Below are 165,728 nucleotides of genomic sequence, written 5' to 3' on the forward strand. Positions count from 1 at the left end.
GTCAACCAGCGTCCCGCCCTTGATCAGGATGTCGAACGGCCCGTCTCCACGTGCCGCCGTGACAGCCCGGTCCCGGAAAGCCGGCTCGGTGAACTCCTGCACCGTCTTAATGATGTTCCTCACCAACTTGCCTCCGCCCGCAATGTCTCAAGAATGATTGTCTTCGCCTTCGCCGCATCGACCGTCGCGCCAAAGGACGCATTGAACGTCCCGCGCCCGGGACGCACCTCCACCACCGTCCGGCCACGGGTCAGCGTGCCGGCAAGTTCCACGTCAATTCTGGCTTCCCGCCACGCCACCAGCTCCGGATGAGCGAAGGCGACGGCGGCAACCGCATCATAAAGCGCCATGGCCGGGCGGCCGCTTTTTGTCGCAATCGCAACAAAGCCGGCGAGAAGATCCCCCAGCAGCTCGGCATTGCGCCCGCCTGCTTGCCGCACCGGGACAACATCCTCGGGGCTGCACAGAACCTGGCGGCAAAGGTCGAGATCGATCATCCGGAACGGGATCTTCTGCGCCAGTACAATCGCCAGCGCCTCCGGGTCGGCAAAGGCGTTGAATTCTGCGGATGCGGTATGATTGCCGCTCGTCACCCCGCCCCCCATCCAGGTGAGGTCGGTGATCCTTGCCGCAAGATCCGGCCGGGCGAGGGCAACGGCGGCAATATTGGTGAGCGGCCCAAGCGCCAGGATGCGGCGCTCGCCTTCGTCCTTTTCGAGCCAGGCGCACAGCGCCTCGAAAGCATCGACGCTGAAAGTCTCTTCGGCCTCGGGCAAATGTTTGCCGGCACTCGGCATGCCAGCATCGCTCAGCACATGGGTTGCGGTTTCGAGCCGGCCCAGGACCGGCATTTCGCGTCCAGCGTGGATCGGGAACGGCCAGACGAAGGCGGAGGCAGCGCCCGCGGCATTGCTGCGAACGCGGGCCAGCGGCGCATTGCCGAAGACAAGCGACACACCTTCGATGGACAGGCCCGCATGCGCCGCGACCATGATCGCGGCGATGTCGTCAAAGCCCATGTCCGTGTCGATCCAGATGGCCATGGCTCAGCCGAACCTCGAAAGAAGCGCGGCCCGTTCGACCGGAAGGTCGAAGGCGAGTTCTGCACCCAGTGCATGCGCCGGCTGGCTCGCGTCCACCTCGGCCTTGATCGGACCAAGTTTCGTGTCGAGCAGGTATTCACGGCTGTCGCCGGCAAAGGATGTGCCGCGCACGGTGCCCCGATAAGGACCTGACCCAAGGGTCACCATACGCGGCCGCCATGCCAGGCCCGCCGCTGAAGGGGCATGGCTGGAGAGGTCGACCAGGCCGGCGCTCGTCTGGAGCTTGCCCTGGTCGAGTTGGAAGATGTTCTCGAAGCCGACGAAGTCGGCAACGAAGGACGAGGTGGGACGGCTGTAGATGTCCTCCGGCGACCCAATCTGCTCGATCTTGCCGGCCTTCATCACCACGATCCGGTCGGCGAGCGCCAGCGCTTCGGCCTGGTCGTGGGTGACGAAGATCATCGTCACCCCGGTTTCCTTCTGGACGCGCTGCAACTCGGTGCGCATTTCCAGACGCAGACGTGCGTCGAGGTTCGAGAGCGGCTCGTCGAGCAGCAGCACCTTCGGCTCCATCACCATGGAGCGGGCGAGCGCCACGCGCTGCTGCTGGCCACCGGACAACTCGGCCGGGCGGCGATTGGCGAACGTGGAAAGCCCGACCGACTTCAAACCGGACTGCACTTTTGCGTCGAGTTCGTTGCCGCGCATGCCCTTCAGCTTCAGGCCGAAGGCGACGTTCTCATAGACTGTCAGGTGCGGGAAAAGCGCGTAGGACTGGAAGACGAGGCCGACGGCACGCTTGTTGGCCGGCACGCGGGTAATGTCGGCCCCGTCGAGGCTGACGCGGCCGGATTTTACCGGCATCAGGCCGGCGATCGCGCGCATGGTCGTGGTCTTGCCGCAGCCGGACGGCCCGAGCAGCGCGATCAGCTCACCCTTGCGGATATCGAGATCAAGATCCGGCACGGCGGGCGTGTCGCCGTAGGCAAGCGTCAGCTTGCTGAGGGAAAGGTAGGACGCATCAGACATAACGGGAAAATCCAAGGAAACGTTCGGCGGCAAAGACGATGCCGATGGACATGAAGGCGAGCAGCGAGGACAGGGCGGCAACCGACGGATCGAACACGATTTCCATGTAGGCGATCATGTCGATGGGCATGGTGCGCACGCCCGGACCCGACAGGAAGAGCGACACCGGCACCTGGTTGAAGGAGGTGACGAAGCCGAGAATGAAGGCGGACAGGATGCCGCCGCGAATGTTCGGCATCACCACGCGGAAGAAGGCGCCGAGCCGCGAGGACCCGAGCAGCACCGCCGCTTCCTCGATGTCGGAGCGCAGATTTTCAAGGCTCGCCGAAACCACCCGCACCGCATAAGGCAGCACCAGGGCCGTATGCGCCAGGAACAGCGCCAGCGTGATGCCGACCTGGAAGGGCACGACGATGTAGCGCAAGAGCGCCAGGCCAACGATGATGCCCGGCACGATGATCGGTGCCGAGACCACCGTCCGCACAATCTCAGCGCCCGGCAGCTTGTAGCGCGACAGCGCATAGGACGCCGGGATGCCGAGGATCAGCGCCGCCGCCGTCCCGCCGATGGCGAGGAACATCGACATGCCGAAGGAGGCCCGGAAACTTTCCACCGTGAAGACCTTGGCGATCCAGCGCAGCGAAAAGCCCTGCGGCGGGAAGGCCAAGGTTTCGCCTGCCGAGAAGGAGGCCGCCACGATGATCAGGAACGGCCCGATCAGGAAGGCGATCACCAGGAAGAGGATGAACGGGATGAAGAGGCGTTGTGCCGTCATGCGGCCGCCCTCCTCTGCTTGTTGCGGGCCGTTGCGACGCGCTTCAGGAGAATGTTTGCAGCAAAGCTCATTGCGATCAGGATGAAGGCGATGACGCTCGCAGCGACGAAGTTGTTGGAGACAGAAACCTGCTGGTAAAGCAGCGTTTCCAGCATCAGCACCTTGGAGCCGCCGAGAATGGCGGGCGTGATATAGGCGGTCAGGCAGCCGGTGAAGACCAGCGTCCCGCCGATGACCAGACCTTCCTTGGTGAGCGGCAGGATCACCTTCCAGAACACCTGCAGCCAGTTGGCGCCGAGCACGCGTGCCGCGGGAACTGCGTCCTTCGGCATGTTTTCAAGCGCCGAGATCAGCGAGATGATCATTAGCGGCAGGAACAGTTGCAGCAGGCCGATGAAGATCGCCGTTTCGGAAAACAGGATGCGCAGCGGCGCCTGCGTCAGGCCGAGCGCCTGGAAGGCCTCGTTGACGATGCCGGTGCGGCCGAGGATGACGATCCAGGCATAGGTGCGTGCGACCGGCGAGATCATCAGCGGCAGCACGACAAGCCCCGTCACCTTGCCCTTCATGCCGGGCTCCAGGTTGACGATCGCGAACGCCGCCGCGTAGCCGATCACGGCCGCCGTCACCGTCACCAGCGCGCCGAGCTTCAGCGTGCGCAGGAAGACCGCCTGGTTCAGAGGGTTGGAAAAGAACTCGATATAGGCGGAGACAGACCAGCCGCCCGTCGGGTTGCGGAACCCGTCCGACAGCAGGATCACCACCGGCACAAGAAAGACCGCCGCCGCGAAGATCGCAGCAGGAAGCGCGAGTGCAAGCGCTTCGGCCCGGTTTTGGAACATTGGTGATGGTCTCCGTTCTTTGTAGTGCCATGTGCCCCTCAACCAGCCTCCGCTTTGCTAAGCCACCCTCTCCCTGAAGGGGAAGAAGAGTGGCGATCGCCCTTCTCCCTGGCGGGGAGAAGGGCGGCAGGCGGATGAGGGAGCTACAATTTCAGTTCAAGCTTACTGCCCGACCTTCTCGTTCCAGCTCTTGATCCAGCCGGCGCGGTTGTCGAGCGCCACGGCGGACGGGATGAGCTTCAGGCTCTTGGCGGTTTCTTCGCCATAGGTCAGGTTGTTGGCGACCTCTTCGGAAACCTTCACGTCCTTGTTGGCCGGGCTGTCGATGAACTTCTCGGCAAGCTTGGTCTGCACCTCGGTGGAGAGCCAGAAGTCCATGAACTGCAGCGCAAGATCGGCATTCTTGCCACCCTTCGGCATGATCATCACGTTCATGCCACCCGTCTGGCCTTCCTTCGGGGTCGCCCACTCAACCGGCAGGCCGAGCTTGGTGAAGGGCGCCCAGGTGAAGCGGCCGATCGGCGCGGCCCAGATTTCTTCCTGCTTCATCAGCTGCACGAGCTGCGAGGACTTTTCATAGAAGGTGACAATCTCGTCCTTCTTGTCGCCAACGGCTTCGATGGCGGCTGCGAGATCCGGCGTGTCCTTGCCGAGCGCCTGGCCCAGCATGTAGAGCGCCGGCGGGCCCTGGTTGGTGGTGACGTTTGGCCAGGCGATGTGGCTTGCATATTCCGGCTTCAGCAGGTCGGCCCAGGACTCGATCTTCATCTTGTCGGAACGATAGGCGATCGAGGTGGCGTAGAAGGTGTAGCCGATGCTCATGCCATCGCCGTTTGGATCCTTGGCGATGTCATAGAGCTTGTTGAAGTTCTCAAGCTTGGCGGTGTCGATCTTGTCGATCAGGCCCGCACGTGCGGCAGACAGGGCATCGGCCATGGAGACAACGGCCATGTCGATGACCGGGTTGGCCTTGTTGGCCTCCATCTTGGCAAGGCGCTCGACGCTGTTGCCGGTCTCGACGACCAGCTTGCAGCCGCAGATTTCCTGGAAGGGATCGTAGACGATCTCCTTGTACTCATCCTGCGACAACGCATAGACCGAGATGGTCAGCGTCTTGTCCTGCGCCATGGCAGGGCTGAGCGCCGCCATGGCGGTGAGCATAAGGGCGGTGCCCGATGCGAGAATGACCTTGTTCATTGCTTGACCTCTCCTGCTGTCGAATTGTTCGGGTGGTGGGCATGCGGATGGAAGGCGCCAGCTCCCGGCACCGCGGTTTTCGGCGCGCCGGTGGACTGTCGGACAAGAAGCTGCATGGGTACGCGATCGGGATCGGACGTCACCTTGGCGGCGTTGGCATCATCCGCGTCCGCATCAGCCTCGATCACCCGCATCAGCGCAGCAATGGCAAGATCGGCAACGGTCGCCATGTCCTGGCGCACCGTGGTGAGCGACGGCGACACGACCGACGACCAGATGGAATCGTCAAAGCCGCTGACACTCACCATGTCCGGAACGGAGATGCCGGCATGCTGCAACTCCGTCAGCGCCCGAAGCGCCAGCAGGTCTGAAAGTGCGGCAAAGGCGGTAAACCCTTGGGCGGCCCGTTCGGCAAGACCGAGCATGCAGTTCGGGCCGTAGATTTCCTCGACCTTTTCCGACCACAGCGTATCGCACTCGACCTCGGAACCAAGGCCACACTTTACGCCGCCAATGCGGTCGCTCTGCACGTTCGACGTCGGGCTGCGCCCGATGATCAGGACCTTCCGGTGGCCAAGCGAGGCGAGATAACGGCCGACCTGCATGCCGCCGTCCCAATGATCGGCGGAAACGGTATTGCCTGGCGTCGACGGGGTGTCGAGCACCGCAACGGGGCAGCCGACATCCGAAATCCGGGTGCCGCGACGGGGCACGATCAGCATGCCATCGATGCCGCGTTCGATCAGGCGATTGATGGCTTCCGTTTGGGTGGCGATATCGCCGCGGGAGTCGGCGATCAGCACGCCGTAACCGACATTGGCCGCCGCATTCTCGATCGCCTGGGCGATCTGCGGGAAAAGGGGGTTTGAGATGTCGGGCAGGACGAGGCCGAGGACACCGGTGCGTCCGGTCCGCAGCGCGCGGGCCGCAAGGCTCGGCACGTAGCCCACCTCCGCCGCCTTGGCCCGTACCCGCTGGACAAGTTCCGGCGACACGCGCCCCTTGCCCGAAAGCGCATTGGACACGGTCGCTGCCGACACCCCAAGGGCTGCCGCAATCGCGCTCATATTTGCTCCAGGCCGGACGTTCGCCATCGCCATCTCTGCTTAAACGTTTAAGCAGAATAGTTTGATCAAACTTCAATGTCGAGTCGAATCAGCACGAAGTCACACCTTATTCAAGGTCAACCATTGACTATTCGGGACGCTGCGTCGGAACTGGCTGCATCGCGGAGGAGGGACGGCATGCAGCATGCGGAAATTACACAACTTTCGGCAACAGAACTGTCGCGCGCAATCCATGATTGCCGACTCTCCGTAACCGCTGTGATGGGGGCATATCTGGCTGGGATCGAGCGTCTCAACCCCAGCGTTAACGCAATTGTGAACATACGGGACAGCGACTCGCTGCTCGCCGAAGCCGCAGCCTGCGATGCTGAGCTCAAGGCTGGCTCTTCGCGTGGCTGGATGCACGGCATGCCGATCGCCATCAAGGACCTCTGTGAGGTCAAGGATCTGCGTTGCACATATGGTTCGCCGATTTTTGCAGATTTCGTGCCGAAGGAAGACGAGATCATGGTGGAGCGCATCCGTGCCGCTGGCGCCATCATCATCGGCAAGACGAATACGCCCGAACACGGCTTCGGCTCGCAAAGCTACAATCCGGTGCATGGCGTGACCCGCAACCCTTACGACCTGACGAAGACCGTCGGCGGCTCGAGCGGCGGCGCGGCGGCGGCGCTGTCCGCCCATCTCCTGCCGATCGCCGATGGCAGCGACATGATGGGGTCGCTGCGCAACCCGGCCGCCTTCAACAATGTCGTCGGCTTCCGGCCAAGCTACGGTCGCATCCCGGTGTCGCAAAAGCTCGAGCTTTTCATGGGCCAACTGTCCGTGCTGGGCCCCATGGGCCGCACTGTGGAAGATACCGCAGCCCTGCTGATGACCCAGGCCGGATATGACCCGCGTGACCCGCATTCCCTTCCGGCCGAAGACCTGATGCCGGCACGAGGCCGCGACTTCTCGGGCGCCCGCATCGCCTGGCTTGGCGACCTTGGCGGCTACCTTCCGTTCGATCCTGGCGTGCTGGAGCTTTGCCAAACCGCCCTCCCCGTCTTCGAGAGCATCGGCTGCACGGTGGAAGCCGTCATCCCGGATTACGACATGGTCGATGTCTGGCAGTCATGGACGACGCTGCGCAGTTGGCTGACGGCAAACGGCATGCGCGACAGTTTTGACGACCCGGCCAAACGCGCGCTGATGAAGCCCGAGATCATCTGGGAGATAGAGCGCGGTCTCGACATGACCGGCCGCGAGGTGCACTTCGCCTCAAAGCGGCGCAGCGCCTGGTACAAATACCTGCTGACCTTGTTCGAGCGCTATGACTACCTCGTCCTGCCCTCAGCCCAGGTATTCCCCTTCGATGCCGACACGCATTGGCCGAAGGAGGTCGGTGGCCGGACCATGGACACATACCATCGCTGGATGGAGGTGATGATTCCGGCCTCCATGGCCGGTCTGCCCGTCGCCGCCATGCCCGCCGGTTTCAACAGCGAAGGCATGCCGAACGGCATCCAGATCATCGGTAGACCGCGTGCCGACAAGGCGGTGCTGGACCTGGCGCTGGCTTATGAAAATGCAACCGACTGGCTGAACCGGCGGCCGAAGCTTTGAGCCGCTACCAGCCGACCACTTCCTCGCCGTAGCGGCCGACTTCTTCGAGCAGCCAGGCCCGGAACGCCACGACCGGCCGGAAATCCTTCTTGCTGACCGGCGCCACCGCGTAATAGGCGCTCGGGCTGCGCACCTGGTGCGGAAAGGCTTCCACCAGTTGGCCGCTCGCCAGCTCCGAGTCGATCAGGAAAAGCGGCATCAAGGCGACGCCAAGCCCCGCAATGCAGGCCTGCGCCACGTTGCCGAACTGCTCGAAGCGCATCCCCTCCGATGGCGTCGCGGAGATACCGAGGCTCTCGAACCAGTGGGCCCAGGCGCCGGGGCGCGAGGCCATGTGCAGCAGCGGCAGGTGCAGCAGGTCCTGGCCCTTCTTGATCGGATGCGCCTTGAGGAAGGCGGGCGAAGAGACGGGCGCCACCATCTCCTCCATCAGGAAGGTGGATTCTGCCCCGGGCCAATCCGGCTGTCCGACATGTATCGCCATATCGATACCCTCGCGGTCGAAGTCGAAGGTGCCGATGCGGGTTGCGAAATTCAGCGTGATCTCCGGATGGCGCGCCACGAATTGCGGGATCCGCGGCATCAACCAGCGCGTGCCGAAGGTCGGCAGGATCGCGAGGTTCAGTTGGTCGCTATGCTGTTTGGTCATTGCCTGCAGCGAAGCGGAGCGGATCTGGCTCAACGCCGCGGCAATCGCCTTGGCATAATCCGCCCCGGCTGCCGTCAGCATCACGCCGCGGCTGGTACGGTCGAAAAGCAGGATGCCCAACTGCTCCTCAAGCCCGGAAACCTGCCGGCTGATGGCGCCCTGCGTCAGGGAAAGCTCCTCGGCTGCGGCTGAAAAACTGCCGAGCCGTGCTACGGAATCAAAGGCTGCAAGCGCAGAGGTGGAGGGGAGCAAACGTCGAGAAAGGCTGGCCATGGCTTATTACTATAGATCATGGCAGATTGAGTAAACGGTGCTTGCTCTCCGGCCCATGCCGGAGATAATTCCTTCAACCCTCAACAACCTAATTTGAAGCGGAGAACTGCCGTGGCTTTTTCCTGGAACGACCCTTTCCTGCTCGACGACCAGTTGAGCGAAGATGAGCGGATGATCCGCGACGCGGCTGCCGCCTTCGCCAAGTCCGAACTCCTGCCGCGCATCGAGGAAGCCTATCTCGAAGAGTCGACCGATCCGGGCCTCTTCAAGCTGATGGGCCAGACCGGCCTGCTCGGCGTTACCCTGCCGGAAGAATATGGCGCGGCGAACGCTTCCTACGTCGCCTACGGCCTCGTTGCCCGCGAAATCGAGCGCATCGATTCCGGTTACCGCTCCATGATGAGCGTGCAGTCCTCGCTCGTCATCTACCCGATCTTCGCCTACGGCTCCGACGAGCAGAAGAAGAAGTATCTTCCGGGCCTCGTTTCGGGTGAACTCATCGGCTGCTTCGGCCTGACCGAGCCGGATGCTGGCTCCGATCCGGGCGGCATGAAGACCCGCGCCGAAAAGATCGAAGGCGGTTACCGCCTGCGCGGCTCCAAGATGTGGATCTCCAACGCGCCGATCGCCGACGTCTTCGTCGTCTGGGCAAAGTCGGAAGCCCACAACAACGAAATCCGCGGCTTCGTGCTCGAAAAGGGCATGAAGGGCCTGTCGGCTCCGAAGATCGGTGGCAAGCTGTCGCTGCGCGCGTCCATCACCGGCGAAATCGTCATGGACGGCGTCGAAGTCAGTGAAGATGCGCTGCTGCCGAACGTGTCGGGCCTCAAGGGTCCGTTCGGTTGCCTCAACCGCGCCCGCTACGGCATTTCCTGGGGTGTCATGGGTGCGGCTGAAGACTGCTGGTTCCGTGCACGCCAGTATGGCCTGGACCGCAAGCAGTTCGGCAAGCCGCTCGCCGGCACGCAGCTTTACCAGAAGAAGCTTGCCGACATGATGACCGAAATCACGCTCGGCCTGCAGGGTTCGCTGCGCGTCGGCCAGTTGATGGACGCCCACAAGATGGCGCCGGAAATGATCTCGATCGTCAAGCGCAACAACTGCGGCAAGGCGCTCGACATCGCTCGCCAGGCCCGCGACATGCACGGCGGCAACGGCATCCAGATCGAATACCACGTCATGCGCCACGCGCAGAACCTGGAAACGGTCAACACCTACGAAGGCACGCATGACGTTCATGCGCTGATCCTCGGCCGCGCCCAGACCGGCATCCAGGCGTTCTTCTGAGACCAGCCACTTTCTGATCCAGGTCCTCCCCTCTGACCTGAGACCTGGCCCGGCCGCTTCCAGCGCGCCGGGCCTTTTTCTTCTTGTGCCTTGCGGTTGATTGTGGCGGTGAGATCACCTAACTCAGGGGCCGGAACCTCCCTCCCATTCGCGGCGGCGCCTGCTGCCCTTCTGCACCTTCAGAAACGAAAGTGGACCCCATGCAGACCTATCCCGACGTCAAGCTCCTCATCAACGGCGAATGGCGCGATGCCATTGGCGGCGAGACCCTTCCGGTCATCGATCCGGCCACCGAAGAAGTCATCGGCAAGATCGCCCATGCGCGAAAGGCTGATCTCGACCTGGCGCTTGAGGCAGCAGACAAGGGCTTCAAGGTCTGGCGCGACACCTCGCCCTTCGAGCGCTCCAAGCTGATGCGCAAGGCAGCCGACCTGCTGCGCGCCCGCGTTGACGACATCGCCTACATGATGACGCGCGAACAGGGCAAGCCGCTGGCGCAGTCCAAGATGGAAGTCATGGGCGCTGCCGATACGATCGACTGGTTTGCCGAAGAAGCCCGCCGCACCTACGGCCAGATCATCCCCGCCCGCTTCACCGGCGTTTCGCAGATGGCAATCAAGCTGCCGGTTGGCCCGGTCGCGGCCTTCACGCCGTGGAACTTCCCGCTGAACCAGGTTGTCCGCAAGCTGTCGGCGGCACTCGCCACCGGCTGCTCGATCATCGTCAAGGCCCCCGAAGAAACCCCCGCCTCGCCAGCCGAACTCATCCGCGCCTTCGTGGATGCCGGCGTCCCGGCAGGTGTCGTCAACCTCGTTTACGGCATTCCGGCGGAAATTTCCGAATACCTCATCGCCCATCCGGTCATCCGCAAGATCTCCTTCACCGGCTCCACGCCGGTCGGCAAGCATCTCGCAGCGCTCGCCGGCAAGTACATGAAGCGCGCCACGATGGAACTCGGCGGCCACGCGCCGGTGATGATCTTCGATGATGCCGATCTCGAAAAGGCAATCGAAGTCACCGCAGCGGCCAAGTTCCGCAACGCTGGCCAGGTTTGCGTCGCGCCGACCCGCTTCCTCGTCCAGGAAGGCATCGCCGACCGCTTCACCGAAGGTTTCGTCAAGGCAACGCAGGCCATCAAGGTCGGCAACGGCCTGGAAGACGGCGTCACCATGGGGCCGCTCGCCAACGAGCGCCGCATCCCGGTCATGGAAGACATGATCCATGACGCCGTGGCCAAGGGTGCAGAAGTGAAGACCGGCGGCAAGCGCATTGGCAACAAGGGCTACTTCTTCGAGCCGACCGTGATCGCCGACGTGCCGACCTCGGCCAAGATGATGAACGAAGAGCCCTTCGGCCCGCTCGCCATCATCAACCGCTTCTCGCATTATGAAGAAGCGATCGAGGAAGCAAACCGCCTGCCGTTCGGCCTTGCATCCTACGCCTTCACCGGTTCGGTAAAGACGGCACACGCGCTCGGTCGCCAGGTGGAAGCCGGCATGCTCACCATCAACCACAATGGTCTGGCGCTTCCGGAAGTCCCGTTCGGCGGCATCAAGGATTCGGGCTACGGCACCGAAGGTGGATCGGAAGCCGTCGAAGCCTATCTCGAAACCAAGTACGTCACCCAGATGAACTGATCCGTCAGCTTCATTCCTGTGAACTATTGGAACGGCCGGAGCTCCTCCGGCCGTTTTTCTTTGCCTGCTACTCGTTCTCAGGTTATCTATTGAAACAAATGGTGAACATGGGGCGACAAGCATGGCCGAGGCAGACGCTGCACCTCTCCTGAAGGAAATCTTCAACCACGCGCGGCTGGAGCATTTTGCCCTTGAGACCGCCGATGTTCATCCGGGTTTCGACAGTGGTCGCTTCCTGGCGCTTGCCACGGTTGATCTCGAGGCTATGAGCATCATGCAGCGGCTGCGACAGGTTGCGGTCACCTTCCATGCCACGCTGCCCGGCGGTTTTGCCACCAATCTCGAAATCCTGCGGGCACTGGCGCCGCGCATCAACCACAACTTCGCGTCCATCGTGCTGCCGGAATATGTGGCGCTCTACGGCCAGGACCATTTCGACCTGTCGATGGATGCGCTGGCCTTCTTCACCCGGTTCGGTTCCTCCGAATTTGCGGTGCGCCACTTCCTCCTCAAGGACCTGTCACGCTCGCTGAAGGTGATGGAGCGTTGGTCGACCGACGAGAACGAACATGTTCGCCGGCTTGCGAGTGAAGGCTGCCGCCCGCGCCTGCCCTGGTCATTCCAACTGAAGGAACTGCTGGCCGACCCCTCGCCCGTCGCACCAATCCTGGAGAACCTGAAAAGCGATCCGAGCCTCTACGTCCGCAAGTCGGTCGCCAACCATCTGAACGACATCACCAAGGATCATCCCGATTGGGTGTTCGACAAGATCGCCCATTGGGACAGGGAGGATGCCCGCGCCGCTTCGATCATGCGCCAGGCGTTGCGCACGCTGGTCAAGAAGGGTGATCCACGGGCGCTCCACGTCCTAGGCGCCGGCGACAAGGCCGAGGTGACGGTCGAGGCATTCACGGTCACACCGTCATCGATGCAACTCGGCGGCTCGGTAAAGATCACGGCCCGCCTCGTGTCGACCGCTTCGAACCCGCAGAAGCTGGTGATCGATTACGCGGTCCACTACGTCAAGAAGGCCGGCGGCACCTCGAAGAAGGTCTTCAAGTGGAAGGAACTGGAACTGGCGCCCGGTGCAGCCGTGGAACTGTCGATCAGCCGTGCCATCCGCGACTTCACCACCCGGGTGCATTATCCCGGCCGACATGCAGTGGAACTCATCATCAACGGCGAGGTTCTGGCGGAAGGCGCGTTCGAACTGCTGGGCTGAACCTCAGACCGCAAACACTTTCGCCCTGCGCAGGGTTACGAAGCCGCCATCGCCGGCCTTCACCACCCGTTCCGGCTCGACGTCGAATTCCAGATGTTCACCGGTTTCGGCCGTGGCCAGCACCCGCCGGCCATCGGGACGATCCAGCACGCGGGTGATGCTTGCCGGAATGCCCGGCCCCTGCAGCGACCAGTCGAGATCTGCCGGGCGCGCATAAAGCTCAGCCTTGCCATCCGCGAGGCCCGCCACCTCGATTGCGGCACCGGAGGCGTAGGCCTTGCCGTCGCGCACTTCGGCGGCAATGACATTGGCATCGCCCAGGAATTTCATCACGAAAGCCGACTGCGGATCGCGGCACACCTCTTCCGGTGTGCCCTGCTGGACGATCTGCCCGTCCTTCAGGATTACCACCCGGTCGGCCAGGTCTAGCGCCTCTTCCTGGTCGTGGGTCACGAACAGGGTCGTGATGCCGAGTTCAGAGTGGATCTCGCGTAGCCAGCGGCGCAAGTCCCGCCGCACATTGGCGTCAAGCGCCCCGAACGGTTCGTCGAGCAGCAGAACCTTGGGATCGACCGCAAGCGCACGCGCCAGCGCCACGCGCTGCCGCTGCCCGCCCGAGATCTGCGCCGGGAACCGGTCGCCGAGACCTTCCAGCCGCACCAGCCGCAGGAGATCGGTGACACGCGCATCGATCGCTGCCTTCTCGCGCTTCACCTTCGACACCTTCATGCCGAACGCGATGTTCTGGGCCACCGTCATATGCGGGAAAAGCGCGTAATGCTGGAACACGAAGCCGACGCCGCGATCGCGCACCGGAATGTCGGTCGCATCCTGATCGCCGAAATAGATGTGCCCGCCATCGGAATATTCGAGGCCGGCGACCATGCGCAGGATGGTCGTCTTGCCTGAGCCCGATGGTCCGAGCAGCGCGACGAGTTCGCCGCTTTCGATCTCCAGCGAGACATCGCGCACGGCGCGGAAGGTCTCGAACGTTTTGACGACGTGGTCGAGGCGGATCTTCATGAATTGCTCTCCGCGGGTTTGGCTTGCGGCCGCACACGGCCCGCGCCCTGGCGCTCCAGCGCCACCTTGGCGATGATGGTAAGGACGGCGATGGTCGCCAGGATGGAGGCGGAGGCGAAGGCGCCGGTCGCCTGGTAGTCGTGATAGAGAAGCTCGATATGCAGCGGAAGCGTGTTCGTCTGGCCGCGGATATTACCGGACACGACCGACACGGCTCCGAACTCGCCCATAACGCGGGCGTTGCAGAGGATGACGCCGTAAAGCAGCGCCCATTTAACGTTCGGCAGCGTTACCGAGAAGAAGGTGCGCCAGCCGGACGCACCGAGCGAGGTCGCCGCCTCCTCCAGATCGCGCCCCTGCGCCTGCATCAGCGGAATGAGCTCGCGGGCAACGAAGGGTGCAGTGACGAACATCGACGCCAGGATGATGCCCGGGATCGCAAACAGGATCTTGATGTCCCAGGCGTCGAGCGTCGGCCCGAAGATGCCCTGCAGGCCATAAACGAAGAGATAGGCGACACCGGCAACGATCGGCGAGACCGAGAACGGGATCTCGATCAGCACCAGCAGGAAGCGCTTGCCCCAGAAATCGAACTTGGTGATTGCCCAGGCTGCGGCGATGCCGAAGGCCGTGTTGACCGGCACGGCCACGAGTGCGGCCAGCACCGTCAGCATGATTGCGTGACGGGTGTCCGGATGGATGATCGTGTCGCGATAGACCGCCCAGCCCTTCGCAGACGCTTCGACGCCGATGATGACGAGAGGCGCGACGATGATCAGCGCCACGAGAACCAGCACGATGCCGATCAGCAGGCGCCGGAAGAGCGGCTGGTCGCCGACGCGCGGTGGCTTGCGATGTGTGTTGAGCCTCCTCATAGATCAGCCCCTCGCCGTGTAGCGCAGGGCCCGCGCCTGCAGCCAGTTGGTGACGCCAAGCATCACGAAGGCGGTGATGAGCAGCACCGAGGCAATCGCCGCGGCCGCCTGATAGTCGTATTCCTCCAGACGGATGAAGATCAGCAATGCGGTGATCTCCGTCGACATCGGCTGGTTTCCGGCAATGAAGATGATGGCGCCGAATTCGCCAAGGCTGCGCGCGAAGGACAGGGACACGCCGGCAAGCAATGCCGGGGTAAGCAGCGGCAGGATGACCTTGCGGAAGATCGTCCAGTCCGATCCGCCCAGCGATTGGGCCGCCTCTTCAAGCGCCGGATCCAGATCCTCCAGCACCGGCTGCACCGTGCGCACGATGAACGGCAGCGAGGTGAAGCACATGGCGATCATGATGCCGATCGGTGTATAGGCGACGCGGATCCCGAGCGGCTCCAGGATCGACCCGAACCAGCCATTGGCGGAAAACAGTGCGGTGAGCGCTATGCCGGCCACCGCCGTCGGAAGCGCAAACGGCAGGTCGACCATGGCGTCGACAAGGCGTTTTCCGGGAAAGCTGTAGCGGGTCAGAACCCAGGCAAGTGCGAGCCCGAAGAACAGGTTGAAGAGCGTGGCGCCAAAGGCCGACAGCACCGTGACCTGATAGCTGGCGAGCGCGCGGTCGGAGGACACGATACGCCAGTAGTCCGCCGGCCCGAGGCTCGCCGCCTTGAAGGCAAGTGCCGCCAGCGGCAGGACCACGATCAGCCCGACATAAAACAGCGTCACGCCAAGCGACAGGCGCAATCCGGGCAAGACATTCCGTCTCAAGCCAGCACTTTCCTTTTACGTCCAAACCCGGCGGACGAAAGCCCACCGGGTCGGATCAACGGTCGATGTAGGTGGAGTTAGCGGCTGCCGTAGAGCTTGTCGAGGGTGCCACCCGAAGCGAAGTGTTCGGACTGAACCTTTGCCCAGCCGCCGAAGGTGTCTTCAACCTTCACGAGCCGGATCTCGGGGAACTCCTGCTTGAATTCGGCAGCGACCTTCTCGTTGTTGACGCGATGGCCAAACTGGGCGGCAATGCGCTGGCCTTCTTCCGTGTAGAGGAAGTCGAGATAGGTCTTCGCAAGTTCTTCGGTGCCGTGTTTCTTGGCAACCTTGTCGACAACGGCAACCGGGAACTCGGCAAGCAGGCTGACGGAAGGAATGACGCCTTCGACCTTGTCTGCACCGTACTGCTTGGCAATGCCGCGCGTCTCGGATTCGAAGGTGATCAGCACGTCGCCGGTCTGGCGCTCGACGAAGGTTGTCGTGGATGCACGGCCCCCGGTGTCGAACACAGGAACGTTGTTGAAGACCTTGGTGATGTAGGCTTCGATCTTTTCTTCGTCGCCCTGATAGGCTTCCTTGGCCCAGGCATAGGCGGCGAGATAGGTGTAGCGTGCGTTGCCGGAGGTCTTCGGGTTCGGGAAGACGGCCTTTACGTCGTCACGGGCCAGATCGCCCCAGTCCTTGATGTTTTTCGGGTTGCCGGCGCGCACCAGGAAGGACGGGAAGGAATAGAAGGGTGAGGCATTGTTCGGGAATTCCGCGGTCCAGTTGTCCGAAACAAAGCCCTGCTTGACGAGGAAATCGACGTCCGTGGACTGGTTGAAGGTCACCACATCGGCTTCCAGACCTTCGACGATCGAACGTGCCTGCTTGGACGTGCCGGCATGCGACTGGTCGATGGTGACGCCCGGATGGCTCTTGACGAAGGCTTCGTTGACGGAAACGAAAAGCTCGCGCGCAACGTCATAGGATGCGTTGAGAAGCTTCTGCTCCTGCGCCATCGCTGGCGTCACGAAGAGCGCGGCGATGGCTGTACCGAGAATGAGAAGGCGGCTCATGTAGGTCTCCGGATCTGAGTTGACCGGAAACTACAGGCTCGCCTCATCGGGCGCGAGGAACCCGCCTGCGCGGCGCCTCACGCCAGTAGAACATTTGCCCATGGGCGGACTGATTCGCGGTATTTTCTTCTTCCGCCGTTGCACCCATCATTTTTGACCAGGAACGTGGAAGTTTTTTGGTGCCGGAAAAATAAACGCGTCTGAAGTCAGCGGCTTCGCCGCCGGCTTCGCGATTTTCATCCACGCCCCTAGAGAAGGCGCGACAATGTCCGCGTCATCGGAAGGGGAACCGGGTCGCGAACCGGCTGCCTTCTCGGGTCCAAGGCTCGGTTCCGGTGATGGTCGTGATGTGGTCGGACGGGAATTGACAAGTCCCGAAAAGACCACAGGAAGCGATCGGGGCGGGCAGACCATGATCTACCTTCTACCCCAATGCCAATGCCTGCCCCACTCCCCAACCATGCCGGGCCACCGGCGTGGCTAAACGGCTTGCCTGCAAAAGCTCAGGTACCCGCTTTTTCCCTCAGCATATGGATGATGGCGGAAAAATCATCGCCGCCATGGCCGGCCTTTTCGAACTCGGCGTAAAGCTCGGCAGCGTGCTGGCCAAGCGGCGTTGCCGCACCGGATTGCCTGGATGCCTCCTGCGACAGCATCAGGTCCTTCAGCATCAGGGCCGCGGCAAAACCCGGCTTGTAATCGTTGTTGGCGGGCGATGTCGGCACCGGGCCCGGCACCGGGCAATAGGTGGTAAGCGACCAGCATTGCCCGGACGATGTCGAGGCGACGTCAAACAGCGCCTGGTGCGAAAGCCCGAGCTTTTCGGCGAGCCCGAAGGCTTCGCAAACGCCGATCATCGAGATGCCGAGGATCATGTTGTTGCAGATCTTGGCCGCCTGGCCGGCGCCCGCCCCGCCGCAATGGACGATCTTCTTGCCCATCGCCTCGAGGATCGGCCTGCCGGCGGCAAAGGCCTGCTCTGACCCGCCCACCATGAAGGTGAGCGTACCGGCAGTTGCCCCGCCCGTGCCGCCGGATACCGGCGCATCGAGCGAGACGCAGTTCATGGCGCCCGCCAGTTGATGCGCCTTGCGCGCACTTTCCACATCCACCGTCGAGCAGTCGATCACCAGCGTGCCTTCCGGAAGAAGCGTCGTCAGGTCGCTCCAGACCGCAATCACGTGCTGGCCCTTCGGCAGCATGGTAATGACGCAATCGGCGTCACGGACGGCTTCGGAGAGCGAAGACGCCGCCTTTACTCCGCTTGCCGCGGCAGCCTGGACGGAGGCTTCCGAAAGGTCGAACCCGCGCACGTCATGACCGGCCTTCACCAGGTTGGCCGCCATCGGCCCACCCATGTTGCCGAGACCTACGAAAGCAATCTTGGTCATCTTCCCCTCCCTGTTGGCTGGTTATAACCGGTGATCCGGAAACAGCGCCGGATGTCTGACCGCCAGATACCGATCGAGATCTGCATCAACGACCTCTTCGAGCCGAGCTGGCGACCATTTCGGATTGCGATCCTTGTCGATGATCGCGGCGCGCACGCCCTCGTAGAAATCATGGTTGCGCAGGATCTCGGATCCGACCGCAAACTCACGCTCAAGGCACTCCACGAGGCTGGAGCTATGGCGCCCGAGGCGCAGCATCCGCAAAGTCAGCTTCAGGCTGGTGGGCGACCGCTTGACGATCAGTTCGAGCGTCTTGGTGGCAAACTCGCCGGCTTCTCGTTCCAGTGCCGCGACAATCTCCTCAACCGTATCATGGCCGAAGGCGCGGTCGATCAGGGCGCGATTGGATTCGAGAATGTTCTCCCCGGGTGAAATAGCAAACCCATCAATTGTCTGGCGCACGGCGTCATCCGAGGCACCGCCGGGCAAACGGCCCAGCGCCTCGACCAGTTCGGATAGCCGCTCCGACGACACGCAGGCATCGGCAAGATTGGCATAGATCGCATCCGCCGGACCAACCACCTCGCCGGTCAGGCCCATCCATGTCCCGACTTCGCCAGGCGCGCGGGGAAGCAGCCAGGTGGCGCCGACATCCGGAACGTAACCGATGCCGGTTTCGGGCATGGCGAGCTTTGTCCGCTCCGTCACCACCCGATGTTTGCCATGCGCGGACACGCCGACACCGCCTCCCATGACGATGCCGTCCATCAGCGCGACATAGGGTTTGGAATAGCGGGAGATCATGTAGTTGACGGGGAATTCCTCGCGCCAGAAGCGCGTGACATCGGGATCCTTTGCCTTGCCCGCCTCGTGGATGACGCGGATATCGCCGCCGGCGCAGAGCCCGCGTTCCCCCTCACCCTTCAGGATGACGCAGGAGATGCCGGGATCCGCGGCAAAGCGGTCCATGGCTTCCTTCATCACCCGCACCATCGCCAGGTTGAGGCTGTTAAGCGCCTTTGGGCGGTTGAGGCTGATGATGGCTGCCGAGCCCACCCGGTTCAGAAGCACTTCATCCGTCTGTGTCGCGGTCTCCGGCATCGTATTCCCCACTTCATGCATTCAACTTCTATCTGCTCCTCCTCCGCTTGCGGAGAAAATCAGGATGAGGAGCCAAGTCTAATATTCAAGTCATCGGTTGTCCGCGAGAATCATCTCCGCCGCCTTTTCGGCGATCATGATGGTGGGCGAGTTCGTGTTGCCGGAGGTGATGTTGGGCATGACGGAGGCATCGGCAATACGCAGCCGGCCAAGGGCGCGCATTTTCAGCCGCGGATCGACAACGCTGTCCGGATCGGCGCCCATGCGCGCCGTGCCGACGGGGTGGAAGATGGTGGTGCCGATATCGCCGGCTGCCCGCTCCAGGTCCGCATCCGTCTCATAGGATGGGCCGGGTTTGTATTCCTCCGGATGATAGCGGGCGAAGGACGGCTGCTTGACGATCTCGCGCGTGAGCTTGATCGCTTTCACCGCCACGTCGCGGTCGGCAGGTGCCGAAAGGTAGTTCGGCTTGATCGCCGGGCCGGATGCGAAATCGGCGCTCTTCAGGTGCACCGAACCGCGGCTTTCCGGGCGCAGGTTGCACACGCTTGCCGTCATGGCCGGGAAGAAATGCAGCGGGTCGCCGAACTTGTCGAGCGAGACCGGCTGCACATGGTATTGCAGGTCCGGTGTCTCCTTGTCCGGGCCGGAGCGGGTGAAGATGCCGAGCTGGCTCGGCGCCATCGACATCGGGCCTGACCGGCGGATCGCATATTCCAGGCCGATTGCTGCCTTGCCGAGCAGGCGCGACGCCTTTTCGTTCAGCGTCGGCACGCCGGTCACCTTGTAGACCATGCGAAGCTGCAGGTGGTCCTGCAGGTTCTCGCCGACACCCTTCACTTCCTTGACCACCTCGACGCCGGCATTGGCGAGCACGTCGCCGCGGCCGATGCCCGAAAGCTCAAGGATGTGCGGCGTGCCGATGGCGCCGGCAGACAGCACCGTCTCGCGCTGCGCATAAGCCGTCTTCGTCACGCCATCCTGCACGAACTCGACGCCCTTCACCTCACCGCCTTCAACGACGAGCCGACGCACATGCGCCTTCACCAGCACGCGCAGGTTCGGCCGCTTCATCGCCGGGCGCAGGAAGGCCTTCGCCGTATTCCACCGGATACCGGACCGCTGGTTGACGTCGAAATAGCTCGAGCCTTCGTTGTTGCCGCGGTTGAAATCCTCGATGATCGGAATGCCGGCTTCCTCGGCCGCCTTCTGGAAGCTGTCGAGCACCGCCCAGCGAACGCGTGATTTCTCCACGCGCCACTCGCCACCGACTGCATGCATCTCGTCGGCACCACGATAGAAGTCCTGGGACTTCTTGAAGTAGGGAAGCACGTCATCCCAGCCCCAGCCGGTGCAGCCCATCTGCCGCCACAAATCGTAGTCGCGGGCCTGGCCGCGCATGTAGATCATGCCGTTGATCGAGGAACAGCCGCCAAGGATCTTGCCGCGCGGGTAAAACAGCGATCGGCCGTTCAGCCCCTCTTCCTTTTCGGTGGTGAAACACCAGTCGGTGCGCGGATTGTTGATGCAGTAGAGATACCCGACCGGGATATGCACCCAGTGGTAATTGTCCTTGCCGCCCGCCTCCAGCAGCAGCACCCGGTTGCGCGGGTCGGCCGAGAGGCGGTTGGCCAGCACGCAGCCGGCGCTTCCCGCACCGATGATGATGTAGTCGTAGGTTTCCATGTTGCGTGACCGATCAGCGCCTGTGCTCGAAGCCGAGTTTGCGGCCCAGTCGCGACGCGTAGAATTCGCCGATGATGCCCCGGCGGAACACCAGGACGCACACCATGAAGACAATTCCGGTAATGATGGTGACCGGGAATTGCGAGGTCGCCAGGTAGTTCTGCAGCGTCACCACCAGCCCGGCCCCGAAGATCGGGCCGATCAGCGTGCCGATGCCGCCGAGAAGCGTCATCAGGATCACCTCGCCCGACATCTGCCAGGCGACATCCGTCAGCGTGGCGAACTGGAAGACGAGCGCCTTGGTACCGCCTGCGAGCCCAGCGAGCGCCGCCGACATCACGAAGGCGCCGAGCTTGTAGCGGGCCACGGAATAACCGAGCGAGATGGCGCGCTGCTCGTTTTCGCGGATCGATCGGAGGATCATGCCGAACGGCGAGTTGATGAACCGCCAGATGATGACGAGCCCGATCACGAACACCGCCAGCACAAAGTAATACATGTTGGTGGAACTGTTGAGATCGATGAAGCCGAACAGGTGCCCGCGCGGCACCGACTGGATGCCGTCCTCGCCCTTGGTGAATTCCGCCTGCAGGCAGAAGAAGAAGAACATCTGCGATAGCGCCAGCGTGATCATCGCGAAATAGATGCCCTGCCGGCGGATGGCGAAGAAGCCCATGATGAGGCCAAGCACGGCCGCACCTGCGACGCCCGTCAGCACGCCGAGTTCGGGCGGGAAACCCCATTCCTTCACGACATGCGCACTGAAATAAGCCGCACCACCGAAGAACGTGGCGTGCCCGAAGGACAGCAGGCCCGTATAACCCAGCAACAGGTTGAAGGCACAGGCGAACAAGGCGAAGCAGAGGAGCTTCATCAGGAAGATCGGGTAGAAGAAGGCCGGCGCCACGATGAGCAGGACGAGCCCGAGGATCAGGAACGCGGCATAGGTTTTCGACGCGGTCGCCGATCGTTCGGCGCGAACTGTCGTGGTGCTGCTATGGGTCATGTCACTCATTTCATGCACCTCCCTCACGCATCCCGGCCAAACAGGCCGGCTGGGCGGAGCAGAAGCACGATCGCCATGATCACGAAGATCACGATGTTGGATGCTTCCGGATAAAACACTTTGGTAAGGCCTTCGGCGATGCCGAGCATGTAGCCGGTCAGGATGGCGCCCATGATCGAGCCCATGCCACCCACCACGACCACCGCAAACACGACGATGATGATGTTCGAGCCCATCAGCGGCGAGACCTGGTAGACGGGTGCCGCAAGCACGCCGGCGAAGGCCGCAAGCCCGGCACCGAGCGCGTAGGTGAAGGTGAGGAGCACGGGCACGTTGACGCCAAACGCCTGCACCAGGACGGGATTTTCGGTCGCGGCACGCAGGTAGGAGCCGAGCTTGGTCTTCTCGATCAGGAGCCAGGTGCCGATGCAGGCAAGCAGCGACACGACGACGACCCAGCCGCGATAGATCGGCAGGAACATGAAGCCGAGATTGGTGCCGCCCGCCAGTTGCGCCGGCACGGCATAAGGCTGGCCGGACGCGCCGTAGAGATAACGGAACGTGCCTTCGAGCGTCAGCGCCAGGCCGAAGGTGAAGAGCAATCCATACAGATGGTCGAGCTTGTAGAGCCGCGACAGCAGGAAGCGCTCGATCACCGCCCCGAACAGGCCGACCACCAGCGGCGACAGGATGAGTGCAAACCAGTAGTTGATGCCGAAATACTGGAGCATCAGCATGGCCGCGAACGCACCCAGCATATACTGCACGCCGTGGGCAAAGTTGATCACCCGCAACAGGCCGAAGATGACCGCAAGGCCAAGGCTCAGGAGCGCGTAGAAGGAGCCGTTGATCAGGCCGATCAGCAACTGGCCGAGAAACGCCTGCAACGGGATGCCGAAGATCATCGTCATACTACACCCCCAGAACCTTGTGCAGCGTGTCCATGCGCTGCGGCAGTTCGCTCACCGGAAACTCCGACACCATCTGGCCGTGGTCCATCAGATAGAACCGGTCGGCGATGCGGCTGGCAAAGCGGAAATTCTGTTCAACAAGCAGCACCGTCATGCCGCGTTCCTTCAAGGTCTTAAGCACCTCGCCGATGCGCTGCACGATAACCGGGGCAAGCCCTTCGGTCGGCTCGTCGAGGATCAGCAGTTTGACGCCGGTGCGCAGGATGCGCGCGATCGCCAGCATCTGCTGTTCGCCGCCCGAAAGCTTGGTGCCGGGACTCGAGCGGCGCTCCTTGAGGTTGGGGAAAAGTTCGTAGATCTCCTCGATCGGCATGCCGCCTTGCGCCACCACCGGCGGTAGCGTCAGGTTTTCCTCCACCGTCAGTGTCGAGAAAATGCCGCGCTCTTCCGGCACGAAGCCGATGCCCGCATGCGCCGTCTTGTGCAGCGGCACGCCAAGCATGTCCTTGCCATCGAAGCGGATCTCGCCCTTGCGTTCGCGGATGATGCCGACGATCGTGCGCAAGGTCGTGGTCTTGCCCACCCCGTTGCGTCCGAGGATGGTGATGGTCTCGCCCTCGCCCACCGTCATGTTGACGCCGTGCAGCACGTGGCTTTCGCCATACCAGGCGTTGAGGTTGGAGACCTCCAGAAGCGGTTTTGCCATCAAGCCTCCTCCGCACCCATATATGCAAGCCGCACGCGTTCATCCTGGCTGACGGTGGCGTAATCGCCCTCGGCCAGGATTTCGCCGCGCTGCAGCACCGTGACGTGGTGGCAGATGTCGGCAACAACGGAAAGGTTATGCTCCACCATCAGCACGGCGCGGGTTTTCGCCACTTCGCGGATGATGCTGGATACGGTGCCGATATCCTCCTGCCCCATGCCGGCCATCGGCTCGTCGAGCAAAAGGACCTGCGGATCGAGCGCGAGGGTCGTCGCAATCTCGAGCACCCGCTTGCGGCCGTAGGAAAGATCGGCGGCGAGCGAATTGCGCTCTCGCTTCAGCCCCACCGCCTCGATCAGTTCATCGGCACGCGCCGTCAGCCGATTGAGCGCCGAGGTCGGCAGCCAGAACTGCGTCGAGAGACCATTCGGCCGCTGCAGCGCCACGCGCACATTGTCGAGCACCGACAGATGCGGGAACACCGCCGAGATCTGGAAGGAGCGGACAAGCCCCATGCGCGCCACCTTGTCCGGCGGCGTCTTGGTGATGTCCGTCCCCATCAGGGTAATGGTACCGGCAGTCGGTTGCAGGAACTTGGTCAGCAGGTTGAAGACCGTGGTCTTGCCCGCGCCGTTCGGACCGATCAGCGCATGCACCCGGGCGTGATGCACGTCGAGATCGACATTCTTCACGGCCGCAAAGGCACCGAACTGCTTGGTGAGGCCGCGGGCGGACAAAACCACCCGCGGCTCTGCATTATTGTGTGTCGCGGCTACCGCCATCAGTTCACCAGATCGCAGCCGCTCTTGGCGGGATCCATGTAAGCTTCCTTGCCCGGAATGGTGTCGAGGACGTCGAAATAGTCCCAGGCTTCCTTGCTTTCGTCCGGCTTCTTGACCTGCAGCAGGTACATGTCGTGGATCATGCGGCCGTTCTTGGCGACCGTGCCGCCCTGCGCGAAGACGTCGTCGACCGGCATTTCATGAATGGCCTTGGCAACGGCTTCGGTTTCATCCGTGCCAGCCTTTTCGACGGCCTTCAGGTACTGGCGAACGGCGGAATAGGTGCCCGTGTGGATCATGTTGGGCATCTTGTTGGTGCGCTCGAAGAACTTCTTGGCGAACTCGCGGCTCTGGTCGTCGCGGTTCCAGTAATAGCCTTCCGTCAGCGTCAGGCCCTGGGCCGCTTCGAGGCCGAGGCCATGGACTTCGGCGAGCGTGAAGAGCAGAGCGGCGAGGCGCTGGCCACCCTGGACGATGCCGAATTCGGCAGCCTGCTTGATGGCGTTCGAGGTATCGAGGCCGGCATTGGCAAGGCCGATAACCTTTGCGCCGGAAGACTGGGCCTGCAGCAGGAAGGACGAGAAGTCGGTGCTGGAGAGCGGATGGCGAACGGAGCCGGCGATGGTACCGCCATTCGCCTTCACGAAGTCGCCGGTCTGCTGCTCGAGCGAATAACCGAAGGCGTAGTCGGCGGTGAGGAAGAACCAGCTGTCGCCGCCCTGCTTCACGAGTGCGCCGCCGGTGCCGACTGCAAGTGCGTGGGTGTCATAAGCCCAGTGGAAGCCGTAGGGCGAGCAGGCCTTGCCAGTGAGGTCGGTGGTTGCAGCGCCGGTGACGATGTCGATCTTCTTCTTTTCCTTGGCCACCGCCTGCACGGCAAGCGCCACCGACGACGTCGTCAGTTCCATGATCGCATCGACCTGCTCGGTATCGTACCACTGGCGGGCGATGTTGGAGGCGATGTCCGGCTTGTTCTGGTGGTCGGCGTCGACGATTTCGATCGGCATGCCGAGAACCTTGCCACCGAATTCCTCGATGGCCATCTTGGCCGCTTCAACGGATGACTTGCCGCCGAAATCTGCATAGACGCCCGACTGGTCGTTCAGGATGCCGATCTTGATCTTGTTGTCGGATGCCGTGCCGGTTGCATTCTGTGCAAAAGCCGTGCTGCTAGCCAGCACGAGCGCCAAAGATGCCAATAGTGTCTTGCGCATGATTTCTCCTCCCAGAGAACAAGCCAAAGTGTCTGTTCAAAATTGGTGAGCCGCCCTCCTCAAGGCGACCGTTCCAAAACGCATGGTTGAGGAAAACGTCCGTTGACGCAAGCATGTTGGCTCCATTAATTGCAAACATCCTCTGTGCATTTTTGAACAGAAAGTAGAAATTTGCAGTGCAGTCCGAATTTCACCTGGGATGACCTCCTGTATTTCCTCGCCGTTGCGAGGACCGGCCAGCTTTCAACCGCCGCGCGCCAGTTGCGCACCAGCCACGCCACCGTCTCGCGCCGCATCGACAGGCTGGAGCTTTCGCTCCAGGTCAAGCTCTTCGAGCGAAACCCGCGTGGCTACGTGCTCACCGCCATGGGCCAGCGTTTCGTGGAAACGGCTGAGCGGATCGAGGCGGAAGCGGATCGGCTGCAGGCGGACATCACCTCCGGCAACCCCGCCCAGCGCGGTGTCGTGCGCCTGAGCGCGCCGGAAGGATTTGCGAACTTCTTCCTTGCGCCGCGCATTGGCGACTTCTCCGACCAGCATCCCAACCTGTCGCTGGAGCTGGTGACAATCCAGCAGATCATGTCGCTGTCGCGCAAGGAGGCCGATATCGCCGTATCGCTCGATCCGCCCAAGGGCGGCCCCTACGAGATCGAGAAGATCACCGACTACCGGCTGAGCATCTACGGCTCGAAGGAGTACCTGAAGAGCAGGCCAAAGATCACCTGCCGCGACGACCTCCTGGCGCACCCCTTCATCGGTTACATCGAAGACATGATCTTCGCGCCGGGGCTCGATTATCTTGGCGACGTGCATCCCGGCATCAAGCCCCGCTTCCAGAGCTCCAGCATCTTCGCCCAGTTGACTGCGACGCTGCGCCACCAGGGGCTGTGCGTCCTGCCGCATTTCATCGCCCGCGACGAGCCCGAGCTGCAGATCGTTCTCGCCAAGGAGATCAAGCTCATCCGCCACTATTACCTGGTGCGCCACCGTGACATGATCCGCAACCGGCGGGTCCGCGCCGTGGCCGACTATATCGTCGCGTCGGTGGAGGCGAACCGCGATGCTTTCCTGGGTTAAGTTCGACCGCGGATGCGGCTTTTAACCACTGCGAACATTGGAACCTGTCAAAACCAAACTAAAGTCATATATTGGCTTGTAGGATCTTGAATCCGTATAACCCACCCGGGGAATGGGAAGAGCATGCCGCAGAGCCACGACGTATCGTTGCTGGATGAGGAACGTTACCGGCTTCTCGTTGATGCCATCACCGATTACGCCATTTACATGATCGACGCCAATGGGCGCGTCGTCAGCTGGAACCCGGGCGCGCAGCGGTTCAAGGGTTACGAGGCGCATGAGATCCTCGGCGAACATTTCTCCCGTTTCTACACCGATGAGGACCGTGAGGCGGGCGTTCCGGAAACGGCGCTGCGCACCGCAACCACCGAAGGGCGCTTCGAGGCGGAAGCCTGGCGCGTGCGCAAAGACGGGATGCGTTTTTGGGCGCATGTCATCATCGATCCGATCTGGGGTCGCAATGGCGACCTGATCGGCTTTGCCAAGGTCACCCGTGACCTGAGCGAGCGCAAGCATGCCGAAGCGGAGCTGAAGCGCAGCGAGCAGCAGTTCCAGCTCCTCGTGCAGGGCGTCACGGATTACGCGATCTACATGCTCGACCCGGACGGCTATGTCAGCAGCTGGAACGCCGGCGCTGAGCGTATCAAGGGCTATTATGCCTCCGAAATCATCGGCAAGCACTTCTCCGAATTCTACACGCCGGAAGATCGCGAGCGCGATGAACCCGCAAAAAGCCTGGAGATGGCGCGGCGCGAGGGGCGCTACGAGCGTGAAGGCCAGCGCGTGCGCAAGGACGGCACCCGCTTCTGGGCGCATGTCATCGTTGATGCGATCCACAGCGAGCACGGCGAGCTCCTAGGTTTTGCCAAGATCACCCGCGACATCACCGAACGCGTGGCGGCCCAGCAGGCGCTTGCCAAGGCACGCGAAGAGCTGTTCCAGGCGCAGAAAATGGAGGCCATCGGCCAACTGACCGGCGGCATCGCACACGACTTCAACAACCTGCTGATGGCCGTGATGGGCAGCCTCGAGATCCTCAAGAAGCGACTGCCGAAGGACCCCTCGCTGATGTCGCTGCTCGACAATGCCCTGCAGGGCGCCGAGCGCGGAGCTGCCCTGACGCAGCGCATGCTCGCCTTCTCGCGCCGCCAGGACCTCAACATGCAGGCGATCGAGCTGACGGCACTGATCAAGGGCATGATGGATCTCGTCAACCCTTCTGTGAATGGCGCAGCCGAGATCACGCTGTCGCTTCCCGAACACCTGCCACCGGTGATCAGCGACCCGGTGCAACTCGAGACGGCGGTGCTGAACCTTGTCGTCAACGCACGCGACGCGATGCCGAACGGCGGCACGATCACCATCCGCGCCGAGGAATACGACGCCGACCCGGTGGCCGACAAGCTGGCGGCCGGACGCTACGTAAGGCTCTCCGTATCCGACACCGGCGAAGGCATGGATGCCGAAACTCTGGAACGGGCAACCACCCCTTTCTTCACCACCAAGGGCGTCGGCAAGGGAACTGGGCTTGGGCTTTCCATGGTCCAGGGACTGACCGAACAATCCGGCGGCAAGCTGACGATCGACAGCCGCAAGGGCAAGGGCACCACCGTATCGCTGCATCTTCGCGTCGCCGAAGGCGCCGAATTGTACCACCCGATTGAAGTGCCGCAGCCCATTGCGATGACTGAGCATCCGAAGAAGAACGCTACCGTGCTTGCCGTCGACGACGACGCGCTTGTGCTGATGAACACGACGCTGATGCTGGAAGACCTCGGACACACGGTGGTGGAGGCCTATAACGGCGTTGAGGCGCTGAACGAACTGCGCAACGGCGGCCGCAAGTTCGATCTCGTGATCACCGACCATTCCATGCCGAAAATGACCGGCTCGGAGCTTGCCTCGGCGATTCACGAAGAGTGGCCGGACCTGCCGGTGGTCATTGCGACCGGGTATGCCGAGCTGCCGGCTGGTGGTGACAACCGTTTGCCGCGCCTGCCCAAGCCCTTCTCGCAAAGCCAGCTTCAGGATGTCGTCGCTTCGGTGCTAAACAGCGCTGCCTGAAACTACCTTGCCGCCCGCGCGTTGTTTCCCATCACACGGGAGAACGAGCATGGTTTTCAAGCACCAGCATTTTCATGAAGTGAAGCCGGAAGTGGAGACAGAGTTTCCGCCGCAGGCCCGTCTCGAGGGCGCCGTCTCCGACGCGCTAGCATCCGCCGGAGGCCTCGACGGGACGGACGTGACGGTCATCGCCACCGGGACCGAGATCACGCTGAAGGGATCGGTGCAGCGCCCGGAAGAAGCTGCCCGCGCCGAAGAAGTGGCGCGTAGCGTGCCCGGCGTGCTGAGCGTCGTGAACGAGATCCTCTACGGCGGCCTCAACATCGACCAGAACAATGCCGCGCGGGGCCTGAAACCCAGTTCGCAACGGCAGTAAGATCAGGGAGCCGGCAAGCGGCCGGTCCGCATGGCGTGAGCAACGTCATTGCGGCCGGCCTGTTCTGCCTGGCGCGCTGCGGCCTCGAAGTCATAGGCCACGGCATGCAGTTCCGCTGACCAGCCCGCCGGCGTCTTCTCGATGATCGCGTAACGCGCATGCGGCGCTCCGGCTTCCACGAGATGCGGAACCGGAAATGATCCGCGATAGGCCGGCATGCCGACGCTGCCGGGATTGACGATCAGCACGTCGCCGATCCACGCCACCCGCGAGACATGCGTATGCCCGCACAGCACGACGCGCGCGTCACCGATCCCGGCAAGGCGCGCGGCAATGTTTCCGGCTGTATCCATCACTGGCCGCCCGGTGCTGATGTCTTCCATCAGATATTCCAGATCGCCGCCCGCGGGGCTGCCGTGGCAGGCAAAGACGTCTCCATCCGCCAGAGTGACGGTTTTCGGTAGGTTTGCCATCCAGTGAAGATGCGCCTGGCTGAGAAGCGGCCTTGCAAAGGCATCCGATCGCCCCTCTGCCCCTTCCAGCAGCTGACGTTCGTGGTTGCCTGATATGGTCGGGATACCGAGGCTCATCTGCAGGTCGGCAGCTCCGGCCGGATCGAAGGCGCCTGACACAAGATCCCCGAGATTGACGATGAGATCCGGCGCCGCTTTTCGAAGCCGCGCCAACACCGCCTGCAGCGCCAGGAGATTTCCGTGAACATCGGCAATCACGCCTATCCGCATCGTCCGCCTCTAGTCTTCAAACCACGGCACCATCGCCGCATCGTGAGGCTGGCCCATCTCGGCGCAAAAGAAAAGGCCCGGCTGCATCTCGTTGCGGCCGGGCCTTTTTCAGGTTGTTGGGCTAACGCTTAACGCGGCAGCGCATAGGCGATGATGTAGTCGCCCGGCTTGGTGCCGATCGAGCCATGGCCGCCTGCCACCATCACCACGAACTGGCGTCCGTTATCGACGGCATAGGTCATCGGGGTCGACTGGCCGCCTGCCGGCAGGCGAGCCTTCCAGAGCTCTTCGCCGGTGGTCAGGTTGTAGGCCCGCAGGTAGTTGTCGACGGCTGCACCGAGGAAGGCAACGCCGCCCTTGGTGATCATCGGGCCACCGATGCCTGGAACACCAACCTTGAACGGCAGCGGCAGTGGCGTCATGTCGTAGACGGTACCGTTGCGGTGCTTGTAGGCGGTTTCGCCGGTGCGAAGGTCAACGCCTGCAACATAACCCCACGGCGGAGCCTGGCAGGGGATCTGCAGCGGGCCGAGGAAGGGACCCATGAAGACGCCATAAGGTGCGCCCTCGTTGCGGTTGAGGCCCTGTTCGCTGGCCTTCTCGTCTTCCCCCTTCGGCGGAATGTCCGCACGCGGAACAAGACGCGAGGTGAAGGCAAGGTAGGTCGGCATGCCGAACATCACCTGCCGCTCGGGGTCCACCGCGACGCTGCCCCAGTTGAAGGTGCCGAAGTTGCCCGGGTAGACGATGGTGCCTTCGAGCGACGGCGGCGTGTAGCGGCCCTCATACTTGTACTGATGGAACCAGATGCGGCACACCATCTGGTCGAACATGGTGATGCCCCACATGTTCTTTTCTTGCAGCGTATCCGGCTTGAAGGTGACTGCGGATGTGGGCTGCGTCGGAGCCGTGAAGTCTTCCGGGATAGCACCGGTCGGAGCGGGCTCCTCGGTGATTGGATGGATCGGCTCGCCGGTGCGGCGGTCGAGCACGTAGATGTCACCCTGCTTGGTAGGGCCAACCAGCGCCGGGACAACGGTGTTATCCGGCTTGGTGATATTCAGCAGCACCGGTTGTGCCGGCACGTCCATGTCCCACAGGTCGTGGTGCACGGTTTGGCGGACCCAGCGGTCCGCGCCGGTATTGATGTCGAGCGCGACGATCGAAGAAGAATACTTCTCGACATTTTCCGACCGGCCCATGCCGAGCTGGTCCGGCACCTGGTTGCCGAGCGGAATATAGACGAGGCCGAGCTCTTCATCGGCGCTGAAGACCGACCAGCTGTTCGGCGAGTTTGCCGTGTAGGTCTGGCCTTCCCCGATCGGCGCGGTCTGCGTCGGATTGCCGGAATCCCAGTTCCAGACGAGTTCGCCGGTGTTGACGTCGAAGGCGCGGATGACGCCCGACTGTGACTGGGTCGAGTAGTTGTCGTTGACGGCACCGCCGATGATGATCTTGCCGGCGGCAATAACCGGCGGCGAGGTCGAGTAGTAGTAGCCAGCCGGGTTGTAGGGCATGCCGACCGTCAGGTCCAAGGTACCCTGGTTGGCGAAGCTCGGGCAGACCTGGCCGTTTTTCGCATCAAGCGCAATCAGGCGAGCATCGGACGTCGGCAGGTAGACGCGTTCGGCACAGGCGGCGTCGGGTGCCGCGGCCTGATCCTTAAAATAGGTCACGCCACGGCAGGTCTGGTGCTGACGATCCGGGTTGAGACCCGAATTGGAGTCGTATTTCCAGATTTCCTTGCCGGTTGTCGCGTCAATGGCGATTGCCCAGTTGTGCGGGGTGCAGACATAAAGCGCGTTGCCGACCTTGAGCGGGGTGACCTGGTAGGTCGTTTCGCCCACGTCTTCTGGAAGCTTCACGTCGCCAGTCTGGTAACGCCAGACTTCGGTGAGGTTGGCGACATTTTCGACATTCACCTGGTCAAGCGGCGAATAGCGCTGGCCGTAAGGTGTGCGGCCGTACTGGTGCCATTCCCCATCCGGCACATCGCCACCCATGGCAGGTGCCGCAGCGACCGACTGTTCCGGCAGGCTGCCGCTCTTGTCGAGCGGGTCCATGAACATCGAAACAACCGCAATAATGACGGCGAGCGCGACGGAAGCGGCGAGCGGGGTGCCGGTTGCGCCATAGCGCATGCCGGTCGGGCTGGAGAAACCGAGCGGCCGGCGGATCCACGGCGTCAGCAGCCAGATGCCGAGGATGATGATTACACCACCGCGCGGTCCAAGCTGCCACCAGTCGAAGCCGACTTCCCAGATCGCCCATGCGAGCGACGCGAGCACGATGACCGCGTAAACGCGCAGGGCCATCGCCTTGTGCATGAAAAGCAATACGGCCGTCGCTATAAAGCCGAGGCCGCATAAGAGATAATACGCGCTTCCGCCGAGCAGCAGCAGCTGGCCGCCGCCCACTGCCAAAGCTAGTCCTATCAGCGTGAATAGGACCGCGGTGATCTTGATCGCCATTTCGAAAAACCTTGTGGTACAAAAAATTCTCGCAGAGGGCGGGAACATTCCCCCAACCTAAATCATCAACACGAGGCATGCGTAAAGGTTCCAGTTTAACCGGCTGCCATGCAAAATTAGAGGAACCGCATTTAACCACCGCGTGTTCTGCCTCTTCACGAAGAGGATTGTTGCCATGCTCACCCCGCGCGACGGACCAGCTTTCGAGAACAACGGATCGGATGCACGCAGCATTGGCAACGCGGCAGAGGAGGCTGAAGGCTGCACCCGCTGCGACCTTTACAAGAACGCGACGCAGGTCGTGTTTGGCGAAGGCCCGGCCAAGGCGCAGGTGGTGTTTGTGGGAGAACAGCCGGGCGACAAGGAAGATCTGGCCGGCAAGCCATTCATTGGCCCGGCGGGAAAGCTGCTTGACCATTGTCTTGAGGAGGCTGGGGTTGACCGCGACCTCTGTTACGTCACCAATGCGGTGAAACACTTCAAGTTCGCACCGCGCGGCAAGCGGCGCATCCACGCCAAGCCCAACTTGGGCGAGATCCAGGCCTGCGCCTTCTGGCTGGCAACCGAACTGCGGCTTCTCAAGCCGAAGCTGGCGGTGGCGCTCGGCGCAACAGCGGCCTACGCGCTGCTTGGGAAACAGGCAAAGGTTACTCGCGACCGCGGCACCTTCCTCAGCGCGCCGACCGGATTGCCGATCCTGGTGACAATCCACCCGTCAGCGCTGCTGCGGTCGATGGACCAGCCGGATGCGGAACTGGACCGGGCCCGCTTTGTCGAGGATTTGAGGAAGATCAGGGAGTATCTTTAGCAGATGGCTTATGAACTTTATTACTGGGACGGTCTGCAAGGCCGTGGAGAATTTGTTCGTCTGGCACTCGAACAGGCGGGCGCCGACTACGTCGATGTCGCGCGCACCGACGGCGGCATGGACAAGATGTTTGCCTTCATCGAAGGCCGGCAGGGTCACCAGATGCCGTTTGCGCCGCCCTTCCTGAAGGACGGGGAGATCATCGTCTCGCATGTCGCCAACATCCTCCACTATCTCGGCCCGAAGCTCGGGCTTGTTCCGGAGGGCGAACAGGCACGCATCTTCGCCCATGGCCTGCAACTGACGATCGCGGACTTCGTGATGGAGGTGCATGACACCCACCACCCGATCAGCACCGCCGACTATTACGAGGATCAGAAGGAAGAGGCCAAGGCGCGGACGAAGGCTTTTCTCCAGCACCGGGTGCCGAAATTCATGGGCTATTTCAACCGCATTGTTGCAGCGAATCCGGCGGGGGGCGGCCACGCCATCGGCGACCGCCTGAGCTATGTCGACCTGTCGTTGTTCCAGGTCGCTGAAGGGCTGGCCTATGCCTTCCCGCGCGCCATGGCTCGCTTCGACGCCGATTATCCGGATGTCGCAAAACTGCGCGACAAGGTTCGCACGCAGCCGAACATCCGGTCTTATCTGGAGTCAGATCGCCGCCTCGCCTTCAACGAGTCGGGTATCTTCCGGCATTATCCGGAACTCGATCAGGATCCCGCGTGATCCGGATCAGATAAAGGCAAATACCGGCGCGATCGTCGCAATGACGACCGCCGTCGCGATCAAAGCGAATTTCATGTCTCTCTCCACCATGTTCGCGGCTGGGCCACCCTGGCTCAGCTGACGTCTTCTCCTAGTTCCTGAAGAATCTGATGACGCGCCCGGTTCAGGCGGCTCTTGACGGTGCCTACGGCGCAGTCGCAGATTTCGGCCGCGGCCTCGTAGCTTTCGCCAAGGATTGCCACCAGCGTCAGCACCTCGCGGTAGTGCGGCGGTAGTTTCTGGAGGGCACGCTGCACTTCGCGGGCACGCGCCGTGGTTTCCTGGCTCGCCTCAATCGGCGTGTCGCCGGATACGTTCTCCTCGATGCCTGGCGCCTCGCGTCCCAGCACCTTGGCGCGGGTATAGAAGGTATTGCGCATGATGGTGAAGAGCCAGCTCTTGAGCTTGGTGCCCGGCTCGAACTTGTCGAGGTTCGCGAGCGCCTTCATCAAGGTTTCCTGCACCAGGTCATCTGCGTCAGTCGTATTGCGGCAGAAGGTGCGGGCAAATGCTCGGAGAGCCGGAATTAGCCTCACTATGTCTGCACGTGCAGGATCACCATTCAACTGTGATTCAGACACCGTTGCCAACCTCTCCGAAGTCTCGATGGGCGGGAATTTCGGTGGCAAACGCACGTCAAACGAGTTTGGTTCCGCCATTATGAACGGGTCGTTCATCCAGCCGACGGAACAAAGATGGCGGACCTCCTGTTGATAGGGTTTTCATGGAGTTATGGCCGTGGCACCACGCGCGAACTGGAAAGGCTATCTGAAGGTCGGGGAGTTGAGCTGCCCGGTCGCTCTTTATACAGCCGCATCCACGTCCGATCGCGTGAGCTTCCATATCATCAACCGCGAAACCGGCCATCGGGTCCAGCGCGAGATGGTGGACGCCGACACCGGCAAGGCGGTCGAAAGCGACGACATCATCAAGGGCTACGAGGTCTCGAGCGGCCAGTACGTTCTGATCGAGCCGGACGAGATCAAGGCGGCGGTGCCCGAGGCGGACAAGACACTGGAGCTTGAAAGCTTCATTGCCTGCAACGGCGTCGACACGATCTATCTCGACCGCCCCTACTTCCTGGCACCGACCGACAAGGCATCCGCTGACGTTTTCGACCTTATCCGCAAGGGGCTCGAAGAAAAGAATGTCGCGGCGCTCGCGCGCACCGTGCTGTTCCGCCGGATGCGGACGCTGCTGATCCGCCCCAGCGAAGAAGGCCTGATCGCCAGCACGCTGAACTACGATTACGAGGTCCGGCCGGCCAAGGAAATCTTTTCAGAGATCAAGACCATCAAGATCGAAGGCGAGATGCTGGACCTCGCCAAGCATATCATCGGCACCAAGAAGGGCACGTTCGATCCGACCAAGTTTGATGATCGCTACGAGGCCGCGCTTGAGGAACTGATCAAGGCGAAGATCGAAGGCCGCAAGGTCAAGAAGAAGCCGGCACCGGAACCGCAGAAGGTGACGAGCCTGCTCGACGCGCTACGTCAGAGCGCTGGTGGTTCCGCTTCGCCCGGCAAGACGCCTGCGAAAAAATCCTCGACCAAAAAAACCACCGCCAAAAAATCGGCCTCGAAGACATCCGGCAAGTCGGCGGCTGCGAAGAAAACCGTATCGCGTAAGACTGCTCCGCAGAGAAAGGCGAGTTGACCATGGCGCTGGGGGCATCCGAGCACAAGCGTAGCCTCTCCAGGAAAACATCGGACCGGCAGACGTCCGGGAAAGCGAAGTCCGGCAAAGGCAAAACGGCAGACGCCGGCAAGGAGAGCCTTACCGCCGAGCTCAAGGGCGCCAAACAGGCGCCGCTGCCTGCGTTCGTCGAGCCGCAGCTTGCAACGCTGGTGAAAAGTGCACCCTCCGGCAAGCGCTGGATCCATGAGGTGAAGCTCGACGGCTATCGGCTGCAGGCCCGCATCAGCCAGGGCAAGGTCTCGCTCCTGACCCGCAAGGGCCTCGATTGGACCCACAAGTTCGGCAAGGCGATCTCCAGCGCGCTGCTAAAACTCCCGGTTTCAGATGCCGTGATCGATGGTGAAGTCGCGGTCGAGGCGGGTTCCGGTGCGACCGACTTCTCGCTCCTGCAGCAGGATCTGAGCGACGGGCGGCAGGACCGATTTACCTTCCATGTTTTCGATCTCCTCTACCTCGACGGTTACGACCTCGCCGCCGTGCCGCTCCTCAAGCGCAAGGAGACGTTGGAAACGATCTTGAAAGACTGTGATCCAGCGCTCCGCTACAGCGAACATTTTGGCGACGAAGGCGGGATCGTGCTCAAGCACGCCTGCCGCTTGAGCCTCGAGGGCATCATCTCCAAGGTCGCCACCGCGCCCTATCGCGGCGGCCGCGGTCGCGACTGGGTGAAGTCGAAATGTTCGGCGCGGCAGGAATTCGTGGTGGCTGGCTATGTCCCCTCCTCCGTCTCGAAGACGGCGATCGGCTCGCTGGTCATGGGCTACTACGAGAACGGAAAGCTGCGTCATGCGGGTCGCGTCGGCACTGGTTATTCCAATGCGGTAGCGCAATCGTTGTTTAAGCGGCTCGATGAGTTGCGGATCCCAAAGAGCCCGTTCGATGAGAAGCTGACGGCGGTTGAGCGCAAGGATGTCGTTTATCTCAAGCCGGAATTTGTCGCAGAAGTCGAATTCCGGGGCTGGACGGCAGACTCGCATATCCGGCATGCTGCCTTTCGCGGCCTGCGCGAGGACAAGGATGCCGGGGACATCGTTCGCGAAGGCGCTGCCGAAGCGGAGGATGCGCCGATGCCCGCCAAGCGTACTGTCAACCTGACGCACCCCGACCGGGTCTATTGGCCCGATGCCGGCGTCACCAAGGCTGGGCTTGCAGACTATTACACGCAGGTCTGGCGGCTGATGGCGCCCTTCGTCGTCAACCGTCCACTTGCGCTGCTGCGCGGTCCCGACGGCATCAAGGGCCAGTTGTTCTTCCAGAAACACGGCTGGAAGGGGATGAACAAGAACGCGGCGCTGGTGAAGGATCCGGCCGATCCCGAGCAGGAAGACATCACCATTCGCGATCTCGACGGCCTGCTCGGCCTCGTGCAGGGCGCAGCACTCGAGATCCACCCCTGGGGGTCAACGGTGAATGACTGGGAAAAGCCCGACATGGTCAATATCGACCTCGACCCCGGCGACGGGGTCTCGTGGGAAAAGACTATCGAGGCGGCTTATGAGGTAAAGCGGCGCTTCGAGGAGATGGGGCTGACGGCCTTCGTCAAGACCTCCGGCGGCAAGGGCCTGCATGTTGTGGCGCCGGTGAAGCCTGAGGCCGAGTGGCCGCAGGTAAAGGCGGCGATGAAGGCGCTGGCTGACGGCATGGCCGCCGACGAGCCGGATAAATACGTCTCCACCATCACCAAGTCGAAGCGCACCGGCAAGATCCTGATCGATTACCTGCGGAACGGCCGCGGCAACACGGCCGTGGCGCCCTATTCCACCCGCGCCCGGCCCGGCGCCCCAGTGTCGATGCCGATCGAATGGGAGGAACTGACGGACGCGATCAGTCCGAACTACTTCACCGTCGCCAATGCCGCCGCCCGCATCGCGCAGCAGACACGCGACCCCTGGGGTGAATTCCGCAAGGCAGAAGCGCCGATCGTGTTCAAGGAGAAGTAGAGGCTCAGCGTCGCGAGGATTTCTTCTCGGCCTGTAAGCTGCGCTTCAAAGCCTCTGTGATGTCAATGACATTGCTTGATGGCTCGGAAGCCTTGCCGCCGGCGCCCTTCTTCGGCTTGCGGCCCTTCTGGTGCTTTGCAATGATGTCGAGCAGCTTTTCCTGCACCGGATCGCTCGCCATCGACGCCTTCCAGGCTTGCGTTCGCTCCCCGATCACCTTTTCGACCAGCTTCAGCTGCGCCTTGTCCGGTTTTTCCGAGGGCTTTTCAGCGGCATAATCTTCCGCGTCACGCACCTCGTCGCCGTAGCGCAACGTCCAGACGACAATACCCTTGTCCTTCGGCAACAGCAGCACGGCCCGTTCGCGCCGATACATGACAAGTCGTGCAATACCGCCAGTTTTCGTTTTCGCCATTGCTTCGCGGATAACTGTGAAGGCCTCGGCGCTCACCTCGTCATCGGGCGCCAGATAATGCGGCCGATCGTACCAGATCCAGCCGATGGAATCTGCCGGCACAAAGGTTTCGATGTCGATCGTGCGGGTGCTTTCGAGACCGACATCCTCGATCTCCTCATCCTCGAGCAGCACGTAATCGTTCTCGCCCTTGGGATAACCCTTAACCTGGTCATCCTCGTCGACCGGGTCGCCCGTGACGGAATCGACGTACTGGTTAAGCACGCGGTTCTGGGTTTTCCGGTTGAGGTTGTGGAAGCGCACCTTGGCGCTTTCGGTAACGGCCGGCGTCATGGTGACCCTGCAGGTCACCAACGACAGCTTGAGATATCCCTTCCAGAAAACGCGTGGCGCCATCGGCCGCCTCCTTCTTTGCCGCATCAACCCGCAACCGCCCACCGCGGTTCCGGAACCAACGCCGATGGCAAGCCGTTTCCGCCCTGTTACATAAGGAGGTCAAAATGACGAGCACGCCAAATTCACCGACAAAAGAGCAGGGCAAGACGACGGAAGAGTCCGCTCGCGAGCGTGGCAACGGGCAGGATCTCGAAGAACAGCTCGAAGAAGGACTGGAAGACACATTCCCCGCAAGCGACCCGGTGGCCACCACGGTGACGTCCATCCCGGCCGGCACTCCGCCGCCGCCACCGAAACGCTAAAAATCATCCCTTCCGACACTGAATTGGAACAAAACGGGCGGCTTCCGGAATAGGAAGTCGCCTTTATTGATTTATCCTCTGTGACTTTTTCGGGATATCCGAAGTTAACCATCTTGCTGTAAGGAGGACAGCGTAGGGTTTGAGCAGGGCGGATACTTTCGGCTAGGGTGGCCGAGCATCGATTACCTCAGAGGTCGGGATGGCGAAGCAAAGCAATCCGGTGACGGATCAGGAGACAAGGATCGGACGACGCGTCAATCGTCAGGTTTCGGTGCTCCTGAACGAAATTGAAAAAGAAGAAGTTCCGGATCGTCTGCTTGAACTGGCGCGCGAACTGCAAAAGGCGCTTGGCGAAAAAGCCTAAGGCCCTGGCGACCTGACTATCGCTACTGTGGCGCCTGGGCCCCGGCCTTCCAAAACCCGGCTTTGTCCGATTACCGGGATCGATCATCGAAAAATGAATATCGCCGCAGGTCTGCGCCGCGAGGAACTTTCCTTTGTCTGTGGGGTTAACTGGCCTGGGAAACACACCCAGACCAATCACCTCAAGGAGAGATCAATGGCAACGAAGACCCTCGACGACCTGTTCTATGAAACTCTCAAGGATATCTACTACGCCGAGCGTCAGATCCTGAAGGCTCTGCCGAAGATGGCACGTGGTGCCCAGGACCAGAAGCTGAAGGCCGCTTTCGAAAAGCACAAGGAAGAAACCGAAGGCCAGATCGAACGCCTGAAGCAGATCTTCGAAATCATTGGCAAGCGTGCCCAGGGCAAGACCTGCGATGCCATCGAAGGCATCATCTCCGAAGGCGAAGAGGTCATGGAAGAGTTCAAGGGCACGCCGGCCCTGGACGCTGGTCTGCTTGCAGCAGCCCAGGCTGTCGAACACTACGAGATCAGCCGCTACGGCACGCTTCGCTCCTGGGCCAAGCAGCTCGGCATGAAGGACGCGGTGAAGCTTCTCGAAGAAACGCTCGCCGAAGAAAGCAAGACCGACGAGGCTCTTACCATGCTCGCCGAGTCGGCTGTCAATGCAGCGGGCCAGAAGGCTGCCTGACTTCGAAGGGGCGGATTCACCCTGCCCCTGATATGGAAAAGCCCGGTTTTCACCGGGCTTTTTTGTTGCTTGCTTATTGAGAGAGAGGGCTTCGGGGTATCGCCCCCGCTCCGGCTCTGGCGATCACCGAGACCGGCAGCATCTCTCCATTGAGCGCCTGGCGGCGGAAGATCTTGTCCTTCGCGCCCATGCTGCGGGCAATGTGTGCCTTCGCGGCATCCATGGCCAGATCGTAGGTGTGGTAGCAGGATGCGGACTGTACCCCGTCGATCACATAGACCCAGCCGGTCGCGTGCGGAATGATATCGCAGTAACGTTCCATGATTGTCTCCTTCCCGGCCACGCAACGCGGGAGCTAGGAAAAGGTTCCTCATCAACGTCAACAACCTGCTTGGATGGCCGCAATTTTCATTTGCGGCCGGAACCTTTTGCCACCATTGCCGTTTTCACGATCGGGCGAATGGAGACAATAATGGCAGACTCCGAAGAAAAGTGGATCAGGCAGCGCGCATACGCGCTCTGGGAAGAAGAAGGCTATCCGTCTGGCAAGGACCAGGAGCATTGGGATAGAGCGACACGCGAATATGCTGCACTTGGATCCGCTGCATCGACGGGAGCGGCCAAGGGCAAGAAAGGCGCCGGCGCATCCAAGACCACCAAGGCTTCGAGCACAAAAAGCTCAGCTTCCGCAAAGGGCGGTGCTTCCAAACCCGCCTCCTCCGGTTCAGGCTCCAAGGCACCATCCAGGAAACCGTCTGCAAAAGCTGCTGCAGCGACCGTTGACGCGGCACTGGGTGAAGCGCCTGGCGACGACGCTGCCAAGCACGCGCGTTCCAAGGCTGCGAAACCCGCATCGCCGGCCAAGACGGGCGCCACTGACAAGAAAAGTTCTTCTGCCAAGGCAGGCTCCAAGGCCCAGGCTGCGATGCCGGAAGCCGTAGGGCCGGAAAAGAAGCGCTCCAAGAAGGTTTCGGCTGGCGCAGCCGGCTAGATCCAACCGATCGACCAGTGATCGAACGGCCGCGGCGACATGTTCTGCCGCGGCACAGTCTATCTTTGCCTTGGACATCAGCGAATGGCTTACGCGTTAAATTCCTCCCCTCTGTCGAAGCGCTGGAACGTTGGCTGCCCGCCAATGGTTCTTCAAGATGCAAGCGCCTGGAGGCGGAGGAAAGCACGATGAACGCTTACGCTTCGGTCGACATCGGTAACGGCGATCAGCACGTTGTGCCGGGTCGCGAAATGGGTGCAGGCCCGGACAAACGGGCACCGCGTATGAAGATTTTATCGGTTACTTCAGAGATATTTCCCCTCATCAAGACCGGCGGCCTGGCAGACGTCACCGGCTCCCTTCCGAAAGCCCTGAGCGCGCTCAACGTCGACACCACGACGATCGTGCCCGGTTATCCGAAGGTGATGGCGCAGCTGAAGAGCGCCATGCCACTGCTGACCTTCGACGATCTCCTCGGCGAACGCGCCTGCCTGCTGCATACCCGCGTGGAAGGCTTGAGCCTTTTCGTGCTCGATGCACCGTCGCTGTATGACCGCCCCGGCGGACCTTACGTCGATGAACACGGGATCGATCACCACGACAACTGGAAGCGCTTTGCGGTCCTTTCGCTTGCCGCCGCCGAGATCGCCAATGGCGTGCTGCAGGGCTGGGTACCGGATCTTGTTCACACCCATGACTGGCAGTCGGCGCTGACCTCGGTCTACATGCGCGAGCGCGGCTGCAAAACGCCGGTGGTGCTGACGATCCACAACCTCGCCTTCCAGGGCCAGTATTCGGCCGGCCTGCTCGGCGAGTTGCGCCTGTCGCCGCGTGCCTACTCGCTCGATCAGCTGGAATATTTCGGTGACATCAGCTTCCTGAAGGGCGGCCTGCAGACGGCCGATGCGATCACCACCGTCAGCCCGACCTATGCGCGCGAGATCCTGACGCCACGTTTCGGCATGGGCCTCGACGGCGTGTTGAACGCACGCGTGGCGGTGCTGCGCGGCATCGTCAACGGCATCGACCTCGAAATCTGGGATCCGGCAACCGATCCATATCTTCCCCGCAACTATGATGTCGGCAGCCTGCGCCGCAAGCGAGACAACCGAACGGCGTTGCAGCACCGGTTCGGCCTCGATCCATCTTGCAAGGGTCCGGTCTTCTCGGCGGTGAGCCGTCTCACCTGGCAGAAGGGCTTCGACATGTTTGCCGATACGGCGGACGAGGTGATCGGCAACGGCGGCCAGGTGATCGTCTTCGGCCAGGGTGACAAGGACATCGAGCAGGCGCTGATCAACACCGCTGCCCGGTATCCGGGCCAGATGGCGGTGCATGTCGGTTACGACGAACCGACGGCCCACCTGATCCATGGCGGATCGGATGCGATCGTCCAGCCCTCACGCTTCGAGCCCTGCGGTCTCACCCAGCTTTACGCGTTGCGCTACGGATGCGTGCCGGTGGTATCGCGCACCGGCGGGCTTTCCGAAACCATCATCGATGCCAATGATGCGGCGATGTCGGCGCGGGTGGCTACTGGCTTCCAGTTCCACCCGGTTACGACGGATGGGCTGCGACTGGCGCTGCGCCGGGCCATGCATGCCTTCCAGGAGCCCAAGATGTGGGCGCGCCTGCAGAACCAGGGCATGAAGGCGAAGTTCTCATGGGAGCGGAGCGCGCAGCAATATGCGGCTGTTTACGCCAACCTCGTGCGCAAGGCTGGTAACGCCGCATTCGACCGGGCCAGCATCCGCCGCGCGACAATCTGATCTTTCCAGCTTATTCAGCCCATGAAAAAACCGGCCTCGCGGCCGGTTTTCTTTTGCCCGCATGGGCGGCCGTGTTACGGCCGCCGGAACAGGGCGAGGCTTCGGCCTTCGAGCTCGAAGTCCTTTTCCTTGGTGATGACCAGGCCATGCTTGCTGACGTCCGAGGTCGTCAGCTCCAGCACCCAGCCGCCTTCGCCGAACTGCGGGATTTGGAACGGCACATTGCCTTCAAACGGGTTAAAGAGCAGCAGGACGTCGTGCCAGATCCCCTCTTCCACCTTGAGATCCGGGCGGCCGATGTAAAGGCCGAGCGTCGAGCCCTCGTCCCACTGGTGCGGTTCCTGGAAGCCGCCGCCGGCGTTGAACCACTTGATGTCCATGCCGTCGCGCCAGTTTTCACGCCGCAAAAGCGGCTGCTCGCGGCGCAACTGGATGATCCGGCGGGTGAACTCACGCAGGTCCTCGCATGCCTCCGGCAGGTCGTCCCAATGGATCCAGGAGATATCGCTGTCCTGGCAATAACCGTTGTTGTTGCCCATCTGGCTGCGGCCGAATTCATCACCGGCAAGCAGCATCGGCGTGCCGTGCGAAAAGAACAGCGTGGCGAGAAAGTTGCGCTTCTGGCGCTCGCGCACGGCGTTGATGCCCTCGTCGTCCGTCGGACCTTCCGCACCATAGTTATAGGAACGGTTGTCGTTGTGCCCGTCGTTGTTGTCTTCGCCGTTATCGTCGTTGTGCTTCTCGTTGTAGGATACGAGGTCGTTCAGCGTGAAGCCGTCATGGGCGGCAATGAAGTTGACGCTTGCCCAAGGGCGGCGGCCACGCTGGTCGTAGAGGTCACCGGAACCGAGCAGGCGCGCGGCAAAATCGGTCGAGACGTTGGTGCCCTTCCAGTACTCGCGCACTGTGTCGCGATACTTGTCGTTCCACTCGGCCCAGCCCGGTGGGAAGCCACCGACCTGGTAACCGCCGGGACCGATGTCCCAAGGTTCGCCGATGAGCTTGACCTTGGAAAGAACCGGATCCTGCGTCACCGCATCGAAGAAGCCGCCGCGCTCGTCAAAGCCCTCCGGCTCGCGACCGAGGATGGTGCCAAGGTCGAAGCGGAAACCGTCGACATGCATGGACTCCGTCCAGTAGCGCAGCGAATCCAGTATCATCTGCAGCACGCGCGGATGCGAGGTGTTGACCGTGTTCCCGGTGCCGGTGTCGTTGATGTAGTAGCGGTGCTGGTCCGGCATCGTCCGGTAATAGGAGAAGTTGTCGATGCCCTTGAAAGACAGCGTCGGGCCAAGCTCATTGCCCTCGCAGGTGTGGTTGTAGACCACGTCGAGGATCACTTCGATGCCGGCATCATGGAAGCTGCGCACCATGTCGCGGAAGCCCTGGATGCCCCGCGGCCCGTAATAACGTGGCGCCGGCGAGAAGAAACCGAGCGTGTTGTAACCCCAGAAGTTCTTCAGCCCCTTGTCGAGCAGGTGCTGGTCGTCCGGGAAATAATGGATGGGGAGAAGCTCGACCGACGTGATGCCGAGCGCCTTGATATATTCCACCGAAGCCTTGTGGCCCATGCCTTCGAAGGTGCCGCGCAGTTCCTTCGGGATCGCCGAGTTCAGCTGCGTGAAGCCTTTGACATGCGTTTCGTAGACGACGGTCGAGGGCCAGCTGATCGACGGGCGGTTCTTGTCCTGCCAGTCGAATTCGCTGGGGTCGATCACCCGGCACTTTGGCGTGAACGGTCCGCTGTCACGCTCATCGAAGGTCAAATCCTTGTCCGGGTGCAGCAGGTCATAGGCGAAATGCGCGTCGTTCCATTCCACCTCGCCCACCAGTTCTCGGGCGTAAGGGTCGACAAGCAGCTTGTTCGGGTTAAAGCGATGGCCGTTTTCCGGGTCATACGGACCGTGCACGCGGTAGCCGTAAAGCGCCCCCGGCTTCAGGCCAGGCACGTAGCCGTGCCAGATCTCGTGGGTGTATTCCGGCATGTCCATCCGGGCGATCTCGACCTTGCCGCTCGGATCGTAGAGGCAAAGTTCGACGCGCTCCGCATGCGCGGAAAAAATGGCGAAGTTGACACCTTCGCCATCGTAGTTGGCTCCCAGCTGAACCCAGGAACCGGGTTCGATGGAGAGATGAGTTGATTTCGTGTCCATGCCGCACCTTGTGAAAGTTTCGCCAGATAATGGCGCGACACGCGAAATCGTTCCGTTGACAGGGGAATTTACGGGTTGCCGGTGCCGCCCGGCGGCGTGTTGTTTCCAGGCGCGGTCTGCGTGGTGCCAGACGGTGATGTAACCGGGCTTTGGCCGCCGGTTCCGGACTGCGGCGTCGGATCGCGATCGGCCGGTGCCGTCTGCGTCGTGCCGGATTGCGCTGGCGGATTGTTGTTGATCGGGTCGCTCTGGTTTTCGCCGCTGTCACCACAGGCGCTAAGCAGGACAACGGACGACAAGGCGATGATGAGACGTTTCATTTATGGTCTTCTCCGGAAAACTTCTTGTAGGCGGCCTGCCGGCGGCGGGCATCAAGGGCGATAACTTTCTCAACGGCAGCGACATCTTCCGCTGCGGCGACGGGAACGGGGTCGCAGGCAATCGCTTCCAGCACCTCGGGCGCCAGCGCGCCTTCGCGGATCACGTATTCCAGTGCTTCTCGCGTTTGCCGCTCGGCCTTGAGCTGCGCATAAAGCGCCAGGATCAACCGATCCCTGACATCGCGCTCCGGCTCGCCATCGCCTGTTCTGGCAAATTCTGCCATGGCTTCCTCCGTGTCTTGTGCCGGGGTCAACTTTCCGTCGCAGCGATTGTTCCCTCCCCGCCCCTTGCGCCTATGTCATGGGGACGTGGGAAATCTTGAAGGAGGGAGCCATGTCTGCATTGACGCCAGAGGAACTGGAAGGCCGGATCAACGCGCACCGGGAACTGATGATCGAGATGCTTGCAGCCATGATCGGCGGAGAGGTGACGATTACCGCCTTCCTGCGCAAGCTGCGCGACGACGCGACGTTCAAGGACAATGAGGAAGATCCGGGCGCCCTGCCGGAGACTGCGTTTGCCACGCAAAACGCCATGGCGCGCGAGGTTCGCTCCATCCTGGAGGCGGCGCGGGCTCGGGCGGCGGCGGACAATTAAGCCCTAATTTAGATTTAAGGCAATCCTGCCACGTTTAAGGCGGATTTGTGGAACCACTATGGGCCTCTCTCGTTCATCTACCACAGCAATGATGGAGGCGACGATGGTCCGGGAATGGGTGGAAGCAGCAGGGTTCATGCTTGTGATTGCAGCCTGCTACATGATGGTCGTGCCTGTCTGATCAACGTCTCCCTGTGGAAATAGAGGGGACGCTGGAGGGGACAGATGAGGCTCTGAGCGATCAGGGACCATTCCCCTTGCGGCCTGCAAAATATGCGGCAAGCGCCGCGATATCGCCCTCATTCAGGTTCTTTGCCGCCTCGACCATGAGGTGGCTGTAGGACGTACCGCCTCGGGTTCCCGCACGAAATAGGTGAAGCTGCCGCTCCAGATATGGCGCCGGCTGGCCGGACAAGCGGGGATAAACCGGGTTCCCATCCGCCTTCTCATGACAGCTGAGGCAAGCGGGCACCTTGTCCGCAGGGCGCCCGGCTTCCGCAAGAATTCGCCCCTTCTCCACCAGCTCTGACGCTGCTGCATCATCTGCTGACCGATGCGAGGCTTGCGATGCGCAATATCGCGCGAGCCCCGGAAATGTCGCGGGATCCATCGCGCTCACGGCGAGTTGCATCACGCCGCTCTGACGCCGGCCTTCGGCATAGGCCTTGAGACTTTCCAGAAGATAGGCTTCCGACTGACCGGCAAGGTTCGGGATCACGCTCTTGCCATCGAGCCGGGTTTGGGCGTGACAGCTTTCGCAGGTGATCGGCAGCGGCGAGACGGCGCCAGCCATGCCAGAGGTCTGCAGCCCCGAGAGTTGAATGTACGTCTGCGCGTCCATCTCCGGCAGTCTGCGGATGAAGGCCACCATGTCCCAGACCTCATCGTCACGCGCCTGGCTCGGCCAGGCCGGCATGCCGGTATACCGCACGCCGTGCTTGACGATCTCGAACAGCTGCGCGTCCGTCCATTGCGGCACGACGTGGCTGAGGTCCGGCGGCGGCGGCAGCATGGCGAGAACCGAGTCCGGACGCGGACTGGCCGGCGAGCCATGGCAGATGGCGCAGCCGGTTTCGTAATGACCCGCGGCAGGCGGCAGCCGCGCCGGATCGTCCAGCGGCGGCGCCTCGACACCAAGCGCTGCCGTGCCGACGGAGTTGCGCATGGCCCAATGCAGGAACCAGTCGGTCACGCCCCAGTGCCCGGTGCTGGCACGGATGCCCATCATCCCCGACCAGGCGAAGGCGAGCCCCAGGAGCGGCAGCACGATGATGAGGATGATCAGGTGTTTCCAACGGATCGTCATGGGCGCGGCCTGCCTCCCGGCTGGTTCATTGGCGCCGCAAGCGCCGAATTCAGCGTCTGCGCCAGGAGCGCCACCCCGCCGGCGAGGTAAACGACTGCGCCGACAAGCAGCATGACGACGCCGCCGGCCTGCTGGTCCGTATGGGCAGACAAGGTGATACCGAGGCAACTGACAATGCCATCCCCATAGAGCGGACGCGGCGACAGCGCCAGCAAGGCACCGAGAAGCGTCATGTGCATCGAAGTGAAGATGAGCCCGAAAGTGCCGGCGAGCCTCCGCTCCTCGCGGCCGCTCGCAGCGCCGCCAAGACAGGAGAGCCAGAGCGCCAGGCCAGCGGCGAGGAAGACCGCCTGCTCCGCCGCCGCGATGAGCGCAGAGCTTTCCGACAGGGCGCGCATTGCCGGGACATGCCATGTCCAGACGGCGAAGAGCTCCAGCACCGAGCCGGTCAGCGGCGTGATCCACCTTTGGCTCTGCGTGAAGTCGAAGCGCGTGCCGGAGAGACCGATGCCGATCAGCGGCGCGGCGCCGGCCACGACGCCCATATGGACGATCATGTGGACGGAGAACGACGTCCGGTCGGCAAAGGGCAAAAGCCCGCCCCAAAGCACCATGAGGAGCAGCAGGCCGGCGACGAGCGATGCCTTCTTCATGGCTGGCACTCCGCTATGAAGAACAAGGGGATCGCGACATAGATCACCGCCACGAAGCTCAGGCCCGAAAGCAGCAGCGTCGCAAACCCCTGGAAGTGCCGGCGTTCTTCCCGGGTCGGCTCGTCATGCGGCGGATCGCCCTTGCCGTAACCCCACTGCCGCCAGGCAAGATAGGCCGACAGCACGATCATGGCGAGCGCAACGAGGGTGATGACCAGCAGCCAGATGCGCACGGTGTCGAAGGTGAAGGATTCCGGCAGCCGCTTGGCGCAGAAGATGGCGGCCAGCACGTAACAGACGACGAAATGCAGCGCCCACACCGCCGGTGCCGTGAACAGCGTCCAGAGGGTTTCGATCTCGCGGGGAATGACGCTCTTCATGACAGCACCAGCGGAAAGAAGCCGATGACGGCGAAGGTCGTAAGCGCGGTGACTGCCGTGAAGTGCCAGTAGAGCGCGACATTGCGGATGTCCTGATCGTATTCCGCCGTCATGCGGCCCGCGAGGCTGCGGGCGAGGCAATACAGATGCATCACCGCACCCAGCACGCCATGTGTCACGGTCCAGATCACCAGCACCCAGACGATCGCCGGATAAACATGCGAGGTGGGATCCATGCCGTGGAGGTGAGGCCCGGCCAAACCTGCCAGCGATGCGGCGATGCTGACGAGAACCGCCAGGACCAGCACCAGGCGGGTAGCGAGCGGCCCCTTCTCGTTCAGTTGCCGCGCCAGCAGCGTGAGCCCCCAGGCGACGATAAAGAGGACCAGCGCCAGCATCGGCCAGAAGAGGCCTGGGCCTGAGGTGACGGCGAAGTCGTCATGGATGGTCCAGTAGAAGAAATAGCCGAAGACGAGGCTGCCGAAGGCGGTGCCGTCTCCCACCATGGTGATGAACATCGCCCACCAGCCGACCGAGGCCGGGCCGGAGACGTAGATCGGCAGTTTCAGGCCAAGCCCGACATCCATTTCCGGCGCTTCGGGGATCTGTCCGGTGCCGGTCCACAGCCAGACGATGATGGCAATGAAGGTGATGATGGCGCAGATGATCGTCGTGATCCACCAGTGGTAGGTGAGCGCAATGAACACACCGCCGAGCGCCATGGCCGCGATGATCGTCACATAGGACACGCCGCCGACGCGAAGGCACTGGATGGGCTCGGCATCGAGAACCGAGGTCACCAGCGTCTCGCGCCTGCCCGATTTCGCGTCCGGAAGGTAGAAACGGCCCGCCTCGATATCGGCCTGCAGGTTCGGCTGGTCCCACAGCGGGTAGCGGCTGGTGATGATCGGCACCGAGCGCATGCCCCAGCTCTCGTCCGGATCGTTCGTCCATTCCAGCGTGCCGGAATTCCACGGGTTCAGATTGCGCTCCGCAGGCTTCGGCTTCGGGCGGAAGATATCGATGACAAGGGTCGCCACACCGGCTGCGAAGATGAAGGCACCGACGGTCGAGATCAGATTGAACCAGTCCCAGCCGATGTCTTCCGGGTAGGTGAAGACACGCCGCGGCATGCCCCTCAGGCCGGAAAAGTGCATCGGGAAAAACGCGATGTTGAAGCCGGTGAACATCAGCCAGAAGGCAGCCTTGCCCCAGGCGTCGGAGAGCTTCTTGCCGGTGACGAACGGGAAATAATAATAGATGCCGGCGACCACCGGAAACAGCATCCCGCCGATCAGCACGTAATGCAGGTGCGCCACGATGAAATAGGTGTCGTGCGCCTGCCAGTCGAACGGCACGACCGCCACCATGACGCCCGTGAGGCCCCCGATTATAAAGATGATGAGGCCGCCGGCGCCAAACAGCATGGGCACGGAAAAGATCACGCGGCCGGCCAGCATGGTGGCGATGAAGACGAAGATCTGCACCCCGGTCGGGATCGCCACGGCTTCCGAGGCGGCCGAGAAAAACGCGAGCGAAATCTGCGGCATTCCGGTTGCGAACATGTGGTGCACCCACAGCCCGAAGCTCAGGAACCCGGTGCCGACAGCCGCCAGCACGATCCAGGAATAACCGACGATCGGCCGCTGCGCGAAGGTCGGCACGATCATCGCCATCAGCGCGATCGCCGGCAGGAAGATGATATAGACCTCCGGATGGCCGAAGATCCAGAACAGGTGCTGCCACAGCAACGGGTCGCCGCCGCGTGACGGATCGAAGAACGGCCAGTCGAACATCCGCTCCATCTCGAAGAGGATATCGCCGGCAATCAGCGGCGGGAAGGCAAACAGGATCATCCCGGCCACCACCAGCAGGTACCAGGCAAACATCGGCATCATGTTGATGCGCATGCCGGGTGCCCGGCATTTCATGATGCCGACGATGATCTCGACCGCTGCGGCGATCGAGGCGACTTCGATGAAGGACAGACCAAGCAACCAGATATCGGCGCCGATGCCGGCCTGCTCCTTGTTCGTCGCGAGCGGCGGGTACATGAACCAGCCGGCATTGGGCGCTGCATTGAAGAAGATCGAGCCGCAGACGAAGACGCCGCCGAGCAGGAAGCTCCAGAAACCGAAGGCCGAGAGCCGCGGGAACGGCAGTTCGCGGGCACCGAGCATGGAGGGCAGCAGGAAGATCGCCACCGCCTCGAAGATCGGCACGGCAAACAGGAACATCATCACCGTGCCATGCAGGGTGAAGGCCTGATTGAAGAGCTCGGCGGAGATGAGGTCGTTTTGCGGCACCGCCAGTTGCAGGCGGATGAGGAGCCCAAGCAGGCCGGCAAACAGCATGAAGCCGAAGGCGGTCATGCCGTACCAGAGGCCGATTTCGCTGTTGTTGACCGAGGTCCAGTAGCGGATCCCCTTCGGCGTATCCCATACCTTGCGAAGACGCTCCTCCTGCGCGGCCCGCTCCTCTGGCGAAAAATCTCCGAGCTCGACGGTCATCGGAGCCCCTTTAAGTAAGCGGCGATACGGTTGATTTCGACCTCCGACAGCATGGAATAATGCGGCATGAAGACGCCCGGCTTGACGGCATCCGGCTGGCGGATGAAGCGGGCGATGTTTTCCGTCGTGTTTTCAAGCGAGCCGGCTGCGACCGAACCACGGGCACCGTAGGCAGTCAGGTTCGGGCCAATCGTGCCGCGGGCCTCGGTGCCGGAGATCGCGTGGCAGGCTGAACAACCATGCCTGAGGAACAGGGCAAGACCTTCGGCATCCTGCGCCCCGGAGGCATTGCGTCGCGCGGCGAGCCAGGTGCTGAACGCGTCAGGCTCCATGGCTTCCACGGTGAACGCCATCAATGCATGGGAGGTGCCGCAGAATTCGGCGCAGACGCCGCGATAGGTACCGGGGCGCTCGGCCTGCAGCGTCAACCGGTTCTGGCGGCCGGGGATCATGTCCATCTTGCCACCGAGCACCGGGATCCAGAAGGAGTGGATGACATCCGGCGCATCAAGCAGAAACAGCACCCTTTCCCCCACCGGAATACGGATCTCGTTGGCCGTCTCGATCGCGGCCTCGCCGCCTTCTTCCGGATAACGCACCCGCCACCAGAACTGTTCGCCGGTGACTTCAATGCGCCGCAACTCCTCGTCCTGTCCCTGGAACCACGGGCGGACACTCGGCATCAGCCAGACGGCATAAGACAGAAGCAGGCCGAGGGTGATCACCGGAAACGCGACACCACCCCAGAGGATAAGCCTGCCCGCCTTCTTTTCCGAATAGACCTGCTTCCGCCGCGACGAGGCATAGAGCAGCAGCGTCACCACGCCGGCCCAGATGAGCGCGCCACCGATGAACATGACGAAAGACAGCGTCGCTACGTCGGCGGCCTCGCGGCCAGCCGGATCAAGCGCCGACTGCACGCCGGAGCAACCGGTGAGAAAGAGAATGGGGAAGAGCAGATAAAGGCTGTGCGGTCGAGAGGGACGCGCGTCATGGCAAAGGTTGATGTTCACGGACACTGGCCGGCGGCGCTCCGTCAAACCACTATCGCCCATGCGCGCCTGAACCCATCTAACCGCCCCAGAACATTCAGCCGCAAACGCGCATCAGGGGAATTTGTTCCCGCCGCATGATCACTTTGCTTAACGCCCGGACAAAAATGTGGAACGATTTGGGAAGCGCTGGGTTCTCATACCATCGGGGGCATGACGCCCCCGGCTCGCAACGGGAGAGCGATCATGCAGAACTACTACGACACGGTGAAGAAACCGCTGGCGGTTCGCGGGGACAGCGGGTCCCTGGCGGATGCTCAGCGACATGGCCCGCAGGTCGCGGTGCCTGCCTCGGTGTTTCTGCCCTTACCCAAGTCCCCGCACGACGAAATCAGCGTTCCAGCCTCCATTAACGGCAGGGACCTGTCCACCGGCCGCCTCTAAGGCCGGGAGAAGAAGAAACTGACCAACAAGGAGACAGCATGACCAATATCGAAGCTGCCAATATCCTTATTCTCGCAACAGATGGATATGAGCGCTCCGAACTGCGGGTTCCGCTTGAGGAACTGCGCAAGCGTGGCGCGACGGTGAAGATCGCATCCATCAAGACCGGCGAAATCAAGAGCTGGGACGAGAAGGATTGGGGCGACACGGTGCCTGTCGATCTCGAGGCAAAGAACGTCAAGGCCGAGGAGTTCGACGCACTCGTGCTTCCGGGCGGACAGATCAACCCGGATGTCCTGCGTGCCAATGAAGAGGCCGTGCAGGTGGTGCGCGATTTCGTGAAGAGCGGCAAGCCCGTTGCCGCCATCTGCCACGGCCCATGGCTTCTGGTTGAAGCCGATGCGCTGCGTGGCCGCAAGGCAACCTCCTATGCTTCCATCCGCACAGACCTGCGCAATGCAGGTGCCTCGTGGAAGGATGAAGCGGTCGTGGTGGATGCCGGGATCATCACGTCCCGCTCGCCGAAGGACCTGCCCCAGTTCGTGGACAAGATCGTCGAGGAAGTCCGCGAAGGCCGCCACAACCGGCGGGCAGCTTAAAAGCAAGATCGACGAAAGCCTTCAGGCCGCCTGCGTTTCGACGCCGGCGGCCTTTTCTTGTTCCGGCGAAACCGTGGCTTCCTGCAGAAATGCAAGGAGCCGTCGTTCGTTGGCGCGAAGGCCCTTGGGCCCGTTCACCACCGGCCGTGCCGCCATCACCGTCTGGAGCGGTGTGACATCATCCGCCAGGGCAAGGATTGCCGGGTGGATATAGCTCGAACGGCAGACGGCCGGCGTGTTGTGGAGCGCCTCGGATGCCGCATGGGTCATGAGCTTCACCTTCGGCGCCGTACCCTGCTGCGCCACGTGATCCCAGGCGGCCATCAGTGCGGCAAGACTGCCGCCCCAGGTGCGGAAGGTCTTGGCAGACACGGCAAACCCCGCGGCCTTGGCGATGTAGGCGTTGAGCCGCCCGCTATCGACCGGATGCGGCACGCCGTTTTCATCCGGCCAGGAGAACAGCTGCCGGCCCGGCAGGTCGGCAATCTCTTCCAGGATGCGCTGCAGGCGCGGATGCTTGAGCGTGTGGCGCACCTTCTTGCCGCCCTTGGCGGTAAAGCGCAGCACGATCGCGTCACCCGACAGCATCATGTGGCGCTTCAGAAGCGTGGTCGCGCCATAGGTCTTGTTTTCCTTGGCATAGGCCTTGTTGCCGACGCGCAGATGCGTCGCGTCCATCAGCGACACGATCGCCGCCAGCACGGCCTCCGACTTGTCCAATCCTGAGGCAAGGTCCCGCTTCGCCTTGTTGCGGATGCGTGGCAGGGACTCACCGAACCGCATGAGCTGATCGAACTTGCGCTCGCTGCGCAGGTTCTGCCAATCAACATGGTAGCGGTACTGCTTGCGGCCGCGTGCATCGTAACCGGTCGCCTGCAGATGGCCGCGCGGGTTGAGGCAGATCCAGACATTCTCGTAGGCTGGCGGCAGGCCGAGCGCTGCAATGCGCCGCCGCTCCTCCTCATCCGTCACGAGCTTTCCATCCGGCAGCTTGTAGCAAAATCCCTTGCCGCGGCGCAGGCGGCGGATGCCGGGCTCCGTGTCGCTGACATAACTGAGACCGATGATCTCAAGCGATTCCTGGTCGGTGTCGAGGGGTGTAATGAGAGCGTCCATGGCCGCTTAAACGGCAGCCACGCGTCTTCGTTCCCCGAACAACCTCCGGTTCTCAGACGGCGACGTCGGTTATGCCCACGGGCGCTTCCAGGCGTTCGAACGAGGCGCGCGGCGCATCCATGACCCAGCGCAGGCCATGCGGGAAGAAGTCGATCTGGACCTGCCCCTGGAATGCCGCTTCCGCATGGCGCTTGATGATCGTGGTGCCGAAGCCGGTGCGCGAGGGCTCGACCACCTCCGGTCCGCCGATCTCTTCCCAGCTCAGCCGCAGCATCAGGTCGTCGCCATCCTTGGGGAGTTCCTGCCATGCGATCCGCACCTTGCCCTGCGGCACCGAAAGCGCCCCATACTTCACCGAGTTCGTCGCAAGCTCGTGCAGGATGAGGCCAAAGTTCTGGACCGCTTCCGCCTTCAGCGTAAAATCCTCACCCTGAAGGTCGATCCGGTCGGCGACATCAGCGAAGGTGCTCATGTGGACATCGATCACGCGGCTGATCGAAACGCCCGCCCACTGTTCCTTCGCCAGCGCCTCGATCGATTTGCCGAGGCCTTGCAGGCGATGGCCGATCGCTTTCTGGAACTCCTCCATGCTGGTGTCCTGACGCGCCAGCTGGCGCATCATCGCCTGCACAAGCGTCAGGATGTTCTTCGTCCTGTGCACCAGTTCATGGAGGATGAGGTGGATATGATCCTCCGCCTGACTGCGATCGAAGGAGGCGTTTGAGAGGGCGATCGCGACCTGGTTGGCTTCCTTGATCTTCGTTTCAACGGGAGAGACGATCTCCCCCTGCCCCATGCGCTCCGCCATCTCGGCAAGCTGGCGGATCGGGAAGCGTAGCTGGCGGCCGACCAGCCAGGCGATCAGCATCGCAACCGTGAGGAAGATCGCGCCGCCGGAAATCAGTTGCCGCCAGGTGGAAAGAATGCTCGCCTGCGCCGCATCGATGGGCCCCCAGACGACCGCCTTCCAGGTCCAGCCGGTGATCTGCGAATAACCGTACATCTGCATTTCGTCGCCATCGACATCCTGGATCGAGCCGCGGAAGCCGGTCATCAGCTTCAGCATTTCGGCCGGAAAGGCACTGCCCGGCTCAAGGCTTTGGGCGCCGAGCGAGGTCACCACATGCCCGGCCCTGTCGACAACCGCGAACGACCATCCGGCCGGCAAGCTTTCCGTCGGCAGCAGTTTCTGCAGATCATCGGCATTCTGGGTGATGATGATGGCAGCACCGGCCCTGGAGGCGGACGGCGGCAGCGGCATCGCCACGTTGAAGACGGGCCTTCCGCTGGTCGTGCCGCGGAACACGTTGGAGACTTCCGTCACCCCGTTCTTCAGGACGGACTGAAGTGCCGGCATGTTGCCGGTCTTGCCGAGCGGCGTGTCGAAGGGCACGCGCGTGTTGAGCTTCAACTGGCCGTCCGCGTCCGCCACCAGGACGAACAGCGAATCGGACCGCAGGCTGTTCTGGGTGCGGTTGTGGAAGGCCCTGAGGTCGCCGCGTTCGAGCTCCGGAGAGGTCACCAGAAGCCGCAGAGTTGTTGCCATGTCCTGCAATTCGCGGTCAACCGAACGGGCGACCAATTGGGCATCCTCGGCGGTCTCATTGGCAAGGATTTCGCGCTCGTTGGCCTCCAGCTCCATCATCAGGTAACCAACAAAGATCAGCAAAGGCAGCGCCACTCCGGCCACCAGGGCAACCAGATAGGCTCCAATCGGAGCGGTCGGGAAAAAGCGCGAAAGCCTAATCATTCCGCGTGGTTAGCCGACGAAGACGAGCCAGGGGCCTGCGCCACCCGTTCGCAGTTTCCATATTCGTGTCCCGCCCTTTGCTAATGTATTAGCGAAATCTGTCTAACCGGTTTTGGTCCCTTGTCCAGCAATTGATTGCACGCGATGGGTCTGTGTCCTGTAGCAGACCGACACGCATCGGCGGCCAAGCGGGCCCGACTCGGCGAATTGTATCGTGTCAATACAGGATGGGATGGGGCCAAGGCGGGTCATTAGGCAAATATCCGCCATTCCGCCAAATTCCGGAGCCCGCGGCAGAAATTTGTGGACGATGAAATGGAGGGTACCTTCGGCAGGACCGGGCATCCGAGAGACGCCGGTCCTGCCGAGGCTTATGTCTTAGATTGCGGGCGCGCCCGACTCCGTGCCAGCCTGGCCATCGCCCACCCGAAGGTTGTTCTGGACGTGCCGAACGCCGGAAATGTTGTCGACCAGGTCTTCAGCGCGTCGCTTGTCGGCGCGGCTCGACACGAAGCCATCGAGAGTGACTTCGGCCTGGCTGACCGTGACGCTGATGTTCGACGCGTCAAGCATCGGATCGTCACTCAGCCGGTCGTTGACGTCTTCCTCTATGCGCGCGTCGGACCTCTGGTAACCCTTCGGCCCCTTGCCGCGATGGGCGTCCATGTCGCGGCGGCGCTCGGCATCCTCGTCACCGAACCAGGATGCCACTTCATCACCGGCACGCTGCATGAACGAGCGGCCGCGCTGGTCGTCGCCCTGTGAGCGCGAACGGGCGTTCGGCTCGTAGCGGTAATCGCCATCCTGCCGGTGCTCGTAGTCGGAGCCGTAATACTGGTTCTCGACCTGGTTCACCCGATCGCTGCGCGGATCATAGCTGAACGAGGTCGGGCGGCCGCGATAGGCGTCACGCGCCCAGATGCGGGACTGGCCGGTGTCGCCGTAACCGCGTTCGTGGCCGAAGTCGTTGTCAGCCCAGTGTTCGCCACGCCCGTAGCGCGAGGACCGGGAGCGATCGTCCATGTCGCGGCCGCCGAACACGTCGTCATCGCGGTCGCCGGCGCTGTGGCCGCTGCCATAACCTGTATCGCCCGGGCGGTAGCCACCGGAGGAGCCGCGGTCTCTGTCGCGGAAAGATTCGTCGCGGGAATGGTCGCACTCATCGCGCATCCGGTCATGTCTATACCCGCCCGACTGGGAATAAGGTCCATTGGCCATATCGTGTCTCCTCAGCTTGGATTTGGCCCTGCCGAAGGTGGTTCGAAAAAGCAGGACAAAAGACCGAACGGGACCTATGGCCGAATGTTCCTCCCTGGGCCCGTGAGGGGCAGCCGAAACGGAAAAAGCCGCGACGGGAATCGCCGCTTTCTCCAAGGATGACGATGAAGGGCGACTGGCTTAGCTGATCCGGTTGCCCGTCTGCGGATCGAAGACCACCGCCTTGTCGAGGTTGAAGGCGAAGGTGAACTTTTCGCCGGGTGCCACATGCACGTCTGCGCGCGTGCGTGCCGTGAATGTCGCGCCGTCGACCTTGCCGGTGACGAATGTATCCGAACCCGTCGGTTCCACCATCGTGACGTCCGCATCGATACGCGCCACCGACCGCACGTTCGGGTCGAGCAGGCCCGTATCGGAAATGGCTTCCGGACGAAGACCGAGGATGACCTCCTTGCCGTCAGGAAGGCTCGTGGTGACGGAGGGCGGCATGTCCACCTTGATGCCGTCGCTACCGAACAGCGCGATACCGCCGTCGGAAACCTTGCCTTTCAGCATGTTCATCGCTGGCGAGCCCATGAAGTCGGCGACAAACAGGTTGGCGGGGCGATTGTAGATATCCGCCGGCGTGCCGACCTGCTGGACCGTGCCTTCCTTCAGCACGACGATCTTGGTCGCAAGCGTCATCGCCTCGATCTGGTCGTGGGTGACGTAGACGATCGTGGCGTTGGTGTTCTGGTGCAGCGCCTTGATTTCGGCACGGACCTCGACGCGCAGCTTGGCGTCGAGGTTCGAAAGCGGCTCATCGAACAGGAAGACGCGCGGCTGGCGAACGAGCGCGCGGCCCATGGCGACACGCTGGCGCTGGCCGCCGGAAAGCTGGCTTGGGCGGCGCTTCAGGAGATGCTCGATCTGCAGTGTCTTGGCCACCTGCTTGACCGCGGCTTCGCGCTGCGCCTTTTCCACGCCGCGCATTTCCAGCGCAAAGGCGATGTTCTCTTCCACCGTCATGTTCGGGTAGAGCGCGTAGGACTGGAAGACCATGGCGATATCGCGCTTTGACGGGTGAAGGTCAGTAACCACCTGCCCATCAATGACGATATCGCCCGAGGTCTGCGGCAAGAGGCCGGCGATGACGTTGAGAAGCGTGGACTTGCCGCAGCCGGAAGGACCGACCAGAACCAGGAAGCCGCCCTTTTCCAGCTCGATGTCGATCCCCTTCAGGATCTCGTTCGGCCCGATCTTCTTGCGGATGTTCTTGATTTCGAGAAAGCTCATGAGCGGTTATCCCTTGACGGCGCCGGCCATGAGGCCACGCACGAAATAGCGTCCGGCGACGACGTAAACGAAGAGGGTCGGCAGGGCGGCGAAGATCGCGGCAGCCATGTCGACGTTATATTCCTTCACGCCGGTGGAAGAGGAAACGAGGTTGTTGAGCGCCACCGTCATCGGCGAGGACGCGCCGCCCGAGAAGGAAACCCCGAACAGGAAGTCGTTCCAGATATTGGTGAACTGGTAGATGATGGTGACGACGATGATCGGGCCGGACGTCGGCAGCAGGATGCGCCAGAAGATCCGGAAGAAGCCCGCGCCGTCCATCATGGCCGCCTTGATGAGCTCGTCCGGAAACGCCTCGTAGTAATTGCGGAAGAACAGCGTTGTGAACCCGAGGCCATAGATGACGTGGACCATGACGAGGCCGGTTGTCGTACCCGAAAGACCCATCAGGCCGAGCAGCCGCGCCATCGGGATGAGAACCGCCTGAAACGGGATGAAGCAGGCAAACAGCATCATGCCGAAGACGATCTTGTGTCCCGGGAAGCGCCATTTGGTGAGCACGTAGCCGTTCAGCGCGCCAAGCAGCGTCGAGATGAGAACGGCCGGGATCACCATCTTGATGGAGTTCCAGAAGTAGCCCTTGATGCCGGCGCAGGAGACACCGATGCAGGCCTCGCCCCAGGCCTTCACCCAGGCTGCGGCCGAAGGGTCGCGCGGCAGTGCCAGCATGTCGCCACCGCGGATTTCCTCGAGCGACTTCAGCGACGTTGTCAGCATCACGTAGAGCGGCAGCAGATAGACGAGCGCCAGCACGATAAGCGTGCCGTAGATGAAATAACGAGCGGCGCGGGCCGAGCCGGCGCTGACGGTTTCGGTGGCAGCACTCATTGCTTCTTCTCCCGCAGTTCCGAATACAGGTAAGGCACGATGATTGCGGTGATGCCCATCAGCATCATCACGGCGCTGGCCGAACCGACGTTCATCTGGTTGCGGTTGAACGTGTAGGAATACATGAAGGTGGACGGCAGCTCGGTTGCATTGCCCGGGCCGCCACCGGTCAGCGCAATTACCAGGTCATAGGACTTGATGGCCATGTGCGCGAGCACGATGAAGGCGGACAGGAAGATCGGCCGCAGCATCGGGATGATGATCCGGCGATAGATCGCGACCGTCGAGGCACCATCGATCTGTGCGGCGCGAATGATCTCGCCGTCAATGCCACGCAGCCCGGCCAGGAACATCGCCATCACGAAGCCTGACGCCTGCCAGACGCCGGCGATCACGATCGTGTAGATCGCCATGTCCGGGTTCACCAGCCAGTCGAAGGTGAAACTCTCCCAGCCAAGGTTGCGCATGGTGTGCTCAAGGCCGAGGCCCGGGTTGAGGAACCATTTCCAGGCCGTACCGGTAACCACGAAGGACAGCGCCATCGGATACAGGAAGATCGGCCGCAACACGCCTTCGGCACGGATGCGCTGGTCCATCAGGATCGCGATGAACAGGCCGATCGCGGTGCAGAGCACGATGTAGAGGATGCCGAAGATCGCCAGGTTCTGCATGGCGACATACCAGTTCGGCTGCGACCACAGGCGATAATAGGCGTCGAACCCGCCCCATTTGTAGACGGGCAGGATGCGGGATGTCGTCAGGGAAAGGGTGATCGTCCAGAGGATGAACCCGTAGACGAATACGAGGATCACGGCGAAGGAGGGTGCAAGCACGATCTTCGGCAGCGCGTTGCGCAATCCATCTGCGAAGCTGCGGCCTTGCCTTTGCGGCACCACGACCGGAGCCGGCTCGATTGTCGTCATCATGACCTCCGGCAACATCCGAAAGAAGGTGGAATTTCAAAAGTGGCCGGAAACGGGTTCCGGCCACTCCAATGTCAGAGCGAAGTGTCCGCCACTTACTTGGCGGCCGCGACGGCTTCCGGCAGGCGCTTCAGGGCAGCCTCGGTGGTGAGCTGGCCGTTGAGGTGCTGCGTGATGACGTCGAGCATGGCTTCCTTGATGGCGGCCGGCTGGGCGTAACCATGGGCGAGCGAGCCCATCAGCGTGCCGTTGGACGAAGCTTCCGCCAGGTCCTTCATGCCCTTCTTGCCGCAATCGTCGAACTTTTCGTCGGAGATGTCGGTACGGGCGGGCACGGAGCCCTTCACCGTGTTGAAGGCGATCTGGAAGGCCGGATCTTCGACGGCGGATGCCATCTTCATCTGTGCCTTTTCAGCCTCGCCACCAACGTCGAACATCATGAACTGGTCGGCGTTGAACAGGACCGAGCCCTGCGTTCCGGGGAAGCGGATGCAGACGAAGTCGGTGCCCGGCTTCTTGTCGGCGCGCAGCCATTCTCCCTTGGACCAGTCACCCATCTGCTGGGCGCCAGCCTTGCCTTCGATGACCATGGCGGTGGAGAGGTTCCATTCGCGACCGGAGAAGTTCTGGTCGAAATAGGTGCGAAGCTTCGACATGGTGTCGAAGACCTTCTTCATCTCTTCACCCGACAGGGCAGCCGGATCGGCTTCGAGAACGGCCTTCTTGTAGAATTCCGGACCGCCGGTGGACAGAACCACGGCTTCCCAGAGCGTGCCATCCTGCCACGGAACGCCACCATGGGCGAGCGCCGTCAGGCCCTGCTCCTTAAAGGCGTCGAGCATGGCGATCAGCTCGTCGATGTTGGTCGGAACCTTGCCGCCAGCCTTGTCGAGGGCAGCCTTGTTGATCCACAGCCAGTTGGTGGAGTGAATGTTGACCGGAGCGGCAATCCAGTTGCCGTCATACTTCGAAAAGTCCTGCAGGGCAGCCGGGATGACCTTGTCCCAGCCTTCCTTCTCGGCCAGTTCGTTCAGGTTGGCGGCAACGCCCATCTCGGCCCAGTCCTTCAGGTCGAAACCGAGCAACTGGACGGCGGTCGGCGGGTCACCTGCGGTGACGCGAGCGCGAAGCGCGGTCATGGCAGCAGAACCAGCGCCGCCGGCAACCGGCATGTCCTTCCAGGTGACGCCCTGCTTCTGCAGGTTTTCCTTGAGCACGTTGAGCGCGGCAGCTTCGCCGCCAGACGTCCACCAGTGCAGGACTTCAACCTGTTCCTGGGCCTTAACGGCACCAGCCGTCATGGCGATGAGTGCCGCACCAGCGGCGAGTTTGGCAATCTTTGAAATCTTCATCAGATTCTCCCTATGTGTCCGGGCTCCTCTCCGGAACTGGCGATTTATAACGATATAAACGTTGCCGGTGTCAACCCGACTGCACAATATTCTTCCACAGGCGGGCGTAAGGCTTAAGGCTATGTTTTGCAATGGATCTACGACCGCCGGAGGGCAGGATTTCGCATGCACTGAAAAAATAGTTGATGCATTTTCGATCATTTACAACGATACAGATTTCGAAGCTGCGGGAAAAAGAGGCAGTGGAGGGAAAGATGTCGCTGGATGACCTGGGGGAACGAGGTCGGCGGGCGAGCCGGGAGCGATCCGCCGATCGCGCCGGTGCGAAACCAACCTTGAAGACAATCGCCGAGCTGACAGGGCTCGCGGTGACCACCGTGTCACGCGCACTGGCGGACGCGCCGCAGATCGCGCTGGAAACCCGCATGCGGGTGCGCCAGGTGGCCGAAGAGATCGGTTACATGCCGGACCGGGCAGCGCAGCGCCTGCGCACCGGGCGCACCAACGTCATCAGCCTCGTGCTCGATCCGCACGAGGAAATCCTGGGCTACGCCACCTCGATCATCGACGGCTTGAGCGAGGCGCTGCGTGGCACGCCCTACCACCTTGTCATCACGCCGCATTTTTCCGACACGCCGGCGATCGATCCGGTGCGCCATATCATGCGCAACCGCATGGCGGACGGGATCATCTTCACGCGTACAGAGCCGGCCGACGAGCGGGTCAAACTGCTGGTGGAGCATGATTTTCCGTTCATCTGCCATGGGCGCACCGAGCTTGCGACCGCGCATCCTTATGTCGACTACGACAACTACGCCTTCGCCTATCATGCGGCGCGCAGGCTGATCGCGTCCGGCGCAACCAAGCTGTCGATCATCCTGCCGCCGGACCGGTTCACCTTCGCCCAGCACATGCGCCACGGCTTCATGACCGCTGTGCGCGAGGAAGGAGTGCGGTTCGAGATTGCAAAGGACGTAACGCTCGACAGCAAGTCGGATGCAATCCGCGACTATGTCTACAAGCAGATGGCCCAGGCGGACCGGCCCGATGGGTTCGTCTGTGGCGGGGAAGTCTCGGCGATGGCGGTGATGGCCTCTGCCTATGACCACGATCTCGAACTCGGCCGCGACGTGCACCTGGTGGCAAAGCAGACATCCGGCCTGTTCGACCAGGTTCGGCCGCGGGTGGAAACGATCTATGAGGATCTGTCTGAAGCCGGACTTCTGATGGGCCGGCTGCTTCTGAAACGGATCGGCGGGCCGGTACCGGTGGGTGAACTTCAGGCACTCCAGACGCTCTGAAGTGCCTGAGGTTGTCTCTCAGTCTTCTTCGACGAAGACTTCGGCGCGCTTCTTCTTCACGCTCGGCAGGAAGACGATGACCAGAACGAGCGCCGCGCAGATCAGCAGGCCGGCGCTGATCGGGCGGTTGATGAAGGTCATCGGGTCGCCGCGCGACAGGATCATGGCGCGCCGCAGGTTTTCTTCCAGGAGCGGACCCAGCACGAAGCCGAGGAGCAGCGGTGCGGGCTCGCAACGCAGCTTCGCCAGCACGTATCCGATGAGACCGAAGAAGGCGACGGAATAGAGGTCGTAGACGTTGGAATTGACGCTGTAGACCCCGATCGCGCAGAAGGTCATGATGATCGGGAAGAGAACGTAATACGGGATCGTCAGGAGTTTCACCCAAAGCCCGATCAGCGGCAGGTTGAGCACCACGAGCATCAGGTTGCCGATCCACATGGAGGCAATGATGCCCCAGAACAGCGCCGGCTGTTCGCTTGCGACGTTCGGGCCCGGCACGATGCCCTGGATGATCATCGCGCCGATCATCAAGGCCATGACCGGGTTTGCCGGGATGCCGAGGGTAAGAAGCGGAATGAACGAGGTCTGGGCGCCGGCGTTGTTGGCCGATTCTGGACCCGCGACACCTGCCACCGCGCCTCTACCGAACTCTTCCGGATGATCCGAGATCTTCTTCTCAACCGTGTAGGAGGCGAAGGACGCAAGGATGGCGCCGCCGCCCGGCAGGATGCCGAGGACCGATCCGATCGCCGTGCCGCGCAGCACCGGCGCAATCATTGCCCTGAAATCTTCCTTTGATGGAAGAAGGCCGGTGACCTTGGCCATCAGGATCGAGCGGGTCTTTTCGCTTTCAAGGTTTCGCAGGATTTCGGCGATACCGAAGACGCCCACCGCGACCGCGACGAAATTCAGGCCGTCGGCATATTCACGCACACCCAGCGTGAAGCGCGCCGTGCCGGTGTAGATGTCGGTGCCGACGAGGCCAAGCAGAAGCCCGAGCGCCACCATGGCCAGCGCCTTGACGATCGAGCCGTGCGCCAGCGCAATGGAGGAAACGAGGCCGACGACCATCAGCGAGAAGTATTCGGCGGCGCCAAACTTGAGCGCGACTTCCGTCAGCGGCGGCGCAAAGATTGCGACCAGGAAGGTCGAAACCGTGCCGGCGAAGAAGGAGCCGATGGCGGCAATCGCAAGCGCCGAGCCCGCCTTGCCCTTGCGGGCCATCTGGTAGCCGTCGATGGCGGTCACCGCGGACGAGGATTCGCCAGGCATGTTGATGAGGATGGCGGTCGTCGAGCCGCCATACTGGGCACCGTAGTAGATGCCGGCAAGCATGATGAGCGAGGAAACCGGCTCCAGCTGGAAGGTGATCGGCAACAGCATGGCGATCGTCGCCGTAGCGCCGATGCCCGGAAGCACGCCGATCAGCGTACCAAGGATGACGCCGATCAGGCAGAAGAACAGGTTCTCAATGGAAGACGCTGTGGCAAAGCCGAGCGCGAGATTGTTGAAAAGATCCATGGCTCAATAATCCTAAAAGCCGAGCCAGGGCCCGAATGCGCGGAACGGCAGGTTAAGACCGTAAACGAAGACGAGCAGCGAGAAGATCGTCAGACCGGCCGAGAGCAGCACTGCATAAAGCGGCGTCATGCGTTGCGACGCGAAGGAGGCGAACAAGGCGGTCAGGAAGATCGAGGGCACGAAGCCCATGCCGCGCAGGATCAGGCCGAAGATGATCGGTGCCGGCAGGATGAAAAGCATGCCGCGGATGGCGATCGGGCCGATCGGCTCTCCTTCGGCGCGGAACGCCTGGACGAGGATGATCGCACCGAACAACATCAGGGCACAGGCAAGAATGAAGGGGAAATAGCCGGGGCCCATGCGCAATGCTGTTCCAAGCTCAAGATCTAGCGATTCCAGGGCAAAGAAGATGCCCGTGGCGATGAGCAGCAACCCGCAAAGAAGGTTGGCCATGTCAAATCGAAGGGAATTCATGTTGTCTCCCGGGAGTGTGGAGAGGGTATCGGAACCTGCCCTGATCCAACTGCCGCGACGATGAAGGCCGGTCGCAAAAGATGGGCAAGGCAGGCCCCCTCCCCGCAGGCGGGGAGAGGGTCAGGGTGAAGTATTTTCAGGTCGTTTAGTCGGCGTACTGGCCGGCAGCTTCGATCACCGGCTTCCAGCGGGCGATTTCGCTTTCAAGCTTTGCCTTCAGCGCCTCCGGGGTGGCATCGCTTTCCGGCGACGGCGCGGTGCCGAGTTCTGCAAAGCGCGTCGACACGTTGTTGTCCTTGAGCGCGACCTTGAGGGCTTCGCTCAGCTTGTCGACAGCTTCCTTCGGCGTGCCCTTCGGCGCATAAACGCCGTGCCAGATGCCAACTTCCATCTGCGGCAGGCCGGCTTCCTTGACGGTCGGCAGGTCCTTGAGGATCTCGAGACGCTCCGGCGAGGTCACGGCGTAAGCCTTAACGGTGCCGCCTTGGATCTGCTTGGTGGTGTTGGTCGTCTGGTCGCACATGATGTCGACCTGGCCGCCGAGAAGATCGGTCATGGCCGGGCCCGTGCCCTTGTAGGGAACGGTGACGAGAGGCGTCTCGATGGCGCTCATGAACAGCATGCCGCAAAGATGCGAGGCAGCGCCGATGCCGGCGTTGGCGACGGTGACCTTGTCCTTGTTGGCCTTGGCATATTCGATAAGGCCCGCAAGATCGTTGGCTTCCATGTCCTTGCGAGCCAGCAGCGTCATCGGAACCTCGGTGACGAGACCGACATATTCGAAGGCGTTCAGCGTCTCATAAGGCAGCTTGCGGTACAGCGTGTCGCTGGTCGCCATGCCGATATGGTGCAGGAGAACGGTGTATCCGTCCGCGTCCGCATTGGCGACGCGAGCCGCACCGAGCGTACCGCCGGCGCCACCGACGTTTTCCACCACGATCTGCTGGCCAAGCGTCTTCGACATGGACTCGGCCACCAGGCGGGCAACGGTATCCGTTGGACCGCCAGCGGCGAACGGAACGACCATGGTGATCTGGCGCTCGGGATAACCGGCAGCCTGAGCAATGGTGGAAACAAGGGAAACGGCAGCAAGTGCAGTCGCGCCAAGGACGGCGTTCAGAATTTTCATCGGTTCCTCCAAGATGAAATCACGGCTCAGCCGACGCCAAGTCTCCTCCGGCGCCAGCCTCGGCCCCATTTGCGGCGAGCGCGAAACGGCAGGCAACCGCAACGCGAACCTTCGGCAGCAATTTGTTAAGGTTTAAAGTAGCGGCATGGGTGGATTCAGAAACAACACGAGCAATCGATGTGTGGATTTCCACCCATCCGCAGTATCAGCGCCCGCGGATCAAACGTCCCGCTCATCCTGCAGAAGTGTATCGAAACCCAACATCTTCTTGTCGAGCCCGTATTTCTGCATCTTCTCGTAGAGCGTCTTGCGCGAGATGCCGAGTGACTCATAGACGGGCTTGAGCGCCCCGCCATGCGCAGCGATCTCGCCGGCAATCAGGCTCCGCTCGAAGGCGGCGACCTTGTCGGCGAGCCGCCCTGCCCCTTCCTTCGGCACCGCGGGTTGATCCCCTGGGCCCATGTCGAGCCCCAGCACCAGACGGTCTGCGGCATTGCGCAGTTCGCGGACATTGCCCGGCCAGTCGCGATGGGCGACGGCGGAAATGATCTCGGCGGATACATCCGTATCTTCGCGACCGTAGCGGGCCGCCGCTTCGCGCACCAGCTGGAGAAACAGCAGCGGAATATCCGGTCGACGCTGCGCCAGTGAGGGCACGTGGATGGTCGCCACATTCAACCGGTAGAAGAGATCGGCACGGAAGCGGCCTGCGGCCACTTCGGCCTCAAGATCCACCTTGCTGGTCGCAATGAACCGGACATCCAGAGGCACGCTCTCGTTGGAACCGAGCCGGGTGATTACCCTCTCCTGCAGCACGCGCAGGAACTTCGCCTGCAGGTCGAAGGGCATGGAGCCGATCTCGTCGAGCAGGATCGTTCCGCCGCGGCCGTGCTCGAACTTGCCGAAACGCGGTCGCAAAGCGCCCGGAAAAGCCCCGGCCTCGTGCCCGAACAACTCGCTCTCGATCAGGTTTTCTGGAAGGGCGGCGCAATTGATGGCGATAAACGGCCGGTTGGCGCGCGGACTGATATCGTGCAGCGCGCGGGCCACGACCTCCTTGCCGGCGCCGGTTGGCCCAATGACCAGAGTATCGGCATCGGCAGCACCAATTGCCCGAATGCGGTAGCGCAGGTCGACCATCACCTGGGTACGGCCTGGAAGGCGCGTTTCGAGATCGTCGCGCTTGCCGGCAACGGCGCGCAGCCTGCGGTTTTCCAGGATCAGACCGCGCCGATCGAGCGCGCGACGGATGATGCCGGCGAGATGCTGCGGCGTGAACGGTTTTTCGAGGAAGTCATAGGCGCCCTCGCGCATGGCTTTGACCGCCAGTTGCACGTCGCCATGACCCGTCACCAGGATCACCGGAAGCTCCGGGTCCAGCTCGCGGATCTTCTGCATCAGCGTCATGCCATCCATGCCCGGCATGCGAATGTCGCTGACGACCACGCCGTCGAAACCGAAGCCAGCAAGCTCGAGTACATGATCGGCATTGGAGAAGGTCTGGACATCGAGGCCGAAGAGTTCGAGCGCCTGCGCCGTCGAGCGACGCAGTTCCTCCTCGTCATCGACCAAGAGAACCCGCTGCGTATTCACTCTGCTGCCTCCAGAAGATTGTCGTCAGCGACATCCAGCTCAATCAAGAACACCGCGCCGCCCTCCGGATGATCGGCGACAGAAAGGCTGCCCCCGAAATCCTTGACGATGTTGTAGGATATCGAAAGACCGAGCCCCAGCCCCTTGCCGACGCCCTTTGTCGTGAAGAAGGGATCGAAGATGCGCCCATGGATGGCCGATGGCACGCCGGGCCCGCGGTCGCGCACCGACAACACGACCTTGTTGCCGTTTGCGCTGGCGGTGAAGGTGATGCGACGGTCTTCCAGGCCCTCCACGGCATCTGCCGCATTTGTGATGATGTTGACCAGCACCTGCTGCAGCCGCACCGCGCCCGCCTTCACCGCCGGTACGCCGGGTGCAATCTCGGTTTCAAGCTTCGCATCGGCTGCCTTGAGGCGGGCGTCAACAATCTCAAGCGTATCGCGCAGCACATCGGCGACCGACACAGGACCGAGCTTCTCGTTCGGCTTGCGGGCGAAGTTGCGCAGGTGCTTGCTGATCGACGCCATTCGGTCGATCAGGGCCGAGATGCGGCGAAGGTTGTCGCTCGCCTCCTCGATGCGCCCCCGGTCGATCAGCACGCTGGTGGTTTCGGCATACGTTTTCACGGCCGCGAGCGGCTGGTTGAGCTCATGCGAGAGGGCCGCCGACATCTGCCCAAGCCCCGCAAGCTTGCCGGCCTGGATGAGATCGGCCTGGGTCTGGCGCAACCGCTGCTCCGTCAGGCGCCGCTCGGCAATCTCTTCCTTGATGCGGCTGTTGACCCGCGCCAGATCGGCGGTGCGCTCCACGACCCGGCGCTCCAGCTCGTTGCGCGCTTCCGCCTGCAACTGCATGCGCTCGGCGAGCCGCATGCGACGCTGCAACACGATCGCGATCGCAAGGCCTGCAAGGCACAGCGTCAGGATGACGGCGATGACAGTGGTATTGGCCTGTATCCGTACCGGCGCAGTGTTCATCAGCACGTTCACCGTCCAGCCCGCTTCCGGCATCGGCTGCGAGAGGATCAGGTATTCCTGCTCCTTGCCCTCGTCCTTGATCTTCACGACATCATGGCCGGCATAGGTACCGGGCTGGAACGGTAGTTCCCGAAGCTTGGCATCGGCATACCGCCGCGAGGCTTCGGTGCGGGCAATGCGCTCCGGCGTCAGCGGATTGATGCTGGAATAGAGCCATTCCGGACTGCCGGTCATGAAGATGATGCCTTCCGGATCCGATACGAAGATCCGGTCATCCGTGCCCTTCCAGCTGTCTTCGATCAGATCGATATCGACCTTGAAGACGATGACGCCGCGGATCACCCCGTCGACCAATATCGGCGAGCCGAAATAGTAACCGCGCTTCGAGGAGGTGGTGCCGAGCGCATAAAAGCGCGACTGCCGGCCTTGTGCGGCATCCTGGAAATACGGGCGGTAGATGAAGTTCTCGCCGATGAAGGAAACGGGCGAGTCATAGTTGCTGGCGGCGATCGTCTGCCCGTCCATCGTCATCACATAGATGTCCGAGGAGGTCAGCAGCGCGTTGATCTCCTTCAGATAGGCATTTGTGCGGGCGCGCAGGCCCTCGTTCTTCGGGTCGAAAACAAGCGCCTCAATGTTGTTCTGGCTGGCGATCAGCGCCGGAAGCGCCTCGTAGCGCTTCAGGTGCCCGTCAAGCGCCGCAACGGCAAGCCGAAGCGTCGTGGCGGCCTGGGTGGTCGCCTCTTTCATGTAGATGCGCCCAACCACCGCGCTGCCCTTGAACGTCAAAGCCAGACCGATCGCAAGGGCTATCGCCAGCGCCAGCAGCAGACGCAACTTCAATTGGTGAGGCTCCTTCCCGACCGTTCTTCGTGCTCCATTTTAGAAGCTTGCTTTGATGAAGGCCATCGAATCTTGGCGAAGCACACAACCGGCGGCGGTGGCCGCAGGCTTGACTTGGCGGCAGATCAGGCATTCGATCCAGCAATCGCCGCCAGAGTGCGATCCGCGCTCAACCGTGGGAGTGTCTCGTGATCTACCTGCTTGCACTTCTGATCGGCGTGGTTGCCGGTCTTCGCGCCATGACGGCGCCCGCAGCAATTGCCTGGGCAGCCTATCTCGGCTGGCTTGATCTTTCCGGCTCCTGGCTTGCCTTTCTCGGCTCCGTCTGGGCCGTCGGCATCCTTACCATCCTGACGCTGGCCGAACTGGTGACGGACCAGCTTCCATCCACCCCAAGCCGCACCGTTCCTCCGCAGCTTGCCGCCCGGCTCGTCATGGGCGCACTGACCGGTGCGGCAATCGGCATCCCCCACGGCGCCTGGATCGGTTGCCTCATCGCCGGCGTCATCGGCGCGACAATCGGCACCTATGGCGGGGCGGCCATACGCGCCCGGCTGGCGGCGAGCTTCGGCAAGGATCCGCCGGCCGCTTTCATCGAGGATGCCATTGCCATCATCGGCGCCTATCTCATCGTCTCTGCCCTACCCACCATGACGGCTGTCACATGAAAAACTTCGACGCGATCATCATCGGTGCCGGCCAGGCCGGACCACCGCTCGCCGGCCGCTTCAACGATGCCGGCAAGACCGTTGCCATCATCGAGCGCAAGCATGTCGGCGGGACCTGCGTGAACACCGGCTGCAAACCGACCAAGACGCTGGTGGCGAGCGCCTATGCCGCCCATCTGGCGCGCCGCAGCCGGGATTATGGCGTCGTGCTCGAGAGCCCGGTGAAGGTCGACATGCCGGCGGTGATGCGCCGGTCGCACAAGGTCACGCTCGACTCGCGCCAGAGCAACGAAAGCTGGCTGGACGGCATGCCGAACTGCACCTTGATCCGCGGCCACGCGCGCTTCGAGGACAAGAACACGGTGCGCGTCGGCGATGAACGGCTCACCGCACCGCAGATCTTCCTCAATGTCGGCGGCCGGGCGATCATCCCGGATTTCCCGGGTATCCATGGCGTACCCTACATGACCAACAGCGACATCGTGGTGCTCGACCGGGTGCCGGAACACCTGGTGGTGATCGGCGGCAGCTATATCGGGCTTGAATTTGCGCAGATGTACCGCCGCTTCGGGGCGCAGGTGACGGTGATCGAGAAGGGGCCGCGGCTTGTCTCGCGCGAGGACGAGGACATTTCGCAGGCGATCCGGAGCATCCTGGAGGCGGAAGGCATCACCATCCGCACTGGCGCCGATGACATCCGTTTCCGAAAACACGGTAATGGCGTGGCCGTCCTTGTCAGCGCCGGCACGCCAGACGTGATCGGCTCGGACATCCTGCTCGCCGTCGGTCGCCGCCCGAACACCGATGACCTTGATCTCGACAAGGCGGGCGTCGAAACCGATGATCGTGGACATATCAAGGTCGACGACTACCTCGCCACCAATGTCCCCGGCATCTGGGCGCTTGGCGACTGCAACGGCAAGGGCGCCTTCACCCACACCGCCTATAACGATTTCGAGATCGTCGCCGCCAACCTCTTCGATGGTGAGGAACGCAAGGTATCCGACCGGGTGCTCGGTTATGCGCTCTACATCGATCCGCCGCTCGGGCGCGTTGGCATGAGCGAGACCCAGGCGCGCAAGGCCGGCAGGAAGGTGCTGGTTGGGACACGGCCGATGGAGCGCGTCGGTCGCGCAGTCGAAAAAGGCGAGACGCAGGGCTTCATGAAGATCGTTGCCGATGCTGATACGCGCGAAATCCTCGGTGCGGCAATTCTCGGCACAGGAGGCGACGAGTCGATCCACGGCGTGCTCGACATGATGAATGCCGGCGCAACATACGACCAGTTGCGCTGGGCCGTGCCCATCCATCCGACGGTCTCGGAGCTCTGGCCGACGGTGATCCTCGGCATGCAACCCGCCTGACGTCGCGTTAACAGGTCCTCCAGCCATTCCCGGTAGAAGTGAAAGGGACCAACGGCTGTGGTGGACGACATGTGTGGTTTCGCAGGCTTCGTAGGGGAGACATGGGGCACGGAGCGGTCGGAAGCGCTCCTTTCTGCCATGGGGCATGCCATTGCCCACCGCGGCCCCGACGGTCGCGGCACCTTCACCGCTCCGGGTGTCGGCCTTTCGCATGTACGCTTGTCGATCGTCGGGCTGTCCGACGGGCACCAGCCGATGACGGATCCGAGTGGCCGTTTCACGACCGCCTTCAACGGCGAGATATTCAACTACGTGGAGCTTCGCGAGGAGCTGAAGTCGCGTGGCGTCGTCTTTAGGACGGGCAGCGATACCGAAGTGCTGCTGCAGCTTTACGCGACCTATGGCGAAGCCTGCCTGCAGCGGCTCAACGGCGATTTTGCCTTTGCCATCTGGGACGGGCTGGCGCGTCGGCTGATCCTGGCGCGTGACCGGATGGGCGTGCGGCCGCTGTTCTATACACAACACGCTGGTGTTCTTTATTTCGGCTCGGAGGTGAAGGCGCTGCTGGCGGTACCAGGCGTCGAGGCGGAACTGGATCCCATCGCGCTCGACCAGACCTTCACCCTCTGGGCGCCGATCGCGCCGCGCACTGCCTTCAGGAACATTTTTGAGCTGGAGCCCGGCCAGTTGATGATCTGCGAGGGCAAGCGCATCGAGCTTCGCTCCTATTGGACGCTCGATTATCCGGATGCCGGCCACGCCTATGATCCCAAGCCTAAAGAAGAAGAGCTGAGGGCGCTCCTCACCGATGCCGTGCGAATCCGGATGCGGGCCGACGTGCCGGTTGGCGCCTACCTGTCCGGCGGGCTCGACTCGTCGCTGATCACGGCGCTCGCGGCGCCCATGGCGCCGACGGGGCTCAATACTTTCTCAGTCACCTTCGACAGCGCCGAACACGATGAAAGTGCCTTCCAAAGGGAGGTGGCGCGGGCGCTCGGCACCCGTCACCATGCCGTTGCCTGCGGCCCCGACGACATTGCCGAAAACTTCGGCGCCGTGATCCGCGCGGCCGAGCGGCCGGTGCTGCGCACGGCACCTGCTCCTCTCTACCGGCTGGCTGGGCTGGTAAAATCCAATGGCATGAAGGTGGTGCTGACCGGCGAGGGCGCCGATGAAATTTTCGCCGGCTACGATATCTTCCGCGAGGCGCAGATCCGCCGGTTCTGCGGCCGCCAGCCAGGTTCGAAGATCAGGCCGCATCTGTTTCGCAAGCTCTATCCTTATCTGCCGGGCCTGAAACAACAGTCCGCGGAGTATCTATCGGCTTTCTTCGGGGTGGGTGGAGATGGTCAGGATGACCCGCTGTTTTCCCACCGGCCACGGTTCAAATCGACTTCCGCCACCAAGATCTTCTATTCCGATGACCTGCGCGCCACTCTCAAAGGTTATGATGCGGCGGAAGACCTTGCCGCTCGCCTGCCAGCCAATTTCCGCCGCTGGCACCCGCTGCATCAGGCGCAATGTCTCGAAGCGCGCTTCCTGCTGCCGGGCTATATCCTGTCGAGCCAGGGCGACCGCGTGGCCATGGCGCATGGCGTTGAAGGGCGCTTCCCTTTCCTTGACCACCGACTGGTGGAGTTCGCAAACGCCCTGTCGCCGCACACCAAGCTGAATGGATTGAAGGAAAAGCACATCCTGCGACAGGTCGCGAGGGACGTACTGCCCCAGTCGATCAGCAGTCGGGCGAAGCAGCCGTATCGGGCACCCGACAGCCGTTCCTTCGTCGGCAATGGCGAGCGTGCCTATGTTGCCCACCTGTTGAGCGAACAGGCCATTTCAGCCGGCGGACTCTTCGATGCGCGTGCCGTCGCAAGATTGCACGCCAAGTGCCGCAGCCAGACGGTCTCCGGCTTCCGCGACAACGCTGCCTTCGTCGGCATTCTCTCCACCCAACTGTGGCTGGAGGCTTTCGCCTTTCAGCGTCCGCAAGCGATACAATCCGCCCCATCCACCGCGGTTGGCTAATTAACAAGGATCAAAACGCCATCCTGCTTGTTGGGTCCATGTTGAAGAAACAAGGAGATAAGTCGTGGCGAACGCAAGCTCGAAGAACATGGGTGCCGGCAACCAGGGCAAGGGTGATGGTACCGGTGCCATGACCGACATCGACAAGGACCTTGTGCCGGAAAACATGGTCCTGTCGAACCGTGACAAGGCGCAGCACTCGCAGGAACGCGGGCTGGACAGCAAGACGATCCAGAACGAACAGTTCCACGACAACGAGGCAAACCAGCTGAAGTCGTAGCAGATCTTCACGACTAGGTGAGATGCGGGCGTTCGGAGCCCCGGTAGCAGCGTTATCAGGCCTTCCCCGCTTGCATTGAGGTGGGGAAGGCGTAGGCTTAGCCCATCGCCGGAACTTTCACGGCACAACGGCGACTGGAAGACGACAAGCGCTTTCGCCTCGTTATGGGGGCAGAAACGATGTATCCGACAGCTTCAACAAATACTTTCGAGCCGAGCGAACTGGCGTTCCTGCAGCGCCTGTTCAAGGATGCCCGCGCATCCCGCGGGATCGCAGGCGACAGCCTCGACGAAGATGATCTCGCCGCCCGTATTATCGAACTTTACCAGCAGGGCGTGCGCGATGAGCAATGCCTGCATTCCCGTTTGGGCTCGGGCCCGACTTCAAGATAACCATACCGCCAGCCGCGCGTTTGTTCCTACGGCTGGCGATCCCTTACCGCTTGGCCATCAGGTCGCGCTCGTCGCGCATCAGGAAGATGCGCGTGGTGGCGTCGAGATTGGCCGCGAGCCAGTCGGCCATGGCAATCTCTTCCGCAAGAATGCGCTCGAGGATCACCTTGGCCGCCTGTTCATCGAGTTCGTCGGCGGCGGCGATCAGCATGCGATAATGCCCGATCTCCAGATGTTCGAAGGCGTAGCTGGCAACGGCGCCACGGACCACCTCGTCATTGGTGAGCATGCTGCCGACATTGCGCGTCTTGGCCGCGAGCTTGGCGGCAACTTCCTTCAGCACCAGCACGCCGCTTGAGGCGGAAAATGTCTCGATCAGTTCCTTGATGGCCTGTTCATGGCCGCGCGTTTCTTCCAGGTGCCGCAGGATGCGCTCCTTCAGGTCCGGATAGCTTTCGATGCGACGCGCCTGGTCCGTCAGCATGGTGATTGCCTGCTCCTCCATGGCATGGGCTGCGCGAAGCCAAGCCAGGAAATTGTCTCGGGCATGTGTCATGCGCCTCTCCTCATCTTCATCCGCAGGAGCGGACAGTTCAGGCGCCACTTCAACCCCAAACCCGCACGCAGGGTTCCTCCCAAGTGTGAGGGAACCAACGCATGCGGCGCGGGATTGACCCTCCATGATGCCAGTGCGCCTCGCCCCAGGAACATAGGGTGCCGCGCGGCGGTTTGTAGAACACCGAGGAGTTTTGCGATGATACCAGATCCTCAGGAACCGGGCGAAGTTCCGACGATGCCGCCACCGATCTGGACACCGGATCCACCGATCAACGAGCCGGAGCCCGATCGGCTGCCGGATGAGGATCCGATCCCGAACCCGGACGAAAACCCCAACCCGCCGGTCTACACGCCACCGGCGGCCTGAGAGGAAACGGAGCACGCTGCAGGGCAGCCATGCCCGCGCTTGGAACAATTTGCAAAATTGATGCGTTGACCGGCCATTTCGTGGCGAGGTGGCGTAGGTGCAGTTTACGACAAATTCTAAGGTCCAGGATGGGCAACCGGAGCCGATCATTCGGCCCGGGCGAAATGCATTCGGAAGCGCAAAGGCCGAAAAGGTCGCCTTCCTGATCGACGGTGATGAATATTTCCGCCGGCTAGACCAGGTGCTGCGGCAGGCCGAACGTTCGATCTTCATCGTCGGCTGGGACTTCAATCCCGGCATCCGCCTGAGGCCGAAGGAAGAAGGCAGCGAAACGCTCGGCATGCTTCTTCGCAGCCTTGTCGAGGAAAAGCCGGGGCTGGAAGTGCGCATCCTCGTCTGGGGCATGGGTCCGGTTTATTCCGGCAAGAGCCTCAAGATGTTCGGCAAGATGGAGTGGAGCGACCATCCGCGCATCCGGCTGGAGTTTGATTTCGAACATCCCCTGCGGGCGAGCCATCACCAGAAAATCGTGGCGATCGACGATCGCACCGCCTTCCTTGGCGGCATCGACCTGACCGCCCGACGGTGGGACGACCGTTCGCATGCTGTCGTTAATCCCACCCGCTGCTCTCCCGACGGCACCTGCTACGGCCCGGTGCATGACATGCAGACCATCGTGACCGGCGACATCGCCAAGCTGATCGGCGACGTGACCCGGCGGCGGTGGAAGAAAGCGACCAAGGAGCCGGTGCAGCCGGTAGAGACATCCGCAAATGCTGCGCCATGGCCTGAAGATCTCCCGCCTGCGCTTTTGAACTGCAGGGCAGGACTGGCGCTGACCGAACCCTGGAAATGGAAGGGTCGCCGCGGCCATCGGGAGGCGATCCGCCTGACGCATGATGCGCTGAAAGCGGCCCGCCGTCATCTTTACATCGAGACCCAGTATCTTGCCTCCTTTGGCGTTGCCCACACGTTGGCGCGCCAACTCAAGAAGGCGACCGGGCCGGAAGTGGTGGTGATCGTCACCCGGGAGTCGCACGGCTTCCTGGAAAAGCTGATGATGGGCAACAACCGCACCCGGCTGATCCGCCGCCTCATGCGCGCCGACCGCTACAACCGCCTGCGCATCTTCTACGCGACCGTGCCGGACGAAACCGGCAACGACCGCGAGATCATCGTGCATTCGAAGCTGATCATCGTTGACGACCGTTTCGTCCGCGTCGGTTCCTCGAACCTGAACAACCGATCGGAAGGGCTGGACACGGAGGCCGACCTTGCGGTCGAGACCACAGACCCGAACGGGCGCGAGGCGATCGTGGCGCTGCGCAGCGATCTGCTGGCGGAGCATCTCGATGCCGATCCGGCCGAGGTAGACAGGATCATCCGCGAAACCGGTTCGATGATCGCCGCCGTGGATCAGCTGAACGTCAAGCCGCGTGGCCTGCGCGCCTTTGATGTCGATGCCCATAAGGGTGAGGTCAGCTCGCTGCCGGGAACGGGAATCATGGATCCGAAGCAGCCGTTCTGGCCGATTCCCGAGATCCGTTCGGGTGCGCGACGTCTGTTCGGCCGGCTCTTCCACCGGCTGTCACATCACCGTCTGCTGTGAATAACGGCCGCCGCGATGACGATGGTAGGCCTCGCTGGCAATCAGCGTCGGGATGCCGACAAGCAGCGGGATAAAGAAATAAAGCACACGAAACGCAACCAGCGCGCCGATGGCAGCCGTCGTCGGCAAGATGTTGAGCATCGTCGCTTCCAGCACGCCAAGCCCGCCGGGAACATGGCTGACCAGCGCCGCGATGTTGGCGGTTACATAAGCGGTCGCGACATCCATGTAGCTGGCACTGGTGAAACCGGCGAGAAGCTGGTGGATGCAAGCCGCCACGCAGGCGAAGTTGAGCGTACCAATGCCGATCTGTCCGAGCGCAATTGTCAGTCTCGGCGGCTCGAATCGCCATTTCCACAGCCGCAGCGGACGGCGGATAGTGGCGCAGACCAGCAGGTAAACGGCTGGACCGGCAAGGCAGACGAGCCCGGCTGCGATGCGGCCGACGAGATCGAGGCCAAGCAGGTTTTCCTTCGCGCTTGGCTGCAGGATGAGCGCGAGGCCCGCGAGCGTCAGCAGGCCGAGCCCGACCGTGACGCCACAGAACAGGATGATCTTGGCGATCTGTTCGCCGCTCAGACCCCAACGCGAGTAAAAGCGATAACGGACGGCGCCGCTGCTCAGCGCCGCAAAGCCGAGGTTATGGCCGATCGACAAGGCGGTGAAGGAGGCAAGCGCCGTCTGCCGATAGGCCAGCGACTTTCCGACATACCGCGCCGCAAGCGTGTCGAAACCGGTCAGGCAGAGATAGGACAGCACGACGAAGCCGAAGGCAGAGAGCAGGCGCCATCGGGAAATCGACATCACCGATTCCTCGATCTCATCAAGGGTATAGCGGCCAAGGCTGCGATAGATGAGCAAGGCGGCCAGGCAGATCACGACGCCAACAAAGACCTTCAGGATGTGGTGTCTGGTGATCATGGCCCCTCTCTTGCACAAAGTTCCAAGAGCGGAACGAAAAGCCGCCAAACGGGTTCCCTGCGCTATGAATAAGCCCGTTGCAGCCGCAAATACCCCGCCCGCATCGCCACCGCTTGCCGCAAGAACGCGCCTGAAGGTGCTGAGCTACAACGTGCATAGCTGCATCGGCACCGACCGGAAGCTTGATCCGGAACGCATCGCGGAAGTCATTGCCGAGGTGAACCCGGACATCATCGGCCTGCAGGAACTGGACGTCGGCCGCATGCGCACGGCGGGCGTCGACCAGGCGCACACGATCGCTTCGCTCCTCAAGATGGAGTTCCACTTTCACCCGGCACTGCGGGTGCAGGAGGAGCATTATGGAGACGCGATCCTGACCGCGTTTCCCGCCCGTCTTATCAAGGCGGGCGACCTGCGCTCCACCGGCGAGCAACGCGGCGCGTTATGGGTCGAGGTGGATGTTGGCGACAAGAAGCTGCAGGTGTTCAACACACACCTAGGCTTGCGGGGCGCCGATCGGCTGAACCAGATCGGCGAACTGCTCGGGCCTTCCTGGATCAACCATCCGGATGCGGCTGGCAAGCCGCGCATTCTGATCGGCGACTTCAATTCCCCGCCGATCACCGCCACCTACAAGGCGATTGCCCGCCAGCTTACCGACGTGCAACGAAAGACGAATGGCCGCAATGCCGCCACCTATCCCTCGCGCTTTCCGTTCATGAAGATCGACCACATATTTGTCTCGGACGGAGTGGAAGCGGTTGAAACGACTGCCGTCTCGACACCGCTGGCGCGCCTCGCCTCAGACCACCTGCCCCTACTCGCCACGGTGGACGTCTGACCGGGCACGACGCGCCATATCCTCGCGCGCCAGCTTCAGAAGCCGGATCACCTCCTGGTCATCGACCTGGTCGAAGTCGTCGTAGAAGAGGCTGACGCCATCAAGCCGCTCCGGTGTGGCAAGGCACGTCACCTGTTCCACCTCCTGGCTAAGCAGTTCAACAACAGCGGCGGGCGCAACCGGTACGGCGACATGGATGCTGGATACGCCGATCTCCCTGAGCCGTGCAATGGCGGCGCGTATCGACACGCCGTTCGCGACGCCATCATCGACAAGCACGATCGGGCGTCCAGCATGATCCGGCGTCTTGTCGGCATCCTCGCCGAGATACATCCGGCGGCGGCGGTCGATCTCCGCAAGCTGGCGGTCGCGTTCAGCCGCGATATAGCCCGGTGGTAGCTGGAATTGCCGCGCGGCTTCCTCGCTCACCACCACATGCGGCTCGCGCCCATGGACGACGGCGCCGATGCCGATTTCAGGATGCCCCGGCGCACCAATCTTTCGGACGATCAGGACATGCAGCGGCGCGGCAAGCCGCTGCGCGATCTCGAAGCCCACGGGCACGCCGCCACGCGGCAGGGCCACCACCACCGGGTCACGGAGGTCGCTGGCCAGAAGCGCTTCTGCGAGCTGCCGTCCGGCATCTGCTCGGTTGGAAAAAGTAGAGCGTTGCGCAAGCATGTCATCCTCCCAGACCCGCCGGTCATGTCATTCGGTCATCGAAATCAGACCTGCAACGTCGACACCCGGGGCGGGTTCGTCAACCTTTGGGAGGAAGACCGGGTTCCACACCCGGCCCTCGTTTCGGATCCACCGGCTTAGCCGCGACCCTTGTTGTGTTCGCTTTCCTGGTTGTGCCCGCGAATGATCGATGGATCGTCGTTCATCGAAACGTCTGCGGCACGCATGTCGAGGTTGTCGCCGCGACGGAAGGCGTCACGCGCCTCGTCGCTGCGCTTCAGATCAGTTTCAGCATCGAAATCCTTGCCGGCATTGGCCGTGTTGATCTGCTTTTCAAGGATCGCGCGCTGTTGCTGGTGGGTCTTGGTGCCCTGCAGGTTCTTGTCGACTTGCATTGAAAAACCTCCTTTGGCTTATTTGTTGGCGCGGCCGCGCTGGTCAGGATCAACGCCACCGAAGCGATGGGTGTCGTTTGCGACATCACCTTCCTCGGTGTTTTCGCCTGCGATCGCTTCATCTCCGGTAAAGCGGTTTAGGCCCTTCGACTGGCCGATGCCGGGGTCATTGCGCAGGTCGGCATCGCTCGGCGTGTGCGTCTTGAAGTGCTTGGACGTGGACATCATGGTCCTCCTTGGCTCTGGTTCTGTCGCGCGAGGTGACGCGCGGCCTCAGTGCTTCGTGCGGGACACGAATTTGTTGAAGCGGCTCGTCTTGCCGGCTTCGGTCTCTTCCTGGAAAAGGAATGCCAGCTTGTTTTCGTCAAAGATCGAGAAGAAGTCGTCCCATTCGATTTCTTCCAGCGAGTCTTCCGGCTTGCCGAAATCGACGCGTAAAAGGCCACCTTCACCGGCGCCCTTGACGCGAGCCGGATGGCCGCCACGTTCTTCAATCCATTGGCGAATCTGCTTGTGATCGGTGGTTTCGACTGCCTTGCTCATGGCCGGTTCTCCTTTCCTCGTGTGAAAGCAGAACCGGAACACCATGCTTATGTTCCGCGATTTACGCGGCGCCTTTGACGCAAATCTGCCAAGTTTCCTTGGAACAAAACTCACGAACTCGTGTTCAAGCCGTGTCGCACGCGTGACCTCCATACGTACGACAGCGTCATAAGTACCCTCCCCAACTGGCGCTTCCCTGCCCGGGAAGCGCCGTTCTTTTATCGATCATCTGCGCGTCAGCGCGATGAGATAACGGGTGGCTTCTGGCGTCGGATTGAAGAACACGCAGTCGGCCGGCGGGCCGAGCATCAGGCAATCGCCCTGCCCCAGGTGATGAAGCGTCGGACCCTCCTGGAAATCGAGTTTCCCATCCAGAACCCAAATCTGCTGTTGCTGGAAGGCGAAGGCGGCTGCCGGATAAGGCACCCGCACGCCCGGCGGCAGGACCACCTCGAGAAGCTCGACCAGCGCGTTGGGAGGCGAGACCGCGCGGCGTGTATAACCAGTCTCCGGGTCGGTCCAGATGGGCTGCTCGGCAGAGAAGCTGAGGCGTTGCTCCTGCCGTTCCGCCAGCGCCAGCAGCACGGACAGCGGCAGCCCGAACGCTCCAGACAGGCGGCCAAGCACGGTGGCCGTCGGGCTCGCCTCCATCCGCTCGATCTTGCTGATCATCGCCTTCGAGACGCCGGACCGCTCTCCGAGCTCCGCCAGCGACCAGCCGCGCTGTTCCCGCTCCAGCTTCAGCCGGGCGGCGATGGCATGAACTGGGTCCGGATCAGCTGACATCCTGCTTGCCTTCCATTGATCGTCTTATATAGTGGACGACGTAGTCATATAAGAGACAGCCCGTATCTTCAACGGCAAGGATCAAGGGAACAGCATGGCACGCGAAATCCGGTTCAACGCCTTCGACATGAACACGGTCGGCCATATTCAGCAAGGCCTTTGGGCGCATCCGCGCGACCAGTCGCATCGTTATGCGGAGCTTCATTACTGGACCGACTATGCGAGAAAACTTGAGGCCGGGCTGTTCGACGGGATCTTCCTGGCCGATGTTGTGGGCGTCAACGATGTCTATGGCGGCAGCGCCGACGCAGCGATTCGGGGCGCGGTGCAACTGCCGGTCAATGATCCGATGATGATCGTGCCGGCAATGGCCGCGGTGACGCAGCACCTTGCTTTCGGCATCACCGTCAACCTCACCTACGAGCCGCCCTTCCTGTTTGCGCGGCGCATGTCCACCCTCGACCACCTCACCGGCGGCCGGATCGGCTGGAACATCGTCACCGGTTATCTCGACAGCGCCGCCAAGGCGATAGGGCTGGACGGCATTGCTGCCCACGACGACCGATACGACCTCGCCGACGAATATATGGAGATCATGTATCGGCTGTGGGAAGGCAGCTGGGAAGATGACGCGGTGCTCTTCGACCGCGCCAACCGGATTTATGCGGACGCGGCCAAGGTCCACAAGATCCACCATGAGGGGAAGCAGTACCGGCTGGACGCGATGCATCTATGCGCCCCCTCGCCGCAGCGCACCCCGGTGCTCTACCAAGCCGGTTCATCGACCCGCGGGCGCCAGTTCGCCGCCACCCATGCCGAATGTGTTTTCGTCAACGGCCAGAAGGTCGAGGGGGTGAAGGCGATCGTCGACGATATCCGCAGCCGCGCCGTAACCTACGGCCGCAACGAGGACGATCTTCAGGTCTTCGTCGGCGCGACGATCGTTACCGGCCGAACCGAAAAGGAAGCGCGCGAAAAATTCGAGGATTATCGCGCCTTTGCAAGTTCCGAAGGCGCGCTCGTGCATGCGGCGGCCTCGCTCGGTATTGATTTTTCCAAATACGATCTCGACGAGCCGGTCGAGACCGGCAAGAGTTCCGCGATCGTCTCGAATGTCGAGGCGATGACCCGCACCGCCGGACCACAATGGACAAAGCGCAAGCTCCTGGAGCAGATGGTGCTCGGCAGCCGCCAGGCGCCGATGGTCGGCTCTGCAGAACAGATCGCCGACAATCTGGCCGCGTGGATGGATGAGGCCGGCGTCGACGGCTTCAACCTGTCGCGCACCGTGGTGCCGGAATGTTTCGACGACATCATCGAACTGGTGATCCCGATCCTGCAGGAGCGCGGGCTCTACAAGACCGCCTACAGCGACGGGACCTTGCGCGAGAAGCTGTTTGGCACGCCACGGCTGGCAGACCGGCACGTTGCGGCGAAATATCGGACCGCGAGATGACTCGGTGGTGCGAGACATGACGGCGACCGCACAAGACGCCCCTGCCCCATACCGCTGGCGGATGCTGGCGGTGTTGTGCGGCGCGGTCGTGCTGTCTTTTTCAACGTGGTTTTCCGCCAATGCCGTCGCGCCGGAACTGATCCGGGCATGGTCGCTGAGCGAAGCCCAGGCGGCATGGCTGACCAACGGCGTGCAGATTGGTTTTGTGATCGGCGCGCTCGCGGCGAGTTTTTTCAACCTGCCCGACCTCGTGCGCATGAACCGTCTGATGGCGGGCTCCGGCCTGCTGGCAGCGCTGTCCAATGCCGCGATGCTGCTGGAGCCCGGCCCCGCGGGCTCCATCTTCTTCCGCGTCCTCACCGGCTTCGCCCTTGCCGGTGTATACCCGCCGGCGCTGAAGCTCGTCTCGACCTGGTTCATTTCCGGCCGCGGGTTGGCACTCGCCGGCGTGATTGGCGCGATTACTGCGGGATCCTCGCTGCCGCATCTCTTCCGTGGCATGTCATCGCTGGTCGATTGGCGACATGTACTGCTGCTGTCGAGCATGGCTGCACTGGCAAGCTCGCTTGTCTTCCTCCTGTGGACGCGCGAAGGCCCCTATCCATTCGGCAAGGCGGTGTTTGATCCGCGCCAGATCGGCCGGGTGCTGAAGGACCGCGACCTCCTGCTCGTCAACGGCGGGTACCTTGGCCACATGTGGGAGCTTTATGCGATGTGGGCGTGGCTGCTGGCTTACCTGACAGCAGCCCTCGACACCGACGGCACGGGCCTCAGCGCGCAGGCATCGCTGCTCACCTTTATTGCCGTCGCCGCCGGTGTGTTCGGCTGTTTTGCCGGCGGCATCCTGTCCGACCGTTTCGGCCGCACCGCCACCACGGCTGGCATGATGATCGTTTCCGGCACTTGCGCTTTGCTGATCGGCTTTGTCTTCGATGGTCCATTCTGGCTGCTGGCGCTGGTGGTGATCACCTGGGGCGTTTCGATCATCGGCGATTCCGCCCAGTTTTCCGCCGCCGTTACCGAGCTTGCCGACCGCAGCTATATCGGCACGGCGCTGTCACTGCAGATGGGCATGGGCTTTGCGCTCACCATCCTGATGATCTGGGCGCTGCCGCACCTGGCATCACTCTTCGGCGGCTGGCGATGGACTTTCGCGGTGCTGGCGATCGGCCCGGCATTTGGCGCCGCCTCCATGCTGCTTTTGAGGACGAGGCCGGAAGCCAGACGGCTCGCCGGCGGCAAGCGCTGATCGGTTCTTACCCGTTTGCCCTTGGGTTTGCTCCGCGCATTAGCATTTGCTAGAGCCTGCGGTGATTTGAGCCGAAGGAACCATCATGCGCTATGCCTCGATCACCGACCGTCTTGCCCATCTCGGCTCCGGCCGATGGGCGCTTCACCTGACTGCACGGCGCATGAAGGCGGCGGGCGATGACATCATCGAGCTGACAATCGGCGAGCCGGATGTTGCCCCCGACAAGGCGCTGCTCGATGAGGCAGCGCGCGCCATGTATGCCGGGCGCACACGTTATTCCAACGGCCGTGGCGAGCCACCGGTGCTGCAGGCGCTGGTCGATAAATATTCGACGCGCCGGCCAGGCGTCACCGAGCGCAACTTCCTGTGCTTTCCCGGCACCCAGACGGCTCTTTATGGCGTGATGACCGGGCTGGTGGAAGCCGGCGACGGTGTGCTGGTGGGCGATCCGTTATACGCGACCTACGAGGGCGTCATCGCCTCGACCGGCGCGCACATGACCCCCGTGCCGCTGCGGCCGGAAAAGAAGTTCCACCTGCAGGCCGAAGACCTGGAGCGGGCAATCACGCCCGAAGCCCGCGTGCTGCTGCTCAACACGCCGCATAACCCGACAGGGGCCGTGCTGACGGCGTCAGAGATTGCCGCAATCGGCGAGATTTGCCGCAAGCACGACCTGTGGATCGTTTGCGACGAGGTCTACGAGCAGCTGATCTTCGAAGGCATCCCCTTCGCATCACCTTTCGACATGCCGGAACTGGCGGAACGCACGATCGTCGTTTCCTCCATCTCCAAGTCGCATGCCGCACCGGGTTTCCGCAGCGGCTGGGCCGCCGGTCCGGAGGAATTCTGCGAGAAGCTGTTGCCGGTTTCCGAGACCATGCTGTTCGGCGTGCAGCCCTTCATCGCCGACATGACGGCGTTGGCGCTGTCCGAACAGTTCGATACGGCGGACGTGATGCGGGAAAACTACCGCCGTCGCGCGGCGATCGTCGAGAAGGCCTTCACCGGCAGCAATCTGGTGAAGCCGATGCCGCCGGAAGGTGGCATGTTCATCCTTCTCGATGTCACCGCGACCGGCCTCAATGGCGAGGAGTTTGCCTGGGAACTGCTGCGCGAGGAGAAGGTGGCGGTCATGCCCGGCACATCCTTCGGTGACCAGGCGGCCGGCTTCCTGCGCATTTCGCTGACCGTGCCGGACGATGTGCTGGCAACGGCGATGGCTCGGGTCGGCGAGCTTGCGGGCCGTATCGCGACCCGCAACGCCGAAGCACCGCTGCACGTTCGCTAAGCGTTACGCGTCTCGCGGCTTGGTCTGCCGGTTCACGGCATCCGAGGCGGTCTCGATGTCGTAAGGCATGGAATGTGTGCCGCCGCCATCACCGGCGTCGGCGACGCGCCCGCTCAGGTCGCTGGTGCCGTCGGCACCCCAGACCTTGCGTGCCTTGTTGAGGTCTTTCGATGTCGGATCGCCGCCCTGCTTATGCGGCACCTCTCCGGTGCCTGAGCTTTTTGCAATGTCAGGCTCGTGACCACCGAAGTTCGTCGGGCCGGAATTGATGTCCTTGTCTTCCATCGGATCCTCCTTGGGTTCAAGGGGAGAACCAGTGGGCTTCGGCATCGTTCCCGTTCAGCCGCGGCGGCGCTCCACGTCATCAGCCGGCGGCGGCTCGAAGCCGAAGACACTGCGGCCGCCCCAGTCATGCGAGCGGTGGAACTCGCCGGCGATGATTTCCTTAAGGTCCGGACCCGTTACGTAACGCTCCAGCTGGCGGGCCTGGTCGTCAAGACGTCTGAGCGCCTGCATCTGCTCCTGCTGGCCGAGCCTTGCCTTGGAGACGGCGGACTTCATCACCCGGATCGTCTCGTCATAGACCCTGATCGGCACCGGAAAAGGCTCGCGATCCTTGCCGCCGTGGGCGAGCGAGAACCGCGCTGGGTCGGAGAAGCGGCACGGTGCACCATGCACCACTTCGGCGACCATGGCGAGCGCGCTGACCGTGCGGGCGCCGACGCCCGGCGTCAGAAGCAGTTGCTCGAAATCTTCCGGCCCGCGATCGGCGGCCGCCGCGAGCGTTCCGTGCAGCCGCCGCATGTTGACGTCTTCCTCGCGGACATCGTGATGCGCCGGCATGATGAGGTGCGGCAGCATGGGCTGCGCCGTCTCCTTTGCCTTCAGGCCCTGATCAAGTGCAATGACCTCGCGCACGATGCGGTCCGGCCCAAGTGTCGCCAGGAGATCGAGTTGCCCCTTGCGCGAGGCTTCGGCGCGTTTGTCGGCGAGGTTGACGATCTCGCCCTGCCGGCGTCCCTCGATCGCCGCATGCGGCGAGTCAACGAAGCTGGTGATGCCTTCCGACAGCCAGTGGTAACGCCGCGCCTGCCGCCTGTCGCCATTCATGCCCTGCTGCACGACGACCCATTTGCCATCATCGGTGACGATGAAGCCATGCAGGTAAAGGTCAAAGCCGTCCTGAACCGCAGCGCTATCGACCTTGGCGACCAGCCGGCTTGTCTGGGCAAGTGCCGAACCATCGATGCCGACGCGGTTGCCGATGGCGATCAGTTCGTCCGGGGTGGCCCGAGAATTCTTGCCGCGACCGCCGCAGACATGGATGCCGAGTTCCCCGGCCATCGGCGTCAGGCCGCGCTTCAAGGCGCCGATGACGCTGGTGGTGATGCCGGAAGAGTGCCAGTCCATGCCCATGACGGAGCCGAAGGACTGGAACCAGAAGGGATGCGCCAGCCGCCGCAGCAGTTCGTCACGCCCATATTCCATGACGATTGCCTGGGTGATGACCGCGCCGAGCTTGGTCATACGCTCGCCGAGCCACCGGGGAACCCGGCCGCCATGAAGGGGAAGATCGGCACTGCCTGCGCGTTGAACCATCGCCCGCTTATATACGGGCGGCAGTCCTCACGACAGCGAAAAGTTCTTCAAACGTTCCTGCAGGAGCGCAATGGTCGGCGCGTCGGCATTGGCGAAGGCGAACCGCAGATAGTCCTGCTGTCTTTCGCCGAAATAGACGCCGGGAATGCAGACGATCCCGGCTTCCTTCGCAAGCTTCTCCGCCACTTCCACGGAGCTATGGCCCGCAAAGGGATGCCGCACGAAAGCGAAATAGGCGCCGATCGCATCGAGCGTCCAATCGTTGACGGAGCGCATGACCGTCTTCAGGGCCTCGGCGCGGCGGCCGATCTCCTGGCGGTTCGCTTCCCGCCAATCGGCCAGCAGCGGCAGCGCCTGCGCCACCGCGGCCTGGGCCGCCCGCGGGGCGCAGATCTGCAGGTTATCCATGATCTTGGCGATCTGTTCGACCGTCGCGGCGCCCGCGGTGATCGCGCCCAATCGATGGCCGGGGATGCAGAAGGATTTCGAGAAGCTGTAGAGGCTGATCAGGGTCTCTTCCCATCCGGCCATGGAGAACAGTTCATGCGGCGCGCGTCCCGCATCCGGCATGAAGTCGCGATAGGTCTCGTCGAGGATCAGCCAGATGCCCTTTTCCCGGCAGAGGTCGAAGATCGCGCGAAGCAGGTCCGGCGGATAGATGGCGCCGGTCGGGTTGTTGGGCGAGACAAGCGCGAGAGCGCGAACCTGAGGCGTGATGGCGGCATCGATCGCCGCAAGATCCGGCAGGAAGCCGCGTTCAGCCTGGCATGGAACGAAGGCGGTCCGAATGCCCATCATCGCCAGCGTGGTTTCGTGGTTGAAGTAGAAGGGCTCGGTCATCAGTACCGTGTCACCGGCACCCGCCACCGTCATGGCGGCGCAGACAAAAGCCTGGTTGCAGCCCGAGGTGATGTGGATGTTGTCCGCCCGAAGCTCAGCGGCATAGACTTGTGACAGGTGCGCGGCATAGGCCTGGCGCAGCGACAACTCGCCTTCGATCGCGCCGTAGCCGGTAAACCCGGTCGAGGATCCTGTCTCCCCCAGGAGCCTCAGCATCTCCGGATGGGCCGGATATCCCGGAACCGCCTGTGAAAGGTCGATCAGCGGACCATGGGTTCCGCGGTAAGCCCTGCCCCAGGCGGCAACGGCGGGAACGGGAGGCGGCGAGAGCTTTTCGACAAGGGGATTGAAGGAGGACATCGATATTCCGGAGATGCGATTGATTTGTCCCCCTTGTTGATCAGATTATTGGGATACGCAAGGAGAACCGATATGGCGAATGATACGCCTTTGGACGATGGGCAGCCGGAGGACTCAAAGCTCACGCGCACGAAGCGCCAATGGGCCGAGCAAGGCAAGTTCCTCACCGGCCGCATCACGAGGCCTGAAACGGACCGCCTGCCACCCGGCCAGCACCTGGTGAAGAACTGGCCGGTGCTTGATCTTGGCCAGCAGCCGCGCGTTCCCACTACCCAGTGGAAGCTCGACGTGCGCGGGCTCGTCAACAACCCGATCACCTTCGACTGGGCTGCCTTCAACACCCTGCCGCAGAGCGAGATGCGCTCCGACATTCACTGCGTCACGACCTGGTCGCGCTACGATAACAACTGGAAGGGCGTCGCCACCCACGACCTTCTGGACGCGGTCGACCCGAAGGACGAGGCGGTTGCGGTGATGTTGACGAGCTACGACGGCTACACCACCAACCTGTTGCTCTCCGACTTCGCCTCGCCGGACGCGATCATTGTGCATTCATGGGAAGGGCAGCCGCTGACCGAGGAACACGGCGGGCCGGTACGGCTCGTGGTGCCGCATCTTTACTTCTGGAAAAGCGCCAAATGGCTTCAGCGGATCGAGTTCCTCAGCCGCGACCAGGCCGGCTTTTGGGAAAAGAACGGGTATCATATGCGCGGCGACCCGTGGGCCGAACAGCGCTATGACGAGGATTGAGAAGGGACGGATGAGGGACAACCCCGCGCGGCGCCCCTCATTTGCTTCAGATCAGCTTCTCCAGCGTCACCGGCAGCTCGCGGACCCGCTTGCCCGTGGCGTGGAACACGGCATTGGCAATCGCCGGGGCAACGCCGACGATACCGACTTCGCCGACACCCTTGCCGCCCAAGGCTGACGCGTTGTAGTCCGGCACCCCAACCGAAATGACCTGTATATCCGGGACATCGGCATTGGTCGGCACGAGATAGTCGGCAACATTGTTGTTGACGGTGCGCCCGTTGCGCATGTCGACCAGTCCCTCTTCCAGAAGCGCCTGACCGATGCCCATGATGATGCCGCCGCGCCACTGGCTTTCCACCATGCGCGGATTGTAGAGCCGGCCGCAGTCAAACGCCGAGACCATGCGCGACAGGCGCACCGTACCGAAATCCTCGTCCACCCGGACCTCGGCAAAGTGGGCGCACCAGCTGTGCATGGAGTATTCGCCCATGGTCGGCCCCTCCACCTTGGCCATGGTGGTCCAGGCTTGGTGCTGGTCTTCCATGCTGGCGCCATCCGGCAATGTGTTGCGACGGATTTCGAGGACATCGCGGCCGAGCGACTGCATCAGTTCCGGCAGGGTGAGCGACGGGCCCTCCCCTCCCACAGATACCCGTCCACCGCTGAAGGTCAGCGTATTGGCGCCGGTATCACGTAGCGGCGAACTGGGTTCGCTGAGCGCGAGCCCGATCAGTTCGTCGCGGGCAGCAGACGCTGCCTTGTGGACGGCGCCCAGGATCGAACCGGCGAGCATCGAGCCGCCGGCGATTGCCGAGCCCGGCATGCGGGAATCGCCAAGATGCACCTCGACCTGATCGACAGGCACGCCGAAGATCTCGGCTGCCGTCTGCGCCAGGATCGTATAGGTGCCCTGGCCCATGTCGATCGCACCGCTCACAACTTCGACCCGGCCATTGCCGAGGATGCGGATCATCGCCTCGCTCGGCGCCTGGATCACCGGGAAGGTGCCGCAGGCCATGCCCCAGCCAATCAGTGTGCGGCCGTCCCTCATCGAGCGCGGCGCGTGATTTCGCTTCGACCAGCCGAAGGCCTCTGCACCCTCGGTCATGGCCTCGCGAAGGCGGCGCGTCGACCATGGCTTGCCTGACTGGTAGTCGCGGTCGGCATAGTTCTTCAGCCGAAGCTCCAGCGGATCCATGCCCAGCTGTGCAGCAAGCTCATCCATCGCGGTCTCGATGCCAAACGCGCTCGGGTTCTTTCCCGGGCCACGCAGGGCGCCGGGTGTCACCGTGTTGACCGGCACGACCCGATGTTCGCTCGAAAGATTCTCGACCTTGTACATGATGGGCGTCGCCGCGCCCGTCTGCTCGGGCCAGACGCCATAGGTCGAGGTTTCGCTGGCGCCGCGATGTACGATCGCCTGCAGCACGCCGTCTTGCGTTGCGCCGAGCTTGATCGTTTGGCGGGTTGCCGCGCGTCCACCGTAACCGGTGAAGTTCTGCGGACGCGTCAGCGCCAACTTGACCGGCCGACCGAGCTTGCGCGCCGCGAATGCGGCAACGGCACCATGCGCCAGCGCCGCGCCCTTGGAACCGAAACCGCCGCCGATGAAGGGCGAAATCAGGTGGACGTTTTCAAACGGCAGGCCGAACCATTCGGCATAGGAGCGGGCCATGCCGTGCGACCACTGGCTCGGCTCCCAGACGGTCAGCTGATCGCCATCCCACTTTGCAGTGAGCCCATGCGGCTCCATCGCCACATGGTATTCCCGTGGCGTCTTGTATTCGGCCTCGACCTTGACCGGTGCGGCGGCATAGGCCGCTTCCGCATCGCCCCAGCTGGCGCTGAGATGCTCCAGCAGGTTTCCTTCACCGGCATTGGGATCATCCAGGCTCGCCACATGCGGAGCCTCTTCATAGGTCACCCGGATCAGCTTGGCGGCCGCAACGGCCTGTTCCCGGCTTTCCGCAATCACGGCCGCGACCGGCTCGCCATTGTAACGGACCTCGCGCGACAGCGGGTAATAGGGTTCGTCCGGGCGATTGCCACCCCAGTCGGTTGCGACACGCATGCCGAAGTCATCCTCCGGCGTCAGCACCAGGAGAACGCCGGGGGAAGCGAGCGCTGCCTGCATGTCGACGGAGACGACCCGGCCCGCGGGGATGGTGCTCGGCACGAGCACGCCATGGGCCAGATTCTCCACCGGGTGTTCAAGCGCGTATTTCGCCGCGCCGGTGACCTTGAGATCACCTTCAAAGCGCGTCTGGCGTCCGCCCACGACGCCGTCGGAGGAATCACCGAATTTTCGAGGTGCCATGATGGTCATGCGAGGTCTCCCAGGCTTGGAGCCAGTTGAAGGATGGCGCGCGCAACGACGCGCGGCGCAAGCTCGATCTTGTAGGCGTTATCGCCGTGGCTGACGGCGCCTTCCATGGAGAGCCGGCTCGCGCTGCGCACGAGATCCGCATCCAGCGCCTTGCCAATGAGAGCCTGTTCCACCGCAAGCGCCCGCCACGGCTTGGTGGCGACACCGCCCAAGGCAACGTGGATATCGCTCACGGTCCGACCGTCCGCCTCGAGCTCCAGCCCGACGGCGGCGCTGGCTGCTGCAAATTCATAAGACTGGCGGTCACGAACCTTGAGGTAAACCGACTGCCGTGCCGCAACCGAAGCCGGTACGGTGATGCCGCGAATGATCTCGCCCGGCTGCAGAAGCGTTTCCCGTTCCGGTGCTTCGCCATAAGGCAGGAAGAAGTCATCCACCGGCACCTGCCGGGTACCGAGATCCACCACCGCGTCGAAGGCCACAAGTGCGACCGCAAGATCACCAGGGTAGGTCGCGATGCATTTTTCGCTGGTCCCGAGGACGGCGTGATTGCGGGTCACCCCACCCAGGGCCGAACAGCCGGAGCCCGGCGCACGCTTGTTGCAGGCGGGAAAGGCCTGAGGATCCCGAAAGTAGGCGCAGCGTGTCCGCTGCAGCAGGTTTCCGCCGATCGTGGCCATGTTGCGAAGCTGCGCGGAGGCGGCCAGCGACAGGGACTGCGCGATAGCCGGAAACTGCGTCTTGACCTCAGGATGATCGGCAACAGCGCTCATGGTCGCAAGCGCACCGATTGTCAGGCCGCCCTCGCCGACATTGATCGTATCGAGCCCGGCAAGACGGGTAATATCGACCACCGTGTCCGGCTCGGTGACACCGCATTTGGCGAGGTCGAGAAGTGTCGTCCCGCCGGCGAGCAGCATGGCGCCCGCTTGCTGCGCGGCACGGCTTGCCTCTTCCGCGGAGGCGGCGCGAAGGTAGGAGAAGTCTTTCATCACGCCATCTCCGCCGCTTCGCGCACCGCCGTAACGATGCTGTTATAGGCGCCGCACCGACAGAGATTGCCGGACATGTATTCGCGGATCTCTTCGTCGGATCCGGCATGGCCTTCCCGGATGCAGGCAACCGCCGACATGATCTGGCCGGGCGTGCAATAACCGCACTGGAAGGCGTCATGTTCAATGAAAGCGGACTGCACCGGATGAAGTTCGCCATTCGGACCGGCAAGCCCCTCGATCGTCGTCACCTGCCGCCCTTCAGCCTGGGCGGCGAGCGTCAGGCAGGAGAGGACGCGCTTGCCATCGACATGGCAGGTGCAGGCGCCGCACTGGCCCTGGTCGCAACCCTTCTTGGTACCGGTGAGGCCAAGGTGTTCGCGGAGCGCGTCGAGCAACGTGACGCGCGGCTCGACATCCAGTTCATGGCGCTGGCCATTGATGTCGAGCGTGAGATGAATCGTTCGTGTCATGAAAGCTCCTGCTATCGTCACGAGTATGGATTATCGAAAGTCTACAAGGGCTGGCCGAGGCTCGGCCGGACGCTATATCGGTCTTGGTCGTGGGACGCGCCGCGCGAATTCGGCATGACATTCCCCAAACTTCTGGATTAAGAAGTTGAAGGCACTCCGGATAAACGGAGGAGCCTCCGGTTAAGTTAACGGCTTGCAGGTTTTCGTCAAGCCCCTGTTTCCATGGGAGTCAGAATTGGCCGCGGCCGAGCCAGACACAGCCACATCCGCACCGCCGAAGCTTCGAGCAGACGCACGCCGCAATCGGCAGAAACTGATCGAGGTGGCAGCACTGGCTTTCGCAGAAAACGGCGCGGAGGCTTCGCTGGAAGACATCGCCAAGCGCGCGGGCGTCGGCATCGGCACGCTCTATCGACACTTCCCGTCCCGCGAGCACCTGGTGGAAGTGGTCTATCGCCGCGAACTGGAGGCCATGGCCGGCGCGGCGGCGGAACTTTCCGAAAAACATCCGCCCGATGTGGCGTTGGAAGAATGGATGCGCCGCTTCGTGAGCTTCATGGCGACGAAACGCGGCATGTCGAACAGCCTGCGCATCCTGATGACCTCGCACGGCTCGATGTTTGCAGAAAAGTTCGGTCATGTGAGGGGCGCGCTGGAAACGCTGCTCGTGGCAGCGCGCGACACGGGCGCCGTCCGCGGCGATGTCGATGCGGCGGATGTCATGAATGCCTTAACCAGTATCTATTCCATTCCCGATACGCCGGAATGGCGCGAGCGCTCCCACCGTTTGATCACCCTGCTGATGGACGGGCTGCGCTGCGTCAAATAGGCTATGCTCCACTCGTTCTCCCATCCAGGCAGTTTTCGATGACGCTCCAGGACATTGTGCAGGCCATCGTTGACAAGGCTCAGGGCCGTGATCGCTTTATCGTCGCCATCGCCGGCCCGCCCGGCTCGGGAAAATCGACGCTGGCGGATGCGTTGCGCGAGGCGCTGACCGGGCAAGACGAGACGGCGGAAGTGCTGCCGATGGACGGCTTTCACATGGATAATGCCGTGCTTGAAGCTCGCGGGTTGCTGCCACGCAAAGGCGCCCCGGAGACGTTCGATGTCCGCGGCCTGATCGATATCCTGCAGGCCGTGCGCGCCGCAAAAGAGGAGGTGCTGGTTCCGGTCTTCGACCGTTCCCGGGAGATCGCCATTGCCTCCGCTCGACCGATTTCACCCGACACCCATGTCGTGCTGGCGGAGGGCAATTACCTGCTGGTGGACCAGGAACCATGGTCGCACGCAGCACCGCTGTTTGACCTGACGATCCTGCTTGCACCATCCGAGCCGGTGCTTCGCGAACGGCTTCGGGCGCGCTGGGTCCACTATGGGCTGGACGAGGCCGGCATCACCTGGAAGCTCGACGGAAACGACCTGCCGAACGGGCGCTTCGTACTCGAACATTCCCGCACGCCGGATATCCGCATCGAGACCTTCTGAACCCGCTCAGATCTCGGCGAGCGCCTTGAAGGTCTCGGCGAAGGTGGATGACTTGCGGTAGAAGACGGGGGGACTGCCAATGGGCGACGGAACGGTCACCATCTGGCCCCCGTCATAGACCTCACCCATCCAGACATGCACCCAAGTCTCGCCTTCCGGCAAATAAACCGGGCGCTCCGCCTGCGCCGCCTGCCATACCGGCGCCACGAGCAGGTCACGGCCGTAGAGGTAGGCATCCTGGATGGCATAGGTCCGGCGGTCATGCTCATGGTGCAGGAAGAGCGGCCGCTGCACCGGCAGGCCGAGGGTTGCGGCCTCCTTCGACAGGCTTTTCAGGTAGGGTGCCAGATGCACGTAGATCCGCGTCATCCGGGCGAAATGCGAAAGCACCTCAGGGTCCTGGTCGATCTGGATGTTGTCGCGGGGGCGATTGCCCTCGTGGGAGCGCATCACGGGCGTAAACGCTGCCATCTCGGCCCAGCGCATCAGCAGCTCCGGCGTGCGGACATTGCCGAACAGGCTCGTGTAACCGCCGATGTCGGAATGGTGGTAGGCGTTGCCGAGCAGGCCTGACGAGAGCGCGGCGCACATGACGGTGACGAGCCCGTCGTGGCGCGAAAAGTCCACCGACTGGTCGCCGCCCCACAAAAGCGGGCAGTGTTTCTGCACCCCCGTGAAGCCGGCGCGCATGAAGAACAGCGCTTCGCCCGTCTTGCCGCGGCTCGCCACCGCCTTGGCGTTGACTTCCGCCCAGAGCGTCGGCCAGGCATTGTGCATCAGCTTGGCGTCGATCCCGTTTGCAAGTTCGACGTCGATCGGCAGGTATTCGCCGAAATCGGCCATCCAGCCGGAAAGACCATAATCCAGCATCCGCCGCCCGATCACCTCCTCGGCGAACCACTCCGCAGCGTCCGGATTGGTGAAGTCGACAACACCGCAATCGAACTCGCCGAAGTCGACGATCGCGGTGCGACCCAGTTGATCCTTGGCGAAATAACCGGCCGCCTCGGCTTCCGGAAACAGCGAACCGTCGACGCAGAGATACGGGTTGACGTAGCCCAGGAAGCGGATGCCTTGCTGGTTGAGCTCAACGATCTTGTCACGCAGGCCGGGATAGCGAGCTTCGTTCGCCTGCCAGTCCCAGAACAGCCGTGATCCGAAGGATGTCTGGCGAATGCCGACCCAATCCTCGCACCAGAGGCCAGACACCTGCACGCCCGCCGCCCGCATGGCTTCCAGCCGGGAGAACGAATTCATCCCGTCCTTGAGGCCGATGATTGCCCCGCGATAGACCCAGTCCGGCAATTCCGGCTGGCGGCCGAACCGCAGCGACAACTGCTCGACAAGTTCGATGAAGCTGGGCGCCGAGTGGAATTCGATCCGCTCCGGCACGGCCCATACTTCGATCTCGTGGAAGCTGTCGCGGCGAAAATCGAAGACGGAGTAAGCCGTCGTCTCGACATGCAGCGCATAACGGCGCGACGAGACATAGGTCGGCTGCGGGTAATTGGTATTGTAGTAGTCGCCGCCGGCCTTTGCCATGTCCGACTTGAAGGTGATCTCCGTGGTCTTGTCGCGTCCGACCCCAGGTTCCGAGGTCCAAAGCGGGAAGCGGCGCCCGCGCATGTCGAAATAGGACATCTGCTCGCCGCCGCCCCAGACATGCTCGTCACCTTCCGCCTGGATGCGAATCCAGAAACGATTGATGCTGTCATCGAGCGAGCGGAAATGGATATGGGTACCAGCCAGCGTCATCTCGAGCCGCGTTGCCATTCCTTCCGCTTCGGAGAAGTTGATGCGGCTGCCTTCGACGGTAACGTGGCGCAGCGCACTGCGCTCGGTGATGTAGTCCTCGATCTCGAAGTTGCCGCGGTACATGTCCATGCGCTCCTGGCCATGACCGACGTAGATGGCAGGCGCGGCCGCCGAATGGCGCAGCACGACCCGGTCATCGAGAAGAAGCGAAAAACCGTCAGGCGTTATTTGCAGCTGCATCTTGCGGGCACTCAGATCCATGGAGACTTACCTCAGGCGTGACACGTAGCGAGCCACGGCGTGGTCGAACCATGTACGGGAAACTTCCGCGACCGCGCCGTCCTGCGACTGGCTGGTTCGCAACACATGCGCGATCGGCGCGCCGGGCTTCTGCCCGAATTCCAGTGGCGCCCAATCCGGCACCTGGTCGAGATCGATCCGGTCTTCCGCCCGCACGATCCAGAGATTGAGGCGTGTCCGGTAGAAGAGATAGAGCGACTCGGAAAGGTCCTCGGCGGCAATCACCGGCGCATAGGAGCCGTCGAGCCAGATCTCTTCCAAAGCGGCGACCTGGCCGGACAGACGCCGGATGCGGCGGATGCGATGACCTTCCGGCGAAAAGCCGAAGCGGGGCAAGTCCTTCGGCTTGTCGAGCCGTGACACGTCGATGATTTCGGCCGTCGGAAGGCCACCGCCCTTGATGAGTTCGAGGCGGAACATGGCGTAGACGCTCGCCGGGTCGCTGACGGCGCGAATGTAGTTGCCCGACCCCTGCACCCGCTCGAGCAGGCCGCGGTTCTGCAGTTCCGCCAGTGCCTTGCGCAGCGTGCCGATCGCGATACCGAGCTCTGCCGCCATATCCCGTTCGGGCGCAAGCTTTTCGCCATCCACCAGCCGACCGGCGGCGATATCGCGCACCAAAAGCTCGGTGATCTGCAGATAGATCGGGAGGCTTCCCGGCCGGCTTTCCATTCGTGCGCGTCCCCTCCTCCAGGGCTTCCCAAAGAAAATTGATACATCATTGATCTACACATATCTGGGTGATATGCAAGAGACATTGCGGGAGGCCGCGAGGAGGATTTTGATGACTGTTGTACCCATTACGTCGCCCGATCTCGATGCAGCCGAGGTCTCCTGGTTTTCGGCCCTCTGCTCCGACGACTACGCCTATCTCGGTGTGCCGGACGACGCGCTGAAATCCAGCTGGGAACATTGCTCTGACATCGTAAAGCGGGCCGAAGCACTGGGATTTCGCAACATCCTCTGCCCCTCCTCCTACCAGGTCGGTCAGGATACGCTGAGCTTCGTGGCAGCCGCCTCGCAGGTAACCAGCAAGATCAACCTGCTCGCCGCCATCCGTTGCGGTGAGATGCAGCCGATCATGCTCGCCCGTACAGTCGCCACGCTCGACCACATGCTGAAAGGCCGGCTGACGCTCAACGTGATCAGCTCGGATTTCCCCGGCGAAGTCGCCGACAGCGCCTTCCGGTATCGCCGCAGCCATGAAGTCGTGCAGATCCTGCGCCAGGCCTGGACGCGCGACACGATCGACCACGAAGGCGAGGTCTACACCTTCAAGGGCGTCGCCACGGAGCCGGCACGGCCATACCAGCAGAATGGCGGTCCGCTGCTTTATTTCGGCGGGTATTCCCCGGATGCACTGGAACTCTGCGGCGCCCAATGCGACGTCTACCTGATGTGGCCGGAAACGAAGGACCAGCTCGCCGAACGGATGAAGGCCGTCCATGCACGGGCCGAGGCGCATGGCCGCACGCTCGATTACGGCCTGCGCGTCCACATGATCGTGCGTGACACGGAACAGGAAGCCCGCGAGTATGCCGAGCACCTCGTCTCCAAGCTCGATGACGAATATGGCCAGTTGATCCGGGCCCGCGCCCATGACAGCAACTCGCTCGGCGTCTCGCATCAGGCAAAGGCGCGCGAACTTGCCGACAAGTTCGGTTATGTCGAGCGACATCTGTGGACCGGCATCGGCCGTGCCCGCTCCGGATGCGGCGCCGCACTCGTCGGCTCGACGGACCAGGTCCTGTCGCAGATCGAGGAATACCAGAAGATGGGCATCCGCGCCTTCATCTTTTCCGGTTACCCGCATCTCGACGAAGCAGAACATTTCGGCCAGAAAGTTCTGCCACAACTGAAAACCTGCTCGCTGCCGCACGCTTATGGCCGCGTTCCGACTGAAACTCCCGCAACGCCGCTCGGCACAGGAAAACGTCACTGATGACTTCGACCCAGATTGATCGCGTCGCACTTTCGCCAGAACTCGAACTGAGCCGCCTCGTCTACGGCATGTGGCGCATCGGCGACGACGCCGACACCTCGCCAAGGCACGTGCAGGCCAAGATCGAAGCCTGCCTAGAGCAGGGCATCACCACGATGGACCATGCGGACATCTATGGTGGCTATACGGCTGAAGCGATCTTCGGCGCAGCGCTCAAGCAGGCGCCACAGCTGCGCGACCAGATGGAAATCGTCACGAAATGCGGCATCGTCGCGCCGGCCGGCCGACATTCGGCGGTGCGCGGCAAGCACTATGATACCAGTGCCGAGCACATCAACGCCTCGGTCGAAGCCTCACTGCGTGATCTCGCCGTCGACCATATCGACCTGCTGCTGATCCACCGGCCGGACCCGTTCATGGATCCCGACGTCACCGGCCCGGCACTCGATGCACTCGTTGCCTCCGGCAAGGTGCGCGCGGTCGGCGTTTCCAACTTCCGTCCCTGGGATTTCTCGCTGCTGCAGTCGTCCATGGAAAGCGAACTGGTGACCAACCAGATCGAAATGAGCCTGATGGAAACCAGCGCCTTCACCAATGGCGACCTCGCCTACCTGCAGGAGCGCGCGATCGCCCCCATGGCATGGTCGCCACTCGGAGGCGGTTCGCTCTTCAAGAACGCGGGCCTGATGTCGATCCTTGAAGGCGTTGCCGGCGAGCAGGGCGTCGATGCCACCGCCGTTGCCGTTGCCTGGCTTCTGGCCCACCCGGCCGGCATCCTGCCGGTGCTCGGCACCAACAACCTCGACCGCATCAGGAAGATCGGTGACGCAGCGCGCGTACCGATCGATCGCCAGACCTGGTTCGAGCTCTATTCCGCAGCCATCGGGAAGGATGTTCCATGACGATTGCCGTCGAAACGGTGGGGGCAAGCGAGCATGTCTTTGTGCCGGATGCGTCGACGACGAAGCACTACCGCAACGCCCTCGGCACCTTCACCACGGGCGTGGCGGTCGTGACGGTGAAAACCCCGAACGGGCCTATCGGCATGACGGTGAACAGCTTCACCTCGGCGTCGCTCGACCCTCCGCTAGTTCTCTGGTCACCGGCGAAAAGCTCCTCCCGTTACGAGGCGTTCATGGCAGCCGAACACTTCGCCATTCATGTACTGAGCGCCGAACAGGATCTTATCAGCACCCGGTTCACGCGCGGCGGGCTCGGTTTCGACGACCTGCCCTGGCAGGAAAATAGCGAGGGCGTGCCGGTAATCCCGGGAACGCTCGCCCGTTTCGAATGCGCGCTTGCCAACCGGCACGACGCAGGCGATCACACGCTGATCCTCGGCCGGGTGCTGCGGGCCGCGCACCGGGAGGGCGAGCCGCTCTGCTTTTCGCGCGGCACCTTCGGCCGTTTCCAAAGCCACTAAACATTTGACCGACGCAGGCGGAGCAGATTAGGCAGGTGAGACACCTACCGAAACAGGCTCTCCATGACGATCATCAGACCTGACATCAGCGCCCGTGCTGCGGCAGCGCCACGCAGTGGCATCGGCGAAATCGTGACCTATGCGCGTGGACGCGAAAACCTGATGCCGCTCTGGATCGGCGAAGGCGACCTGCCGACGCCTGACTTCATCACCCGCGCCGCAAGTGACGCACTGCTCGCCGGCGAAACCTTCTACACCTGGACGCAAGGCATCCCGGCGCTTCGCGAAGCGATCGTGCGCTACTACGCACGGCACTACGGCCGGGAATTGTCAGTCGACAACATCTACGTCACCGGCTCCGGCATGCAGTCGATCGTGCTGGCAATCCAGACCGTTGCCTCTTCCGGTGACGAGATCATCTACCTCTCACCTGCCTGGCCCAATGTCGTGAACGCCATGACGGTGGCGGAAGCAAAGCCTGTGACGGTGGAGCTCGGGTTTACCGACGGCCGCTGGGTGCTGGATGCCGAGCGGCTGGAAGCGGCCGTCAATTCGAAAACCCGCGCCCTGTTCATCAACTCCCCGTCCAACCCGACAGGATGGACCGCAACGCTGGACGACCTGAAGGCGGTGCTCGAGCTTGCCCGCAAGCATGGCCTCTGGATCATCGCCGACGAGATCTACGGCCTCTACCACTTCAACGGCGGCCGAGCGCCATCCTTCATGGATGTCATGGAGCCGGATGACCGGATCATCTTCGCCAACTCGTTTTCCAAGAACTGGTGCATGACCGGCTGGCGCGTGGGCTGGATGGTGGCGCCGGCGGAAACGGGCCAGACGCTCACCAACCTCATCCAGTATTCGACCTCCGGTGTCGCCCAGTTCATGCAGCAGGGTGCGATTGCCGCCCTCGACCACGGCGATGACTTCATTCGCACCAACATCGAACGCGCCCGCACCTCGCGCGACATCCTCTGCGACGCACTGATCGCGACGAACCGGGTCGAGACGCGAAAGCCGGATGGTGCGCTTTATGCCTTCCTGAAAATCGACGGCGTCACCGACAGCCGCGCCGAAGCCTTTCGCATTGTCGATGAGACGGGTGTCGGTATGGCGCCGGGCACTGCCTTTGGACCGGGGGGCGCGGCCTTCATGCGCGCCTGCTATCTGCGCGATCCGGGTCAGATCGAAGATGCCGCCCAACGCTTGAGCGATTATATCCGTCGACGCTGAAACGACTGAGGGGCCCGAAGGCCCCTCTTTTCCTGTCTACTCTTCGAAGTCCTCGGCGACCGGCGCCGGCCGGCTGCCCGAGATGATCTCGCGCTTGCCGACATGGTTGGCAGCACCAACCAGGCCTTCCTTTTCCATCCGCTCGACCAAAGAGGCGGCGCGGTTGTAGCCGATCGACAGGCGGCGCTGGATATAGGAGGTCGAGCACTTGCGGTCCTTCATGACGACCTTCACGGCCTTCTCGTAAAGATCGTCGCTGTCGTCACCGCCCATGGCGCTCTTGTCGAACACGGCTTCCTGCGAACCCTCGTCCTCCTCGGCGCTTTCTTCATCCTCGGTGACGGTGCCGAGATAATCCGGCCGGCCTTGCGTCTTGAGGTGACGCACGACGAGTTCGACTTCCGCGTCCGACACGAAAGGCCCATGGACGCGCGAGATGCGCCCGCCGCCGGCCATGTGCAGCATGTCGCCCTGACCGAGCAGTTGTTCTGCGCCCATTTCGCCGAGTATGGTGCGGCTGTCGATTTTCGACGTGACCTGGAAGGAAATGCGTGTCGGGAAGTTCGCCTTGATCGTGCCGGTGATGACATCGACCGAGGGACGCTGCGTCGCCATGATCAGGTGGATACCAGCAGCACGGGCCATCTGCGCCAGACGCTGGATCGCGCCTTCGATCTCCTTGCCGGCGACCATCATCAGGTCAGCCATCTCGTCGACGATGACGACGATGTATGGCATCGGCGACAGGTCGAGTTCCTGTTCCTCGTAGACGATCTCGCCGGAGCTGCGGTCGAAGCCGGACTGCACGCTGACGGTGATCACCTCGCCCTTTTCGCGAGCCTGCGCGGCACGCTGGTTGTAGCCGTCAATATTGCGAACGCCGAGACGCGACATCTTGCGATACCGGTCTTCCATCTCACGCACGGCCCATTTCAGGGCCAGCACCGCCTTCTTCGGATCGGTTACGACCGGGGTCAGCAGGTGCGGGATACCGTCATAAACGGAGAGTTCAAGCATCTTCGGATCGATCATGATCAGGCGGCATTCTTCCGGACGAAGCCGGTAGAGCAGCGACAGGATCATGGTGTTGATGGCAACCGACTTGCCCGAGCCGGTAGTACCGGCAACGAGCAGGTGCGGCATCTTGGCCAGTTCAGCGATGACAGGCTCACCGCCGATCGTCTTGCCGAGGCAGAGCGCCAGGCGCTGCTTGGTTTCCCAATAGTCCTCGCACTCGATGAGCTCACGGAAATAGACGGTTTCGCGGGTCGCGTTCGGCAACTCGATGCCGATGACATTGCGGCCGGGCACGACGGCGACACGTGCCGAGAGCGCCGACATGGAGCGGGCGATATCGTCCGAGAGGCCGATCACGCGGGACGACTTGACGCCAGGTGCCGGCTCGAACTCGTAAAGGGTAACGACCGGGCCCGGGCGGACATCGATGATCTCGCCGCGAATGCCGAAGTCCTCCAGCACGCTTTCCAGAAGACCGGCGCTCTGCTGCAGGGCGTCGGGCTGCAGCGCCTGGCCCCGTTCGCCCTGCGGTTCCTGCAGGAGCGAGATCGGCGGGAATTCGTACTCGGCGACATTCGGACGAACGCTGCGGGCGCGGCTTGGAGCCGGCTGTGGCTGGGCGATCAAGACGGGCGCCGGGGTCGGAGTGGCCGCGACAGGCGTCGGAGCCTCAACCGGTGCCACGACGGCGGGTGCAGGCGCGACGACGGCGGCAGCCGGCACGGCAGCGACGACAGGCTCGGGCGTTGCCGTCAGGGCAGGATTGGGCCGCGCGGTAACCTGTGGGCGCGGCGACGCGGCAACCACGACCGGGCGTGCAGCGAGCTTGCGCGGCACCTCGCGATAAAGGGCAGTCACCGGCGCGCCCGGCTGGTGAACAACCGCCTGCGGGACGAACTTCGCCTGCGCCACTGGCGTCTCGGCGACACCCCGTTCTACCGGGCCTTCCAGTTCGAAAGGCATGGCCTCCCAGAAAGCGAAGTCGGAGATCGCGATATCGTGGCGCGGTGCGGCAACAACCGGCGGCTCCACGACAGATGCAGGCGTTACTGGTGCAGCGACGGTCGGTGCAGGCGCTACCGGTGCGGCCATTACTGGTTCAGGCTCCGGCTGCGGCGGCACGAATTTCTTCACCTCCGGCGCATGGTAACGCATGGTCGCTGCCAGCCGCTGCAGGCCGGTGATCTGCTCCAGCGGATCAACAGGCGCCGGCGCCGAATCGATGACCGGTGCCGGGGGCGCAACCTGGGGAACCTCCTCAGGCGGAATCACCTCGATGGGTTCGGCGACGGCTTCCACGAGGCGGGCGGCCGCCTGCTCCAGCGGAACGCGCCCACCGTTGTTCTTACGGCCGAGCACGCTTTCCGGCGTGCGTGTGAAACGCACGTTCGGCGCAAGGCGGAAGGCCGCCTGCCACGGCGCCTGCTCCAGAACCGGCTGGTTAAAATCCGCCAAGCTCTGCGGGCGCGGGGGTTGCGGCGCCATCTCGACTCCATCGTCGCTGGCGCCCGGATTGTCGGAACTCTGGGGGAGATTATGGCGTGTGAACTGCATGAGAACCGTACGATGAACAAGGAGGGTACATTAGGACATGAAGTAGAAAATAAAGGTTAACTGGTCCTTTCCAGCGCCCCATCGCGGGACGAATCCCACCGGTCATTTCTCGGCCGCTTGCCAAGCATGCTGCACTGCGTCATTCCTATAAGAATGCCGGCGCCCGATCTCACCATCCTGGTCATCGATGAAAATGCCATCCGTGCTTCCATCATCGAGGAAGGGCTGCGGGAGGCTGGTTACAATCACGTCACGGTGGTTCAGGAAGTCAACGGGATCGCCCGCATCATCGAAACGGCGAAGCCGGATGTGATCGTCATCGATATCGAGAATCCGAATCGCGACATGATGGAGCATCTGTTCCAGCTCACCCGCACCGTCAGCCGGCCGATCGCCATGTTTGTCGATCGCTCCGATACCGCGCTTATAGAAGCAGCGATGGAGGCTGGCGTTTCGGCCTATGTGGTCGATGGTCTGAAAAAAGAGCGGGTCAAGGCCATCCTCGACATGGCCGTGCACCGGTTCAACGCCTTCAGCCGCCTGCAGCGGGAACTGGCGGAAGCGAAATCGGCGCTGGAGGAGCGCAAGGTCGTCGAGCGCGCCAAGGGCATTCTGATGAAGATGCGCGGGCTCTCCGAAGAGGAAGCCTTCGCGCTGCTGCGCCAGACGGCCATGAACGAAAAGAAGAAGATGTCGGACATCGCCCAAAGCGTCGTCACGGCCGCTGGGTTGTTGATGTGATGGCGATGAGCAAGTGGTCCGGAGGAAACCGGAAGTGATGAGGATGAACGAAGCCGGATCCAGTCTTGGGGCGCCATCCCGTATCGCGGGCACGGAGCCAAAACTGCTGCGCGCCGGCTTCATTCCGCTGGTCGATGCCTCGGTGCTGATCGCCGCGGCGGAATACGGCTTTGCCGCGCGCGAAGGGCTGACGCTCGACCTGGTGAAGGACGTCTCCTGGGCAAATGTGCGCGATCGCCTCGCCTTCCGGCAGTTCGACATCGCCCACATGCTCTCCCCCATGCCGGTTGCCGCGCAACTGGGGCTCGGCTCCAACCCCTCCCCGACGATCACGCCTTTCTCGCTCGGTCGCGGCGGCAATGCCATCACCTTGTCGACCCGGTTGTTCGAGCGGATGCAGCAGGTTGGCGGGATTGCCGAAACCGCCACGGCGCTGGAAAACGCGCAGGCGCTGGCCGCGGTGATCGCCGCAATGAAAGAGCAGGGTGAACCGCTGCCGACCCTCGGCATGACCTACCCGTTCTCCTCCCACAATTACGAATTCCGCTATTGGCTGGCGGCCGGTGGCATTCATCCCAACCAGGACGTGAAGCTTGTAGTCGTGCCGCCGCCGATGACATCCGACGCATTGGCAGCGGGCGCAATCGACGGGTTCTGCGTCGGCGCGCCGTGGAACATGGTGGCGTCGGAGCGTGGCGTCGGCCGCATCGTTGCCGCCAAGCAGGACATCTGGCCATCCGCCCCGGAAAAGGTGGTCGCCATGCGGCCGGATTGGGCGGAAAACCATCCCGAGACGGTGGCGCGCCTGATCACCGCCCTCGACGCTGCAGCCCGCTGGTGCGACAACCCGGATAATCGTGATGCGCTGGCTGAGGCGCTTGCAGATCAGCGTTTCCTCGCCGCGCCGGTTCACATCATCCGCCAGGTGCTCGCCGGTGAGTTCAGCCTTGACGCCAAGGGCAACCGGCGGGTCATCCCGAACTACTTCCAGTTCCACGAAGGCCACGCCAACTATCCGAAGCCCGGGCATGCCTTGTGGATCTATAGCCAGATGATCCGCTGGGGCCAGGCGGAAGGGAGTGAAAAGGGCATGGCCGCGGCTGCGGGTGCCTACCGGCCGGACCTTTATCGTGCCGCCTTGGGCACGGGACCCGCGGTTGATGATCTCTCAACAGAAGGTGCGGATGTATCTGACGCCTTCATGGACGGCCATGTCTTCGATCCGTCTACTCTCTTGGCTTATGTCGAGGGCTTCTCCGTACGCACGAAACTTGGCCTCACAACCTCTCCTGACGAGCCTGAAGCCTAACCGTCCTGCACATCCTTTGCGCGCCGCAGAAGATGCAGACGCTCATCGTTTTTGCATACGTTCCGGATGCCTAATTAAAAGGCGCTCTGAAAATCGTCCCATTTGTGTAATTGCCGCAGTGACTTAGGCAGTCACCACCAATTTGGCACGGCCCTTGCAAAGCTATTCCTGCACCGGTCAATGGCGACTGGCGCAGATAGGCGCGGCATAAGCGCCTGCAAAAGACACCGACGTCGTAAGGTTTTTGCTGTCCGGGATCCTCCCCCCGCAGACGCAATCTCCGAGCGGCGTTTTTTTGTGCCTGAAAACCAGCCAGAGCGAAGCTGGCAGCAGAGGGAACCTGCGCATGACGATGATTTTCAAGAGCGGCCTTTCCCGCCGCAGCATGCTCAAGACCACCGCCACCGCAGCCCTCGTCGGCGCGGTCAAGACAGCCTTTCCCTCCGGCGCCCTTGCTGCGGGGCCCGGCCCGGAAGTGAAAGGCGTCAAGCTCGGCTACATCGCGCTCACTGATGCTGCGCCGCTGATTGTCGCCAAGGAAAAAGGCCTGTTTAAAAAACACGGCCTGCCGGAGGTCGAGGTTGCCAAGCAGGCGTCCTGGGGTGCCACCCGAGACAACCTCGTGCTTGGCGGCGCCGCGAACGGCATCGACGGCGCGCATATCCTCTCGCCGCTCCCCTACCTCATGCACACCGGCCGGGTGACGCAGAACAACAAGCCGGTGCCGATGGCGATCCTGGCGCGCCTCAACCTCGACAGCCAGGGGATCTCGGTCGCGAAAGAATATGCCGAAACCGGCGTGCAGCTCGACGCCTCGAAACTGAAGGCTGCCTTCGAGAAAAAGAAGGCCGAGGGGAAGGAGATTAAGGCCGCCATGACCTTCCCCGGCGGCACGCACGACCTCTGGATCCGCTACTGGCTCGCCGCCGGCGGTATAGATCCGAACACAGACGTCTCGACCATCGTCGTGCCGCCGCCGCAGATGGTGGCCAACATGAAGGTCCGCAACATGGACGTCTTCTGTGTTGGCGAGCCGTGGAATGAGCAACTCGTCAACCAGAACATCGGCTTCACCGCCGCCACCACGGGTGAGCTCTGGAAGGGGCATCCGGAAAAGGCGCTCGGCCTGCGCGCCGACTGGGTGGAGAAGAACCCGAATGCCGCGAAAGCCCTGCTGATGGCCGTCATGGAGGCCCAGCAGTGGTGCGAAAGCATGGACAACAAGGCGGAGATGGCTGAGATCCTCGGCCGCCGCCAGTGGTTCAACGTCCCGTCAAAGGATGTGCTCGGGCGCCTGAAGGGCGACATCAACTACGGCAACGGGCGCAACGTGAAGGGCACCGACCTCTTCATGAAGTTCTGGCGCGACCACGCCTCCTACCCCTTCAGGAGCCATGACAGCTGGTTCATCGCGGAAAACATCCGCTGGGGTTACCTGCCCGCAGATACCAACATCAACGCGTTGATCGGCGCAGTAAACCGCGACGACATGTGGCGTGAGGCTGCCAAGGATCTGGGGATCGCCGCCGCCGACATCCCCGCCTCGTCCTCGCGCGGCAAGGAGACCTTCTTCGACGGCAAGGTATTCGATCCGGAAAACCCATCCGCCTATCTCGAAAGCCTGTCGATCAAGGCCGCCTCCTGATTCCCCACCTCCGGCGCGCTCCCCTGGGGTGTGCCGGCTTTTTCCATTTCGAACGGAGCGTGCTGATGTCCGCCCTCGCAAAACAACCGAAGCTCGCCGCAGTCACCGCGGCAAATCCACAAGCTACCGTCGTGCCGTTCTCCGGCAGGCAGGTCCGCAAGATCAACCTCAGGCACGTCGGCGCCACCGCCCTGCGCAACGTCGCTCCGCCGCTGGTCGTCATGACCCTGATCCTGCTCGTCTGGCAGACCCTGTGTTCTTCGCCAGACGCATCTCTCCCCTCGCCGCTTGTCGTCTGGGCGGAAGCCTATGACCTGATCGCCTTTCCGTTCTTCAGCTACGGCTCACAGGACATCGGACTCGGCTGGCGCGTGCTCGTTTCCCTTCAGCGCGTCGCCTATGGCTTCGGCCTTGCGGCTGTTGCCGGCGTCCTTGTCGGGGCGATTATTGGTCAGTCGGTCTGGGCCATGCGTGGGCTGGACCCGATCTTCCAGGTGCTGCGCACCGTGCCGCCGCTCGCCTGGCTGCCCCTCTCGCTCGCCGCCTTCCAGGATTCCAACCCGTCCGCCATCTTCGTGATCTTCATCACCTCGATCTGGCCCGTCATCATCAACACCGCGGTCGGCGTGCGCAACATCCCGCAGGACTACCGCAATGTGGCTGAAGTGCTGCGGCTCAACCAGTTCGAGTTCTTCTTCAAGATCATGTTGCCGTCGGCCGCGCCCTACATCTTCACGGGGCTTCGCATCGGCGTCGGCCTCTCCTGGCTTGCGATCGTTGCGGCCGAAATGCTGACCGGCGGTGTCGGCATCGGCTTCTTCATCTGGGACGCGTGGAACTCGTCGCGCCTGCCCGACATCATCGTCGCACTCGCCTACATCGGCGTCGTCGGCTTCGCCCTCGACAAGCTCGTGGCCGCGCTCGGCACCGTCATCACCCGCGGCGCATCGGCTAATTAGGGAGCATTCCATGAACGCCTACCTGAAGCTCGACCATATCGACAAGCATTTCGACCGCGGCGGCACCCGCGCCGAGGTGCTGAAGGATATCAACCTGACGATCGTCAAGGGCGAGTTCGTTTCGATCATCGGCCATTCCGGCTGCGGCAAGTCTACCCTGCTCAACCTGATCGCCGGGCTGACGCCGGTCTCAGCCGGCGCGGTGCTCCTGGAGAACCGGGAGGTCAACGAACCGGGCCCCGAACGCGCGGTGGTGTTCCAGAACCACTCGCTGCTGCCCTGGCTGACTGTCTATGAAAACGTCAATCTCGCCGTCTCAAAGGTCTTCAAGAACAGCAAGACCAGGGTCGAGAAGCACGACTGGGTAATGGCCAATCTCGACCTCGTGCAGATGGGGCATGCCAAGGACAAGCGGCCGGCGGAGATCTCCGGCGGCATGAAGCAGCGCGTCGGCATTGCCCGGGCACTCGCCATGGAACCGAAGATCCTCCTGCTCGATGAGCCGTTCGGCGCACTCGACGCCTTGACCCGCGCACACTTGCAGGATGCCGTGATGGAGATCCACGCTCGGCTCGGCAACACGATGGTGATGATCACCCACGATGTCGACGAGGCGGTACTGCTGTCGGATCGCATCGTGATGATGACCAACGGACCCGGGGCGCGCATCGGCGAAGTGCTAGACGTGCCGATCCCGCGACCACGCCATCGCATCGAACTCGCCTCCGACCGCACGTATCTGAAGTGCCGCGAGGCCGTCCTCAAATTCCTCTACGAACGCCACCGCTTCGTTGAAGCCGCGGAGTAAACGACATGACCGAAAAACTCGTCATCATCGGCAATGGCATGGCGCCGGGGCGCATGCTGGAACATCTCTTTGAGCAGGCCCCCGGCCGCTACAGCGTCACGATCTTTAACGCCGAACCGCGCGTCAACTATGACCGCATCATGCTTTCCCCGGTGCTCTCGGGCGAGAAAACCTATGAACAGATCGTCATCCATGGCGACGGCTGGTACATCGACCACGGTATCACCCTCTACAAGGGCCATCGGATCGTCGCGATCGATCGCGTCGCAAAGACTGTCACCTCCGACCATGGCGTGACCGAAAGCTACGACAAGCTGGTGATCGCCACCGGCTCCGTGCCCTTCATCATCCCCGTTCCCGGCAAGGATCTGCCGGGCGTCATCACCTATCGTGACCTCGATGACGTGCAGGCCATGCTGCTGGCAGCGCAATCGCGCGAAAAGGCTGTTGTCATCGGTGGTGGCTTGCTGGGCCTCGAGGCGGCGGCAGGTCTTGCCCAGCGCGGCATGGACGTGACCGTGCTGCATGTCATGCCGACGCTGATGGAACGTCAGCTCGATCCGGCCGCCGGGTACCTTCTGCAGAAGGCGGTCGAAGAGCGCGGCATCAAGGTAATCTGCAAGGCCAATACCAAGCAGATCATCGGCGACGGCAAGGTGGAAGGCGTCGAACTGGATGATGGCCGCATCATCCCTGCGACGCTCGTCGTCATGGCGGTTGGCATCCGCCCCAACGCGGGGCTTGCCAGGGACGCGGGGCTCGCGGTCAACCGCGGCATTGTCGTTGACGCCGGCATGCAGACCTCAGACGGCGACATCTATGCGATCGGCGAATGCGCCGAAGTGGGCGGCATGGTCTACGGCCTCGTCGCACCGCTTTACGAGATGGCCCGTGTCGCTGCCGCCCATCTGGCGGGGGATACCGGACCGGCCTTCGTGCATTCCGATACACCGACCAAGCTGAAGGTCACCGGCATCGACCTTTATTCCCTTGGCGACTTTGGCGATGGGGACGACCGGCAGGAGATCGTGCTGCGTGACGCCACCGCCGGCGTCTACAAGCGCCTGGTGCTGAAGGACAACCGGATCATCGGCACCGTCCTCTACGGCGAGACCTCCGACGGCGCCTGGTTCAACGACCTGAAGAAGAAGGCCGTCGACATTTCCGACATGCGCGAGACCCTGATCTTCGGACAGGCCTATCAGGGAGGGTCGCCGCTGGACCCTATGGCGGCCGTTGCAGCCTTGCCGGATGATGCGGAAATCTGCGGCTGCAACGGCGTCTGCAAAGGCAAGATTACCGGCACGATTACGGCCAAGGGCCTGACGACGCTGGACGACGTGCGCGCCCACACGAAGGCGTCCGCCTCCTGCGGCACCTGCACCGGCCTCGTCGAACAGTTGATGAGCCTCACCTTGGGCGACGCCTACAACCCGAAGGCCGTGCAGCCCATGTGCCCCTGCACCGAACTCGGCCATGACGATGTGCGCCGCCTGATCAAGGCCAAGGGCCTGAAGACCATTCCGGCCGTCATGCAGGAGTTGGAATGGAAGACATCCTGCGGCTGCGCCAAATGCCGCCCGGCGCTGAACTATTACCTCGTCTGCGACTGGCCGGATGAATATGCCGACGACTACCAGTCGCGCTTCATCAACGAGCGCGTCCACGCCAACATTCAGAAGGACGGCACTTATTCGGTGGTGCCGCGCATGTGGGGCGGCGTCACCAACGCGGATGAATTGCGCGCCATCGCCGATGTCGTAGACAAGTTCGCGATCCCGATGGTGAAGGTCACCGGCGGCCAGCGCATCGACCTGCTTGGCATCGAAAAGGAAGACCTTCCGGCGGTGTGGGCCGATCTCGGCAAGGCCGGCTTCATCTCCGGCCAGGCCTATGCCAAGGGTCTGCGGACGGTAAAAACCTGCGTCGGCTCCGACTGGTGCCGCTTCGGCACGCAGGATTCGACCGGGCTCGGCATCCGCATCGAAAAGTTCATGTGGGGCTCCTGGACGCCGGCGAAGTTGAAGATGGCTGTCTCCGGATGTCCGCGAAACTGCGCCGAGGCGACCTGCAAGGACATCGGCGTCATCTGCGTCGATTCCGGCTTCGAGATCCATTTCGCCGGCGCCGCCGGTCTCGACATCAAGGGCACGGAAGTGCTGGGTCTCGTGAAGACCGAGGACGAAGCGCTCGAGCATATCGTGGCGCTGACGCAGATGTACCGGGAACAGGGCCGCTACCTCGAGCGCATCTACAAATGGGCGAAGCGCATCGGTCTCGACGAGATCCGCCGGCAGATCATGGAGGATGCCGACAAGCGCAAGGCCTACTACGAGCGCTTCGTCTTCTCCCAGAAATTTGCCCAGGTCGACCCTTGGTCGGAGCGCGTCTCCGGCAAGGACAAGCACGAGTTCAAGCCGATTGCCACCGTCGGCTTCCATCAGGCAGCGGAGTGAGGACATGGACATGAACTGGCACCCGATCGGCGACATTTCCGACATTCCACTTCTCGGCGCACGCTGCGTGAAGACGCCCTTCATGAAGATCGCGGTTTTCCGCACCGGCGAGCATGAGGCTTACGCCATCGAAAACCGCTGCCCGCACAAGGCCGGTCCGCTTTCGGAGGGCATCGTCCACGGCAATTCCGTAACCTGCCCGCTGCACAACTGGGTGATCTCGCTCGAAACGGGCAAGGCACTCGGTGCAGACGAGGGCGAGGTGCGGACCATCCCGCTGAAAAATGAAAGCGGTCAACTCTTCCTTGCGCTGGAAAGCGTGATGCTGGAAGCGGCGGAGTAGCAACCCATGCCCGTCGAGACCAGGACCACCTGCCCCTATTGCGGCGTCGGCTGCGGCGTCATCGCCTCGGTTCATGAGGATGGTGCGGTTTCGGTCAAGGGTGATCCGGAGCATCCTGCCAATTTCGGCAGGCTCTGCTCCAAGGGATCAGCGCTGGCCGAAACGATCGATCTCGACGGACGCGTCCTGTTTCCCGAGATCGGTGGGCGGCAGACTGGCTGGGGCGAGACACTCGATCTCGTGGCCCGAAAGTTTTCCGAGGCGCTTGCCGAACATGGACCGGATGCGGTGGCCTTCTACGTCTCCGGCCAGTTGCTGACGGAGGATTATTATGTCGCCAACAAGCTGATGAAGGGCTTCTTCGGCTCGGCGAATATCGACACCAATTCAAGGCTTTGCATGTCCTCCTCCGTCGCTGGCCACCGCCGCGCCTTCGGATCCGACACCGTGCCCGGCACCTACGAGGACCTGGAACTGGCCGACCTGGTGGTGCTGACCGGTTCCAACCTCGCCTGGTGCCATCCTGTCCTCTACCAGCGGCTTGCTGCTGCCAAGGCAGCCCGGCCTGAGATGAAAGTCGTCGTGATCGACCCGCGCCGGACGATGACCTGCGACATCGCCGACCTGCATCTGGCGATCCGGCCGGATGGCGACGTCGCATTGTTCATGGGCTTGCTCGCTCATCTGGCGGAGAGTGCGGCGCTCGATCGAGCTTTTGTCGAGGCGCATACTGCGGGCTTTGCCGAGGCTGTTTCTGCCGCATCAGCGCTTTCATTTTCTGAGTTGTCCGAACGCACCAGCCTCCCGGCATCGCAGCTTGAGCAGTTTTTCCACCTGTTCGAAACGACGGAGAAGGTCGTTACCTGCTACAGCCAGGGGGTCAACCAGTCGTCTTCCGGCACCGACAAGGTCAACGCGATCATCAACTGCCATCTCGCCACCGGCCGCATCGGCCGGCCCGGCATGGGGCCATTTTCGCTGACCGGACAGCCGAACGCCATGGGCGGCCGCGAGGTCGGCGGGCTCGCCAACATGCTCGCCGCCCATATGGCGATCGAGAACCCTGAAGATCGCGACCGCGTCCAGCGTTTCTGGGCGTCTCCAACGATCGCACCGAAGCCGGGCCTGAAGGCGGTGGACATGTTCCGCGCCGTCGCGGACGGCCGTATCAAGGCCCTGTGGATCATGGCAACCAACCCGGTCGTTTCGATGCCGGATGCCGCTGCGGTCGAAGCCGCGTTAAAAGCCTGCCCCTTCGTGGTCGTGTCCGACATCATGCGTGACACCGACACAACGCGTCACGCCCATGTGCTCCTGCCCTCGCTCGGCTGGGGCGAGAGGGACGGCACGGTCACCAATTCCGAACGCCGCATTACCCGCCAGCGCCGCTTCCTGGCATCGCCTGGAGAAGCAAAGCCGGACTGGTGGCAGATGGCGGAGGTTGCGCGCCGCATGGGCTTTGCCGGTTTCGACTACCAATCGCCAGCCGAGATTTTTGCTGAACATGCCGCGCTCTCCGCCTTCGAGAACCAAGGCAGCCGAGACTTCGATATCGGAGCCTATGCGGGCGCTGGTCCAGAGGCATACGATGAACTTCCGCCATTCCAGTGGCCGTCGCCGGTAGCCGAGGGGGATAAGCCAAAACGCTTCTTCGCCGACGGCGGTTTCTTCCATCCAGATGGGAGAGCCCGCTTCATCGCCGTCACGGCACCGGCAACCGATCGTACTGATGCGCTTTATCCGCTGACGCTCAACACCGGGCGCATTCGCGATCATTGGCACACGATGACCCGCACCGGCAAAAGCGCCCGGCTTTCCGGCCATATCGCCGAGCCCTTCGCGGAAATCCACCCGCAGGACGCCGCGAAACTGCGCATCCGAAACACCGGGCTGGTGGAACTCGAAAGCCCGTTCGGCAAAGCGGTCGTCCGCGCACTCGTCACCGAACGGCAGGCGCCGGGCAGCGTTTTTGTGCCGATGCACTGGAACGACCAGTTTTCCGCCAAGGCGCGCATCGATGCCCTCGTTCCTCCGCTCACCGATCCGGTCTCCGGCCAGCCGGCCTCCAAGAACGTCGCAGTCACCGCCCGCACATATGAAGTCGCTTACTACGGTTTCGCCGTCTCAATAGCGAAGCCCGCGCCGCAATCGGACTACTGGGCGCTCGCCAAGGCCGAGGGCGGCTGGCGCACCGAACTCGGTTTCAAGACGGCTCCCGAAGATTGGATCGACTGGTGCCAAGGCACATTCGGCATCAGCCCCGTCATCGAGCCGCTCGGTTACATGGACCGGCAGACCGGCGACCTGCGCCTCGCCTTTTTCGACGCGGACAAGCTGCTTGCGGCATTTTTCCTTGCTCGCGAGCCGGTCGCCGTCGCGCGCAACTGGGCAATCAGCCAACTCACGACACGCCACACCGATCTGACCCGGCGTTTCGGCATCGTCGCCGGCCGCCCTGGCGCCGATCAGCCCGATCCCGGCGCCACCGTCTGCTCCTGCTTTTCGGTCGGCATCAACAGGATCATCAGCGCTGTCCGCAACGGATGCCACTCCGTCGAGGCGGTCGGAAAACATACCAATGCCGGAACCAACTGCGGCTCCTGCCGCGCGGAAATCAGGGGAATCATCAATGGATGTCTTGCAGCAGCCGCGGAGTGAACCGCAGCCGGTTCGTGGTGCCCGCATGGTGCCGCTTGCCAAGCTCCCTGTGTTCTGGGCGCTTGACGGCAAGAGGGTGGTCGTTTCCGGCGGCACGGATGCGGCCGCATGGAAAGCCGAGCTCCTAGCCGCCTGCGGCGCGGAGGTGCATGTCTATGCGGGGGAACTTTCGGAAACCTTCACGCTGCTGATCGCACGCGGCACGCAACATCCGAACGGCCGGTTCAAACATCATCCTCATGCATGGCATCACGCGATCTTTGCGGGCGCGGCGCTCGCCATCGCCGACTGCGAAGATGAGCAGGAGGCGCAAGCCTTCTTTGAAGCAGCGCGGGCGGCCGGAATACCAGTCAATGTGATCGACAAACCGGAGTTCTGCCAGTTCCAGTTCGGCTCGATCGTCAATCGCTCGCCGGTCGTCGTGTCGATCTCGACCGATGGCGCCGCGCCGATCCTTGCCCAGGCGATCCGCCGGCGCATTGAGACCCTGCTGCCGCAATCGCTGAAGGACTGGGCGCAACTCGCCCAATCCCTGCGGGAAAGGATCAACGCCCGCCTCCCGCCCGGCCGACTTCGCCGTGCGTTTTGGGAGCGCTTCGTCGATCGGGCTTTTGGTGCCACGCCGGACGCGGCAGTTGAAGCGGAGTTGCTCTCGGATGCAGGTCTCCTAGCGGCATCACCGGAAAAAACTGGCCGCGTCACGCTCCTTGGCGCCGGTCCCGGAGATGCGGAACTGCTGACGCTGAAGGCGGTGCGGGCGCTGCAGGCGGCCGATGTCATCCTCTTCGACGACCTCGTTTCGGACGAGGTGCTGGAGCTCGCCCGCCGCGAGGCTAAGCGTATGCTGGTCGGAAAACGCGGCGGCCGGACGAGTTGCCGGCAGGAAGACATCAACGAGATGATGGTGAAGCTCGCCAAGGCCGGCAAACGCGTCGTGCGGCTGAAATCCGGCGACCCGATGATCTTCGGCCGTGCGGGAGAGGAAATCGAGTGCCTTGAGGCGCACGGCATATCGGTCGATGTGGTGCCGGGCATTACGTCCGCCAGTGCCATGGCGGCCCGGCTCGGCGTTTCGCTCACCCATCGCGACCACGCACAAGGCGTGCGTTTTGTCACCGGTCATTCACGAAAGGGCGTGCTGCCTGACAGTCTCGACTGGAACAGTCTTGCCGATCCTCGGATGACGACTGTCTATTACATGGCCGGCCGCACCGCGGGCGAGATCGCCGGGCGCCTGGTCGATGCCGGGATGACGCCAGATATGCCGGTCGCCATTGTCAGCGCCGTCTGCCGAAAAAATGAGAGACGTTGGACAGGTCAACTTTGCGACATGCCAAGCGCGATGGCTTCGATCGGTGTGAACGAGCCGGTATTGGTTGGCATCGGCCAGGTCTTCGCCAAGGCTGGTGCACAGCCGGTAGAACTGAATGTGCGTAGCGAAGCTCGCGCCGTGGCTGATCGCAAAAACAGAAGGGCCGGCACCTGCCGACCCTTTACCCTGCTATCCGCGGAAACTGCCTTCGTTCATGTCCCGCTCGTCATAGTTCGGCGAGAAATCCTTGTCGGGCTTCTTCTGGCCGGGCGGATTGCGATGCGCAGTGGCGTCCTCCGACCCGGTGACGACGGTTGGCTTGGCGCTGTGGACGCCGCTTGCCTTCGGATCACCTTGTGACTTGGCGAACTGGCCCTTGGCATCCGCCTCGGGGCCCGACTTTCCAGAAGTTCCTGTCATGTCAGTCTCCCTTGATCTTGCCAGTATCGGTGGCTTTGTCACGCGACGGGTCGCGATTGTTTTCATGCAGCGCGTCGCGGTCACGGTCCGGATTGTCCTTTGCCGGCATGTAACCGCGTGGCGTGTTTTCCTGTGGACCCTCCCACCGCGGGGACTGGTCTGTGGTGCCGGGTGCTCCGGCCTTTGGCGAATCCATGCCCATGCCTATTCCTCCTGTTGTGTGAGAGGTAACCCGCAAGACCATGCTGGAGTTCCGGATCAGGCGCGGCACGCATCGAGACAGGAGGTTGCACGCACAACTAATCGCTTGATCTCCCCCCACGACAGTCCTAGCATTGATCAAATGCTCACGACGGCACTTTCACGGGAGACTTCGTATGGACATCCTCGCAAACAAGCAGTTCGCTGCAACTGACTTCCCGGTGGAGGAAGTGCGGCGGCAGTTTCCGGCGCTTCAGAAATACAAGGACTTCATCTTTTTCGAAAATGCCGGCGGCGCGCAGGTCCCTCAGGTGGTGATTGATGCAGTCTCCGCGCATCTGCTGGACTGCAACGTGCAGCGCATGGCGCCATACCTCCATAGCCAAGGCGTTGACAAAAGCGTTGCTGATGCACGCGTTTCCGTGGGCCTGCTCGTCAATGCCTACCGACCGGAAGAAATCTCCTTCGGCCTCAACGCCACGTCCTTCATCCGTCTTGTCAGCCTCGGCATCGCCAAAATGCTGGGGGAGCGCAACGAAATCATCGTCACCGACATGGATCACGATGCCGATATCGCCACCTGGACTGCGCTCGAAGCGGATGGTGCCAAGATCGTCTGGTGGCGGATGCGCGATGACGGCATGCTCCACACGGAAGACCTGGAACCGCTGCTGAGCGACAAAACGAGGCTTGTCGCCTGCACCGTTACCGCCCACTCGATCGGCACGATCGTTGACGTGGCGACCGTCGGCAAGCTCGCGCATGCGGCCGGCGCGGAAGTATTCCTCGATTGCGTGCATTTCGGACCGCATGGGCTGATCGACGTGCAGGCATGGGATTGCGACTACCTCGTCTGCTCCGGCTACAAGAACTTCTCGCCGCATATGGGCTTTCTCTGGGGCCGCTATGACGCGCTGGTAAAGCTGCCGACCTTCAAGGAAGACTTCATTCCGGACGTGCCGCCCTACAAGATCGAGGTCGGAACCTTCACGTATGAAAACGTCGCCGGCATGGATGCGGCGATCCGTTACCTCGAAGGCCTTGGCCGCCGGTTCCTGACCGCGGGCGATCATTCACGCCGCGATGCGATCGTGGCGGCCATGGGCGCGATCCGTTCGTATGAACAGGTGCTCTCGCGACAAATGCTGTCGGTGCTGAAGAAGCACAGCGCGACAATCTACGGGATTTCGGACGAGACGCAGGTTGAACATCGGGTCCCGACCATCTGCTTCAACATCCCGGGCGTATCGCCACAACATATTTCAGCGGAATTGGGCAAGCGGCAGATCGGCAGCCGCGACGGCCACATGTTTGCCCCTCGCCTGATGAAACGGCTGGGCCTGACCATGCAGACAGGCTGCATGCGGGTTTCCATGGTGCATTACAACACGCTCGAAGAGATCGAGCGCTTCGACAGCGTGCTGGGCGGGATCATCAAGACGGCGCGCTGACGATCAGCTTTGCACAGCGGCCGGCCCTACCGGGCCGGCGTATTCATGTGGCCGTCAATGAACGGCCGTGCTGATCATCGGATAAGGGTGGGCGGCCTTGAATTGCGTGATCACCGCTGCAGCCTGCTGAAGCACCTGTTCGGCAGCATCGAGATTGTCGCGCGCCAGCTCATCGGCATTGACGCGAATTGCCTCGGCCATGTTGCTGGAGATTGCAGCAAAGTGTCGGTTGCCTTCCGCAAAGGCTTCGCGTGCGGTGCCTTCGAGCACCTGAGCAATCGAAACAAAGATCTCCTCACGCTCATCGACGCTGAGGTCACGGATACTCTGATGTACATGTTCCATAACGCCACCCACAAAAAGTCGTTGTGACGGCCGGTCTCTCTTGAGCCCCGACCAAAATGATAGTTGGGAACGGAAAAAGCTGTGTTCAAGACCGCCAGATTGTGCCTGAAGACAGCAGACGGCAAAAGGCCACGCCCGGAAACCGAGCGTGGCCTTTCTTGTTTCAGGCAGTCAGCTTGCGCTGAGGACCAGGCTCTTAGCGGAAGAGCGTCAGGATGTTCTGAGCTTCGCTGTTGGCGATCGACAGAGCCTGTACGCCGAGCTGCTGCTGCGTCTGCAGAGCCTTGAGGCGGGTCGACTCTTCGTTCATGTCAGCGTCAACCAGCTTGCCAACACCTGCGTCGATCGAGTCAGACAGGTCTTCAACGAAGTCCTTCTGCAGTTCGATACGCTTGTTGACAGCACCGATGTCAGCAGCAGCGTTGGTCATTTCCTTCAGGGCAGCTTCCGTGACGGCCAGCGTCAGCGACAGAAGGTCTGCGCCCATGCTGGTGATGTCGAAGCTGATGACGCTGTTGGTCGAGATGGCCGGAGCAACCGTCGCGCCGAGCGAGTTGGTGTAGGAAACAGTGTGGTACTTCGTCAGGATACCAGCTGTCGTCAAGTGGGTGGTGCCGGTCTGGGCGATCAGCGACGAGCTGCCGGTGTTGTATTCCAGCGTCGTCAGGCTGATGGCGCCGTTGTTGTCGCGGTTGAACGAACCAACGATGGCCTGCGTGCCGGCGGTGTTGGTGCCGGTCTGATGGTAGACCCAGTTCTGGCCCGAGAAGGCAGCAGACTTGGCGATCGAGATCAGCTGATCCTGCAGCTGGTCGATTTCCTTCTGGACCTTGGACTTGTCAACGCCCGGCTGGGAAGCCGCGGTGATCTTCTGCTTGATTTCGTCGACAACGGAGATCGAGCTTTCCAGGGCGGTGTAAGCAACGTCGGTGATGGCAGCGCCGAGGCCGAGAGCGTCCTTGACGGTGCCCAGTGCCTTGTTGTCCGAACGCATGGTCGTTGCGATCGACCAGTAAGCGGCGTTGTCGGAAGCGGTTTCGACCCTGTAACCAGAGGAGATACGGCTCTGGGTCTTCTCCATTTCGCTGCCGATAGAGCGGAGAGTGGAGAGGGCGGCCATAGCCGAGTTGTTGGTAAGAATGCTAGACATAACTGGTCCCTTTGTTACGCTTCACTATTGGGACATCCCGGACTAACCGGTCACGTGGTCGGGCATCATGCCAGTCCGATCCGTTTGTTTGTCTGGATCGAACCCTTCGTGTGAGATGCACAATGCCGGTCAGTTCTTATCAATTTCTTTAAAATGCGATCAACCACGCCGACGGTTTGTTTATGGTTAGCGGACGGTAAACCCGGCTGCAGCGCGGTTAACCCTCAACAAGCCATGGCTTTCTAACTTTCTGAACCCTTCTCCTTCAGTGCCGGTATAAAAGGGAAAAGGCCGCATCCATGACGCGGCCTTTCTGATAGGGCTGGTTCGAAGACTGTCGGTCTTAACGGAACAGCGTGAGGATGTTTTCCGCGGAGCTGTTGGCAATCGAGAGCGCCTGGACACCGAGCTGCTGCTGGGTCTGCAGGGCCTTGAGGCGGGTCGACTCCTCATTCATGTCGGCATCAACTAGCTTGCCAACGCCCGTTTCGATCGCGTCCGTCAGGTTTTCAACGAATGTCGTCTGCAGGTCGATGCGCTTGTTGATGGCGCCGATGTCGGCAGCCGCGTTGGTCAACTCCTTGAGGGCAGCTTCCGTTGCAACCAGCGACTGGGCGAGCAGGTCTGCACCCATGGTGCTGATGTCGAGGCTCATCACGCTGTTGGCTGCGGTGCCGCTGGAGGTCGTACCGGCAGAATTGGTGTAGCTCACCGAATTGAGCTTGGTCAGGATGCCCGCAGCCGTCGACATCGTGGCGCCGTTCATTGAGATCAGCGACGAGTTCGTGGTGTCATATTCCAGCTTCGTCAGGCTGATGTTGCCGAAGTTGTCACGGTTGAACGAACCGACGATGGCCTGGGTACCGGCAGTGTTGGTGCCGGCCTGGTGGTAGACCCAGTTCTGGCCCGAGAAGGAAGCGGACTTGGCGATCGACATCAGTTGCTCCTGCAACTGGTCGATTTCCTTCTGGATCTTGCTCTTGTCGACGCCCGGCTGCGAAGCAGCCGTGATCTTCGACTTGATCTCGTCAACAACCGAGATGGCGTTTTCGAGAGCGGTGTAGGCAACGTCGGTCGTGGCGGCGCCAAGACCGAGAGCGTCCTTGACGGTGCTCAGTGCCTTGTTGTCGGAGCGCATGGTGGTTGCGATCGACCAGTATGCGGCGTTGTCAGATGCATTTTCGATACGAAAGCCTGACGACACCCGCTTCTGCGTGGTTTCCATGTCGCTGCTGATGTTGCGGAGAGTGGAAAGAGCGGCCATTGCCGCGTTGTTCGTCAGAATGCTGGTCATGAGTGGTAGCCCTGTTTATCGTTCGATGGAGACGAGATAATCTGATTATGGTTAACGAACGGTTACGAACGGACCCCAGCAAGTTACCTTTGAATTGAGCAAGAACAGCTTTCAGCCAGATTCCGACGATCTGCCGCGTTCCTGCGATTGATATCGATCAATTAGAGCCACCACGGCATCGTTGTGCTGATTCTCGGCTTTTAAAAACGCACTTTTGCTGCCAGAACCGTCAGTATCTCCAAGATAAATCTGTGCTCTACATTGAAATATTTTGGAAGAACATCTGCTGATTCGTGCGCCACGGCATGATTCGCCTTTCGAAGATCGAAAGAACCACCGAAGCTTCTAGTTCTGACGATTGTTTAATGACTGATCCCAAGAGGTCCCGAAGAGCAACTAATCATTTTTTAAACATCTTCCGCAGCATCCGTTAACCCTAGATTCGAAGGCGCTGCTCATGGGGCAGACAATTAGGAAGTTGGCAAGAAACGACGTGTGAAAACCTCCTCACACGACGGGGTTTGGTTTCCATAACGAGGGCCAAGTTGGCATGATGCCGTACCGGAGTGACCGGTAATTTCTGAACCCGGTATGTCCCACTCAGTATTTCGTAAAAGGGACTAACCCATGGCTAGCATTCTCACCAACAACTCGGCACTGACCGCTCTTTCCACGCTTCGTTCGATCAGCCAGGAGATGGAGCGTACCCAGAACCGTATTTCGTCCGGTTACCGCGTCGAGACCGCCTCGGACAACTCTGCCTACTGGTCGATCGCAACGACCATGCGTTCGGACAACAAGGCACTGGGCACCGTGAAGGACGCTCTCGGCCTTGGCGCTGCAACGACCGACGTTGCTTACACCGCCCTGGAAAGCTCGATCTCCGTCGTCGACGAGATCAAGCAGAAGATCACCGCGGCTTCCCAGCCGGGCGTCGACAAGGGGAAGATCCAGAAGGAAATCGACCAGTTGCAGGAGCAGCTGATCTCGATCGCCAAGTCCGCTTCCTTCTCGGGCCAGAACTGGGTCTACCACCAGACCGGCACCAACACCGCCGGCACCCAGGCCATCGTTGGTTCGTTCAACCGCGACAACTCCGGCAACATCAGCCTCACGACGCTGGAATACAACACCGGCAGCTCGTCGCTGATCGCCCAGACCGGCACCACCCACTTGACGACGGCCGGTATCCTGACGAAGTACCACACGGTTTCCTACACCAACTCGCTCGGTGCGACGGTTGCTGCTGTCCAGGCCACGAGCAGCATCATCAGCCTCGACATCACCAGCATGGGCGCAGACCTTCTGTCGCTGACGCTGGCTGCGACCGAGTCCGCCCTGAAGGAAATGACCAACGCCGCTGCTGACATCGGTGCCGTCAACAAGCGCATCGACCTGCAGAAGAACTTTGTGCAGGACCTGAACGACTCGATCGCATCAGGTATCAGCAAGCTGGTTGACGCCGACATGAACGAAGAGTCGACCCGCCTCAAGGCCCTGCAGACGCAGCAGCAGCTCGGCATCCAGGCACTCTCGATCGCCAACAGCGACTCGCAGAACATCCTGGCGCTGTTCCGCTAAGATCAACACGGGCTGTGGCGCGATTCACCGCGCCACAGCCTTTTCTCATTTAGGGAAGCACCCTTTCCTTCTCCCGCCGCCGAACCTTCAAGCGGGCCGCTGCTTCTCCGTCTTCTCGGCTGACATTGCTGGATCGAGTGCAAGCCTGTTATGAGCTTTGCGATACTCCACTCACTCCCGGCATCAGCGAGGGGACCAGACTTTGCCCGAATTCACAATCGACCTCTGCATTGTTGCCGGACGGCGACCGGAGCTTCTGCGCAAGACGCTCGAAAGCTTTTCGAAGGACGTGTTCGCGCAGTTCTCCTTCTCCAACGCCTTCGTCAACATCGACCCTGTCTTCGGAACCGAGGATGACGCGGTCGCCTGCATCGAGGTTGTCAGAGAGCATTTTCCGCAGGCCGTGATCTACCAACCGGAAAAGCCGGGTTTCTGTGCAGCGGTGAAGCGCCTCTGGGGCGGCACGCACTCAGACTACGTCTTCCATCTCGAAGATGACTGGACGGCACTGACGACGATCGGGCTCCAAGTCCTGGAGCCGTTTTTGGACCCAAAGGTGATGCAGGTGTCCTTTCACACCGCCGACCAGAATTGGGACATCACTCGGAAGGGCCATCTTCACCGGCGAAACGAATACGCCCGCATCTTCGGCATCAAGATTCCGCTGTTTCGCACTTTCCCGAAGTTCACAACATCGCCGTCCATCCTGCGCGGCGACTTCGTACGGCAGGCTGCCGCCCTGATGGATGAGACGCGTGATCCAGAAAAGCAGTTCTATTCCGGCGTCAATCCCGCACTGGAACACCTGGCCGCACCACATGACAACTACATCTTTTCACCGCGACAAACGCCCGTGATCCGCGATATCGGTCGCGACTGGCGCGACCAGCGCCAGATCACCAAAATCATCGACAACGCGACATCTTACTGGGTCGAGAAGTAGCCCTGAGCTTGATCTTCCAGCCGGGCGGTTCGGAGCGCCGTCAGGTTCGCAGAGCCGGTGCAGAAGCAGGCAATGCGCAACTGCTCGCTCATGATCGAGAAATGTTCGATCACCGCCTCCGGCGAAATCAGCGCCGCCCGCAGCACCGGCGCCGCCTGGGCCACCACATCCGCACCCAGCCGAATGGCCTTGGCCGCATCAACGCCGGTCGAGATCCCACCTGACGCGATGATGGCTGCATCGGGACAAGCCAAGCGCACGGCTTCCACCAGTTTTGCGGTCGGCTGTCCCCAGTCGGCAAAAGCCGAGGCAATTGCTGCCTGCGCGACGGTCGCGGCACGCTCGGCTTCGATCGTTGTCCAGCTGGTTCCGCCAGCACCTGCGACATCGATCACCGCGACACCTTCCGCCACCAGCCGCTGCGCGACCTTCGGCGAGATGCCATAGCCCACTTCCTTGACGACAACCGGCACCGGAAGGCTGCGGCAAAGCTCGCCGATCTTGTTCAAAAGGCCGGACCAGTTGCGGTCGCCCTCAGGCTGCACGGCTTCCTGCAACGGATTGAGATGAATGATCATGGCATCCGCCTCGAACATGTCGACGGCACGCTGCGCTTGGGCATGGCCGAAGCCGGTGTTGAGCTGGGCTGCGCCGATATTGGCAAGGATCGGAATGCTTGGCGCCAGCTGCCGCAGCTCCTTGCCGAGCCCTCCCCGATCGTCACCTTCGATGGCAACACGCTGAGAGCCGACGGCCAGCGGGATGCGCAAGTCCTCGCAGGCGATGGCGAGATTGTGATTGATGGTCAGCGCCTCGACCGGCCCGCCCGTCATCGAGCTCACCATGAATGGCACCTTGATCACCTTGCCAAGAAATTCCGTAGCAAGGTCAATATGATCGAGGTCGAGTTCCGGCAGCGCCACATTTTCGAACCGGATCGCGTCGAAGCCCGACGCGCGACCGACGCCATGCGCTTTTCCGCTCAGCACGATGTCGAGATGTTGTTTTTTTCGCTCGAGAAGCATTTTCACCTTTCAACCGGCCGAAGCTGCCACAGATATATCACGGACACCCGGGAACCCGGCGTTGCACTCAATATAGGTAAGGCTTCGGTAATGTCCTGGGATTGTTCGGCAGTTTTGGCTGAAAGTAGTGAGGGATCGGCGACCACTCCCTTTGCATCGCACACATCTCGCGCCGAGGCCGCCCAATCGTTGAAGATGATGAAGGCGATCGTCGAGGATCGGCTGCAGTCGCTGCTGCTAACAAACGCTTTTGTCCCTGCCTCCCTTTCGAGAGCCATGTCACATGCCCTGATGGGTGGCGGGAAGCGTTTCAGGCCGCTGTTCTTCATCAGCATGATCCGGGACCCCAGCAAGCAAGACGCTGCAATCGACATCGGCTGCGCGATCGAGATGGTTCACACCGCCTCGCTCATCCTCGATGATCTGCCCTGTATGGACAATGCGGACTTGAGGCGCCAGCAGGTAACGACCCATAAGGCGTTCGGCGAAGCGACTGCCATCCTCGCGGCAATTTCGCTCCTCATGCGTGGCATCAATATCATCAGTACTGTCGAAGGCGTGGAGCCGCAGCTCAGGGCAAGGCTGATGGAAATCATCTCCAGCGCCATTGGCTACGAAGGCCTCGCCGGCGGGCAGGAGCTCGACCTCAACGGCGGCTTCGGGCAGGACAATATTGCTGATGTCGAGCAGAAGAACTGGCTGAAGACCGGCGCCCTTTTTGGTGCAACGGCGGAAATGGCCGGACTGCTGGACAACAAGCCCGAGGAGCAGCGGATCGCACTCAAGGCCTTCGCGGGCCACATAGGCTCCGCCTTCCAGACGATGGACGATTACCTCGACACTACCGGGGCTGCGAGCGTGCTCGGCAAGGACACCGGGAAGGATGTCGGCAAGAGCACCATGGCCTCCCGGCTTGGGCCGGCTGAAGCCCGCTCAGCCTATCTGGAGCATCTGCGGCTGGCTTACGGTCTCTTGCCGCATTGTGGCATCCGCGAGGAAGAGGCTGACGTGATGCTGAAGAGCGTCTTCCAGATCATGCCGATCGAAGCCGCATCCGCTTGAGCCCTCAGGCAGTCGGGCGATTGAAAAGGTCGCCCCTCGCATAACGAGGACGGTAGACGCGAGTGAGGATTACGTCCCCCAGCGCCAGAAGAACAAGCCCTGCTTTTGTCCAACGGCTGGTGGACACGCGCTCATCCCAGGCACGCGGCCCAAGCGTCACCAGCTTGCGCCCGATGGCACGATAGACACGTCTGGCCGAGGCAATTGCCCAGGCCGAACGGAACGGAAGCTCTGCAATCCCGGCATAGGCGGAATTGTAATAGCGATCTGCGGTTTGGAGGAGTGAGACCGCCACCGGATGGAGCAGAGCGCGCTGCTGCGGATCATCCGGATCCACGTTCTTTATTCCGGCATCGGCGAGCATCTGCGACGGCACGTAGCAGCGACCCTCGCGTGCATCATCGATGATGTCCCGACAGATATTGGTAAGCTGGAAGGCGATGCCGAGATCCGAGGCCCGGTCGAGCGTGGATGGTTCGCGCGCCCCCATGATCATCGCCATCATCACCCCCACCACGCCCGCGACGTGGTAGCAATAGAGCTTCGTGTCGTTCAGCGTCTGGTATGTGGCGCGCCGCACATCCATCTCGAAACCCTGCAGCAGTTGCAGAGGATAGCGCGGATTGATGTCGTTGCGCTCCACCACCCGACGCAGCGCCTCGAAATGGACGTCCGCGCTCCTGATGCCGGAAAGCGCCTGGTCAGTCTTCGATTGCAGCTCGCGCAGACGCTCCAGTTGCTCATCCTGGGCCGGAACGCCGCCCTTGCCGTAGCCGAGCTCCTGACCGTCAATGACGTCGTCGCAATAGCGGCACCAGGTATAAAGCATGACCGCATCGTCGCGGGTACGGCGGTCGAAGAGCTTCGCCGCCGCAGCAAAACTCTGCGAGCCCTTTGCGATCGTTGCTTCGCTTTCCTGGACAACGGTATCGCTCATGCAGACGCCGCCTCGATCATCAGTCCCGCGGTTGCCTTGGCAGACCCCACAACCCCTGGGATTCCAGCGCCCGGATGCGTGCCAGCACCGACGATGTAGAGGTTGGAGACGACATCATCGCGGTTATGCGGCCGGAACCAGGCGCTCTGGGTGAGGATGGGTTCGACCGAAAATGCCGAGCCGAGATGCGCGTTCAGTTCGTCGCGGAAGTCGAACGGCGTGAAGTGCCGCACGGTCACAAGATCGTCGAGCAGGCCGGGAATATAGCGATCGTTGAGATAACGCAGGATCTTGTCGCGGTATTTCGGCCCCTCGACCTCCCAATCGATGTCAGCAGTGCCGAGATGCGGCACGGGGGACAGGACGTAGTAGGCGCTCGAGCCTTCCGGCGCGAGACTGTCATCGGTCACCGACGGCGCGTGAAGATAAAGCGAGAAGTCATCCGCGAGGTTTGCCGTTCCAAAGATCTCTGTCACCAGCTCCCGATAACGCGGCCCGAACAGCACCATGTGGTGCTTGAGCTCTGGATGTTTTTTCTTCAGGCCGAAATAGACGACGAAGAGCGACATCGAGTGGCGCTTCTTCTCCAGGCTCTCGGTCATGGCCGCGCCGCGCTCGGTCCCGCGAAGCATGTGCTTGTAGGTGTGCACTACGTCGGCATTTGATGCGACCATGTCGAACCGCTCGGACGTCCCGTCCTTCAAAACCACGGAATCGGCTTTGCCGTCGGACATGGTCACCTGGTCCACCGCTGCATTGAGCCTCACCTGGCCGCCAAGGTCCTCGAACAGGCGCACCATCCCGCGCACCAGCGCACCCGTGCCGCCCTTGGCGAACCAGACGCCGCCTTGCCGCTCCAGCGCGTGGATCAGCGCATAGATCGATGAGGTCTGGAACGGGTTGCCGCCAACGAGAAGCGAATGGAACGAGAAGGCCTGGCGCAGATGCTCGTCCTTGATGAACTGTGCGACCTTGGAATAAACGCTGCGATGGCTTTCTAGCCGGATCAGCTGCGGCGCGACCTTCACCATCGACCAGAAGTTCAGGAAGGGAACCGTCCCGAGCTTCTCATAACCTTCCCGGTACACCTCCTTCGAATAGGCAAGGAAGCGTCGGTAACCTTCCACATCGGCGGGCGATTTTTCAGCGATCTGGCGGTCAATTGCGTCCTGGTCGTCGGCGTAATCGAACTCGTAGCCATCTTCCCAGCAGAGCCGATAGAACGGATGCACCGGCAAGAGCGTCACATAATCTGCCATTTCGCGGCCGCTCAACCGCCAGAGCTGCTGCAGGCAGTCCGGATCGGTGATGACCGTCGGGCCGGCATCGAAGGTAAAGCCGTCCTGCTCATAAACATAGGCACGTCCGCCCGGCTTATCGCGCTTCTCGTAGAGCACGGTCTGGATGCCCGCGCTCTGGAGCCTTATTGCGAGCGCGAGCCCGCCCAGTCCCGCACCGATGACTGCCGCTTTTTTTGTTGTCATGCTGTTTGCTGTTCTCGCTGAAGGAATCCGGATTCGCTCATGCATGGGATCGCCCTGCCGAGCGGCACAGGGGGCTTGCCGGTCAAGATCTGAAGCATCTGCCATTTGGTGGTTCTGCCGGCATAAAAGCTTTCGATGAGGCCCTGCGGCAGACGGTAGAAACGCTGCAGGACGAGATACCGTCTATCCGGCGCCGCGGCGCGAAAAAGCATGCGGTTGAGGAGCCGGTAAAAACCCTGTCGCTTGGCGCGGCGTTTGGCATGGGACCGGATGGCGTCGGCGAGCCGCGGGCTCGTCGTCGGCCAGGCCTCGGCGATCAGATTGGCGACAGCAACCGCCTCGGGCAGGCTGTAGCCCGTGACCGGATGGAAGAGTGCCGCCTTCAGCCCCATCTGCGGGACCGTCTTCGGCTTGCGGCTCCAGAATGCCTCGGCATCGAAGGCCAGTGTAATCGGCAGCGCGCCCTGCTCCCGCTTGACGATCCGCGCGACCGACCAACCTTGCGATGATGCATACTCGAGAACCGCAGCCTCCAGTTCGGCGGCATCGACATCGGGACCATCCGAATATCGCGTGTCCTCGATCAAGAGCCGGTTTGGCGCGAAGGGAAGGCAATAAAGGAAGCGGTAGCCGTCGAGCTGCGGCACCGTCGCATCCATGATGATCGGGTCGACCAGGCCATGCGGGCTCTCGGTCTCCACCTCCAGGCCAACGAATTTCTGGAAGCCGAGCTTCAGGGCCGGATCCGGCGCAAAGCCGCTCGCGTCGATCGCGCAGGGACTATGAAGCTCAGACCCGTCCGCCAGCCGCACCCTGTCGTCCTCGACCCGTTCCACCTGCGCCTCGGCCCGCAGTTCCACGTTCGGCAGGCTCTCGATATAACGCGCGACGCTCTCGAAGGTCAGCGAGCCATAACCCGTGTCGAGCGTGCGCGAATAGGCTGGAAAACGCACCGTCTGCCGCTGCCACCGGTATGCGATCATCGGATCGAGCCACGACATGTCGGCGGCAGCGACATCGCTCTGGTGGAACGACCAGGTATGTCCGGCAAAGGGCGTGGACGACCTTTCTAGGATGATGATGCGTGGCGGGGCAGGAAGGCTGGACAGGCGCGCGGCAACAACCGCGCTCCACAGCCCCGCTCCCACGAGGATGACATCCGCATCTGATCCGCTTTGCCGTGTTGAAACAGGCATGTCTTGGTCTCACCCGCTTCCCATAGCCGCGTGGGAGCCAATATGGGGCAGGGCCCTTATTCCTCAAGACGCGTTTGTCTCGTCGAACAATGGATCAGATCAACAGCTCGTGTCCGTCGCTTATCCTCACGGAGCGATGAGAGCGGCCTAAGCGGCCGCTCCTCAGAAGACGAAAATCAGCGCAGCAGCGCCCTCGCCTCCTCGATTCCAAGCGCCGCCGGTTGCGTGCAGGTCGTGGTCAGGTCGATGAAGCGCCCCTCCTCGCCGGACTTGAGGATCGAGGTCATCACGTCGACGCCATGCAGCGTCCGCTCCAGCGAGCAGCGGGCATCGCGGCCTTCGATGATCGCCATGGCCATGTCGGCAAGGCCTGCCGTCCGATAGTTGGCGCGCGGACCCTGCGGATGCTCCTGGTTCTCGATGCCAAACGGGTGATCCCAGGGCTCCAGCGGCTGGATATCCTTGTTGCGCCCGCTCGCTTCCACCTTGCCGCCGAAGAAGTTCGGATCCGGCACGAAGATCGAACCTTCCGTGCCGTAGAGCTCCATGTTGGAGTGCCGGTGCGACCACACATCCCAGCTTGCTGAGAGCGTGATCGTTGCGCCGTTCACGAATTCCAGGAGAGCGTGGATGTTCGTCGGCGTTTCCACGGGAATGACTTGCCCGTTCAGCGGTTCGCTTGTGACGAGGCGGGTCGGGCTCGCCATGGAAGTCAGTGCCGCCACCCGCTTCACGGGGCCGAGGAAATTGATGAGGTTGGCGATGTAGTAGGGTCCGAGGTCGAGGATCGGCCCACCACCTTCCAGGAAAAAGAAGCCGGGGTTCGGGTGCCACATCTCCATGCCGGGGCTCATCACATGGCAGGTGCCGGAAGTGATGCGGCCAACACGACCTTCATCGATATGCTTGCGGGCTAGCTGGTGGGCGCCGCCGAGGAAGGTATCCGGCGCGCAGCCGACCGACAGACCCTTTTCCTGGGCCAGCGCCTGCAGCGCCTTGCCCTCCTCCAGCGTGATGACCAGCGGCTTTTCCGAATAAACGTGCTTGCCCGCCTCCAGGATCGCCTTCGAAACGGCAAAGTGTGCTGCAGGGATGGTGAGGTTGACGACAACATCCACCTCCTCATTGGCAAGAAGGTCGCTGATCGACTGCGCCTTCACGCCATATTCCTCGGCCCGCGTTTCGGCCGCCTTCTCGTTGAGGTCTGCGCAGGCGACGACTTTCAATCCCTTGAAGAGCGGCGCCAGTCGAAAATAGGTCGTGGAAATATTGCCGCATCCGATGATGCCGACGCCAAGTTCCTTGGACATGAAAAACTCCGGAGAATGCAGGATTAATAGGCGCGGAAGGACTGGATCGAGCGCGTCAGCAGCCGGTCGAGGTCCTTCGGGTTGTCGTGTTCGAGCACGTAATGCTTGGCGGGCGTCGCACGGAGCGCCTGGAGCAGGTCCTTCCAGGCAACGGTGCCGTGGCCAACATCGGCCCAGCCATCCTCGTCAAGGTTTTCGCCGGCCGGCGCGATGTCCTTCACATGCACGGCGGTGATGCGATCCTTGTACTTCTCGATAAAGGCGAAGGGGTCAGCACCGCCGCGGATCACCCAGGCAACGTCCATCTCCCATTTCAGGTCCGGCCCACCGGCAAAGACATGGTCCTGCGGCACCGAGCCGTCCGGCAGTTGCTTGAACTCGAAATCATGGTTGTGCCATCCGAAGGTGTAGCCGGCATCAACGTAACGCTTGCTAACCTCCTGCAGGCGTTTGCCAAAAGCCTCCCAGCCTGCGGCGTCTGTCGGCCGGGCATCCGGCGCCAGATGCGGGCAATAGATCCCCTCGACACCGAGTGTCCTCGCGATCAGCAGAGCCTGCTCCGGCTCCTTTTCCAGAAGGTCGAAGCCGAAATGGCCGGTCGGCATAGTCAGGCCGTTGGAATCGAGATCTCCGCGCAGCGTCTTCAGCGAAAGCTCGTCCATCGTGGCGTAGATCCCGCCATACCCTTCCACCTCGGCGTAACCGGCGGCGGCGACCTTCTTGAGGACGTCGGGAAGCGGCGGGAAGTTGCGGGCGCAATAAAGTTGGAAACCGAGTTTCGTCATGATGGTCCTCCCAAGGAAAGGTCAGCCTGCCGCCTGGCAGGAATAAAGGTCATAGATGCGGAATTGCGGAAGCGTTTCCGCGGCATCGGCGGGGGTAAAGCGGATGAGGCGGCTTTCGCCTGCAGCGAGATTGAAGGCGTTGTCGGAGTAACGACCGGGGACATCGGTCTCGACGAGAACGAACAACGCCAGGCCCTGCGCCTTCACGAGCACGTCGAAGCCGCCGCCTTCGCCGGGCGAGACGGAAAGCTCCAGACCCGACGGTTCAAGCTCAAGCGCTTTGTAGGTGCCGCGAACGTAGTGTCCGTCGCCGCCCATGCCGTTGGAAGCGGTGAAGCTCCAGGCGAGCAGCGCCTGCTCGGGAACACGGCTCGCCGGCAGGCTCAAGGCGATAACGGCAGCATCCGGCGTGACGGCGATTTGCGCTGTTTCCAGTGACTGCCGCTCCCCCACCACTGTCAGGAGCGAAAGGTTCAGCGTCACCGTCACATTGTCTGCCGTGTCATTGACGACGAAGAAGCGGATCTCGCTGCGATCTTCGGACGGGATGGCCATGACCGACACCGGCTGGAAGAAACGACGGGCATGGTAGTGCAGCACCTTCCAGCCGCCGCCGTAATCGAGGCTCGACCAGGAGGCGACCGGCCAGGTATCGTTGAGCTGCCAGTAAAGCGTGCCCATGCAATGCGGCTTCAGCGACCGCCAATAGTCGACGGCCGTCCTGATCGCCACCGCCTGCTGCACCTGGGTGAGATAAACGAAATTCGGGAAGTCCTTCGGGAAACGGAAGTTGCGGAACATCGTCCCGGCGATCCGCTCGTTGCCGCCGGCATTCTTCTGGTGATGCTCCATCACCGGCGAGGCGATGTTCATGTCCTTCGGCTCGGCATAGGTCTGGATGACCGGAAGCGAGGTATAGGACTGGAAGCCGAATTCCGAGCAGAAGCGCGGCCGCACGGACCGGTAATCATCGAACGGCTTGTTCTCGTGCCAGACGGACCAGTAGTGCATGTCGCCGGAGCCGTCGGCGTGCCAGGCGTCACCGTAGTCCAGATACCCGGCGGCGGGGCTCGACGGCCACCAGATGGCATCGGGCGCCGCCTTGGCGAGCGCCTGTTCGATTACCCGGTTCAGCCGGTCGTAGGAGACGAGGTATCGGTCGCGGTTCTCAAGCGACTCCTTGAACCATTTCAGCGCGCCCACAAGCTCGTTGTCGCCGCACCAGAGGACGATCGACGGATGCGAGACGAGCCGCCGGACCTGATAGTCCACCTCCTCGGCGACCTCTGCGAGGAAATCCGGGGTGGAGGGGTAAAGGTTGCAGGCGAACTGGAAGTCCTGCCAGACCATCAGTCCAAGCCGGTCGCAGCTCTCGTAAAACCAGTCCTGTTCGTAGAAGCCGCCGCCCCAGACGCGGATCATGTTCATGTTGGCATCGACCGCCGAACGCAGCAGATCCTCGGTCTTCTCGGCGCTCGTCAGCGAAAAAAGCGCGTCCGCCGGAATCCAGTTCGCTCCGCGGCAGAAGATCTCGCGCCCGTTGATGCGGAATGCAAACCGGCTGCCCGCCTCATCCGGATCGGTCAGCAGTTCGACAGTCCGAAGGCCAATCTGCCGCGCCACCGTCTCGGAAGGTGTCTCGACGCTCAGTTCGTAGAGCAGCTGCTCGCCGCTTCCCGCCGGCCACCAGAGCTTCGGGTTGTCGATATGGAAGACATGAGAGATGGTGGTCTCGCCTTTGCCGACGCCGCAATCGAGGCGCACCCGCTCCTCGCCGAGCGACAGATGCAGCGCCAGGAAGCCCTGATCCTGTGCATGGAGCGTGACCGAAACCGTGACGTCGACGGAACCATCATCCTGATGCTTCTGCGTTGTGACGACATGCTCGATGCGCGCCGTCTGCAGTTTCTTCAGCGAGATCTCGCCATAGAGCCCGAGGGGCGCCAGCGCGATATTCCAGTCCCAGCCGAAATCGCATTGCGGCTTGCGCAACATGTTGCCGTTCGGGATCGGGCAGTTCGCGGTTGAATAAGGAATGTAGAAGGGCTGTCGCGCCTGTCGCTTGGCGGCCTCGGCTACGCTGGAATGGAACACGATGCGGATCGTGTTGTCGCCGGGCTTCACAGCCTTCGTCACATCCGGGCGATAACGGCGGAAGCAATTGTCGGCTTCCAGCACCGGCACGCCGTTCACCAAGATCGTCGCCACGGTGTCGAGATAGGTAATGTCGAGATACCAGCTGCCATCGACGTCTTCGAGCGTGAATTGCCGCTCCACCACCCAGTCCTCATGCGCCACCCATTGCACGAGGTTCTCGTTGCGGCCGAAGTAAGGATCCGGAATGATCCCCGCCGCTTTCAACGCGCTATGCACGTCACCGGGAATTGTAATATCGGCGCGGCGTGATCCATCGGCGGTTGCCAGCCGCCAGGATCCCGCAAGATCAATTGCTGTCATCTGGAGCGACCGGTCATCAGAGACGTTCTTCGGTCTGCGCGTCAAACAGCGAGGCCATACTCATATCGAAGGCAAGCCGTACCTTGGAGCCAACCGCGTAACGCCGTGCGCCACCGATACGAACCGACATGACATGGCCGGCATGCTTCAGCCACAGCAGATTGTCGGCCCCCATGGGTTCCTCGATATCGACGATCGCCTCATGCACTTCGCCGCCCTGAATGTCGCTATCGACCTTGATGTGCTCCGGACGCGCACCGAGCGTTACCTTGCGCCCCGGCGTCAGCGGTTCGGAGGCCTCGTAACCGTCGAGCGAGAAGCTGACGCCATTGGTGCGGAACACCGTCTTGCCGCCCTCTTCCGCCAGTTCGCCGGGCAGGAAGTTCATCGAGGGCGAACCGATGAAGCCCGCGACAAACTGGTTCCTCGGCCGGTTGTAGATGGTCACCGGATCATCGAGCTGCTGGATAACGCCGCTCTTCATGATGGCGATGCGGTCAGCGAGCGTCAGTGCCTCGATCTGGTCGTGCGTCACGTAGATCATCGTGTTCTTGAGCGACTGGTGCAGCCGCTTGAGCTCGACGCGCAGTTCCGAACGCAGCTTAGCATCAAGGTTTGACAGCGGTTCATCGAACAGGAAGACATCGACGTCGCGCACCAGCGCACGCCCGATCGCCACGCGCTGGCGCTGGCCACCGGAAAGCTCGGCAGGCTTTCGCTTCAACAACGGCTCGATCTGCAGGATGCCGGCAGCACGTGCAACACGCTTGTTGATCTCGTCCTTCGGCACCTTGGCGACCCGAAGCCCGAAGGACAGGTTCTTCTCCACCGACATCTGCGGGTAAAGCGCATAGGACTGGAAGACCATGCCGATGCCGCGATCCTTCGGCTCTTCCCAAGTGACGTTGCGGTCCTTGATGAAGATCTGCCCGTCGGTCGGCTCCAGCAGCCCCGCAATGCAGTTCAAGAGCGTGGACTTGCCGCAACCGGAGGAGCCCAGCAGCACCAGGAACTCGCCGTCACGAATATCGAGGTTGAGGTTTTCGAGAACCTTCACGGATCCGAAAGCGAGGGACAGGTCGCGGATGGAGACGCTGTTCTTCTTGATGGACACGACGTCGTGCATCAGGCTTATCCTTTAACTGCGCCGGCGGCGATGCCGCGAACGAAAAGCCGGCCGGAAACGAAATAGACGATCAGGGGAACCGCTCCGGTCAGAAGCGTTGCAGCCATGTTGACGTTGTATTCCTTCACGCCCTGGACGGAGTTGACGATGTTGTTGAGCTGTACGGTCATCGGATAGACATCCGGTCGGGTGAACACGACGCCGAACAGGAAGTCGTTCCAGATGCCGGTGACCTGCAGGATCATCGCCACGACGAAGATCGGCAGCGCCATCGGCAGCATGATCCGGAAATAGATCTGCCAGAAGCCGGCGCCATCGATGCGGGCCGCCTTGAACAGTTCCACCGGCAGCGAAGCAAAGTAGTTGCGAAACAGCAGCGTCAGGATCGGCATGCCGAAGATCGTATGAACGATGACGAGGCCAGTCAGCGTACCGTAGACGCCGATTTCGCGCAGCGCGATGACCACCGGATAGAGCATCACCTGATAAGGAATGAAGGCGCCGATGATCAGGATCGAGAAGAACAGCTCAGATCCCTTGAAGCGCCAATTGGCAAGCGCGTAGCCGCTGACGGAGGCCACCGCGATCGACACCACCACGGATGGGATCAGGATCCGCACCGAGTTCCAGAAGCCGCGCGAAAGGCCGTCGCAGTTGAGGCCCGTGCAGGCCTCCGCCCAGGCCTTCACCCATGGCTCGAAGGTGATCTCCATCGGTGGCGAGAAGATGTTGCCCATCCGAACTTCCGGCATGCCTTTGAGCGATGTCACGACCATGACGTAGAGCGGCAACAGGTAATAGAGTGCGGCAACGATCAGCGTGCCGTAGAGCATGATGTTGCGGGGCGAAAAGGTGCGCCTCGGCTTGCGACCGCGCGGACCGGTGGCGACCTGGTCGGAGACGGCGTCGAAACCGGCGGCGGCCGTGTTGAGGGTCGAGATGTTAGCCACGCTTTTTCCCTCCGAACTCGAGATAGGCCCACGGAATGATGATGATGGCGACCGTCAGCAGCATCATCGTCGATGCGGCAAAGCCCTGGCCAAGGTTCTGGGCCTGGAACATGTAGTCGTAGACATACTTGGCGGGCACTTCCGATGCCGTGCCGGGACCGCCGCTCGTCTGCGCAACAACGAGGTCATAGACCTTGACGATGCCGCTCGCGATGATGACCAGCGTGGTGATGAAGACCGGCCGCATCATCGGAATGACGATGAAGAGATAGGTGCGCCACATGGGGATGCCGTCGACGCGCGCGGCTTTCCAGATGTCCTCGTCGATGCCGCGTAGCCCTGCGAGCATCAGACACATCACGAGCCCGGTACCCTGCCACAGCCCGGCAATCAGGATGCCGTAGATGACGATGTCGGCATTGTAGAGCGGGTCGAAGGTGAAGCTTGTCCAGCCGAGTGATCGCACGATGCCCTGGATGCCGAACTCCGGATTGAGGATCCACTGCCAGACAAGGCCGGTGACGATGAAGGACAGCGCGAACGGATAAAGGAAGATGGTGCGGAAGGCGTTCTCAAACCGGATCTTCTGGTCCATCAGCGCGGCCAGCACGAAGCCGATGACCATGCTGAAGATCAACGAAAGAATGCCGTAGATTGCCAAGTTCTGGATCGAGATGATCCAGCGGGACGACGCCCAGAGCCGCTCGAACTGGTCGAAGCCAACGAAGGTGGCGCGCGGCAACAGCCTTGAACTGGTGAAGGAATAAACGACGGTCCAGATGGACCCTCCGAGAAAGATCCCGAGTGCGATCAGGATCATCGGGATGGAAGCAATCTTGGCAGTCAGATTGCGGAAAAGCTGGTTGGGGCGCTTGGCATGCGCGTGAGCTGTCATGTCTCAATTCTCCTCGAACGCGGCAAGATTGCCCGGATCTGCCGCGGCAAACGGCCGGCGCACCGACTGCAGCCAATTCCAACGGCCGGCGCCCACGCGGGGACGCCGGCCGTGCGGTCGCTTGGGGATCAGTCAGCCGAAGAGATGATTTCGACGAAACGCTTCTGAGCTGCCTCCGGCGTCATCGACGCGCTGGAGAAGAACTCGGTCATCAGGTCCTGCTTCTGGCTCTGCGAGTCAGGCGACAGAAGCTGGTCGGTGCTGGTGAGCGCATTGCCCTTGGCAACGATCTCCAGACCCTTCTTCATGCAGTCGTTGGCGGTTCCGAGGTCAATGTCGCCACGGATCGGCAGCGAGCCCTTCTTGAGGTTGAAGGCGACCTGCGTTTCCGGCGCGACGAGCACTTCGGCCAGCGCATCCTGCGCCTTGGACGCTTCTTCGTTCTTCAGAACCGGGAAGTAGAAGGCGTCACCGCCAGTGGTGATGTACTGGCTGACGCCAAGACCCGGAAGGCAGGAATAGTCCTTGCCGGCGACCTTGCCGGCGATCTGGAATTCACCCTGCGCCCAGTCGCCCATGACCTGGCCGGCGGCCTTGCCGGTGATGACCATGTTGGTTGCCTGGTTCCAGTCCTGGACATTGGTGCCCATGGAAAGTTCGCGGGCCTGGGCCGCAGCCTCGAAAACCTTGGCAACTTCGGGACCGGCAGCAGCCTCTGCGTCCTTCTTGACGTAGACGGCTTCATGCAGTTCCTTGCCGCCGAGCGCCAGCAAGAGCGTATCGAACAGGCCGTTCGCCTGCCACGCCTGGCCGCCGAGCGCCAGCGGATGGATGCCCGCTTCCTTCAGCTTCGGACCCGCCGCGACGAACTCGTTCCAGTCCTTCGGCACCGGCACGCCGGCCTTTTCGAAAGCTTCGTTGTTCAGCCACAGCCACTGCCATGAGTGGATGTTGACCGGAACGCAATAGATCTTGCCGTCGATGGTGCAGCTGTCGAGCAGGCTCGAGGGCTTGATGACTTCTTTCCAGTTGCCCTTTTCGGCCACGGCCGTGAGGTCGCGCATCAGGCCCGCTTCAACCAGTTCCTGTGCCTGGCGTCCGTGGTTGAACTGGGTGGCGCCCATCGGGTCACCGCCGGTGATGCGGCTGATCATGATCGGGCGAGCGGTGCTGCCGCCGCCGGCGATTGCGCCATCGACCCACTTGTTGCCGCTGGCGTCGAACTTCGTCGCCAGTTCCTTCACGGCAGCAGCCTCGCCGCCGGATGTCCACCAATGGGTTACTTCGAGGTCGGTCGCTTGGGCGACGCCCAATGGCAGCACGACGGTTGCGGCAAGCACGGCCGCCATTGCACGGAAATTCATGAGTCTCCTCCCTCACTGAAACGTTGCAGTAAGAAGGCTAGGGCAAAACGGACGATCCGGCAACTGCTTTTCTTTCGACTTTCGTCTAGCGACACAGAAACACAACCTGGGTTTGTGTAGCCACGGCACTGGAGCCTCACTGTCAGGCTCGGCCTCCATGCCGCTTTGGCTATTTTCCACACATCCCCTTTACCCAAGGCCCACCTCAACTTTGTGCGGGCGCAAAATTTTGTTTCGCACCTGCGTTGTAGAATCTTACGTTTGTAAACGAACCCATCGGCTCAAAAAGCTGTCCTGAAACCACCTGCATCGTTACAGGAAAAGATGCAGACCATGATGTACACCCCCGGTAAAAAGGGTGTATGGCTGTTTTGGCCAAGATAGATTCCTGCTTCGGCGCGACGGTGATGATGGACGACTTAGGAAGATCAAAAGCAGGCGTAACGCCGGCGGCCCTGAACGAACGGCCGACGCTGAAGACGATCGCCTACATGACCGGGCTCGGCATCACGACTGTCTCCCGAGCCCTGAAAGATGCGCCGGATATTGGCGCCGAAACCAAGGAACGCGTGCGGCTGATTGCCCAGCAGCTCGGCTACCAGCCGAACCGCGCCGGTGTGCGCCTGCGCACCGGAAAGACCAATGTCATCGCGCTGGTCTTGAGCATCGACGACGAGATCCTGGGCTTCACCAGCCACATCGTCCGCGGCATCACCGAGGTTCTTGCCGGCACGCCCTACCACCTCGTTGTCACGCCGCATTCCTTCGAAAAGGATGCGATGATCCCGGTCCGCTATATCCTCGACACCGGTTCGGCCGATGGCGTGATCATCTCGCGCATCGAGCCTGAAGACCCGCGTGTGCGACTTATGTTTGAGCGCAAGCTTCCCTTCGTCACCCATGGACGCAGCGACATGGGCATCGTCCACCCATTCCATGACTACGACAACGAAGCTTACACCTATCAGGCGGTCGAGAAGCTCGTGCAGAAGGGTCGCAGGCGCATCGCCCTCCTTTCACCTCAGAGCCGTTTCTCGTTTTATGTGCACAGCCGCGTCGGCTTCGAGCGTGGTCTTGCTGATTTCGGCGCTCATGAGGTGTCGATGGGCCGCATCACCAGCGAAACACCGCTGACCGAGGTTCGCGCCTATGTCGAGCGGATGATGCGCTCGTCGGATCCGCCGGACGGAATCATTTCCGTCAGCGGCTCCTCCTCGATAGCGATGATGGCTGGAATCGAAGCGGCAGGAAAAAGGCTCGGGGTCGATGTGGACCTTGTATCCAAGCAGGCGACCGATATCCTGAACTGGATCCGCCCGGAGATCTACACGGCCTATGAAGACATTCGCCAGGCAGGCCGGGAACTCGCAAAAGCCCTGATCGCCAGCATCAATGGCGCCGATCCAGCCTCGCTGCAAAGCGTTGCCCAGCCTGTCTGGCCGCAGCGCCGCAACACCTGACGTCGCGTCGTCAGTCTTCGCGGATGTCTTCTTCCAGATGCGACGGCTTGAAGTTCTTCATCACCCGCAGCGTGAGGAAGGTGACAAAGGAAAGCACGACGGCGGTATCATAGGCACCAAGCCCGACCGCAGTTCCGATCGCACCGGTTGCCCAGAGGCTTGCCGCCGTTGCCGTGCCGCGCACGCTGTTTTTCACCACAAGAATGGCGCCACCGCCGATGAAGCCCATGCCGGTGATCAGCCCTTCCACGATGCGGGCAGTCGCCTCGGGCTCGCTCATGGTGATGCGCTCGGCAGCCTGGACAAAGCCGCACGTGGCGATTGCCACCAAGGGAAAGGTGCGCAGGCCGGCGCTACGTTCGTTGCGCTCGCGGTCCCAGCCGATCGGGAGCGCCAATGCGTAGGCGACAAGCAATGCCGTCAAATGGGGAATGATGTCGAAGTTGATGCCGAGCGAATTCAGCCATTCAACCACGTAACGCTCCTGGCTTCTTCACGACAATGCCAACCCGACGGCAACCATGTCACCGTCGTCCCGGCACGGCTGAGACCGGCAACCTCGAAACCTGATCAATTCAACTCGGCACTCTTCAGCGCCGCTTCAAACTTTACCCGCGCCTCATCCGGCGTCACCCGGCCATCAAGTGCTGCAAGAATGGCATCATAGGCGCTGGCAAAATGGGCGTCCTTGCGGTCGGGCCACTTGGACCGGGCAAACTGGTGGGCCTGGAATGGACTGAAAATCAGGTCGTCCCCAGCCCGAACCGGATGGTCCCAAAGCTTATTCTGCATGTCCGCCTCCCTACGTATGCAAAACCAGTTAGAGCGCTGGCGAATGAAAGCCAGAGGCAAAGGTTACTCTGCGGCCGCATCTTTAGCAATGTCGCATGTGCGCATGTGCTTTTGCACGCCCGCCAAGGGCTTCCGTCACTCTTCAGCGCAAGCCGTTTCGTCGTCACGGCTCCAGGCAGCAAGCTCGTCCAGAAGTTCCAGCAATTCACCAAGCCGAGCCTTGCCGAACTTCTCCTCGAGCGCATCATAGATCGCTTGGCTGTCGGGCAGCACATCCTTGATGATGGCTTCCCCGGCGGGCGCAAGCGTCAGAAGCACGCGTCGCCCGTCGCTGCTGTCCTTGTGCTTGGAGATGAAGTTCCGCTCCTCAAGCGAGCGGATCATCCGCGTCAGGCTCGGCGCCAGGATAAATGCGCGCTCGGCCACTTCGGAGGCGTCGAGCGTCCCGGCCTCCTTCAGGACCCGGATCACCCGCCATTGCTGCTCGGTGACGCCATGCGCGGCAAGCATAGGCCGGAAGTGGCTCATAACCGCTTCGCGGGCTCGAAGCAGCGCGATCGGCAGGGAATAGCGCACCGCACGCGGGCCCGTTCCAGCCCCGTGTCCGACTTCATCCCTGCTGCTGTCGTTTCCGTCCGACATCGTTTGTCTACCAACTCCTCGCCACCGGATTACATCGGCCATTTGCGGGGCAACGACAAGACGGATAAGTTTCGCGCGCCGTTCAAGCCTGTTTTTCCGTGCGACGCGCGCGCCATTCGCCCGGCGGTTCGCCAACCCGCTTGCGGAAGAAACGCGAGAAATAGGCCGGGTCGTGGAAGCCGAGCTCGAAGGTGATGTCCTCGACCGACCGCACCGTGAACAGCAGCAGGCGTTTGGCCTCCAGCAACCGGCGATCATCGATGAAAGATTTCACCGACTGCCCGTAAGCCTGGTGGCAAGCCTTGGCCAGCAGGTGCGGCGTCGTCCCCAGCGTCTCGAGGTAACGATCAAGCGGCCAGTTGTCGCGAAAATGCACGTCGACGAGCGATTTCAGCTTCCGGGCGAGGTCGAGATCCGGCGTCGGCTTTTCCGTGCTCCCCCTCGCAAGCCGCGCAATGTCATTGGCAGCAACCGCGATCAGTGCAGGCAGTGACGCGCTGTAACCTTCGCGGTATTCCACCTGCAAGCGCTGGACCGTCGCCCGCAACCGGTCCCAGAGCGGGCTGCCTTTTTGCCGCGACTCGAACAGCGGGCGCTCGAAGTCGAGCGCTGCCAAGGGCTTCACCAGCGGCAGCGCGCTATCGGCAACTGAAACCACGATCGCATCCGTCGTTTCCGGCTCGATATTGAAGCCATGAACGGTACCGCTTGGCATGAAGCTCACCGCCGGCGCTTCGAATTGGATCACCTGGTCCTCGATGAAATACGCCCCGCTGCCGGAGGTCCAGAAGGTGATCTGCGCCATCTGGCCGTGCTTGTGGGCGGCCACCTTGCCGAAATGCACCTGCCGGCGCGCCATCACCGTCTCGACATGGATGAAACCGACGTCGAGCGGTCGGTCCGGCTCGCCGTAGACAAAGAAGCTTGGCACGGACTGCAGGGTGGTCGGCATGAAAAAGTACAACCGATTTCGCTTGGCTGTACATAGCCCCTTCCCAGCCTCCGTTCTAGCCTGTGCTTGATCTGGGAGGATTAGCGATGAAAACCGAGGACTTTCGCGCCGATAAAAGCCGTCCGCTGACGGGTGCCGAATATATCGCCTCGCTGCGGGACGGCCGCGAAGTGTACATCAACGGCGAACGCGTCAGCGACGTCACCACCCATCCGGCGATGCGCAATTCCGTCCGGTCGCTGGCGCGGCTTTACGATGCGCTGCATGACGAAAAGACCAAGGACATCCTGACCTCGCCGACCGACACCGGCTCCGGCGGTTACACCCACAAATACTTTCGCGTCGCGCGCTCGGCGCAGGATCTTGTCGCGCAAAAGGAGGCCATCGCCCATTGGGCGCGCATGTCCTACGGCTGGATGGGCCGCACCGCCGACTACAAGGCGGCCCTGATGAACACGCTCGGCGCCAATGCCGATTGGTACGGTCCGTTCAAGGACAACGCGCTCGCATGGCACAAGCGCGCGCAGGAAAACGTGCTGTTCATGAACCACGCGATCGTCAACCCGCCGATCGACCGCCACAAGCCTGCGGACGCGGTGAAGGACGTCTTCGTCCATATCACCCGCGAGACCGATGCCGGCATCTATGTCTCGGGCGCCAAGGTCGTCGCGACCTCCTCGGCGCTGACGCACTACAACTTCCTCGCCCAGGGCTCGGCAACGGTGACGGAGGACCCGTCGCTGTCGGTCATGTTCATCGTTCCGATGAATGCCCCCGGCATCAAGATGTTCTGCCGCGTTTCCTATGAACAGGCGGCCAATACGCTCGGCCACCCGTTCGATTACCCGCTGTCATCACGCTTTGATGAAAACGACGCGATCCTCGTGCTCGATGATGTCTTCGTACCTTGGGAGGATGTCCTTGTGCTGCGGGATGCTGGCAAGATCCTCTCTTTCCATCCGGCCTCCGGCTTCATGCACGGTTATTGTTTCCAGGGCTGCATCCGCTTCGGCGTGAAGCTGGATTTCCTGGCGGGCCTGCTTGCCAAGGCGCTGCGCGCCACCGGCGGCGACGCCTTTCGCGGCAACCAGGCGATGCTTGGCGAAGTCATCGCCATCCGGCACCAGTTCTGGTCCTTCGCCAATGCCATGGCCTATAACCCGATCCCCTGGGCGAGCGGCGCGGTGCTGCCAAACCTGGAAGCCGCACTGTCCTACCGCACCTTCATGTCGGACGCCTATCCGCGCGTCATCGACATCATCCGCCGCACCGTCGCGTCAGGCCTCATCTACCTTCCCTCCTCCGCCAGGGATTTCGCCAACCCCGCGATCGACCGCTACCTTGCGCAATATGTGCGCGGTTCGAACGACATGAGCCATGTCGAGCGCATCAAGATCATGAAGCTGTTGTGGGACGCGACCGGTACCGAATTTGGCGGGCGCCATGCGCTCTACGAATTGAACTATGCCGGTGCGCCGGAGGAAGTTCGTCTGCAGGTGCTGAAAGGCGCCGAGCGCGGCGGCCGCCTGAAGGAAATGGAAGCGCTCGTCGACCAATGCATGTCCGACTATGACGAGAATGGCTGGACGAGTGACACCTGGCTTCCGCCGCTCAACAATGACACAGGCCTTTCCACGGCAGCCGAATAACGAGGGAAGCCATGCCAGGACAGGTCTCCCAAACCGAATTTCGAAACGCCATGGCGCGGGTTTGCGCACCGGTCAACGTGGTCACCACCAACGGAGCGGCAGGGCGCGGCGGCTTCACGGCAACTGCCATGTGTTCGGTAACGGATGACCCGCCGACACTGCTTGTTTGCATGAACAGCCGCTCGGCGCAGACACAGTTGTTTCTCGAGAACCGCCGCTTCTGCGTCAACGTGCTGACCGGCGAGCACAAGGATCTTGCTGCCGTTTTCGCCGGGCGCGAGGCCAACATGGCGGCTCGTTATGCCGCCGCCGACTGGATTGACCTGCGGTCCGGCAGCCAGGCGCTCGCGGATGCGATCGTTTCCTTCGATTGCTCGCTGACGCAGGCAAACCTCGTCGGCACGCATCACATCCTGATCGGTGAAGTCGCCGAGATCCGCAGCCGCAAGGACGGACATGCGCTGCTCTATTTTGACCGCAACTATGTCCATGTGCCGACCCAGATCGGCAGCTTCGGCGGCTAGCCTGATGCTGTTGACACCGGCCGGAACATATTTAACATGATAATTATAGCGAAAGCGACTTGAGCTCGGCAGGGAGGAAACGTGCCACACTTGACGCTTGAATATTCCGCGAACCTCAATGGTCGGGTCGACTTCGAAACACTCTGCGCGCGGGTGCTCGATACCATCCTTGCCACGGGTCTGTTTGAAGTCGGCGCCGTGCGTGTCCGCGCCATCCGCTGCGAGGCTTATGCGGTCGCAGACAATCTTCCCGAAAACGCCTTTGTCGACCTGTCCTTCCGCATCGGCGTGGGCCGAAGCCTGGATGAGAAGAAGCGCGCTGGCGAGCAGATCTTCACGGTGGTGGCGGAGGAGTTGTCGGAACTGTTCAAGACACCGCACTTCGCTCTGTCGATGGAGATCCGCGAGATCGACCCGGACCTCAGCTGGAAGAAGAACGCCATCCACCCGCGCTTGCGCCAAGCGAGCGCATGATCCGGCCTCAGGCCGCTGTTGCAATGAGCGGGAGACGACATGTCCAGGCTTGATGAAAACCTTGTAAAGGCGCAGGGCTACCTCGGACGCTTTGCCGAACGCGGCGTGATGAACCACATCAACGGCGAAGCAGTTGCTGCCCTCGACGGCACGACCTTCGAGACAATCTCCCCGGTCGATCTGAAGCCGCTGGCGAAGGTGGCGCATGGCAAGGCGGCCGACATCGACCGGGCAGCACAAGCGGCGCGCGAGGCCTTTCCCGCCTGGGCGGCAATCAGCGGCGAACAGCGCAAGAAGCTTCTCCACAAAATTGCCGATGCGATCGAAGCCCGCGCCGAGGAAATCGCTTTCGTGGAATGCATGGACACCGGCCAGGCGCTGAAGTTTATGGCCAAGGCTGCCCTGCGTGGGGCCGAAAACTTCCGCTTCTTCGCCGACCGCGCCCCGGAAGCGCGCGATGGCAAGAACCTGAGGACGCAGGGGCAGGTCAACCTGACGACGCGGGTGCCGATTGGGCCGGTCGGCATCATCACGCCGTGGAATACACCCTTCATGCTCTCCACCTGGAAGATCGCGCCGGCGCTCGCAGCCGGCTGCACGATCGTCCATAAGCCGGCCGAATTTTCACCGCTCACGGCGCGACTGCTGATCGAGATCGCCGAAGAAGCAGGCCTGCCGAAGGGTGTGTGGAATCTCGTCAACGGCTTCGGCGAAGAGGCTGGCAAGGCACTGACCGAACATCCCGCCATCAAGGCCATTGGCTTTGTCGGCGAGAGCCGCACCGGCTCGGCGATCATGAGACAGGGTGCCGATACGCTGAAACGCGTGCATTTCGAGCTCGGCGGCAAGAACCCGGTCATCGTGTTTGCCGATGCGGACCTTGAGCGCGCGGCCGATGCCGCCGTCTTCATGATCTACTCGCTGAATGGCGAGCGCTGTACCTCTTCCTCACGGCTTCTCGTCGAAGAAAGCGTCTATGACAGGTTCACCCGCCTGGTGGCCGAGAAGGCAAATCGTATCGAGGTCGGTCACCCGCTCGACCCGGAAACCGTCGTTGGCCCTCTCGTGCATCCGGTGCATGAGAAGAAGGTCCTCGACTATATCGAGATCGGTAAATCCGAAGGCGCGACGGTTGCCGCGGGTGGCACCAGGTTCGATGGACCCGGTGGCGGCTGCTATGTCTCCCCCACGCTCTTCACCGGCGCGACAAACGCGATGCGGATTGCGCAGGAGGAGATTTTCGGGCCAGTCCTCACTGCGATCCCCTTCAAGGATGAAGCCGAAGCACTCAGCATCGCCAACGACATCCAGTACGGCCTCACCGGTTACCTCTGGACATCGGACGTCACCCGCGCCTTCCGCTTTACCGATGCGCTTGATGCCGGAATGATCTGGGTGAACTCGGAAAATATCCGGCATTTGCCGACACCGTTTGGTGGCACGAAGAGCTCCGGCATCGGCCGCGATGGCGGCGACTGGTCGTTTGACTTCTACATGGAAACAAAGAACGTCGCCTTTGCGACGAGCGCACACGCCATCCCGAAGCTGGGTGGCTGATCGTCGGCGGGAGGGCCGAGATCGTGTGCGAATGACGTCTGAGGAGGAACAATGCCGCTTCCCAAGCCTAATCTTTATCCGCCTTTCAACATCGTCCGCCTCAGCCATGTCGAGTTCTGCGTTACCGACCTTGCCAGGTCGCGTGCCTTTTATGTCGACACGCTCGGCCTTCAGGTCACCGACGAAACTGCTGACACCATCTACCTGCGGGCCATGGAAGAGCGTGGCCACCATTGCATGGTGCTGAAACAGGCCACAGAGCCGCGGGCGGGCGAGCTCGGCTTCAAGGTTTTCGATGAGGAGGACCTTGAAAAGGCCGCGCATTTCTTCAAGGGCAAGGGGCTTCCGGTGGAATGGGTGGAGCGTCCCTTCCAGGGTCGCACCTTCAGGACGCGCGATCCGCATGGCGTGCCGCTGGAATTCTACAGCAATATGGACCGGCTCCCGCCCATCCACCAGAAATACGCGCTCTACAAAGGCGTGAAGCCGCTTCGCATCGACCACTTCAACTGCTTTTCACCCAATGTCGATGAAAGCGTCGCCTTCTACAACGAGATCGGTTTTCGCGTTACCGAATATACCGCCGACGAAGAAACCGGCCGCCTGTGGGCGGCCTGGACACACCGCAAGGGCGGCGTCCACGACATCGCCTTCACCAATGGTCGGGGACCCCGGCTGCACCACACTGCCTTCTGGGTGCCGACGCCGCTCAACATCATTGACCTGCTAGACCTGATGGCAACCACCGGCTGGGTAAAGAACATCGAGCGCGGCCCCGGCCGCCACGGCATCTCCAACGCCTTCTTCCTTTATATCCTCGACCCGGACGACCACCGCATCGAGATCTACTGCTCCGATTACCAGACAGTTGATCCGGACCTCGAGCCGATCAAATGGGACCTGAAGGATCCGCAGCGGCAGACGCTGTGGGGCTCACCGGCACCGCGGTCATGGTTCGAGCACGGCAGCACGTTCGACGGCGCGACGATCCGCGAGCCGGACCTGAAGGCACAGCCTATCATTGCGCCATGAGGAGCCCAAGATGACGCGTGCACGACTGGTGAGTTACAGCCGCGACGGAAAGAGCGGTTACGGGCTGCTCCTTGAGACCGGCATCGTTGATCTCTCCATCCGGCATCGGGAATGGCCGACGCTACGCGAGGTGATCGAGGCTGGCGCGCTGAAGCGACTGGTCGACGAGGCGCAAGGTCTGCCCGCCGATTTTGCTGAAGCCGAGATCACCTACGAGATCCCGATACCCGCGCCCGAAAAGATCATCTGCGTCGGCGTAAACTTCCCCGACCGCAACGAGGAGTACAAGGACGGCCAGGCGGCTCCGCCGAATCCGTCGCTCTTCGTCCGTTTTCCGCGCTCCTTTACCGGCCACGGGCAACCGCTGATCCGGCCGCCGGAAAGCAAACAGCTAGATTACGAGGGCGAGATCGCCATCGTCATCGGCAAAGGGGGCCGGCGTATTCCGGAAGCCAATGCCCTCTCCCACATTGCAGCCCTCACCCTCTGCAACGAAGGCACGATCCGCGACTGGGTGCGGCACGCCAAGTTCAACGTGACCCAGGGCAAGAACTTCGATTCCTCCGCCTCCATGGGCCCCTGGCTCATTCCCTATGAGGACGAGGCGCAACTCGCCGACGTTTCGCTCGAAACCCGGGTCAACGGTGAGATCCGTCAGCGGGACCGAACGAGCCGGATGATCTTCTCCTTCCGCAAGATCATCAACTACATCTCCACCTTCACCACCCTTGTTCCCGGCGATGTGATCGTCTGCGGCACGCCGACCGGCGCCGGCGCAAGGTTCGATCCGCCGATCTGGCTGAAACCCGGCGATGTGGTCGAGGTCGAGGCGGAAGGGATCGGCGTCTTGCGCAACGGCGTCGTCGACGAAGAGGTGTGACATGTTGACGAAGGACCAGATCGACGCCGCAGCATCGGCCCTCGATGAGGCCGAACGGACCCGTGTCCAGACCGGGCTCGTGTCCCTGACCTACCCCGACATGACCATGGACGACGCCTACGCGATCCAGGCCGAGTGGGTGCGCCGCAAGTGTGACGCCGGGCGCAAGGTGATCGGCTGGAAGATCGGTCTCACCTCCAAGGCGATGCAGAGCGCGCTCAACATCAACATCCCGGACTCCGGCGTCTTGTTCGACGACATGCTGTTTGAGGACAATGCCACGATCCCCAAGGACCGGTTCATCCAGCCTCGCGTCGAAGCCGAGATCGCCTTCATCATGAAGGCACCGCTGCAGGGGCCAGGGGTGACCGTCTACGACGTGCTCAACGCGACGGACTATGTGACGCCGGCGCTGGAGATCCTCGACACGCGGATCCGGCGGGTTGATCCGGAGACGAAGAAGCCACGCAACATCTTCGACACCATTGCGGACAACGCCGCAAATGCCGGCATCGTCACGGGCGGGCGCGTCATGCGGCCGGACCAGATCGACATGCGCTGGATGGGCGCGATCGTCTCACGCAACGCCGAGGTCGAGGAAACCGGCCTTGGCGCCGGCGTGTTGAACCAGCCGGCGCGCGGTGTCGCCTGGCTTGCCAACCGCCTGGCGCAATATGGCGACCGGATCGAAGCGGGGCAGATCGTTCTTGCCGGCTCCTTCATCCGCCCCATCGAAGCCCACCACGGCGACACGATTGTTGCAGATTTCGGGCCCTACGGTTCCGTGAGCCTGTTCTTCGAGTAGGAGTTGCCACGCCCGCGCCAAAGAACCTCTTCAAGCACGCCCTCGGCCAACCGCGAGCCCCTGCTCGCCGACTTCAAGGCAACCGCGACCAGCATGGGCAAAGCCGAAGGCCAGGTTTATTAGCTGCGCGTCATGCCGAAAGCCGCTGCGGTCCCAAAGGGCCGTAATCGAACTCCGCGGTTGCCGGGCCAAACGTCTTCAGCGTTGCCGGGGCATCGAACGGGTCGAGATGCAGTTCGATGAAGGTCAGCGCATTGCTGACCGCAGCCTTCTCCAGCACTGCCTCGAGCTCACCTTCCGTACGCGCATGCGCGGTGAGGAAGTTGCCCTTCTCGCTGAAGACGCCCGCGAGTTCGGCATATTTCCAGTTCGCGACGTCGTTATACGCCTCCTGCATGCCGAGGATGTAACGCTCGATCGTGTAGCCGCGGTTGTTCAACAGGAAGATGATCGGCTTCAATTCCAGCCGCAGCAACGTGGACAACTCCTGCGCGGTCAGCTGGAATGAACCGTCGCCGATGAACAGAAGGTGGCGACGATCAGGGGCGGCCAGCGCGGTGCCGAGCGTTGCGGGCAGCGTGTAACCGATAGAACCCCAGATATTGGCGCTGATATAAGTCACATCCGGCGCCAGGGCCTGAGACGTCAGCCCGATATTGGACGTCCCGCTTTCAGCGAGCACGGTGTCGCCCGCCTTGATGAAACGTGCCATCCGCTGCCATAGGCGTTCTTGCGTCAGCGGCGCATCGGCTTGCGGCGACCAGGCTTCCTCCTCCAGTCTGCGATGGTTGTCGCCGGCGCGCTCCGGCACCTGTTGCAGCAGGTGTCGCAGCAGTTCCTGCGCATTAACGCCCTCATAGCGCACATTGCCGATCGTAACGCTGTGGCAGGCGAGCATGATGGTGTGGTCCTTCGGCAGCTTCTGCGTGAAGTGCCCGGAATTGACTTCGATGAACCGCGGAGCCGTGGTGATGAGGCAATCGGATCCTTCAACGCAGGCTTTCGCCTCGACGCTCGAACCCTCGCCAAGATAATGACCGACCCAGAGCGGGTGTGTCTCACTGAGGATCGCCTTGCCCGTCGTGAGGCTCGCATAAGGCACCGCCGCCTTTTCCACCAGTTCGGCCATCAGATGGCGCAGTCCAAGGCGATCGGCATCCATGTCGATCAGCAAGGCCGACCGCTTCGCCTGCGACCAGAGCCGTAGCGCATGTTTCACCGCAGCCTCCAGTTGGTGCGGATCGCTCGCAAAGGAAAGATCGAGCGGCGCGTCCGGCGCCTCGACGGTGAGATAGGAAACGTCGGATGGCAGCTGGATGTAGACCGGCTTCTTTTCCCGCAGGCAGGTCGTCAGCACCCGGTCGATCTCGCCCACCGCATTGGCGGGCGTGATCCGCGTCTGCGCCGCGGTAAACTGGCGAAAGCAGATCATCATGTCGTCGTAGTTGCCATCCGCCAAGGTATGGTGCAGCGGCAGGCGCTGTTCCATCGCGTGAAGCGGCGGCGCCCCGGTGATGCAGACGACCGGCACATGTTCGGCAGCGGCGCCGGCCACCCCGCAAATCGCGCTCAACTCGCCCACGCCATAGGTCGTCAGCAGTGCGCCCGCACCTTTCAGCCGGGCATAACCATCGGCGGCATAGGCGGCATTGAGTTCATTGCAGTTGCCGACGAAATGCAGCCCGTCACAGGCCTTCACCTGCTCCAGGAACTGGAGGTTGTAATCTCCCGGCACCCCGAACATATGCTCGATGCCAATCTCGGTCAGGCGCTTCAGGAGAAACTGTCCGATCGTCATCTGCATGATGCACTCCTCCGTGGCTGGGCATCAGGTTCCGGTCTTCATGATGCCTCATCACGGGCGCAAGGGCCTTGCATAATGAGCGCGCTCAGCTCACGATATGCATCATTCGTGCATGAAATGGCGGTATGATGCGATGATTGCCAAGCTTGACCACTATGACCTGAAGCTCTTGAGCGAGTTGCAGAAGGATGGTCGACTAAGCAACTACGACCTCGCCGAGCGCATCGCGTTGTCGCCGTCACAATGTTCGCGCCGCCGCTCCCGGCTGGAGGCGGAAGGCATCATCGAGGGCTACAAGGCGATCGTGAACCGCACCAAGGTCGGTCTAGACCTCCTCGTCGTGGTGTCGGTAACGCTGTCGGCCCAGAACCAGGATGGCGCGCGCCGGTTCGGCACCCTGATCAACGACCTGCCGGAAGTCATCGAGGCCTTCGCGCTGACGGGTGACATGGATTATTACCTCAAGGTGGCGGTGGCAGCCTGAGCGACCTGTCCCGCTTCATCAACGACGTGCTGCTGCCGCACGAGTCGGTCCAGAAGGTCAGGACATCCATCGTTCTGGATGTGCTGAAGCGAGATCTGGGGCTGATGCTGCCGCGTCCTTAGCGCTGTCCATCCCGCTCCAACGCGGTGAGCATCGTCAGCGCGTTCTCAATGGCGGCACCGGAGGCCGTGTTGTCGAACACGCACCAGCTGTTCTTCCCGAGCAGCCCGGCATAATCTCGGATCTCCTCATCGCTGTAGCTGCTGTAATAGATCTTCCGCGCACCGTGCAGGCGAAGATAAGGAACATCGCCGGTGAAGCTCGCGCGCGACCAGACCAGCGCGGGGTCGGCCAGCACCCGGCCGATCTTGTGGTGCTCCAGCAGGGAGAGCGCCTCTTGCGACGCCCAGCTCTTGTGCCGCGCCTCGATGACGATCTGGCCGTCGTGGTGGGCCCGCATCATCTCAAACGAGCGCGTCACTGTGTCCTCATCAAAGGCGAGAGACGGCGGAAGCTGGCAAAGCAGCGGCCCGAGCTTGGGGCCGAGAGGTACGATATCCTCCAAGAACGTGCCGAATGGCTCGGCGATCTCCTCCAGCCGGCGCACATGCGAGATCTCCTTCGGCATCTTCACCGCGAAGCGGAATGCCTCCGGGACCGACTCCGCCCAGCGCGCCAACGTCGCCGGCTTGTGGCGGCGGTAGAAGGTGGTGTTGATCTCCACTCCGCCGAACACGGAGGAATATCGTGACAGCCCGTTTCCCTCCGCCGGAAATTTGTCGGCGACGGTCTTCGGGATCGACCATGCGGCAGTGGCGACGATCGGCAATGCTTCTCCTCCTGTGAACACGGGCGGGGTGCCCGTGCATCAACGCAGAAGAAGCGATCTGGTCGCGCCGCTCGTCAGACGGCAGCCGGTTCCGGCAAGGCGCTTTGGCGTACAACGATCCGGGCGTGATAGGGAACCCGGGTATAGAGGTCGATGACGTCCTGGTTGATCAATCGGACGCAGCCGGCCGAGGTCGCCTTGCCGATCGACTGCCATTCCGGCGAACCGTGCAGGCGGTAGAGCGTGTCCTTGCCGTCCTGGAAGATATAAAGCGCCCGCGCGCCAAGAGGGTTCTTGATGCCCGGCTCCATGCCGCCGTTCTTCACCGAATAACGGGCAAGATGCGGCTGGCGCTTGATCATGTCGTCCGGCACCTTCCAGCGCGGCCAGGGCTGGCGCCAATGCACGATCCCCTCGCCTTGCCAGGCGAAACCGTCGCGCCCGATGCCGACGCCGTAGCGCATCGCGGTGCCGCCCGGCTCGACGACGTAAAGGAAGCGGCTCGCTGTGTCGACCACCACCGTGCCCGGCGCTTCTCCCGTCGGGTCAGGCACCCGCTGGCGGTAGAACTTCGGGTCGATCTGCTGGTAGGGTACCGCCGGAATGGTGTGGCCGCCATCCTCCAACGCACCGTAACGCTTCTGCAGCTCGGCCTCCTCCGGCGCCACGACCGGGCGCGCTGGGGCAGCCTGCGGCACCGGAGCCGGCGCAGTGGCGGTGGTCGTCGTCTGGCAGCCTGCCAGAGCGGCAGTCATGGACATGGAGCTCAGCAGGAATGAGCGGCGGGAGATCTGTCGGGAGGTGAACATAAAACGGCAATCCAAAGATGAAGGCCGGGTTCTTCCCGAACTAAGGCACCATCTCAAGGCAACGCCGATCACATAAACGGCATCGGTCGAGCTTTCGCCGCAGCTGTGGCTTTCTTGTCGATTCTCGTATTCTGCGCTTCTCAGGCGCGGTTGCTCCCCGCACTGATCGGCCACATGTGCCCGTACCAGCGCCACAGGATCAACAGCGTGCAAAGGCCGCCGATCGTCCCGTAGGTGGCGGCCACAATGCTGAAACCGAAATTGCCGATCAGCGGCCCGGAGACCAGAAGCCCGATGGGCAGGCCGTAAACCGCCTGCATCCGGATGCCGATGATGCGGCCAAGCAGTTCCGGCTTGACGCCCTGCAGAAGCAAGACGGCGAGCGGCAGCAGGCACAACATGGATGCCGCGCCGATCAGCATCAGCACGAAGAACCCGACCCAGACTGACGTCGTCTGGCCCAAAACGACGATCAGCACGTGCCACACGACGCTGAAGATCAGCATGGTGCGCGCCGGCGGGATCAACTGCCCGAGGTAACTGAGGACCAGCGATCCAGCCATGGCGCCGATGCCGGTCGCCGCCACCAGATAGCCAAGCGACGTTTGATCGGCACCATAAACTTCGCGCGTCAGGTAGGGCAGCAGGCCAAGCGTGAAGGGATAGGCCGTGAGGTTCACCAGGAAGGCCAGCACCACGGAGGCAAGATGTGATGGCGTGGCCCGCAGCGCCCGGATGGCGTCTATAAAGTCCCGGACTGGAGTGAAGGCGACATTCAGGGTCGACGTTACGGCAGCGGCCACCTTCACATCGCGCATCAGGATCGCACTCGTCCCGTAAAAGATGACGATGAAGAGATACCCCCATTGAAGCCCCAGCAGGCCGACAACCGTCGCACCCGTCAGCGCACCGGCAATGCGGGCGAGGTCGGTTGTCGTGCGCGACAGGCTGATTGCCGTCATCAGGCTTTCCCGCGGCACGATCTGGCTGGTCAGGACGTTGCGGATGCCGAGATCGGACGGCCGGATGAGGCCGCCGAGTCCCGCGATCAGCAGAGCCGAGATCGGACCCAGCAGGCCCGCGAATGCCAGCGCCAGCAGTGCCGCCGCAAGCACCGAATAGATCACTCGCATGTAAAGCAGGATATTGCTGTGCCCCACGCGGTCGCCGGCAAGCCCGAAGCCCGGCGCGATCAGGGTGCCGGCATATTGCAGCGAAGCGTAGAGCGTCAGCAGCGCAACGGAATTCGTCTCGGTCAGGATGAACCAGCCGAGAATGATGATTTCCATCTCGGTCGCGCAGGAGGTCAACAGGTCGGATGACCATTGGAGCCGGTAATTCCGGTTGGTGAAGGGCGCGAACATCTTGGACGTCATGGCCCGACTGTGGCCCGAAATCAGGAAGCCGAACAGCCACGGCATGAACTTCCCACAGATCAAGATGAGCGGGCTCTCGAAAACCTGTTATTTTGCCCGCTCGCCCCACCAGTGGTTTTGTTCGTCCTCGATATCCTGCAGCAGGCGCATTGCAGGAAGCACGGAGCGCCCGGTCACCCGCGGCGCACGACCCTGGCGCACAGCATCCACGAAGTCGCGGCTTACCTGCGCATTGTTATCCTGCTCGGAAAGCACCCGCCGCTCTTCGCCATCCACCGACAAGGTCCCCTTCAGGATGTCGAGCCGGTAGGCAGCTTGGTCAGTGACGACGAACACATCGAGGATGCGTTCCCTGGAATAGTAGGATCCGGTGCAGACGATCGACTGGTGCGGGCCGGTCTCTACCGTCGCGGTCATTTCCATCGGGATGCCCGTCGCCTCCAGCGGTGGCGGCATGATCGAGAAGGCCCGCAATTTCCGCTGGAACGCCGCTTCAGGATCGCCGCCGCCACAGAGCCACAGCCCTACATCCATGAGATGGGCGCCGTGGTGCCAGAGCAGGTTGTCCGTCCAGCTTCGCTTGAGCCCGGTCGAGCCGATGTTCTCGAGGCGATGCAGAAACAGCCGCGAATGAACGTGCCGCACATGCTCCCGTCCCTCCGCAACCCGCTCGCAAAGATCAATGTGCTCCTTGCGGAACCGCATCGGATGAGCGACGCCAAGCATTAGCCCCTTGCGTTCCGCCAGTTCGACCACGGCCTCCGCATCCGCATAACTTAGCGCGATAGGGATCTCGACCAGCACATGTTTGCCCGCCTCCAGCGCCTGGATTGCCATTGGGGCGTGCGTGTCGCTTGGACCGGCGAGGATCACAACGTCGACGTCGCCGCTCAGGGCTTCGGCATAATCCGTCGCCCAGTTCACGTAGCCATGATCCGTCGCAAAGGCTTCCGTCTTCTCCGCCATGTGCCCGACCAAGCTATGCAACACGCAGTCATATTTTTGAAGGCTTTCGGAGTGCCACGTGCCCATCATCCCGTGGCCAACCATGCAGATGTTCAAGGCGTTCCTCCCTCGGCAACCTCGATGCGTAACCATCTGGCGCACCGGAGCGCTTCGGCCAGTGCAACAGCTAGCGAAGCAGGCCGTCCCGGTCGAACTCCTCCCAGCCGGAAAGATCCGTCTCGGCGGCATCATTGTCAGCCGAAGATCGTTTCTTTGCCTTGGCGCCGCTCTTCAGCGTGCGCGTCAGCTTCGCCTTCAGCGCCGCCCGCCGCCGGTTCTCAATTGCCGCCGCGGCGTCCTCTTCGCGCCAGTCTTCGACGATGCCGCGGTCGAGCAGGTCCTCGACCACCCGAGGGTCGAACACGTGGAAGGTGATCTGCCGTGCCCGCCCCCGCAGCTTCACGGTGCGCGTACCGGCACTCGGCAAGCGGCCGTCTTCGAGCCAGCGGCGCCTCTCACCGGTGGTGATCGTCAGGATGTCCTCGATCTCGCGCGGGATGACCGGCAGGCTTTCGATATCGACAAGCGCCTTGCCGACGAGGCTCGACACCGAACGAAAGTCTTCCTCCTCATCCTCCGGCAACGTCAGCAACAGATCAATGCCCACCAGCGTCAGCGACTTGCGAACGGCCAGCGGCAACCGGGCCCGCAACTCCAGCAGAATACCCTTGGCACGCACCGCCGAACCGAGGGTCGCCGCAGGCGTCAGGGTCCAGCGCTGGACGAGCATCGCTTCGTTGTTTTTGTTCTTCTTCAACATGGCTCCGGAGATGGGAGATATGGCGCCGCGCGTCAACGTGGACGCCGACGTTGCAATCGATGGGAACAACCTGAATCGCGCCGCGTTCCAGCACCACGATCAACAGGAGGTTTGTTTCATGTCGACAACGACACGAGGCCGCGCACAGGATCGCGCACGCGTTGCAGGCGGCCAGGAGCACGAGGTTCGCTACGAGGCCAAGAAGGAAGGCGTCTCCAAGGATGCCGTCCGCAAGTCCGTGAAAGCGGTCGGCAACAGCCGGAACAAGGTCGAGGCGGACCTGGAGCGGAAGCACTAGGCGCCCTGATCAGGCGCGGCGGGCAGAGAGAAAATATACCACCACGGGCAGCATGGGCACAAAGTCTGAGGAACGGTCAGCTTTGCTTCCTATTGTAGTGAGTGAACGAAATAGCAGGAGAAGACATGACCGAGGATCTTTGGGACAAGCCCGTGGAACTGATGATCGAGAACTCGGACCATTTTCGCCGTGTCAGCAACACCCGGGAAGCCATTGCCTGCCTGGCGACGTCCTGGCCGAAGGACCGCTGCAAGGTGGTTGCCGCGGCCCGCAAGGTCTGTCTCAAAGCGCTGGACGGCAAGGCGACCAGCGCGCAGGCACAGGCCGCTTTCCTACGGGCAGCAGAGGACGCGGGCATCCTCCGCCATCACTAGGGCAAGCTGCGCATCACCCGTAGTGATGCGCCTCCACGTGAGCGGCAGAGCCACCTTCCTTGTATTCCGCCCAGGCCTGGCGCAGGATCTGCACCGCCGAACTCAGGAAGATGCCTGCCATGACGGCAGCGACCGCAAGGTCCGGCCAGGCGGTCGATGTGCCCCAGACGCCAAGGGCCGCGACCATGACGATGACGTTGCCGATCGCGTCGTTGCGCGAGCAAAGCCAGACGGAGCGGACATTGGCGTCACCGTCCTTGTAGGGCCGCAGCAGCACCACCGAGCCGATATTGGCAGCAAGCGCCAGAAACGCGATCCCGCCCATGACCTCGGCACTGGGAACCCCGAGAATGAGCGTCTGGTAGACGGTGGAACCGAACACCCAAATGGCCATCAACGTCAGGGATACCCCTTTGAACAGTGCAGCCGTCGCCCGGGTGCGCAGGCTCGCACCGATGACGGCGAGGCTGAGGCCATAGGTCACCGTATCGGCGAGGAAGTCCAGCGCGTCGGCCTTCAGGGCCTGTGACCCGGCCAGTTGGCCCGCGATCATCTCGGTGAGGAACATTGCCCCGTTGACCGCGATCACGATCCACAGGATCGCCTTGTAACGCGGATCCATGCCATCAAAGGTCGGCACGCCGGCAGAGCAGCAGGATGCTTCCGCATGCGAGTGGGAATGCTCGTGCCCGTGCTCGTGCGCATGGTCATGTTTGTGGTCGTGGTGATGCGCCTCAAGCTTATGCTCGAGATCGAGCGCAGGGGTCTCGCGCGACGAGGTTGTTTCGTGTTTGCAGCAGGGATCAGCCATTGACGTTCTCCGATTTGCACCCAACATAGTTCCTCTAGTGACTAGAGGTTCAAGGGCCTCTTGAAAGTTTTTCGGAGAATTTTGCAAATGGATATGTCGATCGGCGAGCTGTCGAAGCGCACTGCGGTGAAGGTGCCGACGATCCGCTATTACGAACAGATTGGCCTGCTGCCGGAGCCGCCCCGCACGGACGGCCAGCAGCGACGTTATGGAACAGCGGCACAGGAGCGACTGAACTTCATTCGCCACGCCCGCACCCTCGGCTTCGAGGTGGATGACATCCGCGAGCTGCTGACCCTCGCCGCGCATCCCTCGGAGCCCTGCGCCCATGCCGACGAGATCGCCGCCCGCCATCTTGCGGCGGTGGAAAAGAGGATCGAGCAGTTGCAGGCGCTCAAGGGCGAACTGGAGCGGATGCTCGAAGCCTGCCACGGCGGCAGCGTTGCAGAATGCCAGGTGATCGAAAGCCTGAGCCTTCCAGTCCCGCAATAGACCTCAGGCGCTGTGCCCTCGTTCCGAACGACGGAACATGGAACTTCTGCCCGTGCCGCTGGACAATGTCTGGGTTAAGCTCCTCGAATCGAACGCACGTGAGGACGTGACTTAGTAATCGGGGGAGCATTCATGCATTTTCAGGCAGACCATGCGGTCGGCATCCTGTTCGTGGCAATCGGCGGTATCGCGGTTTATCTTGGCTTCGACTATGGTTTCGGCGACATGTCGGAAATGGGCCCAGGGGCCCTTCCCGTGCTGCTCGGCACGGTGCTGTTCCTGTTCGGAATCGCGCTGATCATCCAGACCACGCTTGCCAATGCGGGCAGCTCGGGCACCAGCATCATGCCCCGCGAAGAGGTCCGGCCGTTCCTGGCGGTGCTTGCCGCCCTTCTCGCCTTCGGCCTGCTGATCGACCACGTGGGCCTGCTGCCAAGCGTGCTGGCGCTGATCGGCGTCGGTTGGCTCGCGGACAAGCGCAGCCGCCTGAAGGAACTGCCGATCCTCGTCACCGCCATCGTCGCCATCATCATCGGAATTTTCTATTTCGGTCTCGGCATTCCGTTCCATCTCGTTGACTGGAGCGTCTGATCATGCCGGACTTCTTCTCATCGATCCTGCTGGGGCTGCAGGTCGCTGCTAGCCTCGACAATCTCTTCTATTGCCTGCTTGGCGTCACGCTTGGCACCGCGATCGGCGTCCTGCCCGGTGTCGGACCGATCATCACCATTTCACTGCTCCTGCCCCTCACCTTCGGCTTGCCGCCGGAAGGTTCGGTCATCCTGCTCGCCGGCATCTATTACGGCGCGGCCTATGGCGGCTCGACCACCTCCATCCTGCTCAACCTTCCGGGCGAGGCTTCCTCCGCCATCACCTGCTTGGATGGCTACCAGATGGCACGCCAGGGCCGGGCGGGCTCAGCCCTTGCCATTGCTGCCCTAAGTTCGTTTTTCGCCGGCACCGTCGGCACACTGCTCATTGCGCTCGCCGCCCCCGCCATGGCTTCGGTCGCCGCCAAATTCGGCTCGGCCGAATATGCCGCCCTTGTGTTCTGCGCACTGGTCGCAACGGCCTCCATCGCCAAGGGTGGCTTCATCAAGGGCATCGGCTCAGCAGTGCTGGGCGTGCTCCTCGGGCTCGCTGGCGCCGATGTCGCGTCTGGCGTCTTCCGCTTTACCTTCGGCATTGCCGAATTACGTGATGGCCTCGACTTCGCCGTGCTCGCGGTGGGGCTTTTCGCGGTGTCCGAAATCATCACCACGATCGGCAGCCCCTCCTCGCCCGGCCTCGTCACCTCCAAGGTCGGCCGCCTCTGGCCGAGCCGCAGCGAATTTCGGCTCGCCTGGCCGGCAACGCTTCGTGGCACAGCCCTTGGTTCCTTCCTCGGCATCCTGCCGGGCGCCGGCCTCGCCATGAGCTCGTTCTCCGCCTACATGGTGGAAAAGAGCATTTCCCGAACCCCCGGCCAGTTCGGCGCCGGCGCCGTTGAAGGCGTCGCCTCGCCCGAAGCCGCCAACAATGCCGCGTCCCAGACAGCCTTCATCCCGACCCTGATGCTCGGCGTGCCCGGCAGCCCCGTCATGGCGCTTTTCCTCGGTGCGCTGCTTATCCAGGGCGTCAATCCCGGCCCCAGCATGATCACCAACAACCCGCAGCTCTTCTGGGGTCTTGTCGGCTCCATGTGGATCGGCAACCTGATGCTCGTCATCCTCAACCTGCCGCTGATCGGGCTCTGGGTGAAGCTGCTTTCAGTGCCCTACCACTGGCTTTACCTCTTCGTGCTCGCCTTTGCCTGCGTCGGCGTCTTTTCCATCAGCTTCTCCTCACTGCAGATCCTGACGCTCGTTGTCTTCGGTGCAGCCGGCTACCTGCTGAAGCGTGCCGATTGCAGCTTGGCGATGTTCATCCTCGGCTTCGTGCTTGGCCCCATGTTCGAGGAAAACTTCCGCCGCGCCATGTCCCTGTCGCGCGGTGATCCGATGACCTTCATCAACCGTCCGATCAGCCTCACCTTTGTGATCCTCGGCGTCGCGATCCTGCTCGCCGCCACCACCTCCTTTGTTCGAAAAGGGGCGCAGGAAGCCGCAGACTAAGCGAACAGAAACGGCCAGGGCATCCTGTGATGCCCCGGCCGTTTCTCATCCATGGAGATCTTTTACCGGCGCAGGCCGCGAAACAAGGACCCGATGTCCTTCACCTCATCGAGCCGCAGCAACGCGTCTGCCAGTTCCTCGCCTTCCGCCTCTGAGATCACGCCACGAACATTCGCCCGAAACTTCTCCAGATACGCCTCTCGGCTGATCGGATTGCGCCGGGTGCCCGGCATGTCCTCGATTGTATGGGTGAACACCTGCCCGTTCTTGAGCTCAATGGAGACCGTTGCCCGTGAACGGCTGATATCGGCCGCAGCCACCATGTCCGGGCGATGCACCACCTTGTCGGCCACCGCATTGATCACCGGATCGACGAGGCTCTCCGGTGCATAGGCATCCTTGTCCATCCGCCCCCGCACCAGCGCTTCCGCCACCGTATGCTGCAGGCTGATCCGCCCATGCCAGGAGGTCCGCGGCCGGCGTTTTTCCTCCACCGGCTCGCAGACGGTTGCAAAGGATCGCGGCATGATATCGCAATAGATCACCTCGACATCCTCCGGCCGGATGCCATGCCTGTCCCGAAGCGCAATCGTTGCCGCGATGAAGGGCACCATCGTGTAGGCGCAAGGATGCATCTTCGAAGCGATGTTCAGCACCTCCCAGCGCTCACCAAGTTCATCGGTCAAGGCGGAGAAGCGAAAGTCGGGCTTCGACTGGAAGTAGCTCTTGAACCAGCCGAACTTGCCTTCGAACACCGGAAACGGACCTGAAACGCCATGGCTCGCCAGCGCCACCGCGCGTACGGCAGCCGATGCCGCCATGCCGATATGCAGCGTCTTTGTCGACGTCCCGTCTTCGAAGGACGCAATCGAGCCAGCCGAAAGGCTTGCAGCATGGCCGATCGCATGCACCGTCTGTTCGACCGACAATCCCTTCAGGTGCGCCAGCCCCCAGACCGCCCCAAAGACACCGTAGACGGAGCTTGGATGAAAACCCACCTCATGCATTCGCACCGGGGACACGAGCCCGAGCCGGCAGAGAAGCTCGCTGCCGATCAGCGTCGCCTCCAGCAACTGCCTCCCCGAGAGCTCAAGCCTTTCGCATTCCGGCAGAAGCGCCGAAAGCACGACCCCGGTCGGATGGATGTTGGACTGGATATGGGTGTCATCGAACTCGAGCACTGCAGACATGACACCGTTGAGGAAAGCCGCCGGAGCCGGCGGCAATGGCGCCGCATCGGTAACCGTAAAGGCACTCCCGTGCCCGCCATCGGCTTCCCCCACCGCCTTGGCGGCCGCTGAAACCATCTCGAGCCGGCTCGACGCGACCATTACGCCGATCACGTCAAGTATCCGCAGGCGCGTGTTCTCCAGCACTTCGGGCGGCGCGTTCTCAAGCGGAAATCCGGTCAGCCAGTTGGCGACTTCGGCGCTAAGGGTCGGGGCGGTGGTGCGTCTTTCGAGCATGTGGGGATCCTGCTGCAACAAAAGCGCGACGCGCCACGGGCGGCGCGTCGGCTGATGTTCCTCGTGTCTTGTTCAGGGAAACTACTTCTTGCTGAGGTCCATGGTCTTCAGCAGTTCGCCGAAATATGCATATTCGGCTTCCAGTTCCTGCTGCAACTGCGCACTGCTCCGGTATCGCGGCGAAAAACCGGCTCGGGTAAGCGCGGTGCGGAACTCAGGGCTTTCGCTTGCCTCCTTCAGCGCCTTCTCGATCATTGCCACCAGCTCTGGCGGTGTCCCCGCCGGCGCCATCACCGCCTGCCAGCCGCTGGACCGCACGTCCTTCAGCCCCACTTCGCGGAAAGTCGGCACGTCCGGGAAATCGGCAAGGCGCGCATCGGCCGGTACTGCGATCGGCACGAGCTTTCCTTCCCGCGACGGCGGAATGACCATGGCATCGATCACGAACTGCACGTCGCCGGAAAGCAGCGCCTGCACCGCCTGGGAGGCCCCGCTATAGGGGATATGTTTCGCCTCGACACCCGCCACGCGCAGGAAATCGACGCCGATGATATGCCCCGTCGAGCCGACGCCGACCGAAGCATAGTTCAATACGCCCGGATTGGCCTTGCCGTAAGCTACGAGCTCCTCGTAACTCTTCACGCCGAGATCCGGCGGCACGCTCAGCATCCGCACCGACTCACTGACATTGGCGATCGCCACGAAGTCCTTCAGCGGGTCGAACCCGATCTTGTTCAGATGCGGCGCAACGGTGAAGATGGCGCTGCCGGCCAGGAGAAGCGTCGACCCATCGGCCTTGGCGCGCGCTGCCTTTTCAGTGCCGATCGTGCCGCTGGCGCCGCCGATGTTCTCGACCACGACCGTTGTTTTCAGGCGCTTGCTGATCTCTTCGGCAATCATCCGGCCCGTGATGTCACCACCGCCACCCGGCGCATAAGGTACGATCATCCGCACCGTCGAGATCGGATATTGATCCTCTAACCGCGCGGCGCTCGTGCCCATCACCATTGCCGCAGCAACGGCCAGCCCCGCCTTCACCCATGACTTCCAGTCCGCCATGATCCTCTCCTCCCACGGTATTCCTCACCTCCGACACTGTCAGCTGTGATGGGGAGATGCAATCGCTACGGCAGGGCGTTCCGGAGAGCGAAACCGACCGATCAATGGCGATGGCACGACGACGATCAGAAGCTGGTGATGACAGCGATGCCGGGCGTTTCGGCACGGTCGAGATTGACCAGTTCGGACACGGCGTCCGACAGGCTCACCTTCTTGGAAATCAACTGCTGCGGTGTCATCTTACCGGCGGTGATCATCGCCAGCATCGCGTCGTAACGCCAGGCCTGCATTCCGTGGCTGCCATAGATCTCGAGCTCGTGGCCGATCACCTGTGCCATCGGGATCTGCGGCGTCGCGTGCTCCGCCAGCATCAGCCCGACCTGCACATGCCGGCCGCGTCGGCGCAGGTTCTTGATCGAGTTGAAGCAGGTCGTCGGGTGCCCGAGCGCATCGATCGAGACATGTGCCCCGCCCTTGGTGATCTCCCGTACCGCTTCCACCACGTCGGCGACACTACTTGCATTCACCGTCGCGACCGCGCCACACTGACGCGCCAGCGCCAGCTTGTCTTCCGTCACGTCGATGCCGATCACATTGGCACCCAGAGCGGTCGCGATCATGATCGCCGAGAGCCCGACCCCACCGCAGCCATGCACGGCGACCCAATCGCCGGGCCCGGTGCGTGCCTGGTCGGCGACGGCCCGGAAGGAGGTGGCAAACCGGCAGCCGAGGCTTGCCGCCGTCGCATCATCGATTTCGTCCGGCAATGTTACCAGGTTGGTGTCGGCATAGTCGATCGCGACATATTCCGCGAACGATCCCCAATGGGTAAAGCCCGGCTGGAACTGGCTGGGGCAAACCTGCTGGTTTCCGGAATGGCATTCGGCGCAGTGGCCGCAACCGGACACGAAGGGAACGGTGACCCGATCGCCCACCTTGAAGCGCATGACGCCCTTGCCCGTCGCGACGACCTTGCCGGCCAGTTCATGGCCCGGCACATGCGGCAGGCGAATATCCGGATCATGCCCCTTCCAGCCATGCCAATCACTGCGGCACAAGCCGGTCGCCCCCACCTGGATGACCACGCCATCGAAGCTTGGCTCCGGATCCGGCAACGCCCGGATCTCCGGCATCTGCTCGAAGGCTTCGTAATACATGGCTTTCATGAGGTGGGTCCCAAAGCTACACCAAACACTCCCTGCCCGCTGCTACCTGGGCAGGATCATGAGCCTCAGGCTAAAGCAGTTTCGCTTGCCGAGGAAGCACCCAGCGCCCTGCGATCCAGATCACCAACGCAAAAAGCTCCTCGGGCGGGTGCTGAGGAGCTTGGCTGTATGAGGTTGTTTTGGAGATTGGTTGCGGGGGCAGGATTTGAACCTGCGGCCTTCAGGTTATGAGCCTGACGAGCTACCGGGCTGCTCCACCCCGCGTTGTTTTTGTTTCGGGTTTATGGCCCGTGAGGGAGTGTTGTGTGTCGAGAAGATTGGGATCCATCTTTTTGTGATGGCATTGCCTTTAATAGACCTGGCAGCGACCTACTCTCCCGCGTCTTGAGACGAAGTACCATTGGCGCTGGGGCGTTTCACGGCCGTGTTCGGAATGGGAACGGGTGCGGCCGCCCCGCCATGACCACCAGGTCAATTAAGGGCAATGCGATGAGAAGCTGGTTCACTTTGTGAGTGATTGTCTTGAACACGTCTTTTTCAGCGTTGCGTCTGCCGCTGTCGGCCAAAGGCCGCAAGCGCAAGGCGCGTCGCCGGTCGTCCGGCGCCCTCGCGGAGCATAGGCTCGTTTACGAGCCGCTCATGCGTGAGCGCTGAACGGATGGCACATCTTCGCGTCTTGCGACGCGTGATGAGCATGGTCAATGGGAACGATGAAGTCGATCGGGCTATTAGTACCGGTAAGCTTCATGCATTGCTGCACGTCCACACCCGGCCTATCAACGTGGTCGTCTTCCACGGCCCTGATAGGGAATACTCGTTTTCAGGTTGGTTTCCCGCTTAGATGCCTTCAGCGGTTATCCATTCCATATATAGCTACCCTGCTATGCCCTTGGCAGGACAACAGGTCCACCAGAGATATGTCCATCCCGGTCCTCTCGTACTAGGGACAGATCCTGTCAATATTCCTACACCCACGGCAGATAGGGACCGAACTGTCTCACGACGTTCTGAACCCAGCTCACGTACCGCTTTAATTGGCGAACAGCCAAACCCTTGGGACCTGCTCCAGCCCCAGGATGCGATGAGCCGACATCGAGGTGCCAAACAACCCCGTCGATATGGACTCTTGGGGGTCATCAGCCTGTTATCCCCGGCGTACCTTTTATCCGTTGAGCGATGGCCCTTCCACGCGGGACCACCGGATCACTATGACCGACTTTCGTCTCTGCTCGACTTGTCAGTCTCGCAGTCAGGCGGGCTTATGCCATTGCACTCGACGACCGATTTCCGACCGGTCTGAGCCCACCATCGCGCGCCTCCGTTACTCTTTCGGAGGCGACCGCCCCAGTCAAACTACCCACCATACACTGTCCCGGATCCGGATAACGGACCGCGGTTAGACATCCATGACGATAAGGGTGGTATTTCAAGGATGGCTCCACGAGAACTGGCGTCCCCGCTTCAAAGCCTACCACCTATCCTACACATGCCGACACGAATGCCAGTGTAAAGCTATAGTAAAGGTGCACGGGGTCTTTCCGTCTAACCGCAGGAACCCCGCATCTTCACGGGGAATTCAATTTCACTGAGTCTATGTTGGAGACAGCGGGGAAGTCGTTACGCCATTCGTGCAGGTCGGAACTTACCCGACAAGGAATTTCGCTACCTTAGGACCGTTATAGTTACGGCCGCCGTTTACTGGGGCTTCGATTCAAAGCTTGCACCTCTCCTCTTAACCTTCCAGCACCGGGCAGGCGTCAGACCCTATACGTCGTCTTTAGACTTCGCAGAGCCCTGTGTTTTTGATAAACAGTCGCTACCCCCTGGTCTGTGCCACCCCTTCATACTTGCGTAAAAAGGGGTCACGCTTCTTCCGAAGTTACGCGTGCAATTTGCCGAGTTCCTTCAACATAGTTCTCTCAAGCGCCTTGGTATACTCTACCTGACCACCTGTGTCGGTTTCGGGTACGGTCTGTACGGTGGAGCTATTTCCTGGAACCGCTTCCCCGCCCACTCAATCCAATAAGAGTGAACAAGTTACGCAATCCGTCACTACCACCAGGCCCACGAATATTAACGTGGTTCCCATCACCTACGCGTTTCCGCCTCGGCTTAGGGGCCGGCTAACCCTGCTCAGATTAACTTTAAGCAGGAACCCTTGGTCTTTCGGCGAGAGGGTCTCTCACCCTCTTTATCGTTACTCATGTCAACATTCGCACTTCCGATATCTCCAGCACTCCTCACGGATATGCCTTCACAGACTTACGGAACGCTCCGCTACCACGTGGATAAATCCACATCCTCAGCTTCGGTGCATGGCTTTAGCCCCGTTACATTTTCGGCGCAAAGACCCTTATTTAGACCAGTGAGCTGTTACGCTTTCTTTAAATGATGGCTGCTTCTAAGCCAACATCCTGGTTGTTTTGGGATCCTCACATCCTTTCCCACTTAGCCATGACTTGGGGACCTTAGCTGGAGGTCAGGGTTGTTGCCCTCTTCACGACGGACGTTAGCACCCGCCGTGTGTCTGCCGACTAGTACTCCTCGGTATTCGGAGTTTGGTTAGGATCAGTAAGACGGTGAGTCCCCATAGCCCATCCAGTGCTCTACCCCCGAGGGTATTCGGTCGACGCTCTACCTAAATAGATTTCGCGGAGAACCAGCTATCTCCGAGTTTGATTGGCCTTTCACCCCTAGCCACAAGTCATCCCAATCTATTGCAACAGATGCGGGTTCGGTCCTCCAGTTGGTGTTACCCAACCTTCAACCTGCTCATGGCTAGATCACTCGGTTTCGGGTCTAATGCAACTAACTAAAATCGCCCTGTTCAGACTCGCTTTCGCTGCGCCTACACCTACCGGCTTAAGCTTGCTAGTTACACTAAGTCGTTGACCCATTATACAAAAGGTACGCCGTCACTCTTTCGAGCTCCGACTGCTTGTAGGCATCCGGTTTCAGGTTCTATTTCACTCCCCTTGTCGGGGTGCTTTTCACCTTTCCCTCACGGTACTTGTTCGCTATCGGTCATGCACGAGTACTTAGGCTTGGAGAGTGGTCTCCCCATGTTCAGACAGGATTTCACGTGTCCCGCCTTACTCAAGGACAATCAGTGTTCTACGCCTACGGGACTATCACCCGCTACGGTCGACCTTTCCAAGTCGTTCGGCTTTATTCCTGATTGCCACTGGCCTGGTCCGCGTTCGCTCGCCACTACTTGCGGAGTCTCGGTTGATGTCCTTTCCTGCAGGTACTTAGATGTTTCAGTTCCCTGCGTTCGCTTCTTACACCCTATGTATTCAGGTGCAGATACCTTATCACAATGCTTGGAAACCTAAGCCGTATCGAAACACGACTTAAATTTTCCAAGCATTTAAGGTGGGTTGCCCCATTCGGAGATCCATGGATCAAAGCTCATTCGCAGCTCCCCACGGCTTATCGCAGCGTATCACGTCCTTCTTCGCCTGTGCATGCCAAGGCATCCACCAAATGCCCTTACGACACTTCATCGTTCTCATTGCCAATGCTCATCAGTTAGCTTTCATCCAAAGACAAAAGCAGCAGGGCTACCTTTTACAACCCCGCCATCTCATGATGCCATCGACGTGTTCGATCGGTCCGCTTTACTGGAGCTACGCCGAGCAGCTCTCTTGCGGCCGATCTTTAAGACCAGCTTCTCGAGATTAAATCCGGGTCCGTGCGGTTAGCAAACGGACATCAGTAAAGTCGTCAGAACCAAAACCGAAGTTTTGGCAACAACGACCGACCAGAGTGACAGGCTTCCTTTCTCCCCTGGCCCCTCCTTCGTATCCGGTCGGCTAGACCATCAACGACATCATAAGGACCAGCTTCAAACTTGAACCACCCTTAAGGTGACCCAAACCTGGAAGCCTCCAGATCAATCTTCTCTTCACGATTTTATGCAGAACAGGCACATCGCAATTGCAATGTGCAAACTTGTTTTTCTTCAGAAGACAACGGTGCGCG

154 protein-coding genes, 1 tRNA gene, 2 rRNA genes and 1 pseudogene (1 of these 158 only partly in view) are annotated in these 165,728 nt (G+C 61.9%); 65 read left to right on the plus strand and 93 right to left on the minus strand.

From position 1 onward, the window contains the following. The 7 genes from CYG48_RS22510 to CYG48_RS11720 all read right to left on the minus strand — a co-directional run. A protein-coding gene (locus CYG48_RS22510) for an adenine deaminase (RefSeq protein ID WP_245450334.1) crosses the window boundary here: on the minus strand, positions 1 to 123 show its 5' portion. 1,665 nt of this gene lie to the left of the window's left edge; the window shows 123 of its 1,788 coding nt (coding positions 1–123); the start codon lies at positions 121 to 123; the stop codon falls past the left edge of the window. Continuing rightward, positions 120 to 1,043 (minus strand): nucleoside hydrolase, encoded by a 924-nt coding sequence (locus CYG48_RS11695; RefSeq protein WP_118850547.1) that lies wholly within the window; start codon positions 1,041 to 1,043, stop codon positions 120 to 122. The genes CYG48_RS22510 and CYG48_RS11695 overlap by 4 nt, the downstream gene beginning before the upstream one ends. 3 nt (positions 1,044 to 1,046) lie before the next feature. Beyond that, positions 1,047 to 2,072, minus strand: coding sequence for an ABC transporter ATP-binding protein (locus CYG48_RS11700; protein WP_118850548.1), 1,026 nt, complete (start codon positions 2,070 to 2,072; stop codon positions 1,047 to 1,049). Beyond that, entirely contained in the window at positions 2,065 to 2,847 is a 783-nt protein-coding gene (locus CYG48_RS11705) for an ABC transporter permease (protein ID WP_118850549.1), read from the minus strand. The genes CYG48_RS11700 and CYG48_RS11705 overlap by 8 nt, the downstream gene beginning before the upstream one ends. Beyond that, positions 2,844 to 3,689 carry an ABC transporter permease gene (locus tag CYG48_RS11710; protein ID WP_118850550.1) on the minus strand — a complete coding sequence of 282 codons (846 nt, stop codon included), beginning with the start codon at positions 3,687 to 3,689 and terminating at the stop codon, positions 2,844 to 2,846. The genes CYG48_RS11705 and CYG48_RS11710 overlap by 4 nt, the downstream gene beginning before the upstream one ends. Positions 3,690 to 3,851: 162 nt before the next feature. After that, positions 3,852 to 4,886 carry an ABC transporter substrate-binding protein gene (locus CYG48_RS11715; RefSeq protein WP_118850551.1) on the minus strand — a complete coding sequence of 345 codons (1,035 nt, stop codon included), beginning with the start codon at positions 4,884 to 4,886 and terminating at the stop codon, positions 3,852 to 3,854. Next, the gene (locus CYG48_RS11720) at positions 4,883 to 5,980 is read right to left on the minus strand and encodes a LacI family DNA-binding transcriptional regulator (RefSeq protein ID WP_118851621.1); all 1,098 of its coding nucleotides are present in this window, start codon (positions 5,978 to 5,980) and stop codon (positions 4,883 to 4,885) included. The genes CYG48_RS11715 and CYG48_RS11720 overlap by 4 nt, the downstream gene beginning before the upstream one ends. 150 nt (positions 5,981 to 6,130) lie before the next feature. Between CYG48_RS11720 and CYG48_RS11725 the strand changes: the two genes are divergently transcribed. Further along, a complete protein-coding gene (locus CYG48_RS11725) occupies positions 6,131 to 7,558 on the plus strand; it encodes an amidase (protein WP_118850552.1) in 1,428 nt (475 codons plus the stop codon). Between the two features lie 4 nt (positions 7,559 to 7,562). Here CYG48_RS11725 and CYG48_RS11730 read toward each other — a convergent pair whose 3' ends face one another. Continuing rightward, entirely contained in the window at positions 7,563 to 8,480 is a 918-nt protein-coding gene (locus CYG48_RS11730) for a LysR family transcriptional regulator (RefSeq protein ID WP_118850553.1), read from the minus strand. 171 nt (positions 8,481 to 8,651) lie between these two features. Here CYG48_RS11730 and CYG48_RS11735 point away from each other — a divergent pair, with 171 nt between their 5' ends. From CYG48_RS11735 to CYG48_RS11745, 3 genes are all read left to right on the plus strand, one after another. Beyond that, on the plus strand, positions 8,652 to 9,767 hold the full coding sequence (locus tag CYG48_RS11735) for an acyl-CoA dehydrogenase (protein ID WP_245450484.1): 1,116 nt from the start codon (positions 8,652 to 8,654) through the stop codon (positions 9,765 to 9,767). 200 nt (positions 9,768 to 9,967) lie between these two features. After that, on the plus strand, positions 9,968 to 11,404 hold the full coding sequence (locus CYG48_RS11740; RefSeq protein ID WP_118850555.1) for an NAD-dependent succinate-semialdehyde dehydrogenase: 1,437 nt from the start codon (positions 9,968 to 9,970) through the stop codon (positions 11,402 to 11,404). A gap of 121 nt (positions 11,405 to 11,525) precedes the next feature. Continuing rightward, on the plus strand, positions 11,526 to 12,626 hold the full coding sequence (locus CYG48_RS11745) for a DNA alkylation repair protein (protein ID WP_118850556.1): 1,101 nt from the start codon (positions 11,526 to 11,528) through the stop codon (positions 12,624 to 12,626). Between the two features lie 3 nt (positions 12,627 to 12,629). Here CYG48_RS11745 and CYG48_RS11750 read toward each other — a convergent pair whose 3' ends face one another. The 12 genes from CYG48_RS11750 to CYG48_RS11805 form a co-directional block, all read right to left on the minus strand. After that, positions 12,630 to 13,649, minus strand: coding sequence for a sulfate/molybdate ABC transporter ATP-binding protein (locus CYG48_RS11750; protein ID WP_118850557.1), 1,020 nt, complete (start codon positions 13,647 to 13,649; stop codon positions 12,630 to 12,632). Continuing rightward, positions 13,646 to 14,524, minus strand: a complete 879-nt coding sequence (gene cysW, locus CYG48_RS11755; RefSeq protein WP_118850558.1) for a sulfate ABC transporter permease subunit CysW — start codon at positions 14,522 to 14,524, stop codon at positions 13,646 to 13,648. Before cysW ends, CYG48_RS11750 begins: the two co-directional genes overlap by 4 nt. A gap of 3 nt (positions 14,525 to 14,527) precedes the next feature. Continuing rightward, entirely contained in the window at positions 14,528 to 15,349 is an 822-nt protein-coding gene (gene cysT / locus CYG48_RS11760) for a sulfate ABC transporter permease subunit CysT (RefSeq protein WP_118850559.1), read from the minus strand. 77 nt (positions 15,350 to 15,426) lie between these two features. Further along, positions 15,427 to 16,410, minus strand: a complete 984-nt coding sequence (gene cysP / locus CYG48_RS11765; protein ID WP_118850560.1) for a thiosulfate ABC transporter substrate-binding protein CysP — start codon at positions 16,408 to 16,410, stop codon at positions 15,427 to 15,429. 503 nt (positions 16,411 to 16,913) lie between these two features. Continuing rightward, positions 16,914 to 17,801, minus strand: coding sequence for a 3-hydroxyisobutyrate dehydrogenase (gene mmsB / locus CYG48_RS11770; RefSeq protein WP_118850561.1), 888 nt, complete (start codon positions 17,799 to 17,801; stop codon positions 16,914 to 16,916). Between the two features lie 21 nt (positions 17,802 to 17,822). Then, positions 17,823 to 18,902, minus strand: coding sequence for an enoyl-CoA hydratase/isomerase family protein (locus CYG48_RS11775; protein ID WP_118851622.1), 1,080 nt, complete (start codon positions 18,900 to 18,902; stop codon positions 17,823 to 17,825). Between the two features lie 90 nt (positions 18,903 to 18,992). Then, complete coding sequence (locus tag CYG48_RS11780; RefSeq protein ID WP_118850562.1) at positions 18,993 to 20,588, minus strand: GMC family oxidoreductase; 1,596 nt, start codon at positions 20,586 to 20,588, stop codon at positions 18,993 to 18,995. A 13-nt stretch (positions 20,589 to 20,601) separates the two neighbouring features. Further along, positions 20,602 to 21,603, minus strand: coding sequence for a branched-chain amino acid ABC transporter permease (locus CYG48_RS11785; protein ID WP_118850563.1), 1,002 nt, complete (start codon positions 21,601 to 21,603; stop codon positions 20,602 to 20,604). Positions 21,604 to 21,617: 14 nt separating this feature from the next. Continuing rightward, positions 21,618 to 22,505, minus strand: a complete 888-nt coding sequence (locus CYG48_RS11790) for a branched-chain amino acid ABC transporter permease (protein ID WP_118850564.1) — start codon at positions 22,503 to 22,505, stop codon at positions 21,618 to 21,620. 1 nt (position 22,506) lies between these two features. Then, positions 22,507 to 23,211, minus strand: coding sequence for an ABC transporter ATP-binding protein (locus CYG48_RS11795; RefSeq protein WP_118850565.1), 705 nt, complete (start codon positions 23,209 to 23,211; stop codon positions 22,507 to 22,509). Further along, positions 23,211 to 23,993, minus strand: coding sequence for an ABC transporter ATP-binding protein (locus CYG48_RS11800; protein ID WP_118850566.1), 783 nt, complete (start codon positions 23,991 to 23,993; stop codon positions 23,211 to 23,213). Before CYG48_RS11800 ends, CYG48_RS11795 begins: the two co-directional genes overlap by 1 nt. After that, the gene (locus CYG48_RS11805) at positions 23,993 to 25,207 is read right to left on the minus strand and encodes an ABC transporter substrate-binding protein (protein ID WP_118850567.1); all 1,215 of its coding nucleotides are present in this window, start codon (positions 25,205 to 25,207) and stop codon (positions 23,993 to 23,995) included. The genes CYG48_RS11800 and CYG48_RS11805 overlap by 1 nt, the downstream gene beginning before the upstream one ends. A 171-nt stretch (positions 25,208 to 25,378) precedes the next feature. Between CYG48_RS11805 and CYG48_RS11810 the strand changes: the two genes are divergently transcribed. The 3 genes from CYG48_RS11810 to CYG48_RS11820 all read left to right on the plus strand — a co-directional run bounded on the left by CYG48_RS11810 (position 25,379) and on the right by CYG48_RS11820 (position 28,724). After that, the gene (locus CYG48_RS11810; RefSeq protein ID WP_118850568.1) at positions 25,379 to 26,284 is read left to right on the plus strand and encodes a LysR family transcriptional regulator; all 906 of its coding nucleotides are present in this window, start codon (positions 25,379 to 25,381) and stop codon (positions 26,282 to 26,284) included. A gap of 123 nt (positions 26,285 to 26,407) precedes the next feature. Further along, positions 26,408 to 28,348: a hybrid sensor histidine kinase/response regulator gene (locus tag CYG48_RS11815; RefSeq protein ID WP_118850569.1), complete on the plus strand. Its 1,941-nt coding sequence runs from the start codon at positions 26,408 to 26,410 to the stop codon at positions 28,346 to 28,348. 49 nt (positions 28,349 to 28,397) lie between these two features. Beyond that, positions 28,398 to 28,724, plus strand: a complete 327-nt coding sequence (locus CYG48_RS11820) for a BON domain-containing protein (protein WP_118850570.1) — start codon at positions 28,398 to 28,400, stop codon at positions 28,722 to 28,724. A gap of 2 nt (positions 28,725 to 28,726) precedes the next feature. Here the strand turns inward: CYG48_RS11820 and CYG48_RS11825 are convergent, their stop codons facing one another. Then, a complete protein-coding gene (locus CYG48_RS11825; RefSeq protein ID WP_118850571.1) occupies positions 28,727 to 29,467 on the minus strand; it encodes a metallophosphoesterase family protein in 741 nt (246 codons plus the stop codon). Positions 29,468 to 29,595: 128 nt separating this feature from the next. Continuing rightward, positions 29,596 to 31,938 carry a glucose/quinate/shikimate family membrane-bound PQQ-dependent dehydrogenase gene (locus tag CYG48_RS11830; protein WP_118850572.1) on the minus strand — a complete coding sequence of 781 codons (2,343 nt, stop codon included), beginning with the start codon at positions 31,936 to 31,938 and terminating at the stop codon, positions 29,596 to 29,598. A gap of 175 nt (positions 31,939 to 32,113) precedes the next feature. Here CYG48_RS11830 and CYG48_RS11835 point away from each other — a divergent pair, with 175 nt between their 5' ends. Both CYG48_RS11835 and CYG48_RS11840 read left to right on the plus strand, forming a co-directional pair. Beyond that, positions 32,114 to 32,746 (plus strand): UdgX family uracil-DNA binding protein, encoded by a 633-nt coding sequence (locus CYG48_RS11835; RefSeq protein WP_118851623.1) that lies wholly within the window; start codon positions 32,114 to 32,116, stop codon positions 32,744 to 32,746. Positions 32,747 to 32,749: 3 nt separating this feature from the next. Then, complete coding sequence (locus tag CYG48_RS11840) at positions 32,750 to 33,475, plus strand: glutathione S-transferase (protein ID WP_118850573.1); 726 nt, start codon at positions 32,750 to 32,752, stop codon at positions 33,473 to 33,475. 113 nt (positions 33,476 to 33,588) lie between these two features. Here the strand turns inward: CYG48_RS11840 and CYG48_RS11845 are convergent, their stop codons facing one another. Continuing rightward, the gene (locus CYG48_RS11845; protein WP_390919488.1) at positions 33,589 to 34,050 is read right to left on the minus strand and encodes a sigma-70 family RNA polymerase sigma factor; all 462 of its coding nucleotides are present in this window, start codon (positions 34,048 to 34,050) and stop codon (positions 33,589 to 33,591) included. 196 nt (positions 34,051 to 34,246) lie between these two features. Between CYG48_RS11845 and ku (CYG48_RS11850) the strand changes: the two genes are divergently transcribed. Then, complete coding sequence (ku, locus tag CYG48_RS11850; RefSeq protein ID WP_199925130.1) at positions 34,247 to 35,170, plus strand: non-homologous end joining protein Ku; 924 nt, start codon at positions 34,247 to 34,249, stop codon at positions 35,168 to 35,170. Between the two features lie 2 nt (positions 35,171 to 35,172). After that, positions 35,173 to 37,152 carry a DNA ligase D gene (gene ligD, locus CYG48_RS11855; protein WP_118850575.1) on the plus strand — a complete coding sequence of 660 codons (1,980 nt, stop codon included), beginning with the start codon at positions 35,173 to 35,175 and terminating at the stop codon, positions 37,150 to 37,152. A 4-nt stretch (positions 37,153 to 37,156) separates the two neighbouring features. Here ligD and ku (CYG48_RS11860) read toward each other — a convergent pair whose 3' ends face one another. Beyond that, the gene (ku, locus tag CYG48_RS11860; RefSeq protein WP_118850576.1) at positions 37,157 to 37,963 is read right to left on the minus strand and encodes a non-homologous end joining protein Ku; all 807 of its coding nucleotides are present in this window, start codon (positions 37,961 to 37,963) and stop codon (positions 37,157 to 37,159) included. Between the two features lie 104 nt (positions 37,964 to 38,067). Between ku (CYG48_RS11860) and CYG48_RS11865 the strand changes: the two genes are divergently transcribed. From CYG48_RS11865 to CYG48_RS11870, 3 genes are all read left to right on the plus strand, one after another. After that, entirely contained in the window at positions 38,068 to 38,265 is a 198-nt protein-coding gene (locus CYG48_RS11865; RefSeq protein WP_118850577.1) for a hypothetical protein, read from the plus strand. Between the two features lie 199 nt (positions 38,266 to 38,464). Beyond that, a complete protein-coding gene (locus CYG48_RS22515; RefSeq protein WP_199925303.1) occupies positions 38,465 to 38,629 on the plus strand; it encodes a hypothetical protein in 165 nt (54 codons plus the stop codon). Positions 38,630 to 38,824: 195 nt separating this feature from the next. Next, complete coding sequence (locus CYG48_RS11870) at positions 38,825 to 39,322, plus strand: YciE/YciF ferroxidase family protein (protein WP_118850578.1); 498 nt, start codon at positions 38,825 to 38,827, stop codon at positions 39,320 to 39,322. Positions 39,323 to 39,395: 73 nt separating this feature from the next. Here the strand turns inward: CYG48_RS11870 and CYG48_RS11875 are convergent, their stop codons facing one another. After that, positions 39,396 to 39,644, minus strand: coding sequence for a hypothetical protein (locus CYG48_RS11875; RefSeq protein ID WP_118850579.1), 249 nt, complete (start codon positions 39,642 to 39,644; stop codon positions 39,396 to 39,398). Positions 39,645 to 39,794: 150 nt separating this feature from the next. On the opposite strand from CYG48_RS11875, the gene CYG48_RS11880 reads away from it, so the two are divergent. Both CYG48_RS11880 and glgA read left to right on the plus strand, forming a co-directional pair. After that, entirely contained in the window at positions 39,795 to 40,313 is a 519-nt protein-coding gene (locus CYG48_RS11880) for a DUF2934 domain-containing protein (RefSeq protein ID WP_118850580.1), read from the plus strand. Between the two features lie 284 nt (positions 40,314 to 40,597). Then, positions 40,598 to 42,082, plus strand: coding sequence for a glycogen synthase GlgA (glgA, locus tag CYG48_RS11885; RefSeq protein WP_118851625.1), 1,485 nt, complete (start codon positions 40,598 to 40,600; stop codon positions 42,080 to 42,082). 74 nt (positions 42,083 to 42,156) lie between these two features. Here the strand turns inward: glgA and glgX are convergent, their stop codons facing one another. The 3 genes from glgX to CYG48_RS11900 form a co-directional block, all read right to left on the minus strand. Further along, the gene (glgX, locus tag CYG48_RS11890) at positions 42,157 to 44,235 is read right to left on the minus strand and encodes a glycogen debranching protein GlgX (protein WP_118850581.1); all 2,079 of its coding nucleotides are present in this window, start codon (positions 44,233 to 44,235) and stop codon (positions 42,157 to 42,159) included. A 68-nt stretch (positions 44,236 to 44,303) separates the two neighbouring features. Continuing rightward, entirely contained in the window at positions 44,304 to 44,555 is a 252-nt protein-coding gene (locus tag CYG48_RS11895; RefSeq protein ID WP_118850582.1) for a membrane lipoprotein lipid attachment site-containing protein, read from the minus strand. Continuing rightward, entirely contained in the window at positions 44,552 to 44,839 is a 288-nt protein-coding gene (locus tag CYG48_RS11900) for a hypothetical protein (RefSeq protein ID WP_118850583.1), read from the minus strand. Before CYG48_RS11900 ends, CYG48_RS11895 begins: the two co-directional genes overlap by 4 nt. Before the next feature lie 110 nt (positions 44,840 to 44,949). On the opposite strand from CYG48_RS11900, the gene CYG48_RS11905 reads away from it, so the two are divergent. Continuing rightward, positions 44,950 to 45,213 carry a hypothetical protein gene (locus CYG48_RS11905; protein WP_118850584.1) on the plus strand — a complete coding sequence of 88 codons (264 nt, stop codon included), beginning with the start codon at positions 44,950 to 44,952 and terminating at the stop codon, positions 45,211 to 45,213. A gap of 241 nt (positions 45,214 to 45,454) precedes the next feature. Here the strand turns inward: CYG48_RS11905 and CYG48_RS11910 are convergent, their stop codons facing one another. Genes CYG48_RS11910 through coxB form a run of 5 tightly spaced genes read right to left on the minus strand, consistent with a single transcriptional unit; the run spans position 45,455 to position 51,075 of the window. Then, positions 45,455 to 46,519 carry a c-type cytochrome gene (locus tag CYG48_RS11910; RefSeq protein WP_118850585.1) on the minus strand — a complete coding sequence of 355 codons (1,065 nt, stop codon included), beginning with the start codon at positions 46,517 to 46,519 and terminating at the stop codon, positions 45,455 to 45,457. Then, complete coding sequence (locus CYG48_RS11915; protein ID WP_118850586.1) at positions 46,516 to 47,172, minus strand: cytochrome c oxidase assembly protein; 657 nt, start codon at positions 47,170 to 47,172, stop codon at positions 46,516 to 46,518. Before CYG48_RS11915 ends, CYG48_RS11910 begins: the two co-directional genes overlap by 4 nt. After that, positions 47,169 to 47,552: a hypothetical protein gene (locus CYG48_RS11920; protein WP_118850587.1), complete on the minus strand. Its 384-nt coding sequence runs from the start codon at positions 47,550 to 47,552 to the stop codon at positions 47,169 to 47,171. Before CYG48_RS11920 ends, CYG48_RS11915 begins: the two co-directional genes overlap by 4 nt. Beyond that, positions 47,549 to 50,062 carry a cytochrome c oxidase subunit I gene (gene ctaD, locus CYG48_RS11925; RefSeq protein WP_118850588.1) on the minus strand — a complete coding sequence of 838 codons (2,514 nt, stop codon included), beginning with the start codon at positions 50,060 to 50,062 and terminating at the stop codon, positions 47,549 to 47,551. The genes CYG48_RS11920 and ctaD overlap by 4 nt, the downstream gene beginning before the upstream one ends. After that, on the minus strand, positions 50,059 to 51,075 hold the full coding sequence (gene coxB, locus CYG48_RS11930) for a cytochrome c oxidase subunit II (RefSeq protein ID WP_245450335.1): 1,017 nt from the start codon (positions 51,073 to 51,075) through the stop codon (positions 50,059 to 50,061). Before coxB ends, ctaD begins: the two co-directional genes overlap by 4 nt. A 225-nt stretch (positions 51,076 to 51,300) precedes the next feature. On the opposite strand from coxB, the gene CYG48_RS11935 reads away from it, so the two are divergent. Beyond that, on the plus strand, positions 51,301 to 51,498 hold the full coding sequence (locus tag CYG48_RS11935; RefSeq protein WP_150132717.1) for a hypothetical protein: 198 nt from the start codon (positions 51,301 to 51,303) through the stop codon (positions 51,496 to 51,498). A 38-nt stretch (positions 51,499 to 51,536) separates the two neighbouring features. Then, positions 51,537 to 52,097 (plus strand): type 1 glutamine amidotransferase domain-containing protein, encoded by a 561-nt coding sequence (locus tag CYG48_RS11940; protein ID WP_118850591.1) that lies wholly within the window; start codon positions 51,537 to 51,539, stop codon positions 52,095 to 52,097. 21 nt (positions 52,098 to 52,118) lie between these two features. Here the strand turns inward: CYG48_RS11940 and CYG48_RS11945 are convergent, their stop codons facing one another. The 7 genes from CYG48_RS11945 to CYG48_RS11975 all read right to left on the minus strand — a co-directional run bounded on the left by CYG48_RS11945 (position 52,119) and on the right by CYG48_RS11975 (position 60,619). Then, a complete protein-coding gene (locus CYG48_RS11945) occupies positions 52,119 to 53,213 on the minus strand; it encodes a DNA topoisomerase IB (protein WP_118850592.1) in 1,095 nt (364 codons plus the stop codon). Between the two features lie 52 nt (positions 53,214 to 53,265). Further along, positions 53,266 to 54,963 carry a sensor histidine kinase gene (locus CYG48_RS11950; RefSeq protein ID WP_118850593.1) on the minus strand — a complete coding sequence of 566 codons (1,698 nt, stop codon included), beginning with the start codon at positions 54,961 to 54,963 and terminating at the stop codon, positions 53,266 to 53,268. Between the two features lie 378 nt (positions 54,964 to 55,341). Continuing rightward, positions 55,342 to 56,181 carry a BON domain-containing protein gene (locus tag CYG48_RS11955; protein ID WP_245450336.1) on the minus strand — a complete coding sequence of 280 codons (840 nt, stop codon included), beginning with the start codon at positions 56,179 to 56,181 and terminating at the stop codon, positions 55,342 to 55,344. Between the two features lie 180 nt (positions 56,182 to 56,361). Further along, positions 56,362 to 57,456, minus strand: a complete 1,095-nt coding sequence (locus tag CYG48_RS11960; RefSeq protein ID WP_118850594.1) for an ABC transporter ATP-binding protein — start codon at positions 57,454 to 57,456, stop codon at positions 56,362 to 56,364. 6 nt (positions 57,457 to 57,462) lie between these two features. Then, on the minus strand, positions 57,463 to 58,344 hold the full coding sequence (locus CYG48_RS11965; protein ID WP_118850595.1) for a carbohydrate ABC transporter permease: 882 nt from the start codon (positions 58,342 to 58,344) through the stop codon (positions 57,463 to 57,465). Continuing rightward, positions 58,341 to 59,267, minus strand: a complete 927-nt coding sequence (locus tag CYG48_RS11970) for a carbohydrate ABC transporter permease (protein WP_199925292.1) — start codon at positions 59,265 to 59,267, stop codon at positions 58,341 to 58,343. The genes CYG48_RS11965 and CYG48_RS11970 overlap by 4 nt, the downstream gene beginning before the upstream one ends. A gap of 95 nt (positions 59,268 to 59,362) precedes the next feature. After that, on the minus strand, positions 59,363 to 60,619 hold the full coding sequence (locus tag CYG48_RS11975; RefSeq protein WP_118850596.1) for an ABC transporter substrate-binding protein: 1,257 nt from the start codon (positions 60,617 to 60,619) through the stop codon (positions 59,363 to 59,365). 254 nt (positions 60,620 to 60,873) lie between these two features. Here CYG48_RS11975 and CYG48_RS11980 point away from each other — a divergent pair, with 254 nt between their 5' ends. After that, positions 60,874 to 61,920, plus strand: a complete 1,047-nt coding sequence (locus CYG48_RS11980) for a LacI family transcriptional regulator (protein ID WP_118851628.1) — start codon at positions 60,874 to 60,876, stop codon at positions 61,918 to 61,920. A gap of 18 nt (positions 61,921 to 61,938) precedes the next feature. Here the strand turns inward: CYG48_RS11980 and CYG48_RS11985 are convergent, their stop codons facing one another. The 5 genes from CYG48_RS11985 to CYG48_RS12005 all read right to left on the minus strand — a co-directional run bounded on the left by CYG48_RS11985 (position 61,939) and on the right by CYG48_RS12005 (position 68,463). Then, positions 61,939 to 63,444 (minus strand): tripartite tricarboxylate transporter permease, encoded by a 1,506-nt coding sequence (locus CYG48_RS11985; RefSeq protein ID WP_118850597.1) that lies wholly within the window; start codon positions 63,442 to 63,444, stop codon positions 61,939 to 61,941. Positions 63,445 to 63,456: 12 nt separating this feature from the next. After that, positions 63,457 to 63,918 (minus strand): tripartite tricarboxylate transporter TctB family protein, encoded by a 462-nt coding sequence (locus CYG48_RS11990; RefSeq protein WP_118850598.1) that lies wholly within the window; start codon positions 63,916 to 63,918, stop codon positions 63,457 to 63,459. Positions 63,919 to 64,063: 145 nt separating this feature from the next. Continuing rightward, positions 64,064 to 65,047, minus strand: coding sequence for a tripartite tricarboxylate transporter substrate-binding protein (locus CYG48_RS11995; protein ID WP_118850599.1), 984 nt, complete (start codon positions 65,045 to 65,047; stop codon positions 64,064 to 64,066). Positions 65,048 to 65,266: 219 nt separating this feature from the next. Next, positions 65,267 to 66,640: a sigma-54-dependent transcriptional regulator gene (locus CYG48_RS12000; protein WP_118850600.1), complete on the minus strand. Its 1,374-nt coding sequence runs from the start codon at positions 66,638 to 66,640 to the stop codon at positions 65,267 to 65,269. After that, complete coding sequence (locus CYG48_RS12005) at positions 66,637 to 68,463, minus strand: sensor histidine kinase (RefSeq protein ID WP_445304303.1); 1,827 nt, start codon at positions 68,461 to 68,463, stop codon at positions 66,637 to 66,639. Before CYG48_RS12005 ends, CYG48_RS12000 begins: the two co-directional genes overlap by 4 nt. Before the next feature lie 188 nt (positions 68,464 to 68,651). Between CYG48_RS12005 and CYG48_RS12010 the strand changes: the two genes are divergently transcribed. From CYG48_RS12010 to CYG48_RS12030, 5 genes are all read left to right on the plus strand, one after another. Next, positions 68,652 to 69,131, plus strand: a complete 480-nt coding sequence (locus CYG48_RS12010; protein ID WP_118850601.1) for a DUF4126 family protein — start codon at positions 68,652 to 68,654, stop codon at positions 69,129 to 69,131. Further along, positions 69,128 to 70,495: an FAD-containing oxidoreductase gene (locus tag CYG48_RS12015; protein WP_118850602.1), complete on the plus strand. Its 1,368-nt coding sequence runs from the start codon at positions 69,128 to 69,130 to the stop codon at positions 70,493 to 70,495. Before CYG48_RS12010 ends, CYG48_RS12015 begins: the two co-directional genes overlap by 4 nt. Before the next feature lie 69 nt (positions 70,496 to 70,564). Next, positions 70,565 to 72,520, plus strand: coding sequence for an asparagine synthase (glutamine-hydrolyzing) (gene asnB / locus CYG48_RS12020; RefSeq protein ID WP_118850603.1), 1,956 nt, complete (start codon positions 70,565 to 70,567; stop codon positions 72,518 to 72,520). Positions 72,521 to 72,584: 64 nt separating this feature from the next. Next, the gene (locus CYG48_RS12025; RefSeq protein ID WP_118850604.1) at positions 72,585 to 72,800 is read left to right on the plus strand and encodes a hypothetical protein; all 216 of its coding nucleotides are present in this window, start codon (positions 72,585 to 72,587) and stop codon (positions 72,798 to 72,800) included. 179 nt (positions 72,801 to 72,979) lie between these two features. Next, positions 72,980 to 73,192: a hypothetical protein gene (locus tag CYG48_RS12030; RefSeq protein WP_118851630.1), complete on the plus strand. Its 213-nt coding sequence runs from the start codon at positions 72,980 to 72,982 to the stop codon at positions 73,190 to 73,192. Between the two features lie 43 nt (positions 73,193 to 73,235). On the opposite strand, the gene CYG48_RS12035 is transcribed toward CYG48_RS12030, so the two are convergent. After that, positions 73,236 to 73,748, minus strand: coding sequence for a ferritin-like domain-containing protein (locus tag CYG48_RS12035; RefSeq protein ID WP_118850605.1), 513 nt, complete (start codon positions 73,746 to 73,748; stop codon positions 73,236 to 73,238). 198 nt (positions 73,749 to 73,946) lie between these two features. Here CYG48_RS12035 and CYG48_RS22520 point away from each other — a divergent pair, with 198 nt between their 5' ends. Beyond that, a complete protein-coding gene (locus CYG48_RS22520) occupies positions 73,947 to 74,117 on the plus strand; it encodes a hypothetical protein (RefSeq protein ID WP_199925304.1) in 171 nt (56 codons plus the stop codon). Positions 74,118 to 74,214: 97 nt separating this feature from the next. Next, positions 74,215 to 75,726 (plus strand): phospholipase D-like domain-containing protein, encoded by a 1,512-nt coding sequence (locus tag CYG48_RS12040; protein WP_118850606.1) that lies wholly within the window; start codon positions 74,215 to 74,217, stop codon positions 75,724 to 75,726. On the opposite strand, the gene CYG48_RS12045 is transcribed toward CYG48_RS12040, so the two are convergent. Continuing rightward, positions 75,706 to 76,647, minus strand: a complete 942-nt coding sequence (locus CYG48_RS12045) for a lysylphosphatidylglycerol synthase domain-containing protein (protein WP_118850607.1) — start codon at positions 76,645 to 76,647, stop codon at positions 75,706 to 75,708. The genes CYG48_RS12040 and CYG48_RS12045 overlap by 21 nt on opposite strands. 64 nt (positions 76,648 to 76,711) lie before the next feature. Here CYG48_RS12045 and CYG48_RS12050 point away from each other — a divergent pair, with 64 nt between their 5' ends. After that, positions 76,712 to 77,488, plus strand: a complete 777-nt coding sequence (locus CYG48_RS12050; protein ID WP_118850608.1) for an endonuclease/exonuclease/phosphatase family protein — start codon at positions 76,712 to 76,714, stop codon at positions 77,486 to 77,488. Here CYG48_RS12050 and CYG48_RS12055 read toward each other — a convergent pair. From CYG48_RS12055 to CYG48_RS12075, 5 genes are all read right to left on the minus strand, one after another. After that, positions 77,465 to 78,169, minus strand: a complete 705-nt coding sequence (locus CYG48_RS12055) for a phosphoribosyltransferase (protein ID WP_118850609.1) — start codon at positions 78,167 to 78,169, stop codon at positions 77,465 to 77,467. The genes CYG48_RS12050 and CYG48_RS12055 overlap by 24 nt on opposite strands. A gap of 137 nt (positions 78,170 to 78,306) precedes the next feature. After that, on the minus strand, positions 78,307 to 78,564 hold the full coding sequence (locus tag CYG48_RS12060; protein ID WP_445304304.1) for a hypothetical protein: 258 nt from the start codon (positions 78,562 to 78,564) through the stop codon (positions 78,307 to 78,309). 18 nt (positions 78,565 to 78,582) lie between these two features. Further along, complete coding sequence (locus CYG48_RS12065) at positions 78,583 to 78,789, minus strand: hypothetical protein (RefSeq protein WP_118850610.1); 207 nt, start codon at positions 78,787 to 78,789, stop codon at positions 78,583 to 78,585. A 48-nt stretch (positions 78,790 to 78,837) separates the two neighbouring features. Beyond that, positions 78,838 to 79,107: a hypothetical protein gene (locus CYG48_RS12070; RefSeq protein WP_118850611.1), complete on the minus strand. Its 270-nt coding sequence runs from the start codon at positions 79,105 to 79,107 to the stop codon at positions 78,838 to 78,840. Between the two features lie 225 nt (positions 79,108 to 79,332). After that, a complete protein-coding gene (locus CYG48_RS12075; RefSeq protein WP_118850612.1) occupies positions 79,333 to 79,893 on the minus strand; it encodes a helix-turn-helix domain-containing protein in 561 nt (186 codons plus the stop codon). A 94-nt stretch (positions 79,894 to 79,987) separates the two neighbouring features. Here CYG48_RS12075 and CYG48_RS12080 point away from each other — a divergent pair, with 94 nt between their 5' ends. From CYG48_RS12080 to CYG48_RS12090, 3 genes are all read left to right on the plus strand, one after another. Continuing rightward, positions 79,988 to 81,349 carry an LLM class flavin-dependent oxidoreductase gene (locus tag CYG48_RS12080; RefSeq protein WP_118850613.1) on the plus strand — a complete coding sequence of 454 codons (1,362 nt, stop codon included), beginning with the start codon at positions 79,988 to 79,990 and terminating at the stop codon, positions 81,347 to 81,349. Positions 81,350 to 81,365: 16 nt separating this feature from the next. Further along, positions 81,366 to 82,598: an MFS transporter gene (locus tag CYG48_RS12085; RefSeq protein WP_118850614.1), complete on the plus strand. Its 1,233-nt coding sequence runs from the start codon at positions 81,366 to 81,368 to the stop codon at positions 82,596 to 82,598. Between the two features lie 85 nt (positions 82,599 to 82,683). Further along, a complete protein-coding gene (locus CYG48_RS12090; RefSeq protein WP_118850615.1) occupies positions 82,684 to 83,889 on the plus strand; it encodes a pyridoxal phosphate-dependent aminotransferase in 1,206 nt (401 codons plus the stop codon). 3 nt (positions 83,890 to 83,892) lie between these two features. On the opposite strand, the gene CYG48_RS12095 is transcribed toward CYG48_RS12090, so the two are convergent. Genes CYG48_RS12095 through CYG48_RS12105 form a run of 3 tightly spaced genes read right to left on the minus strand, consistent with a single transcriptional unit; the run spans position 83,893 to position 86,688 of the window. Further along, positions 83,893 to 84,174: a hypothetical protein gene (locus CYG48_RS12095; RefSeq protein WP_118850616.1), complete on the minus strand. Its 282-nt coding sequence runs from the start codon at positions 84,172 to 84,174 to the stop codon at positions 83,893 to 83,895. Between the two features lie 54 nt (positions 84,175 to 84,228). Further along, entirely contained in the window at positions 84,229 to 85,488 is a 1,260-nt protein-coding gene (locus tag CYG48_RS12100; RefSeq protein WP_118850617.1) for a DUF763 domain-containing protein, read from the minus strand. A gap of 27 nt (positions 85,489 to 85,515) precedes the next feature. Further along, positions 85,516 to 86,688, minus strand: a complete 1,173-nt coding sequence (locus CYG48_RS12105) for an aminotransferase (protein WP_118850618.1) — start codon at positions 86,686 to 86,688, stop codon at positions 85,516 to 85,518. A 72-nt stretch (positions 86,689 to 86,760) separates the two neighbouring features. Here CYG48_RS12105 and CYG48_RS12110 point away from each other — a divergent pair, with 72 nt between their 5' ends. Further along, positions 86,761 to 87,438 (plus strand): sulfite oxidase-like oxidoreductase, encoded by a 678-nt coding sequence (locus CYG48_RS12110; protein ID WP_118850619.1) that lies wholly within the window; start codon positions 86,761 to 86,763, stop codon positions 87,436 to 87,438. 46 nt (positions 87,439 to 87,484) lie between these two features. On the opposite strand, the gene CYG48_RS12115 is transcribed toward CYG48_RS12110, so the two are convergent. From CYG48_RS12115 to CYG48_RS12125, 3 genes are read right to left on the minus strand one after another with little or no spacing between them, the layout of a single operon-like run. Further along, the gene (locus CYG48_RS12115; protein ID WP_118850620.1) at positions 87,485 to 89,767 is read right to left on the minus strand and encodes a xanthine dehydrogenase family protein molybdopterin-binding subunit; all 2,283 of its coding nucleotides are present in this window, start codon (positions 89,765 to 89,767) and stop codon (positions 87,485 to 87,487) included. Beyond that, entirely contained in the window at positions 89,764 to 90,759 is a 996-nt protein-coding gene (locus CYG48_RS12120) for an FAD binding domain-containing protein (RefSeq protein WP_118850621.1), read from the minus strand. Before CYG48_RS12120 ends, CYG48_RS12115 begins: the two co-directional genes overlap by 4 nt. Next, entirely contained in the window at positions 90,759 to 91,232 is a 474-nt protein-coding gene (locus CYG48_RS12125; RefSeq protein WP_118850622.1) for a (2Fe-2S)-binding protein, read from the minus strand. Before CYG48_RS12125 ends, CYG48_RS12120 begins: the two co-directional genes overlap by 1 nt. Before the next feature lie 235 nt (positions 91,233 to 91,467). Between CYG48_RS12125 and CYG48_RS12130 the strand changes: the two genes are divergently transcribed. After that, entirely contained in the window at positions 91,468 to 92,061 is a 594-nt protein-coding gene (locus CYG48_RS12130; protein WP_118851632.1) for a TetR/AcrR family transcriptional regulator, read from the plus strand. A 38-nt stretch (positions 92,062 to 92,099) separates the two neighbouring features. Then, a complete protein-coding gene (locus CYG48_RS12135) occupies positions 92,100 to 92,720 on the plus strand; it encodes a nucleoside triphosphate hydrolase (RefSeq protein WP_118850623.1) in 621 nt (206 codons plus the stop codon). Between the two features lie 6 nt (positions 92,721 to 92,726). Here the strand turns inward: CYG48_RS12135 and CYG48_RS12140 are convergent, their stop codons facing one another. Both CYG48_RS12140 and CYG48_RS12145 read right to left on the minus strand, forming a co-directional pair. Then, entirely contained in the window at positions 92,727 to 94,715 is a 1,989-nt protein-coding gene (locus CYG48_RS12140; RefSeq protein WP_118851633.1) for an alpha-glucosidase, read from the minus strand. Positions 94,716 to 94,742: 27 nt separating this feature from the next. Beyond that, positions 94,743 to 95,447, minus strand: a complete 705-nt coding sequence (locus CYG48_RS12145; RefSeq protein ID WP_118850624.1) for a GntR family transcriptional regulator — start codon at positions 95,445 to 95,447, stop codon at positions 94,743 to 94,745. A gap of 112 nt (positions 95,448 to 95,559) precedes the next feature. Here CYG48_RS12145 and CYG48_RS12150 point away from each other — a divergent pair, with 112 nt between their 5' ends. From CYG48_RS12150 to CYG48_RS12165, 4 genes are all read left to right on the plus strand, one after another. Continuing rightward, positions 95,560 to 96,717 carry an LLM class flavin-dependent oxidoreductase gene (locus CYG48_RS12150; RefSeq protein ID WP_118850625.1) on the plus strand — a complete coding sequence of 386 codons (1,158 nt, stop codon included), beginning with the start codon at positions 95,560 to 95,562 and terminating at the stop codon, positions 96,715 to 96,717. 14 nt (positions 96,718 to 96,731) lie between these two features. After that, a complete protein-coding gene (locus tag CYG48_RS12155) occupies positions 96,732 to 97,619 on the plus strand; it encodes an aldo/keto reductase (protein WP_118851634.1) in 888 nt (295 codons plus the stop codon). Continuing rightward, entirely contained in the window at positions 97,616 to 98,140 is a 525-nt protein-coding gene (locus CYG48_RS12160; RefSeq protein ID WP_118850626.1) for a flavin reductase family protein, read from the plus strand. The genes CYG48_RS12155 and CYG48_RS12160 overlap by 4 nt, the downstream gene beginning before the upstream one ends. 63 nt (positions 98,141 to 98,203) lie before the next feature. Then, a complete protein-coding gene (locus CYG48_RS12165) occupies positions 98,204 to 99,373 on the plus strand; it encodes a pyridoxal phosphate-dependent aminotransferase (protein ID WP_118850627.1) in 1,170 nt (389 codons plus the stop codon). A gap of 36 nt (positions 99,374 to 99,409) precedes the next feature. Here the strand turns inward: CYG48_RS12165 and CYG48_RS12170 are convergent, their stop codons facing one another. Next, positions 99,410 to 101,944: a DNA translocase FtsK gene (locus tag CYG48_RS12170; RefSeq protein WP_118850628.1), complete on the minus strand. Its 2,535-nt coding sequence runs from the start codon at positions 101,942 to 101,944 to the stop codon at positions 99,410 to 99,412. A 126-nt stretch (positions 101,945 to 102,070) separates the two neighbouring features. Between CYG48_RS12170 and CYG48_RS12175 the strand changes: the two genes are divergently transcribed. The 9 genes from CYG48_RS12175 to cysG all read left to right on the plus strand — a co-directional run bounded on the left by CYG48_RS12175 (position 102,071) and on the right by cysG (position 114,535). Beyond that, on the plus strand, positions 102,071 to 102,685 hold the full coding sequence (locus tag CYG48_RS12175) for an ANTAR domain-containing response regulator (protein WP_118850629.1): 615 nt from the start codon (positions 102,071 to 102,073) through the stop codon (positions 102,683 to 102,685). Positions 102,686 to 102,722: 37 nt separating this feature from the next. After that, a complete protein-coding gene (locus tag CYG48_RS12180) occupies positions 102,723 to 103,994 on the plus strand; it encodes a CmpA/NrtA family ABC transporter substrate-binding protein (RefSeq protein WP_118850630.1) in 1,272 nt (423 codons plus the stop codon). A gap of 346 nt (positions 103,995 to 104,340) precedes the next feature. Then, complete coding sequence (locus CYG48_RS12185) at positions 104,341 to 105,639, plus strand: CmpA/NrtA family ABC transporter substrate-binding protein (RefSeq protein ID WP_118850631.1); 1,299 nt, start codon at positions 104,341 to 104,343, stop codon at positions 105,637 to 105,639. 65 nt (positions 105,640 to 105,704) lie between these two features. Next, complete coding sequence (gene ntrB / locus CYG48_RS12190) at positions 105,705 to 106,598, plus strand: nitrate ABC transporter permease (protein WP_118850632.1); 894 nt, start codon at positions 105,705 to 105,707, stop codon at positions 106,596 to 106,598. A 10-nt stretch (positions 106,599 to 106,608) separates the two neighbouring features. After that, positions 106,609 to 107,406, plus strand: coding sequence for an ABC transporter ATP-binding protein (locus CYG48_RS12195; protein WP_118850633.1), 798 nt, complete (start codon positions 106,609 to 106,611; stop codon positions 107,404 to 107,406). A gap of 5 nt (positions 107,407 to 107,411) precedes the next feature. Next, entirely contained in the window at positions 107,412 to 109,862 is a 2,451-nt protein-coding gene (nirB, locus tag CYG48_RS12200) for a nitrite reductase large subunit NirB (protein WP_118850634.1), read from the plus strand. A 10-nt stretch (positions 109,863 to 109,872) separates the two neighbouring features. Next, on the plus strand, positions 109,873 to 110,205 hold the full coding sequence (gene nirD, locus CYG48_RS12205) for a nitrite reductase small subunit NirD (protein WP_118851635.1): 333 nt from the start codon (positions 109,873 to 109,875) through the stop codon (positions 110,203 to 110,205). Between the two features lie 6 nt (positions 110,206 to 110,211). Then, positions 110,212 to 112,863, plus strand: a complete 2,652-nt coding sequence (locus tag CYG48_RS12210) for a nitrate reductase (protein WP_118850635.1) — start codon at positions 110,212 to 110,214, stop codon at positions 112,861 to 112,863. Beyond that, positions 112,835 to 114,535 (plus strand): siroheme synthase CysG, encoded by a 1,701-nt coding sequence (cysG, locus tag CYG48_RS12215; protein WP_245450337.1) that lies wholly within the window; start codon positions 112,835 to 112,837, stop codon positions 114,533 to 114,535. Before CYG48_RS12210 ends, cysG begins: the two co-directional genes overlap by 29 nt. 61 nt (positions 114,536 to 114,596) lie before the next feature. Here the strand turns inward: cysG and CYG48_RS12225 are convergent, their stop codons facing one another. After that, the gene (locus CYG48_RS12225; protein ID WP_118850637.1) at positions 114,597 to 114,797 is read right to left on the minus strand and encodes a hypothetical protein; all 201 of its coding nucleotides are present in this window, start codon (positions 114,795 to 114,797) and stop codon (positions 114,597 to 114,599) included. A gap of 175 nt (positions 114,798 to 114,972) precedes the next feature. Between CYG48_RS12225 and CYG48_RS12230 the strand changes: the two genes are divergently transcribed. Then, on the plus strand, positions 114,973 to 116,247 hold the full coding sequence (locus tag CYG48_RS12230) for a cysteine desulfurase-like protein (RefSeq protein WP_118850638.1): 1,275 nt from the start codon (positions 114,973 to 114,975) through the stop codon (positions 116,245 to 116,247). Between the two features lie 54 nt (positions 116,248 to 116,301). Here CYG48_RS12230 and CYG48_RS12235 read toward each other — a convergent pair whose 3' ends face one another. From CYG48_RS12235 to CYG48_RS12245, 3 genes are all read right to left on the minus strand, one after another. Beyond that, the gene (locus CYG48_RS12235; RefSeq protein ID WP_118850639.1) at positions 116,302 to 116,592 is read right to left on the minus strand and encodes a hypothetical protein; all 291 of its coding nucleotides are present in this window, start codon (positions 116,590 to 116,592) and stop codon (positions 116,302 to 116,304) included. Between the two features lie 196 nt (positions 116,593 to 116,788). Beyond that, positions 116,789 to 117,742: a flagellin N-terminal helical domain-containing protein gene (locus CYG48_RS12240; protein ID WP_118850640.1), complete on the minus strand. Its 954-nt coding sequence runs from the start codon at positions 117,740 to 117,742 to the stop codon at positions 116,789 to 116,791. A 343-nt stretch (positions 117,743 to 118,085) separates the two neighbouring features. After that, the gene (locus tag CYG48_RS12245; RefSeq protein WP_118850641.1) at positions 118,086 to 119,036 is read right to left on the minus strand and encodes a flagellin N-terminal helical domain-containing protein; all 951 of its coding nucleotides are present in this window, start codon (positions 119,034 to 119,036) and stop codon (positions 118,086 to 118,088) included. Between the two features lie 627 nt (positions 119,037 to 119,663). Between CYG48_RS12245 and CYG48_RS12250 the strand changes: the two genes are divergently transcribed. Both CYG48_RS12250 and CYG48_RS12255 read left to right on the plus strand, forming a co-directional pair. After that, entirely contained in the window at positions 119,664 to 120,617 is a 954-nt protein-coding gene (locus CYG48_RS12250; RefSeq protein ID WP_118850642.1) for a flagellin N-terminal helical domain-containing protein, read from the plus strand. A 202-nt stretch (positions 120,618 to 120,819) separates the two neighbouring features. Then, entirely contained in the window at positions 120,820 to 121,560 is a 741-nt protein-coding gene (locus tag CYG48_RS12255) for a hypothetical protein (protein ID WP_245450338.1), read from the plus strand. Here the strand turns inward: CYG48_RS12255 and fni are convergent. Continuing rightward, positions 121,542 to 122,585, minus strand: a complete 1,044-nt coding sequence (gene fni / locus CYG48_RS12260) for a type 2 isopentenyl-diphosphate Delta-isomerase (RefSeq protein ID WP_118850643.1) — start codon at positions 122,583 to 122,585, stop codon at positions 121,542 to 121,544. The two genes, CYG48_RS12255 and fni, sit on opposite strands and share 19 nt — an antisense overlap. Before the next feature lie 195 nt (positions 122,586 to 122,780). On the opposite strand from fni, the gene CYG48_RS12265 reads away from it, so the two are divergent. Then, positions 122,781 to 123,647 (plus strand): polyprenyl synthetase family protein, encoded by an 867-nt coding sequence (locus tag CYG48_RS12265; protein WP_245450489.1) that lies wholly within the window; start codon positions 122,781 to 122,783, stop codon positions 123,645 to 123,647. A 4-nt stretch (positions 123,648 to 123,651) separates the two neighbouring features. Here the strand turns inward: CYG48_RS12265 and CYG48_RS12270 are convergent, their stop codons facing one another. The 10 genes from CYG48_RS12270 to CYG48_RS12315 form a co-directional block, all read right to left on the minus strand. Then, on the minus strand, positions 123,652 to 124,584 hold the full coding sequence (locus CYG48_RS12270) for a phytoene/squalene synthase family protein (protein ID WP_118850645.1): 933 nt from the start codon (positions 124,582 to 124,584) through the stop codon (positions 123,652 to 123,654). Beyond that, positions 124,581 to 126,068 (minus strand): phytoene desaturase, encoded by a 1,488-nt coding sequence (locus CYG48_RS12275; RefSeq protein ID WP_118850646.1) that lies wholly within the window; start codon positions 126,066 to 126,068, stop codon positions 124,581 to 124,583. The genes CYG48_RS12270 and CYG48_RS12275 overlap by 4 nt, the downstream gene beginning before the upstream one ends. Next, positions 126,065 to 127,264, minus strand: coding sequence for a lycopene beta-cyclase CrtY (crtY, locus tag CYG48_RS12280; protein ID WP_118850647.1), 1,200 nt, complete (start codon positions 127,262 to 127,264; stop codon positions 126,065 to 126,067). Before crtY ends, CYG48_RS12275 begins: the two co-directional genes overlap by 4 nt. A gap of 176 nt (positions 127,265 to 127,440) precedes the next feature. Further along, entirely contained in the window at positions 127,441 to 128,574 is a 1,134-nt protein-coding gene (locus tag CYG48_RS12285; RefSeq protein WP_118850648.1) for a Gfo/Idh/MocA family protein, read from the minus strand. Between the two features lie 23 nt (positions 128,575 to 128,597). After that, positions 128,598 to 129,359 carry a sugar phosphate isomerase/epimerase family protein gene (locus CYG48_RS12290; protein ID WP_118850649.1) on the minus strand — a complete coding sequence of 254 codons (762 nt, stop codon included), beginning with the start codon at positions 129,357 to 129,359 and terminating at the stop codon, positions 128,598 to 128,600. A gap of 21 nt (positions 129,360 to 129,380) precedes the next feature. After that, on the minus strand, positions 129,381 to 131,816 hold the full coding sequence (locus CYG48_RS12295) for a beta-mannosidase (protein WP_118850650.1): 2,436 nt from the start codon (positions 131,814 to 131,816) through the stop codon (positions 129,381 to 129,383). A 16-nt stretch (positions 131,817 to 131,832) separates the two neighbouring features. Next, entirely contained in the window at positions 131,833 to 132,942 is a 1,110-nt protein-coding gene (locus CYG48_RS12300; protein ID WP_118850651.1) for an ABC transporter ATP-binding protein, read from the minus strand. 5 nt (positions 132,943 to 132,947) lie between these two features. Next, positions 132,948 to 133,892, minus strand: a complete 945-nt coding sequence (locus CYG48_RS12305; RefSeq protein ID WP_118850652.1) for a carbohydrate ABC transporter permease — start codon at positions 133,890 to 133,892, stop codon at positions 132,948 to 132,950. Then, positions 133,885 to 134,787, minus strand: a complete 903-nt coding sequence (locus CYG48_RS12310; protein WP_118850653.1) for a carbohydrate ABC transporter permease — start codon at positions 134,785 to 134,787, stop codon at positions 133,885 to 133,887. The genes CYG48_RS12305 and CYG48_RS12310 overlap by 8 nt, the downstream gene beginning before the upstream one ends. A 128-nt stretch (positions 134,788 to 134,915) precedes the next feature. Next, complete coding sequence (locus tag CYG48_RS12315; RefSeq protein WP_118850654.1) at positions 134,916 to 136,151, minus strand: ABC transporter substrate-binding protein; 1,236 nt, start codon at positions 136,149 to 136,151, stop codon at positions 134,916 to 134,918. A gap of 410 nt (positions 136,152 to 136,561) precedes the next feature. Here CYG48_RS12315 and CYG48_RS12320 point away from each other — a divergent pair, with 410 nt between their 5' ends. Next, on the plus strand, positions 136,562 to 137,611 hold the full coding sequence (locus CYG48_RS12320; RefSeq protein WP_118851637.1) for a LacI family transcriptional regulator: 1,050 nt from the start codon (positions 136,562 to 136,564) through the stop codon (positions 137,609 to 137,611). Between the two features lie 10 nt (positions 137,612 to 137,621). On the opposite strand, the gene CYG48_RS12325 is transcribed toward CYG48_RS12320, so the two are convergent. From CYG48_RS12325 to CYG48_RS12340, 4 genes are all read right to left on the minus strand, one after another. Further along, positions 137,622 to 138,086 (minus strand): MgtC/SapB family protein, encoded by a 465-nt coding sequence (locus CYG48_RS12325; RefSeq protein ID WP_118850655.1) that lies wholly within the window; start codon positions 138,084 to 138,086, stop codon positions 137,622 to 137,624. Between the two features lie 95 nt (positions 138,087 to 138,181). Beyond that, positions 138,182 to 138,403, minus strand: a complete 222-nt coding sequence (locus CYG48_RS12330) for a DUF982 domain-containing protein (RefSeq protein ID WP_118850656.1) — start codon at positions 138,401 to 138,403, stop codon at positions 138,182 to 138,184. A gap of 135 nt (positions 138,404 to 138,538) precedes the next feature. Continuing rightward, positions 138,539 to 139,045, minus strand: a complete 507-nt coding sequence (gene hpaR, locus CYG48_RS12335; protein WP_118850657.1) for a homoprotocatechuate degradation operon regulator HpaR — start codon at positions 139,043 to 139,045, stop codon at positions 138,539 to 138,541. 82 nt (positions 139,046 to 139,127) lie between these two features. Continuing rightward, a complete protein-coding gene (locus CYG48_RS12340; RefSeq protein WP_118851638.1) occupies positions 139,128 to 139,997 on the minus strand; it encodes a helix-turn-helix domain-containing protein in 870 nt (289 codons plus the stop codon). Positions 139,998 to 140,083: 86 nt separating this feature from the next. Between CYG48_RS12340 and CYG48_RS12345 the strand changes: the two genes are divergently transcribed. The 7 genes from CYG48_RS12345 to hpaH all read left to right on the plus strand — a co-directional run bounded on the left by CYG48_RS12345 (position 140,084) and on the right by hpaH (position 146,918). After that, a complete protein-coding gene (locus tag CYG48_RS12345; protein ID WP_118850658.1) occupies positions 140,084 to 141,646 on the plus strand; it encodes a 4-hydroxyphenylacetate 3-hydroxylase N-terminal domain-containing protein in 1,563 nt (520 codons plus the stop codon). Positions 141,647 to 141,657: 11 nt separating this feature from the next. Continuing rightward, positions 141,658 to 142,170, plus strand: a complete 513-nt coding sequence (locus tag CYG48_RS12350; protein ID WP_118850659.1) for a flavin reductase — start codon at positions 141,658 to 141,660, stop codon at positions 142,168 to 142,170. Between the two features lie 81 nt (positions 142,171 to 142,251). Continuing rightward, on the plus strand, positions 142,252 to 142,644 hold the full coding sequence (locus CYG48_RS12355; RefSeq protein WP_118850660.1) for a 5-carboxymethyl-2-hydroxymuconate Delta-isomerase: 393 nt from the start codon (positions 142,252 to 142,254) through the stop codon (positions 142,642 to 142,644). A gap of 39 nt (positions 142,645 to 142,683) precedes the next feature. Further along, positions 142,684 to 144,201: a 5-carboxymethyl-2-hydroxymuconate semialdehyde dehydrogenase gene (gene hpaE / locus CYG48_RS12360; protein ID WP_118850661.1), complete on the plus strand. Its 1,518-nt coding sequence runs from the start codon at positions 142,684 to 142,686 to the stop codon at positions 144,199 to 144,201. A 51-nt stretch (positions 144,202 to 144,252) separates the two neighbouring features. Further along, positions 144,253 to 145,233 (plus strand): 3,4-dihydroxyphenylacetate 2,3-dioxygenase, encoded by a 981-nt coding sequence (hpaD, locus tag CYG48_RS12365; protein WP_118850662.1) that lies wholly within the window; start codon positions 144,253 to 144,255, stop codon positions 145,231 to 145,233. A 10-nt stretch (positions 145,234 to 145,243) separates the two neighbouring features. Next, a complete protein-coding gene (locus CYG48_RS12370) occupies positions 145,244 to 146,113 on the plus strand; it encodes a fumarylacetoacetate hydrolase family protein (protein WP_118850663.1) in 870 nt (289 codons plus the stop codon). A gap of 1 nt (position 146,114) precedes the next feature. Further along, on the plus strand, positions 146,115 to 146,918 hold the full coding sequence (gene hpaH, locus CYG48_RS12375; RefSeq protein WP_118850664.1) for a 2-oxo-hept-4-ene-1,7-dioate hydratase: 804 nt from the start codon (positions 146,115 to 146,117) through the stop codon (positions 146,916 to 146,918). Positions 146,919 to 147,048: 130 nt separating this feature from the next. Here hpaH and CYG48_RS12380 read toward each other — a convergent pair whose 3' ends face one another. Beyond that, positions 147,049 to 148,722, minus strand: a complete 1,674-nt coding sequence (locus tag CYG48_RS12380) for an alpha-keto acid decarboxylase family protein (protein ID WP_118850665.1) — start codon at positions 148,720 to 148,722, stop codon at positions 147,049 to 147,051. Positions 148,723 to 148,855: 133 nt separating this feature from the next. Between CYG48_RS12380 and CYG48_RS12385 the strand changes: the two are divergent. Beyond that, a pseudogene (locus CYG48_RS12385) lies at positions 148,856 to 149,328 on the plus strand (Lrp/AsnC family transcriptional regulator). Here CYG48_RS12385 and CYG48_RS12390 read toward each other — a convergent pair. The 5 genes from CYG48_RS12390 to CYG48_RS12410 form a co-directional block, all read right to left on the minus strand. Continuing rightward, a complete protein-coding gene (locus CYG48_RS12390) occupies positions 149,325 to 150,035 on the minus strand; it encodes a DUF72 domain-containing protein (RefSeq protein WP_118850666.1) in 711 nt (236 codons plus the stop codon). The pseudogene CYG48_RS12385 and the gene CYG48_RS12390 sit on opposite strands and share 4 nt — an antisense overlap. Positions 150,036 to 150,109: 74 nt before the next feature. Continuing rightward, positions 150,110 to 150,844, minus strand: coding sequence for a L,D-transpeptidase (locus CYG48_RS12395; RefSeq protein WP_118850667.1), 735 nt, complete (start codon positions 150,842 to 150,844; stop codon positions 150,110 to 150,112). Positions 150,845 to 150,984: 140 nt separating this feature from the next. Next, positions 150,985 to 152,265, minus strand: coding sequence for an MFS transporter (locus CYG48_RS12400; protein ID WP_199925133.1), 1,281 nt, complete (start codon positions 152,263 to 152,265; stop codon positions 150,985 to 150,987). Positions 152,266 to 152,307: 42 nt separating this feature from the next. Further along, entirely contained in the window at positions 152,308 to 153,318 is a 1,011-nt protein-coding gene (locus CYG48_RS12405) for a Gfo/Idh/MocA family protein (RefSeq protein WP_245450339.1), read from the minus strand. A gap of 34 nt (positions 153,319 to 153,352) precedes the next feature. Next, complete coding sequence (locus tag CYG48_RS12410) at positions 153,353 to 153,985, minus strand: hypothetical protein (protein ID WP_118850669.1); 633 nt, start codon at positions 153,983 to 153,985, stop codon at positions 153,353 to 153,355. Positions 153,986 to 154,103: 118 nt separating this feature from the next. Here CYG48_RS12410 and CYG48_RS12415 point away from each other — a divergent pair, with 118 nt between their 5' ends. Beyond that, positions 154,104 to 154,283 carry a DUF3606 domain-containing protein gene (locus CYG48_RS12415; RefSeq protein ID WP_118851640.1) on the plus strand — a complete coding sequence of 60 codons (180 nt, stop codon included), beginning with the start codon at positions 154,104 to 154,106 and terminating at the stop codon, positions 154,281 to 154,283. A gap of 125 nt (positions 154,284 to 154,408) precedes the next feature. Next, positions 154,409 to 154,657: a DUF982 domain-containing protein gene (locus CYG48_RS12420; RefSeq protein ID WP_118850670.1), complete on the plus strand. Its 249-nt coding sequence runs from the start codon at positions 154,409 to 154,411 to the stop codon at positions 154,655 to 154,657. A gap of 13 nt (positions 154,658 to 154,670) precedes the next feature. Here CYG48_RS12420 and CYG48_RS12425 read toward each other — a convergent pair whose 3' ends face one another. Continuing rightward, complete coding sequence (locus tag CYG48_RS12425) at positions 154,671 to 155,468, minus strand: cation transporter (RefSeq protein ID WP_118850671.1); 798 nt, start codon at positions 155,466 to 155,468, stop codon at positions 154,671 to 154,673. An 87-nt stretch (positions 155,469 to 155,555) separates the two neighbouring features. On the opposite strand from CYG48_RS12425, the gene CYG48_RS12430 reads away from it, so the two are divergent. The 3 genes from CYG48_RS12430 (at position 155,556) to CYG48_RS12440 (ending at position 158,053) form a co-directional block, all read left to right on the plus strand. Continuing rightward, positions 155,556 to 155,960: a MerR family transcriptional regulator gene (locus CYG48_RS12430; RefSeq protein ID WP_118850672.1), complete on the plus strand. Its 405-nt coding sequence runs from the start codon at positions 155,556 to 155,558 to the stop codon at positions 155,958 to 155,960. Positions 155,961 to 156,092: 132 nt separating this feature from the next. Continuing rightward, on the plus strand, positions 156,093 to 156,551 hold the full coding sequence (locus CYG48_RS12435) for a tripartite tricarboxylate transporter TctB family protein (protein ID WP_118850673.1): 459 nt from the start codon (positions 156,093 to 156,095) through the stop codon (positions 156,549 to 156,551). Positions 156,552 to 156,553: 2 nt separating this feature from the next. After that, on the plus strand, positions 156,554 to 158,053 hold the full coding sequence (locus tag CYG48_RS12440; RefSeq protein ID WP_118850674.1) for a tripartite tricarboxylate transporter permease: 1,500 nt from the start codon (positions 156,554 to 156,556) through the stop codon (positions 158,051 to 158,053). Positions 158,054 to 158,115: 62 nt separating this feature from the next. Here CYG48_RS12440 and CYG48_RS12445 read toward each other — a convergent pair whose 3' ends face one another. The 6 genes from CYG48_RS12445 to CYG48_RS12470 all read right to left on the minus strand — a co-directional run bounded on the left by CYG48_RS12445 (position 158,116) and on the right by CYG48_RS12470 (position 165,251). Then, positions 158,116 to 159,519 (minus strand): MmgE/PrpD family protein, encoded by a 1,404-nt coding sequence (locus tag CYG48_RS12445; RefSeq protein ID WP_118850675.1) that lies wholly within the window; start codon positions 159,517 to 159,519, stop codon positions 158,116 to 158,118. Positions 159,520 to 159,600: 81 nt separating this feature from the next. Next, positions 159,601 to 160,578 (minus strand): Bug family tripartite tricarboxylate transporter substrate binding protein, encoded by a 978-nt coding sequence (locus CYG48_RS12450; protein WP_118850676.1) that lies wholly within the window; start codon positions 160,576 to 160,578, stop codon positions 159,601 to 159,603. 125 nt (positions 160,579 to 160,703) lie between these two features. Further along, positions 160,704 to 161,744 (minus strand): zinc-dependent alcohol dehydrogenase family protein, encoded by a 1,041-nt coding sequence (locus tag CYG48_RS12455; protein ID WP_118850677.1) that lies wholly within the window; start codon positions 161,742 to 161,744, stop codon positions 160,704 to 160,706. Positions 161,745 to 161,931: 187 nt separating this feature from the next. Further along, positions 161,932 to 162,008: transfer RNA gene (locus CYG48_RS12460), tRNA-Met, on the minus strand. A 92-nt stretch (positions 162,009 to 162,100) separates the two neighbouring features. After that, a 5S ribosomal RNA gene (gene rrf / locus CYG48_RS12465) occupies positions 162,101 to 162,215 on the minus strand. A gap of 236 nt (positions 162,216 to 162,451) precedes the next feature. Continuing rightward, positions 162,452 to 165,251: ribosomal RNA gene (locus tag CYG48_RS12470) — 23S ribosomal RNA — on the minus strand. Positions 165,252 to 165,728: the final 477 nt, after the last annotated feature.

This window comes from Neorhizobium sp. SOG26 (genome assembly GCF_003491345.1).
Classification (GTDB): domain Bacteria; phylum Pseudomonadota; class Alphaproteobacteria; order Rhizobiales; family Rhizobiaceae; genus Neorhizobium; species Neorhizobium turbinariae.

Bases quoted from the DNA above. Each gene is read 5' to 3' on its own strand.
- CYG48_RS11995 (WP_118850599.1), bottom strand. From the start codon at position 65,047: ATGAAAATTCTGAACGCCGTCCTTGGCGCGACTGCACTTGCTGCCGTT.
- glgA (WP_118851625.1), top strand. From the start codon at position 40,598: ATGAAGATTTTATCGGTTACTTCAGAGATATTTCCCCTCATCAAGACC.
- CYG48_RS12300 (WP_118850651.1), bottom strand. From the start codon at position 132,942: ATGCACGACGTCGTGTCCATCAAGAAGAACAGCGTCTCCATCCGCGAC.
- CYG48_RS11900 (WP_118850583.1), bottom strand. From the start codon at position 44,839: ATGGCAGAATTTGCCAGAACAGGCGATGGCGAGCCGGAGCGCGATGTC.
- CYG48_RS12425 (WP_118850671.1), bottom strand. From the start codon at position 155,468: ATGGCTGATCCCTGCTGCAAACACGAAACAACCTCGTCGCGCGAGACC.
- CYG48_RS11940 (WP_118850591.1), top strand. From the start codon at position 51,537: ATGACCAATATCGAAGCTGCCAATATCCTTATTCTCGCAACAGATGGA.
- CYG48_RS11950 (WP_118850593.1), bottom strand. From the start codon at position 54,963: ATGATTAGGCTTTCGCGCTTTTTCCCGACCGCTCCGATTGGAGCCTAT.
- CYG48_RS12070 (WP_118850611.1), bottom strand. From the start codon at position 79,107: ATGAGCAAGGCAGTCGAAACCACCGATCACAAGCAGATTCGCCAATGG.
- CYG48_RS11705 (WP_118850549.1), bottom strand. From the start codon at position 2,847: ATGACGGCACAACGCCTCTTCATCCCGTTCATCCTCTTCCTGGTGATC.
- CYG48_RS12420 (WP_118850670.1), top strand. From the start codon at position 154,409: ATGACCGAGGATCTTTGGGACAAGCCCGTGGAACTGATGATCGAGAAC.
- CYG48_RS12285 (WP_118850648.1), bottom strand. From the start codon at position 128,574: ATGTCCAAGGAACTTGGCGTCGGCATCATCGGATGCGGCAATATTTCC.
- CYG48_RS12310 (WP_118850653.1), bottom strand. From the start codon at position 134,787: ATGACAGCTCACGCGCATGCCAAGCGCCCCAACCAGCTTTTCCGCAAT.
- CYG48_RS12035 (WP_118850605.1), bottom strand. From the start codon at position 73,748: ATGACACATGCCCGAGACAATTTCCTGGCTTGGCTTCGCGCAGCCCAT.
- CYG48_RS12150 (WP_118850625.1), top strand. From the start codon at position 95,560: ATGACTGTTGTACCCATTACGTCGCCCGATCTCGATGCAGCCGAGGTC.
- CYG48_RS11780 (WP_118850562.1), bottom strand. From the start codon at position 20,588: ATGGAAACCTACGACTACATCATCATCGGTGCGGGAAGCGCCGGCTGC.
- hpaD (WP_118850662.1), top strand. From the start codon at position 144,253: ATGCCGCTTCCCAAGCCTAATCTTTATCCGCCTTTCAACATCGTCCGC.
- CYG48_RS12235 (WP_118850639.1), bottom strand. From the start codon at position 116,592: ATGGAACATGTACATCAGAGTATCCGTGACCTCAGCGTCGATGAGCGT.
- CYG48_RS12180 (WP_118850630.1), top strand. From the start codon at position 102,723: ATGAGGATGAACGAAGCCGGATCCAGTCTTGGGGCGCCATCCCGTATC.
- CYG48_RS12430 (WP_118850672.1), top strand. From the start codon at position 155,556: ATGGATATGTCGATCGGCGAGCTGTCGAAGCGCACTGCGGTGAAGGTG.
- CYG48_RS12055 (WP_118850609.1), bottom strand. From the start codon at position 78,169: ATGCTTGCGCAACGCTCTACTTTTTCCAACCGAGCAGATGCCGGACGG.
- CYG48_RS12440 (WP_118850674.1), top strand. From the start codon at position 156,554: ATGCCGGACTTCTTCTCATCGATCCTGCTGGGGCTGCAGGTCGCTGCT.
- CYG48_RS12210 (WP_118850635.1), top strand. From the start codon at position 110,212: ATGCCCGTCGAGACCAGGACCACCTGCCCCTATTGCGGCGTCGGCTGC.
- CYG48_RS11990 (WP_118850598.1), bottom strand. From the start codon at position 63,918: ATGAATTCCCTTCGATTTGACATGGCCAACCTTCTTTGCGGGTTGCTG.
- CYG48_RS12015 (WP_118850602.1), top strand. From the start codon at position 69,128: ATGAAAAACTTCGACGCGATCATCATCGGTGCCGGCCAGGCCGGACCA.
- CYG48_RS12145 (WP_118850624.1), bottom strand. From the start codon at position 95,447: ATGGAAAGCCGGCCGGGAAGCCTCCCGATCTATCTGCAGATCACCGAG.
- CYG48_RS11975 (WP_118850596.1), bottom strand. From the start codon at position 60,619: ATGAAGATTTCAAAGATTGCCAAACTCGCCGCTGGTGCGGCACTCATC.
- CYG48_RS12450 (WP_118850676.1), bottom strand. From the start codon at position 160,578: ATGGCGGACTGGAAGTCATGGGTGAAGGCGGGGCTGGCCGTTGCTGCG.
- CYG48_RS12165 (WP_118850627.1), top strand. From the start codon at position 98,204: ATGACGATCATCAGACCTGACATCAGCGCCCGTGCTGCGGCAGCGCCA.
- CYG48_RS12125 (WP_118850622.1), bottom strand. From the start codon at position 91,232: ATGACACGAACGATTCATCTCACGCTCGACATCAATGGCCAGCGCCAT.
- CYG48_RS11835 (WP_118851623.1), top strand. From the start codon at position 32,114: ATGCTCACCCCGCGCGACGGACCAGCTTTCGAGAACAACGGATCGGAT.
- CYG48_RS11935 (WP_150132717.1), top strand. From the start codon at position 51,301: ATGCAGAACTACTACGACACGGTGAAGAAACCGCTGGCGGTTCGCGGG.
- CYG48_RS12405 (WP_245450339.1), bottom strand. From the start codon at position 153,318: ATGGTTACGCATCGAGGTTGCCGAGGGAGGAACGCCTTGAACATCTGC.
- CYG48_RS11840 (WP_118850573.1), top strand. From the start codon at position 32,750: ATGGCTTATGAACTTTATTACTGGGACGGTCTGCAAGGCCGTGGAGAA.
- CYG48_RS12340 (WP_118851638.1), bottom strand. From the start codon at position 139,997: ATGCCGACCACCCTGCAGTCCGTGCCAAGCTTCTTTGTCTACGGCGAG.
- CYG48_RS12295 (WP_118850650.1), bottom strand. From the start codon at position 131,816: ATGACAGCAATTGATCTTGCGGGATCCTGGCGGCTGGCAACCGCCGAT.
- CYG48_RS12445 (WP_118850675.1), bottom strand. From the start codon at position 159,519: ATGCTCGAAAGACGCACCACCGCCCCGACCCTTAGCGCCGAAGTCGCC.
- CYG48_RS12400 (WP_199925133.1), bottom strand. From the start codon at position 152,265: ATGCCGTGGCTGTTCGGCTTCCTGATTTCGGGCCACAGTCGGGCCATG.
- CYG48_RS22515 (WP_199925303.1), top strand. From the start codon at position 38,465: ATGGCGAAGCAAAGCAATCCGGTGACGGATCAGGAGACAAGGATCGGA.
- CYG48_RS12080 (WP_118850613.1), top strand. From the start codon at position 79,988: ATGGCACGCGAAATCCGGTTCAACGCCTTCGACATGAACACGGTCGGC.
- cysW (WP_118850558.1), bottom strand. From the start codon at position 14,524: ATGAGGAGGCTCAACACACATCGCAAGCCACCGCGCGTCGGCGACCAG.
- CYG48_RS11700 (WP_118850548.1), bottom strand. From the start codon at position 2,072: ATGTCTGATGCGTCCTACCTTTCCCTCAGCAAGCTGACGCTTGCCTAC.
- hpaR (WP_118850657.1), bottom strand. From the start codon at position 139,045: ATGTCGGACGGAAACGACAGCAGCAGGGATGAAGTCGGACACGGGGCT.
- cysP (WP_118850560.1), bottom strand. From the start codon at position 16,410: ATGAGCCGCCTTCTCATTCTCGGTACAGCCATCGCCGCGCTCTTCGTG.
- CYG48_RS11745 (WP_118850556.1), top strand. From the start codon at position 11,526: ATGGCCGAGGCAGACGCTGCACCTCTCCTGAAGGAAATCTTCAACCAC.
- nirB (WP_118850634.1), top strand. From the start codon at position 107,412: ATGACCGAAAAACTCGTCATCATCGGCAATGGCATGGCGCCGGGGCGC.
- CYG48_RS12075 (WP_118850612.1), bottom strand. From the start codon at position 79,893: ATGTCAGCTGATCCGGACCCAGTTCATGCCATCGCCGCCCGGCTGAAG.
- CYG48_RS12065 (WP_118850610.1), bottom strand. From the start codon at position 78,789: ATGTCCACGTCCAAGCACTTCAAGACGCACACGCCGAGCGATGCCGAC.
- CYG48_RS12435 (WP_118850673.1), top strand. From the start codon at position 156,093: ATGCATTTTCAGGCAGACCATGCGGTCGGCATCCTGTTCGTGGCAATC.
- CYG48_RS11910 (WP_118850585.1), bottom strand. From the start codon at position 46,519: ATGACGATCCGTTGGAAACACCTGATCATCCTCATCATCGTGCTGCCG.
- CYG48_RS11915 (WP_118850586.1), bottom strand. From the start codon at position 47,172: ATGAAGAAGGCATCGCTCGTCGCCGGCCTGCTGCTCCTCATGGTGCTT.
- CYG48_RS12455 (WP_118850677.1), bottom strand. From the start codon at position 161,744: ATGAAAGCCATGTATTACGAAGCCTTCGAGCAGATGCCGGAGATCCGG.
- CYG48_RS12100 (WP_118850617.1), bottom strand. From the start codon at position 85,488: ATGGTTCAACGCGCAGGCAGTGCCGATCTTCCCCTTCATGGCGGCCGG.
- CYG48_RS12060 (WP_445304304.1), bottom strand. From the start codon at position 78,564: ATGCAAGTCGACAAGAACCTGCAGGGCACCAAGACCCACCAGCAACAG.
- CYG48_RS11815 (WP_118850569.1), top strand. From the start codon at position 26,408: ATGCCGCAGAGCCACGACGTATCGTTGCTGGATGAGGAACGTTACCGG.
- hpaH (WP_118850664.1), top strand. From the start codon at position 146,115: ATGTTGACGAAGGACCAGATCGACGCCGCAGCATCGGCCCTCGATGAG.
- CYG48_RS12345 (WP_118850658.1), top strand. From the start codon at position 140,084: ATGAAAACCGAGGACTTTCGCGCCGATAAAAGCCGTCCGCTGACGGGT.
- CYG48_RS12315 (WP_118850654.1), bottom strand. From the start codon at position 136,151: ATGAATTTCCGTGCAATGGCGGCCGTGCTTGCCGCAACCGTCGTGCTG.
- ctaD (WP_118850588.1), bottom strand. From the start codon at position 50,062: ATGACCGTCGAGCTCGGAGATTTTTCGCCAGAGGAGCGGGCCGCGCAG.
- CYG48_RS11955 (WP_245450336.1), bottom strand. From the start codon at position 56,181: ATGGCCAATGGACCTTATTCCCAGTCGGGCGGGTATAGACATGACCGG.
- fni (WP_118850643.1), bottom strand. From the start codon at position 122,585: ATGCTTCTCGAGCGAAAAAAACAACATCTCGACATCGTGCTGAGCGGA.
- CYG48_RS11920 (WP_118850587.1), bottom strand. From the start codon at position 47,552: ATGAAGAGCGTCATTCCCCGCGAGATCGAAACCCTCTGGACGCTGTTC.
- CYG48_RS12330 (WP_118850656.1), bottom strand. From the start codon at position 138,403: ATGCAGAATAAGCTTTGGGACCATCCGGTTCGGGCTGGGGACGACCTG.
- CYG48_RS11980 (WP_118851628.1), top strand. From the start codon at position 60,874: ATGTCGCTGGATGACCTGGGGGAACGAGGTCGGCGGGCGAGCCGGGAG.
- CYG48_RS11730 (WP_118850553.1), bottom strand. From the start codon at position 8,480: ATGGCCAGCCTTTCTCGACGTTTGCTCCCCTCCACCTCTGCGCTTGCA.
- CYG48_RS11710 (WP_118850550.1), bottom strand. From the start codon at position 3,689: ATGTTCCAAAACCGGGCCGAAGCGCTTGCACTCGCGCTTCCTGCTGCG.
- CYG48_RS12380 (WP_118850665.1), bottom strand. From the start codon at position 148,722: ATGCAGATGACGATCGGACAGTTTCTCCTGAAGCGCCTGACCGAGATT.
- CYG48_RS12350 (WP_118850659.1), top strand. From the start codon at position 141,658: ATGCCAGGACAGGTCTCCCAAACCGAATTTCGAAACGCCATGGCGCGG.
- asnB (WP_118850603.1), top strand. From the start codon at position 70,565: ATGTGTGGTTTCGCAGGCTTCGTAGGGGAGACATGGGGCACGGAGCGG.
- CYG48_RS12120 (WP_118850621.1), bottom strand. From the start codon at position 90,759: ATGAAAGACTTCTCCTACCTTCGCGCCGCCTCCGCGGAAGAGGCAAGC.
- CYG48_RS12095 (WP_118850616.1), bottom strand. From the start codon at position 84,174: ATGGAAGACAAGGACATCAATTCCGGCCCGACGAACTTCGGTGGTCAC.
- CYG48_RS12085 (WP_118850614.1), top strand. From the start codon at position 81,366: ATGACGGCGACCGCACAAGACGCCCCTGCCCCATACCGCTGGCGGATG.
- CYG48_RS12290 (WP_118850649.1), bottom strand. From the start codon at position 129,359: ATGACGAAACTCGGTTTCCAACTTTATTGCGCCCGCAACTTCCCGCCG.
- CYG48_RS11750 (WP_118850557.1), bottom strand. From the start codon at position 13,649: ATGAAGATCCGCCTCGACCACGTCGTCAAAACGTTCGAGACCTTCCGC.
- CYG48_RS12240 (WP_118850640.1), bottom strand. From the start codon at position 117,742: ATGTCTAGCATTCTTACCAACAACTCGGCTATGGCCGCCCTCTCCACT.
- CYG48_RS11965 (WP_118850595.1), bottom strand. From the start codon at position 58,344: ATGAGTGCTGCCACCGAAACCGTCAGCGCCGGCTCGGCCCGCGCCGCT.
- ku (WP_199925130.1), top strand. From the start codon at position 34,247: ATGGCCGTGGCACCACGCGCGAACTGGAAAGGCTATCTGAAGGTCGGG.
- CYG48_RS11735 (WP_245450484.1), top strand. From the start codon at position 8,652: ATGATCCGCGACGCGGCTGCCGCCTTCGCCAAGTCCGAACTCCTGCCG.
- mmsB (WP_118850561.1), bottom strand. From the start codon at position 17,801: ATGACCAAGATTGCTTTCGTAGGTCTCGGCAACATGGGTGGGCCGATG.
- CYG48_RS11945 (WP_118850592.1), bottom strand. From the start codon at position 53,213: ATGGACGCTCTCATTACACCCCTCGACACCGACCAGGAATCGCTTGAG.
- CYG48_RS12185 (WP_118850631.1), top strand. From the start codon at position 104,341: ATGACGATGATTTTCAAGAGCGGCCTTTCCCGCCGCAGCATGCTCAAG.
- CYG48_RS12275 (WP_118850646.1), bottom strand. From the start codon at position 126,068: ATGACAACAAAAAAAGCGGCAGTCATCGGTGCGGGACTGGGCGGGCTC.
- CYG48_RS11905 (WP_118850584.1), top strand. From the start codon at position 44,950: ATGTCTGCATTGACGCCAGAGGAACTGGAAGGCCGGATCAACGCGCAC.
- CYG48_RS11795 (WP_118850565.1), bottom strand. From the start codon at position 23,211: ATGGCAAAACCGCTTCTGGAGGTCTCCAACCTCAACGCCTGGTATGGC.
- CYG48_RS12115 (WP_118850620.1), bottom strand. From the start codon at position 89,767: ATGACCATCATGGCACCTCGAAAATTCGGTGATTCCTCCGACGGCGTC.
- CYG48_RS12270 (WP_118850645.1), bottom strand. From the start codon at position 124,584: ATGAGCGATACCGTTGTCCAGGAAAGCGAAGCAACGATCGCAAAGGGC.
- CYG48_RS11960 (WP_118850594.1), bottom strand. From the start codon at position 57,456: ATGAGCTTTCTCGAAATCAAGAACATCCGCAAGAAGATCGGGCCGAAC.
- glgX (WP_118850581.1), bottom strand. From the start codon at position 44,235: ATGGACACGAAATCAACTCATCTCTCCATCGAACCCGGTTCCTGGGTT.
- CYG48_RS12050 (WP_118850608.1), top strand. From the start codon at position 76,712: ATGAATAAGCCCGTTGCAGCCGCAAATACCCCGCCCGCATCGCCACCG.
- CYG48_RS11790 (WP_118850564.1), bottom strand. From the start codon at position 22,505: ATGACGATGATCTTCGGCATCCCGTTGCAGGCGTTTCTCGGCCAGTTG.
- CYG48_RS12320 (WP_118851637.1), top strand. From the start codon at position 136,562: ATGGACGACTTAGGAAGATCAAAAGCAGGCGTAACGCCGGCGGCCCTG.
- hpaE (WP_118850661.1), top strand. From the start codon at position 142,684: ATGTCCAGGCTTGATGAAAACCTTGTAAAGGCGCAGGGCTACCTCGGA.
- CYG48_RS12090 (WP_118850615.1), top strand. From the start codon at position 82,684: ATGCGCTATGCCTCGATCACCGACCGTCTTGCCCATCTCGGCTCCGGC.
- nirD (WP_118851635.1), top strand. From the start codon at position 109,873: ATGAACTGGCACCCGATCGGCGACATTTCCGACATTCCACTTCTCGGC.
- CYG48_RS11720 (WP_118851621.1), bottom strand. From the start codon at position 5,980: ATGGCGAACGTCCGGCCTGGAGCAAATATGAGCGCGATTGCGGCAGCC.
- CYG48_RS11875 (WP_118850579.1), bottom strand. From the start codon at position 39,644: ATGGAACGTTACTGCGATATCATTCCGCACGCGACCGGCTGGGTCTAT.
- CYG48_RS12370 (WP_118850663.1), top strand. From the start codon at position 145,244: ATGACGCGTGCACGACTGGTGAGTTACAGCCGCGACGGAAAGAGCGGT.
- CYG48_RS11740 (WP_118850555.1), top strand. From the start codon at position 9,968: ATGCAGACCTATCCCGACGTCAAGCTCCTCATCAACGGCGAATGGCGC.
- CYG48_RS11880 (WP_118850580.1), top strand. From the start codon at position 39,795: ATGGCAGACTCCGAAGAAAAGTGGATCAGGCAGCGCGCATACGCGCTC.
- CYG48_RS11805 (WP_118850567.1), bottom strand. From the start codon at position 25,207: ATGCGCAAGACACTATTGGCATCTTTGGCGCTCGTGCTGGCTAGCAGC.
- CYG48_RS11895 (WP_118850582.1), bottom strand. From the start codon at position 44,555: ATGAAACGTCTCATCATCGCCTTGTCGTCCGTTGTCCTGCTTAGCGCC.
- CYG48_RS12225 (WP_118850637.1), bottom strand. From the start codon at position 114,797: ATGGGCATGGATTCGCCAAAGGCCGGAGCACCCGGCACCACAGACCAG.
- CYG48_RS11830 (WP_118850572.1), bottom strand. From the start codon at position 31,938: ATGGCGATCAAGATCACCGCGGTCCTATTCACGCTGATAGGACTAGCT.
- CYG48_RS11715 (WP_118850551.1), bottom strand. From the start codon at position 4,886: ATGAACAAGGTCATTCTCGCATCGGGCACCGCCCTTATGCTCACCGCC.
- CYG48_RS11820 (WP_118850570.1), top strand. From the start codon at position 28,398: ATGGTTTTCAAGCACCAGCATTTTCATGAAGTGAAGCCGGAAGTGGAG.
- CYG48_RS11695 (WP_118850547.1), bottom strand. From the start codon at position 1,043: ATGGCCATCTGGATCGACACGGACATGGGCTTTGACGACATCGCCGCG.
- cysG (WP_245450337.1), top strand. From the start codon at position 112,835: ATGGATGTCTTGCAGCAGCCGCGGAGTGAACCGCAGCCGGTTCGTGGT.
- ntrB (WP_118850632.1), top strand. From the start codon at position 105,705: ATGTCCGCCCTCGCAAAACAACCGAAGCTCGCCGCAGTCACCGCGGCA.
- CYG48_RS11725 (WP_118850552.1), top strand. From the start codon at position 6,131: ATGCAGCATGCGGAAATTACACAACTTTCGGCAACAGAACTGTCGCGC.
- CYG48_RS12105 (WP_118850618.1), bottom strand. From the start codon at position 86,688: ATGTCCTCCTTCAATCCCCTTGTCGAAAAGCTCTCGCCGCCTCCCGTT.
- CYG48_RS11785 (WP_118850563.1), bottom strand. From the start codon at position 21,603: ATGAGTGACATGACCCATAGCAGCACCACGACAGTTCGCGCCGAACGA.
- CYG48_RS12395 (WP_118850667.1), bottom strand. From the start codon at position 150,844: ATGTTCACCTCCCGACAGATCTCCCGCCGCTCATTCCTGCTGAGCTCC.
- CYG48_RS12110 (WP_118850619.1), top strand. From the start codon at position 86,761: ATGGCGAATGATACGCCTTTGGACGATGGGCAGCCGGAGGACTCAAAG.
- CYG48_RS11970 (WP_199925292.1), bottom strand. From the start codon at position 59,267: ATGACGACAATCGAGCCGGCTCCGGTCGTGGTGCCGCAAAGGCAAGGC.
- CYG48_RS12175 (WP_118850629.1), top strand. From the start codon at position 102,071: ATGCTGCACTGCGTCATTCCTATAAGAATGCCGGCGCCCGATCTCACC.
- CYG48_RS12265 (WP_245450489.1), top strand. From the start codon at position 122,781: ATGATGAAGGCGATCGTCGAGGATCGGCTGCAGTCGCTGCTGCTAACA.
- CYG48_RS12230 (WP_118850638.1), top strand. From the start codon at position 114,973: ATGGACATCCTCGCAAACAAGCAGTTCGCTGCAACTGACTTCCCGGTG.
- CYG48_RS11870 (WP_118850578.1), top strand. From the start codon at position 38,825: ATGGCAACGAAGACCCTCGACGACCTGTTCTATGAAACTCTCAAGGAT.
- CYG48_RS11985 (WP_118850597.1), bottom strand. From the start codon at position 63,444: ATGGATCTTTTCAACAATCTCGCGCTCGGCTTTGCCACAGCGTCTTCC.
- CYG48_RS12170 (WP_118850628.1), bottom strand. From the start codon at position 101,944: ATGCAGTTCACACGCCATAATCTCCCCCAGAGTTCCGACAATCCGGGC.
- CYG48_RS12160 (WP_118850626.1), top strand. From the start codon at position 97,616: ATGACGATTGCCGTCGAAACGGTGGGGGCAAGCGAGCATGTCTTTGTG.
- CYG48_RS12195 (WP_118850633.1), top strand. From the start codon at position 106,609: ATGAACGCCTACCTGAAGCTCGACCATATCGACAAGCATTTCGACCGC.
- CYG48_RS12410 (WP_118850669.1), bottom strand. From the start codon at position 153,985: ATGTTGAAGAAGAACAAAAACAACGAAGCGATGCTCGTCCAGCGCTGG.
- CYG48_RS12415 (WP_118851640.1), top strand. From the start codon at position 154,104: ATGTCGACAACGACACGAGGCCGCGCACAGGATCGCGCACGCGTTGCA.
- CYG48_RS12250 (WP_118850642.1), top strand. From the start codon at position 119,664: ATGGCTAGCATTCTCACCAACAACTCGGCACTGACCGCTCTTTCCACG.
- CYG48_RS12030 (WP_118851630.1), top strand. From the start codon at position 72,980: ATGTATCCGACAGCTTCAACAAATACTTTCGAGCCGAGCGAACTGGCG.
- CYG48_RS11800 (WP_118850566.1), bottom strand. From the start codon at position 23,993: ATGGCGGTAGCCGCGACACACAATAATGCAGAGCCGCGGGTGGTTTTG.
- CYG48_RS22520 (WP_199925304.1), top strand. From the start codon at position 73,947: ATGATACCAGATCCTCAGGAACCGGGCGAAGTTCCGACGATGCCGCCA.
- ligD (WP_118850575.1), top strand. From the start codon at position 35,173: ATGGCGCTGGGGGCATCCGAGCACAAGCGTAGCCTCTCCAGGAAAACA.
- CYG48_RS12135 (WP_118850623.1), top strand. From the start codon at position 92,100: ATGACGCTCCAGGACATTGTGCAGGCCATCGTTGACAAGGCTCAGGGC.
- CYG48_RS12245 (WP_118850641.1), bottom strand. From the start codon at position 119,036: ATGACCAGCATTCTGACGAACAACGCGGCAATGGCCGCTCTTTCCACT.
- ku (WP_118850576.1), bottom strand. From the start codon at position 37,963: ATGGCGCCACGCGTTTTCTGGAAGGGATATCTCAAGCTGTCGTTGGTG.
- CYG48_RS11775 (WP_118851622.1), bottom strand. From the start codon at position 18,902: ATGCCGGAGACCGCGACACAGACGGATGAAGTGCTTCTGAACCGGGTG.
- CYG48_RS12045 (WP_118850607.1), bottom strand. From the start codon at position 76,647: ATGATCACCAGACACCACATCCTGAAGGTCTTTGTTGGCGTCGTGATC.
- CYG48_RS12140 (WP_118851633.1), bottom strand. From the start codon at position 94,715: ATGCAGCTGCAAATAACGCCTGACGGTTTTTCGCTTCTTCTCGATGAC.
- CYG48_RS11825 (WP_118850571.1), bottom strand. From the start codon at position 29,467: ATGCGGATAGGCGTGATTGCCGATGTTCACGGAAATCTCCTGGCGCTG.
- CYG48_RS11865 (WP_118850577.1), top strand. From the start codon at position 38,068: ATGACGAGCACGCCAAATTCACCGACAAAAGAGCAGGGCAAGACGACG.
- crtY (WP_118850647.1), bottom strand. From the start codon at position 127,264: ATGCCTGTTTCAACACGGCAAAGCGGATCAGATGCGGATGTCATCCTC.